We start from the raw sequence: 230,686 nt of genomic DNA, 5'->3' as shown, positions 1-230,686 counted from the left end.
GGCTTTCATCTAGAACTTCTTGTCTAAAAAGTCGCTAGAGTGGTGGTGTCATTCGCCAATAGAGCATCACAGCGATACAACTTAGAGCATTCACCAGCCAACAGACGTAAAGAATATCTTCCATCGGTACACTCGGCTTTGTGGACAACCATACAAAAGCCTAGAACAAGATCTGAAACGTTGCATAACAATTTGCTGAATATCACATTACAGCATGGTTAACGCTAACTTTGCCAAGTTGTAGGCATCAACATAGCCTGAGTGCTGACGCCCTTCCCATTCAATACCTTGCGATTCCTGAGCCGCGCGATGACCGATACGTTTGTCTTTCAAACGATGTTGAATACGATACAAGGTGGCAAGGTTGAGAAACTCTTGGAACGGGACAGAAAGGCCCTTTTCTCGACACTCGTTAAGCAAAATGAGGTCATCGCGCCCCCATGAGGCGTAAATTTTATTCGAACCACCGAAGTTTTTGACCATAGACTGGATCACCTCGGCTAAAGGCCGCCCCTGCTTTTCGATTTTGCGCGGTGTGATCCCAGTAAGTTCGGCGCAAAACAGCGAGATTTCATCTTTTTCCGGTTTGACAAAGTACTGCGCGCGCTTGACGATTTCTCCCGCCGCGAGATCGATTTCTGCTAGACCAATTTCAATGATTTCACCCGTGGTTCCCACTCCGTTTTCGTTCCAACAACACATTTCTAAATCGAAGCACACAACACGGTTGTAATTCATTCTTGGCTCTTTCTCTGTTACATAAAGTCGAACATCCTACCTGAATTGAAGGCATAATTCGATTCTACCTTGCTGCATTGCTGCGCAATCGATACACGATTTCGACCTTTCGATTTACTGAGATAGAGCTGATCATCAACACTCTGTAAAATTTCCGGCTCACTGTACTCACAGTTAATGCTCGCCCCAATACTGATGGTTAAGGTTAATGGTGTTTCGGCATTGAGCATCACAGGTTCGGCTTCGACCACTTTACGGATCCGCTCTAGATAAGTATAAAGCGCCGTTTCATCAGTAACGGATGACAAGATGGCAAACTCGTCACCGCCGAAACGGGCAAAAATATCCGATTCAACCAACTCTTTTTTCACCACATCAACCACATGTGTTAAAGCGTAATCCCCCGCTAAATGCCCATAGCTGTCGTTGATTTGCTTAAAGCGGTCGATATCAAATGAAATCAAGGTAAAGGATTGTTTTTCATCTAACATTTTGCACAAATGCTGACTAAAGAAGCGGCGGTTATAGATGTTGGTCAAACTGTCATGCTCCACCAGATAACGCAGCTCTGCGGTACGCTCCTCAATCATATCTGTCAGCCGTTGTTTCTCTTCCAGTTGCATTCGCATGATGTAGCTAAGCAGCAGAGAAATAATAACGCCACCCAACCCTAAGCCCAGTAGCACCCACTCTTCACTATGGTTAATCGGCTGATGCAGTTCAAACTCCAGCACCCAATCACGGTTTGGCAACACCAATTTGCGCTCTATTTTGGGTTCATCATCCGCTCGCCACATCGGGCTTTGATAAAGAACCGGACTGTCTTCCGAATCAAATCCGGTATCAATCACGCGCATATCGAGATCTTGTTCCATTACGCTGATTTGGACCAGTTTCTCGAAATAGGTGGATAGGCGCACCACCCCGACCATCACACCAAGTAAGCTGCGATCATCTTCTGAAGAAAAAACAGGGTGATACACCAACATGCCATCTTTGACGATCGACTTATCAATCCCATCTTGTAGCAGGCGCACTTTATCCGAAACATTCGGCCGACGATTAACGACAATATCCGCCAGTATTCGTTTGAAACGTTCACGCTCCGAGTAAAAGCCTAACAGTTTACGATTGTCATAATTAAGTGGATAAATATCCGATAAAACGTATTTCGCTTGGTCATCCGTACCGAAACCGTGTTTGATCTCTCCCGTTTTTGGCACCGTGTACAAAGTGAACTCAGGAAAACGTTGCTGCATTCGCGCGGTAAAAGTTTCAGCCTGAGGCGGCTCAACTTTCACTAACCATTGTAAAGCAATCAGGCTTTGTGAACCTTTAAGGGTCTCTTCTGCGAAAGTGTGAAAACGCACCCAGTCATCGCTTGTGCTTGAGCGGAAAAAGTTGGCGGCAGAGCCGATAAAATGGATATCACTATCGACAAACTGCTGCAGTGCCATAGTTTGCCGGTCCGCGAGATTTTCCAGCAGAGTACGATTATGGCGCAGCTGTAATGAGTATGCGGTGTAAACCACAAACACAGTCAGAAGCAGAGAAAACAACAGTACCAGCAAGGGCACAATCACGCGCACATGTTTGAGCATCCACTTCTTCCTTATTATGTTATCTATCATGAAAAATCATGATGAAGATGTGTGATATATCAATATCCTTACTTCAGTTGGGACGCTAGATTCAAGTCATTTTCAGAGCATTCAGTGATAAACCGAGCGCTTACTCACGAAATGCAGGGGTAGATGGTGCAAAATCGACCACACTCACTGCTCACAAAGCCACCAATCAAACCTTATCCCAGCCTGTAAATCGGGATTCATCGCTGCCTTTCGCCTTGAATATGGTACTATCCGCCCCTATTTTGAGCTTAGTCTATAACGCAGCTTAGCGAAAAAGCCTGAGTTAACATTGGTACAACGAAACAAAGTGCACCTGATACTCATTATTTTCGCTAAGCGTATACCAACCGACTCGACGCTTCAGGTCAGTGGTAAGTCTGTCAATCTCCGTAAACACATAGACAAACTGTGTGATGAAAGAGAGCAAACAGCCCGCCCGTAGCTTCAAGTCCGGGTATAGAAACTTGTTGTGCCTTGAGCACAGAGTCTGCAAAAGAGAATTCACGATGAATATCGACCTAAACCTGATCCCAACCACTTTTGATATGCTCCATGCTGGGCTAGCAGCTTCGTCAGTACTGCTATTGATTGTTGCCATTGCTCGTAAAGGCAAAGTGACAGAAAAGATCGTAGAAAAACCCGTCGAAAAGATTGTGACGGTTGAAAAGCCAGTAGAAAAAATCATCGAAGTGGAAAAATCGTCGAAATTGAAAAAGTCGTGGAACGAGTCGTTGAAGTGGAATCCAAACTCGCAACCGCCTCAACCGATTCAGCACTGCAACTTCTCTCGCTGCTGCAAAAAGAAGCTCGCCTAATTGACTTCTTACAAGAAGAAGTGAGCCAGTTTTCGGATGAAGAAGTGGGCGCAGCCGCTCGCGTGATTCATAGTGGCGGCCAAAAAGTGCTGCGCGAATACCTCACGCTATCGCCTATTCGTAGCGAACAAGAAGAGAGCCGCATCAGCGTCGAAGCGGGCTTCAATACGCAAGAAATTCGCCTAACCGGTCAAGTGACTGGCCAAGCGCCATTCGTTGGCACTCTGATTCACAAAGGTTGGCGTGCAGATTCCATAACCCTGCCGAAACTGGCGGACAATTACGACACTTCTATCCTCGCGCCTGCGGAGGTAGAACTGTAATGGAGATGCCAATTCATTCCGCCAAATACAGTGTAGGTATCGACCTTGGTACAACCCACTGCGTACTCGCTTATCAAGATGTACAGAGTGAAGAGAGCCGTGTTGAAGTGATGTCGATTGCGCAAATGACAGCGCCGGGCACTGTGGAAAACCTCAACCAGCTCGGTTCTTTCGTTTATCAACCCCATGAACATGAAATGGCTGCCGCTTCACGCCGTTTGCCTTGGAGCAGTGAACCAACTGCACTGGTCGGTGCAATTGCGCGTAATTTGGGCTCAAAAACCCCGATTCGCCTAGTCGCAAGCGCCAAATCTTGATTATGCCATGCGGGCGTTAATCGTCGCGAAGCCTTTTTGCCATCGGGCAGCCCTGAAGATGTCAGCAAAATTTCCCCTCTGCGTGCCACTGAACTTTATTTAGAGCACTTACAAGCCGCGTGGGATCATGCGCATCCTGATGCCCCATTAGCTGAACAAGATGTCACCATTACCGTTCCTGCTTCGTTTGATCCTGCCGCCCGTGATTTAACCGCGGAAGCGGCACGTAATATTGGCCTGCAGCACTTTACTCTGCTCGAAGAACCACAAGCGGCGCTGTACAGCTGGATTGATAACCGCCATGAGCAATGGCGCAGTGAAGTGAGCGTTGGCGATGTGGTGTTAGTGATCGATATCGGCGGCGGTACCACTGACCTCTCACTGGTCGAAGTGACCGAAGAAGAAGGCAACCTTGCCCTCAAGCGTATTGCCGTTGGCGAACATATTCTGCTCGGTGGCGATAACATGGATCTCGCCCTCGCCTATCGTCTGAAAATGAAGTTGGCGCAGGAAGGCAAAGAGCTGCAAATGTGGCAAGTACAAGCCATGACACACGCATGCCGTGATGCAAAAGAAGTACTCCTCAGCCAACCGGATTTGGCCGCAGTGCCGATCGTGGTACCAAGCCGCGGTTCTAAACTGCTCGGCGCAACACTGAAAACCGAACTGACTCGTGAAGAAGTTCAGCAAACGCTAGTCGATGGTTTCTTCCCAGCAGTTTCTATCAACGAACATCCACAACACAAAATGCGCGGCGCACTGACTCAGATGAGTTTGCCTTACGCGCAAGATGCCGGCATCACTCGCCACATCGCCGCATTTTTAAGTAAACAAGCCAACGCGCAAGGTCAAACCGAAAGCCTGCCTTTCGCGATGGCCGGCATTCCGGGCATGGCCGCTCCACAAGCCGATTTCATTAAGCCAAGTGCCATTTTACTTAACGGCGGTGTGCTTAAATCGACTCTGCTTGCCGATCGTTTGCTAGAAACCATCAATGCTTGGTTAACTCAGGCCAATGCGGCTCCTGCCAAACTCCTTGCCGGAGTGGATTTGGATCTGGCAGTGGCACGTGGCGCGGCTTACTACGGCGTTGTGCGTCAAGGTCAAGGGATACGCATCCGTGGTGGTATTGCTTCGGCTTACTATGTCGGGATTGAAAGTGCGATGCCAGCCATTCCGGGCATGTTACCGCCGATGGAAGCACTCTGCGTTGCTCCATTTGGTATGGAAGAAGGCTCGAGCGCGCAAGTCGCGGATCGCCAGTTTGGCCTAGTGATTGGTGAGCCAGTGCACTTCCAATTCTATGGCTCCACCGTTCGCCGTGATGATGTTGCGGGGACTCACCTTGTCGATTGGGCCAATGATGAACTAGACGATCTGCCAACCATTCAGATCACCTTACCTGTTTCTGAAGGTCGCCGAGCAGGAGAAGTGGTTCCGGTTACGCTGGCATCACGAGTGACTGAGCTCGGTACGCTCTATCTTGAAGCGATTGCGGCTGATAATGGCCAAAAATGGCATGTGGAATTTGATGTTCGGGATAACCCACAGAACGAACCTACACCACAGCAACATTAACAAGACAGTAGCGGCATCCTTCGGGGTGCCGCTCAACCTTTATGAACACGAGGTATCGCATGTCATCACCACGTTTTCTGGTCGGCATTGATTTAGGCACCACCAATACTGTGGTCGCCTTTTGTGAATTGAGCGATGCTCTTGAACAAGCGCCTATAGAGATTTTTCCTGTCGATCAATTGATTGGCCCAGGCGAGGTGGTTCGCCGTCCACTTCTTCCGTCTTTCCGCTACCACCCTTCACACGGACAATTCACCGATTCTGATTTGACCCTGCCATGGTCATCCGAATTGGTCGAGGGCGATCTGCCCCAAGTGATTATTGGCGAGTGGGCACGCGATTTAGGCGCGAAAGTCGAAGGCCGGCAAGTCTCCAGTGCCAAAAGCTGGCTGTCACACCCTAATGTCGATCGTACTCAGCCGATTTTGCCTTGGGCAGGTGCCAGCGATGTTGAAAAAGTATCACCGATTGTCGCCAGCGCCAGCTACCTCAACCATATTCGCCAAGCGTGGAATCATCGCCATCCGTTGAACCCGCTTGAGCAGCAAGAAGTGGTGATCACCGTCCCAGCCTCGTTTGACGAAACGGCGCGAAAATTAACGCTCGAAGCCGCACGACTGGCTGGGTTATCCAACATCATGCTGCTCGAAGAGCCACAAGCGGTGTGTTATGACTGGCATCATCGCCATCAAACCCAAGCCAACGAGATCTTGCATGCGTCCCCGCTGATTCTGGTGTGTGATGTCGGTGGGGGTACCACGGATTTAAGCCTGATTGCCGCGCAATTTGATGCGCAGGCCGCCTTACAACTCAATCGAATTGGCGTCGGCGATCATTTGATGCTTGGCGGTGACAACATTGATCTGGCTTTAGCGCATGTGGCGGAACGTCGCTTTAACCAAAACAAAAAACTCAGCGCGGCAGGTTTATCCAAGCTTATCCAGCAAACCCGCCAAGCGAAAGAGAGCCTGCTCTCTGCAGATGCACCAGAGCAGATGAAAATTACCCTGCTCGGCAGCGGCTCAAAATTACTTGGCGGCACTCAAAGTGTCGCCCTACACCGTGACGAAGTACACCAGATTGCGCTTGATGGATTTTTTCCACTGACCCAGCGTGACGTACTACCAGAGAAACGCCGCAGTGCAGTCGTGGAGTTTGGCTTGCCTTATGCGTCTGACCCTGCGGTCAGTAAACATATCGCTGAGTTTTTGAGCCACCATCAAGGCGTGGTGCCTTCCGATCCTAATACAGAGCCCAATACAGTATCCACCGACCTGTTGCCGACAGCGTTATTACTCAACGGTGGCGTCTTTAATAGTTCGCTCATCACGCAAAGACTCATCGCGTTACTGAGTGACTGGTTAGGCCGGCCAATCACCCTACTTGATAACCCACACCCAGACTGGTCTGTCGCATTAGGCGCTGTGGCTTATGCCAAAGCAAGACGCGGTGCACAGCTCAAAATCGGTGGTGGCGCAGCGCGCTCTTATTTCCTTCATCTACAAGAAAAAAATAAACTCGGCAAAGCCTTATGTTTGCTCGCCAAAGGCAGTGAAGAAGGACAAGAAATTCGTTTAACCAGCCGCCGCTTTGCCCTCACGGTCGGTGAACCGGTGCGCTTTAATTTGTTAACTTCGACGCACGATCACGTCACACAAGAGCAACGGGTACAAAATGGCGCTCTGTTTACCATTGATACCGATAAGTTTCAGCCCTTGCCGCCTTATATTGTTACGTTACCCGCACTCGATCCCACCGAGCTTGCCGCCAACCAAAAGCAGCGCGTAGAAGTGCAATTGGCCTGCCAATTAACCGAGGTGGGCACGCTGCAAATCGTGTGTGTCAATCCCAATGATGAAAAGCAGCGCTGGCAGGTCGAATTTGATATTCGTCACAGCTTAACCCAAGCCGGAGAGCTGGAGGACAGCGTCGCTACTTCTCCTAAGTTACAACAGGCGAAAGATCTCATCAGCAAAATCTACAGCGCCAATAAAACCAGTGCTGACCAACAAGCGATCAAAACGCTGACCAAAGAGCTAGAAAAACGCTTAGGTAAACGGGAAACGTGGGATTTTTCCACCTTACGCAGCCTGTTTGACACGCTTGCCCTTGGCCGTAAGCGCCGTCGCCGTTCAGAGCCCCATGAAAAAAACTGGCTACGTCTGGCCGGCCTCTGCTTACGTCCCGGTTTTGGTGATGCCACTGATGGTTGGCGGATTGAACAAATTTGGGCGCTGTACCAACAAGGTATTCAGTTTACCAATACGCAAGGTTGGACAGATTGGTGGGTATTCTGGCGTCGTGTTGCGGGTGGTTTGAATCAAGAACAGCAAGAAACCTTGCTGGCAGATATCGCCAAGTATCTCCATCCCGGAGCAATGCGAACGCCTGCTTCAACTAAAGAAGCCCAAGAGAAAGGCTATGAAGCCATGGTGCGTCTCGCCGCCTCTTTAGAGCATTTACAGGTGGAAGACAAAACTCTACTCGCCACTTGGTTTTTAAATAAGGCACTCAACCATACTCAATATCAACAAGCACATTGGTGGGCATTAGGACGATTGGCCGCTCGCACACCTTTTTACGGCAGCCTGCATACCTGTCTGCCCAAAGAGCAGATCCAGCAGTGGCTCCCTAAGCTCTTAGAGCAAGACTGGCAACAAGAGCCAATGTGCGCTTTTGCCACTGTGATGATGTGTCGCAAAACGGGGGATCGCACTCTCGATATATCGGAAGAATGGCGCACACAAGTGTTGGATAAGCTCAAGCAGAGTCGCGTGGCCGATTCATGGATTAATCTGGTTAGTGACGTAGTCGAACTGGATGAAGCGGAAACTCAACGCGCCTTTGGAGAAAGCTTACCCAACGGGTTGATTTTGCTGGCTCACTGAGCGAGAGCGACAAGCCCAAACAACTTGAAGTCGCAGATATACCAAAACTACTGGGAGTTGCAGGTATTGAAATTAGGAGCCGTTAGGCTCCCATCCTATAAACAATCTGAGTTAACTCGCGCTCACGTCTTGCAGCATGATTCGGTTTCGTCCTTGTTGCTTCGCTTGGTATAACGCCTTATCCGCTTGGCGTAATACTTCGCCATATTCATGTGAACTTTCGAAAATCACCGCGCCGATACTGACCGATACTTTGAGTGGTTGCTGTTCAACATGAAAACCTACCGAAATCGCATCACGTACCGAATCAAGAGCTTGCGATACTCGCTCAAAATCATTTTCACGGGCAAAGATCGCGAACTCTTCACCGCCATATCGAGCGACCAAGCATTCCGTTAATGCCAGTGACTCTAAATGGCGAACCACATAAGTGATCACTGAATCACCAATATCATGTCCATAGGAATCATTGATCTGCTTGAAATGGTCAATATCGACTAAAGCCACCATAGATTTCTGCTTAGACTGCTTCAATTTTTGCTGTACTTGCTCTTTAAAATGACGACGGTTAAACGCGCCTGTCAGTTCATCTTGAATAGAGCGTAAGCGATGCCATTCTATTTCCTCGAACAAAAACAGCATTAGCATGGTGCCAAGAATGATAAAAAAGAACAGGTTCTGCACCACTATGGTCGAGGCGCGAAATACCGCCAACAAAGGTAAAGTTTGATAAGCGACGAAAGGAACGTAGAGCATGACCATCATCATTGCCAATACAACAGCGAAAAGAGTTTGCTCTGGCCGCCCACGCTGACCATTTTTTGCCGCAACGATTGCAGAAATCAGATACACCGAAGACAAGCTTAACGAAGCAATCAAGATGCGCAGTCCTATGTCTTCAGGATTCAAACGGAACAAGAGATATAACAACAAAGCAAACAACAAGGAGTGCGCCATCATCAGTAGGTATAAGCCACTTTTGATCGGCTTTTGATACCAGCGCAATACGGCAAATAGCATGCAATAACCGCCAAGTTGATAGAGCAAGTTATTGACAAAGATGGCAAATCCCATCGGTAAAATAAAACGCAGCGAAGAGGTGGTATAAGCCAAGCCGTAAGCCAAAAACAGCAGCACAAACCAAGTGGCCGTATCCAATTTATGTTCAATCAGCTTGCTTCTTAACATATAAAGAAAGAGCGCGGCTATTGCACTGCATGCGATGTTATTTATCACTGTGGCAATTTCTAAAAAAGAAAGATCCATCATGCTTGGTCGTCCTGAATGCACAAAAATAAAATCAACTTAAACAACATTTTGGCGCTCTTCTCCCCAAATAACTACTAAAATATAAATTATCTAACAACTTAAGCTCGCATTAACGACCTGAACGGGTGTAGAATTCGCCTCCCAAACAAAACTATAGTCTTATTAAAGACAAGTAGACTCGCGTCGTTGGTTAGTAACTGCTGTGACAGTTTGCTCTTTTGCTTAATTTCGATTTTCGTGAATAGCCTCCCCTATGCAGGAAATCGAGGTATCAATAAAACATAGATTCTATGCCCAGATACCCTAACGTTGCGGAAAAGCGGATATCCTTCAATCTTCCACTCTTTCGCAATCATATAGGCTGGGTATACAAGCTCAGGTTGCAAATAAGCCAATGGAACAAGATAAATTTACACATGTTTTTCGTTTGCCAGGGTCAATCCAAGTGCGCATTGCCAAATGGCAGCAAACTTTTCGAGGTAAGTCTGATTTAGTGCTCCATCAAGCACTGGTCGCACGCAATCATCAATATCAACAAGACGAATTTCTGCCTAAGGGTTGGTGCGTCAATCTGTTTGATCCGGACGACATTTCGATTACTCATCACGGTGATTATATTCAAACCGCAATGCGCACTATGATCGATAGAAAAGTGTCTTATAAGCGCATTTATCTGTCTCGTTTACCCTTAGAGCAGGCAGAAGCAGAATTACGTCAATTTAAAATAGTGTGGATCAAAAAACATAACACGGTTGCGCAGCGCTTTAATCAAACTCAAAAAGCCGCATTCTTGAATTATGCTCAAGAAGAAATTGAGACACTCTACCCTGCCATTCCTGAACAAGGTTTTGACCGTGGATTGTGGAATCGCTTGGTCAAACAAGAATTTGGACCAGCCGAACACTACGAAGACCCCTATTTTGTCGTCGAAAATGTGGCGGCAAAGAAAGCCGCCGAGCAGAGACAATCACAGCATAAACCCGCAAAATTTGCCGCTCGACGTAAACCGAATCCCACAAAGCCTTTTCACGCGAGACCCGCAGCGCCCAAAAACGCGCGCTACTCATCGTCATGACAGAAACCGCAGCAACCAAATTCTGATCCCGTTGCTGCGGCCTTTGTGCATCAGCTCACTAAACTGGTGTGATCGTGCTTATCTTGGTGGGCGCAATACACCGTATTGCCGGATTGATGTTTTGCGGTGTACATCGCCTCATCAGCAATACGCAATAATTCAGGTACTTGGGTCGCTTGCTCTGGATATAAGGCGACACCAATACTCACCCCAATCTCTAAGCTCTCTTGGTTAAGTTGAAGCGGCTTTTGTAGTTTTTCTAGCATCTGATAAGCCTTATTGATAACGCCACTGTGATCCTGCAGCAGATCTAGGCATACCACAAATTCATCCCCCCCTAAGCGCCCACAAAAATCCGATTCTCGTATCGACCCTTTGAGCCGTTGAGCGATTTCTTGCAAGACAAGATCACCTACTTCGTGCCCTTTGGTGTCATTGATTTCTTTAAATTTATCTAAGTCAAAAAACAGCAAAGCCAGCTTCATGTTTGAGCGCTTCGCTTTAATTAACGCGTGACTAAGCTGCTGTTTAAAGGCACGGCGGTTCAAAATACCTGTCAATGAATCTCTTTCTGACAAGAAACGTAATTCCGCTTTTTGACGCTCTAATTTGGCGGTTTTTCTTGCCACTTCCGCTTGTAACTCATCTTTGGTAACGGTTGTGCTTTGCAGCGAAGCCTTCATTTGATTGAAAAACTGAGTTAATTGAACAAACTCTTGTTCATTATTTTGAGTGGAAATTCGGCTGGCGAGATCCCCTTTCGCCATTTGTTCAATCCCTTCTTGGAGAGTTTTACATCCATGTCGGAAGCGGCGTAACACCACCAGCGCGATACCACAGACAACCGATGAGAAGAGCAGTAAGTGCGCCATGGTGGTTAACAATAAATAGCGTTGATTATTAATGCTCTCTTCCATGACTTGACGCTGAAAATAGGCCAACTCCTCATTCATGTTTTGCACCAAAATATTGTATCGAGAGTGAAGTAGCTCATAAGTTCCGATGCCATCGACCAACTTAGTAATGCCCGATTCTTCGGCCATGTAGCGCTCTTGTTCTAATAGCCCGGCTAAACTGTTATTCATTCTTTGGATGCCGGCTAAGTGTTGCCCAAAGACCGTTTCCATCTCGAGCTGCCCAGCCAAAACCTGCTGCGCACGATAAACCTGCTCTAAGCTATGAGCATCGTTGTATTGCAGAAAGACCCAGAGCTGGCTACGCAACATGGCAATGCTGTTTTGGATTTCCAAAATCGTATCCAGCTCAGCATTGGTTTGCTGCTGCCGCTGATCTAAGTTCAGTAATGAGAAAGCAATAAAACCAACTAACAGCAGTGATGCAATAAACAGTAACGTCATTTTGCGGTTTAATGAGTTGATCAAGGCTGGCCTCCATCGTTTTTCACCGCTTCGCTCAACAGGTCGTCAGCCATTAATTGCCGATAATCGGGCAATTGACCATGCACTAACTTGTTTTCTAATGCCCAGCGTCCCTGAAGTTGTAAGTTCGTTAATAACGTATTACCGAGCGAGAGACGAAATGAATAATCTTGCCATGACCATCTCAGCTGTTTTTCATCAATATTCAGCACACCTGCCACTCGGTATCGAGTGCGTTCTGGGTTTTGATGAATCCAATCAATCGCTTGCTTCAGGGCTTTTAAAATCGCAAGACTGCGCTGCTTTTCTTCTTCCGTCGTCGGTTTCATGGTTAATAAATTAAACGATAAGGTGTAAATGCCCGGTAAACTCAGGTTGGTCACTTTCGATTCCGCAGCAACCCCAATTTTGTATCCCCAAGGCTCCCAAATCGAAATGGCATCCAGCTGTTTATCAAATAACTGCTGATAAAGCTGATCCGCAGTGCCATACACTTTATCGATTGGAATACCTTTCAAGTTATTGGCCAAAAGTAATGAATCAAAATAGAACTCACTGGCGCTCGCTCTGATCATACCGACACGTTTGTTGTGTAAATCCGCAACCGAGCGAATCGTCTCACTTTCTAATGCAAGGAGCTTCAAATCGTTATCTGATTGCACAAAGCTAGCAAGAATAAGAAAATCCTGACGCTCGAAGCTGCTAAACATTGCCACAGATTCTGACGCCGTCGCATAACTCACCGCCCCTTGAAACAAGGCTTGGCTGCATTGCACTCCACCACTGCATGCCACGAGCTCAACATCAATCCCCTGCTGCTTAAAAAAGCCCAGCTGATCAGCAAGATAAAAAGGGGAAGAAAGAGGTGTTTGTGATACCGCTATTTTGATTGGAGCAGCATTGGCGTTAACGCTAATCGCGGTTGCCAAAGGAGTCAGCCATCGCCACGCTACGAAAGCGATGGCGAGGATCGATAGGTAAACTATCCATCTTCGGGATTGCCGAGCCAAAAACATGCCAACCTATGAATCTGTATGAATATTGTTCTATGGTTTAGTGTAGTTGCTAATCGGTGATTCGCGAGTGTTGCCCTTATGGACAACACTCAGCGTTTGAATTGAGAAAGGATTGTGTGTCTACCGAGATGATTTGTCGGTTATTTACAGGTTTAACTAATGAGTGACATCATCAGTACGTTCACCAAAATCGGCTTGATCATAGATATCGGCCAAGGTTTTTTGGCGTTTTTGGTTACTTTTGCGATATTTCTTCGGTTCAAAGTATTGTTCAACGTGCTGCAAAGTTTCCTCATGCTGTTTGGCAGATTGAAGAAATTCAGGGTTATTCATCGCTTGCTGACGCAGACGATTAACACGTTCGAGTGTGTCCCAAAACATATTATGCCCTCCTTCACTGTACATAATTACAGCATAGTCAACTTTATACTCTTGTCAACCGGAATACTGTTTTTTAATACAGTTCGATAGGGCGTCAAATGATAAACAAGCCAATGATGTACGTTTCAATCGCACGTTTAATACATTAGCCTGCTGCGACTATCACAAAATGAGATAGCAATCAGAATAACTCATTGTTTATCAAGTTAATGAGGAATATATTTTCCGAACTAACATCACATATTCAGAACATGAAACTCTATTTTAAACGCTCGTTGCTTGTCTTTAGCCTAATGTCCTCATTCTGCGTCGCCTCTGAACGATCTGCATGGGAAGAGGTTTACGCCAAATCTCAACACAAACAAACAGAGACGGCCCTAAAACTATTACAGGATCGCTACCATTCCCTTCCTGAAGGGGCAGAAAAACTCTATTTAACCTCTAAATTACACGGCTATTTCGTGCTCAAAGGGCAGCCCTATTATGGTGAATTGGTCAATTCCCATGATACTTACGCGCTGACAGAACAACGCTTCCTAGACGCGTTGAATCATGAAGAAAGTCTCGATTACCACTCTGCAGAAGAAACCTACTTAACCTTCTACGCCGAGATGAAACAAAAAAACGACCAAGATGGCATGGTGCTATTTGAATACCATCTTTGTCGTCTTTTCCAGCGGCATGGCCGCCCGTACCAAGCTCGTTTCTATTGCTCACAGATGGATCAGCGCCTTCTTAATGCTGAAGATCCCCTATTTCCTCGCTATCGCGGCCTACACCTCGTCGCCAATAATTTGGAGTTCTTAGGGGAATATGAAGAGGCGCTGCAAACTTACGATCTGCTACTCAGTCTGCTGCCTGATTATGTCGACCCATCCGGTATTTATAACGATGTCGGGCTTCTGATGGGGACATTAGGCCAGTATGAATCGGCCTTGGACTACCTCAATAAAGCATTGGAGTATCGACTCGAACAAGGCAACCCACTACTTATCGCGCAAGTAGAACACAGTTTGGGTGATACTTACTTCAAGCAAGGTCGATATGAAGAAAGCATCCTCTATTTTGAACAAGCGAAAGCCCATCTTACTCCCGCTAATTATCTGTTTGGGTTGGCTTACGTGCACCTAGGTTTAGGCAAAGCGTACATTGAACTCAATAATTTCGTTGAAGGCGACCAACATCTCTTTCAGGCTCTCGAGTATGTCAATCAACATAAAGACCAACATTTGCAGGGACTGATTTACTTATCACTTGCGCAAGCCCATTTCAAAGAGCAGAAATACGCGCAAGCGATTGACTATGCTAATCAAGCTGTCGCGATTAGCGAGAGCGCTTCTCTGCCACGCATTAAAGCGCAAGCTTATTTACAGTTAGCCAAAATTGCGGAGGCTGAGCAGCAATACCAAGAGGCATTAAGCTGGTATCGCCAATATGCTGAGAGTGAGCTGTTGCTGCGCAACACAGAGCAGCGTAAAGCTTTTGAAGCGCTCGATCTGGCGAAAGCGGAATTAGAACAAAAACGCGGCGTCAATTTTTGGCGAGAAAACTACCAAGCGTTGGCCGAAAAATATGAAATGTTGAAGTGGCAACGTGTTTCACTTTCACTATTAGTGATTGTGTTTGCACTGATTCTGCCCATTGCCCATTATCGTCGCAGAAAAGAGTGCGATCAGAATCAACAAGATAGCTTGCATGGAGTATTAAGCCGCACCAGTGGATTAGAGCGATTAACTCATATTGAAGCCTGCCAGCAAACTGAGCATGTCCATTTGCTTGCTCTATTGGATATTGACCAACTGAGGCAGTTCAATGAACGTCACGGCTATGAACGGGGCGATATTGCGTTACAAAATACAATCAATACCTTGCTGCACCAGTTGCGTGCCAAGGAGTTTGTGTGTCGCTTAGGGGATGATGAATTCTTGGTGGTTATGCCAAACTGCAGACGTACTCTTTCGGAAACACGGCTGTTTGTGCTTCATCATGCGTTAAATGGCAAAACACCAACCGATGCTAAATCAACAGTTGGCTTGAGCGTTACCCTCAGCTATTTAGCGGTAGAGAGTGGTTTGGCGAGTTTTACGCACTTTTATCCTAAGCTGGATAGCGCTCTAAGCATCGCCAAACAGAGCGGCAATGGCGGCTTAATCGATGCCGCCGATCCCACTAATGCGCTGCTGACTGCTTGCTCTTAAGCGCACTCATTATCAGATCGCGATTATCGAGATACGCTTTAAGCCCAGCCTGACGTAAACCACAGGCTGGGCATTCACCACAGCCATCACCTATCAACCCGTTATAACAAGTGAGCGTTTGGTGACGAACCAGATCCAATGCTCCCAGTTGATCGGCCAATGCCCACGTCTCAGCTTTATTCAGCCACATCAATGGAGTGCGAATCATTAAAGGCAGATCCATGCCTTTCGCGAGTGCTTGGTTCATCGCTTGTACGAATTCATCACGGCAATCGGGATAACCGGAAAAATCCGTCTCACAAACCCCAGTAATGACCGTGGTCGCGCCGATTTGGTAAGCATAGATACCCGCCAAAGTTAAAAACAGAATATTGCGTCCCGGAACAAAAGAATTCGGCAGTCCATTGGCTTGTAGCTCATGAGAAACCGGAATGTCATCACGCGTCAGCGAGCTGATGGCCAGCTCATTGAGTAAACTCACGTCCATGACTTTATGCGCAGTCACGCCAAGCTGCTTCGCCAATTGCTGGGCCACTTCTATCTCTAATTTATGGCGCTGGCCATAATCAAAGGTGATCGCATGCACTTCATCAAACTCTTTTAACGCCTGAACTAAACAGGTGGTTGAATCTTGCCCACCACTGAACACGACGACGGCTTTTTTCATGATGCGCTCCCTTTAAGCAATGTTGAGATATTTATGGGTTTGGATAGATAAACGCCAATTGCGAGCAATACAGGTGCGAATGCACAACTCTGTCGCACGCGGCTTTTGGCTAATCGGCTGCAAAGCGATTGCGGTTTGAGCACTGACCTGAGCTCGTGCAAGCAACTCATCAAGATTGTCGATATCTTTCTCGGTCGCCACGGGATGTTTAATTTCGTTGGCACGTTGCAAGGCTGAATCCAGAATCGGTAACTTCCCTTTCATCGCGACCTTGGGTGACACTGTCACCCAAGTGTTCTCGGTCGCACAGACTTCGTAAGTACCACTGGTTTCAATTTGGCATCGGCAACCCATTGCTTCAAACGCTTGAGTTAACTCGGTCAAATCGTAAATGCAGGGCTCACCGCCCGTAATGACGATATGTTTTGCCTGATAACCTTGCGCTTGGTAGCGTTGAACCACCTCTTGCGCAGTGGCCTGACACCAAGTTGGCGCATCATTGGTTTTCAGCAAAATTTGTGAGAATGAGGTTTGGTCTGAGTCTAATGTTTCCCAAGTCTGCTTAGTATCACACCAAGCACAACCGACTGGGCAGCCTTGCAAGCGCACAAAGACCGCGGGAACACCAGTAAACACGCCTTCGCCTTGGATAGTCTCAAACATTTCATTTATTCGGTACAAGATGAACGACCTAACATGGATAAACAGTTGCAGGTGGCAGACCATAATGGAGATAGCGATCGAGGTCAAATTAAATGCGTCTATCCCCTTCTTAGTTCAAGCTTCAGCGATATTGGCGACCGTTGTTCACCCTAATTACATAGAGCATCTAGGTTCGTCATATACCGCCTGCCTACAACTCCAAGTAATTGGGGGATAACCAGATGACTTAGAGCAACAAATTGCTACGAATGGAAAGCGCAAAATTGCTCTAATTTTCATTTTTTATCACTGTGGCTCACAGTTTAAGCACGATGTGTATATAATCGAGCTCGTTCTCTTTTTCCACTTTATGTAGGTACCCGATGTACAAACTGATTGCGCTCGATATGGATGGCACACTGCTCAATAGCCAAAAACAGATCTCTCCTCGCACCAAGCAGGCTATTGCTCAAGCTCGTCAGCAAGGCATTCAAGTGGTTTTGGCTTCTGGCCGCCCTCTTGATGGCATGCGCAGTAAATTGGAAGAGTTACATCTGACCACGGAAAATGACTATGTACTCTATTACAACGGCTCTATGGTCGCGAATGTCGGTACTGGGGAGATTATTCATCAACAAATCATTGATGGCAAAGCGGCTAAGCGTGTGGCAACACTCGCGCAAGAGTTTGGGCTCAATACCCATGCCTTTAGCCAAATTCACGGTTTGATCACCCCTAAAACCAGCCAATATACCGAAGTGGAAGCCTGCATAAATGGCCTCAATATTACCGAAATGGATTTTGCACAATTGGCAGATGACCACCCGATCATTAAGGCGATGATCGTCGGAGAGCCAGAAAAACTCACTCAAGCCATCGCTCAATTACCAGCGCAATGGCGTGAAGAATTTACTGTGGTACAAAGTGCGCCCTTCTTTTTAGAATTTCTTAACACGGGCAGTAATAAAGGCATCGGCGTACAAGCGATTGCAGCGCATTTAGGCATTCAAGCCAGTGAAGTGATTTGTATGGGAGATGCGGAAAACGATCACCACATGCTGCAATACGCAGGCCTCGGTATCGCAATGGCGAATGCTATGGAAGAGACCAAACACATTGCGGATCACATTACGCTAAGCAACGATCACGATGGCGTGGCCGTGGCGATAGAACGCTTTGCGCTAGGCTGTTTCAGCGAAGCTTAAGTTTTGATGGGGAAGCTTTGGGTAAGGCGTGTTATGCCTTACCTGCTCTCTTTTATCCTCGTCTTTTAACCTTGCTGAGCCATTTTGAGTACTGTGGCTTTGCCTTGTAGCAAGGCGTATTCACTACTTCCGGAAGGGATCAACACACACACGTTTTGTGTTTCTTGTTGAGCTTGTAAGAGTAAAGTGCTCAATTCAACCGATGAGTTGAAGCTCTGTCGCTGTGCATCTCGACGACACAAATCCACAAACACAAATGGACAATCTTGGGTATGCAGCACCAACTCAGCTTGTTGCATATAGCGCAGCGCTTTCAGTGACAATAGCTCAACATCCGCTCCAAACTCGATCCACGTCGTTGCAGAAACCTTGTCCGTAGATTGAGTAAGCAGATGAATATATATGCGTTCTAATGACTCTCTATCTTGCGCATTTTTGACTTCCGGATGGGCAAAAAATCGCTCCCAAAATTGACGACGTAGATCAACACTCGGTAAGAAATCTTTGATCGAATTACGCTTTGAAGCACCGAAATCCGCCAAAAGTGCGAGATTTTGCGCTAAAACGGCTTCCAAGGTTTCACGAATATTGCGAATCAACACTGGAGATGCGCCGCCGCTGGAAATGGCGAGCTGAATGCGGCCTCTTTCAATCATTGAGGGGGTAATGAAGTCGCAGTATGGCTGATCATCCACCACATTGACTAATATGCCCTGCTCTTTCGCATCCTTGTAGACTTGATGATTCAATTCTGGATTATCTGTGGTTGCCCATACTTGAACATAACGTTTATCTAACCAGTGTGATGAATAAAAATGCTGAATCCAGTGACATTTCCCCTGTTCAATCCAAGCCTGTAAAGCGGGAGCCACTTGCGGCGAAATCACGGTGACTTTAGCATCCGCTCTCAATAGCGCATCAATCTTTCGGCAGGCCACTTCGCCGCCCCCGACGACCAAAACGGGTTTATTGGTCAAATCCAAAAACAGAGGAAAATAGCGCATAGTACATCTTATGGTTGTCCATCCTTAACTGGCACTCATGCTACCAAAAATGGGGCAAGAAAAGCATCTAATAACCAGAATGAAATAAAATCTGTGCAAATTTCACCCATAAATCAGTGGATCCGACTGATCCTTAACAAATTAATAGAACTATTAATTAGAACTTCGTTCACTCACCGCCACGCCATCCTGTTGCACCACTCTGTCACTCAGTTGCACTATTTACATTTATTTAACACTTCGCCATTCTGGCGCAGTTAAGGAATGGGGAAATTAAGCAACTCTTTTCACTCGTTGTTTGAGAAATCTGACATCCTTACCTACGCTTACAACTGGTTGATTTGTCAATGTGCAACCACATAGGCATCAACCTATAACTGAAGAAACACAACATAGCTGAACTCTTGTATCAGGTGTCACCTGGTCAAAAACGGATCAAACAGGAAGGATACAAATGGCGAATAAACTCACTGTTCTTGCTTCTGTCGTCGCAGCCTCGTCTGCCATGCTGAGCCTCTCGGCATCAGCCGCAGAAAGCACTCTAGACAAAGTGTTATCTCAAGGTTTTATTACTTGTGGCGTCAGTACAGGCTTACCGGGTTTTTCTAACCCAAATGCAAAAGGGGAATGGGAAGGGATCGACGTTGAATATTGCCAAGCAATGGCAGCAGCGGTTCTAGGCGATAAAACCAAAGTTAAATTTGTACCACTCACCGCAAAAGAGCGTTTCACTGCGCTGCAATCCGGTGAAATTGATGTTCTGTCTCGTAACACAACATGGACTCTGCAACGTGATAGCGCCCTGGGTCTTAACTTTGTCGGGGTGAACTACTACGACGGCCAAGGTTTCATGGTGAAAAAAGATTTGGGTGTGAAAAGCGCCAAAGAACTGAATGGCGCGTCAGTCTGTGTTCAATCGGGCACCACAACAGAACTCAACTTGGCAGACTACTTCCGCAATAGCGGTATGACTTACAAACCTGTGGTATTTGATACTGCAGCTCAAACTTCAAAAGGCTTTGATGCTGGTCGTTGTGATGTTCTGACGACTGACCAATCAGGTCTGTATGCACTGCGCCTCAATTTAGAAAAACCAGACTCTGCGGTCGTTCTACCTGAAATCATCTCTAAAGAGCCTCTAGGTCCTGTGGTTCGTCAGGATGATGATAAGTGGTTCAACGTCGCTAAATGGGTACTGTACGCCATGGTCAATGCTGAAGAGTACGGTATCACATCGAAAAACGTCGATGAGATGATGAAGTCAGACAACCCAGAAGTAAAACGTATCCTTGGTCTTGATGGTCCGAAAGGAACGGGTCTTGGCATTCGTGATGACTGTAGCTACCAAATTGTTAAGCAAGTGGGTAACTACGGCGAAAGCTTCGATCGCACGGTCGGCTCTGGCTCACCACTAAAAATTGACCGCGGTGTGAATGCACTCTGGAATGCGGGCGGCTTTATGTACGCACCACCTATCCGTTAATTGATAACTATAATCCCGACCACCTTAAAGCTGCAGTACGAGACGTGCGTACTGCGGCTTTAAGTAAAAGGAATCTGCGCTTGGTTTAGCTCCGAGCACAAAAATGGATAAGAGGTTATTGTTGTATGAAACCCACAAATAAAGCGACGCCAGAGACTTCTGACGCGCATTCCAAGCATACCAATTTGCTTTATAACCCAACCTTCCGTTCGGTTGTGTTCCAACTTCTCGCCGTTTGTGTACTCGCATTTTTTCTCTACACCATAGTGAACAATGCGTTAACTAACCTTGAATCTCGAGGGATCGCAACGGGGTTCGCCTTTCTAGAGCAAACCGCTGGTTTTGGTATCAGCCAAAGCTTAATTCCCTACGATGAAACTTACAGCTATGGCCGAACGTTTCTGGTGGGCTTGCTCAATACCGCTCTGGTTTCAGTACTCGGCATCTTATTAGCGACCATACTGGGATTTTTGATTGGCATTGCTCGCCTCTCCAGTAACTGGCTAATCAGCCGCTTAGCAGCGGTCTACATCGAAACATTTCGTAATTTGCCACTGCTACTGCAAATATTCTTTTGGTATTTCGTTGTGCTTCAAGCCTTGCCATCGGCAAGGGAAAGCATGCATCTTGGCGAGTGGTTTTACCTCAACATAAAAGGTCTGTATCTCGCGAAGCCAATCTTTGAATCCGGTAGCATCTGGGTTCTGGTTGCCTTAATCGCTGGTATCATTGCCTGTTGGGTATTGAGTATCTGGGCAACAAATCGCCAACGTTTAACGGGACAACAAACCCCGATGGGACGATACATACTCTTACTGTGTGTCACTTTTCCAGTGTTGGTTTATTTTCTACTTGGCCAACCTATCACAGCAGAATATCCCGTACTACGCGGATTCAACTTCCAAGGCGGGATCTCGGTACTGCCTGAACTGGCGGCATTACTGGTCGCCTTGACCATCTATACCGCATCCTTCATCGCAGAGATTGTGCGTTCTGGGATCAATGCGGTCAGCCACGGGCAAACGGAAGCAGCAATGTCTCTCGGTTTAACTCGTACGAAAACCTTAAAACTGGTCATTATTCCTCAAGCACTCAGGATCATCATTCCACCGCTGACTAGCCAATATCTGAATCTAACCAAAAACTCCTCACTGGCCATGGCTATTGGCTACCCAGACTTGGTTTCTGTATTTGCGGGCACCACCCTCAACCAAACAGGACAAGCGATTGAGATCATTTCGATGACCATGTTGGTCTATCTCACGCTGAGTTTATTAACTTCAGCCTTAATGAACCTGTATAACCGTAAAGTGGCACTGGTGGAGAGATAATTATGGCAACACATCAATTTCAACCTAGCCTACCGCCGCCATCCAACACAACAGGGGTCGTCGGTTGGTTACGGAAAAATTTATTTAATGGCGTGTTTAACTCAATCGCAACCTTGGTGTTAGGCTACTTAGCTATTCAAGGTCTCCTAAATATCCTCGATTGGGCAATTTTTAACGCCAACTGGAGCGGAACCACGCGTAACGACTGCACCCTTGAGGGCGCTTGCTGGGTATTCATCAGTGTTCGCTGGGAGCAGTTCATGTACGGCTTCTACCCCGCGGCAGAACTGTGGAGACCAAGGCTATTCTTCTTCACTCTGGCTCTTTTTGTCGCACTGCTGGCTTATGAAAAAACACCAAAGCGAGGTTGGATTTGGCTGGTTTTCGTTAACATCTATCCCTTCTTCGCTGCCCTACTTCTTTATGGTGGTGTCTTCGGGCTGGAAGTGGTCGAAACCCATAAATGGGGTGGATTGTTAGTCACTTTGATCATCGCTTTAGTCGGCATCATCGCTTCACTACCAATTGGCGTTGCACTGGCTTTAGGACGTCGCTCCGACATGCCCATTATTCGCAGCTTATGTACCGTCTACATTGAGGTATGGCGTGGGGTGCCTTTAATTACCGTACTTTTCATGGCTTCGGTAATGCTGCCACTCTTTTTATCTCAAGGCAGTGAGATAGATAAGCTACTGCGTGCCTTGATTGGCGTGGTGATGTTCAGTGCCGCGTACATGGCGGAAGTAATCCGTGGTGGTTTGCAAGCGATTCCCAAAGGCCAGTATGAGGCAGCCGATGCGCTCGGTTTAAGTTACTGGAAAAAAATGGGGCTGATTATTCTGCCGCAAGCGCTGAAAATCACCATTCCATCGATTGTAAATACCTTTATTGGTCTGTTTAAAGACACCAGTCTGGTGTTGATTATCGGCATGTTTGATGTGCTCGGCATCGGACAATCCGCCAATACCGACCCGAATTGGCTCGGTTTTGCTACAGAAAGTTATGTTTTTGTCGCGTTAGTGTTCTGGATCTTCTGCTTTGGCATGTCGAGATACTCGATTTGGCTCGAAGGCAAACTCCATACCGGTCACAAACGATAAGTCACTTTGCAAGGAACGTATTATGACGCAACAACTCAATCAAGATTTTATGATTCAGATTAAAGACATGAATAAATGGTATGGTGAATTTCACGTCCTGAAGAACATCAACCTGAATGTCAAAAAAGGCGAACGTATCGTCATTTGTGGACCATCCGGCTCAGGAAAATCAACCATGATCCGCTGCATTAACCGCCTTGAAGAGCATCAAAAAGGGCAAATCATCGTAGCGGGGAATGAGCTCACTGAAGATTTGAAAAACATCGAGCTAGTACGCCGTGAAGTTGGCATGTGTTTCCAACACTTCAACCTCTTCCCTCATCTGACGGTATTGGAAAATTGCACGCTCGCACCGATTTGGGTTAAGAAAATGCCTAAAGATAAGGCGGAAGAAATTGCCATGAAATATCTCACTCGGGTGCGCATTCCAGAGCAAGCGGATAAATATCCCGGTCAACTCTCCGGTGGTCAACAGCAACGCGTAGCCATTGCTCGCTCACTCTGTATGAATCCACAAATTATGTTATTTGATGAGCCAACCTCTGCCTTAGACCCCGAAATGGTGCGTGAAGTGCTGGATGTTATGGTTGAACTTGCCGAGGAAGGCATGACCATGTTGTGTGTGACCCACGAAATGGGCTTTGCGAAAGAAGTCGCAGACCGCGTTATTTTCATGGATGCCGGAGAAATCATTGAGGAAAACAATCCAAAAGAATTCTTTGAAAACCCGCAATCGGATCGTACACAGAACTTCCTTGCTCAGATCCTGCATCACTAATCGACGGTACTCACTTCATCGTCATTGATTCAGAAGCGTTAATCGCTTCTGAATTCTTTTAAAATCATGCAAATAAAAAGACATCATTCGGTGAATGAGATGAAATATCGTGTTACAACTGCACATAACCTTAACCACCGATTTTGATTATTATTGAGTTAGACAGCACAAGGGGCTTGAAATTTATGGCATTGAGCCTCATAACTGTCCCTGTAGCAATCAGTACTTTTAATAGAGGAAAAGTATGAATACGCCAATGTTTACCAGAACTTCCAGCTTGGAACGTACTCTTGAAACCAACAAGGTTTTGAAGAATACCTACTTCCTGCTTTCTATGACCCTTGTCACCAGTGCGATTGCAGCAATGGCGACTATGGCTATCGGCATTTCTCCTATCGTTGCTTTGGTGATGCAGTTGGCTGCCATTGGCATTTTGTTTTTCGTGATGCCAAAAGCGATTAACTCATCATCAGGCCTAGTATGGACGTTCGTCTTTACTGGACTGATGGGAGGAGCTCTTGGCCCTATGCTGAATTTCTATGCGGCGATGCCAAATGGCCCAATCGTTATTGCGCAAGCACTCGGCCTGACTGGCATGGTGTTTTTAGGCCTGTCGGCTTACACCATTACCAGCAAGAAAGATTTCTCTTTCATGCGTAATTTCCTGTTTGCTGGCTTGATCATTGTGATTGTTGCGGCATTGATTAACATCTTTGTTGGCTCAACGGTAGCTCATCTGGCTATCAGTAGCGTTTCTGCACTGGTATTTTCGGGTTTCATTCTGTTTGATACCAGCCGTATTGTGCGTGGTGAAGAAACCAACTATATCTCAGCAACGATTTCTATGTACTTGAATATCCTGAACCTGTTCACTAGCTTGTTGAGCATTCTGGGTATCATGAACAATAACGATTAATCGCTTAGATTGTTTTACGGTAAGCCCGATGAATTCATCGGGCTTTTTTATGCTTGAGCCACACCTTGAGCTTCGCTACCCTATGCGCAAATTGACAACCACAGACACTCACCATGCTGGAATACCAAGGCAAAACTATCGACACTGACGCCCAAGGCTATCTTCTTGACTTTACGCAATGGGAAGAAGGGATGATCGCTCTTTTAGCAGAGCAAGAAGGGATTGAACTGACAGATGCCCACTTAGAAGTGGTTCATTTTGTCCGTCGTTTCTATGAGGAGTTTAAAACCTCCCCTGCTATTCGTATGTTGGTCAAAGCGATGGAAAAAGAGCACGGCCCAGAAAAAGGCAACAGTAAATATCTGTTTAAACTCTTTCCGAAAGGCCCCGCCAAACAAGCAACAAAACTGGCTGGCTTACCAAAACCGGCGAAGTGCTTATAAGATTTAAAAACTCCATAGCGAAGTCATCGTATTAGGCTTCGCTTTGACACTCTTCCGACTTAACACTACAGAATTTCAAACCCTTGATAGTCATGTTCTAACTCACTGCTTAAGCGGCGCACTTGCCGAACGCTGGCGGTTTTAGGACCTTCTTGCAACCATAGATACAACTCTTCTAATCTTTCAGGTGTGCCACAAGCCACGACCTCTACATCTCCGTTATTGAGATTTTTTGCGTAGCCCGTTAAACCCAACTTCAGACCTTGATGAGACGTGTGATAGCAAAAACCCACGCCTTGCACATGACCTGAAACGATAAACTTACTGCACTGTTTTTCCATTTTTTTCATCCTGATTTATGCCATTGTTCAGACCACAGAATGCTCTCTTCCCTGTGGCATAAGAAAGCCAGATTCATCGATACGACTTTAATGAAACTGGTTCAAGCATAGCCGAAATCCACGTTATCCCAAAAAGAGTTGATAACCCCTTACCTTCGAATCATAAGGAAGGGGCTTTTCTTTTGCTTTTCTTCATCAGTTCCACGACAATAGCCGCCCATTTCTATTTCCATCTGAGTAGCGTAATGACTCCTGCAATTTATTTGGTCAAAGGTCGAGACAAATCTTTGCGTCGTAAACATCCGTGGGTTTTTTCTCGTGGGATCAGCAAAGTCGAAGGGACTCCTAAACTGGGAGAAACTGTCGATGTTTACTCCTTTGAAGGCAAATGGTTAGCCAAAGCGGCCTACTCACCGCATTCACAAATTACTGCGCGTGTCTGGAGCTTTGAACAAGAGCCGATTGATCGCGATTTCTTCATTAAACGCATCGAACAAGCACAATTATTGCGCAACGATATTATCGAACGTGATGGCTTAACCGGTTACCGTTTAATTGCCGCAGAATCAGACGGCTTACCTGGCATTACTATCGACAAATATCAAGATTATTTGGTCTGCCAACTACTGAGTGCCGGTGCCGAGTATCAAAAACAGACTCTGGTCGAGGCATTATTACATTGCTTCCCTGAGTGCCATATTTATGAGCGTTCCGATGTTGCGGTGCGTAAAAAAGAAGGGCTGGACGAGCGCGTTGGGGTACTGCACGGTGAATTACCACCTAAATCGGTCGTGATTGAAGAAAATGGCGTTAAGATCAGCGTCGATATTGTGGGTGGACACAAAACGGGTTTCTATCTAGATCAACGCGACAGCCGCTTCCAATCCATGAAATACGTTAAAGAGAAAGAAGTGCTGAACTGCTTCTCTTACACGGGTGGTTTTGGTTTATACGCACTCAAAGGCGGAGCTAAGCGTGTGATCAACGCAGATGTCTCTCAACCAGCCTTGGATACGGCTAAGTTCAATGCTGAATTGAACGGTTTCGATATCAGTAAAAAGCGTGCGGTGTTCTTGAATGCCGATGTATTTAAACTGCTGCGCGAATACCGCGACCAAGGCACACGTTTTGATGTGGTGGTGATGGATCCCCCCAAGTTTGCCGAATCTAAAGCCCAGCTGGATGGTGCATGCCGCGGCTATAAAGACATCAACATGCTGGCCATGCAGATCTTAAACCCAGGTGGCACCCTGCTCACCTACTCGTGTTCAGGGTTAATGGATCAAGTGCTATTTCAGAAAATTATTGCCGATGCGGCTCTCGATGCTGGACGTGATGTAAAGTTTGTTGAGCGTTTTGAACAAGCGGCCGATCACCCAACCGATACCGCTTATCCTGAAGGTTTTTATCTCAAAGGCTTTGCTTGTAAGGTTTTATAAGCGATGGCGTGAGCGAACGTTAGCAAGCATAGAAAGCGGTCTCAATGGAGGCCGCTTTTTACTTGCCACTCTTCACTTTTCACCACGCGGTTACGCCCGAGTTTCTTCGCCGTCAATAATGCATGATCCGCCAGCTTCAAAACGGTTTCATAACTCTCCGCCTGCTGCGCATCGGCAAAGCCAATACTCACTGTCACGTTTAATCCCGGTGCTACTGCAGACAAATCAACCTGTTCAATCTTACAACGCAGCTTTTCAAAATAACCCCAAGCTTGCTTAGGATCTCCTACATATAAGATGGTGAACTCTTCACCGCCCCATCTCGCCACTCGGGTTTTGTCGCCAACATACCCAAGTAACTCTTGTGATACCGCTACAATGGCTTGGTCGCCGATAATGTGCGAATAACGATCATTAATCTGCTTGAAGTGATCAATATCCAGCAGCGCAATACTGACTTGCTGATCTGGATTTTGCAGACGAGAAAAGGCTTGTTTGAGGTACATATCAAATGCGCGGCGATTGGCAAGCCCAGTTAAATCATCTTCTTTCGAGAGTCTCTCAAACTTTTCCGCTTGTAGGCGCAATTTTTGGGTTTGCAGCGCAACCTGCTCAACGAGATACAACTCACGCCGTTTCAAAATACGAATTCGCCACATCACCAGTGACACCGCCAGCGCCAAAAACAGCATGCCAGCCATGACAATCACCTCTTTACGCTGCCACCAATGAGGTTCAATGATAAATACGTAACTAAACGTGGCATCATTCCACTCACCATACGGATAACGGGCGCTGACAAAGAATCGATATTTACCCGGCGCTAAATTGGTGTATTCCGCTTGGGTATTATGACCCCGATATGACCAATCTCGATCGAACCCTTCAAGTTTCGTGCGATATTGCAAACGCTCTGACATCACAAAACCTAGCCCCACGTATCCGAAGCTCACCCGATTGGTTCCAGCCGCAGCAATGTACTGCTGATCAGGATTGATAATCTCGCTGTCAAAACTGACCGATTCTAGAACGACCGGTAAACGCAGTTCACTCAGTTGCTGGAGACGCTGTACCTTGATGCTCGCCACCCCTTTCGCAGTGGCAAAAAGCAGCTCACCATTTGGCAAACTTGCAGACGCAGGGTTGGTCCCTCCATTCGCCTGACTGGTTGCCATGCCATCACCTTCATCAAAATGTTCGAATTCAAGCTGTGTGCTCATGCCATCAGCGACCGCTAACATCTGATCATAGTTGAGCTTCCATACCCCACGGTTGCTGGATAGCCACACATGCCCTTCACTATCACGTAGCATTTGGAAGAATTTATCGATTGGTAAGCCTGCGGCACGACCCACAAGGGAAACGCTTGCATCACTCAAGCGATAACGCACGATGCCTCTGTCTGTGGCCATCCAGACATAATCGGATTCCATGTAGAAGCCAAACACATACTGTGCTTGCTCTTGCTTAGTAAGATCAACCGGACGAATCTTGCCTTGAGCATCAAAATAAGCCACACCAACGGCACTACCAACCCACAGCTTCCCTTCCGAATCCACAGCGAGTGCCATGATGTAATCATCAGGCAGGGGGGAGTTGTCTTTGTTGTATGTCGTCAGCACACCTTGCGGCGTTCTTTTGACAATACCATTTGAAGTACCAATCCAAAGATTATCTTGTGGATCGGTGACGATGGCTCTGACTTCGCTGCTTGGCAAACCGTTATTTTCATCTAGCACAGGACGCAACTGGCCGTTTTGCCAAAGGAGCAATCCTTTTTGTACCGTCCCAACCCAGACTTTTTCACCTTGCTGGTCTGCTTTGGCCAGACTGAGTATCGAAGGACGAGCACCGACTTGAGGCATTAACGCGCTATGTGCCAAGCCCTCTTCAATAATGCTTAATCCACGACTGGTACCGACCATAACTCGTCGGTCATCTAGCGGCAACAAGGTTCGGACATAATCGCCCACTAATCCTTTATCACTGTTGATATTAATGAAAGGCGCATCACGCAGTCGCATAATGCCAGCATTGGTCCCCACCCATACACTGCCTTCGATATCCTGATACCAAGAAAGCACTCGGCTATAAGGCAAACCTCGACTAGGCTCCAAAAATTGCAGTTGCTGATTTTTCAAACGTGCAATGCCGCGATTAACCGTGCCAATCCACCAGTTCCCGGCACGATCTTGCTCCGCCAGCGTCACCACCTCTTTCTCAAGCGGTACAAACAACGATTGGAAGCCTTCTTCAGTATTGATCCAAACACCTTGATCTGTTGCCACGACAAGTTCTTGATTCAAACTGATGGAAATATAGTTAATTCGCTCATAGCGCCCAATCGGCAGTTCCATGGCTGACGCTTGCCAATCATTAAAGCGATACAACCCTTTATCGGTGGCCGCAAAAATCACTCCATGCTGATTTTTTACTAAACGATACACACTGGCATCAGTCAGTAACCATCGATCAGGCCCATAGAGGTTATTACCCAAATAAGGTCGGACTACGACGCCGAGACCTTCAATCGCGAGCCACAAGTTTTGTGCATCATCAATCAATGCACCATTGACTAAACTGGGCGCAGAACGAAAAGATTGCCAGCCATAACTCTGTCTGTGCGTGATACTCCCTCGAGCACCAGCCACCAACAACCCATTGTTATCCATGGGTAATAAGGTGCGAGTTCCGGAGTCAACCATTCCAGTTTGTGGATTGCGATCAAACACTTGAAAATTGATGCCGTTATATCGCACCACGCCTTCCCAAGTGGCAAACCACAAATAACCATCGCGTGTCTGGGCAATACTATTAATACTGTTGTGCGGTAAACCATCAGTGGAAGTCCACGTCTCCACGAAATAGTCCGAAATATGTTCGACTACGGCATAAGCAGATGAACTGATGATCAGCAAAAACACTGAACAGATCTGCACTCCGCAGCAAGCTAAAAGCCTAATTCCTGTCATTATTCTAATGGTCCTTTATACTGGAAGACCGCCCCTTTAGGGTCTTATACACCTTGAACTTGAAGCGGCAGCGGTATTGACGGCAACCCCAAGTTGTTTAGGTATAATGACTTCCAGCATTAAGCTGGATAATCTTATTATTCGCTGATCATCTGGGCGTGAGCCAAGTGCACCATCACCAATGATGAAAAGCGGTTTTTTATTTTGAAGCCTAGCTTTCCTTTACTCACTTATCATAAAAAGTGATTCAGGTTTTAGTGACATTGCATGACGACAACGATATCCATTCAGGTACTTGGCTGTACCCATCCTTTTTATTATCCGCCAAGGTTTCGTTACTTATTCTTTCGTCGTCAATCGAAGTGGTGGATTATCTAATTTCTGATCACACTATTCACCGTGTTTTTCTCATTTTTGTCGCACACAATTCATTATAAAAAATAAACTTTATTGTCGAATTTTGCCAAGATTTCAACCGAAAGAGTGAACATGCGCATCCTATACTGAAACAGTATGTCGATCCTCTAAAATATATCCCCAATAACACTCTGTATTTGTTTGCTCGATAAGGGGCTACACTACGGCTAGACTCATTCCGAGCTAGGGCTCGAAATCGTGTAGAGATATACCACCTTCATAAGGAAAACATAATGATTCAAATCGGACAAACCTTACCAGATGTTCAACTGAGCCAAAGAACCAGTGAGGGTACACTGACTCACTCTGTAACCACTTTGTTTGCTAACAAAAAAGTCGTACTGTTTGCCGTTCCGGGTGCCTTCACCCCGACTTGCTCAGAAGCACATCTACCTGGCTATGTCGTCTTGGCAGACAAATATAAAGAGAAAGGCGTCGATATGATCGCTTGCGTTTCAGTTAACGATGCTTTTGTGATGAAAGCATGGGGCGAAGCGCAAAATGCGAGCGAAATTACCATGCTGGCTGATGGCGACGCGAGCTTTACTAAAGCCTTAGGTCTCGAAATGGACACAGGTAACTTTGGTGGCGTGCGCTCGCAACGCTACGCCATGGTGATTGAAAATAACGTAGTCACTCTGCTCAATGTTGAGCCACCAAAAACCTTTGAACTGAGCAAAGCAGAAACTGTACTAGCCAGTTTGTAATTCTAGTCCTCAAAAACCCGACACTGGGTCTTTTGACCGCGTGTCGGGTTGATCGCCTTTCTTGAACAACTCTCGTTGCAAACCTTGAACACTATTACTTTAAAGCTACTGGTTTAAACGCTCACCGCTTAACTGCGGATAAGTGGCTAATAGCGCCTTTGCCTGCTCAAAATCAAAATCTTCAATTGCAGAAATTAAGGCGGCTTGCTGCGCCGAATCCCACTGGGAAACTTGGCGAATGGACTTACTCAGGCTTAATGCGGTGACATCATAATCATTGATCGCCTGTTGCAACGGCTGATACCACAAACCCCAATCTAGGTTCTCCGCCAATAGCGGCTCTTTATGCTGATGTTCCCACGCAGAGAGTTCATCATCGACTTGGGTTAGCAAGCTTTGAGCTTGTTGAAGCTGCTCAAACGAAGGTGGGACTTGCTGCTCTAGACTCTGCTCCATCTCTGCCGCCAACTGAGCTAAAGCTTCCAATCCTAAATTCGCGGCAGAACCTTTCAGAGTATGAGCCACTCGGGTCGCAGAGCTCCAGTCTTGCGCTTCGATTAGCCCTGTTACACTGTTCAGCTCATCAACTTGGCTATCGATAAAGTGACGCAGAATTTCAAAATAGCGTTGTTGATTACCCCCAATCCGGAAGATGGCTTGTTCCAAATCAACGCCCGTCAGCTGAGGCAGATCCAACAAAGTGTTCATCGCAGGTTTTGATGCGCTGGGTTTATTTGGGGAATGCGATGAAAAGCTCTGCTCATCACTCACCTGAAGAAAATGCCTGAGTACCTGATAAAACTTATCCACTTCAATCGGTTTGGAAAGATGATCATTCATGCCTGCTTGCAAGCAGCGTTCAATATCTATCGCCATCGCATTAGCGGTCATAGCAACGATGGGTAAGCTCTGCCACCGCGGATTGGCTCGAATATGCTCAGTCGCGGTGATCCCATCCATGACCGGCATCTGCATATCCATTAACACCAGATCAAAATCGGCATGCTCTAACCTCTCAAGCGCTTCTTGACCATGATTGGCGACCACGACATTAAGGCCAGTGTCTTGGAGTAGGCCAAGCGCAACTTCTTGGTTCACCTCATTATCTTCGACGAGCAACAGACTCTGGCCGACAAAATTCGGCCTGCTGTTGTGATGCGCTTCGTTCGTTTTATGGCGTACATGCTCAATTCCATAACTGGTCACAATCGCATCCAGCAGATTCGAGGGATTAACCGGTTTGACAATTAAAGCGTCAACCAACTTGCTGTTTTCGCCTTCAAGGTTAATTTCACGTCCATAAGCCGTGACTAAAAAGCTCTTCATGTGCCCACGAAGGCCGAGGGTTTTCACTCGCGTCAGTAGCTCAATGCCATTCATACCAGGCATGTTCCAGTCAACAAACAACATATCAAAGGGTTTCTGTTGAATTTCCGACAGCGCCTCAAACCCATTACTCACCGTCACGACGTTAAAACGCATAGCGGTCAGTAAAGAGTCGAGAATGTGGCGAGCAGAATCATTATCATCCACCACTAACACTCGCTTATCCGCTAGGCCATGCACAGGTTGGGAAATATCACGCATTTTGGCATCTTGCAGACCACACACCACAGAAAACTCAAAGGTGGAACCTTTACCTTCTTCACTATGAACGGTAATTTGCCCCCCCATAAGCTCGACCAATTGCTTACTGATACTCAACCCAAGCCCAGTGCCCCCATATTGACGCGTAATGCTGTTATCTGCCTGCGAGAAAGCATCGAACAAATCGTCCAGCTTGTCTTGGGCAATGCCAATCCCTGTATCTTTGACGGCAAACCGCAGCGTGACTTGCTGTTCATTCAATTGGCTCACTCGTGCAGACAGTACAATTTCGCCTTGTGAGGTAAACTTCACCGCATTACCACACAGATTGACCATCACTTGACCAAGCCTAAGTGGATCGCCAATCAGCCCTAGTGGGATGTGCGGGTCGATATCCATCAAAAACTCAATGCCTTTCTCTTGGGCTTTCAATGAGACGACTGCCGTCACATTATCCAGCACATCATCAAGATTGAAATCGATCCGTTCTACATTGAGTTTACCCGCCTCCATTTTGGAAAAGTCGAGAATGTCATTGATGATGCCCAGTAAGTTTTTGGCGGATTCATTAATACGAGTCACGTATTTGCGTTGTGTCGTATCGAGTGGGGTATTCAATGCCAGATGTGCCATACCCAAAATTGCATTCATTGGGGTTCGGATTTCATGGCTCATATTCGCTAAGAAGTCACCTTTGGCCTGACTCATCGCGTCCGCCGCCTCTTTGGCTTTGCGGAGTTCATCTTCCATCTCTTTGCGTTCGGTCATATCCAACAAAATACCGACGATACCATTGACCTTGTCCGCACGATCGCTAAAAGACGCCTCGTAAACCAGCATTTCACGCTGAACACCCGTGTAATCGACCAAAGAAACTTCGTAATTTTGGCTACTTTGTTGCTGAGTCAACACTTGGTGCGCCGCAGCAAAGCGCTCTGCAACCTCAGCGGGGAAAATCTCTTGCGGCTCTTTATCAATCACTTCGTTATTGTATAAACCCATGAGATCCAAGAACTTGGCATTGACAGTGAGGAATTTACCATCTGCACTCAAGCAGTACATCGGGTTGGGTGTAGCATCGAGGATCTCTTGATTGAGCTGTGATTGTTCAAGCACTTTTCTTTCTGCCAAACGTTGCTGCTCCGCATTTTGGCTAAGTTGAATCGCGACAGAGAGATCGTCAAGCATCTGCGATAACCAATGGTATTGCTGCATTGTCAGCATGCCTACAGTTCCTAACTCCAGTAACGCTATCGGCTGATTATTGACCTGTAGAGGTAGGTAATACACCTCATTGAGTGCAATCACTCCTGAGGTAGAAACCACTTGGAAGTTGCCATTGAGTGACTTCATTGCATAAGGCTTGCCCGAACGAAGCACACTACAATGCGTTGTCGTTGGATCACTGTAGTCACGTTGTGCAGACTCCGACTGACCAACACCGGCAATACGCGTCAGTACGCCATTTTGATAGAGATAAAGACCTATCAGTTCAACGGGAAAATGGTGCAGTAAAAACTGTGTCACCTGATTGCACAAGGCTTCCGTGGTCGGATGGTTGCGAATGATGATGTTGAAGTCTTTCACCAAGGTATTAAAACTGAGCTGTTCGGCAATATGGTGAAACACCACATTCAAACTATCGATAAAGCGTTGTAATTCGCCATGCGCTTTTTGAGTCAGAGTAAATTCATAATCTTCATTGCGGACTTGCCTCACCACCGTTTTCAATAAAATGCTTAATGGAGCAACGTAGACAATCCAAAGCAGCACAAAAGACGCCATGATGGCCAACAGTAGCAAACTGACTAAAACTGAGTTAACTCGCTCATAATATTGCGCTTTCTTATCTGCAGATCTCACTTGAGATTCAATACGCCCTACGATATTGGAGTGCGCAGATCCAATTGCAGCCATAATTTTAGCTTTCTCGAGAAAATACTTTTCGCTATAAAGCAAAGAACGGGCAAAGTTAAGATCAGGTTCCCCGGTGTAGCGGTATTCCCCCGCAAACTCTCTCTTCCACCCCTTCACCGCCATGAAGGCTTCACGCTCCAATGCAACTAACTGATCCGATAACGATAAAGCATTTTGTAATTCAAGAAACTCGACCGACCCAATGCCGGATTGACGAATGCGTTCAATCAATGTGGGATAGCGCTGATTAGCGTTTGGTGTAAGTTCACTCGAATCGTTAAGTACAACTACATCCCAAAACTCGTAATCATTATTGCTTGGTGCTGGCAGTTTGCCATTACGGACATTCAAAACTTGGTTAAACATACGCAACCATCGCTCATTGCCAGTGCTAGCATACGCTCGGGCAAACTTAGTCAAGTGGTCTGAGCTTTGTTTTAACTCTTGAGATAGACGATAAAAGTGAAAAAGCTGCTCGCTGTATTGATGGCTCTCTAGCCTAAGATCTGCGACTTGCCGAGTCACTTTAAACATGGCAACCGCCAATATCGCCATCATGCAAAACAGTAGTACGAACATCGCTTTTATCGAGCGCATGCCATCTCCTTCTCTACACAGGATTTTGTATAACCTATTTTCAAAGTTTAGCTATAGTTTAAGCAACTCATGTCACTTTAATCTTAAATGCCTAAACTTTGTGATGAATAGGATGTTTCACATGTCAATGGAAGACCTTAGCCAATGCACGATACTGATCGTCGATGACTCGCCAGACAATATCGCCTTTATGTCGCAAGGGCTGGCACAGTACTATCGAATCAAGGCTGCTCGCTCAGGAAAAGTGGCACTCGAGATTTTGGCGCAATACCCTATCGATCTGGTTTTACTCGATATTGTCATGCCAGAAATGTCGGGCTATGAGGTAATTAATCAAATCAAACATAACCCGCATACCGAGCATATTCCGGTGATTTTTCTTACAGGTAAAAGTAATCCCGAAGATGAGCAATTAGGCTTTGAGCTTGGTGCCGTTGATTATGTTTTTAAACCGGTCAGCATTCCGCTGCTGAAATCGCGCGTTCACACTCACTTACAAAATAAGCGCTCTAAAGACATTTTATTGAATCAAAACGATTATCTGGAAACCGAAGTGCTGCGACGGTCCGGAGAATTGGATCGCATGCAAGATGCTGTGGTGTTTGCGCTGGCCAGTCTTGCAGAAACACGCGATCCGGAGACAGGTAATCACCTACTGCGTACCCAACATTACGTGAAAGTATTAGCCCAGCGTCTCGCCACCACGGACAAATACCGCGATGTACTGAGCCCGACCGTGATTGATACTTACTTTAAAGCGGCACCGTTGCACGACATAGGTAAAGTCGGCATTCCCGACAATATTCTGCTCAAACCGGGCAAATTGACCCCAGATGAGTTTACCACTATGCGCAATCACGCCTTGCTGGGTAAGCTTGCTCTCGAAAAAGCGGAGAAACTTTCCGGAGCCTGTACCGCGCTCATCAATGTCGCAAAAGAAATTGCCATGGGTCATCATGAAAAGTGGGACGGTTCAGGTTATCCACTAGGACTCAAAGGCGACGATATTCCTCTGAGTGCCCGCTTGATGGCTCTCGCCGATGTGTATGACGCTTTGATTTGCCGCCGCGTTTATAAAGAACCGATGAGTCATGAAGAGGCCAAAGCGATCATTTTACAAGGCCGAGGTTCACATTTTGACCCTATGGTGATTGATGCCTTTTTAATAGAAGAGCAGAACTTCATCGACATTGCACAAAAGTTTGCCGATGAAGAATCTGCTATGGTACCGATTCAACTGGGTCAACAAGCGTCAGGCTGATTTTCTGGAGCAGCCTGCGCAAACGCAGGCAAAGCACGTAACCTTGCTGCGATCTGCTGTAAGGTGGGATAACGACTCATATCGAGATCAAATCGCTCAGCGTTATAAACTTGAGGCACTAAACAGACATCGACCAGAGACAAGCGATTACCCACACAATATTCCCCTGCCGTATAGCGCAATTTCTCTTCCAAACCTTGAAAACCTTTATCAATCCAGTGGCGATACCAACGATTTTTTTCTTCATCGGCCACACCAAGCTTTGCGGTAAGATACTGCAAAATCCGCAAGTTATTGAGCGGATGGATATCCGCTGCGATGTCTAACGCTAACGCTTTCACCTGATAACGCTCGGTACCTCGCTCTGGGATCAAACGGGGGTCGGGATAGGTTTCATCCAAATACTCAATAATCGCCAGCGATTGATTCAAGCAGAGTTCACCATCGATAAGCACAGGAATCAACTCGCTAGGATTGAGGCGATGAAACTCGGCATGATGCTGCTCCCCTCCTTCACGGCTAAGATGCACGGCACGGGACTCGTAAACCAACTGTTTAATATTGAGGGCAATACGCACTCGATAGGCGGCTGACGAACGCCAATAACCATAGAGAATTAAACTCATCACACTTCCTTGTTGTACTGCATCACCTGTTGCTCAATCGCACCAAAAATACTCTGTTGCTGTGGATTGAGCATCTCAATTCGCACCGTATCACCAAAGCGCATGAAGGCTGTTTTGGGCTCACCATCACGCAGCGTTTCTATCATTCGCAGCTCAGCAATGCATGAATACCCTACGCCACCTTCACTGATTGCACTGCCATAATCGGTTCCCTGCTTATTGGAAACGGTACCCGACCCTATGATCGAGCCCGCACACAGTGCTCGTGTTTTCGCTGCATGAGCGATTAACTCTGGGAATGAAAAAGTCATATCCACGCCGGCATTGGGGCAGCCAAACAGTTCGTGGTTATAGGTGGTACGTAATGGCAGGGCAAGGCGCGCGCCATCCCACGCCTCACCAAGCTCATCTGGAGTCACCGCGACAGGTGAAAAAGCCGAAGAAGGTTTGGATTGATAGAAACCAAACCCTTTAGCGAGTTCGTTGGGGATTAGACCACGCAGTGACACATCATTGACCAGCATCAGTAGCCGAATGGCCTGCGCCGCTTCTTGCACTGAGCTTCCCATCGCCACATCGGCAGTTACCACCGCCACTTCTGCTTCAAAATCGATCCCCCACGCTTCATCCGCCATCAGGATCGGACTCCGCGGGGCTAAAAACGTATCTGATCCCCCTTGATACATCAGAGGATCGGTCCAGAAACTGGCGGGCATTTCTGCGCCACGCGCTTTGCGCACCAATTCAACATGGTTAACGTAAGCGGAACCATCCGCCCAATGATAGGCTCTAGGCAACGGAGATAAACACTGCTCTGGGTCGAACAAACGGGCAGTAATAGTACGTTCATTCAGTGCGAAATAGACATCTTGTAACGATGCCACCACCGCATCCCAATTATCCAACGCCTGTTGTAAAGTACGGGCAATCTCAGGTACCGCAACACACAGGGTTAAGTCACGGCTGACGACCACCAACTGACCATCTCGCGTGCCATTATTCAGGGTCGCTAACTTCATATCGCCCTACTCCTTTTTACTCTGCCAACTGTAAACATACTGACGATTTTCCACCTGCTGTGCCGCATCACTAAACTGTAGCGCATGGCGGGTATCAATCATGACCGCCACTTCATCGGTGAATTTTTTGCGATATTCCAAACCGGCTTGGAACGCTTTCGGATGGGGGCCGTGAGTAAAACCGGCTGGGTGGAAGGTCACCATGCCCGCTTCAATATTATCGCGGCTGAAAAAATCGCCAGCGTGGTAAAACAGCACTTCATCATAATCATCATTGTTGTGATAAAACGGCACTTTCAGCGCGCCGGGATCACTTTCAATGGGACGAGGGACAAAAGTACACACCACAAAACCTTGGCCGACAAAGGTGGTATGTGCCGAAGGCGGAAGATGGTAGCGATGCGACATCAGCGGGCGAATATCACGCCAGTTGAGGCGCACGACAGAGAGATCGCCATGCCAACCCACCGCATCCAAAGGATTAAACGGGAAGGTGATGGTGCTTAGCTGCCCATGACGTTTTACCTGCACTTGCGTCTGCTGCTCAGAGTATTGCGCGCGGAATTGATCATTGATCGAAGGCACGTCCAACACGGCAGGGTCAAAGACCGCGTGATTGCCGACTAAGCCTTTTTCGGGTAACGCATAAGCGGCATCGGTGTTTTCAATCATCAAAATAAACAAGGGCTCAATCGGCTCTAGACGCCAGTTGGTCGAGCGCGGGATCAGCACATAGTCGCCATCACTGACGACCATATGGCCATAGTCACAATAGAGATCCGCTTTACCTTGATGGATAAACAGCAGCTCATCACCATCGGCATTGCGCGCCAACGCTGGCATAGCTTGCTCTAGCTTCCACACCCGCACTTTCACTTCATGGTTGTGCAGTAACAGGGGCACTTGCCAAGGAGACAAAGCATTCACTCCTTCCACATGATTGAAGTTGAAGGCGCGTGGACGCAGTTCGCCTTCCCACTCGCTCCAACCTGTCGGTGCATGTTGATGATGAAAATGCGCTGCGGGGCCAAAAAAGCCACTGCGCCCCGCTTCACGTTCGTAAATCGCCTGCTCTGGGAAATCCGCATGCGCCTGCCTTGAACAAGTGCCTTCACGATGCGGAAAAGTGATCCATTTATGCATCAGTCAATACTCCACGGCGGATCTGATCTTCTTCAATCGATTCAAACAGCGCTTTGAAGTTACCTTCACCAAATCCTTGATTACCTTTGCGCTGAATGATTTCAAAGAACACAGGCCCAATCACAGTTTGAGTGAAGATTTGCAGCAAAATGCCATCTTTCATCGGTGCACCATCAATCAAAATACGTAAGTCACGCAGTGCTTGCACATCTTCTTGATGTCCCACCACTCGCTGATTCACCTTGTCGTAATAGGTGTCCGGAGTGGGCATAAAGTCCATGCCACGTTCACGCAAGGTTTTCACAGTGTGGTAAATATCCTCGGTACTGAGCGCGATATGCTGGATACCTTCACCTTTGTACTCACGAATAAACTCTTCGATTTGCGATTTATCGTCAGAGGACTCGTTGATCGGAATACGGATTTTGCCACAGGGCGCGGTCATGGCTCGGCTCACCAACCCTGTCAGTTTGCCCTCAATATCAAAGTAGCGAATTTCACGGAAGTTACCAATCCGCTCATAAAAGCCTGCCCACAGGTTCATGTTGCCACGTTTCACGTTGTGGGTGAGGTGGTCAATTTCATACAACCCCACTTGCGCTTTGGCAAGGCGCTCTTTGCTATCAGGGTAGAAATGAAAATCGACATCATAGATGCTGCGATCGCCATAACGATCCACAAAATAGAGCAAGCTATCGCCAATCCCGATCACCGCCGGAATGCTTAACTCCATAGGCCCAATCTCAGTTTTGTACTCGACGGCACCATTGGCCTGCGCATGCTTGAGAGCAATCGCCGCGTCTTTCACGCGAAACGCCATCCCGCATACCGAAGGGCCATGCTGTTTAGCAAACGCTTCAGCTTGGCTACGAGGCTGTGCGTTGACAATAAAGTTGATGTCACCCTGACGATACAGCCAAGCTTCTTTAGAACGGTGTTTAGCAATTTCGGCAAAGCCCAGAGAGGTGAAGAGGTGTTTGAGGCTGGCAATGCCCTGCTCATCAGCGGCAGTATATTCCACAAATTCAAAGCCATCTGTACCGAGTGGGTTTACGCTATCCATCATCATCGTTTCCTTGGTGTGTTGAGTTGAAGTAACCATGGCTGAAATAATTCATAAAGAAAATCCCAGCTCTGCAAATGGGTTAACTCACCCCTAAATCACCAAAAGGTAACAATTTTATTACATTCAACACATCTAAGATCAACGCCACAAAAACTTTTGCCCTAATCCTACAAAACTTAAACACAACTCATTGAATATTAATAAATAGTTAAAATTTCATGTCTAAATTTCGTGAATTTACACTCATCTGAGAAGAGTAAAGCCAAGCTTACAATGTAACGATATTGTTACTTTCAATTCATGCCAGACGTGGCTGGAGCCTCTCTATTGACACCATTAAGCCTTGCAACGCTCTGGTTTCTATTTCCCTCTGGTTTTCAGGCTTTTTTTGATTTAACGCATCATCAGTCAAGTCAATTGCAGGCATGGTGACAACTTCTGTTCCCTAAGAGGTATTCCTATGAGTCTGATTAATACCCAACGCCTTGTTGACCACTTCCTGCAACTGATTCAGATCGATAGCGAATCGGGCAATGAAAAAAAGATTGCTGAAACGCTCGCGGAGCAACTGGGCGAACTTGGTTTCACCGTACATAAACTCCCTGTTCCGGCGGAGGTGTCAAACGGCTTTAACCTGTATGCCCGCCTAGAAGGCACACTCAATGACAGTATTCTGTTTAGTTGCCACATGGATACGGTTAAACCGGGTATCGGCATTGAGCCTGTGATTGAAGATGGCATTATCCGTTCCAAAGGCAACACGATTTTGGGTGGCGATGACAAATCTGGCATTGCCGCGATCCTTGAAGCGGTACGTGTTCTGCGCGATAGCCAGCAAGCGCACAAAACCATTGAGATTGCTTTCACTGTGCATGAAGAAGGCGGTCTGAAAGGTTCTGAGCATTTTGATATGAGTAAGGTGCAAGCAGAGAAAGCGATTGTTCTCGACACAGGTGGCCCAATCGGCACTATCGTGCGTGCAGCACCGGGTCAGCAAAAAATCGTCGCACAGATCAAAGGTAAACCCGCTCATGCTGGTTTAGTACCGGAAGATGGAATCAGCGCCATTGCGGTGGCCGCTGATGCAATTACTCAAATGAAACTGCTGCGAATTGACGAAGAAACCACGGCTAACATCGGTATTGTGCAAGGCGGTCAAGCGACGAACATTGTGATGCCTGAGCTGAAAATCGTGGCGGAAGCGCGTTCACTCAACGATGCCAAACTCGAAGCGCAAGTTCAGCACATGATCGAAACTTTTGAACGTGCCGCGGAAAAGCATGACGCAACCGTTGAGATTGAATCGACTCGCGCTTACAACGCCTTTAAGTTGGAAGAAGACAACGCGCATATCCAAGCGATCAAAGCGAGCTTTGAAACAATCGGTATTGAGCCGAAAACCAAGCTGAGTGGTGGTGGCAGCGATGCCAATAATTTCAATGCGAAAGGGTTAACTACGGTAAACCTCTCAACCGGTATGGCTAAAGTGCATACTACTGAAGAGTACATCGCGATTGCGGATATGGTGAAAATTGCCGAATTCGTCTGCGCTTACACTACCGCCTAATCAAGTACTTGAGTCATCAATAAAAACCGGAAGCAAATGGCTTCCGGTTTTTATTTAAACTGATTTTAATATGTGGAACTTACTATCGGAGCTTTTAAGCCGCGGCGAGCCAGTAACACAAACAGTAAAATCAGCACGGGATAGCGCAGAGTTTCACCCACTAACATATAGAATGAACTGTGATTGAAGGGCTCAATCAACAAGGAGATTCCCTGATCGGCTAACAGTAACAGCGCGATCATCAGCAACACCCCACGCAATGAAAGCGTTGAAGAGCTTGGTGTTAAGAGGGTCACTAGACCAGAGATCGTCACCAATAACGCAAGCCATTGCGTAAAAATGGGTTGCGGCCAGATGATAGCAAGGATCACGCAAGCGACGGTCAATCCCCACCAAACCGACTTAGAGCAAAGTAGGCTCTCGACATTCACACCCGGTTTTAAATCGAGGCGAATAATGTGCCAAGCGACTAAGGCTCCCACTAAGGCACCAGTGGCAAGATCACTGAGAAAAGCACTACCCGAATAAAAAGAAGCAAATGAGAGCCAAGCAAACAGACCGACCCACACACGCATCACCCAACGCTGAGTGAACTCTTGTTGCACATGCCACAGCAGCACACCTAAGCAGCTCCAAAGCGCGATAGGCAAATTCGGGAAGGCAAAGCCGTAGCTTGGAAACAGCTCTAATGCAGGTTGGTAAACATGTGGTCTTGGTAACGCGAACCCCTGCTGAGCGACGAGGCACAGCAAGGATGTGACCGACATAGCAAACAGAATCTTGTAACAATAAGGTTTGCCAAGCTGCCAATAGAGCAAAGGAAACAGAACCAAAGCGACCACGGGAAGATTAAAAATCATCCCGCTTAAGATCAGGTTTTGTAACCAAGGCATACTCTTTTTTAGTTGGGCGACACCATGTTGTAATTGCCCCAACCACTCTAATTCCACCTGCTGAAATTGAGGAGCCGCTTTATGGAGCTCTGCCACATAATCTACCGCTTGCTCTTGGCTTACTTTGAATAAATCGGCAATAAAAGACCACTGTTCTGGATAACGATACTGCTCAGCCTTGATGAAACTTGGATTAACCAACATGGCAGAAACGGTTTCTACCCCATAATCCGGCGCAAACCAGATCGGCAGTTCATACCCTCCAAAACCATTTTGGTAAGAGTAAGCGATCACCTGAGATTCACTGACGCATTCATAGACTACCGCGGTCGATGTCTGGCCAATCAGGCGTCCAACAGAAACCACCATGCCAGTCTCTTGCCATGTTTCACGCTGAGCCGCCATTTGGGGTGTTTCACCCGCTTCAATCGTACCGCCGGGCAAGGAGAGTTTTCCGGTGAGCACTTCTTGGGTCATCACTAATTTATGATCACCACGGATCAGACATAAAGCGCCGCGATAAGCTGCCTCTTCTTCTTGGCTAGATAACGCCGAAAAAGAAAGCCCCATGCAGAATGTGAAACCCAACATTAACCAAAATGCGCGAACATGTGCCAACAAGATTGTTTCCTTTAAAAAAACGAACTGACCTAAACCAGCGGTTTACGCAACCAGTGAATATGCTGAACGAAACCAGCACACTGATAAAAATCTTGGGCAGACTGGTTAAAGTCCCAGACTTCAACAAACATCTGTTTTACCCCGTAATCTTTGAAAACCCGCTCTAATTTATGACATAGCTGACTGGCAATCCCTTGTCCACGAAAGGCCGGAAGCACATAAAGCTCATCGACACTTCCCATTGCAACCGCCTGACTCACGGTCGAAACCAGCTCACAAAAATGGCCCGTAATAAAGCCCACCACCTGCTCACCTTGTTTGGCGACATACACCAAACACTGCGGATCATCCAAATAACGGGCAATACTCTTCTCTTGTTCAATCTCTTCCGCGGTCTTGAAATGTTCAGGGCATTGCTGATGGTGTTCATCATGCAGCTCAAACATCAACTGGTTGAGTTGTTGTAAATCTGCACTGCTTGCCGAAGAGAGTGAGATATTGGCCATTTTGTGATTTTTATCAATTTATAGTGGGGCGAAATTGTATATGAAGCTCGGAAAAAAATCAGCTTTCACTGTGGGGATTTTGTGCAATCAGATTGTTATCTGTGTCACAGAGATGAGATAGGCCATTAAAAAGTGCTCCATGAGGAGCACTTTATGTTTTGTTCACTGCATTTTCAGTGCTGAAACAGGTTTTCCAGCTCATTGAGGCTCATGGGATCGTCAATCGTAGATGGAATGGTGTAACTCTCACCATCAGCGATTTGGCGGATGATACGCCGCAAAATTTTGCCGGATCGCGTTTTCGGTAAGCGTTCGACCACTATGGCATGCTTAAAGCAAGCCACCGCACCAATTTGATTGCGCACACTGGCAACCAACTCTTGCTCCAGCGTTTGCGCATCAATCTTCACCCCATCTTTGAGCACCACTAAACCCAGTGGCAACTGCCCTTTCAGCTCGTCGTGGACGCCAATCACCGCACATTCCGCGACAGCCGGATGCGCGCCGACAATCTCTTCCATCTCGCCTGTCGATAATCGATGCCCCGCAACGTTGATCACATCATCGATGCGTCCCATGATGAACAGATACCCGTCTTCATCGAGATAACCGCCATCACCGGATACATAATAACCGGGGAATTGCGCCAAATAGCCCGACTCAAAACGGTCATGGTTACGCCAAACGGTTGGCAAACAGCTTGGTGGTAGAGGCCTTTTTAGTGCGACAAAACCTTGCTGATTGGCGGGCATGTTTTCGCCAAGCTCATTAAGAATCTCCACCTGATAACCGGGGATGGGTTTGGTTGCCGAGCCCGCTTTGATGGGCATAGATTCAAGACCCGTTGGGTTTCCAGCAATCGCCCAACCCGTTTCGGTTTGCCACCAGTGATCAATCACTGGCTTGCCTGTTTTGCTTTGTACCCATTCCAAGGTCGGCGGGTCAAGCCGCTCTCCGGCCATAAAAATGGTGGTTAACGCCGACAAATCGTACTGTTTTAAATAATCGCCATTTGGATCTTCTTTTTTGATGGCACGAAACGCGGTCGGCGCAGAAAACAGTGCGGTGACTTGGTACTCCTGACACACTCGCCAAAACGCGCCGGGATCGGGTGTGCGTACCGGTTTGCCTTCATACAAAATGGTGGTGCAACCGTGAATGAGCGGCGCATACACAATATAGGAGTGACCGACTACCCAGCCCACATCCGAAGCTGCCCAAAACACCCCGTCTTGCGGCATGTTGTAGATAATCTGCATTGAATACTTGAGCGCAACCGCGTGGCCGCCATTATCGCGCACCACGCCTTTCGGTTTGCCTGTGGTGCCTGAGGTGTAAAGGATATACAGCGGATCGGTGGCGAGCACAGGCACACAACCGTGTGGCGTGGCCGATTGCACGACCGTGTTCCATTCCAAATCGCGGGCATGAGTGAGCTCGGCGCGGCATTCACTGCGCTGATAAACCAAGACTTTTTCAGGTTTCCAGCGGCTATCCATAATGGCTTTATCGACCATGGGCTTGTAGGGAATCACCTTATTGATTTCCACGCCGCACGAGGCGGTCATGATCACTTTCGGCTCCGCATCTTCAATCCGAACTGCCAGCTCATTCGGTGCAAAGCCACCAAACACCACCGAGTGAATCGCGCCCAAACGCGCACAAGCCAGCATCGCCATCGCCGCTTCTGGGATCATCGGCATGTAGATGATCACGCGATCACCCTTGCTCACCCCCTGTGCGGCCAGCATACCAGCAATTTTCGCGACACTGTCACGCAGTGCCGAGTAACTGTAGCGCTGCTTTTTGCCTGTCACGGGCGAATCATAAATCAGCGCCGTGTGATCACCACGTCCTTGTTCACAATGATAGTCGAGTGCTAACCAACAGGTATTGAGTACACCATCGGGAAACCAACGTTCGATACCATGTTCGTCATTGGCCAAAATGGTTTGCGGCGGTTGAAACCAGTCGATCTGCTGCGCTTGTTTGCGCCAGAAGGCTTCGGGCTGCTCTTTCGCCCATTGATATTGCTCTTGATAGGCAGACATCGCATTACTCCTTGCTCTCACTGAGGGCAGCGTAATTTTCGGGAACGCGTACCCATCCTTCCATTAGAATTCTGGCGCTGCGGCTCATGATCGCGCGCTCAATTTGCCAGCCTTGTTCACCTTGCTTGGCTTTCGCTCCGACTTTTAACGTGCCGGAGGGATGACCAAAGGTGACTGACGTACGCTCGCCGCCCCCGGCAGCCAAATTGACCAACGTGCCCGGAACGGCGGCAGCAGAGGCAATCGCCACAGCGGCGGTTCCCATCATGGCGTGATGCAGTTTGCCCATCGAGAGCGCACGCACGAGCAGATCCACCGAATCCGCTTCTACTGGCTTACCGCTTGAAGCGAGGTAACTTTTCGCGCCACTGACAAAAGCAATTTTTGGCGTATGTTGGCGGTTTTGTGCCTCTTCGATGCGCTCAATCAGACCCATTTTCAGTGCGCCATAAGCGCGCAGCGTTTCAAACTTCGCCAAGGCTTGTGGATCACTGTTGATGGCATCTTGCAGCTCAGTACCTTGATAGCCGAGCGCTTCGGCATCGACAAAAATGGTTGGAATGCCCGAGTTGATGAAAGTGGCGTTGAACGTACCTACATCCGGCACTTGCAAATCATCCATCACGTTACCAGTTGGGAACATAGCACCGCTGTCATCCGCAGGATCCACAAAATCCACCTGCACTTCGGCCGCCGGAAAAGTCACGCCATCGAGTTCAAATTCACCGCACTCCTGCACTGCGCCATTGACTATCGGCACATGCACTACAATGGTTTTGCTGATGTTGACTTGCCACACTTTCACCGCCACCACACCATTGTGCGGAATACGCTCAGCAGGAATCAGCCCAGCATGGATCGCAAACGGCCCCACCGCAGCGGAAAGGTTGCCGCAGTTTCCGCTCCAATCGACAAACGGTTTATCTATCGCCACTTGCCCGAACAGATAATCCACATCGTGATCTTCGCGCGAACTGGCACTCACAATCACCGTTTTGCTGGTGCTCGATGTCGCACCGCCCATGCCATCAATCTGTTTACCGTAAGGATCTGGGCTACCAATCACTCGTAACAACAGAGCATCACGGGCAGCACCGGGAAGCTGCGCTTCAAGCGGCAAATCGTTCAGACGGAAAAACACCCCTTTGCTGGTTCCGCCGCGCATGTAGGTGGCAGGAATACGAATTTGTGACACTGTCTCGTTCATGCTGCCTCCTACTGCGCCAAAAAGTCTTGTGCGAAGCGTTGCAACACGCCACCCGCTTGATATACATGTACTTCATCGGCTGTGTCCAAACGACACGTCACCGCCACATCCAGCTTCTCACCGTTTTGTCTGGTCACGACTAGCGCTAAATCTGCACCGGGCTTGATCTCACCCACCACATCAAACAGCTCAGTGCCATCGAGCGCTAACGAGTGGCGATTGACGCCCGGCTTAAACTCTAGCGGCAGTACGCCCATCCCAACCAAGTTGGTGCGGTGAATGCGCTCAAAGCCTTCGGCCACGATCGCTTCAACGCCGGCTAAACGCACACCTTTGGCCGCCCAGTCGCGTGATGAACCTTGGCCGTAATCCGCTCCCGCAATCACAATCAGCGGTTGTTTGCGGTTCATGTAGGTTTCAATCGCTTCCCACATGCGGGTTACTTTGCCTTCCGGCTCAATACGCGCGAGAGAACCTTGTTTGATCTGCCCGTTTTCTTTAACCATTTCGTTAAACAGTTTCGGGTTGGCAAACGTCGCGCGCTGCGCAGTGAGGTGATCACCGCGGTGCGTGGCGTAAGAGTTAAAATCTTCCTCTGGCACGCCCATTTTGGTCAGGTATTCTCCAGCCGCGCTGCTGGCCAAAATGGCATTGGAGGGCGATAAATGATCGGTCGTGATGTTGTCACCCAAAATCGCCAGTGGTCGCATCGCTTTCAAGGTGCGCGGTGCCGCGAGCGCTCCTTCCCAATACGGTGGACGGCGAATATACGTGCTCATCGGCCGCCAGTCATACAGCGGTGAGCTCGCGCTTTGTGTCTCATCGAGTTTAAACATCTGGATATAGATCTGCTTGAACTGCTCCGGCTTGACCGCGCGGCCAACGACGGCATCAATCTCTTCATCACTTGGCCATAAGTCATTGAGATAAATCGGCTTGCCTTGCGCATCGTGACCCAGCGCGTCACGCTCAATATCAAAGCGCATCGTGCCTGCTATCGCATAAGCCACCACCAGCGGCGGCGAAGCCAAAAACGCTTGCTTGGCGTACGGATGAATACGGCCATCAAAGTTGCGGTTGCCAGACAGCACCGCCGTAGCGTAGAGATCGCGTTCAATAATTTCTTGTTGAATCGCGGGATCGAGCGCGCCACTCATGCCGTTACAGGTGGTACAGGCATACGCCACAATCCCAAAACCAAGCTGTTCGAGTTCAGAGAGCAGCCCAGCTTCTTGCAAATACAATTTGGCGACTTTCGAGCCGGGCGCGAAAGAGGTTTTCACCCAAGGTTGACGTTTAAGGCCGAGCTGATTAGCTTTTTTGGCGAGTAGCCCTGCCGCAACCACGTTGCGCGGGTTACTGGTGTTGGTACAGGAAGTGATAGCGGCGATGATCACCGCGCCATCAGGCATCAAGCCCTCTGCTTGTTGTGCTTCTCGTTGCTGAGCAGGAATGGCAATGCCGCGCGCGCTCAGATCTTTGGTCGGCAAACGGCGATGCGGATTGGAAGGCCCCGCCAAATTGCGCTCAACACTGGAGAGATCAAACTCCAGCACACGTTCGTATTCCGCGTGCTCTAAGCTGTCCGCCCATAAACCTGCGGCTTTGGCATAGCTTTCAACCAAAGCGACTTGCTCTGGCTCGCGGCCAGTCAGTTTTAAATATTGAATGGTCTGTTCATCAATGTAGAACATGCCGGCGGTCGCGCCGTATTCCGGCGTCATATTGGAGATGGTCGCGCGATCGCCGATGGTCAGCGCTTTCGCCCCTTCGCCAAAAAACTCCAGATAGGCTGAGACCACGCGCTCGCGGCGTAGAAACTCGGTTAAGGCCAATACAATATCGGTTGCGGTAATACCTGGTTGGCGCACTCCGGTCAGTTTCACGCCGACAATGTCTGGCAAGCGCATCATCGAAGGGCGACCGAGCATTACGGTTTCCGCTTCAAGGCCGCCCACACCAATTGCCAGCACACCGAGTGCATCAACGTGCGGCGTATGGCTATCCGTGCCTACGCAAGAATCAGGGAAAGCCACACCCTCTTTCACCTGTATCACCGGCGACATTTTTTCCAGATTGATCTGGTGCATGATGCCGTTACCGGCGGGGATCACGCTGACGTTTTTAAACGCGGTTTTACACCATTCGATAAAGTGGAAGCGATCTTCGTTGCGTCTGTCTTCCACCGCACGGTTTTTCTCAAACGCATCAGGATCGCAGCCGGAATATTCCACCGCCAGCGAGTGATCGACAATCAACTGAGTCTCGACCACAGGATTGACTTGCGCGGGGTCGCCGCCTTGTTCGGCAATCGCATCACGCAAGCCTGCCAAATCAACCAACGCGGTTTGGCCGAGAATATCGTGGCACACCACGCGCGCGGGATACCAAGGGAAATCAAGATCGCGTTTACGCTCGATAATTTGCAGCAGACTTTCGCTCAATTGTTCCGGTGGGCAGCGGCGAACCAAGTTTTCGGCCAGAATACGTGCCGTGTAAGGCAAAGTTTGGTATGCGCCCGGTTTTAACGCCTCGACCGCCGCGCGCGTATCAAAAAAATCGACCTGAGATTGCGCAGGGCTTGGCAATAAGGCTTTACGATACAGACTGTTCATGTTTTTGCTTCCATTGCTTAGCAACTAAAAGATAGGAACTAAAAGATGCTGCTGGCCATTCAAATGGCTCTGAACCCTCCACAGGAGGGTTCGTTGTACTTGTTCAGTGTTAGCCACGCTGTTCAATCGGCAACCAAGTTTGATGCTCAGGCCCTACATAATCCGCGCTTGGGCGAATAATTCGGTTATTCGAACGCTGCTCATACACATGCGCAGCCCAGCCGGTTAAACGGCTCATCACAAAGATTGGCGTGAACAATTTGGTTGGAATGCCCATAAAGTGATAGGCCGAGGCGTGAAAGAAGTCCGCATTACAGAACAGGTCTTTTTCACGCTTCATCACCGCTTCCACGCGCTCAGAGACGGCGTAGAGATGAGTATCACCGACCGCTTCAGAAAGCGCCTTCGACCACTCTTTGATTAAGGCATTGCGTGGGTCACTCTCGCGATAAATCGCGTGGCCAAAGCCCATGATTTTCTCTTTGTTCGCCAACATGCGCATGATGCCCGCTTCCGCTTCATCGGCACTGTGCCACTGCTCAATCATCGCCATCGCGGCTTCATTCGCTCCACCATGCAAAGGCCCGCGTAGCGTACCAATCGCGCCTGTCACACAAGAGTGAATATCCGACAAGGTTGACGCGCAGACTCTTGCCGCAAAGGTAGAAGCATTGAATTCATGCTCAGCGTACAGAGTTAACGAGCAGTGCATCACTTTTTTGAACAGCTCGCTCGGCGCTTGGCCAGTGAGCATTTTGAGGAAATAGCCGCCAATCGAATCTTCACTTTGATCGGCGGTATCAATCCGCACCCCGTCATGACTGAAGCGATACCAGTAACAGATGATCGCCGGAAACAGCGCCAACATACGCTCGGTCGCCGCTTGTTGCTCAGCAAAGGTATGTTCAGGCTCAAGGTTGCCAAGAATGGAGCAGCCCGTACGCATCACATCCATCGGATGCGCTTCAGCAGGGATCAATTCCAGTGCTTGTTTAAGTTTTTCGGGTAAACCGCGCAGGCCAATCAAACGAGTTTTGTACTGATCCAGCTCCGCTTGCGTTGGCAGATGCCCCACCAATAGCAGGTGCGCGACCTCTTCAAATTGAGCATGATGGGCCAAATCGGTAATGTCGTAACCACGGTAGGTTAACCCGGTTCCCGTTTTACCCACAGTACACAAAGCGGTGCTTCCCGCGCTTTGGCCGCGCAGCCCTGCTCCGCCTAACTCTTTTGCAGCAGACATGTCGAACTCCTTTTCTGGCTCTCCTTTTGGTGCTAGCGCACCGACCTCTTAGTGTCCACCTTCGGGTGTTTTAGGAGAGCAATTTCACGTTATTGGATTTAATTTTCTCTTACTCGCGCAGCCACATTGGCTGTCACACACATAAGAGAGGGTTGTTTCCTTGGGCTTCCCTCGGCTTAAGAGGGTTGTGAAAACAGCTGATCCAGCTTGTCTTCGTATTCGTGGTAATGCAGGTAAGCGTAAAGTTCTTTGCGCGTTTGCATTTGATCGAGCAACGCTTCCTGATTCCCGTGTTCCAGCAAGTGGCGATACACATTTTCCGCCGCCTTATTCATGGCTCGGAAAGCGCTGAGTGGGTACAGCACCATATCCACATTCACCGCCGCCAATTGCTCACCGCTGTAAAGGGGTGTCTGACCAAACTCGGTAATGTTGGCTAAAATCGGCACAGGTTTACCGGTAGCACTGCGCAGTGCCGTTGAGAACTGTTCGTACTGTTTCAGCTCGGTCATGGCTTCAGGGAAAATCATGTCCGCGCCCGCTTCCACACAGGCGATCGCTCGTTCAATCGCGCTATCCATACCTTCTACCGCTAAGGCATCGGTGCGCGCCATGATCACAAACTCAGGATTGATGCGCGCATCCACTGCGGCTTTGACGCGATCCACCATCTCTTGCTGGCTAACAATCGCTTTATTCGGACGATGACCACAGCGTTTTTGCGCCACCTGATCTTCCATGTGTACCGCCGCGGCTCCGGCTTTCTCCATCGCTTTGATGGTGCGTGCAATGTTAAATGCGCCGCCAAAGCCGGTATCAATATCCACCAGCAAAGGCAAATCGCAGGCGTTGGTGATGCGTTCCACATCTACCAACACGTCATTGAGTGTGGTGATGCCCAAATCTGGCAAGCCGTACGAGGCATTGGCAATGCCACCGCCAGAGAGATAAATCGCTTGATGGCCGATACTTTTCGCCATCATGGCGCAGTAAGGGTTGATGGTGCCGACGATTTGCAGTGGATGATGGGTTTTCACTGCCAGCCTGAATTTGGCGCCAGGACTTAAACTCATGGGATTCTCCTTAACCTTGTTGTTGGGCATCCAGCATTATTTGTTGTTCGATCAATTGGCGACTGCGCGAGATGTGGCGACGCATCAGCATTTCGGCCAACTCTTCATCTCGTTGGCGGATCGCACGCAGAATAAATTTGTGTTCTTCCAAAGCTTCTACCGGACGCGAATGCGAACGCGGCGATTGGTAACGATACATGCGCAGCAAGTGGTAAAGCTCATCACACAGCAAGCCAATCAGTTGTTGATTGCGGCTGGCTTGAATAATGCGGTAGTGGAAATCGAAATCACCCTGCTGGTGAAAGTAAGAAGCGCCTTCAACCTGATCGATATGGGTCGAATGTGTCGACAATAGGCTTTCTAAGCCCGCCAGTTCGATTTCGGTAATATTGCGCGCCGCAAGCCTTGCAGCCATGCCTTCCAGAGCTTCGCGCACTGCATACAGCTCAACCAATTTGGTGGGTGACAATTGAATCACTCGCGCACCGATGTGCGGAATGCGCTCTATCAAGCCAAGCCCTTCGACTCGCATTAACGCTTCACGCAATGGGCCACGGCTGACTTGAAACTGTTTGGCGAGCTCAGGTTCAGAGATTTTACTGCCCGGCGCGAGCTCCCCTTCAACAATGGCTTCAATCAGATATTCGGTCAGATTCTCTGATTTGGTGCTCTCTTTTTCAGTGCTCGCTTGGCGGACTAACGGACTACTTTTCATCAATCGTGATTCTCATCTTCGCACCTAACTGTTCACAACTCACTCTGTGTTAAATGCGCATCGCTATCTTGGTCTGATGAAAAAATAGCCCATAAAAGTGTCGACAATCAAGACAATTGTCGACACTTTAGACTAAGGTATAAAGTGGAACACGGGGAGAAAGAAAGGGAAATTGAATTAAAAACCTTTAAAAACAAATAGTAAAATAAAGACCTCTTTTTATTTCTCACCGACTGGTTGCGTATCATGATTAATATCTGTCTACACAACACGCCTTTCCATGACGTCAACATAACCTCAATCAAGACCGTGAACTTTATGAACATAATTCACTTAATGCCCAATATTGCTTTTATTGACGGATTAAAGACATTTATTTAACAGCTTATTAACCTTGGTTACATGCTCATTATCAGGAGCAGTGGTACCCCAAACCTTGGCCACAGAATCCTCACGATTGACGATAATGACTGACAAGCGTTAATCATGCCTCTTTTCGTGAGGTCGTGGTGAAAAAGAGATACCCCAATGACTTGAATCGTAGCCGACACCGCTGCCGCTGCAGGTCGAAAGGGGACAAAACAATAAGCATCAATGAGCTATATGATGCGCCAACATAAGGAACGTGAAACATGCTGAAGTTTTTTAAACCCTCCCTCACTGCCGCCATGCTGGCCGCTACTTTTTCTTTCTCCTCTCTCGCGGCTGACCTTGAAAAAATCCACTTTATCGTACCCGGTGGTGCAGGTGGCGGCTGGGATATGACGGCACGCGCCACCGGCGATGCGCTAACGAAAGCGAAATTGGTCGGGAATGCTTCTTACCAAAACCTCTCTGGTGGCGGTGGCGGTAAAGCGATCGCACACCTGATTGAAACCGCCGATCGTCAGCAAGATACGCTGATGATTAACTCGACCCCGATCGTCATTCGTTCGCTGTCTGGTGTTTTCCCTCAATCTTTCCGAGATCTCACGCCCGTTGCCGAAATCGTCTCTGACTACGGTGCGTTTGTGGTGGCAGGTGATTCAAAATACACCTCTTGGGAACAAGTGGTCGCGGATTTCAAAGCCAATCCGAAACAAATCAAAATCGCAGGTGGTTCAGCACGCGGTAGCATGGATCACTTAGTCGCTGCGGCGGCCTTTAAAGGCCAAGGCTTAGATCCAAAAGAAGTGCGTTACGTAGCTTATGATGCGGGTGGCTCCGCCATGACTGCCCTGCTCTCTGGCGAAACTCAAGTCCTTTCAACCGGTCTGGGCGAAGTGCTGGAGATGTCGAAATCCGGTCAAGTGCGCGTTTTAGCGATCACCTCTCCAAAACGTTTGGACATCGCACCCGATATTCCAACCCTTGCCGACTATGGCAACCCAACCACCTTCGTTAACTGGCGTGGCTACTTTGCCGCACCGGGAGTGAGCGCAGAAAAAGTCGCGGAGTGGAACGAAGTGTTCAAGAAGATGTTTGCCAGCGAAGAGTGGAAAGTGATCCGTGACCGTAATGGCTGGATTGACAGCTACAAAGGTGACAAAGAGTTTTACGCTTTCCTTGAAGAACAAGAGAAGCAAATGGGCGACCTGATGCGTGAACTCGGCTTCTTGAAGTAATTGCAGCAGAAGCGGAGCAATCCGCTTCTCTCACACTGTTTGCCGAGTAAACGTAAACACCGTCACTCCTTTGTTTATGGGTAAAGTTTGTTTATGGATAAAGTTCCTTTGACTTGCAGTCATACCCAAACACCTTAATACTGCCTGCATTTTTGCTGGCAGTGTGACAGGTTTGGTTAATCCCCATTTATTAACTTGTGTTTACTCGGCTCTTTCTCGCACACCGTTCACAAACCCAATGGAGTTGGATATGTCGGACCTGCCAACCAAAATTTTCACCAAAGAAAACTTACTCTGCCGTGACCGAGTGGGAGCCATGTTATTCCTGCTGTTCACCCTTGGTTACGGCTATCAAACCTCACTCATCACCATGTTTCCGAGCGATGAGTTGGAACCCTTTAACGCCCGAACCTTACCGACCATTCTGACTTATGCTGGTATCGGTTTATCGCTGCTACTGCTCGTAGTGGGTCAGCCGGATAAAAAAAGCGGTGCGGTGCTTGAGTTTAACTGGAAACTGCTGATCGGCTTTTTGGTACTGATGGCACTGTACGGTCTTGGCCTGACTTATCTCGGCTTTGTGCTGGCCACTTCCTTCTTCTTACTTGCTGGTTTTTACCTGCTAGGCGAACGACGTAAAAGCATCCTGTTTGGTGCTTCATTCCCCTTCGTGCTCGCTTTTTATTTGTTACTGACCAAAGGACTGGATGTGTATCTAGAGCCGGGTCATCTGTTTACTTTCGGATAGGAAATCATCATGTTAGACGGAATTTTACAAGGGCTGGCAACGGCGGTAATGCCGACCAACCTGATGATGGTCATGATCGGCTGCTTTGTCGGCACCTTCATTGGCATGCTCCCGGGCTTAGGCCCCATTTCAGCGATTGCGCTGATGATCCCGATTACTTACGGGTTAGAACCCGCTTCTGGCCTGATTTTGATGGCTGGCGTTTATTACGGCGCGATTTTTGGTGGCTCAACCTCATCGATTTTGATCAACGCACCGGGGTGTTCTTCAACCGTCGTGACCGCATTTGATGGCTACCCAATGGCGCAAAAAGGCCAAGCGGGTAAAGCTCTGGCATTGGCGGCTTACGCTTCCTTCACTGGCGGTACACTGTCTGCCATTATGTTGCTGTTTGCCGCGCCTGCTCTGGCGAAAGTGTCACTCAGCTTCCAATCCTCCGACTATTTCGCGCTCATGCTAGTCGGTCTTTCAGCCGTTGCCGCCTTTGCTGGCAAAGGCCAAGTCATCAAGGCATGGATGATGACTGTACTCGGTTTAATGCTTTCCACCGTAGGTATTGATAAAGGTATTGGTGTCGAACGCTTCACCTTCGGTCTGACCGATTTGATGGATGGCTTTAGCTTCCTACTCTTAGCGATGGCGACCTTTGCCCTTGGCGAAACCTTAATGGGCATTTTAAAACCAGATGCAGACAACAGTGCCAACGAGCAAGAGCAGATGAAAAACATCGGCAGCATGAAACTGACTAAGGAAGAAGTCAAAGAAGCGGCTCCGGTTTCACTGCGCTCCTCAATCCTTGGTTTCTTCACTGGCGTACTACCCGGAGCAGGCGCAACCATTGCCGCTTTCTTGGCTTACGGTATGGAGCGTAATCTTGCCCCGAAAGATAAGAAAGAAGAGTTCGGTCAAGGTTCGCTTCGTGGCTTAGTGGCACCAGAATCGGCCAACAACGCAGCATCCAGCGGCTCATTCGTACCACTATTAACGCTAGGTATTCCGGGTTCCGGCACCACAGCCATTATGTTGGGCGCATTGATCGCTTACGGTATTCAACCGGGGCCTCGTCTGTTTGTTGAGCATCCCGATATTTTCTGGTCAGTGATCATCTCAATGTACGTGGGTAACATCGTACTGCTGATCCTTAACTTGCCGTTGATTCCGTACATCTCCAAACTGCTGGCAGTACCGCGTACTGTACTGCTGCCGATGATTCTGTTCTTCTCCATCACCGGCGTGTATTTGGTGTCGTTCAATACCATGGATGTGTATGTGATGATTCTGGTCGCGATGGGCGCAATTGCCCTGCGTCTAGCGAACTTCCCACTCGCTCCCCTCCTGCTCGGCTTTATTTTGGGCGGTTTGATGGAAGAGAACTTACGCCGCGCGTTGATCATTACGGATGGCGAAATCAGCTTCCTGTGGGAACGCCCAATCACTTTAGCCTTCACAGTCTTGGCAATTGTGACGCTACTTAGCCCACTGTTTAGCCGCTTGATGGAGCGTAAAAAGCGTCCAACAGGGGTGAAGCTGCCGCACTGATTAAAGTCTATTCTTTGCAAGAAGATAAGCACGCCACCGCAAGGTGGCGTTTTTCTATATTTCGCGACGATCTGTTCACTACTCTTGGAACAATCGACGTTCCCAGCCATTGTTTAAAATATCTCAATAATTTCCATCATTAGAAATCAATCATTCGACCCGCAAAACCACAATTCCGGGTTTTGAACGGATATAATCCATAAAAGGAAGATCGACAACTTTATTGTATTTGGATAAGGATGAAGCGTTACGGTAGAGAATTTGATTATTTTCTTTAACGATAATGCCGGTGTGAGTGACATCTAACCCTATTTTTGGAGAATAAACCCCAACTAAGTCACCATTTTGCAGATTATCGAGGACAGATTGAGTAATTTTATCACTCGGAATATAAGTGATCATTCGTGGAATAACTCCTAAACCTTGAATATATTTCCCGCCTTCTACTTTTTGATTTAACTGTTTAGGTATAGTGATAGCATCAGGACTCATCTTTTCAGTAATATCGATAGCAATCTGTGGTGATAATGCATACCAATCACTGAAGAAGTGCTTGCGGTCATAAAAATGAATATGGGACTTTTTATAGCGAATATTCATCAGGGAACTGAAAAATGATGGCGTATCGGAAGCTTGGCTTAACGCTACGACATAATCTAAATAGGTAAAACAATCCATCCCATCAAAGTTCACTACTAGCGCGTATGGCAGGTCGGAATGATGAACTAATGTATTCGCTTGATAGGGAGTATCCATAAATAAGCGAGATGTATGAACGAGTAAGTCACCCGATGCTAAATATGCATTCGGTTTTATTTCACTTTCGATAATAGCGTTTACTTTCTCAAGAGTACGCTCGCTAATACTAATGGCATATTCATCTGAGTGATGTGTTGAACAGGCAGCGAGTAATATTATCAGCAGAGCGCTAAAAGGCCGTTTGAGCATCGATTTTTTATCCTTATTATTGTGACTCATAAATCATGTCATTTATTCATAATGGCAATGCACCCTGCCTACTTGTACTTTGCACACTCTACCACTGTTCTATCCTTTGTCGACATTCAGTTTATGCTGTAAAAAAGCCGCCTAAATTGGCGGCTCGATTAGCTATCATACCCAAACGGCTTGGAGTTACAGGCAGCAAGTGAGTTTATCCCCATGAGCATAGATAAACACTGTGATTGGAGTGAACAAACGTAACCAACACCGCTGCAGCTTCAAGTAGGAAAGGGATATTTTTCAAGCTCGCTTTAGTTTGTAACTGATAACCCTAGCAAGTCTTTTAGAAAAATAGATTAGTAGTTATAGTTCACACCAAGAAATACTTGGCTGGCTTTAGTAAAGTTAACATTGTCCAAGCCATCAAATTTGTTGCTAGCCAGATATTGATACTTATAACCTAACTCTAAATTCCAATGTTCAGTGAACATAATGCCAGCACCAACAGACGCTGCGAGCAAAGCTCCAGTATTACTTTGATTTTTGTCAGCACGACTTAAGCTTCTTACTGAGACATCTAATTCATCATGATATAGACCAATCTCTGCACCCGCTTTTACGTAAAACAGATCATTGAAGTTATGTTGAATATTCTGCCCTACACCAAGGATCGCGAGTTGACGCTCGACGACAAGCTTATTGTATGCATCAAATAGTGTAATTTCCGTATTACCATAATCTAAAAACACATAGCGAGTGGTCAATTGCTGTTCATTCAGTTGCTTTGTCGCGCCCCAATGAATACCTAGCATGGCGAATTTTTCATCGATATCTTTGAGATCTGAACTTGTATCTTTGTTGAAATCATTACCAAAATCAGAGCTTTTGAAACTAATACCAAATTGGTTGTTGGACATGGTTTCTTGGGTTGTTTCCGCTTGCACAGAGGACGCGAATAAAATGCTAGTAGCAAGCAAAGAAATAACTGTTTTCATAAAAAATAACCTTTAGGTATTTATAGTAATAACGAATGTCTTTTGCACAAAATCGATTAAATTTAACTCATTAATTCACAATAATCAGATTATGAACCTTAGAGACTATCGACATTGAGAAAAGAGTCGGCATTTTACTCATAAACACAAAAAATGAAAGTCAAATAATTCATTCACTTTTGGTAACTAAATTACACAACATCGTTTACTCATCTCTCTATATCAAAAAGTTCTTCAGCATTCAGTCTAACGCTTTCGAAACCATACATTATTTTATATTTAGTTGTTTTATATTCAGAACGTATCCTCACCGTGTTCATCCAAAAGTAGTAATTCAATCCTCCACATATACCCAATAAAAAGGCCTGATAATCATCAGGCCTTAAAAACAGACAAATCGACAATCTGCTTACTTCTTATTGGCGTATTTCATTGAATCCAGCGCTACAGCGAAGATGATGATCGAGCCTTTAATGATGTACTGCCAGTATGGGCTAACGCCGATGTAGGTCATACCGTAGTTGATTACTGTGAAGATCAGTACCCCGGTTACGACCCCAGCGATACTCCCCACCCCGCCAGCGAATGAGACACCGCCCACCACACACGCCGCAATCGCATCCAACTCATATAAGAAGCCTAAGTTGTTGGTAGCACTACCAATTCGTCCCGCTTCGAGCATACCGCCAAACGCATAGAACACACCGGAAAGCGCATACACTTTAAGCAGAGTCAAAGGCACGTTAACACCCGACACTTTCGCCGCTTCTGGGTTTCCACCAACCGCAAAAATGTTTTTGCCGAACACGGTTTTATTCCACAGTACCCACATAAAAATGATCGCGATAATGGCGTAGAAGGTGATGTAGGAGAACCGAAAATCCCCAATTCGGATAAAGCCTTGAGTGAAGGTAGTGAAGCGTTCATCAAAACCCGCAATCGGTGATGCACCGACCGAGTCGTAGTACAGCGAGTTAATGCCGTAGACGATGATCATGGTGCCTAAGGTCGCGATAAACGGCGTTACTTTGAGGTAAGCGACGATCACACCGTTGACCAAACCGATAATCGCACCAATCAAGCAGACACTAATGATGACCGCAAGAATCGGAATTTCACCCAAGCTTGGGAATACTTTGTTCACGTTATCCATTGATTGCAACAAAGTAGCGGAAATCACCGCGGCGAGACCCACTTGGCGACCAGCTGATAAGTCAGTGCCTTGAGTCACAATCAAACCTGCTACCCCCAACGCAATAATCACGCGCACCGAGGATTGAGTCAGGATATTACTGAGGTTACGTAAGCTTAGAAATGAGGGCTCTTGAATCACAATAATCGCCAGCAGAATAAACAGCACTGCGTAGATTGCGCCCTCTTTTAAATGTTTAATTGCAAATGATTTGACAGCATCCATAGTCATTTCCTTAGAGGTATCGAGAGGCCAGTTCTAGAATTTCGTTCTGAGAAGTTTGTTTGGTATTCACAATGCCTGCATTGCGGCCGTTGCTCATCACCATGATCCGGTCGGTAATTCCGAGCAGTTCCGGCATCTCAGAGGAAATAATGATGATGCCTTTGTCTTTCTTGGCCAGCTCTAAAATCAGCTGATAAATTTCGTACTTTGCGCCCACATCAATACCGCGTGTCGGTTCATCCAACATCAAAATCTCGGGTTGAGTCAGCAGCCAGCGCCCGATGATGACTTTTTGCTGGTTACCACCGGAAAGCGAACCGATATGAGTTTGATGCGACGGGGTTTTCACCCGCATAGAATCAATCACCCATTGCGTATCACTTTTCATCTTCTTGTCACTGAGTAGACCGTAAGGCGTTTTGTACTCGTCCACGTTGGCAACTAACGAGTTAAAAGTGATGTCGAGATTGGAGTAAATCCCCGTCGAGCGGCGCTCTTCGGTCACGAGTGCAAAACCGTTTCTGATCGCTTCATGCGCATCGTGATTTTTCATTTCACGACCATGGAGCAGAATATGTCCGGCACTGCGTTCACGCACACCAAAAATGGTCTCCACAATGTCGGTACGGCGCGAACCGACGAGACCCGCCACGCCCAAAATTTCCCCAGCTCGTAGTTCAAACGAAATATCTTGAATCGAGGGTTGATTGAGTGCGGTGAGATTCTTCACCTCAAGAATGACATTCTTCGGTTCGTTGCTTTTTTCAGGGAAACGCTGGGTCAGTTCACGGCCAACCATCATCGAAATGATCTTGTCCATGTCCAACCCTTTCAACGGACGCGTATCGACCCACTGGCCATCACGCAAAATGGTGATCTCATCGCAAATAGAAAAGATCTCTTCCATTTTGTGCGAGATGTACACCACCCCACAGCCTTTTTCTTTGAGCTTTTTGATGATGGTAAAAAGATGGTTTACCTCTTTTTCGGTCAGGGATGAGGTAGGTTCATCCATGATCACCACTTTGGCATCGTAGGAAAACGCTTTGGCGATCTCGAGCATCTGCATCTGTGAAACCGACAAGGTCGCGACTTTGACCTTCGGATCGATATCAATATCGAGTTCGGCAAAAATCGCTTTGGTATCCCGATACATTTTGTCGTGATCGACAAAAAATCCTTTGGTGGGATAACGGCCAAGCCAAATATTATCCATCACCGAGCACTGTTTTACTTGGTTCAACTCTTGGTGAACCATAGAGACACCGGATTCCAGCGCCTCTTTTGATGAGGAAAAGTTCACATGCTGGCCAAGAAAAATGATATCGCCTTCATCTTTCTCATAAATACCAAATAAGCATTTCAACAAGGTGGATTTGCCTGCGCCATTTTCACCCATCAAGGCATGAACCGAATGCGGACGCACTTTTAAATTCACCTTATCCAGAGCTTTCACTCCGGGGAACTCTTTACTCACCCCTGTCATTTCCAACAGGAATTCATGTGTTTGATTGACCATGGCATCACTTTTATTATGCAAAAATTCAGACAACCCATATCAATGCGTGGTACACACGGCGTGATATCTCTGTGCGGCAAATCCGTTGATCTGTCGCTGAATCTTTCGATGTTGCAAAAATATATCCAAATTACTTAGCGTTGCAGCTTCAACATAAGAAGGGATTGTGAAGAGGGGATGTTTCCTTCCCCTCTTCTCGCCAAGGTTATTCGACGTTATTGATGTCAACGCCTACGTAAGGTACGCGAACGACCTTATTCTCAATAGTCCACTGAGTGCCTTCGGCAGCAGGTTTGCCATTGGCTAGATTACGCGCCAATTCAAAGGTCGCTTTAGCTTGGTTTTGCGCATCATTCAGCACCGTACCCGCCATGTCGCCGGACTTAATGAGTGCCAAGGCTTCTGCCAGAGCATCGACACCAAATACTGGGATTTTTTGGCCAGCACCGCGCAGAGCTTCAATCGCGCCCATCGCCATACCGTCGTTGTTGGCAATCACGACTTCGATCTTGCTGCCGTTAGGACCAGAGAGCCACGCGTCCATCTTGTCTTTGGCCATCGCGGTATCCCACATGCCGGTATCCATGTGCAGTTCTTGAGTTTTGATGCCGTTGTCGTTGATGGTTTGCACGGAGTAAGTGGTACGCGCTTCCGCATCTGGGTGGCCTGGTTCGCCTTTCAGCATAACGTATTGCAGTACACCATCGCCGTTTTTATCCCACGCTGGGTTAGCTTTCCACTGCGCAGAAATCAAATCGCCTTGAATGATGCCAGACTCTTTAGAGTCAGTTCCGACATAAAACGCTTTGTCATAACTGGCCATCGCTTCAGCGGACGGTTCTTTGTTGTAAAACACCACAGGAACGTCGTCGATTTTAGCTTTCTGGATGATGGTGGGTGCAGCCGCCGGGTCAACAAGGTTGATCGCGAGCGCTTGTACGCCACGCGCCAACATCACATCGACTTGGTCATTTTGCATCGACTGGCTATTTTGCGAGTCATTCATGAGGATACGCGTGTTGCTATCCGCCGCAGCTTCTTTTTCAATCGCTTGGCGAACAACCGACATAAAGTTGTCATCGTATTTGTAGATGGTAAAGCCAATGGTGGTATCTGCCAGAGCTTGTGTACCAAAACCCATACCAGCAGAAAGCATTGCTAAAACAGTTAACTTTCTCATTGAACAAGTCCTATTTGTTGTTTTGTATTACGTGTGTAGGGAACAACGCTTACTCGACCTTTTTGTACAAAAATCCACTTGCACAGTCAGTGAAAACGTTTACTCAGAAGTATAGTTTTAAAAAACACAATTAATGTGAACCAGTTAAAAAATTGTTCTTCAAACTGCCAAACTGTAACCATTTGTTTAAATAGTTTGAACTCAATAACAATTTAGCCCTTATATGATGACAATATCCGTGCTCACTCAGTGGCATAATGTCATATCTAAAAAAACAATGAGTGATAACGCTTACACCAAGCTAATGGTGGTGATAAGAATTGAGCTGCTTATGAAGTGATAGAAGTATAGATGGTGTTTTAACAAGATGACGAAAAATACCCATTCATTCGCTACTCACGCTCCACAGAGACGACAGATAAGTTTGCTGATTTCATTATTGGCATATGCCAATAATGGGCGCAAGATAGCGACGTAATCTTATTTAGGAGAACTAAAATGATTCTAGCCGTTCCTAGCCGCCACGGTGTGCCGTTTAACCATTTTGCCAAAGCGCCCTCATTTTCCGTTATCGATTCCAATACACAGCAGTTACAAGCGGAATTCCATCTTGAACTTGACCCATCAAAGTCCTGTGGCAAAAAGTCAGCGATTCTGCATCAGCTCCGCCACTATCAAATCGAAGGAGTTGCGGTTAGCCAAATCGGACAATCCATGCTGCAAGCCTTGTTTAACGCAGGGATCCGCGTCTATGCTTTACCTAGGGGAGTTGCTTTAACCGATCTGGTATTAACACAGTTACAGCCAATCACGGATTTAAGTTATGGCAAAGCCTCACCAAATAAAGTCCATGGTGAACGAGGATGTGGTAAACACAGTAGCAATCCTTCAGGCTCGCGTAACACATTCGTTTCGCCATCGACACACCTGTTTCAGCGTGGGTTTTCCATCAAACGGTTATGGAAAGGAGAAGAGAGATGACGTATCTACTGGCTTTCGGTGCCTTTGTGCTCTTTGCGGTTTTAATGACGTTAGGGGTGATGGCTAAGCGCAAACCGATTCAGGGCAGTTGCGGTGGGCTGGCTAACGTAGGGATTGATAAAGAGTGTAATTGTGAAACCACTTGCGATACTCATCAGCGCAAGCTTTACCAAATTTCCGAACCCAAAAAATAAGCCCCCTCTGCAGCTTCAAGCAGGCAAGACATAAACGATTAGGCAGGAAATCTCCTGCCTTAATCTTATTGTGCTTATATTTATTGTGTGCTTGAGGGGTTCATCGTAGGTCGGCACTCTTGCTCATTCGGAGCCAGATAAGGCGATAAAATCGGTGCCATACCTTTCAATACCTGCACCGGCAGTGCCGAGGTAAAGGTAAATTTCTCTGAATCACTTCCCGCGACGTACGCGGTTAGTGTTCCAAAGTGACGATCGCCCAAATAGAAAACAAAGGTGGCAGTTCGGTTACGCGCTAGAGATTGCACAACAGTACCAGCGCGGTTGACCGTTTGTAAGCGGTTATCGCCCGTTCCGGTTTTACCACCCAATACTATCGGCGTACCATCCGGCAGTTTAAACACACCAGAGATCCGTCTGGCTGTACCACTGTCCACCACCTGAGATAACGCCCCGCGCAACGCTCTTGCGACTTCGACAGGCAAGACACGCACGCCTTGAGTTTCAACAGGCGTGAACTCGGTTTCAAACGGAGTATCTTGCGCAAAATGCAGATGGTTAATCCGTTTCGTCGGCACACGTACACCATCGTTTAAAATAATACCCATTAATTCAGACAAGGCGGCAGGCCTATCACCCGAGCTACCCAGTGCAGTAGCAAGAGAAGGCACAAGGTGATCAAACGGGTAACCTAAGCGTTGCCAGCTTTGGTGAATATCCGTAAAGGCTTCCACTTCCAACATGGTGCGCACTCGGCTGTCACGGGCATTACGGTGACGAGTTTTAAACAACCAGCTGTACACTTCTTGGCGTTTATCACTGCTGGCCGCAACAACATCGCTAAAAGATGCCTGATGGTGTTCATTGAGATACCCCAATAGCCACAGTTCAAGCGGATGTACCCGAGCGATATAACCTTGATCCGGCAGTGAATATTTACCACGTCCATACTTGTTATACAGTTTCTCAAGCTGTTTATCAGTAAGCTTATCGCGCGTAATAGGCGGTAATTTATCATCCATAAAGCGCACAAACTCGCTAACGGATGCCTCTGGCAATAGGTAACGATGTACCGCTGCTAAGCGGTCGGCACTCGGTTTTAAACCTTCGAGCAGCGTCGCCATACGCTCGTCTGTCGTTTTATCTTTGTATTTACGCCAGAAGCGAAGTAGATATGCTCTACCCTCTTTATCCGCAAACTGACGCAAGTATTCCATGCGGCGCGGATCTTTATCATCCTTCATCAATTGAGCTCGATACCCTTCACTGTATAGGGTGTAGCGCTCAATATCTTTCATTAGTCGCACGAAAGGCAGGTTGATCGACTCACGCAATGCATCACGCATCGTCACGATACGTTCATCATCTTCTTTACGGAAGTTATTGAAGGTATGGATACCTCCACCGGTAAAAAAGCGCTCTTTCGGATCTGCGGAATATTCTCGTTCCAATGCCGCTTCTAACATAGTCGCCAAATCGCGTTTTGGACTCGTCAGTAACCATTCCAATGACCAGACGCTCAAAGTATCTTGTGCCTCTACCAGATGGCGGCGAAGTTCCATTACCGACAAGTCATGATATTTACTGTGCAGTTTGGCGATAATCTCAAGATAAGTCGTTAATACACGCAGCTTAGCGGTAGAGCCCAACTCCAACTTACTTCCTTCATTGAGGTCGAACGGTTGATTGGTGTTGTCGGTTTGCACACGCACTTTGAAACCTTCATCCGTTCGTTCAAACAGTGTGAAGCTGTAACGCACATCCGCCGTTTTTTCTGCCGCCAGTAAACGGAAACCAAGAATGCCCACTTGCGCTGCGTACTCAGGATTCGCCAATTTCTGCAAATAACGAGTAACTTCACTTTGTAATTCAAAGTTCAGCGTGGTTGAGGCGCTAAGATCCATTCGGTCAAGATCATACAAACTCACCCCAAGCTGACGGCTTAAATGGGTACGTGCCGCCAGTAAACCTTTATTGGTATTAATTCGAGTCACCGCAGGTTGACGCACAAAATCACGGAACTGCAATGTTGCGTTCAGTGCCGCATCCATTAATGATTTTGAAATCATCTTTTCACGGTAGAAAAGTCGTATGTGACTGTCGGTTAAGGCATTTAAATCAGGACGACCCGATACGGCTAGGTAGTATGACGGGCGACGATGAGCAATCATCAGCGCAACAACCTGACGCAATGCCAAACCTTGTTCGGCGAGATTAACAGACTGATTGAGTCGAGTATCCAGCAGTTGATTGACACGCTCTGGATCCGCTGCAAACCATACCCACAAACCATCACCTAAACCATGCACTTCACCATAACCGGGCGCAGCCGACAGCGGCACTGAGTTCAAATAAGCCCACACCACCAACTTACGCGCCTCTAGGGTATTGGCCCCAAGTCGATAAGCACGTACACTCGCCGAAACCATTTGGCGGATTTTCTCTTGTGGGCTGTAAGTCAACCCATCTTCTGAGTGACGGTATTTCTCAACTTGAGTCGCCAGCGTACTTCCGCCCGCCGATTGCCCATCCAAATCGAGCGCTTTACCGACCTGAGTCAAAGCCGCTTTAAAAAAGCGTGGCCAATCTACAGCAGGGTTCACCAGCGGATTTTTATCGCTCAACAAATCGCGGTTTTCGATGAACAATAGCGACTGCACAATCAGATCAGGGATCGCGTTAAAGTCTGCATAGTGGTTGCCGGGATAACGGAATTGATAAACGGGTTCAGTACGGCAATCAAATAAGGTAAGTCCAGCTTGCACTTTTTCCGTGTAAGGCACATACAGTCCATATTGCGCATAACGCTGAAGCTCATCGGAAAAACGCACTTGCTGGCGAATTGTAAAACCACGCTGCAATAGACGCTCTTGAATATTCGGTAGCGCCACATAACCTAAACGCTGGTCGAAAGGCCCGTAACTCGGGAACGCGATTTTGTCACTAGCTCCCGGCTCAACTTGATAGGTCAACCCAGCCGCATAACGACTGATTTCACGCGATTGCAGTGTTGAGGTTTCCATTTCATGGAACAGAGCGGCACCACCTGCTGTACCAATAAGCAGTACCGCAATTAGCCAGTATCGAGGTTTGTTTTTTTGTGCGCGTCGACGCTTTTTTAACACGCGGCGAGGAATTGAGTCAGAAGCCACTTAGTTGAATCCGTTTAATCACTGAGAGTGTAGCCATAAAGCAACAAGAAGAACTCATCGATAACCGATGATAATAGTGTAGAAGTGTAGAGAAGTTACTGAGTTTAGCGAACAGCATTTTCTTATCTGGTTAAAATCGTACCTGATGTATTTTTCGAACACTATGCATGGCGCACATCATTGCATAATGCCGATCGTGTGAACAGTACCTATGAAAAGAAAAAATACTCGTCGTGCCACATATACAGAACTCTATTTTGATAAACATTCCGTTTTCTGACAGAAACAAACAGAAATATTCGTTTTACTGATGATATTTTCAGTTAGTATTGGACGTTTGTTCCTTGATGGATAAACCGTAAATACGAGGTCCCCATGTCTAACCAACCCAGTCTCTACATTATCGAAGACGACACTAAACTTCGCGAAATGTTGGCCGAGTACATGACCAATCAAGGTTTCCAAGTAACCACTTTTGCGACTGGCGAAACCGCTCCCGAACAAATTCTGCTTAATCAACCTGATCTGGTTCTGCTCGATCTTATGCTACCTGGCGAAAATGGCCTGACAATTTGTAGACAGATCCGTGCACAATTTCTCGGTAAGATTCTCATGCTTACCGCCAGTGATGATGATTTTGACCATGTTGCGGCTCTTGAAATGGGCGCCGATGACTTCGTCAACAAGCCAATAAAACCCAGAGTGCTTTTGGCGCGGATCCGCATGCTGATGCGCCGAGAAGAGCGAACCTCCGCCAGTGCCGATGCTACCCATTTATTGCAATTTGGCGGTCTTTTACTTAACCAAAGCCGACGCCACTGCGAATTGGATGGAGAAGTGATCAACTTATCGGATAGTGAATTCGATCTGCTGTGGCTCTTAGCTTCAGCGGCGGATCAAGTTGTATCACGCGAGTTTTTGACCAAATCACTTCGGGGGATTGAGTATGATGGGCTAGATCGGACAGTCGACAACAAAATTGTCACTTTACGTAAAAAGCTATGTGATGACTCTAGCACGCCGAAACGGATCATTACGGTACGCGGTAAGGGATATTTATTTGTGCCTGACACTTGGTAAACCTAAGTTGATTTAAAGGAAACCTATGCGCCGCATTTACATCGAGTCACTTGTCTCACTGATCGTGCTGTTTTTTGGCAGCTTGGTCAGCTATAGCTTTATTGTCTATGAATTAGATACCGACTATGACTACGTACTGGAAGATTATCAGGCAGAAGCCTTACAGACTTTATTAAGTCAAATTCGTCAGTTAGACAGTCCAGAATCGGCGAAAACCGCACTGCGTGGCTATGCCGAACATATCCACAAAACTGTCGACTTACTACCACTCACCGAATTACCACCAGAAGTACAACAGCACTTTTCGAGTGAGGCAGCGCATTCTCCTATTTTCCACGATGATGACCGTAATTTATGGCTTCAGTTGGACTCCAACGAGCAAATTTATCTCCTCAAACCCGACAGCCACTCTCCTGTCTATCAAGCCATAGATCGCGCCGATAACCTATTGTTTGTCTTTATGTTAGGTGGATTTGCTCTCTATTGTATGTTCTTAATTTGGTTTTTGAGTCGCCGGCTACGTGAGTTGGAGCGGGTCACTCACGATTTCGCAAATGGTAATTTGCAAGCGCGAGCGAGTACTAAAAGCAGTAAAAGCGTGGGTAAGCTCAACCATAGCTTTAACATGATGGCCGATAAAATCTCTCACCTGATCCTCAGTAACAAAGCGCTCACCAACGCCATCGCACATGATTTACGCACCCCGATCTTCCGTATCCAGTGGCAAGCTGAAGTGTTAGCCGAAAGCCAGTTGAATGCAAAACAGCAACAGCAAGTTGCGAGCATTATTGAGGACACGGAGGAAATGGAAACCATGGTGGATGAACTGCTGTATTACGCCAAACTAGAACATCCAGAAAGCGACATCCAGAGTCAGTATTTAGAAGTTAATCAGTGGCTTGCCGACTTTATTGACGAGCAAAGCCATAAAAGCAGTTTACAAATACAATACCTCCCTTCTCTGCAACCCTTAATGCTGGATGCCGACCCTCAATTGCTCACAAGGGCATTGGTTAACCTCATCCGTAATGCAGAAAAGTACGCAGGTGATCGTCTACTGATTGAAGCGAGTACCGTCGACGCTAAGCTCTGCATCGCCATACACGACAATGGACCGGGGATTGAAGAGCAACATTGGCCGCATATCTTCGATGCCTTTTACAGCACTGACTCGTCACGCAACAAAGCGCAGTCAGGGTTTGGGCTTGGTCTTGCCATCGTTAAGCAGATCATGGCGCGTCACCAAGGTGAAGTCACGCTGACCAAGAGTCCATTGGGCGGAGCTTGTTTCTCGCTATGGCTACCTCTATACCCCAACAAACTGGAGTTGCCAGTAAACAAGCAGTGAGTTGATCCCCATGAGCATCAATAGACAATGCGATTGGGGTAAACCCTCGCGACCCGCACATGATTTCAGCTTCAATTAGAAAAGATAAGTAGACAGGGATAAGCCGCTCTGACAAAAGTCAGACATAGCCATACAAACTATTGATATTGTCCTCGCTAGCGATTTTGTACAGTGTTCACATCCAAACATAAGCTCTTAATTGGAAGGACATAATGAAAAAGATCGCACTATTTATCACAGCATCACTTATCGCAGGCAACGCTCTAGCTGCCCAAACTTACATTCGTAACGGCAATATCTATACCCACGAAGGTCAATGGGCTGCGGAAGTGGGTGCTTTTGGCAGTACTGACCTACTCAAGGATCAAGACAAATCTTACGGTGCTTTACTGAACTTTGGTTACCACGGTGAAGATTTCAACGCTGATCTTTCAGGCCTCAACTACCGCTTCTTTGGCAACACAGGCGATATCGTGAATCTAGGCACTTATCTGACTGGCAGCGGCGTTGCTTATGACCAAGATTCAGCAAACAGTGTCAAAGGCATGGACAAGCGCAAAGCCACGGTTGACCTAGGTTTAAACGCCGATATCGCGCTGGGTGACGGTACGGTATCAACCTACTTCCAACACGATATTCTTAATGAGAACAAAGGCTACAAAACGGGCGTTAACTACTTCCATATCATCGATTTGGGTGTCGCTGACTTAGTACCTTTTGCTGGTATCAGTTACCAGAGTTCGGATTACAACAACTACTATTTCGGTGTAAAAGACAAAGAAGCAACCGCGCAGCGTAAAGCCTACCATGCGGGTGGCGACTTCTCTTACAACCTAGGTTACAAATTGGTTTACCCAATTAATGACCGTTGGGAAATCACCCAAACCAGTGCTTACACTCGTTTAGGCTCTGATATCGCTCATTCACCCATCGTCGACAGCGCAAACCAGTGGCTCGTTGGTGCAACCGTCGCTTACCACTTCTAGTCGGCTAGCACTTCTGAACGATACCGCCTTCAGACAGGAGCTCCTCCTGTCTGATTTTTCTGCTTGAACTGCCCTGCGCTACCGAAATGGCTTTGATATGAACCCACGCATTGATTATTTAAAAAGCTTATCCACTCTCGCTGCTGAAATTTATCCCGATATTCGCGGGGTCAAGAAGCTTCGCTATAACGCTCGTTTCTGTCTGTGGGGGATCTTGATGCCGGATACCTTGGCTCGTATCCAAGATTTACTGAATCAGCCCTCTTTTCATCCGGTTCGCCAACACTATCCACGCACCTTGGAAAAACCGTTGAAACCTTATGTCTGTGTGAAATGGCCACCCCAAGAGCGCGCACAACGGCTGATTGAACATTTTGCATTTCTGGAAAAGCGCCATGCTCAACTGCTTCCGCTCATTTATCGTCATCAAGGCTGGTCGCTGTTTCAACACGAGTTGTTTTCGATTCAGCTCTGCCACGGCCCAGAGCGCGAAGGTTCACTTGCTCTGGTCTTGCTCAGTCAAGATCACCAACCCCTGTTCACGCTCGCGTTCAATATCAGTGGTCGTAACAAGCCTGTGATTCATATTGGCGCGTTGCAAGGCCCGGGACCCAACGTTGAAAATCGCCAAGAGATCATCCGTCAATTAACCCATCAGTTGCATGGATTGCGTCCTAAGGCGCTGATTATGGAAGTCCTGCTGATTTTGGCACGCTACTGGTGTGTAGAGAAAGTTTATGGTGTGACTAATGAGGGGCATGTTTATCAAGCGCTGCGTTACATCGGCTCAAAACGCAGTTCGGTACGCTTTCAGTATTCCGAGTTATGGCAAGAAATGGGCGGTGAAGCGATTAACCCTTATTGGCATTCGCTCCCAACGCATCCACCGCGTAAAGCCCCTCTCAGCTTGTCGAAAACTAAGCGCCGACTCTATACCAAACGTTATGCTTGGCTGACCGAGCTTGAACAGTCGATTCAAGCTAATTTGCAGCCTTGGGATAACGAGATTCACCACTAAGCTCACCTAACATCGCCTTTCCCGACTTCAACCACGCAGTCGGGAAAGCACAATGGTATTATCCAACTCGCTTTGCCATTCGGTGTAATCTAAACGCTGATCAAACACATAGTGAGTCACTAAACTGCGGACACAATCCACCAAGATTTTAGCGCTCCACGGTTTGTCAAAGTAGTGATGAATCCCAGCCGTGTTGATGGCATTAATGGTGTCGGTGTGGGTAGCTTGCCCAGTGAGTAAAACCTTTTTAGTGTGTATGAAGCGAGGGTCAGCGCTGATTTCACTGAGCAACTCGACGCCACTTTTGCCCGGCATCACGTGATCAGAAATCACGACCGCCACCCATTCCCCTTGGGCATCAAGGTCATCCAGCAGCTCCAAAGCTTCGTCTGCCGATTCGCAGTCTTCAATATTGATCCAGCGGCTCAAGGGCTCTAAATCCTGTAACACCGCACTCAGTACTTCGCGTTGATCATCCACGCAAATGATGTTCAGTTTCTCCATGGTATCCCTCAACTGGTAATTTAATCCTAAAAATGGTTTTGTCCTGATCGCTTTTCACCGCAACGGTTCCGCCATAGCCAGAGACAATACGTTTGACAATCGCCAGCCCCAGCCCAAGCCCAAACGAGAGCCCCTCTTTCTTGGTGGTAAAACTGGGTTGGAAAATCTTACGCCGCGTGGCCTCATCTATTTCTGGTCCATTATTGGCGACCGTCACGTATAGACGCTGGCGAGAACAGCGGGTTTGAATATCAATCGTAGGTTCCGTGGTTTGCGCCATCGCATCACAGGCGTTTTTAATTAAATTGATCCACACCTGTACCCACTCGGTTTGCGAGCCTTTGATGATGGGTAAACTTCCCGGACGCATCCGCACGGACACACGACGTAAGTCACTTTGTAACAGGGCCAAAGCGCGATTGATGGTGCTGTTCAAATCCACTTCTTCATCCAAGCGAATATCCGCTCGACCAAGCTGCTTAACCGATTTGACTATCCCAACCGAATGTTTTGCGGCCAATCGCAAGTCATGCAAATCTCGCCCCATCTGCCAATAACGAATCGCTAAATGCGGATTTTTCAGCCAGTGAGCGGAAAGCTCATTAGCGGGAACCGCGCGGGCTAACTCGCGGGCGATATCTTTGGGTAGCTGATACTGCTTTTCAAACACAGCACCGCGTTCACGCGCTTCACTGGACGACACTTTCTGCCCAAACAGCAAACCAAAATCGAAAAACTGACTCGCTTCTGGATGCACTTCTTCCAGTAACTCCATAAACAAGGCTTCTAGGCGTTCTGTTTTACTGCTGACCACCCCAATCGCATTGTTGAGCTCATGAGCAATGCCCGCCGCGAGCTGGCCCAGCGTCGTCATCTGCTCAGCAGAATATAGCCGCTCTAAAGCACGTTCTTTGGCAACCGCTTCTTGAGTGGCTCTTCGCTGCCGCTGAGATAACTCAGCCACAATCACAGGCATGAATTGAGTGCTGAGTGAACCATACTGCTCCACATCCTGCACTGGTGTATCACGATCAATCCACGCTAACTCGACCTCACTATCGGCAATCACAGTGGATGACGCCGTCCACAAGCCAGAGAAAAAACTGTGTACCCCAATAAATGCGCCGGAAGCGGCAGAAAAAACTTTAATGCGCCGCTCACCTTTTTCCGCAAAATAGCCAGAAACGTGGCCACTTCGTAAATAGTAAAGCCGATCGTTATAACCATTTTGGGCAAGCAAAATTGACCCAGCCGGTAAGGTAATACAGCGATCGGCATGGTTGAAATAGCGCTCAATAACGGCCGCTAAGTTGGACATAACGTTTCCTTAATGGCCGACCATGTTGAGGATCCACACCATCACAAAGCTCATCAGTACCCCAAAAATCCCCAAGATAATGCCCACTTTTGCCATTTGTTGGCTCTGTACATTCCCTGTTGCATGAGCCAGCGCATTCGGTGGCGTACTGATCGGCAATGACATCCCTAAAGACGCCGCAAAAGTGACCACCAGAATCAGCGTCACCTCACCGCCCAAAGGATTGAGTGGCGTCATGGATGCCCCAAGCGCGGCCATGATAGGCATCAGCAAGTTAGCAGTCGCGGTGTGTGACATAAAATTCGCCATCAGCAAACAGAGGATAGCCGCACCGAGAATCACGACATAGGGCGAATATTGGTCAAACGGAATACTGTGAACAACCAGTTCTGCCAGACCGGTTTTATCTAAGGCTAAACCTAAAGCAATACCACCAGAAACTAACCACAACACATCCCAAGAGATCATTTTTAAATCTTCTTTGCCAATAATGCCGGTCACCGAAAAGACCGCGACAGGGATTAAGGCGACTGAATAGGAGTTCATACCGTGCAGTGAACCGAGCATCCACAATAAAATGGTCGACGCAAATGTGATGTAAACAATGATGGCTTTGGGCGTTTTTAAAAACTTACCTTTGATGGTTAATTCAATGGTTTTCTGCTCCGCGCGATACATAAACTCAATCAGCAGCCAAGCGAGCGCCATTAAAATCACCACGAACGGGATCCCAAATGCCATCCATTCGGCAAACGTAATTAAGTTATCGCCCACCAAATATTTCAACGCGATTGCATTGGGTGGCGTCCCTATGGGAGTACCAATACCTCCAATATTAGCGGCCACCGGAATACAGAGCGCAAACGCCACACGCCCCGGATCTTTAGGGCCAAAAACAGCAATCACTGGCGTTAAAATAGAGAGCATCATGGCCGTAGTAGCTGTGTTCGACATAAACATCGAGAACACTGCGGTGATCATCATTAAACCCAACATCACGTACTTCGGATTATTGCCAAATGGTTTGAGCAGTACGCGGGCTAAGTTGACATCCAGCCGGTATTTGGTTGCGGCCATCGCGAGGAAAAAACCGCCTAAAAACAGCATGATAATAGGGTTGGCAAAGGTTGCCATGATTTCAGTTGATTTCAGCAAAGCACCAAATTCGCTTGTCCCCTCACCCAACCGAAACAAAATGAAGCCTTTATCGGAAAGCATCAGCACTTCGAGCACAATGATCACCACCGACGTGGAATAGATAGGAATCGGTTCAAATACCCACAAGAGCGCCGCTAATAGGAAAATCGCGATGACCCTTTGTTGTATGACAGTCAGCCCTTCGAAAGGGAATGCGGTGGCAGGAAGCATCAAGACCAACATGGGGATCAGCAACGGAATAATATATTTAAGATAAGGGCGCATCATATTCACTCTTCCTGAGAATCGATTATGTGTTTGGCGAGGAGCTGGCACGCTATCACCGCGGCAATCGTCATTATTGATGCTTAAAAAAGAAATGTTTGGTGTTAGATCAATGATTAAAGTTTCTTAACAGGGGAATACACAAAAGTGAGTCACAGTTAACAAATCGTTCACTGAAAATGGCTCTTAAGGCAGAAATAATAAAAACATAAATAAATTTATCTGCGCTTTCTGTGGCATTTGCTAACTTTATTTATAAGAGTCGTCAATTGACAATTGAAATGATAGTATGCGCCGACTTTGGGACATACGTAACTTTGTCGCAGATAAGGATGTTGTTATTCACGCGACTTTGAGTGACATCAATCTAAAGGTAAAACATTCATGTTTCTAAAAAACTTGTCGATAGGCAAAAAAATTGCAGCCTCGTTTTCGGTTATTGCAGTAATTAGCCTAGGATTCGCCATCTACCTGATTTCAGAGCTAGATAAAATCCAATCTGAATTACTCAACTACACCGATGACACCTTACCGGCAATGGAAAATGTCGATGCGATAAAAGACAAGATGTCTTACTGGCGGCGTACCCAGTTTGCGGTACTGCCAATGAAAGATGAAGCGCAAATTCGCCAAACTATCGAGCGTAATAATCGCGTTCAAGCAGAAATCAACGATTCTCTGGTGGCTTACGGTAAAACCGTATGGCCGGGCGAAGAAGAGCAAACCTTCAAACGTCTCATGGGAAATTGGAATGCTTACACGGCGGTCACCGATCAATTTAACCAGACGCTTTTGACCCAAGGTGCCGATGACGCTTACCCCATTTTGGCCAACTCACTCAGTACTTTCGAAGCGTTAGAGAGCGATTTCACGCTCCTGATCGGCATTTTGCATCAAGCCATGGACAGCAACAAAGTGCAAATCTTAAGTTCAGTGAAGACGCTCAACTCCACCTCAGTGGCCAGCAATATCGCTATTTTAGCCATCATGGTGCTCATGACTTGGCTGTTAACTCGCCTAATCTGCGGTCCGTTGGCGATTGTGATGAAGCAGTCGAATGCGATTGCCAAAGGCGATCTGTCGCAGACGATGGATCGCTCCTCTATTGGTAACGACGAATTGGGAACCTTGGCCAATGCGTCTGAGCAGATGCAGCAAAACCTCCGTCAACTGATTGATGAAATCATTTCAGCGGTGACTCAGCTTAGTAGCGCAGTAGAAGAGATGACGCAGATCTCTAACCAATCTGCAGATGGTATGAAAGAGCAGCAGTACCAAATCACTCAAGTAGCAACAGCAATGGCGCAAATGAAAGCGGCAGTGGCGGACGTAGCTCGTAACACCGAAGACTCCGCTAGCCAAGCGATGGCAGCCAATCACAAGTCACAAGAAGGGGCTCGTGAAAATGCTTCTATGGTTCGCTCGATCCAACAAGTGGCCGATATTATCGGAGAGGCGGGTCAAACTGTGAGTGAACTTGAGCAGCAATCTAGCCAGATCAACGTTGTGGTTGATGTGATCCGCAGTATTGCCGACCAAACCAACCTCCTCGCGCTCAACGCGGCTATCGAAGCGGCACGTGCCGGTGAATCAGGTCGCGGCTTTGCGGTGGTTGCGGATGAAGTTCGGACTCTGGCGGGTCGTACCCAAGATTCAACCGGTGAAATCACCACGATTATTGAAAAACTGCAAGTCATGGCCAAACAAGCCAAAGATGCGACTGAACGTTCTCGCTCGAGTATCGATAAGTGTGTGGAACAAGGTAACCACTCTCAGTCTTTGATGATCTCTATCGAAGAGTCGATTGCCAATATCGCCGATGTGGGTACACAAATCGCCAGCGCATGTAGTGAACAAGATTCGGTCGCGGATGAACTCAGCCGCAATGTGGAAAACATTCACTTGGCGTCACAAGAAGTCGCGCAGGGTTCACAACAGACAGCCCAAGCTTGTCGTGAACTGACTCAGCTCGCGGTTTCGCTACAAGATACACTACGCCGATTTAAGATTCGTTAATTTTCACGCTACCTACAGGGCGGCGTCTTTCTCTATTCTTCTTGCGACTTGGAGCAGCCGCTTCTCAGTCGCAAGAAGAATGTTCCATCAATGATAACCACAGGAGATATCATGCATTTTAAAGCCACGCTGCTTTCTCTCTCTATCGCGGCGACTTTGCCTTCTTTCTCTCTCTCTGCTGCGCCATTACACATCGACACCGCTTTACCGGATGCCGCTCAAATTCAGCAAAGTAATTCTTGGCTGGAGATTAGCTTAGGCCAATTCCAAAGCAACATTGAACAATTCAAATCACACATGAACGCCAACACCAAAATTTGCGCCATCATGAAAGCCGACGCTTACGGTAACGGTATTCGTGGTTTAATGCCGACCATTATCGCGCAAGGCATTCCTTGTGTGGGGGTGGCAAGTAATGCAGAGGCGCGTGCGGTGCGTGAAAGTGGCTTTAAAGGTGAACTGATCCGTGTGCGCTCTGCCAGCCTAAGTGAAATGTCCTCGGCACTCGATCTCAATATCGAAGAGCTGATTGGTACCCACCAACAAGCCCTCGATCTGGCGGAGCTTGCCAAACAAAGTGGTAAAACGCTCAAAGTTCACATCGCGCTGAATGACGGCGGCATGGGCCGTAACGGCATTGATATGACCACGGAAGCCGGCAAGAAAGAAGCCGTCTCTATTGCGACTCAACCTTCGTTGAGTGTCGTTGGCATTATGACCCACTTCCCGAATTACAATGCGGACGAAGTGCGCGCAAAACTGGCTCAATTCAAAGAGAGCTCAACTTGGCTAATGCAACAAGCCAATTTGAAACGTGAAGAGATCACACTGCATGTTGCGAACTCTTACACCGCGCTCAATGTGCCAGAAGCACAACTGGACATGGTTCGTCCAGGTGGCGTGTTGTTTGGTGATTTGCCAACCAACCCTGAATACCCATCGATTGTTTCTTTCAAAACACGTGTGTCTTCGCTGCACCATTTGCCAAAGGACTCAACTGTGGGTTATGACAGTACTTTTACTACCAGCCGTGACAGTGTGCTGGCGAACCTGCCTGTGGGTTATTCTGATGGTTACCCGCGCAAAATGGGCAATAAAGCCGAAGTGCTGATCAATGGACAACGCGCCAAAGTCGTGGGAGTGACATCGATGAACACCACTGTGGTTGATGTGACCGAGATTAAGGGCGTGCTCCCCGGTCAAGAAGTGGTTCTGTTTGGTCAGCAACAGAAGCAAAGCATCGCGGTCAGTGAGATGGAAAACAACGCTGAGCTGATTTTCCCTGAGTTGTATACGCTGTGGGGAACCAGTAACCCACGTTTCTACGTGAAATAAGCTATACCCAAACAACTTGGAGAAACCACCCAATCGAGGTGGGCGCATACGCCCACCTATCTCCACAGACCTTTTTACGGCATAATCTCTTCGCACTTTCTGCTGAGTTTTTCATTATTTATGCCAACAATAAAATCTCCTTTACTCATTGCTATTCTTAGCTTGCTCGCCGCTATGATCACCATCCAATCCGGAGCATCGATTGCGAAACAGTTGTTTCCACTGGTCGGCCCGGGCGGTACCGTAGCGCTACGCATCAGCCTCTCTGCGCTGATTTTAATGCTGATTTTCCGCCCTTGGCGTGCACGCCTCAGCTGGCCACAATGGCGCTCTATGTGCATTTATGGTGCAAGTTTGGGTGGGATGCAGCTGAGTTTTTACTTCGCTATCGAACGTATTCCACTGGGTATTGGGGTAGCGTTAGAATTTTCAGGCCCACTGCTGCTCGCCTTACTCTCCTCTAAGCGTAAGAAAGATCTGATATGGGTTGCGTTGGCTATTCTTGGTATTGTGTTCTTATTACCGGATATGAACGGCGTTGATGCGTTAGATCCAATTGGCGTTGCGCTCGCATTAATTGCTGGCGGTTTTTGGGCTGGCTACATCTGGTTCGGACAACGTGCTGGCAGCGTAGGCTCAGGCGGTATGACGGTTTCGATTGGGATGCTGGTTGCCGCAGTCATCTATTTCCCAATCGCCACTCAATTGGCCGAAGCCTCGATTTTTAGCTGGTCGATTCTGCCGATGGCACTGCTGGTCGCCGTAATGTCGAGTGCCCTACCTTATAGCCTTGAGATGGTGGCACTCAGCCGACTCTCTACACAGCATTTCAGTGTATTAATGAGCTTAGAGCCTGCGATTGCCGCGATGGCGGGGTTAGCCATTTTGGGTGAAACTCTACAATGGAGCCAGTGGCTGGCGATTTTTATGATCATTACTGCGTCCATGGGCTCTACCCTGTCCGCGGCGAAATCACCGACTAAAGTGACTCAAGAGTAAAAGCACCGCGGTCAATCATAGGAAAGAAAGAAATAAGAAGAGAAAAATCCGGCCGAAGCCGGATTTTTTATGGGCGCTGCCCGAATTTTACTTTGCCTTCGCTACTGAACCAGAGCGCTTCTTTACGCCGGCGGCCAAGCAAAAACGGGCCATCATCGTAAAACAGGAAGTTCTTCCAATGGCGCTTAAACACTGACCATTTGGTCTCCAGTACGTTGTATTTCTCGTAGCAGAAATACACGGTGACATCATCTTGCCATGCTAGGTGGGCGGCCAATGCTTCCGGCAATTCTGGTTCATCGCTCTCCCACTCCGCCATCCAGCCTGTCTCACCAGACCAGCTATTGGCTTTGCGTGGCCAGTCGTGAGAGCTCAAACGCTCAGCGTCAGGACTTGTCGCACTGATGTTCTCCTTCCAAAATTGTGCTGCGCGTAGTGGCTCCATGGGTTTGATCTGAGCGAGATCAGCTTCAGGCACTGGCATCGACGCATGGGTAAAAATCCATTTTCTTTGGTATTGATCCAAAGGCAAATAAGACATTGAGTTTCCTTAAACTTTCAGCCAGCCGTTTTGGCTCGCTTGTTCAATAATGTGTTTTGCGTGCTCCCAAAGGGTTTGGGGTTCGCCGAACGGGTTATTCTTTCCAATTGGGATTGATCAGCGAAGTCAGGTTATGGTCTTCCCATTTACCGTTGATCAGTAAGTAATCTTTAGCATGGCCCTCAAGCACGAAACCCACGCGTTTGAGCACATTTTCACTGCGTTTATTGTGCGGAATGTAAGAAGCCATTATGCGATGCATGTTGTGCTCGCTAAACATGTACTGACAAGCCATCGTCAAAGCACGCGTCATGATCCCTTTGCCTTGCGCCTCATAGGCCAGCGAGTAACCGACATTACACGCATGGAATGGGAAGCGGATAATATTGCTAAATGAGATGGTGCCTAACATGGCATCATTTTGCGCATCCAAAATCAGTAGATAGTAACCGAGCTTCATTTTGTGCAATTCATTGAGCTTAATTAGCCTTTGCAGCCAGCCGGACTCAGTAAAAAACTCAGCTTCACGCCTTGGCTCCCACTCAATCAAGTGGCTTCGGTTATCCACAAAATACTGGCTTAAACGCTCGGCGTCGTTGATTTGCGCGCAGCGTACAACAATGTCACCATCGGTTTGATAGAAATGGCATTCGCTGTTTAATCCATTCATCAGCGCTTCCTTATTCCATAATCCCTCAGCTTATTCGCGATCGACGTGTGAGAAACATTGAGTCTTTTCGCCAACTTACGACTGGAAGGAAAAGATTGGAACAGACGATCCAACACTTGCGATTCGTACTCCTTCATGATGTCGTCGAGCGAACCATCGAGGTTGATACTAGGCGCAGAACTTACGCTGTCCACTTGCGGTAGGTGGAACGGTTCAATACCCAGCACATCCCCTTCAATTTCAGTTAAGGCACGCAGCACCATATTGTCCAGTTGGCGCATATTGCCCGGCCACTGATACTGACTGAGTTTATCCAGCAGATCGTCGGTCAACTTAGGTTTGAGCATGCCCAACTTGTTACAGTGTTTGGTGATGAAGAGTTCAAGCAGCGGCTGTACATCACTTGGGCGTTCACGCAGAGGTGGAATACGCAGCGTCAAGACATTGAGGCGGTAGAACAGGTCCTCCCGAAAACGGCGCGACTCGGCCAAATCCGCTAAATTATGACGCGTGGAGGCAATCACACGCACATCCACGTGGATTTCATGCTCCTCCCCGACACGACGGAAAGTGCCATCTTGCAAAAAGCGCAGCAGCTTAATTTGCAAATGTGGACTCATTTCACCAATTTCATCCAGAAATACAGTGCCACCATTGGCTTGCTCAAAAATCCCTTTATGACCTTGTTGATGGTTAAAAGATCCCGGCGCATGACCAAACAATTCGGTTTCGGCCACATCATCCGGCATCGAAGCGCAACTCAGAACCAAAAAGGGTGCAGAAGAACGATCCGAACGGTTATGGCACGCCTTAGCGAGCATCTCTTTACCTGTGCCGGTTTCCCCTTCAATCAGCAGAGGTTGATCAAGCATGGCCAATTTTTTCGCTTGGCTCATCAGGCTTTTGTGTCGATTCGAAACACCCACAAAATGTTCAAAGCCTAAGTTGCTCTGTAGTGGGATTTGAGTTGTGCTAGTCAATCCCGCATTCGCAGCACGTAACATCATCATCGCGCTGGCTAAGGTGGATTGTTTGGCATCGCTCGAAATGTAAACGGGCATGATTTCCATCACATAATCCAGTCCATCCAAGACCACATCTTCACGCAGACGAGACTTACTGCCTTCCAGCCAACGTGTGAAGTTGAAGACGGGCATCAAGGCTGAAATTTGCTGGCCGATCATGCTGGATTCTTCACGATTGAACAATGCAGCCGCAGCGTGGTTAGCCATATCCACCGCGCCTTTGAGGTTGATCGCCAATACCGCATCAGGCAAGTTATTGAGCAGAGAAATCAATTCGGTGTTGTGCCGTTCAATCGGCATGAACTGGATTTTACGGACATCTTTCACCCCGGGAATGCGGCGAATTTCCGCCATCAGTTCACTGAAGGTTTCAAAATCAATATCAGGACAATTGAGGTAAATAATACCGATCACATCGATTTCGATCCCTCGCAGATCGATGCTTTTGGAGGCGAGAATATCCAGTAACTCGCGAGTCAGACCTAATCGGTCTTCACAGAGGACTTCAAGACGCACTTTAATAGGATCCTGTTTGAAAGTGTCACGAAAAGTTGACAGTAGTTTCGCCCAAGCCCAGATCGGCGTCAAGCGATCCGTGATAACGGATCGCAGTTTCCGAGAATGAAAGGTTATTTGGCGAGCAAAGCAGCCACTTTACTCACGACTTGCTTACGAACCGCACTCAGTTTGAGTTGACGATCGGGGTGCCATGGCAGTGGACGCAGCAACCCTACCGCTTTAATGCCCAAACGTGCGGTCAGAATACCTACGCCTACCCCCTGCCCTGCACGGGCAGAAAGGCGTCCGGCCAAGTCCATGGAAAACAGATCCACGCTGGCATCAACAGCCAATTCACTGACTCCAGCTAACGCCATATTGAGCAATACGGCTTTAAACAGTTTTATGCGTGACCAGTAACCGAGTTCAACGCCATACACTTTTGCCAGTTGATCCACCATGGAAAAGTTACGCCAAGCCACCAGCAACATATCAGCAATCGCGAGCGGGCTAATCGCCACTAATGCGGCCGCTTCAGTCGCATAACGAGTCACAATTTGGCTGGCTTGTTTGTCTTGTTCGGCCACCACCAACGCATCATACAAATCGAGAATTTCTGCATCACTGTGGCTACTATTGAGAGCCGATAGCCAACGTTGGTAGCCCTGCTTATCCACTTTACCTTGTTTGGCTATCTGCTCACAGAACACTTGGCCTTGGCCAACTGCATCATTCTCCATCAAGATTTGCGCTTGTTCTTGAACACTAAAATGCTGACGTAGACGACGCAGTTTCCACAACTCTTTCGCGATAGCGCCCAACCCTAACGTCGCCAAAGCACTGATAAACCCCACCCATCCTAGGCTGAGCCAGTCCGAATGTTGAATGGCTTGTACCACGCTATCGATAGCCTGCCATGCGACCAAACCACTGAAAGCCGCAAACAAGCCACCGGCAAACCATTTGCGCCCTTTGCTGGGTCGAATGACGGTGTCAAGCTCAGCTTCCAATGCCTCTTCTGCTGGCTCTTCCATGTTCATGGGCACAAACTTTTCTTGTGCGCTAAACTGCTGCTGAGCCGTCAAGCTCGGCGTTTCTAAACTACCTTGCAGTGGCTCGCTAAAAATCTGTTTGGTTTTAAGATCGCTCATCGCAGTTTATCTCCAATCAGAATGTCGAGGGCTTTATCGACTCGAATGTGCTGGCATGGCTCATCCATCGCCGTGGGCAGTGGACGAAACGCCGTAAAATCAAACGCCTGACGCTGCCAATAATCGGGATCTGGCAGTTTGCGCGGCACCTCACCGGGAAAGAGCGTGATGGATTCACCTTCCAGAGTGATACCTTGAATCGCCGCCACCTTCTGCTCTCCCTGCATGATGTAACCTGACTGCGTGGCGCGCACCGAAGCCATGCTGATGCAGTTCATTTCAATATTTTCATAGGCTGCATGCTGCCATGCCGGATGGATCATCTGCTGCAATAGAGAAACCATATTGACATGCTGCTCCGGTGTTACATGGTCAGCCTTAGTAGCCGCAAAGACGACTTTATCGATTTTGGGTGCAAATAAACGGCTGAGCAAACCACTGCGCCCATAGCGGAAACTGTGCATGATTTGCTCCAGCGCGCTGCGCATATCCAAAAACGATTCGTGCCCAACATTGAGCGGCGATAGGCAATCCACCAACACAATCTGGCGATCAAACGTCGCGAAATAGTCCTTATAAAAGGCTTTTACCACCTTGTTTTGGTACTCCTGATAGCGCGCTTGCAGCAAAGCGTAATAGCTCTGCTTGCTCACTGAGCCCTGCGGCGCATGACACGGGAAAAATTGCAGCACAGGCGCACCTTCCAGCTCCCCTGGCAACACAAATCGTCCCGGCTGAACCCAATGCAGTCCACTGGCTTTACATTGATGCAGATAGTCGGTGTAACTCGCGGCAATCGCCGCCAAGGTTTGCTCATTAGCTTCTTGGTGAAGATCAAGCTGCTCCACAGCGTCACACCAAGGCTTAGCGAGCTCTTTGCGTAACCCATGCAGAGCATGAAATTGCTGTGCTGACCAAGTGGCGTAATCCATCTCTAATAGCGGTAAATCGAGCAACCACTCTCCGGGATAGTCGATAATGTCGAGATAGAGAGTTGCACTACTGGTGAGTAGCTTTTTGCTGCGTTTTTTCGGCTTGTATTTGATCGCCAAACGAATTTCGCTTACATCTCGGGTTGGCACTGGCCAGTTTGCAGGGCTGCTTTGCAACTCGGTTAACGCTTCATCATAGGCAAAGCGTGGCACCATCATGTTGCTTTGCGGCACACGCTTTGCGCCAATCAAGCGCTGCTCACGATCCGCCGCTAACAGAGGGAGATTATGATGGCTGGACGTATGCAGCAGTTGATTGACGAGAGAGGTAATAAACGCCGTTTTACCTGCGCGCGAAAGTCCCGTCACCGCAAGACGGACATGAGAATCGAGGCCACGATGGATAAAGTCGCTCATTTCTTGACGAATACGCTGCATTGTTCACTCCAAATCAGGATTTCGCACAGCTTAATAAACTCAAGCTTAATGTGAGATGAATATACCCTTCCTACTTAAAGTGGCAGCAGTGCTGACTACCTGAAACGCCAAGTCGTTCGGGTATCGCTTTTGCTCAGGTAAGTACTAGGCACAGAGCAAATCACAATGGGTAATGGCTCGCTCCTGTCTATAAGCCATTCAAGTCACAGGAGCGATAAGAGGGATTAATCTTCTTCGATCAGTTTGTAGATGACAAACAGTGCGATCTCAAGCAGCACAAATAAACCGCAGGTGATGGTGACGTATTTATCATTAAAAATGCTGATACCGTTCAAAATAAGGTCGTAACCGACCACAGCACCGATCACCACAGCAATAATGATTTGTAGAATCTGAATAAAACGAGGCATGCCTACTAACTCCTGACCTATCGATAACGAAATGAATTGTATACCAAAACTACAGCTTCGAGTAGGAAAGGTATCCTATTAAAAAGGTGCAACTTACGTGCACCTTTGTCATTTTTTGCCAAGTTCCTCGCTGAGAAGAGGCAAGCCTTTACTTGGCCGCTTCAGCGATTTTGACCCGCCAAGTATCTGGACCGATTTGGTGCGCATTCGCGCCCGTTGAATCCACAGCAACAGTGACTGGCATATCTTCGACTTCAAATTCGTAGATTGCCTCCATGCCTAAGTCTTCAAACGCGACTACGCGAGCTTTCTTGATCGCTTTCGCCACTAAGTAAGCCGCACCACCGACTGCCATCAAATAAACAGCTTTGTGTTTTTTGATCGATTCAACGGTAGCTGGGCCGCGCTCAGCTTTACCAATCATGCCCATGACGCCGACCTCTTCCAGCATCATGTCGGTAAACTTATCCATACGAGTTGAAGTTGTAGGGCCTGCAGGGCCAACCACTTCATCGCCTACTGCGTCCACAGGACCTACGTAGTAAATGAACTTGTCTTTCAAATCGACACTGTCAGGCAATTTTTCGCCTTTTTGCAGCATGGTTTGAATGCGTTTATGGGCGGCGTCACGACCAGTGAGTATCTTGCCAGACAGCAGAACCGTTTCACCGGTTTTCCACGTTTGGATCTCTTCACGGGTGATGTTATCAAGATTGACACGACGCGTATTCGCGCCCGCTTCCCAAGTGATTTGTGGCCAATCTTCTAACTTAGGCGGTGTTAACTGCGCAGGGCCGCTGCCATCGAGTGTGAAATGCACGTGGCGTGTCGCCGCACAGTTGGGGATCATGCAGACAGGCTTAGAAGCGGCATGTGTCGGTGCCGATTTGATTTTCACATCAACCACTGTGGTCAAACCACCAAGGCCTTGCGCGCCAATACCGAGCTTATTCACACGGTTGAAAATGTCTAAACGCAGCTCTTCTTCCGCATTTTGCGGACCACGCTCGATAAGCTCATGAATATCAATGTGTTCCATCAAAGCTTCTTTGGCGAGGACGGCCGCTTTTTCCGCCGTACCGCCAATACCAATGCCGAGCATGCCCGGTGGACACCAGCCCGCGCCCATCAAGGGTACGGTTTTTTCTACCCATTCCGCAATATCATCGGACGGATTGAGCATCACCATCTTGGTTTTGTTTTCACTGCCGCCGCCTTTGGCCGCAATTTGAATATCCACTTTATCGCCAGGCACCATATTGATGTGCACCACAGCTGGGGTATTGTCTTTGGTATTGATGCGCTTGCCCGCAGGATCCATCAATACTGAGGCACGCAGTGGGTTATCTGGGTTGGTGTACGCTTGGCGCACGCCCTCATCCACCATCTGCTGCACCGTCATGTCGGTCGAATCCCATTGCACGCCCATACCAATATTGACGAAACAAGTGACAATACCCGTATCCTGACAAATGGGGCGGTGGCCTTCTGCAGACATGCGCGAGTTAATCAAAATCTGCGCTATCGAATCTTTCGCCGCTTGGCTTTCTTCACGTTGGTAGGCTTTTTCTAGGGCTTTTACAAAGTCTAATGGGTGGTAGTAGGAGATGTACTGCAGCGCATCAGCGACACTGCTGATCACATCTTGCTTGCGTATTACCGTCATTGCTCGCCTCGTTATTGTTATGCTTCCGTGTACTGCGACTTGGGTGAATTACTGCTTCCAAAACCGAAGGAGACGCTCACTCTTTAAGTAGCAGCTTTGTATGAGATTTTTATGATACTCTTGCTTTCCCTGCGATGCTACGCAATGAACGGTTTCTCTGTCACAAATTACACAAATGAATAACAACCAAACTTTGTCAATTGAACACAAAAAATTAACTTATCACCCTGATATTGCTAAACAATTTTTCACATCCATTGAGCAGCAACCTTGGGCAATGCTGCTGCGCTCTGCGTCTACCACCCATATGGATAGCCGCTTTGATATTCTGGTCGCCAATCCTTTCGCCACTTTAGTGACTTTTGGTGATGAAACTGAAATTCACGCCCAGAACGGCGTGACATTGTCACGAGAAGATCCTTTTGCGCTTCTTGCTGACATCCAAGAGCAGTATCTTCCTCAAGTGACTGATGAGTCGGAGTTACCTTTTGTTGGCGGTGCTCTGGGGTATTTTTCCTATGATTTAGGACGCCGAGTCGAAGTCCTCCCTAGCTTAGCAGAACAAGATATTGCTATGCCCGATATGGCCGTGGGCATCTATTCTTGGGCGCTCGTGGTCGATCACCAACAGCACACCGCGCAATTGGTCGGACAAAATGTTGAAGACGCTTGGGGTTGGTTAAACCAACAAGAGGCGATAAAGCCAAGCGAAGTAACTGACTTTGCTCTCACATCGCCTTGGCGATCCAATATGAGCTATACCGCCTATCAAGATAAATTTGCTCGTGTACAGGACTATTTACGCTCGGGAGACTGTTACCAGATCAACCTCGCGCAGCGTTTTCAGGCTCACTACACTGGTAGTGAATGGCAAGCGTATTTGAAGCTGGAAAAAGGTAATCAAGCGCCCTTCTCCGCCTTTTTGCGTTTGCCACAAGGCGCAATTTTGAGTGTTTCTCCAGAACGTTTTCTGCAAGTTTGTGATCGAGTGATTGAAACCAAACCGATCAAAGGCACACGTCCACGCCATGCCGACAAGCAACAAGATGCCCTACTCAAGCAAGATTTAGTCAGCGCAGAAAAAGATCAGGCCGAGAATTTAATGATTGTCGATCTGCTGCGTAATGATATTGGTCGTGTGGCAAAGCCGGGTAGCGTGCATGTACCTAAGTTGTTTGATGTCGAAAGCTTTCCCGCCGTGCACCATCTGGTGAGCACGATTCGCGCAACACTGGATGAGCAATACCAAGCCGCCGATCTGTTACGCGCCTGTTTTCCCGGCGGTTCGATTACGGGAGCGCCCAAAGTGCGGGCAATGGAAATCATTGAGGAGCTCGAGCCGCATCGCCGTAGCGCTTATTGTGGCTCAATTGGCTATCTCAGCCGTCATGGAAAAATGGATACCAGCATCACGATCCGCACTTTAGTGGCCTATCAGCAGCAGCTTTACGCTTGGGCGGGTGGCGGCTTGGTGGCTGACAGCGAAGGCGCTGCGGAGTATCAAGAAACGCTAGATAAGTTAAGCCGAATTCTTCCAACCCTAGAATCCTAACTCTCAGTTTGAACCACCGTCAGCACCGCCTATGCTCGCTGGCGGTTTTCTTCTCAAGCCATCCCCTTCCTACGTACAGCGTCAAGTCGGTAGAAAGGGGATATCATATCTGGCAAATGTGCAGTAACCGACAGCGCATCCTTTTGAAACACGCTATAACAGGTGTTATACGTTAATCACGGTATAGAGGCCTGCTTTGCAAAACATTAGCCGTCACGAGTTTATCCAGCAGTTTCAGCTCCATTTACCCGCCGCCTATCCTCAGGAAAGCTTGCGGCGCGTCGCACATTTAGCGCCAGAGAAGCTACGTAAAGCGTCGGTATTGATTGGCGTAGTAGAACGCCCGCAAGGCCTACAAGTGATCATGACCAAGCGCGCAGCACATTTGAGGCATCATCCCGGGCAAATCAGTTTTCCCGGCGGAAAGTACGAAGAGAGCGACCACTCGTTACAGCAGACGGCAAAGCGAGAAGCACGAGAAGAGATTGGCATCCCAGAAGAGAAAATTCGTATTGTTGGTCAGTTGCCTGAGTTAGTGACCGTAAGCCAATTTGCCGTGACGCCTTTTTTAGCTTTTGTCGAATCCGACTACCCGATTCAGCTCGATCACAACGAAGTCGATGAAGTGTTTGAAGTGCCGATCAGTTTTTTGCTTGATCGAAAAAAGATCTACAGCGGGACTTTTCAGTTAAAAAAACACCGTCATAAACTGTTCGCCCTCTCCTATAAACAACATTTTATATGGGGTATGACCGCACAAATCATCCAATCCCTTCAAAAACAATTTATTAATTACAATGAGTTAGTTTGAAGGCCTATTTTTCTCACTTTGGGCAAGGCAATACAAATCATTAGAAAATCTAATCAAAAAAACAAGCAAACGTTTTCCTGACCATTCACTGAGAATTTTTCACGCAAACATAACTAAATCTAATCCAACCCATTAACAATTCTCACATGTGGCACGCCAATTTCGTGATCAAAAATAGGTTTTTGATAGAAGTTTCAATAAGTACAACCAATCATGATTTAGATCTAGTTTTCTTATGTGAAAAATGTGCAAAAATGCGCTCCGACTTATTTCCTGTTCCCAAAATGAGTAAAAACATATGAATACTACAACAGCGGCTACTTCTACAGCACGTTCTGCTAGCAAGTGGACCTACAAAGATTTCACCTGGGCTCTGTCCCTTTTCGGTACAGCGGTTGGTGCAGGTGTCCTGTTCCTACCTATTAAAGCGGGTGCGGGTGGCTTCTGGCCATTAGTTCTTCTCGCACTGATTGCCGCCCCAATGACTTGGTTTGCACACAAGTCTCTCGCTCGTTTCGTATTATCTGCAAAAAATCCTGATGCAGACATCACTGACACGGTTGAAGAACATTTTGGTAAAGCTGGCGCTAACCTCATTACTTTTGCTTACTTTTTCGCCATCTATCCTATCGTTCTGATCTACGGTGTGGGCATCACTAACACGGTGGATTCTTTCCTCGTTAACCAAATCGGCATGGAATCGATTCCTCGCTGGTTACTATCTGGTGCACTGATCACGGCGATGACTGCTGGTGTGGTATTTGGTAAGGAGCTGATGCTGAAAGCCACTTCTGCCATGGTTTACCCACTGGTATTCATTCTGCTGGCTCTCTCTTTCTATCTGATCCCTGATTGGAACACTTCCATGATGGAAGTCGCACCTGACTGGTCAGCAATGCCTGCTATCGTATGGCTTGCGATCCCAATCATCGTGTTCTCTTTCAACCACAGCCCAATCATTTCTCAGTTCTCTAAAGAGCAACGCCAACAGTTTGGTGATAAAGCCGTACAAAAAACGGACATGATTACTGGCGGTGCAGCGATGATGCTGATGGGCTTCGTGATGTTCTTCGTATTCTCGGTAGTTCTATCACTGTCTCCTGCAGAGCTGGCGATGGCAAAAGAGCAAAACATCTCTGTTCTGTCTTACCTAGCTAATGAACACGCTTCACCGATCATCTCTTACTTAGGTCCAATCGTGGCATTTGCAGCGATCACCTCAAGCTACTTCGGTCACTTCTTAGGTGCTCATGAAGGTCTAGTCGGTCTGGTGAAATCACGCAGCAACATGCAAGTCAGCAAGATTGAGAAAATCTCTCTGGGCTTCATCGTCATCACCACTTGGATTGTAGCAATTGTGAACCCAAGCATCCTAGGTATGATTGAAACCATGGGCGCACCAATGATTGCTGCTATCTTGTTCCTGCTGCCTGTATTTGCAATGCACAAAGTGCCTGCAATGGCTAAGTTCAAGACTTCAGCACCTGTACAGATTTTTACAGTTATTTGTGGCTTGGCTGCGATTAGTTCTGTAATCTACGGCGCTCTTTAATCTCTACCTCTGCGTATGAGCTTAAAACACAAAACATAACTATACCAAAAGCCTCCCTACCCTTAGGGGGGCTTAGTTTTGAGGCATTCAAAATGATTAGTGTATTTGATATCTATAAAATCGGTGTTGGTCCTTCAAGTTCACACACGGTTGGACCGATGAAAGCGGGTAAAGAGTTTATTGACGAACTACGCTCAATGGGAAAATTGCGCGACGTCACTAAAATCACCGTGGACGTTTATGGATCGCTATCACTGACAGGGAAAGGTCACCACACGGATATCGCTATCATCATGGGTCTGGCAGGCAATACGCCAGAGAAAGTGGATATCGACTCGATTCCGAGCTTTATCGCTCGTGTAGAAGAAACAGAACGTCTTCCTGTTGGTATGCACTGTCATACCGTCTCTTTCCCTCGTGAAGGTGGGATGAATTTCCACCGCACTAATCTGCCTTTGCACGAAAACGGCATGCAGATTCACGCATGGATCAACGACGAGAAAATCTTCAGCAAAACTTACTACTCTATCGGTGGTGGTTTCATTGTTGATGAAGAGCACTTTGGTAAAGAGAACGAATCTCTTATTCAAGTGCCTTACGCTTTCCGTTCAGCGGAAGAGCTGCTGAACCAATGTAAAGAGAGTGGCCTCTCGATCAGCACGCTCGTTATGGCGAACGAAAAAGCCATGCATTCTGACGAAGAAGTGCGCACCTATTTCGCGAACATTTGGCGTACCATGCGTGAGTGTATGGAACGCGGGATGAACACCGAAGGCATCCTACCTGGGCCTTTGCGTGTACCACGCCGTGCGGCAGCGCTGCGTCAACAACTGCTGACGTCCGAAAAAACCACCAACGATCCAATGGCGGTGGTTGACTGGGTAAACATGTATGCGTTTGCGGTTAACGAAGAAAACGCAGCCGGTGGCCGTGTAGTCACTGCACCGACTAACGGTGCGTGTGGCATTATCCCTGCGGTACTCGCCTACTACGACAAATTCATCCAAACCGTGACTGAGAAAGACTACATCCGTTACTTCGCTGCTTCTGGCGCGATTGGTGGTTTGTACAAACGTAATGCGTCTATCTCAGGTGCAGAAGTGGGCTGTCAAGGTGAAGTCGGTGTCGCTTGTTCTATGGCAGCAGCGGGTCTTGCTGAGCTTTTAGGCGGTAGCCCAGAGCAAGTCTGTATGGCGGCTGAAATCGCGATGGAGCATAACCTTGGTTTGACTTGTGACCCTGTTGCAGGACAAGTACAGGTGCCATGTATCGAACGTAACGGCATTGCAGCGGTGAAAGCGATCAACTCAACCCGTATGGCGCTGCGTCGTTCTTCTGCCCCACGTGTTTCACTGGATAAAGTGATTGAAACCATGCTGGAAACCGGCAAGGACATGAATGCTAAGTACCGTGAAACCTCACAAGGTGGCTTGGCGATCAAAGTGATCTGTTAATCAGAACCTTTTTGTGCTTACAAAAACGCCCGGATTTCCGGGCGTTTTTTATGTGGGGCGTTTTCACTCTGAATCTCAAATCGATTCGCTATTCACCACGATAAATACAACCCGCGGTGCAGGTTTCTTTGATCTCGACTTTGCTCAGCAGCGGTAAGCTAGGCTTGAGTTGCTGCCAAATCCATTTCGCCAACACTTCACTGGTTGGGTTTTCTAACCCTTCGATATCATTCAGATAATAGTGATCGAGACGATCATAAATCGGTTTGAATGCCGCTTTGATTTCCGCAAAATCCACTACCCAACCGGTATGGGGATCAACCTCACCTTCAACATACAGACGAACTAAAAAAGAGTGTCCATGCAAACGACCACACTTATGACCAGCGGGCACATGCGGTAAGTGGTGAGCAGCCTCAAACATAAACTCTTTGTATAATTCTGTTTTCATCATCATTCTCGGGGCATAAAAAGAGCCGCAATACTAAGAAATCTCTGCTGCTGAAACAAGGCTATTCAAAACATAATTCGGACAAACCGCCCCTCTCACACCAGCGACTGAGAAACATTCCTCAATAATCAATGCAATATACCCAAACTACTTGGAGTTGCAGGTAGGCGGCAAGTGAGTGAGTCCCCATGAGCATAGATAGACTATGTGATTGGGGTGAACGAACGTAGCCAACACCGCTGCAGCTTCAAGTAGGAAGGGTATAGCTAAGAGTATGCGTCATACCTCATATTTAAACTCACACTTTGGTTAAGGTCACACTAACAATTGGTCTACGTTTGTCACCTAGTGAATTAACGCTATATTTACATAAGTCGGGGTCACTTATAATTACAAAACTATCATGAACTCATCCATTCTTAGTAAATTGCTGCTGACATTAATCACCGTGTTTGCCTTAGTTTTGGCGGGCTCAACGTCTTATCAATATTGGCAGCAAAAAGATCTCATTCATTCCGTGTTAAGTGAGCAGCTGCACGACAAAGCCAGTAACTACTTTGATAGCCTGAACATGATGATGCTGACTGGCACCATGGCACAAAAAGAGACGCTACGCCAAAAAGCATTAGCACAAGATGGCATTGAACAAGTTCGCGTCATTCGAGCGCCTTCTTTAAACAAGATTTATGGCCCCGGAAGCACGGATCAACAACCGAAAGATGAAATTGATCAACGGGCATTACAAGGCGAAACCATTATAGAGCCCTATCAAGCCGATTGGGGGAAAGGCATTGTGGTTGCCTTGCCGATGAAGTCGAGTGAAAACTATCGTGGTACTAACTGTGTGGCTTGTCACATCGCACCAGAAGGTGAAGTGCTTGGTGTAATTCGTCTTGAGTTTAATCTTAACCACTTAACGCAAATGGTGAATCATCGCACTCTTATTGGTGTCGGCATTATGTCGGTTATTGCGCTGTTTGGTTTTATGTTGACGCTGTTTTTCATGCGTAGAATTATCGTTCTCCCTTTGCAAAAAACGTCGGCCTTTATGTGTGAAGTGAGTAAGAGTAAAGATCTTTCCCATCGACTCGAAAACGATAGAAAAGATGAACTCGGGCAACTGGCGGTATCCATCAACTCACTGATGGATACGGTGTCAGACAGCTTGCAACAAGTGCAAGACACTTCCCATTCCCTTGCTGATTCGGCCAAAAAGCTTACGAATGTCGCGCAAGTCACCGATCAGGCGGCCAACAATCAACAAAAAGAAACTGCAGAAGTGCAAACCAACATCACGGATATGCAAGGTAAGCAGCAACAAGTGGAGTTTGCGACCGAAGAAGCGTCTAAATTGGTCAATCACACCACCAGTATTGTTCAGCAAAGTGCCAAGCAAGCACACGCAGCCAGTGAAGATATCAAAAATCTGGTGGGCGATATTGAGGCGGTCAAACAACGGATTGTGGAATTAAATAATCAAACTGGCCAAGTATCATCCATTCTTGGCGTGATCAAAGGCATTGCCGAACAAACTAACTTACTTGCGCTGAATGCCGCTATTGAGGCGGCGCGAGCGGGCGAACAAGGTCGCGGTTTTGCTGTCGTTGCAGATGAAGTGCGTCATCTTGCATCACGCACCACTGAAGCAACCGGAAATATTGAAAACATCATCGCAGGATTTCAGCGTGACAGCCAAGCCTCGCTCTCTTCGGTAGATACCGTCTGCTCTCATGCGCATCAGCGTTCATCCGAAGTGGAAGAGCTCTCAGCGGCCATGACTCGTGTGGTCAGCGAAATGCAACAAGTGCTAAGCCATGCTATGGGCATTCAAGAGCAGACCAAACGCACCACGGAAGTCAGTCATGAGATCCAAAATAAGGTTGATGTCATCACTCATCACGCGAACAACACATCACAATCGGCAAGTGAGACGCGTGAGATCAGCATCGATCTTGAACATTTGTCACAACAATTGGAGTCCTTGCTGAATCAATTTACTTTGATTGCTAAGAATTCTGCGCGGAAACCACATTAAAGGTTGAAGCTGACAAATTGACAGGTAATATGTTCCGTTGAATCTGTAAAACTCTCTACAACCCAATGTTTCGTCTATTTTTTGCGCAATGACGAGCGCAAATGGCATTGGGATGTCTTTATATCTCAACGGAGACTGTAATAAACATGACTTACGCGCCTGTAAATGACGTACTCAGCGGCAAGCTCGCAGTAGACAGTGAAGTCACTGTTCGCGGCTGGATTCGCACACGTCGTGATTCCAAAGCTGGAATTTCGTTTCTTGCCATCTATGACGGCTCTTGTTTCAACCCGATTCAGGCCGTGGTTCCTAATAATCTCAATAATTACGACAACGAAGTTCTGAAGCTCACTACAGGCTGTTCCGTTGAAGTAACCGGTAAGATTGTTGAATCTCCAGCTTCAGGCCAAGCATTTGAACTGGCTGCGTCTGACGTAAAAGTCGTCGGTTGGGTTGAAGATGCTGACACTTACCCAATGGCGAAAACGCGTCATTCGATTGAATATCTGCGTGAAGTGGCTCACCTGCGTCCACGTACTAACGTGATCGGTGCGGTTGCGCGTGTTCGTAACTGCTTGGCACAAGCGATTCACCGTTTCTACCATGAACAAGGTTACTTCTGGGTTTCAGCGCCTCTTATCACCGCTTCTGATGCAGAAGGCGCAGGTGAAATGTTCCGCGTTTCAACGCTGGATATGGAAAACCTACCGCGTACTGATGCAGGTAAAGTGGATTACAACCAAGACTTCTTTGGTAAAGAAACCTTCCTGACCGTATCAGGCCAGCTCAACGCGGAAGCTTACGCTTGTGCGATCAGCAAAGTGTACACTTTCGGTCCAACATTCCGTGCGGAAAACTCAAACACCAGCCGTCACTTGGCGGAATTCTGGATGGTTGAACCTGAAGTTGCATTCGCTGACCTGAACACTGTAGCAAAACTGGCTGAAGACATGCTGAAGTACGTGTTCAAAGCCGTACTGGCAGAGCGTCGTGACGATCTTGAGTTCTTTAACGATCGTATTAATAACGAAGTGATTGCGCGTCTTGAGCAATTTGTTGAATCTGATTTCGCACAAGTGGATTACACTGATGCGATTGAAATTCTGAAAAACTGCGGCAAAACGTTTGAATTCCCTGTTGAATGGGGCATTGATTTGGCTTCTGAGCACGAGCGTTTCCTTGCAGAAGAGCACTTCAAAGCACCGGTTATCGTGAAGAACTATCCAAAAGACATCAAAGCGTTTTACATGCGTATGAACGAAGATGGCAAAACCGTTGCGGCGATGGACGTCTTGGCACCGGGCATTGGTGAAATAATCGGCGGTTCACAGCGTGAAGAGCGTTTGGATATTCTTGATGCGCGTATGCGTGAATTTGGCATCGATCCTGAGCACATGGACTGGTATCGCGACCTGCGCCGTTACGGCACAGTGCCGCACGCGGGCTTTGGTCTGGGCTTCGAGCGTCTCGTGTCTTACGTAACTGGTATGGGTAACGTACGTGACGTTATTCCGTTCCCACGTACTCCACGTAGCGCGAGTTTCTAATTCCGCTCTGTTGAATGTAAAAACCGTCTCAAACGAGACGGTTTTTTTATACCTCAAGCTCACTCTTATTGGCTTTTCTGTTGGCTTTTAGCCATTTGCAGTAGATAAAAATGGTGTATCGGCCCATAACCTCGGCCGATCCTCAATTGATCGGCATGCACAATAGCTTGGTGGATATACTGTTTGGCTTTATCCACCGCTTCCACTAACTCAGCCCCCTGCGCTAAGTATGAAGCAATCGCAGATGAGAGTGAGCAGCCCGTGCCATGCGTATTCTTCGTAGCAATACGGGGCGCACAGAAATAACGACTATCACCACTTTGAATCAGTAAGTCATCACTGTTGGCTTGCTGATGGTCGTGACCGCCTTTGAGCAGTACCGCTGGTGTGTTTAACTGACTAAGCGCGGTAACACCCTGCTGCGGATTCTGCTGCCATTCTTGTTGCGTCATCCCCACTAAAACCGCCGCTTCTGGCAGATTAGGCGTAATGAGATTGGCTAACGGTAATAGCTCACGTTTTAACGTCTCGACTGCCTCTGCCGCCAATAAATGATGGCCACTGGTTGAGATCATCACTGGGTCGAGCACAATCCATTTTGGTTGATATTGGCGTAGTTTCTTAGCAACCAGAGCGATGATTGGGGCATCCGCCAGCATACCAATTTTGACTGCCAAGACGGGAATATCGCTAAACACGGCGTCTAACTGTTGCTCAACCACTGCTAATGGCAAAGGAAAAACGGCGGAAACACCCTGCGTATTTTGTGCAGTAATCGCGGTAATCACTGAGCAGGCGTAACCCCCTGTCGCTGAAATGGCTTTGATATCGGCTTGAATTCCAGCGCCACCACCGCTATCTGAGCCTGCGATAGTCAGCACTATGGGAGTATGAATAGAAGAGATTGTTGACATAAAAGCTCCTGTGAAAACAGGAACTGATCCCAAACTGCAAATCAATGGTGAGACAATACCAGCGGTTGAGGATAGTTCCCTACGTCAGTCCTAACTGAATCAGGTTCAACGGGTCTCGCTACGCGATCTCAGCCTTTAATTCGCACGTTGTTATACCCAAACGACTTGGAGTTGCAGGTAGGCGGCAAGTGAGTTCATCCCCATGAGCATAGATAAACTATGTGATTGGGGTGAACGAACGTAGCCAACACCGCTGCAGCTTCAAGTAAGAAGGGTATATACGCTCTCAGGCTCCCCGACTACAGGACGTATCTTAACAGTATTCCTTGATACAAAAAGCAATTATTGCTCCTCTCAATCGTTACACTCTGATACGACCACTCAAAAAATGTTCGTTTTAAAGTGGTCATCACCCAGCAATGTCTATAAAATCCGCGCCTTTATTCAAAACGATAATAAATCACACTCACTTTAATGATGCTGCTTATACTTAACTAGCCGTAACTTATTGACCATTTGGGTTCTATCACTTGCTATGAAAAACACGATTTACCATGCCCCACTGACGTTTGGACTCTATGCGCTTGCTGGAGTGCTCTTTGCGCTTTACACAAGCCGAGTCTGTCCTTTTCTCGCGACATTAAGCACTCGTGAAATCGCCACTCAGGTGGGTGCTGTCTTCATCCTCGCATGGCTGATTCGGCATACTCTGCTTCGCCAGCACATTTGGGCAAGAAAACAGCAATTTATCCAATTGGACACGGCACTCCTCTTCGCAATGAGCCTGCCTTTAGCGCTTTACTACAATCTGCAATACCAGTTCACGTTAGACAGTAATTTAAAAGTACTGTTTGGAATGACCTTATTTGGTTTCTTCACCGGAGCGTTATTGCAATTAAGCAGTAAGTTAAGAACGCTGCGCCAAATGCCTCAAAGTCAGAACCTTGCTCTCTCTTCTGATGAGCGACGTTCCTTAGTCAAACAGCTGATTGGCTTGATCGTCCTTTTAATCAGCACACTGACGGTGATGCTCAGCATGGTCGCAATCAAAGATATTCACTGGCTGGAAAATAACCCTGCGCGCCTACTTGATGGCAGTGGCAAGATCAGCATTGTGAAAGAGTTTGCCTTTTTGTCCTTGGTGTTAGGCGGCTACATCACGGCCATTCTCGTACTCTGGAGTCGAGTGATGAAAGAGATCCTCGACCATCAGGAGCGCTCATTGCAAGCCGTGACGCAAGGCAACCTCCAAGTACGCCTTCCCGTCTACTCTAACGATGAGTTAGGCAATGTCGCCATGTTGACCAATCAGATGTTAGACAGCTTAGAAGCTACGCAAAATGAGGTCAAAACCACACGTGATGTGGCTATCGTCAGCTTATCGGCTCTCGCGGAATCACGAGATAACGAGACAGGGGCACATATTCTTCGCACTCAAGAATACGTCAAAGCGTTAGCAGAATATCTCGCTGCTTTTCCCCAATATTCAACGCTGTTAACCCCGGCTTATATCGAACTACTCTACAAATCCGCGCCATTACATGATGTAGGCAAGGTTGGCATTCCAGATTCGGTTCTGCTCAAACCGGGCAAACTGACCGATGAGGAGTTCACCGTCATGAAAGAGCATCCGCGTATCGGGGCGCAAGCACTTGCGATTGCTGAGCGCCATTTAGGGACGAGCTCCTTCCTCGCCATTGCCAAAGAAATTGCTCTCACTCACCACGAAAAATGGGATGGCACGGGTTATCCGGCGCAATTACAAGGAGAAGCCATCCCGCTTTCCGGTCGCTTAATGGCGTTAGCCGATGTGTATGATGCCTTGATTTCAGCTCGGGTTTATAAACCGGCTTTTAGTCATGACAAAGCCAAAGCCATTATTGTCGAAGGCAGTGGTCACCATTTTGATCCTGTCGTGGTCGAGGCTTTTCTCGCGGTTGAGGAAAAGTTCGTGGCCATTGCAGCACACTTTAAAGATGCCGCATAAGGTTGTAGTTATACCTTTTCTACTTGAAGCTGCAGCGGTGTTGGCGACGCTCTGCTTTGCGAATGCTCAATCCATGACGATGGAAAGAAATGAAAATTTAATACGTAATGATCTGAACATCGCCAAATCTTATCTTATTGATGTATTGCCTCAATAACCGGACAAAAATTCATCTCGCCTTAGGCTGAAAAGCCCAAGGCTTTTACATCACAAATGACCAACTATTCCCAGTTTTTCAGCCAAGTAAAAATTTTTCGATATTTTCTTTCAGGTGCTGTTGTCACCTGAATACGAGGGAGGTATAAATACGGTAAATTTTGATGAGTTCAATCATCCCTTCCCACCCTAACTTGACATGGATGTGCTTTATGTTCGAAAAAGTCGTTGCCGCTCCCGCTGACCCTATCCTAGGTTTAACTGAAGAGTTCAAAAAAGACCCTCGTACCGACAAAATTAACCTCGGTGTAGGTATTTATAAGAATGAAGCAGGTGAAACCCCGGTTCTCGCTACTGTAAAGAAAGCAGAAGCCGCACTGCTTGAGTCAGAGAAAACCAAATCTTATCTCACGATCGAAGGGACAGCTGAGTACGGTTTAGCAGTACAAAAACTGCTGTTCGGCGCGAATTCGGACATAGTGACACAAAAACTGGCAAAAACAGCGCAAGCCCCTGGTGGCACTGGTGCGCTGCGTGTGGCGGGTGAATTTATTAAGCGTCAACTGGGCGATGTGAAAGTCTGGATCAGTAACCCAACTTGGGCTAACCATCACGGTGTGTTCAATGCCGCTGGCTTGGAAACTACGCAATACGCTTATTATGATGCCAAAGACAAAGATTTTGCCGCTATGCTGGCAGATTTAGAGCAGGCAGAGAAAGGCGATGTGGTTTTACTGCATGGCTGCTGCCACAATCCAACGGGTATTGACCCAACAGAGCAAGAGTGGGAAGTACTGGCGAAATTGGTGGCTGACAAAGGCTTACTGCCTCTGTTTGACTTTGCTTACCAAGGCTTTGCTTCAGGTGTGGAAGAAGACGCGGCTGGCCTACGTATTTTTGCGAAATACAACTCTGAGATTCTGGTTGCCAGCTCTTTCTCAAAGAACTTTGGCTTGTACAACGAACGTGTCGGTGCCTTCACGCTGGTTGCACCTTCAACAACCGTTGCAGAAACGGCGTTCTCACAAGTTAAAGCGATTATCCGCTCTATCTACTCAAACCCACCAGCTCACGGTGCTGCCGTTGTCACTTATATTCTGAACAACCCAGAATTACGCGCAGAATGGGAAGCCGAAGTCGCGGAAATGCGTGAACGTATTCAAGAGATGCGCGTACTTTTCGTTAACACATTGAAAGAAGTGGGTGTAGACGCTGACTTTAGCTTTATCGAGCGTCAAAACGGCATGTTCTCTTTCTCTGGCCTAAGCAAAGAGCAAGTTGCACGCCTCAAATCAGAGTTGGGTATCTATATCGTCGGCTCTGGCCGCATCAGCGTAGCGGGGATGACCAAATCAAACATGCTACCCTTGTGCCAAGGCATTGCTGCGGTGATGTAATCGCATCGTCAATGACTCTCTTAAACCGGCTGGAATATGGCCGGTTTTTGTTTTTTTACTGTTCATATACCCAAACTACTTGGAGTTGCAGGTAGGCGGCAAGTGAGTTCATCCCCATGAGCATAGATACAGGTAAACGAACGTAGCCAACACCGCTGCAGCATCAAGTAGGAAGGGTATAGATAGACTCCTTTCCCTATCTCTGCGTGCTCCGATTAGCCCTAAGGCAATAAATTGAGGTAGTATGGTCTGCCATACCGCCAAAAACATTGCCTAACGCATGTTTGTAACGATAGGAGCCTCCATGGACGCCGAGTTAATCGAGATTCAACAATTCCTGCAACAGCATCCGCCTTTTGATGCCTTACCCAACGAACGACTGCCTGAAATCGCTCAACAAATTGAAATTGCCTACTTTCGTAAAGACACACCGATTATTGGCTATAAACAAGCCATCAGTGATTTATATTTGGTTCGTAGTGGGGCGGTCGAAGTCTATCGACGTCATGGTGAGCTGTACAATCGACTGACGGAAGGCAGTCTATTTGGACAAATGGGGTTATTAACGCGTAACCAAGTGTCTTTTGCGGTCACTGCAATTGAAGATACGCTGCTGTACTGTTTGCCTGAAGCGCTCTTTCACCGTTTACACCAAGAGTTTGATAGTTTTGCCGATTTTGTTGAAGTAGAGCAAGCCGTACGCTTGCGTCAAACCGTTGCTAAACAAAAAGAACAAAATGATCTTATCACCAGCAAAGTCAAACAGCTGTTAACCCGTTCAGCACCAACGATAGACAAACAAGCCTCTATTCAACAGGCGGCACAGCGCATGGCAGATGAAAATGTCTCTGCGCTGCTGATCCTCGATAACCAGATCCTGCTTGATACGGAAGATGACTCAACGCCCATGGTCGGCATTGTCACGGAACGAGACCTCTGCCGACGCGTCTTGGCGCAAGGTATGGATGTCACACAGACCGTCAGCCAAGTCATGACTCATGAGGTCATCTCGCTGGATCATAACGCTTACGTCTATGAAGCCATGCTCGCCATGCTACGCAATAACGTTCACCACCTCCCTGTATTAAGAGAAAGGCAGCCGATTGGTATCATCGACATGACCGACATCGTACGCCATGAGTCGCAAAACTCATTGCTTTTAGTCAGTCGTATCTACCAGCAAACTTGTATTGATGATTTGGCTCAACTCGCCAATGAAGTCAAAGCAAGCTTCGTACGTTTAGTTAACGAAGACGCCAATTCACACATGATTGGTACTGCGATGTCGACCATTGGCCGCGCTTTCACGCAGCGCATCATTGAATTAGTCGAGGCCGAGTTGGGTGCTGCGCCACTACCCTACTGTTTTGTCGCCTTTGGTTCGATGGGACGCGATGAACTGTTGATTGTGACCGATCAAGATAATGCTCTGATTTTAGATGATCGCTACGATGTGCAGCAGCATGGTGCTTATTTTGCTCAATTTGCTGAGTTGGTGTGTAGGGGATTAGACCGCTGCGGATACCCATTGTGTGATGGTGAGATCATGGCTAGCAATCCGAAATGGCGCATGACTCGCAAAGAATGGGAAACCTGCTTTGCTGACTGGATTGATAATCCCAACCCGCAAGCTCTGCTCAATGCGTCGATTTTTTTTGATCTCGATGGTGTCTATGGCCGCACCAAATGGGCCGAGCAACTGTCTGGTTTTATCGTACGCCGCGCCAGACGCAATCAGCGATTTTTAGCCTGTTTGGCGCGTAATGCGCTCAATCGCACGCCGCCACTGGGCTTTTTTAAGAATTTCGTGATGGAAAAAGATGGACGCCATAACAACTCCATCAATTTGAAACGTCGCGGGACAGCACCACTGGCAGATTTGATCCGCGTACATGCCCTCGCCGCAGGTTCACGCGCTAAAAACTCGTTTGAACGTTTAGATGATGTAATTGAAGCAGGATTGCTCCCACAAGGTAAAGGCAAAGATCTGCGTGATGCCTTGGAATTCATCGCTATGGTGCGGATTCGCCATCAAGCGATTGATGTTGAACAAGAGCGTGAGGCCGACAACAGTATCGAGCCGGAACATCTTTCGGACTTTGAACGACGCAACTTAAAAGATGCGTTTCAGATCCTCAGTAACGGACAGAATTATCTTAAGTATCGTTACCAAGCCAACCAACATTTTAAGTGAGCGCCATGTTCGATTCTGCGATTTACTGGCCCGCTCGATTTGCTCACTTAGCCCAGCAGGCTCGGCAAACCCATTTACAGCGCTTTTATGCTCAACCTCTGGTTGAAGGCTCAACACCGATTCATCAGTGCTCACTGGTTGCCCTCGATTTTGAAACAACGGGACTGAATGCCGAGCAAGATGCCATTGTGAGTATCGGTTTAGTGCCTTTTACTACTCAACGGATTTTTCTTAGTCAAGCTCGGTATTGGTTAGTAAAACCCTCTCAACCGCTTGAAGATGAGTCGATAGTGTTCCATGGGATCACGCACTCCGAGTTGCAGCATGCGCAAGCTCCAGAACAGGTGTTGAAGGAATTACTCGAGGCGCTGCACGGCAAGATTGTCGTCGTACACTTTAGGCATATTGAACGTGATTTTTTGCGCCAGATTAGCCTGAATATATGGGGCGAGGCGATCGAGTTTCCCGTGTTGGATACATTAGAAATTGAACGTCAGTTACTGGATAAGCAACGCTCGCTGTGGCAACGGATTGCACGTCGACCTTTACCCTCAATACGCCTTGGGCAATCACGGATGCGTTATCACTTACCGCCCTACTCACCTCACCATGCGCTGACGGATGCCATTGCGACCGCAGAACTTTTTCAAGCGCAGTGCGCGCACCATCTCCCACCCCACACCGCTATTCAGTCTTTGTGGCTTTAGGCTCTGTGCTCTGTGGCTAAGAGCCCTATATAGGTCTTTGACCGCGAATCGAAACTCGAAACGACGAGATACATAAGAACGAAAAAGGAGCGCATCAAGCGCTCCTTACTCTGACTTTGTCAGTGACGTCATTACAGTTTAAAACGACGGATCTCTTGTTCTAACTCATGAGACAGTTCAGACAACTCTGCAGCTTGTTCAGCAGCGGAGTGAGCTTCTTGCGCGAGATCATTTGAAACATCACGAATACCTACGGTATTGCGAGTGATCTCCGAAGTCACAGAAGCTTGCTCTTCAGCCGCTGACGCAATTTGCGTCGCCATATCACTGATACGTTCTACAGTTTTATGGATCTGCTCCAAGCTAACCGAAGCTTCATTCGCATCATCAACACTGGTGTCCGCGAGGCGACGACTGTCGTCCATAATACCTACCGCTTTACCTGTGGTGGCTTGCAGCGTTTCAATCATCTGCTGGATTTCTTTGGTCGACGCGTGGGTACGTTGACTCAACACACGAACTTCATCAGCCACGACAGCAAAACCACGTCCTTGCTCACCCGCACGGGCAGCTTCAATGGCCGCATTCAGCGCCAGTAGGTTGGTCTGTTCAGCGATGTTCTGAATCGTCGACAGAATCGTACTGATTTGGTGACCATGTGCTTCCAGCTCTTGAATAACTTCGGTCGCGACTTGTACTTCTTCAGCCAAAGATTGAATCGAACGCTGCGTTTGAGTGACTTGACCCGCGCCATGGACACACGCCGTCACGGCTTCACCTGCGTTTTGCGCCGTGTGATCCGCATTACCCGCAATTTCTTGAGTGGCAGCAGCCATCTCATTAATTGCGGTAGCCACCATATTGATTTCGTCTTGTTGCAAGCGAATTCGGCTACTGCGCTCTTCCGCTTGTGCCGCCGTCACTTTCGACTGCTGCGCCAATGCGGCTGAAACATGGCTTAACTTGAGTACCATGGTGTGCATGTTGCTCACAAAGGTATTGAAGTTGCTTGCCAGTTGTCCGACTTCATCATCACTGCGAGGTTCTAAACGTTGTGTCAAATCGGCATCACCAGAGGCAATTTCCTCCAGCGCTTTCGATACACGACCCAAATCACGGAACAAGAAGCTAACGAGCCAAGAGACAATCACAACCACAATCACAATCACAGTGATCAGTAACGCAGTAGTGATAAGGCCTGTTAATAACTCAGAATGAGAGGCGTATTCGGTATCACTGTCCATCTGTACTGCGAAATACCAAGGTGTATCGGGTACCGCAGTGAAAAAGAAGAACTTCTCCACGCCATTCAGTTTAAGCGCAAGCAACTCACCTTGATTCGCAGCACGCTCGATAGTGCGCATGTCCAAAGCAGAAGAGAGCGTCGTCACAGGCTTCAGTAGCAAGGATTTATCTGGATGTGCTAGAAACGAACCGTTTTGGCCATCAATCAACATGGTTTGTGCATTTTTTCCTGCGTCCATGCTGATCACGTCCGCAATCAGCTGATCAATGAGGACATCTGCGCCAACCACACCACTCATATTACCGTTAAGGCGAACAGGTTCTGCAATCGTCACAAGCAGTGCGCCGGTTATCGCATCACTGTATGCGGTGGTGATGATCTGCTTACCCGCACTGGCTGCATCTTTATACCAAGGGCGCGTACGTGGATCGTAATCCGCACGATTACGCTCTGGATGTGAGCGGTACATCGCGCCATCAGTCGTACCGTAAAAAATATCGTCAAAACCACCCGCATTGCGCGCTTGTTGCAGATAAGGGACAACATCTTGTGCTTCAATGTGAGCATTAAACGCAGTACTAATTGATTTACGGATAGAAATCCAATCTGAGATGCCTTTAGCAGCGGTCGAAGAAATTGCGTCAGCACGAGTATAAACCGCATTGCTGGTTTGCTGTTGCAATTGACTGGCGGAAAACCAAGTCAATGCCGTCGCCATCACCACCACTGCCGATAAACTTGCGCCAATCAGTTTGTGTTTTAGTGTTAATTTCATTATGTCAAACAAAAGGTTGGAACGAAGGAGTCACGATAGTAAACACTATTCGATTAAAGCGCACTCGTTTTGTCATTTTTTCTCACAACTTGTCACAGACCAGAATTAACCTTTTATGTTATAAGGTCTTAAACGACAAATTACTGGCTTATGCCAAACTTTTTGCTCTCACACAACGTGATTTGCCTTCCAAAATCACATATAACTAAAGGATATAAGCTTATGAATAGAAAATATCTGATAAAGACAGTTCTCAACAACATATGTTGTGCATTTTTTTACAGTTCTGCTATCTTTCGCGCTTAATGAGACCTGCAATTTCCTGCGATACCGTCCGGTCAGCAAAATTGCAGTAAACTCTTAAGCTATCTTCGTATTTCACTTTGTTATCGGTTCATTTCTATATGATTCGTGTGTCCAGCGCCGTGCAACGTCATGCGCAAAAACTGATTGTACTTTTCTCCCTGCTGTTTGGGGCTTCTTTGCTGATGTCTGATAATGGTTTTGCTACAGACATTAAAAATACTAATGCCTCTTCTCCAGTGAATTCAGAGTCTACTAAGCCAACAAAAGCTGGCGAAGTTAAAAATGTGGTTCGCTTTGCCAAAACGGGATCGTTTGATAACGACACCGTTGTTCGCCTAGCTCGCCAACTGGCGAAAAAGCCTTATGTTGCCTTAAAAGATCCGCTACCAGAGAGTTTGGCCAATATCAGTTATGATGAGTACCGCGATATTCGTTTTAAACCCGACAGTGCAGTGTGGAAAGCAGATGGCCTACCATATCAAATGCAACTATTCCATCGCGGTTTCTTCTTCCAAGATCTGATTGAAATTGCACTTGTTGAAGGCAACCAAGCCACTCACCTAAGTTACGACCCCAATATGTTCACCGCTGGCGAAGTTCTACAACAGAACCTGCCGACTGAAGATATTGGTTATAGTGGTCTTCGTGTGCATTACCCTCTCAACAGCCCATCCTATTTTGATGAACTGTTTGTATTCCAAGGAGCAAGCTACTTCCGTGCTCTGGGTAAAGGCAATGCGTATGGCTTGTCTGCGCGTGGCTTGGCCATCAAAACTGCCGATCCAGCGGGTGAAGAGTTCCCTATTTTCCGTGCCTTCTGGGTGGAAAAACCAAACTACGACACCAACTTGATTGTGGTCCATGCCCTACTGGATAGCCCAAGCGTGTCTGGTGCGTATCGTTTCTCTATTCGTCCAGGAGAAAATACTCGTATGGACGTTGAGGCGGTACTCTTCCCACGCGTGGAGTTAAGCAAAGTTGGTCTAGCTCCGGCAACCAGTATGTTCATGCATTCGCCAAATGGCCGTGAGAAGACCGATGATTTCCGTCCTTCTGTGCATGATTCTGATGGTTTATTGATGATCAACGGACGTGGTGAACGTTTGTGGCGTCCATTGGCTAACCCTAGCACACTGCAAGTGAGCGCCTTTATGGACAACTCACCGCAAGGCTTTGGTTTGATGCAGCGTGAGCGCGATTACGCCAACTACCAAGATTTGGAAGCCCATTACGAAAAACGTCCAAGTCTGTGGGTTGAACCGGTCGGTAACTGGGGTCCTGGTGCTGTCGTGTTGACAGAAATTCCAACTCAATCAGAAATTCACGACAACATTGTCGCCTTCTGGAAGCCAGCACAACCTCTTGCAGCAGGCAGTGAATATCGTTTCTCTTATCACCTCAACTGGGGTGCGCAACCAGAAGCGAATCCACAAGCGATCACTGTAAGCCGTACTGCGAGTGGACGTGCCGATATTGCCAAACCAACGCCAAAACGTTTGTTCGTGATTGATTACCAAGTCCAAGGTGCCAAGCCTGCACAGATGCCAGAACCGAAAGTGCGCAGCAATGCTGGGGTAATCAGTAACGTTGTACTGCGTGATAACCCTGCCAATAATGGCTATCGCCTCTCATTTGAATTTGATCCAGGCGAAGTGACGCTGGCTGAACTACGGGCAGAGCTCACTTTGCAAGAAGCGCGTCCTGTAGAAACTTGGTTGTATCGTTGGACCCTGTAGTAAGTACTCGGATTTTTTATGACAAACCCAATGGTTGAACAAGGAGCCTCCCAGTTAATGGGAGGCTCTGCCATGCCACCAGAACAACACGGCGAAATGCCGGAACAAAATCTTAAACGACTGAGTGAAGGTTTTCCGCGTGACGCCATTCAAACGGGTGGGGTTAAATCCTGCTCGTGGCGACGTGTGTTTGTGGTTGGTTTTGCTTTACTCATTTCTGCTTTTGCCATCTTTGAAATGCGCGGCGTATTTTTGGTCGGTGGACTAACGCCTATCGAATACGCGGTACTGGTTCTCTTTGCTATCAACTTCTGCTGGATTGCCTTAGCCTTCTCAAGCTCGATTGCCGGATTTTTTGTTCTCGCGAGTCGCAAACCTGCCCCCAATACAGAACAACCCCTAACGACACGTACCGCAATTTTGATGCCGACTTACAACGAGGCACCCGATCGAGTCTTTGCCGCAGTAGAAACCATGGCTTTGGCTCTGGCGAAAACTGAACACGGACATGCCTTCGATTGGTTTATTCTCAGTGACACCACCGATCCTGAAGTGGCGTTATCTGAAGAGCAAGCCTTCTGGTTGCTGCGTCAACAAACCGCAGGTAAAGCTAACGTTTATTACCGCCGCCGTCGTAAAAACATTGCGCGCAAAGCGGGGAATATTGCCGATTTCTGCCGTCGTTGGGGCTCGGGGTACGACCACTTATTAGTATTGGATGCCGATAGTGTGATGCAGCCAAGTACTATGATTTCATTGGCTCAACGGATGCAAAGTGACCCAGATGCTGGATTGATTCAAACCATTCCGGCGCTGATCAATGGCACGACGCTCATGGCTCGTGTGCAGCAGTTTGCCGCTCGCATCTATGGTCCAGTGGTCGGTACTGGTCTGGCTTGGTGGGTACAAAAGGAAGGTAACTTCTGGGGTCACAACGCGATTATTCGTACGGAAGCCTTTATGAGTGCCGCTGGCCTACCGCATTTATCTGGTAGACCGCCTTTTGGTGGACATATCCTCAGTCACGATTTCGTGGAAGCTGCTTTAATTCGTCGCGCAGGTTGGAGTGTTACCATCGCCGCGGATCTGAGTGGCTCTTTTGAAGAGTGCCCTCCTTCGATTATCGATTTAGCCGTGCGCGATCGCCGTTGGTGTCAAGGCAACCTGCAACACAGCCGCATCATAGGCACCAAAGGTCTGCACTGGATCAGTCGTTTGCACCTGACTACGGGCATTATGTCCTACCTCTCTTCGCCATTTTGGCTGCTGTTGATTTTGTCGGGTTTGTTACTGGCACTGCAAGCGCACTTTATTCGTCCTGAGTATTTTACCGAGCAGTTTTCACTGTTCCCGACTTGGCCGGTCATGGACTCCGCACGCGCATTGCAACTATTTTACATCACCATGGGTATTCTATTTAGCCCGAAAATTTTCGGATTACTGCTGCTGATGTTTGATGGTGAAATGTGTCGTACCTTAGGGGGACGACTGAGAGTCATACTCAGCGCGGTGACAGAGATCCTACTGTCTGCACTGGTCGCTCCCATCATGATGCTCATCCACTGTGGCGCGGTTGTGTCGATTTTGTTTGGACGTGATAGTGGTTGGGCTCCTCAACGACGTGATGACGGTAGCTTGCCAATCAAAGACTTGCTGTACCGCCACCGTTGGCATATGACAGCGGGAGTACTCCTTGGTTATGCAGCGATGCTCGACTCATGGACCCTACTGGCGTGGATGTCTCCAGCCTTAATCGGTTTGTGGTTCTCTGTACCACTCTCTGGGATCACGGCGTCATACACCATCGGAGCTTGGTTTAAACAAAAACGCATTCTTGCGACTCCAGAAGAAATTGAAACACCGGCTATTGTGCTTGCTGCGCAAGCTCGTCGTGACGAGTATGTGGTGGATCTTCAGGAAGTGTGGAACGCACGCATGGTACTTGCTGATCACAACCTGATCGCTCTACATATTGCGATGATGGATAAACTGCCGTCGCGCCAACCCGGCACCGCGATTGAGCCTTTGGATGCGGTAGCACGCATTAAAGTACAGGAAGCGGAGAGTCAGGAAAGCCTATTGGCGCTACTGACCAAAGTCGAACTGAGTTATGTTCTTGGCAATCCCCTGCTGATCCAGCAGGTAGCCAAACTGCCGCCCAGCTTAGCGAACCAGACTGTCTAAACTGAAAGTGTCGCCTACACGATTGTGTTCGCGACACTTTTTTATCCGCTCTTACTTTTTATCCCCGCTGACTTTTTACTCCCCTATTACTTAACGCTTACAGCAGCGTTAGCGTTGGCTGTAAACTTCAAATCACTGAGGGTCGTTTATGAGTCTTGCCTTTCAGCTATTTTCGACAGTGGTTGATCGGCGTGACGCTTTTTTAAGATCGGACGAAAGCTTTGCGGACCGACTGTCGGTTGCTGTTTCACCATCGCAATCAATGACTGCACCGCCGCACGTGCCATTTCGCTGATCGGGAAATGTACCGCCGTCACCGTTGGATATAGACTCTCACACAAATCAACACTGTCAAAACTGACGATAGAAATCCGCCCCGGCACCGCAATACCTTGTTCATGTAAATACTGCAGCGCCCCAGTCGTCATCTCCTCACTACACGAGAAAACAGCCGTGATCTCGGGGTGGCGAGCGAATAGCTGCTGCATCGCAAAATAACCACTTTTGCGACCGTAATTGCCTTCTTCACACAGTGACTTGCTCGGGAGAATCCCCGCTTGAGCTAAGGCATCGAGATAGCCTTGCTGCCGTAGACGACTATTGTGTCTGTGTAGCGGTCCGGTGATACAAGCAATTTTCCTGTGGCCTTGCTGAATGAGATGCTCCACCACTATCTGGCTTGCTCCACGATGGTCAAAAGTAATGCAGCGCTCTTCCAAACCTGCCACATAACGATCGAGAAGAACAAAGGGAGTCGGCTGCTGAGCTAATGCTCGCAAATCATCGTCTGATAAATACCGGCTGTGCAGAACATACCCATCGCAACGCAGATCGTGAAAGCGCTGTATCGCCTCTCTCTCTCCTTGTGCAGAGTGATGGCCTTGTGCTGTGATCAAAAACTTATGGTGCATATCCAACTCGGTTTGCACCTGTTCCATCATTTCACCAAAAAAGCCACCTGTGTAATACGTGACTAGAAGACCCATCATATTCGATGAGGAGGTCGCCAAAGAACGGGCTATTGCACTCGGTCGATAATTAAGTTGAGCCATTGCTTGCTCAACCTTACGCCGCGTTTCCTCTTTAAATTTCCCCTCACCATTGATGATCCTCGATACGGTAGAGCGGTTCACACCTGCAAGTTCAGCAACATCTTTAATTCTTGCCATATTAGAGCCTATAGGAAGTCAGAAACTTCAGAAAAACAAGGAACTGCGAGCTTGCACGACACTCCCTTACGGAAGTCTCCACTCGGCGAGACAGCTCCCATCATACACAGGAGTGCAGAGGAGCAGAAATCAAAGCCGAGTAATCCGTGATTTCGATATCATGCGCTACCAACAATTGTATTAATTGTGCGCTAGTCAGAATGCGCAACTCTTCTTCTCTTTGCTTGGCATAACCGCTGCACTTTTCGAGTAATGGATCCACGAACGCAGGATGGCACATAACCTCAACCAGATCGAAGCGTTCTTTTAGCTCAAGCAGATGTTTCATTAAAGGGTCGATGCCCAAACGTTGATCATAGAAAAAATCAGTGAAATGATAACGACAGCCGAACGCCTCCTCCCCTGCCATACCAATATCCCGCAGTGGAACATGGTATTTTTTAGCCACTTCATAAATGATCGGAGCCAATTGAGGATGAGTATGGGCGTGATGATGGCTATCAAGATGACTTAAAGTGAGTCCAAGCTTTAGAAAATGTTCAACCTGGGCGATAGCTTCATGGTATATCGCCTCAGGTTGATAGTCTCTACGCTGCCAAAAATCACGATAAGCGGTGAATACGCCATGTTCATCGGTTAAGTTTCTTTCTCCCGTTAAAGGGCGTCCTGCTGTAAACCTCAGATGAAGGCCAATTTTTAATTCGGGAAGCTGTTTTGCCAATTGAACTGCATGCTGCTCTGCAGGCATGCCCACCATTAAAGTGGTTGATTTTACGACCCCATCAAGGTGGGCCTTGACAATACCTTGGTTGACACCTTGAGTTAAACCAAAATCGTCCGCGTTAAAAATTACCTTCATTGAGAGATTCACCTTATTACCGTTACCATGTGGTGAGTTTAAATTGGGGTAGATAAACGGCATTTTCACGCAGAATATCATCCAAAATGGCTTTCGCCCGACCAATATCAGGCACCAATGGGTTATTCGTTAAAGCCATTAAAGCAAGGTGATAGTCACCGTGTACCGCAGCTTCTATCGCAAGCTGCTCATAGGCTTTCACTTGATGTAGCAATCCACTGATTTTTGGTGAAAGTTCTCCGACCGCAATCGGTTTTGCTCCCCAACTGCCCACCACCGCACTGCATTCAATCACAGCATCATGAGGTAATGAACTGATCGCCCCATGATTCTGCACATTAACCACATGAATACTATTGCGATTATTGTAGATGGCATCAACAAGATTTAACGAGGCATCCGAATAATAAGCACCGCCACGCGCTTCTAACTCTTTAGGCTTATGAGCCAGATGTGGATCTTGATAGAGCTCAAATAAGGCCTTTTCAGTGACCATCACTTGCTCAGCTCGCGTTCCTTTCTCTTGAGCACTTTTTTTCTCTTCTGCCAACATAGCATCCGTTTGGTAAAAGTAGCGGTGATAAGGGCAAGGAATCGCGCCTAACGCTTTTAAGAACTCAGGATCCCAAGGTTCTTCCCAGATATTTTTCATGCTGAAATTGGCGCCATCACCCACCTTTTCTAAAACGGTTTGAGTGATATTTTGACCATCCAACCAAGCTTGGTGCACCCAAACTAAATGGTTCAGCCCAGCGAACTCGAGCTGAAGGTCTTGAGGTTCACAGGCCATCATTTCAGCAATCATCATCTGCATAGAAACGGGAACATTACATAATCCTATGCTTTTGACTTTTGAGTATTTACTGACTGCCTCCGAGACCAAGCCCGCAGGATTGGTAAAGTTGAGCATCCAGGCATTGGGTGCTAGCTCTTCAATGTCTCGGCAAATATCCAGTATGACTGGGATCGTTCGAAGTGCTTTGGCAAAACCACCAGGCCCTGTGGTTTCTTGCCCAATCACATCATATTTCAGTGGAATTCGTTCATCATTCGCGCGAGCGGCAAGCCCCCCAACCCGAAACTGGGTCATAACGAAATCAGCGCCAGTAATCGCCTCTCGGCGATCAAAGCCCGCTTTAATTTCAATGTCAGCTCCAACTTTGTCGACCATTCTCTGCGCAAGATCTCGAATGATCTGTAATTTTTCCGCACCTGCTTCAATATCCACAAAGTGCAACTGCTTCACTGGCAGAAAATCCAATCTTTTGAGAACCCCTTCCACAAGCTCTGGGGTGTAACTACTGCCACCGCCGATGACTGCCAGCTTTAATGCATTTCGAGACATTTTGCTTCCTCACCCGCCAAGTGTTTGTGTAAAGCCACCATTTCAGTCGCCATTTCCTGTGCCAGAATTGTCGTCATTAAATGATCTTGAGCATGCACCATCACCAAGGTCATTGGTACTTTGCCTTCACCCTGATCGGCTTCAATCAATTGTGTTTGAATTAAATGAGCTCGGTTTAAGCACTCTTTAGCCTGACACAATTTCTCTTCTGCCTGCTCAAAAGATCGAGTACGCGCTAAACGTAATGCTTCATAACACAAGCTTCTCGCTTCACCCGCGTTGCAAATAATTTCCATCACGATAAGTTCTTGTTCCATTTCTCTCTCCCGAAGCTAAGGCTGCCCATCGGCAGCCTTAAACCGTTTATGCCGTGACACCTTGTCCACTTGGTTGCGCTGCTTTGACTTTACTTTCCACAGGTTGCTCTTGTTCAACCACTTGCTTCTCAAACATTTTGAAGAAAGGTAAGTAAATGAGCAGATCAAGGATGAGTAAACCCACGACCAGCAACACAGGCGTAAACGTCCAACCACTACCCCATGACGCACCGATAATGGCCGGTGTTGTCCATGGCGTGGTTGCTACTCCCATACCGACAAAGCCCAACTGAATCGCAAAATAAGCAATGGTGGCATTGATTACGGGAGCGAAAACGAAAGGCAGGAATAAAATCGGGTTCATCACCACTGGACTACCAAAAATCACAGGTTCGTTAATTTGGAAGAATCCTGGTACCGCACTCATACGACCGATGCTTTTTAAATGAGCTGAGCGGCTGAAGGACATCAAAATCACTAACGCTAAGGTTGCACCTGAACCACCGATAAAGATGTAAAAATCCCAGAATGGCTGTGTGAAGATATTCGGGACGGGCTGCCCAGTAACAAACGCATCAATGTTAGCACTGATATTGGTTAAGAAGATGGGAGATAGCAGACCGACCACAATCGCAGCCCCATGAATGCCCGCAAACCATAACAATTGACACACCAGCAGCGCGCCGATAATCGCTGGCAGTGTGTTTGACGCACTGATCAACGGTTTGAACATCGCCATCACAGCATCAGGGATCAACATGCCATATTCGGCTTGTACAAAAAGGCTCAGCGGATAAAGCGTCAAGAAAATCGCCAAGACAGGCAACAAAACTTCGAATGAGCGAGCAATCGCAGGTGGAACTTGCTCTGGCATACGAATGGTAATGTTATGCTTTTTCATAAAGCGATACAGTTCGACGGCAAAAAAAGCACACATAACTGCCGTGAAAATCCCTGTGCCGCCCATATGCGCCATCGATAGACTGTCTTCTTTGGCGGGTGCCGCGACCAACAAAAAGCTCATCAGTGACAGTACTGCACTCGTGATACCGTCCATTTTGTAAGCTTTCGCTAAGCTGTATGCTACACCCAACGAGACAAATATGGTCATAATGCCCATCGACATATTAAACGGCATCATGATGATATCGAAATGCGTCGTAGCGAAGTTTAACCACACGCGACCAAAAACATTGGTGGTATCTTCAGCAAAAGGAGGGAATGCAAAAATTAAAATAAAACTACCCACAATAATAAATGGCATTGCCACAATAAAACCATCACGCATGGCACGTACATGAGGCTGATTCCCCACTTTTGCTGCAATGGGGGCTATATGCTTTTCTACGATTCCAATTATCGCATCATAAAGCTTCATAGGATTCACCTTATATTTAAGATAAAGAGTTCCCTATCCTCATTTAATTAATGAGGATTGAGTGAAAATATTGTCCGAAAAACAGATTTAGTTAATTAAATCTAAAGCTTGCTGAAGAACCTCGTCACCTTTCATCATGCCGTAAGCTTGAGGAGAGATAGCTGCAATGTTTTTGCCATATTCATCGGCCGTTTTGCGTAGCTCTTCCAACTGAAAACGGACTTGAGGCCCTAATAAGCAAACATCATATTCTTGGATGGCCTCTTCAAATGCATTCACTGATAACGCATCAATCTTGCACTCAATGCCTTTACTTTCAGCAGCTTGCTGCATTTTCTTCACTAACATACTGGTAGACATACCAGCACTACAGCAGAGTAGGATCTTTTTCATGCTCTACACTTCCCTTGTTTAAATATCGACTTAAAAACTGTAGCAAAATAAATCCGCATTAAAAAGCGCAACCGGTTGCGCTATTCGTGAACAAAATCCCATTTCGGATAGTTAGCGCTATTTTTATCGATACACTTCTAGATAGGATAATGAGAAGAAATATATAAGCCTACCTGATGGACTTGTTATTTCTATCAATATAAACACTAGCAACGTCACTCTTAAATTTCTGATTTAAAATAATGGATACTAAGATGAAATTAAAAAACTTGGCTCTATTTACCGCGATATCGTTAGCCATTTCCGGTCATTCTTTTGCAAACAGTACCCCTAAGGGCACGATTTATTTAACTTTTGATGATGGCCCGATCAATGCGTCAGTAGAAGTCATTAAGGTTCTAAACCAAGGCGGGGTAAAAGCCACTTTTTATTTTAACGCTTGGCACTTGGATGGTATCGGTGATGAAAATGAAGATCGTGCTCTAGAGGCTCTAAAGTTAGCTCTAGATTCAGGCCATATTGTCGGCAACCACAGCTACGATCATATGATTCATAACTGTGTGGAAGAGTTTGGCCCCACCAGTGGCGCAGATTGTAATGCAACCGGTAACCATCAAATCCACTCGTATCAAGATCCCGTTCGTGATGCGGCCAGTTTTGAACAAAACTTGATCACATTAGAAAAATACCTGCCTACTATTCGTAGCTATCCAAACTACAAGGGATATGAGTTGGCTCGCCTACCCTATACCAACGGTTGGCGTGTCACAAAGCACTTCCAAGCTGATGGTTTATGCGCGACATCCGACAATTTAAAACCTTGGGAGCCGGGTTATGTGTGCGATCCAGCTAACCCATCAAACAGTGTGAAAGCCTCGATTCAAGTACAGAATATTCTTGCTAATCAAGGCTATCAAACTCACGGATGGGATGTGGATTGGGCCCCCGAAAACTGGGGTATTCCTATGCCTGCCAACAGCTTAACCGAAGCCGTTCCCTTTTTGGCCTATGTGGATAAAGCCTTAAATAGTTGCTCACCAACCACTATCGAACCAATTAACTCGAAAACACAAGAGTTCCCTTGTGGCACCCCACTGCACGCCGATAAAGTGATTGTGCTCACCCATGATTTCTTATTTGAAGATGGCAAACGCGGTATGGGAGCGACACAAAACTTACCTAAACTTGCCGAGTTTATCCGGATTGCCAAAGAAGCAGGTTATGTTTTCGATACGATGGATAATTACACTCCTCGTTGGAGCGAAGGTAAAACGTATCAAGCGGGAGAATATATTCTGTACCAAGGTGTGGTGTATAAAGCGGTCATTAGTCACACTGCGCAACAGGATTGGGCTCCATCATCCACGTCAAGCCTTTGGACCAACGCCGATCCTGCGACAAACTGGACACTCAATGTCTCCTATGAGCAAGGCGACATCGTCAATTACAAAGGTAAACGTTATTTAGTCAGTGTCCCACATGTTTCACAACAAGACTGGACACCAGACACTCAGAACACCTTATTCACAGCTTTATAAAAAGCTGCTCCTATAGTCAACCTACAGATTCAAGTAGGGATGGTATCTCTATCGTCAGATAGTTTGCGCGGAGAGCTCTCCGCGCTTTTTTTTGAACATTTTGGCTAGGAAATGATTGATGCGGATTTTAGTTTGCGCCGCCCTTTTGACAACGCATACCGCGTATTAAGATTGGTGGAGACGCTTGCTGGAAGCCATGAACTCAGGTTCGGTTTTTAACCCTTTCCATAAGCTGACGCACATCAGTAGCAAGATCACCGTAAATGGCAAGGCTGTAGAGATAACGCCCGCTTGCAGCGCTTGTACCGCCTCCGTGCCTCCAATCCATAGCAGTGCAACCGCGACTGCGCCTTCGAGTACTGCCCAAAATACACGCTGCAATACTGGTGAATCTAATTTGCCACCTGAGGTAATACTGTCAATGACCAGTGAACCCGAATCTGACGACGTGATAAAAAACACCAAAACCAACACCACGGCAATCACAGATAGCACCTTACCGAAAACCAGCGAATCAAACATCTGGAACATGGCTAGCGAAACATCGGTTAAGCCATTTTGACCTAACACGCCGATTTCATTAATCACTTGATCCACGGCCAGACCACCAAATACCGACATCCACACCAGTGTCACTAACGTTGGGATCAATAATACCGCCACAATGAATTCACGAATGGTACGTCCTTTAGAAACACGTGCGATGAACATGCCAACGAACGGCGACCATGAAATCCACCATGCCCAGTAGAAGACTGTCCAACCTTGGAACCACACTTCATCTTCACGACCATGAGGATTACTCAGCGGGATTAGGTTTTGTAGGTAAGCCATTAAAGTCGTCGGAATCGAAGTCAATGTGACGCTATAACCAATCACAGCCACCAGTGCGAGCAATAAAAACGCGACAATCATATTGATGTTAGAGATGACTTTCACCCCGCCATCAATACCTCGAACCACAGACAATGTGGCTAAACCTGTCACCACACAGATCACAGCAATTTGTAGCCCGATGCCCGATTCAAAACCAAATACATGGTGGATACCTGAAGCCGCTTGCTGCGCCCCAAGACCGAGAGACGTTGCCAGACCAAACAGCGTGGCTAATACCGCAAGAATATCGACCACATGCCCTGCCCAACCCCAAGCGCGATCACCCAGTAACGGATAAAAAACCGAGCGCATTGAAAGTGGTAAACCTTTGTTGTAGCAGAAAAAAGCCAATGATAGAGCAACAACACCATAAATGGCCCACGGGTGAAGTCCCCAGTGGAACATGGTTGCTCCCATCGCCAGTTGCGCAGCTTGAGGAGTGTTGGCTTCTACACCCAGTGGTGTTTCATACCACCCCGTATAATAGGCCACGGGTTCTGCGACACTCCAGAACATCAAACCAATCCCCATCCCTGCAGCAAACAACATCGCTAACCAAGATAGAAAAGAGTGATCCGCTTTCGCGGCCTGTCCACCTAACCGAATTTTACCAAACGGTGAAATGACCAATCCGACACAAAACAGTAGGAATAAGTTACCCGACCAGATAAACAACCAGTCGAAGCTCGCAATAATGCTCTGCTTTACGGTATCAAGCCCAATCTTAGCTTGGTGGGCATCCACGAGTACGGTCAGTAGTAAAAATGCAGCGATCAAACCTGCACTGATCCCAAACACGGGATTGTGCACATCAAACCCCCATTTCTGCACATTATCTTGGCCTACGGTGTAGTCCGTATTATCGATACTGTACTTATCAATTTCTTTTGTCATGTATCCTCTCTGAGTCATTTAAATCGAGCTCAACAACAATGACAACAAAGCATTTTCGGTTTTTTAATCACAAATTGCTTTGTACTCATTGTTAATTCCATTCATTAAAAGCACGATTATTTTACATAGATCACAGAAAAGATCCAGTTTTCAGGCCATTTAAGTCAGTTAAAGATAGAAAACCCTTTGTTCATGTCAAAAAACCATATCAGAAACCACCGAAATTTAATTTCTATTCAAAGCATTTATCTGGAATGCAAAATTCAAAAAATATCGCAATAAAGCTATGGATTACTCTTAGCTCAACACTTTAAAAATCAAGGTAAGTAAGGTATGGTTCGCGACAGATTCAGCACAAACTGGGTGAACCCTCTGTGGAAAAACACGAAGAAGTATTAGTCGCACTGCGCCAGATCATCCGCGCCATTGACCTACACTCCAAAAAACTTAATAAGGACGCAGGGCTCACCGGCCCCCAATTGATTTTGATGCGTTCAATTCATGACTTAGGTGAACAGGTCACCATCCGTGAGCTCGCGGTGCATACCAATATGAGCCAAGGCACGGCTACCACGATTTTGGATCGATTGGAGCGTAACGGCTATGTACAGCGCGTGCGCAGTAACAGTGATAAACGCAAAGTTCATGCACACTTAACCGATGAGGGGCGTAAGCTGCTCGCACAAGCACCACAGCCTTTACAAGAGAGCTTTGTTGAGCAATTCCATCAATTACAAGATTGGGAACAGAGCTTACTGCTCTCTTCTGTACAACGCATCTCTGCCATGATGAACGCGCAAGATATGGATGCCGCGCCGATGCTGACGATTGGTAGCATCACGCAGCCAGAATAGTTCATTCCAGTAAACCATGTTGTAGCGCGTATTGAGCCAACTCTGCCGTGGAGTGGATGTCGAGCTTATGCTTAATATTTTGCCTATGGGTTTCGACCGTGCGATAGCTGATATTCAGCAAGGTCGCGATTTTTTTACTGCTGCAACCTTGTGCAACCATACGTAAAATTGCCTCTTCACGGCGGCTCAGCGGGTTTGGCTTATTCGCCACAGGTAAAATCTCTTGGCTAAACAGTGTCGAGGTGGTGGATTCGCAGAAGTACGTCGCGCCTTGATGAACCGTTTTGATCGCTTGCACCATTTTCAGTGCTGAGATTTCTTTGAGCATGTAGCCCATTGCGCCGGCTTGCATCACTTGCATAATGTACTCGCGGTTATCATGCATGGTCAGCATCAATACTTTGGTGTGAGGAACTTCTTCTTTGATCAAGCGGGTGGCTTCAATACCGTTCATGATCGGCATACTCACATCCATCAGCACCACATCCGGTTGGTGAAGTTTGACCAATTCTAAAGCTTCCAATCCATTACTCGCGGTGGCGACGACCTCGATTTCCGGCTCTTGCTCTAAACGCGCAATAAAACCATCCAACACCACCTGATGATCATCCACCATCACCACTCTGATTGGTTTATCCATAAACACTTCCATCCAACTTCAGTAAAACCGTAATTTCGGTGCCCAATTGTGGCTCGCTGCTTAATTCAAATTCCCCACCAATAAACTCCACACGTTCGCGCATGTTACGTAAACCAATCCCGCGTTTTTGCAGCGCTTCTTTGCTGGAAAATCCTACCCCATCATCACGCACCATAAGCTGCAACATATCACCCATTTGCTGCAGTAACACCGTGACTTTCTCGGCTTTGGCGTGTTTTTCAATATTATTGAGTGACTCTTGCACCACTCGATACAACGTGGTGGCCACTTCCGATTTTAGCTTGCCGGGTTGGGTGTCAAACAACATCTCGATCTCCATTTGTGAATGCAGTTTGAAATCCTCGAGCAGCGTCGTGAGTGCCGCTTGTAAACCGAGATCATCCAGCGCACTGGGGCGCAAATGGTGTGAAATTCGCCGAACTTCATTAATTGCAGTTATCAACGAGTGCTGGGATTTTTCCAGATGCACGATCTGTTTAGGGTCGTTCAGTTGGTTGGCCAGTAACTCAAGATGACACTTGCTAGACACCAATAACTGATTAATTCCGTCATGCAGTTCGCGGGCGAGATGCTTCTTTTCATCTTCCTGAAACAACACGGTTTTGTGTACCAAATCTTTGAGATTCTTATCCGCCAAACGGTGTTCATGCAGGTTGATGGCTAAGGTCAACACAATGATCACCGCTACAGTGACTATCAAAATCACCACAACAGAAAAGAAGGTGGTATCAATATTTGCGTTCACTGCCGCTTGCATCTTCTCGACTTCATGACTGAGATCTTCAATGTACAAGCCGGTGCCGATCATCCATTCCCAGTCGTCAAGCCAAGCCGAATAGCTGAGTTTAGGGACAGTTTCTCCACTTGAGGGTTTGCGCCACAAATATTGGTGATACCCACCACCCGATTGGGCTTGGAAAAGTAGCGCTTGGATGAGAAAGTCACCGCGTTCATCTTGCAACTGCCATAAGTTTTGCCCTACCAGCTCAGGCTGGATCGGATGCACCAAGTTCGTGCCCTGAGCATCATAAGCGAAAAAGTAGCCATCAGAGCCATAACGAATATTGGTTAATACCGCTTTGACCTGCTGTTTGGCTTCCGCTTCACTTAAGTTGGGATTACTGGCAATCAACCTCACCGCATCAAACGCCACCTCGACGCTGTCTTTGAGTGAGGTTTCGCGCTCTTCCATCAGCTTAGCTCGGAAGATCTCAATTTCACGCTGGCCTAAGGTTTTAGCCTGATGGATCGAAATCCAACTGATGCTTGCTGTGGCAATTAAGAGAGGCAGTAAAGCCAGCAAAATCAATTTGGCTTTGAGAGGCATTCCATTTCCCCATAAAAAAACTGCTTTCCGACCCTTCGAAAAGCAGTTTCACTCTAACAACTTGTTGATGTGGATTGAATTTCGATACGCTCACTCTTGAGTCGGATCACATTCCATAAAAGCTTGGGAATACCATCAACGAAATCAACACCAAAATCTGGATCAGGATAAAGGGCACCACGCCGCGATAGATATCCATGGTGGTGACCGACTTTGGCGCAACCCCTTTCAGATAGAACAAACTAAAGCCGAACGGCGGAGTTAAGAACGACGTTTGCAAGTTCATCGCAATTAAGATAGCAAACCACGTCATATCCACATCCATCAGCACGGCGACTGGAGCCAAAATCGGTACGATGATGAAACAGATTTCTACGAAGTCGATAAAGAAACCCAGAATTAAGATCACCAACATAGTGACAATCAAGAAGCACCATTTATCTCCGGGCAGATTCATCATCCATTCTTCGACCAACTCATCACCACCAGTATAAGTGAACGCCATCGAGAACGCGGTCGCGCCGAGCAAAATAGCAAATACCATGGCGGTCACTTTGACGGTTTCTTTAGAGGCATCATAGACCATTGACCAACTGAATTGACCATACGCCAATGCCAGTAAAATCGCGCCCGCACCACCAAGTGCTGCGGACTCTGTGGGCGTCGCCACACCAGCGAAAATCGAGCCCAGAACCACCACAATCAGCGCCAACGGCGGGATAACCGCTTTCAGTGCTTTCACCACTTCTTGACGACGTGATAAATCGGCATCAGGTTCAATAGGCATCGCCGCTTGCGGATTCAGCTTGGCGTAAATCAGGATGTAGATGATATACGCCGCCACCAGCATCAAGCCCGGCCAGAGTGCGGCTTGGAACAGATCGCCAACCGGAACCCCAAGCACATCACCCAATAGAATCAATACGATAGAAGGCGGAATGATTTGTCCAAGGGTCCCCGACGCACAGATGGTGCCACACGCCAACCCTTTGTCGTAACGGTATTTGAGCATCACAGGCAGTGAGATTAGTCCCATCGCCACAACCGATGCCCCCACTACCCCTGTCGAAGCGGCGAGTAACGTGCCCACCAATACGGTAGAAATCGCCACACCACCGTGAATGCCACCAAATAAGCGCCCCATCGACTCTAATAATTGCTCCGCCAGCTTGGTTTTTTGTAGCACCAAACCCATAAACACAAACAGCGGCACCGCCATTAACACGGTGTTTTCCATGATCGATTGAATGCGGTAAGGCATGAACGCAAACATCTCTATGCCTTCAGCCCACACGCCAAAAATCAGCGCAATGCCACCAAAAGTAAAAGCGACGGGGAAACCCAGTAATAGCGCAAACAGGGCAACGAAAAACATCACAATACCAATCATACGTTTCCCTTACTTGGTTTGGTCTGCGTGCATCAGACGTGGGTTAAACACTTTATTGAGCGAGTGGATGATCAAGCCGACGCCACTTATCGCCATGAAAGTGAAAGAGACTGGGATCATCGCCTTGATAATCCAACGATATGGCAAACCACCCGGGTCACCAGACGTTTCACCCAGCGCGTAGCTTTCTTTAGCAAAGTCGATCCCGAAATAGACCACTAACAAGCAAAACGGCAACAGGAAAAACAGAGTGCCAAGAATGTCGATCACCGCCTGTGCTTTCATCGATAAACGTTCATAGAACAGATCGACTCGTACATGGCCGCCCGCTTTAATGGCGTAAGGAATACCAAGTAAAAAAACCGTGGCAAACAGATGCCACTCTAATTCTTGAAAGGCGATAGAAACATCGTTAAAGGCATAGCGCATCACAACGTCATACACGACGTTGGCCACCAACAGAATAAACAGAATACTGGAGAGCCACCCCAGTAGATCGCTAAGACGGTTAAATAACCGCTCAACATAAATCAGACTTCTCATTACACACTCCCTGTCTAATCAAATTGCTCCGTGTCACGAATGTGCACGGAGCTTATCGTTATGTGCTTTTCTTGGGCTTCCTGCACACGCAGTTCAGCTTATCATTGTGATTCGCTATTGAGGTAGGCTCGCAGTGAAATATCTGTCCAACTACGTGTTTGTTTTAGATAGTTGGCTTGCGATTCTTGAATCTCTTTAGCCAGTGGATCTTCTGCTGCGTGTTTCGCCAGTAGTCGGTCGTTAACCTCACGCAGGGCTTTAATCACAGGCGCTGGGAAGGTCTTCACTTTCACATCTGGGAACTCTTGGGTAATCGAAACCCAGTTTTTGCCACTTTCATGAACTGATTGAACATACATGTCGTAAGCCGCAGTGCGCATCGCAACACGTAAGATTTCACGCAGATCTTCAGGCAATTTATCCCACGTCTTTTGGTTGACTAAGAATTGCAGCTCAGTTGCTGGCTCATGCCAACCGGTGTAGTAATAAGGCGCAATCTTGTGGAAACCCATACGTAGATCAAGTGACGGCCCTACCCACTCTAGCGCATCAATCGTGCGACGCTCGAGCGAAGTGTATAGCTCTCCCGGAGCAATGTTGGTGGGTTTGGCACCGAGCTCCGCTAACACTTCTCCGGCAAAACCGGGAATGCGCATTTTCAGCCCTTGCAGATCTTCAACGCTGTTGATCTCTTTTTGGAACCAGCCGCCCATCTGCACGTCGGTGTTACCACCGGGGAATGAGAGCATATTGTGTGGAGAGTAAACCTTCTCCATCAGTTCCATACCACCACCGTGGTAGAACCATGCGTATTGCTCGCCGGTCGTCATACCAAAAGGCATAGAGGTAAAATACAAAGTGTTCGGAACTTTGCCTTTCCAGTAATAAGACGCGGAGTGTCCCATGTCGTATTGGCCCGATTTCACCATATCAAACACACCCAGTGGCGCTTTATGTTTGTTGGCAGAATCAATGCGAATTTGTAAACGGCCATTGGACATTTTCTCCGCCATTGCCGCCATATTCTTTGTGGTGTCGCCGAAGATTGGGAAGTTAGGTCCCCATGTCTCAGCCAGTGTTAAACGGTAAACTTTCTCTTCTGCAAAAGCGGAAGTTGTGAACAGCGCAACACCCGCTGCAATAAGCAGCACGCTTCGCTTCATAACTCGTGATACAGATTGATGAATCAGACTCATGGTTTGACGTCCTTGGTTATCCATACCTGCGCACCCTGCAACAGGCTCGTCAACAATGTGGTCGATATTCGTAAGACAAGAAATCGGCGAGACCACGCAGCCAAGTAACACCCTAACCGCACGGTTTAGCCATTCGTCTTAAGTATTACTACGTAGAAAAAAAACAAAATATATTGAAAAACAAAAGGATAAAGAAAGATTAATGAATATATGATGGGGATATACGTAGTCATTTCTACGTGAGAGGATTTTAAAGAAAAGAGTAAAAAATGTGACAAAGGCATAGCTATCACTTGCAAGACAATAACAGATCAAGTGAACTAGGAGCCAGTAGATACCTTGGTCAGCAGTAGTAAAGCTCCGATAACGGAGCTTTACTTAGAACTTACACCGCCAGAGTGTAAGTCACTTTATTGCCGACTTGGTTTTTCTCAACCAGCTTTTCATCGAGCAGTTTTTTTAGCGCGCCCGCGGCCCATGCAGAAGCTTTCGCTTCCTCTTGGCCTGCAAGCAAACCAATCGCTTTGGGGTTAATCCCCTCTACTGCGCCACGCACAATCTCAAGGACTTGCTGCTGTTTTGGCGTCAGTTGACAAGCCACAGTTGGCGTTGCTGCTTGCTCAGATTGGTGCGCCGAAAGGGCCTTTGAGTGCACGGATTGCGCAGGTTGCTGCACAGAGGTGCTCGATTTTACCGTGGCAAGGTTAGCAACGATCGCTTTAATGCGTTTTTGCAGCTTAGCCTGCACTTTACGCTTATGAGCTAGTCTCATCGGGTCGGTCTCCATTTCACTGCCCAAAGGCAGTCATAAAATTTTGAAGCGCGCTTTATAGCAAATTACGTTCGACGTTTGTAGGGATGAGGTCAAGTTCTCGGCGACAAATGATCTTTAGCCCGCTTAGATGACTATAATTTGGGCGACACGGCCAAAGAGTGAGAAGGGCATGCCCACTTTGCAACTTTACAATCATCAGATCCATTTCACGCCTTTCGTGATAAAGGGACTGTTAGCCTTGGCTGGCCTTGTCACTTTGATAGTCATTGGCATCGCCGAATCCCTTTTGCAAGCCGTGGTCGGAATACTCGCGCTCATGGCTTGGGCAGGCATTGCCTACTGGTTGATGTTAAAAGGACAAGTGGCTTACACATTAACGGCAACCCATCTCCAGCAGCATTTTTATCAAGGCGGTTGGGTGGTGAAATGGAATAATATCAGCCAGATTGGTGTGTGCAGTTACGAGCGGGAAGGCTGGCATCAACCTCTACCTTGGGTTGGCATTCGTCTTAAACATTACGCGCCCTACCTCAACAGTATTTGCCCTCGCTTATCGACCCAACTGTTGCTCAGCCAACGCGCCTTACTCTATCTCGGTGCTCAACAAAAAGCGCGGCATCATCAATTTGAAGATCTGGTATTGGATTCCACACCCTATGTGGACGCCGAAGGTAAACAATACACCGGACTGCAAGCCATGCTGGCCAATCGAATGCAGTATCAACGTGACTTCTTTGGTTACGATATTTTTATTTCAGAGCAGGACTTAGATCGCAGTGCAGAAGAGTTTGTCGGATTGGCTCGGCGCTATCTTGCCGCTGCCGAGCCAGAGGATCTTCAGTAGAGCGGCATTTCGTCCGCGACAAATGGGTTGCTGGCACGTTCACGGCCAAAGGTAGATTGGGGGCCATGACCGGGGATGAAGGTGACATCGCTGCCAAGCGGCCAGAGTTTATTTTTGATAGACGCAATCAGAGTATTGAAATCCCCTTGCGGGAAATCCGTACGGCCAATACTGCCGTTAAACAGCACATCACCCACAAACGCCAAACGTGCCGCTTCACTAAACAGCACAACATGACCTGGTGTATGTCCGGGAGTATGGATAACTTGCAGAGTTTGCTGACCAAAGTGGATCACATCACCATCATCGAGCCACTCATCAGGTTCAAAGGCTTCAGTAAGCGGAAAGCCAAACATTTTGCTTTGCCCTTCGAGCCCTTGTAGCCAGAAATTATCCGCTTTGTGCGGCCCGACAACCCGAGTTCCACCGAGAGCTTGCGCCAGTGACTGCGTACCACCAACGTGATCAAGGTGACCATGAGTCAGTACCAGTTGGGTTACTTTTACGCCTAGCTCCGCGATCAAAATCGCGAGCTGTTTCACATCACCACCCGGATCCACCACTATGCCTTCCATGGTTTCATCACACCACACGATAGAGCAGTTCTGAGCAAAGGCCGTAACAGGCACCACCTGATATTGTAAAGACATAAACCTATCCTGTCTGATTCTTAACTGGCAGGCACTATGTCATTAACGCCCGCCTTTGACAAGTTAGGCACCGACCCATTGGCGTACAGGGCCGGTATCAATGTGGATAAATTGGCTTTTCGGATAGTAACCAACACCGCCCGCTTGCAAACTGATCGCCGCTTCACGGATTTTCTTTAGCGACACACCATCCAAACGGAAATCGATGGCCTGCCCAGACATGTGGTAACTTTTCTTCGCCACGCCTTTTGATTTACTGCGTAGCTGCTTGTTGGTCGCGGGAGAGCGGTAACCAGAGACAATATGCACCTCGGCTTGAGTGCCAAGTAGCAATTGGATTTGGCACAGTTGATCAAACAGCAACTTATCCATGGCATGCACTTCGTCACGACGAAAATCACGGCATAAATGATTCAGCCGTTTCAATTCAGAACGAACGTAATTTTTGCCATTAAAATAGCGCGTTTCAATGCTTTCGCCTGTATGTAAGTTGCTTAATGCCAATTCTCTTGGCTTGGCGGCATAACTCGCGAACGCGATGCTGGGCGTACAGGCGGCTAAAATTAATCCGCCCGCAGTCAGTTTTAAGAAATCTCGACGTGTTGTTTGCACTTTAATTACCTACCGAACTGGGCTCTATCGATACGGAAAGTACCGGACTCTGGGTTCGATATCAAATGCATAAAACGTGCTAACTATCACTGATTCTAGAGAGAATCTCGCTTATTCCTTGAGCAGAAAGGAAAAATATCTGCTGTCAAATTTTAGTCAAATTTGGAGACGCGTCACCATTGCCGAGAGCTAAAGCATCATAGTGATAAATATCATCACGATAATGTAGCACACCTTCTTCATACCACACGGTCTGATAGATGATGTGGACTGGAATGCGCTTTTTGAGCGCAATCGCTTGGGTGCTCACTGGAAAATCGTCGAGCGTAATGCCCTGATTAGCGAGTAAGGTTTGCGCAAACTTTTCAGCGTTTTCTACCCGAATACAGCCAGAACTGAACGCCCGAGACGCGTTATTAAACAGATGCTTGCTCGGCGTATCATGCAGATAGATAGCGCGTGAATTGGGCGTATTAAACTTATAGGTCCCAAGCGCATTTTGCACGCCTGCCTGTTGGCGCAGACGGTATGGGAAGGTTGCCGGATCAACGGTTTCCCAATCAATCAGCGCAGGATCAATCACTTCTGGATCGCTCCAACCACGAATGATTTCCATATGATGATTGGCGAGATACTCACTATCACGTTTCACCATGGGTAGGATGTCTTCCACCATGATTTTATGCGGCACATTCCAAGTTGGATTGATGATCAGTGAATCGAGTTTGGTATTCATCACCGGTGTCGGCCTGGTGGTTTTGCCTACCACAACCTTGGCTTCAAAGACTTCGCGGCCGGCATCCCAATACTTCATATCAAAACCGGGCACATTGACCACAATCATGCTGTCTTGCTGGGTTGGCCATAAGCGAATCCGCTCTGCATTAAGCGCTAATAAGGCAAGGCGCTCAGTTACGGATGTGTTCAACCACTTCATGGTTTGTGGGCCAATCACGCCATCAGGCTGCAAGCCATGCATCTTCTGAAACTGCTTGATCGGTTTTTCAAGCGAGGCGTCGTAATAGGCCACATCATTCAAGATGGATGTGGTATCCAGATTCACCAGAGCTAAACGCTGCACTAAAGCTTCACGGTGGCTTAATGGGTCACCCGGACGCTTAAGCCGCTCCATCTGCTCGTATAGTGCCACCTCATTAAACTCAATGCTCGAGAGTGATTGATACGCCTGCAGCAGTTGTTGATAAGCAGGGTCTTGTGGGGTGTATTCATCCATTAAGCGAGCGAGCGACTGGTTACCGATCGCCATATGCAAAGCCAGTTGCGCCTCTTCACTCGGCAGAGCAAGAGGTTGATCAAGTTGACCTTCAAAAAACCAAGCAATACCGACTTTTGGTGCCTGCTCAGCATAGCTGAGGTATTGCAGTAAAGTGTCGGTCGCTAACACATCATACTCATGCCATCTATCTTGCTGACGATAGCTTTTGAGCGCGAAAAGTTGTCGGCTAAATAAAGGGCTGAAACTCGCACGGTGAATCACCTCAAGCTGAGCTTCAAAATGGTTCGCTGTGGCAAGATCGCTCCACAGTAACTGATCATTGTTACTGTGATAGATTTGCTCAACCAAAGCCGGGTTGGTGATCTGTTCATTGACCGGCGAAGTGCTATCAATCCACCCCAATTCAACAAAACGCTGGGTGGCAGAACACGGAATAACAAAGAATAACAATGCGATAGCGGCAACGACTCGGCTTTTCATCAAAACGCCCTACTGGCTGAAGATGCACTAAGTATGGCAAAACTCAGCCGCAAAATTAAGCTATTGATAGGACTATTTTCACTCGTGTCTCATCTTTATCGTCGGTCGTTCTATTCCCAAACGAATGAGCGTTGCAGGATGATGGCAAGCAAGGCGGCGGCAAGTACGTTCATCCCCATAAGCCCAGAGAGACTATGGGGTGAACAAACGTGGCCAACGCCGCTGCCACATCAAGTAGGAGGGTTATGCCTAGATCGCTGACCAATGGTTGTCCCACATCACATTGCTCATATGCGATTGCGAGAGCTCAGGTGCAGATTGCAAAATGATTTTGCCCGACCCCGAACTGATTTGAAAAGCACCATGGCGAACAACCACGCCGGAAGCATCGGCTAAAGCGGCTAATTCCACCAATTCGCCCGTGGCTTTTGACCAGATCCCATAGCAATTCCCGGGGGGAGAGGTGGCAAGAATCCACTCATCGGTCGCCGCAATACTGGCAATATAGTGATTAAAACGCGCCCACTGCTCAGGCTCTGCTTGTAATGGCTTAAGCGGACCAGTCCCCGTGTGCATGGCAACTAAGGGAGGATAATCGTCTGGCTGGCCGCGATATTGCTGACCACACAGGACTGTGTTATCCCCATCATGAGCCAAATGACGGATGCTCAGATGGCGATCAGGTAAAGTGATTTGCTCCAGTACCTCACCTTGCGCTGAGAGGTAAGTCAAACTTGGCTGCATACTCTCTAGATTTAACGGCTCACGGCCAAAAGTGTGGACGCCACCAACCCCCACAACCAAACGACCATCGGCCATCAAGATCACTTCGTGAGGACCAATCCCAAAACCGCTCCATTCCGCGACTTTTTGATAGTGGTGAGTCACATCATAAACGCCAATCACACCACGACTGGTTTTCTGCCCCCCTTCCGTGGCATATAAGTAGCGGCCATCATGTGAATAGACACCATGTCCGTAGTAGTGACGCTGCGTATCGGCGGGACGCAGCACAATTTGCTGAGCCGTTTGATAATCAAACACCGACATAAACTGACCGGGGCGGCGTGCAAAAGCCACCGCATGCGGCAACGTTGGGTGAATGGCAATACCATGCCCTCGAGCAGGTAAGGCAAGCTTACCAACCGCCTGCCCAGCGTTATCTGCCATCACTACACTAAAGCGTTCTCGCCCTTCTATTGCACAGCCAATCAAGGCTGGCTGGGGCGATCGCGCAGAGCTACAACCGCTGATTAGCCAAGGTGTCGTGCAGCCAAAAAGCGCCACTTGCAATAAGTGGCGACGTGTTGCATCAGTCACCATCGGTTGCATTAAACCCTATGACCACACCGAGTCCCACAGCCACTTCGTCGTGCAGCAAATAGTTCAGTTGCTCGAGCTTGTCGCGCAAAACTAAACCCTCGCGATACCCCGCTTTGGTTTGCAGCAAATCAAACAGGCTTGCTTGTTGCGGCCAAGTTTCGATAATCCCGGCCAACTGCGTGGTGACGCGATCCGCCGTGGCAACCATACCTTGTTGGCGCAGCATCGCATCCATACCTTTGCCATCGGCAAGGTATAAGGCTTGAATCGCCAACAAGTTATAACGCATATTGCTCAGCGAGGTTTTCGAGCGCCACGACTCCGAGAAATAAGGCCGTGGCTGACCAATGTTGGCCAGCGGCCGATTGAGCTTAGAGAGCGTAAACTCCAACTGATTGGAAAGCAGCGCGATGTACTCCGCACGCCAAGTGCGATCATCCAAAGATTGCCATGGGTTCTCTTGCCAAGCCTTAGCAATGTGAGTGGCATTACGCTGCACAGTCGCACTGATAGCCATCGCGGCTGGACAAGCTTGCTGCGGTGCAGTCAGCAAAGGCGATGCGCTATCGAAAATGAGCCATTCCAATGCCCCCAACCCTTGCACTGCCACACTCTGTTTTGCAATATCGTCGACTTCCCATACTGGCGGTTTGGCGAGCAGCTGCTTCATTTTATGCCCAGTCGTGTCTTTTTTATCTGGCCAGAATTGCATATTCCAGCTCAAATCTAATGCGGCACTCGGCCCACGCTGCTGTCCTTGTAAGGCCATCCAACCTTGCATGCTGGCTTGCCACTCTTGTTTCAGTGCTGATATATCCGTCGTCGGCGCTTGGCAATAGTGAGCCATACGCTGCTGTAACTGCTTGGTTTGCTCAGCGAGAAGGTGGGCAGATTCACGCTCTAGCTCGAATACCGCTTGACTAGGATGCTCCATGTCTGGAGCACTCTGACACGCAGCCAGTAAAGACACCGCTAGCAGAGTCACTGTTTTTTTCATCTTTCTCTCCTAGAGTGAATTCAAAAAGGCCACCAGCGCTTCACGCTGCGCTTTATCAAACTGCAGTACCTTATCGCGGCTCGCCTGCGCTTCACCGCCATGCCACAGCACCGCTTCCAGCACATTGCGCGCACGGCCATCATGCAAGAAATAGGTGTGTCCATTGACTTCTTGGGTATAACCTATCCCCCACAAAGGGGCAGTACGCCATTCACGCGCAGATGCCAAGGCCTCTGGACGACCATCACTCAAGCCTTCGCCCATATCATGCAGCAGCAGATCGGTGTACGGCTGAATTCGCTGCTTGGAAAGCGCAGGACGCTCAGCCAGCTCTTGCGTCAACACATTGGTTTTATGGCAAGATTGGCAACCCGCTTGAGCAAACAGTTTTTCACCCAATTGCACCTGAGGATCTTGCACGTTACGACGCACAGGCACCGCTAAGTGCTGAGCATAAAACTCCACGAAATCCAGAATGTTATCGCTTACTTCTGGTGAGCCGCCATTCGGTAAATCACGGCAGAGTGTCTGTTTTTCGGTGCAGTTTTCTTGCGGAAAGAGATGACTGGTTAATCCCAGATCACCATTAAAGGCGGCCGCATTTTGCTGCATGATGTTGGGTTGGCCCGCTTTCCAGCCAAAACGGCCAATCGCCATTTCGCCAGTGCGTACATCGCGCACTTGGTTAACGCGGCCGGAAATACCATCGCCATCGCGATCCTCAGGGTCAGCCCACTGTAATAAGGTCGCATCCGGGATCGCTTCTAACAGTCCAAGTCCAATCATCGGCGGTGCAACCCGCGCCGACATTTGCACATCTGGGTGCATCTCACCATAAGCGAGATCCAAAATCTTTAGGTTCGGTTTCCGAAGTGCCACAGGAGTACCATCGGCAAAAGTGACGACCACTTCATCATACGTAATGTGGATTCGCCCTTCTGGTTTTTGGTCGGGTAGCGAAAAATCTTGTAGCTGCCCGCCATAAGTCGGCTCTGGCACTACGCCATTGACCGCATAGATGGCTTTTTGCTGCTCAGTAACCGCAGGAATACTCAAACGCACCAGCATGGAAACCGCTTGGGTGTCATTAGGCTCTGGTGGATGGCCTCGTCCGTCTTTAATGTGGCAATTTTGGCAGCCATTGGTATTAAAAAGAGGTCCTAGTCCGTCGCGCGCATCCGTCGAAGCGGGAGCGGGAACCCAAGGATTGCGGAAAAAGCTGTTACCAACACTAAAATCAAGGCGTTTCGCCATCGGCAAATTCGCGGCCGGCATCGAAAACGCATTGGCTCCCTCTTTCGTGGTACTGGTTTCCCCACCCGATTTAATCTCTGTTGCCAAAGCAAAGTTGCTCAAGGCGCTCGTGAGTAATAACAGAGATAAAGACGACTTCATGACATGGTTCCTGTAAAAAAACGACCCAATCCCTGATTCCCTTTACCGTATAAGTAGCTGCGGAATTGACGCTGCATACCAAACTATTGAGGAATTATCATCGACGTAAAGCGAGATTGGGTTTTATTGCAAAAATAAGTTATCCCTTTCTCCATGCATAAACCAAAGGCCATTGCGCGAAGAAAGGGATGAGGACAGTGACGAGATTAAAACTCGTGATCTGCCGTATCCGGGTTTAGATTATCGATCCCGATGATGCCTGCCGCGCGCTCAATCGAACCCGTTTGCGCGACGAGCGCCATAATGGCTTGATTGATAATCGCATGCCCTGCCGCGTTATCTGCCGCGATCAGTTGATCAAAGTGCTGGTTATTTTTTTCAGCTGCCGTGACTAACTCACCCACTTGCGTGCGCGCCGCTTCAAACTGTTGCAGGATCTCTTTTGCAGCATTGGCATCTTTCTCTGCAACCAATTGGTACAGACTTGGGCCTTTTAGCTCAGAACCATCGGCGCGAGTGTAGCTACCCGTGTAGATATTGTAGATACCTTGTTCGTTGTAGTAGTGCGAGTTATGCGTGTTATCCGAGAAGCAATCGTGCTCATCTTCCGTTGAATTCGCTTCCAACGCGACTTTCATACGCTCACCCGCCAATTCCCCCAGTGATAGCGAGCCCATACCAAACAGCATTTTGCGCAGACCATTTTCCGCCGACTCACTCAGCAGTTGTTGGCGATAATTATCTTTTTCACCACTCGCCCACTGCTTCTCCATCCACTCAAGATCGGTCACCAAAAGTTGCGCGGCGGCTTTGAGGTATTGTGCACGGCGATCACAGTGGTTATTGGTACAGGCTTTGCCTTGCAGATAATCCGTGTATGAGCGAGCACCGGCACCGGCTTTGGTGCCGTTTAAATCTTGTCCCCACAACAGAAATTCAATCGCGTGGTAGCCCGATGCCACGTTGGCTTCAGAGCCACCGATTTCGTTGAGGCTGGCCAGCAGCTCAGGCGTGATCTCTTTCACATCAACTTTCGTTGCGCCAATGGTCAGTGCAGTATTGGCAATGATATTGGCATTTGCGCCTTCATTGCCCAGTTCATGTTGATAACTTCCTGCCACATAATCGATCAAACCTTCATCTAGCGGCCACGCGTTCAACTGACCTTCCCAGTCATCGACAATCGCGTTACCAAAACGGAACACTTCTGATTGTTGATAAGGCACACGCGCCGCCAACCACGCTTGTTTCACTTCTTCCAGACCTTGTGCGGTCGGAGCTTGTAAGAAACGGTCGATGGTTTTTTGCAGTTGCTGCGCAGTCACACGTGAATCGGCATAAACGGCATACGCAATATCGGCATAATGTTCAACCACTTGGGCTTGAGTTGGCGCTGCAGCGAAGCTCGCTGATGTAGTGAGCGTCAGTGAAGCTAAGATGGTGGAAGAGAGAATAGACTTAACGTTCATGGAGCGTCCTTGTTGAGCTTGATATGAATTGCAAATTATTATCATTTGTTATTTCGGTGCAAATAATACAAATTTACAATTTTTTTTCAACCTGAACACACAAAAAACCCCACAAGTGTGGGGTTTAATAACATGCGATATTATCGGCAGCAACGCGAATCTATTTATAAAACTGAAGGTTACAGTTTGAGTTGATGCTTACCGTGAGAAACTTTGGCTTTCAGGTAATTTTCATTACCGTCTTTGATGTGTGCCGAGGTATGAACCACCTCGACAATCTCAATGCCATGTTCTTGTAACTCACGGATCTTTTTCGGATTGTTCGTCACCAAACGGATCTTCTTCACCCCCAAGGCTTGTAGCATTTGTGCGGCTTCCGTAAAGTCACGCAGATCATCCCCAAAACCGAGGTGATTATTGGCTTCATAAGTATTCATACCCTGACTTTGCAAGCGATACGCATCAATCTTGTTGTACAGACCAATACCTCGCCCTTCTTGACGTAAATACAGAATGATGCCGCCTGACTGCCCCATGCGAGTAATGGTTTCTTCTAGCTGCTCACCACAGTCACAACGAGACGAATGGAAAACATCGCCCGTTAAACACTCCGAGTGCATACGCACAAGCGGGGCTTCTTGGGTGGTATCCGCTGATTTGAAAATCACTGCAACGTGTTCTTTGTCTGATTGCAGTCCATGAAATGACAGGATTTCTGCGTCAATATTGCTTTTCGCACCGACTTTAAAATCGACTCTGGCTCTTACTTCCGCCATGTTTGCACTCACTTGAATTTCTGTAACGGGATGCACGTTTCTCAACATTTGCATAACTTGTCTCTACTAGTGACCTAACTATGAGGGCTCATACCCCTTTTTTCAAAGAAAAGATCACTCGAAGGCTTAAATTGTTATGTTATAACAAATGCCTTTTTGAGCAACAAAAAACCCAACCGGAGTGGGTTGGGTTCATTCAAGCATCAAAATAGGGATAAAAATAATCAGTTTTGCGACTTCTTCCAGACGCTCAACTCAATCCAGATTTGCTCTAATTGACGTAACTCTTCATCGGTTAATACCGAGAGTGTCGGTTTTGATTGTGGCGCTGAATGAGCTTGCAACGCGCTCAACTGCGCGTAGAACTCTTTCTTCAGCTGGGTAACAACCGAATTGTCCACCTACTCTCTCCACAATTTCATCCATTTCTTAAAAATAATACCTTCTTTCATAATTATTTCTTATCACGCAATAAGATATGGAAGTATGGTCACATAATTTTTACACTTTAGAGAATAATTACGCAGCGAGTACCTTGGCGAATACCTCAAGCGATCCCAACGCAACGCATTTTTCTTTGCCCTTAATGAACCGAGACTCCACTTTGCACCGCTTCGGTTGGTATTGCTTTGCGCTGCAGTTGACTAAACAACGCCAACAGCAGTAAAGCACTGAAAGCACCAGTTAAAGAAACATACAAGGTACTGAAATAGTTATAAAACTCACCGACTACGCCAACCGATAAGCTCGCCACCAAAGTACTGATACTGAGCATGCTCGAAAATAAGGTGGAAGCCGTGCCCAATCGGTCTTGCATCATGTCCTGCAGCACCACCATGCCTAGCGTCGCGCATACGCCGATAAAAAAGCCATTGAGCACTTGCGCGGCCATCATGGCAACAAACCCAGTGTGGGTCAGCATCACACCGTAAAACAAGATGCCGCTGGTGATCCCAAACATCAGCAATTTATTTGTTCCCCATCGCTCGGCAAGTTTTCCCGCCATTAACATGACCGGAATTTCACACAATGCGGCCGTGCCAAACAGCAACCCTAGCCAATGTTCAGGCACCATCAACTCACGTGATAAATAGAGCGGCATACTGGTGATATAAAGATTGTTTGAGCCAAAAGTACATACCAAGGTCACGCAGTACAGTACGATCAAAGCACGCTTACGGGGTGAATATTGTCCAAGTTCGACTGGCGTGGTTCCAACGGCTGAGGCGGTTTTCACCCCTGCTGGCAAGAAGCGAGCAATCAGCACTATGCCTAAAAATACTATCAGAGCAGACACCGCAAAGGCGGCATTAAAGCCGAAACTGGCTTTAAGCATAAACGCCGCCGGAGGGCCAAATACCCAAGCAATCGCAATTCCGGCACGCATGGTAGAGAGGAAGGTCGTTTTATCAGTTAAATGCTGATCGGCGTATTCGCGGCCAAGCGCAAAAAGCTGACCAAATGACGCGCCACTCACGCTAGCAAACAGTACCACCACCATGATGGCGAGACTGTAGCTGCGAATAAACATAAAGCTGACCACAGTGATGAGATAACAGATTAACGAAACCAATAAGATGGTTTTACGCTGCCAATGACGATCTGATTGGCGTGCAAGCCACTGCGACACGATAACTGAGCTGACGACTGCCAACACCATATACAGGCTCAGTTGCATCGGTGAAGCATCGAGCGCCTCAACAATAAACAGACTGGAGAGTGGATAGAAAAACGCTCCGCATAGACCCGTAACCAGTGTCGACATAATAAACAGTAAGGCGGTTTTATCTCGATACATGCAGTAACCTCATAGCAATATTCGATGGAATCCCCTTCCTACTTGGCAGCGTCGCTTTATCCCTAAACGACTTAGAGCATCAGGGGGGATTATGGCGGCTAGTGTACTGAATCTGGGCATGAGTTATTGATGTTATTCGAGCCAGTTCTAATACTATTCAGGCAAAATCACTTGATGATTTGACAGAAAATAAGCCATTCCTCTAGTCTATCTCCATGCATTGAGCGCATGAAAACTCACGTAAATCGTTATGCGACCTTTAATTGAAAATGTGATGAGCGGTATTAGTCAGGATTGGGTGCTGCGTGAATTTCGCAGCAAGAGCCAAACTCAAGAATTTTCCTGTCCTTGGCACTACCACACCGAATATGAATTAGTGCTCTACCAGAACCCTGATCAGCGTTTTGTCGGTAACTATTTTGCAGGGGATGCGATTGGCGCGGTTGAGCACAACACACTTTTACTTTACGGCCCCGGTTTACCACATATGATTGCGGGTAGACAGCTGATCAATAAAGCCCAAACTCTGCACTCAACGATTATCTGGTTCAAACAAGAGTGGCTAGATAAGCTACAGAGCGTATTGCCTCAAGCTCAAGCTTTGCAACGCTTGCAGCAACATGCCTCCTATGGCGTGCGTCTCAGTGAGCAAACCGCTACGCGCGTCGCCGAACTCCTAGCCAATGTTGATCAACAGCCTCACAGTTACCAATCTCTGCGCGTGATTGAGTCCTTGCTTGTGATGGCGGACGATGCGCAGGCACAGCGTCTATCTGTCGCACCCTATGTGATGACGGCACTCACCAGCAACAGTGACACGCATAAGAAAATTCAACTGGCCAAACAATATGTGGAGCAGCACTACGCACAAGCAATAAAAATTACCGACTTATGTCATCAGTTACATTTGAGCGAAAGCTCGGCGTATCGCTTATTTGAAAAGCACTATGGGATGAGTTTTTCTGAGCATTTAAAGCAGTTTCGAATTGGTAAAGCGTGTGAGCTTTTAGCCAGTTCTGCGCTGCCGATTGCATTAATTGCCGAGCGAACTGGGTTTGGCAATTTGTCGAACTTTAACCGCCAATTTAAAACCCTCAAAACCATGACTCCGAGAGAGTTTCGCCAACGATTTCAAGCAGTAAGTGGGTAGCAAAACGGCCACCCACTCACGACTCGTTAGCCTTTCTGGCCGCGCTGCGCCGCTTTGCGCGCCAGCTTTTCTGCGCGGCGTTTTTCAATCAGTGCCGCACTCTCTTCACCGATATGACTTTCACCACGCAGCTTTGCTAACTGAACTTGCTTTTCACGCTCACGGAAACGCTCTAGCTGCTCTTCGGAATGAGTACCAAAACAGCGCGGACAGCTGACGCCTTGTTCATACTGTTCGCTCTGCTTATCTTCTTCTGTGATAGGCAAACGGCAAGCATTACAGATTTGATAATCACTTTCGGCAAGGCCATGCCCTACCGCAACGCGCCCATCAAACACATAGCAATCCCCTTCCCACAAGCTTTGCTCTTGAGGCACTTCTTCAAGATATTTCAAGATGCCGCCTTCAAGGTGATACACCTCTTCAAAGCCTTGCTCTTTCAAATATGCGGTGGATTTTTCACAGCGGATCCCGCCAGTACAGAACATGGCGACTTTCTTGTGCTTTTGCGGATCAAGGTTTTCCTGTACATAGTGTGGAAACTCGCGGAACGTCTCCGTTTTTGGGTTGAGCGCGTTTTTAAAGGTGCCAAGCTGTACTTCGTAGTCGTTTCGGGTATCCACCACCAAGACTTCAGGATCGGAAATCAGCGCGTTCCAATCTTGCGGCTTCACATAAGTGCCCACTACATGACGGGGATCTATGCCTTCTACGCCCATGGTCACGATCTCTTTTTTGAGTTTGACCTTAGTGCGGTTAAACGGTGGCTCAGAGGCAGAAGACTCTTTATACACAGTGCCTTTTAAACTCGGTTCGTTTTCTAGCCACGCCAGCAGCGCATCAATCCCTTGGCGAGAAGAAGCGACCGTACCGTTAATGCCTTCTTGCGCCAGCAATAATGTGCCGCGAATGTGGTTCTCTTCCATCAGTGCCAGCAGCGGCGCTCTTAGCTCTTGGTAATGATTGAGCTCAACAAATTTGTAGAGCGCACAGACAACATATTGACTCATGGTATGACCTTTCAATTACAACACCTATAAATTGGGCGGGCATTATACCCAAGCAAACCGATGACAAATACGGAGTGTTTTTGGGGGTATAGCGTCTGATGCGATCAATAGTACTGCTATCTAGGCATAGGCAGGATCAAAAAAGCCGGACGATTGTCCGGCTTTGATTAGGCACTTTATGAATTTCCCTACCCAAGGGTGATTAGGCAGGGGTATGACAGAGCAAATTACTCTTGTTCACCATCATCATCTTGTGCAACAGGTGCATCGTTCTCGACAAGTGCTTCCTCACCTTCTGGCAATTCCGACTCTTCGATTTCATCGATACGCTGCAGACCTACCACACTTTCACCTTCCGAAGTACGGATCAGGGTCACGCCTTGAGTATTACGGCCCACTTGGCTCACTTCCGCCACGCGAGTACGTACCAGTGTACCGGCATTGGTGATCATCATGAACTCATCACCCTCGGCCACTTGTACTGCACCCACAACGCTGCCGTTACGCTCAGAGACTTTGATCGAAACCACACCCTGAGTTCCACGACCTTTGGTTGGGTATTCAGATAGGCTGGTACGTTTGCCGTAACCATTTTCAGTTACGGTGAGTACGTCACCTTCGGTCTTCGGCACGATGAGCGATACCACTTGGTCGCCATCAGCCAGTTTCATGCCGCGAACACCCGCAGCGGTACGACCCATTGGTCTTACGCCTTTGAACTTGATCTCTGGCTGGCCATTTTCATCCAGCACAGGTTGACCATTTTCATCCACAACCGCGGTTTCTTCGGACTCTTTAAAGCGAACCACTTTACCGAATTTAGAGAACAGCATAATTTCGCTTTCGCCATCGGTGATATCCACACCAATCAGCGAGTCTTCGTCACGCAGGTTGAGCGCAATCAAACCATTCGCACGAACGTTGGCAAACTGATCCAGCGATGTTTTCTTCACAGTACCGTCACCGGTTGCCATGAAGATGAATTTATCTTCACTAAACTCAGTCACTGGCAGAATCGCGGTGATGCGCTCGTTTTCTTCCAGAGGAAGCAGGTTCACGATTGGCTTACCACGCGCAGTACGGCTGGCGAGCGGCAGTTGGTATACCTTCATACGGTAAGTTTTGCCGCGAGTCGAGAACAGCAGAATGTTATCGTGAGTATTGGCAACCAGAAGACGCTCAATGTAGTCCTCTTCTTTCATCTTGGTTGCGCTCTTACCTTTACCACCACGACGCTGTGCTTCGTAGTCGCTCAGTAATTGATACTTCACATAACCTTCGTGTGACAGAGTCACAACCACATCTTCACGAGCGATCAGCTCTTCCATGTCGATGTCGTGCGTTGCTGCCGTGATTTCAGTGCGGCGCGCATCGCTAAAGCCAGCGCGAATCGCTTCTAGCTCTTCACGGATCACTTCCATCAAGCGCTCTGTGCTCGCCAGAATGTGCATCAATGCCGCGATTTCTTCGAGAAGCTGCTTGTACTCATCGAGGATCTTCTCGTGCTCTAGACCAGTCAGCTTGTGCAGACGCAGATCCAGAATCGCTTGCGCTTGTTGCTCAGTCAGGAAGTACTTGCCATCGCGGATGCCGTATTGTGGCTCAAGCCACTCAGGACGCGCCGCATCCGTACCTGCACGCTCAAGCATTGCCGCAACGTTGCCAAGATCCCAACCACGGGCAATTAAGCCTTCTTTTGCTTCTGCAGGCGTGGCGGCACGGCGGATCAGTTCAATGATTTCATCAATGTTAGCCAGAGCCAGTGCCAAACCTTCAAGGATGTGGGCACGCTCACGCGCTTTACGCAGTTCAAAAATAGTACGACGAGTCACCACTTCGCGGCGGTGGTCGACGAAACACTTCAGCATCTCTTTCAGGTTAAACAGCTTAGGCTGACCGTTATCGAGTGCCACCATGTTGATACCGAAGGTGGTTTGCAGCTGAGTGTTGGCATACAGGTTGTTCAAAACCACTTCGCCAACCGCATCACGCTTACACTCAATCACAATGCGCATACCGTCTTTGTCAGACTCGTCACGCAGTGCACTGATCCCTTCGACTTTTTTCTCTTTCACCAACTCAGCGATTTTTTCGATCAAGCGCGCTTTGTTCACTTGATAAGGGATTTCGCTGACGATAATGGTTTCTTTGCCGTTCTTATCGGTTTCGATTTCCGCTTTCGAGCGCATGTAAACCTTGCCGCGGCCGGTTTTGTACGCGTCAATGATGCCTTTACGGCCACTGATCAGCGCGGCGGTTGGGAAATCTGGACCAGGAATGTAGTCCATCAACTCATCAATGGTGATCGCTTCATTATCGATGTAGGCTAAACAGCCATCGATCACTTCACCTAAATTGTGCGGAGGAATGTTGGTTGCCATACCCACCGCAATACCAGATGCGCCGTTGATCAGCAGGTTCGGGATCTTTGTCGGCAATACCGCAGGGATCTGCTCGGTGCCGTCATAGTTCGGAACGTAGTCAACGGTTTCTTTGTCTAGGTCTGCCAAGAGTTCGTGCGCGATTTTCGACATACGAACTTCGGTATAACGCATTGCCGCCGCGGAGTCGCCGTCGATCGAGCCAAAGTTACCTTGGCCATCGACCAACATGTAACGAAGTGAGAAAGGCTGCGCCATACGCACGATGGTGTCGTAAACCGCACTGTCACCATGAGGGTGATATTTACCGATTACGTCACCTACCACACGGGCAGATTTTTTATAGGCTTTGTTCCAGTCGTTGCCCAGCACATTCATCGCGAACAGTACGCGTCGGTGTACTGGTTTAAGGCCATCACGCACATCAGGAAGAGCACGACCCACGATAACCGACATCGCGTAGTCCAAATACGAACTGCGTAGCTCGTCTTCGATGTTTACGGGCGTGATCTCTTTAGCTAGATCGCTCATAGAGCCATTATCCCTCTATAGTTTGATCGGTATACCCAAATTCTTACTGAAACGAAGCTCACTACAAGATTGAGCGCCAAGTCAGTCGAGAACTGGATATTCTTGATACTTATAAGGTGAAAAAATATAACACATCTTTCCACGCTTCGGCATTACTTTCCCTGACCTTTTATCAGGTTGTGACCTTGGTTGCGTCTTAAATGCCGAGAATTTACACATTCCTTGCACTTGGCAAAGTTAGATGGTTGTTTTTTAAACGCTCATCGTCAAATCTGGCATCTCAACTGGTGCGATTTACTCAGCGCGCTATAATGCCCACTCTTCACGGATGCGTAACACAGGCGATACAAGATGGCTTCAATAGACTTGGCTTCGACACCACTGACAGCAACACAGAACGTCGATCCTAATGAAATCAAAAAATTTGAGGATATGGCTTCCCGTTGGTGGGATCTGGAAGGCGAATTTAAGCCTTTACACCAGATCAACCCTCTACGTTTGAACTATGTGCTAGAAAAAGCCAATGGCCTGTTTGGGAAGAGGGTTTTGGATGTCGGCTGTGGTGGCGGCATTTTAGCCGAAAGCATGGCGCGCGAAGGCGCACAAGTGACTGGTCTTGATATGGGGAAAGAGCCGCTTGAAGTAGCACGTTTACATGCCCTTGAGACGGGTACCAAACTCACCTACATCCAAAGCACGGTGGAAGCACATGCTGAGGCCAACCCGCACACCTATGATGTAGTGACTTGCATGGAGATGCTGGAGCACGTTCCTGACCCACTTTCCGTGATCCAGTCTTGCGCCAAACTGGTTAAGCCCGGCGGCCATGTGTTTTTCTCGACCCTGAATCGCAACGTCAAATCCTATCTATTTGCGATTGTGGGGGCTGAGAAGCTGCTGAAAATCGTTCCAGAAGGCACGCATGACCACAACAAATTCATTCGCCCTTCTGAGCTTTTGAAGATGGTTGATCATACTGCGCTGCAAGAACAAGGCATCACAGGTTTACACTACAATCCGTTTACCGATACCTATCGTTTAGGGTCGAATGTCGATGTGAATTACATCGTCCATACTCGCCTTTTTTAGCGCATACTCCACGCTAAAAAATCGATGCGGTAGCACAAGTTACCGCGCTTTTTTAGCCTATTTTTCGTGCGTTTGATTCCATTTTAAACGATCCATTTTTAGGGTGAATTTTTCCTTAAAGATCAAGAAATTTTTTTTCGTTTGTGGTTACGAATAAAGCGATGTGCAAACGGCGATTTTTTACAATCAATTCTGCTCTTAGATCATCAGTAAGTAGGTACTAACTGATTTTTTTAATTTTGCTAGTTATCCACAAAATGTCCCAAAGCTGTAACTTGCAATACCGATGCTATAGCACTATCTTGTAACCCGAACACTGAAGCACCCCTACATATAGTGTTTATGACACTATATGTAGGGCGAGCTCGATCACAAAAGCCTCGATTCAATTTACAAGATTTAGACAAAAACACGGCTTTTATCAGTTTTGTTAGGGAAATGAAGCAGAATGAACCAACAACTTACTGTCACCAAGCGTGATGGCCGCAAAGAAAACATTGATCTGGATAAGATCCACCGAGTGATCACTTGGGCTGCCGAAGGTCTGCAAAACGTATCTGTCTCACAAGTAGAACTGCGCGCTCACATTCAGTTCTATGACGGCATTACGACTTCAGACATTCATGAAACCATCATTAAGTCAGCAGCGGATCTGATCTCAGAAGAGACCCCCGACTACCAATACCTTGCTGCGCGTCTTGCGGTTTTCCACCTGCGCAAAAAGGCCTACGGTCAATACGAGCCACCTACACTGCTCGCTCATGTCACCAAGATGGTTGAGAAAGGCAAATACGACAAGCATTTGCTCGAAGACTATACCCGTGAAGAGCTGGAGCTGATGGATCAGTTCATTGATCACCGTCGTGACCTTGATTTCTCTTACGCTGCAGTGAAACAGCTTGAAGGCAAATATTTCGTACAAAACCGTGTTACCGGCCAAATCTACGAAAGTGCACAGTTCCTCTATATTCTGGTTGCGGCTTGCCTGTTTGCGAAGTATCCCAAAGAGACGCGCCTTGATTACATCAAGCGTTTCTACGATGCGACGTCGACCTTTAAGATCTCGCTACCTACACCGATTATGTCGGGTGTACGTACTCCTACTCGTCAGTTCAGCTCTTGTGTACTGATTGAATGTGGTGACAGCCTTGATTCTATCAATGCAACGGCAAGCTCGATTGTTCGCTACGTTTCTCAACGTGCCGGTATTGGTATCAACGCAGGCCGCATTCGTGCGCTGGGTTCGGAAATCCGTGGTGGTGAAGCGTTCCACACTGGCTGTATCCCCTTCTACAAATACTTCCAAACCGCAGTGAAATGCTGCTCGCAAGGTGGTGTTCGTGGTGGTGCAGCAACCGTATTCTACCCTCTGTGGCATGGTGAAGCGGAATCTCTGCTGGTTCTGAAGAACAACCGTGGTGTAGAAGAGAACCGTGTTCGTCATATGGATTACGGTGTTCAGCTCAACAAACTGATGTACAAGCGTCTGGTTGAAGGTGGCAACATTACCCTGTTCTCTCCTTCTGATGTGCCGGGACTGTACGACGCTTTCTTCCAAGATCAGGATGAGTTCGAACGCCTGTACGTGAAGTACGAAAACGATCCTTCAATTAAGAAGAAAACCGTTAAAGCGCTGGAAATCTTTACTCTGCTGATGCAAGAGCGTGCTTCAACAGGCCGTATCTACATCCAAAACGTTGACCACTGTAACACGCACAGCCCATTTGATGCGGCGGTTGCACCTGTGCGTCAATCAAACCTGTGTCTGGAAATCGCGCTACCGACTTCGCCACTGGCGAATGTGGAAGATGAAAGCGGTGAAATTGCTCTGTGTACCCTCTCTGCGTTTAACTTAGGCGCGATTGAGTCACTGGATGATTTTGAAGAGCTGTCTGACCTTGTGGTTCGTGCTCTAGATGCATTATTGGATTACCAAGACTACCCACTGCCTGCGGCACGTCGTTCTTCAATGAACCGCCGTACTCTGGGTGTGGGTGTGATCAACTACGCTTACTACCTAGCGAAAAACGGTGTGAAATACTCTGACGGCAGCGCAAATGGCCTGACGCACCGCACGTTTGAAGCCATGCAGTATCACTTGCTGCGCGCTTCTATGAAGCTGGCGAAAGAACAAGGTCGTTGCCCACTGTTCCATGAGACCAACTACGCGAAAGGCTTGATGCCAATCGATACTTATAAGAAAGATATCGATCTGGTGTGTGCAGAGCCTCTGCATTACGACTGGGATAAGCTGCGTCACGAGATCATGGAACACGGTCTGCGTAACTCTACGCTGACGGCACTGATGCCTTCTGAGACTTCATCGCAAATCTCTAACGCGACCAACGGTATTGAGCCACCACGTGGTTACGTCTCGGTCAAAGCCTCAAAAGACGGTATCTTGAAACAAGTGGTTCCAGAATTCACTCGCTTAAAAGAGAACTATGAACTGCTGTGGAACATCGGCTCAAACGATGGCTATCTGCACTTAGTGGGTATCATGCAAAAGTTCGTTGACCAAGCGATCTCTGCCAATACTAACTACGATCCAAGCAATTTCGATTCTGGCAAAGTACCGATGAAAAAACTGCTCCAAGATCTGCTGACAGCGTATAAGTTTGGTGTGAAAACCTTGTACTACCATAACACTCGTGATGGCGCGAAAGACGAGCAGACCGATGCTACGGTGAAAGTGCAGGAAGACGATTGTGCCAGCGGCGCTTGTAAGATCTAAGCGCCTGCTTCTAAAGCACAACACGAGAAAATAGTTTAACTCTTTGATTTGCATGCCTCTTGCTTAGGCAAGAGGCCAAACGGATGAAGGCAACAATGGCTTACAGTACTTTTACCCAAAAGAAGAATGACCAACTTAAAGAACCTATGTTCCTTGGTCAGCCTGTCAACGTCGCACGTTACGACCAACAAAAATATGAGATTTTTGAGAAGCTGATTGAAAAGCAACTCTCCTTCTTCTGGCGTCCAGAAGAAGTGGATGTATCCAGCGATCGAATTGACTACGGCAAATTGCCGGATCATGAAAAGCATATTTTCATTTCTAACCTGAAATACCAAACTCTGCTCGACTCCATTCAAGGCCGTAGCCCGAACGTCGCACTGCTGCCACTGGTTTCACTGCCAGAGCTGGAAACGTGGATTGAAACTTGGTCTTTCTCTGAAACCATTCACTCACGCTCTTACACTCACATCATTCGTAATATCGTGAATGATCCTGCAGTGGTGTTTGACGACATCGTTGAAAACGAGCACATCATCAAGCGTGCGAAAGACATCGCCCACTACTACGATGATTTGATTGAGCTGACTAATGACTATCACCGCTATGGTGAAGGCCAACATCAGATCAACGGTGAAACCATCACGGTATCGCTGAAAGAGCTGAAGAAGAAGCTGTATCTCTGCTTGATGTCAGTCAATGCACTGGAGGCGATTCGCTTCTATGTAAGCTTTGCCTGCTCTTTCGCGTTTGCAGAACGTGAACTGATGGAAGGTAACGCGAAAATCATCAAACTGATTGCACGTGACGAAGCCTTGCACCTGACGGGTACTCAACACATGTTGAATCTACTGCGCAACGGCATGGATGATTTTACCTTCCTGCAAGTGGCAGAAGAGTGTAAGCAAGAAAGCTTCGATTTGTTCAAAGAAGCCGCTGAACAAGAGAAAGAGTGGGCAGAATACCTGTTCAAAGACGGTTCGATGATCGGCCTTAATAAAGATATTCTGTGTCAGTACGTCGAGTACATTACCAATATCCGTATGCAAGCCGTCGGTTTAGAGCCGGCATACCCAGCCGCGACGAATAACCCGATCCCATGGATCAACGCATGGCTGTCTTCTGATAACGTGCAAGTGGCACCTCAAGAGGCTGAGATCAGTTCTTACTTAGTGGGTCAAATCGACAACGAGGTAAGCGCCGATGATTTCGAGGGCTTTGAACTGTAATGGCTGCAATCAAAATCAACAAGCTGCTGACAATTGAATCTAACTCGAGCCATACTCTGCTTGAAAGTATGGAACAAGCAGGGTTAGAGCCAGAATACAACTGTCGCGACGGGCACTGTGGTGCTTGTCGTTGTCAGCTCATCTCTGGTGAAGTCGAGTATGTTGGTTTTGCCATGGCTTATACACAAGGCAATGAAATTCTACCTTGTATCTGCCGTGCAAAAACGGCACTTGAGATAGAACAAGTCACGTATCAGCTAAAAGCCAAACGCGCTTAACCCATCGCGCCCAACCAATGGTTTTCGACTTTATCAATAAGTCGATGAGGTCGATAACCGTTTGAGTTGAGAAAAGTGAGGTGAACTCTACCCAAACTATTTGGCGTTGCAGCTTCAAGTAGGAAGGGGAAAAGCCATTGAATATGAAGTTGCCGCCATGAATACGGCGGCTTCACAGGATATGCACAAACCAGAGCTTAGGCTCTGGCTCTATTCCCGCCACACAAAATCGCATCCGCAGTTCTCATGGATACCCACTTATTGCCGATTTCGCGTCCGCCATCATCAAATAGCGATAACCAATAGCCTTGGTTACTGGCGTTATCGAATTGGGTTGGAGCGTGTAACCAGAGTGAAACTACATCCTCAGTTCCGTCGCTATGTGCTTCTCCTAAAACGACTTTTTGACTGGCGATTTTATACCAAACCAAGATTTTCGAGTGTTGAAACATGTCAGCCTCCTGCCGCCACTTTTCGGGGGAGCAGTCAGTGTACCGATCCAACCAAGGGTTTAAAGCCTCTCTTTTGAGACAAATCATGCTCTCTAAATAAATCATCCGCTTATTGATTAGACAAAATACGCATAACGAAAGCTAAACCATCAATAAGCAGAATAAGTAGCGGATTCATTCAGTTAACACCGAACGCGTAACGATAAAAAAGCCATTTAAAATCAATCCATTATTGTAAGATTTTGATTTTTAATTGAGCACGCTACTCGGCAAATGCATCTCTTTGACCCGCTCAACCGCACTGTAACCCACAAACATAGAACGTCCAGTGAGATAGCGCAGTAACATGTCCGCAGCCAGTGTTGCGATCCACTCTTTTTGCTCTTGTGCGCTAAAACGACGCACAAATTTGACTGTTTGCCCCCACTCACCATTTGGGGTTGAGAGCGCAACCGAAACGTGATCCTCTTTCAAAGCCCCTGTAACCAGTGCCATTTGGGTACCGCATTTGTCTTTCGTCGCTCCTGCTAGGGCAAACGCTGCTGCTAGTGGGTCTTGATGAGCAAGCTCAGACGATACTCTGTGGCTTAAGATCCAAGAATGGCCGGCGAGGGCTTCAACGTTGGGATCACTCAGCAGCCAACTCGACAACCCACCTTGGGTTGCTTGCTCTGCCAAAGCCAAAGAGAGCCCTTTTTCTGCCATCACATGGCCTAAATAGGTCAACATGGGTTCATCAATGCTCACCACATACTGTTCTAGATGCGAATGTATGATTTTCAGTAAGCTGAGGCGACGTTCTTGATCTTGGTCTGGGCCAAACAGTTTGACTTCAATAAACGGCAGATAAGAGCGATAACCTAAGGTGTAGCCTTCCGGCAAATGCATTTTATCTAGCTTATCGGAGATGGAGGATTCCGAAGTGCCGAAGGTATATAAGCGGCTACACTGTTGCCCTTGAACGGAAGGAAATTGCCGCTGCAGATTAGGCAAGATCTGCTCGCTGACCATTTTGTAAAACTCTTTGGGAACGCCCGGAGTGAAATAAAACCAGCAATCGTTGATCTGCATTTTAAAACCACAAGCGGTACCAATTGGGTTATCAATCACCTCGGCATTGGCTGGCAGCATCGCTTGTTTGCGATTACTTTCTGGCATCGCTCGACCACGCCCAATGAAAAAGGCTTCCAGTTGACTCAACCAATCTGCGTTCAAAACCAGCGGTTGTTCTGCTGCCTGAGCCGCAGCTTGGGCAGTGATATCATCGCTGGTCGGGCCTAAACCACCATTGACGATTACCACATCCGAGTTAAAGCTCAGCATCATTAATTCTTCCACCAGAGCAGGCAAGCTATCTCCAACCGTGGCGCGTTTAGCCAGTGAAAAGCCATGTTGATAAAATTCGCGCGCTAGCCAAGCGGCGTTAGAATCGACGATATCACCGTGCAAAACTTCTTCGCCGGTACTGAGCATTGCTATTTTCAACATATTTGCCATCCTGATGTAAATGCAGTTTCCATATTGGCTTACAATAAGCTAATAGAAAAGAATGTTTTATCGACTAAGCTATTTCAAACAAGCGCGAATTATCGGTTCCTTGTTTGTGAGTTTTATGGATAATTGTTACCCTGATCGACATATCACCTAACTGGAGACATCTGTGCTCAAGAAAAACATCACCTCAATGATGTTGTTGACATTTTCCGCCTGCGTAAGTGCACAGCAACAAGATGTGAACTTCAAATCTGATTTTACCTATCCATTGAGCTGTGAACAGAACGGCTGCTATTCAAGCAATTATTATACCGACTCTGTTGGTAACCCTTTTTCTTTGAGTCTCAATGATGCTTCTTCACTCAAGCTCGATGAACATCTTCCCAAATATTTAATGGTGCAAGACACCCGTGACTGGGATTATCTGAAAGGTCAAACCTATACCATTCTCGGCCTGAGTGTTATGACCGCAGGATTGATGACTTTACTCCCTGAATCCATCACAAAATGGGACGCAGAAGATCGCAAACTGAGCGGCCTTGGTAAAAAGTGGAAAGATAATGTTACCTCAGGCCCAACTTGGGATCGTGACGAACATTTTCTGAACTACATTATGCACCCATACTTTGGTGGTGTTTATTACACGGCGGCGCGTCATGCAGGATTCAACGAGTTCGAATCCTTCCTCTACTCGGCCACCATGTCGACGTTCTTCTGGGAATATGGGGTTGAAGCTTTCGCAGAAGTCCCCTCGTGGCAAGATATTTTCATCACCCCGTTTTTTGGTGCTGTGATCGGTGAACTGATGTTTGAAGCCGAACAAAATATTGTGGCGAATGGGGGTGAAGTCATGGGCTCCGATACTATGGGTGGCGTGACTCTCTTCTTCCTCAACCCAATCGGTCATATTCATGGCTGGGTCAGCAGTGCTTGGGGAGGCTCTGCGGATGTTTCCTTCCAAAGCAGCCCTTGGTCAAACAACCCAGATGCAGCCAAATATGCGTTGGATGCAGGTGCTCCATACGATTCACAGTATTACGGCGTCAATTTTAAAATCACCTTCTAATCTGTGCGACAGGCTATACCTAAGGTATAGCCTGTCTGCATTATTCGCCTTCACGTTCCCTTTCATTCTCTCCTCGCAAGAGAACCAAATAATCTAAAATTGAAGCTCAGTGCCAGCCAGAAGGGGATAAATCTGTGGCGCAAGTAGAATTATTGTCCTTCTGCTGAGACTCCCTGTCCAAAAATTGATTTTGGTCAATTCCACCCCAAGTTAACCTCCTACACTCAAAGAGCGAGCAACGCGTATTCCTTGTCAGGAGGCCAACATGAACAGCACATTTATTGTGAATTTTGTCGGAAAAGCAACGCCTGCCACCATAAAGCAACTGGCAGCCGTCACTCACGAAAATGGAGGTAAGTGGCTCATCAGTAAGGTGAATTTCATTGAAGACAGCGTTGCTGCTGTGATCAAAATTGAATTACCTGCAGACAATGCCAGCACAGTGAAGCAAGCCTTCCAAACCTACCCCAGTCTTTTGGTCGAAATTACCGATGCCGACCCGCATGTCCATAAGAGTGATGCTGTCTATAAGGTCAGATTGGATGCCAACGATCGCGCAGGGATCGTGAATGAAATAACTCATCTGCTTGATGGCCAAGGTATTAGCATCTTAGATATGGACTGCCAACGTGTGTTTATCGCCGGCGGTGGCGGTATCAGCTCAAGCCTATTTACGGCCAATGTCGCTATGCGCCTGCCAGTGAATATTGAAATCGATGACGTCATCAATGAGCTTGAAGCGTTAAGCGAAGATACTCGCGTGACGCTCGAAGCTTAACTCTTTTCATCCCATCCTAACGAGGGAGGCTTAGCCTCCCTGCTTGCGTTTGAGTTATTGCACTAACTCTCATCAAATAGTTGAGCTGGTTAACAAAATGAACTGAGGCCAGTGGCAAATCAGCCGTTGTGAACCATCCTTTTATTAGTCCTTATCGGCCTATTCATTCAAACAATAACCTAGCCGAATAAGACCATAAACATTACAGCGCTCAGTTAGGTGGTAACGTCATGTTGAAGCTAGAGAATATCAAGGTCAGTTATAAACTGGCCGCTATTGTCATCGTCGGTATTGTTGGATTTTTGAGCCTGCTCTTTATCTCTGCCAATGCCCTAAAAGAAAACTTGGTTGCTGAGCGTGAAGCACGTTTGAAAGCAGTGATTCAAAGCACCCTATCTCAGGTGGCTTATCTCAACCAAACCCTACCCAAAGAACAAGCTCAAGAACAGGCCAAAGCCCTGATTAACGCGCTACGATTTGATGGCAACAACTATATGTTCGTGATTGATGAATCACGCTACACAGTGGTACACCCGATCCGTCAGGATCTGGTTGGTCAACAGATGGGGAATCCGGGCAAAGATACAGAAGGTCAATTCTGGTTCACCATGATCGACTTAGCGCGCAATGGTCAACAAGGCTCGTTGATCTACCCTTGGAAAAATCAACAAGGCAACCCTGCCGATAAACTCTCGTTCGTCAATGGCTTTGCGCCTTGGGGATGGATTTTAGGCTCAGGCATGTTGTTGGACGATATTGAACACGCGGTTTACCAACAGTTCCTGAGAATGGGTTTCGCCACCCTCATAGTGACGCTCGTTATGATAGGTCTGGGTGTTGTGATCAGTCGTGCGGTGATTCAACCACTCGATACCATCAAAGATGTGATGAAAAAAGTTGCCCAAGGCGATCTCACCGCACAGATTCCTGTGCTGGGTAAAGATGAGCTTGGTATTGTTGCCCAGCGCATCAATAACAGTATTGCCGCCGTACATGATGCCTTGGTTGAATCCGTACAGTCCGCCTCTTCTGTCGCGGAAGCGGCGATCCGCATCGCCTCCTCTGCCGAAGAAACCAGCCAAGCCGTGGTTTCACAACGTGACCAATTAAGCCAACTTGCCACCGCGATGAACCAGATGACCGCGACCGTGGCTGATGTGGCAGGCCATGCAGAAGACACCGCGCGCGATACCCTCGATGCTAGCAAAGAAGCGAACCTAGGAGATAAGGACGTCCATTCGAGCGTAGACAGCATTCGCGCCTTATCGGTTGAACTGGGCGTTGCAACTGATCAAGTGAATAAGCTCAAAGAAGGGGTGATGCAAATTAGCGAAGTCACCTCGGTCATCAGTGGCATTTCCGAACAAACGAACCTTCTTGCTTTAAATGCGGCGATTGAAGCGGCGCGAGCGGGCGATCAAGGTCGCGGCTTTGCTGTGGTCGCCGACGAGGTACGGAATTTAGCCAGCCGAACTCATCATTCCACCGATGAAATCCAAACCATGATTAACCGTCTGCAACAACTGGCGGTAAGCACAGCCAGTGCGATGCAAAAAAGCCAAGCATTGGCGGCTAACAGCGTGGCAACCGCAGAAAATGCGGGCAGCGACTTATCTCTGATTGTGAATCACATTCAGCACGTCAGCGACAAAGCCACTCAGATTGCCACCGCAGCGGAAGAACAAAGTGCCGTTGCCGAAGAGATGAACCGTAACGTAAGTGGCATTAATGATGCGGCGCTGGAAATGTCGCAAGCGGCCACTTATTTAGCAGAAGAGAGTGAAAAACTGGCTGACTTGTCGCGTCAACTCGACCAAAAACTGACGGCCTTTAAACTGTGATCTCACTCTTTTTATGAGCAGACAGAGATCAGCATGGGCATTCTTCGATGAAAGTGCTACCCTTACGGCATTATCTACTGCGAGAGAATAAAATGAGCAAATTAACGGCAGATATCGAAGCGAATCTAGCGCTGTTTATTCAGGAAACCCAAGAAAGCCAACTTGTTTGGGGTTTACGCAATGAAGAAGGTTGGCTCTCTTGTGAGTCGACTGAATTTGAAGAAAGTGAAGTGATGCCTTTCTGGTCATCCAAAAAAGATGCGCAAATTCATAACGTTGAAGAGTGGGCTGACTTTGAAGTGGTAGAAATCCCGCTGGATGTTTTTGTAGAAGATTGGTTAATCACTCTTGATGAAGATGGTGTTCTGGTCGGAACGAACTGGAATGCCAACCTCGAAGGTAAAGAATTAGAGCCATCACAACTGGCCAAACTCTACCTATAACCTATTCCCTATGTAGGTTAATCGGTATTTCAGTTCTCCCTACCGATAAGGCGCTTAATTGCGCCTTTTGTTTTTGCTCACTTTGTTTTTCAATCCTGTGATTCATGTGCTGACGTAGCCCCGCTGCACAAGCTTTGTTACACTTGCCCTCCTGTTAAACCCCATTCGGAACGCAAGCATGCAATTAACTAAGCTGACGCAAGAGATTTTCGACCACTTATACCGTGATATCAGTGAATTCCGCCAAACCTTTGATCTGCCTGTCGCTGCACCACAGACCTTAAATTCCCAGGCTGACACCTTACACACTTCTTTGGCGATTGAAGAGCTGACTGAGCTTGCCCAAGCCGACAATAAAACCGAACAAGCGGATGCGATTGTGGATACCGTCTATGTGTTGATGGGAAGATTGGTGCATTTAGGCCACGCTAAGGTAGAAGACAATCTAGCGATCAGCTATTTGATTGACCTACTTTTGCATGTTGCGGCTAACTTAAATATCGACTTTCTTTCATGCTGGGATGAAGTACACAGCTCCAACATGAGTAAAGTGTGTCGCAGTGAACAAGAGTATTTAGATACTGAGAAATTCTATGCTGAACAAGGTGTCAAGCTAATGGCGGTTCATCAAGGTGAGTATATTATTGCCAAATGCGCAGAGGATTTTATCTCTGAGTCTAAAACCGTGCGTCAGGGCAAAGTGCTGAAGTCGGTTTATTACCGCCCTGCTAACCTCGCAGCACTCACTCAGTAATCAGCCTCTGCTTTACCTTGGCAAGATATCGAGTATCCAGATAAAAAAAGGCCACCTTAGTCACTAAGGTGGCATACTGCGTCTGATTGGGGCCAATCAGTTCAGCACAAACTCAATACTCTTATACCAAGGCACCATTCAGGAGAGAGTGCCAAGGGATCTGCCGAAGAGTGATGAGCCTAACAAGAACGAGAATGTATCAAATCTAGTATTGCGAATTGTGTGCCAATATTTTTTCCTTGCGTTAAAAAACACAAATCATTGATAAATAAACAAATACTAAAAAACTTTCTCGCCTATTCTTCCAGCAACATGCGCTAAAACAGTGCTCCATGCGCCATGATTGGTCAACGCAACACCTGATAAGATGCTGGCGTCTTAGGCTCAATCGAACAGCAAGTGAGGATGCCCTTCCAGTTCCACTCGGCGAATTGACGTGCCAAACACGGATTGCAGCACTTCTTGAGTCAGTACCTCTTTCGCACTTCCAGCACGGTATAGAACGCCACGACTGAGCAGTAACACTTGATCAGCGTGACGCAAAGTGCGGTTCAAGTCATGATTGGCCATGATCACCGTTAATCCCTGCCCTGCCATACGCTCAATCAGACGATACAACAGGCTTTCTTGCGCAATATCCAAGGGTGCCGCTGGCTCATCCCAAATCAGTAAACGCGCAGAAGGATTCAAAACCGGTGAGACCTGTAGACAACTTCCGGCTAGACGCACACGCTGCCATTCACCACCAGAAAGCTGGTGAATCGAACGGTGTAGTTTGTCATCAATATTGAGTAAACGGCTGATCTGATCGATTTCGCTGGCCACTTCCGAGCGTTCTAGGGCTACGTTCGCAGGAACCGACAGCGCCAAATATTGGAAAACGTGCAGTTGAAAGCTGGGTTTATCATTTTGTGCCAGATAAGCGCGATGGCGGGCGAGTTCAGATAAGCTTGCTTGACTCACGTTTAAGCCACCAACCTGCACAGATCCAGAGAAAGGGATCATCCCCGCTAAAGCGGCAAGCAAGGTGCTTTTGCCACAGCCGTTGGGGCCAATCACATGCCAAACTTCGCCAGCGTTAGCCTGTAATGACAACGGCAGCAGACGAGAATCCACCTGTAAGCTGTTAACACGAATCATGGTTTCTCACCAACATCCAGATAAAAATGGGCGCGCCCAGAGTGGTGGTGACTACCCCCAATGGCAATTCGCCGCTGCCCAGCGCCAAACGCGCAATCAGATCCGCACTCACCAGTAATAAAGCGCCGCACAGAGCAGAAAGTGGCAGCAATAGACGATTTTCCGAGCCTAGCGTTAAACGCAGCAAATGAGGAACCACTAACCCAACAAAACCGATCACTCCCCCTAGTGCGACGGAAGCCCCGACCAGTAATGCGATAGCGAGAATGAGCCGCCAGCGAACACGATGAATATCGACCCCTAACTGTTTGGCATGCCCTTCACCAAGCATCAGCTTATCCAGAACACCACCTTGCAAGACAAGCCAAATCACGACAGGCACCGCCACCAAAGAGAGGAGATGTTGATACCAACTGACGCCTGCGACACTGCCCATTAACCAGTACATCAGTTGACGCAAACCAAGGTCATCACTGAAATAGAAAGCCCAAGTGACTACCGCGCCAGACAAAATCCCCAATGCGACCCCGATCAGTAATAGCCTTGCGGTGGTCAGGCGTAACTTACGAGCCATCACCACCAAGAGCAATGTAAACAACAGCGCGCCCAATACCGCGGCCGCCATAAAAGCCACAGGGGAATTTAAACTCGGGAAAAACAGCAGCAGAATCACCATCGCCACGCTTGCACCACCCGATACCCCCACCACGCCCGGCTCAGCAAGCACATTGCCTAGCAACACTTGTAAGGTGGCTCCCGCCACGGCCAGAGAAGCCCCAATCACCGCCGCAGCCAGTAATCTTGGCAAACGCAGTTCCCATACCAACTGCTGTTCGAGAGAAGACCAAGCGGAAAAAGGAGATAGCCACAGCTCTCCCACCAACAAATAAAGGACACACACACTCAAAAACAGCCCGACCAGCAGATAACTGCTGCGCTGCCAGCGTTGCTGTTTATGTTGAAGCAGTCGATGAAAATCCATCTTGTCGTTCATAGAAAAAAGAATGGCCTAACCTTACCGTTAAGCCATTTAAATAGAAAGGAGATCATGACCAAGCAAGATCAGTCGTACACCAATTGGTCATCTTCATAGCGCGTGTTCACCTTACACACCATCAAGGCAGCACGCTGGCCAATGGCCACTTTGCGGTTCGGGAAAACAATCGCTTCCCCTTCATTTTTCGCCATTAAAGGCTTATCACCATCGTGACCAAACACTTCCCCATGCATAAAGGCGGTGAAGTTTTCCACGTCGTCACTGAAGCGAAAATCAAAATCATCATGCAGACGCACTATGGTGCGACTGACTCGGTACATCACCGATTTTCTCGGTAAGTGCTCGGGTTTATGGCGAGAGATGAGATCTCGCATCGCCAGATCAAAGGCCAGCAGACGGTCTAATAGATTTTCACCTAAGCGTGCCACTTGACCAAGCTCTAAGGTTAAGGCTTGCGCAGCATAATGCTCGGCTGAATACCAACTAAACGTACTGGAAGGCGCATTCGATAGCATCACGGCTTCAATATGGGCTTGCTCGATAAATTGCATCAGGCTACGGCTGCGCACCGGATGACGCGCTTTCGGGCTTACTGCAAACGAATAGTGTTTCGAGCCACGAATGGCACAGTGCAAATCTAGGTGCCAACGCGAGTGCTCGTCCGTGTTAGCAAAAAACTGTTTAAGCAGAACTTTGAGGTTATCGGCAATCGCCAGCTCAGTGCTCGGAGTGTGGGGCTTATCATCAAATAAGCGGTTGAGATTCTGCTCAATAAAACGGACATGGCGCACCGTGGCTTGCGGGTGCGCCAGAATAAATAAGCAGCGCTCAGCAACGGGTTGAAATCCGCTGACGATATCGTCAATCCATTTATCCAGCAGTTCCATAGGTGCGGTTTCATCACCATGTACCCCACAGGAGATCACCATATTTTTTGTCGCCGCGTCCGTTTGAGCTGGGATCACTTCCAACACGCCACGTTGATGCAGCTTTAAGGTCACACCCTGCTCTGTACGTACGGTTTGCGCGACCATGGGATGGTCAAGATCTAAGCTGTCGAAAAGAAAAGATTGGCGGAAGAGAGACTTCGTCATGCGCTACTCCTTTATTGCACAGCGGTATGTTAAGAAATTGTACGAACAATTTATGCCAAGATGATCGCACTTATCATCACCCATTCAATATCCGTGGTCGTTAACGGCACTCTACCCAAACGACTTGGAGTTGCAGGTGGAGAGTGATCCCCCATCATAGAAATACTCAGTGATTGGGGTGAGCGAATATAGCCAACACCGCTGCAGCTTCAAGTATCAAGGAATAGATCTTTTTATTCCCAGCCAGACGACGATATAGGCGCGGATTCTACCACTAATTCAATGAGATGCTCCATATTCAATTCGCTTTATGGGCTAACGGCAAAGCGCATTTCCGATGCTGGTCACGCTCACTATCGGTGGCTCACCGGGATAAAGGACAAGCTCTGTCACCGATTGATGAGGAATGGTTAACCGAGTATGCCAGTGTGGGTTGCGCCAATCGACACCCAATACGTGTGCCAAAATCAAACGTATGGTTCCTGCATGGCAGAGGATAAGCGTATCGCTCTCAAGCTTAGGTAACCATTGTTGCCAAGCTTGACTCACTCTTTGATAGGCCATAGCGAGAGGTTCAGCTTGTGGCAGTGTGTTCTTTGCGGGGTCTTGCCAAAAGGCATCCAATATTGGCCATTGAGTCTCCAAGTCGGCAAAACTTTGCCCATCCAACTCACCAAAGTTAAGCTCTTGGAGCTGCGGGTCGAAATCGAGCATAACGTGCGGACGAGCTGATTGGAGCAATCGCGCCAGATCGGCGCAGCGACGTAAGGGGGAGCTTATCACACGAGTAAACGGCAAAGTGCTCAATTGGCTGGCTATCGCTTGCTGCACGCTCGGCTTCACCGCGACATCCGTTATACCATTCAGGGCTGCAGGGCCTTGTGTTTTGCCGTGACGCAGTAACCAAATTCGGATCATGCCTTGCTACTCGCCTTTTAAACGCTGTGGCAGACCCGCCACGACAAACGTTACCGAATCGGCCAATGCCGCGATTTTCTGGTTCATCCATCCCGCGTGGTCAACAAACATGCGAGTCAATTCGCCCATAGGTACGACTCCCATACCCACTTCATTGCTGACCAAAATAATGTGAGCTTGGGTTTGAGCCAATGCCGCCAACAGCGAATCGACATGCTGCTCAATCCGCGCTGCACAGAGCGCGGCTTCGTGTTCAAAAAGCAGATTATTGAGCCATAACGTGAGGCAATCGACTAACACCAAATCTTGGCGTTGAAAGCGAGTTAACGCCTCAGCCAAAGCCAGCGGCACTTCATGTTCATTCCACTCTGCGGTTCGTCGGGCTTGATGATGAGCAATCCGCTCGCGCATCTCATCATCTAAGGCCGTGGCGGTCGCCACATAATGCAAGGTCGCCCCCAAAGCTTGTGCAGTTTGTTTGGCGAGTAACTCTGCGTAACTCGATTTACCACTACGGGCACCACCTAAAACGAAATGAACCGTCACTTTGCCCCCTAAATCATCACTTCATGCTGTAAAAAAGCAAGCAAGATCAGATAGATCAGAATTTCCATCAACTGCTGTGCGGCGCCAAGGCAATCGCCAGTAAAGCCACCCAAACGTCTGATAAGCCATTGGCGGAAAATCTGTCTGAAAATCAAGCTGGCGGCGATCATCACTCCAATAAACTGCCATGAGAAGTAAAGCAGTGTCGCTAAGGCGGTAAGGGATAACACGGCCACATCCGTACCCGACAGCTGCTGCGCCAGCGGCTTACTTTTACTGCTGTCGGTATCGGAGACATAAGGCGTATTACGAATCAAAGACGCCGCCACCGCGCGGCTTAGGGTATAAGCCAGTAACCAAACAGGAACCAGTGAAGTAAGATCGGCCAATTCGGTGAGTAGCAAATATTTACCCAGCAAAACCATAATCAAAGCGCTAGAGCCATAAGTGCCAATGCGGCTGTCTTTCATGATCTCTAGACGTCGCTCAGCCGTCATACCACCGCCCACACCGTCAGCCATATCCGCTAAGCCGTCTTCATGAAAGGCACCGGTCAATAACAAGCTCAACACCATGGTCAAAAACACGCTGATGTTGGTAGAAAAAAGCTGCGTCGCGAGCGAATAAACCAAAGCGCAAATCGCCCCGAGCAGGAGTCCAACCAGAGCAAAATAGCGCCCAGCTTGATTCATTCGCTCACTGCTATAAGGCAAACTCACCGGCACAGGAATGCGGGAGAAGAAGCTCACGGCCAGCAAAAACAGCTCCAGTTGATAACGTAAAATGGCCGCCATTACACTGTGACTCCTGCATCAGCAAAACTGGCCATGTGGTTGTAAAACTCCACTGCAGCACGAACAAGACCCAGCGCCAACACAGCTCCGGTACCTTCACCTAAACGTAAACCTAAATCCAACAGTGGCTCTGCGGCCAGCATTTCTAATACTGCGCGGTGCCCCGTTTCTTGTGAGCAGTGGGCAAACAGCAAAAAGTCTCGTACATTTGGCTCGATTAAGGTCGCAACATAAGCGGCAACCGTCACAATAAAACCGTCCACCAGCACTGGGGTTTGCTTTTCGTATGCCCCCATAAATGCCCCGACCATTTGGACAATTTCAAACCCGCCAACTTGCTGCAAGACATCTTGTGGCGCAGCGCCTAAACAGCGCTCAACACCTTGGGTAACCAACGCTCGTTTACGTTGGTACTGCTCATCCGTAATGCCGGTGCCACGTCCAACACACACTTCAATCGGCAAGCCGGAGAGTGCCGCCAAGATTGCTGCTGCACTGCTGGTATTGCCAATGCCCATCTCACCAAACATCAATAGATTACAGCCCGACTCAACTTCACGATGAATCAACGCCTTGCCAAGTGCGATTCCCTCTTGCACCTGCTCTGAAGACATGGCGGCTTGCTCGGCCAAATTATGCGTGCCCGCACCGAGACGCTGCTCAATCAAATCCGCGTGAGCGGGCTGAGCTCGCAAAATACCGCAGTCAATCACCCGCATCGCGGCGTGTTCAGTACGACAAAAACAGTTGATGGCCGCGCCGCCCGCGAGAAAGTTTTGCACCATTTGCTCAGTCACTGCGCTTGGCGCAATACTGACACCTTGCGCAGCGATGCCGTGATCGGCGGCAAAAACCAAAACGGTCGGCTGATGAATCGCCAGTTGAGTTACCGCTTGATCTTGGTTTTGGCTTTGGATGAGTGCTAAATGATGCGCGACGCGCTCAAGTTGCCCTAGCGCCCCGAGTGGCTTGGTTTTTTGATCGATTCGTTGTTGGATTTCGGCGCTGAATGAGCGATCTAACATGCGGGCATCCTTACTTCTTTTTAAGGCATGAAAACAAATGCGGCACAGTCTACTCGCTCTGAACAACAAAGCAAAAGCCTTCACTTATTTTGCCTACTACACCACACTCTCAGCGCAAACGACTTGCCGCCGCGTCTGACATTAGTCTCGGCATCCAATATACCCACACTACTTGGAGTTACAGCTTCAAGTAGGAAGGAGATAAGACGGATATAAGCATTTGAACCAGTCTGTTCTATACTTTGGTACAAATAGTGCTTCATCTTTTAATGCTTCAGTTTGGTTATCCTGTTTTAACGTTGTCTCTTGCTTGAGACACCACAAGGAGCTGTACCATGATTGCTAACCAAAGATCACCGAAACCAAAGCCGAATAAACCTGCCAATAAAAAAGGCAAGCGCGTACCGTTTGCACTGACCTAATTCCATTGAAAAAGAAATGCCCATCAGGCCTGCGGAACACAGACCTGAGGGCATGAGCTTATACCCAAACAACTTGGAGTTGCAGGTAGGCGGCAAGTAAGTGAATCCCCATGAGCATAGGCAAACTATGTGATTGGGGTGAACGAACGTAGCCAACACCGCTGCAACTTCAAGTAGGAAGGGTATATTTATGCACTGAGTTTGTTCACGGCAACCGAATTGATGCAGTAACGCAAACCGCTTGGCGGCGGCCCATCAGGAAACACATGCCCTAGGTGCGACTCGCAAGTGTTACAACGCACTTCCACTCGAGCACGCGCTAAGCTTTGATCCATATGGTAGGAAATGGCATTGAATTTGACTGGCTGCGAAAACGAAGGCCAGCCTGTGCCTGAATCAAATTTGGTTGCCGAATCAAATAACAGGGTTTGGCAACCGGCACATTGGTATAAACCCGGCTCAAACAGCTCACACATCGCATTAGAAAAGGCTCTCTCTGTGCCATGTTGACGCATCACGTAATACTGCTGTTCATCAAGCAAAGTGCGCCACTCTTCATCACTGCGCGTCACTTCACGCTCTGGCTTAGGATTGCCTTGGTTTGCAAAATCCAACACCTGTTGCCAGTTCAACATTGCTCTCTCCTCTTGTTGGACTATTGACTATGCTCAAACGACTTAGTACGGCAGCGTCAAGCTGGAAGAATATAGACCGCGGATGCACCAATCTTATTGCATTCAGATCACCAAAATACACACCTGCAAAAGCAGCACAGTTCGGGCAATGCTTAGTCAAATTGATCGCCAATTAGTCAACCCTCTGTTTTTGATAACCATTAGTTATAAAACATGATTTTTTCTCAGTTTATTTTCGTGATAGCGATCGCTATATTCCAAGAAAATCGTTCTCATTTAGGATAGAACAATCGGCTTGCTTTGATGGCCGTTGTTACTCTCCTTCCCCCTTTTAAGGATTTGCTTATGTCAGTGGTTACCCTTGCAGCACTGGTGATTTTCGCCGGTCTATTGCTCTATCTGTTTGGGCTACAGAAAAAAGCCGCCACCCTTTCTCGTCAAGTTTTGTTTGGTTTAGTACTAGGTAGTGCATTTGGTTTGGCACTGCAAGTAGTGCTCGGTGAAGGCCATCCCGCTATTCAAGAAACCCTATCTTGGGTTGCTATCGTCGGCAATGGCTACGTGGGTCTACTGAAAATGGTCATCATGCCACTGGTGCTGGTATCGATGATCTCTGCCGTGGTACGTCTGGATAAAAACGGTTCACTGGGCAAAATCTCCAGTCTGACTATCGGTATTTTGCTGGTGACTACTGCGATTTCTGCGCTGATCGGTATTCTCATCACTCAAGCATTTGGCCTGACGGCTGAAGGTTTGGTTGAAGGCGCACGCGAAACCGCACGTATTGCAGCACTTGAAAGCCGCGCATCAACGGTTGCCGACCTAACGATTCCACAAATTCTGTTGAGCTTTATCCCAACCAACCCCTTTGCCGATTTAACCGGCGCACGTTCAACCTCCATCATCGCGGTGGTGATTTTCGGCGTGCTCACTGGTATTGCCGCACGCAAAGTGATTGCCGATAAACAAGAGTTAGAAACGCCAATTCGCACTTTTGTTGAAGCAGCACAAGCGATTGTGATGCGTTTAGTGAAAATGATCATGGCGCTGACACCTTACGGTATCGCCGCGCTGATGGCGAAAGTCGTCGCGACATCCAGTGCTACCGACATTCTGAACTTGCTCGGTTTCATTGTGGCTTCTTATGTGGCGATAGCCCTGATGTTTGTGGTGCACGGATTACTGGTTGCTATGGTGGGCGTTAACCCAACCCGTTACTTTAAAAACATCTGGCCAGTACTGACTTTTGCCTTCACATCGCGCAGCTCTGCGGCCACGATTCCTCTCAATGTGGAAGCGCAAATCACCAAACTGAATGTGCCACCTGCAATTGCTAACCTGTCAGCTTCATTCGGTGCCACGATTGGGCAAAACGGCTGTGCGGGCATTTACCCTGCGATGTTGGCGGTAATGGTTGCTCCAACCGTTGGGATTAACCCACTGGATATTCACTTTATCGTATCGCTGATTGCGATGATCACCATTAGCTCCTTTGGTATTGCAGGCGTGGGTGGCGGTGCAACCTTCGCAGCTCTGATTGTGCTGCCAGCCATGGGCTTACCCGTCACGATTGCGGCGCTTTTGATTTCTATCGAGCCACTGATTGATATGGCGCGTACGGCGCTTAACGTATCAGGTTCGATGACGGCAGGCACAGTCACAAGCCGTTTGCTTAAAGAGACAAACGAAGAGCCTGAGCCGCAAACTCAGCAAGCCTAATCTTACCTTGCCAAAGCCGATGCCCAGCATCGGCTTTTTTTTGTTGAAAGGCTGAACAAATAATGGGATAGCACAAGGGCAGCAATTGCTATGTCAGGGTCAGGATGGTCTAATAACGGCAATTTTTAGCGATTTGGTAAGCCACATGCAGCAAGAACACCAGCCCACATTCTTCTTTTTCGACTACGAGACTTGGGGAGTCAATCCCGCAAAAGATCGTCCTAGTCAGTTTGCGGGTGTGCGTACCGATATGGACTTCAACATCATCGGCGAGCCTTTGGTAATTTACTGTCAGCTGCCCAACGACTATTTGCCCGCCCCTGAGGCCGCATTGATCACAGGGATCACCCCTCAAAAAGCCAATAGCCAAGGTCTCGCGGAGCCCGAATTTATCGCGCGTATTCATGCTGAGCTCTCCACACCCAATACCATCAACCTAGGTTATAACAGCATACGTTTTGATGATGAAGTGACGCGCTACACCTGCTATCGCAACTTTATCGACCCCTATGCTTGGAGCTGGCAACACGGCAATTCCCGTTGGGATCTGCTGGATGTGCTTCGCGCGTGTCATGCTTTGCGTCCTGAAGGTATCGAGTGGCCGGAAAATGATGACGGCTTCACCAGCTTTAAACTGGAACATCTTTCTGTTGCCAACGGCATTGAGCACAGCAACGCGCACGATGCGATGGCCGATGTGATTGCCACCATTGAACTGGCGAAAAAAGTCAAAGCCGCGCAGCCGAAATTGTTCGACTACTTCTTCACTATGCGCCACAAACGAAAGCTGACAGAACTGATTGATATTGTGAACCAAACTCCGCTGATGCATGTTTCTGGCATGCTTGGGCGTGAGCGTCACTACACTAGCTGGATTGTGCCTATTGCTTGGCATCCAACCAATCAAAATGCGGTGATTGTGGTGGATTTGGGTAAAGACCCTCAGCCGCTGCTGGAGCTCGATGCCGAAACGCTGCAAGCGCGTCTCTATACGCGGTATGAAGACCTAGCGCCGGATGAGCTACCAGTACCCGTGAAATTGGTGCATCTCAATAAATGCCCTATTCTCGCTCCGGCCAAAACCTTGACCGCAGAAAATGCACAAAAGATTGGTATTGACCGCGAACAGTGTCTCGCGCACTTGAATGTGATTCGTCAACACCCCGAGATTCGTGAAAAGCTGGTGACGGTATTTAGCCAAGAGCGCGAATTTAACCAAGAGAGTGATGTGGATAGCCAACTCTATGCCGGCTTTTTCTCCCCAGCCGATCGCGCGGCGATGGAGATCATCCGCACCACTGCACCGGAGAATCTGGGCAGCTTAGCGATCCGGGTGGCCGATAAGCGCATTGAACCGCTGCTGTTTCGTTATCGTGCGCGCCATTATCCCCACACCTTAACCGATACCGAGCAACGCCGCTGGGCAGCGCATTGTCGTGACTATTTCGAGCGCAATCTAGAAGGTTATATGTTGAATTTGGAAAATCTGGTGCATGAGCATCAAGCTGATCCAAAGAAAATGGCGATTTTAAAATCCGTCTACCATTACGTGGAAAAACTCGCTTGCTAACATCGTTTATTTTTACTTGCTGATTTTATTGATGATAAAAAAAATAGCTCAATACTGTGTCTCCATGGGACTGATTTTTCTCTGTCTGTTGGCGGGCATCAACTTACAAACTTGGTTAGGCATTGCTATTCCCGGCAGCATTATTGGGTTACTGATCCTATTTGGCTTGATGGCCAGCGGTTTAGTGCCTGTCGAATGGGTCAAGCCCAGTGCCACCCTGTTTATTCGTTACATGATTTTGCTGTTCGTCCCGATCAGTGTCGGCTTGATGGTGCACTTCGATACGCTACTGGCAAACCTCGCCCCGATCCTCGCTAGCGCTATCGGCGGTACCTTAATTGTCATGGTGACACTGGGACTGATACTGGATCGAATGCTCAAGAAGGGGAAAAAGTCATGTGGCTGATCATCACACTTGGGGTATTTTTCGTCGCCCGTTGGGTGGCTCAAAAATGCAATACCCCACTGGCCAATCCGCTTCTGATCAGTATCGGTATACTTATTCCACTGCTGACTTACCTCAAAGTACCTTTTGAGACTTACTACGCTGATAATCAGTGGTTGAGTTATCTACTCCAGCCAGCGGTTGTTGCTTTGGCTTATCCACTTTACGAGCAGTTGCCACAAATTCGTGCCAACTGGCGAATTATCGCTTTGGCTTGTGGCGTGGGCAGTGTGATGTCGATGATCACCGCCAGTTTGATAGCCGTAAGCATGGGGGCAGATTTAGAACTGATTGCCGCCTTAATGGGAAAATCAGTGACAACGCCGATCGCGATGGAAGTGGCACGCCAGTTGGGCGGCGAGCCCGCGATTGCTGCGATTTTGGTGCTACTCGTCGGGCTATTTGGTGCCATTCTTGCCTACCCGATTTACAAACTGCTCAATATTACGCATCCCATCGCCAAAGGGCTGACCATGGGTACGGTATCCCATGCCCTCGGCACAGCCACGTGCGCTGAAAAAGATCCTCGCGACGCCGCGTTCAGCTCACTAGCCCTTGTCGTGTGTGGTGTTATCACGTCTGTATTAGCGCCAAGTCTGTTTGCTTTCGCACTCTGGCTTCAATAATTTCATTTCGAGTGGCGTCACATCTCATACGCTTGCAATCGTTATCATGTGTGACGTCACTCTAATAATGAAACATAAAAATAAATTACACAACTTAACGTGACACTGATCACCTTATAAAATCTCGCATTACCTAAAATAGGATTCCATGCAATGAAAAGGAATCACTATGAGAAACCGTATTGAACAAGCATTACAACAAATGCCTGCTTCTTTTGCCCCATATTTACGTGAATTGGTGTTGGCCAAGGATTTCGATGCCACTTTCTCTGCCGAGCAGTATCAGCAGCTTTTGACCCTTTCGGGTATGGAAGATGCCGATTTGCGCGTCGCGCTGTTACCTATCGCTGCCGCTTACTCGTATGCCCCCATCTCTGAATTTTATGTCGGTGCGATTGTACGTGGCATCTCCGGCCGCCTCTATCTGGGCGCCAATATGGAATTTACTGGTGCGCAGCTTGGACAAACCGTACATGCTGAGCAATGCGCCATTAGCCATGCTTGGATGAAAGGGGAAAAAGGGGTGGCAGACATCACCATCAACTTTAGCCCTTGCGGCCATTGCCGCCAGTTTATGAATGAGCTGACCACAGCGTCTTCGCTGAAAATTCAACTGCCCAAGCGTGCTGCCAAAACTTTGCAAGAGTACCTCCCTGAGTCGTTTGGCCCTGCCGATCTCGGCATTGATTCTGGCCTGATGAGCCCAGTCAATCATGGTAAAACCAGTGACGATGATGAAGAGCTGATCCAGCAAGCTCTGCGCGCGATGAACATCAGCCACTCGCCTTATACCCAAAACTTCAGTGGTGTGGCACTGAAAATGCGCAGTGGCGCGATTTACCTTGGCGCGTATGCCGAAAATGCTGCGTTTAACCCAAGTTTGCCACCGCTACAAGTTGCCTTAGCACAAGCGATGATGATGGGTGAATCATTCGAGGATATTGAAGCCGCAGCTCTGGTAGAGAGTGCAACCGGCAAAATCAGCCATCTTGCCGATACTCAAGCAACGCTGGAAGTGATCAATCCCGATATTCCACTTTCTTATCTCTCACTGTAAACCGAATGAAGAAGCCATTGGCCTCTTCACTTTTTGCTACTAGCTCTCTTAGTCCACCTCTTACTAAAGATGTCGCGCGCACACTTTTCCATCACCCACCATGACGTTCTGAATAAAGCCTGATAACTTGCGCTTTTTACACGTATCTCTCGCAAGCTATGTTTGAACAAATCATTGCCATTCTCTTTCCTGTGATGAGCTTAGTCTTGATTGGCTATTTGATTGCTCTCTGGCTCAAACCCGATTTTCGCCCGATCAATCGCATCAATATGGAGGCCTTTGTGCCTGCGTTGGTGTTTTCTTCACTGGTCAACATGCCACTGGATACGCAGCAAACACCTCTGTTGCTTGCCGCTCTTGTCGCGGTATTGCTGCCCGGCATGTTAATGCTCCTGATATGTCGTTTGGGTCGCTGGTCATTTAAAACATGGGCTCCACTGCACATGTTTCGCAACAGCGGTAATTTAGCGATTCCCCTGTTTACTTATGCGTTTGGCGAAACCGCGCTCCCCTCTGCCGTGTTGCTGTTTGTGGTTTCTATGTGTCTGCACATTAGCTTAGGGGTAGCCATGCTGAGCAAAGGCAGCGTATTGAAAACCGTGCTCAGCGCTCCGGTCTTTTTAGCATCCTCACTGGCTTTACTGCTCAATCTAAGTGGAGTCTCTATCTGGTCCCCCTTGTACAACGCCACCGCTTTACTGGGACAAGCTGCCGTTCCTGTGATGCTGCTTTCGCTCGGCTCACAAATGATCAACCTGCGCTTAGCCGGGCTCAAAGTTGGCCTTGTTTCAACGGCACAATCTCTGCTCACCGGAGCCTGCGCGTTTGCGCTGATTTACTTTTTCATTCCACTGCCTCCCTTACAACTGCAAATGATGGTGCTGTTTACCATGTTGCCCCCCGCAGTGATGAATTATCTGTTCGCCGAGCGTTATCACATCGAGCCTACTCAGGTTGCGGCTATGGTGTTGTTTGGTAATTTCTTCAGCTTATTAAGCCTGCCCATATTGCTGTTTATCGCTCTTTCACTCTGATCCTGTTCGCCATAAAACTGTCATAAACTTGACCAGAATACGGGGTAATCTGACTGGCTACAGCGGGAAGCAAACGTTTTCTTTTGTGCTTTGTTCCAGTATCATGGCCGCTGTTTTTTGCTAATGTTGACTGAATGACTATAAGGATTGTCTATGTTTGGGACAGCGACTCGGGATAACGCAACGCGAGTACTTTTGCTTGGCTCTGGTGAACTTGGTAAGGAAGTCGCGATTGAGTGTCAGCGCCTTGGCCTCGAAGTCATCGCCTGTGATCGTTACGCCGAGGCGCCTGCCATGCAGGTCGCCCATCGCAGCCACGTGTTTGATATGCTCGATGCCGATGCACTACAACAAGTGATTGATTTAGAAAAGCCACATTTCGTGGTTCCAGAGATTGAAGCGATTGCCACCAGCAAGTTAGTGGAGTTAGAAGCGCAAGGCTTAAACGTTGTGCCTACCGCCAATGCAACTCGCCTCACCATGAACCGTGAAGGCATTCGCCGTTTAGCCGCTGAAGAGTTAGGGTTGCCCACTTCCGCGTATCAATTCGCAGACAGCTATGAGAGCTTTGCCGCGGCAGTAGAAACCATCGGTTTACCTTGTGTCTGTAAGCCTGTCATGAGTTCATCGGGCAAAGGCCAAAGTGTTATTCGCACACCAGAGCAGATCGAAGCGGCTTGGCAATACGCACAACAAGGTGGACGCAGTGGCGCTGGCCGAGTGATTGTGGAAGGCTTCGTGGATTTTGATTACGAAATCACACTGCTGACCGTACGCGCTGTGGATGGCGTCCATTTCTGCGCTCCAATTGGCCATCGCCAAGAAGATGGCGATTACCGCGAGTCATGGCAACCACAACTGATGTCAGAAAATGCCATTAAAGCGGCTGAATATGTGGCAGAACAGGTGGTTAACGCGCTTGGTGGTTATGGCTTGTTTGGAGTTGAACTGTTTGTGAAAGGTGACAAGGTCATCTTCAACGAGGTTTCCCCTCGTCCACACGATACCGGAATGGTGACGCTCATTTCTCAAGAGCTCTCTGAATTCGCTTTGCATGTGCGCGCGTTTACTGGTCTACCGATTGGTCAAATCGTGCAATATGGCCCATCAGCCTCTGCGGCGATCCTCGGTCAAGGCCAATCACAGAACATCCAGTTCAGTGCGCTTGATGACGCCCTAAGCATTCCTCACACCCAAGTGCGCTTATTTGGCAAGCCAGATATTGCGGGTCGTCGTCGCTTAGGTGTTGCCCTGAGCCGAGGAAAAACGACGCAAGAAGCCACTGATCGCGCGATTGAGTGTGCGAAAGCCGTGAAGATTCATTACTAATTCAGCTCTTTATCTTTATCAGCACTATCAGAAAGCGCGCTCATTCAGCGCGCTTTTTTCATTTCTACTTAGTGGCGTTCAAAGAGTCAGAGTCACTCGCTTTTCTCAATCACCCAAACTTCTTCGGCAAAGCGGCTTAAGCCCGCTTGTGTGCGCTTATTCAGATGCGGATCTATGCTCGTATCTTGGTAAACTCTGCGCACCTCACATCCCATAAACAAGGTTCGAATTTCCGCTTCAGGAACCGAAAATGGCGGCCCTGACAACTCAGTTTGCACATAATCCATACTGACCAGCAAAATGCGCCCACCCGGTTTAAGCAGTTGCAACACGCGCTGCGCGTACTCTGTGCGCATCTCTTCCGGCAATGCCACTAGCGCCGCACGATCATAAACTAAGTCCACCGATTCAACAGGAGCTGTGAAGAAATCTCCGGTAAAAAGCGTAAGCTCATCAAACTGATATAGTTCATGTTGCGCATTGAGTCGGGTCACTGTCGGGGTATAGAAATGCTCGGCAAAGAAAGAACGTACCGCGATTTGACTCAGTTCAACCCCTTGAACACTGTCATGCTGATTCGCCAGCCAAATCAGATCTTCACTCTTACCACACAAAGGGACGAGCACTTTTTCACTGCGTTTAGGGGCAAGATCAGACCAAAAGCGGATCAATAGCGGGTTCACGTCTTCAAGGTGAAAACCAATCTGGTTCGCCGCCCATTTGTTATGCCAAAACTCAGGATCTCGCATCTTCTACTCCTTTTCATTTGCTGCCGCCAAGAGTAGCGGATCTTCTGCTCCCGCGGTAGCACGAATTTGTCCCTCCCCATCTGTTCGACGGTTACATTTCTTTACCTAAGGCTTTGGAACTCCATCGAAAACTCGAAGTCTGAATGGATGCCTATGTTCTTTCCAAACGATTTGAAGTTGCAGAACCTGAAATGGCAGATAGGCGCAGATGAGTGAATTCCAATAAACACAGACAGACTATGTGATTGGCGTGCGCGAACATCGCCCTTGCAGCTTCAAATAGGAAGAAGATATGTGATGGATAACAAATTCTTACAACTGAAAATCCAGATTGAATTGGAAAAGGAACAACAAGGCCCAATTGATCATAGTGAGCAGAAAGGAACACTAAACCCACTTTGATTGCACTGTCAGAAAACGCCTTCTAGATCTACTTTTTGACTGAACAGCGCAAGCTAAGGAGAGTGAATGAGTCTATTGCTACGTACCACAGCCTTAATGTTATTGCTGCTGAGCCGTGCTCCTGCCATGGCGGCTGTGCCATTAACCACCAATTCAACGGAAGATAACCGCGAAGAGTCACAACAAAACGAAGTCAGCTCTAAGCTGTTTCGTCATAGCTTAAGTGGTTTGTACGGTATCGCTAACCAAAATTACCCTATTGTCCAGCCTTATCAAGATTTTGATGTGCTGTACAGCAAAGCACATCAAGCCCAAATCGAGCTAGAAACTCTGTGCAAAAGCACCGCACTCTTGACCCATACTCAAGCCTACTTTGCTGGCACAAAATCTCGTCAGCGTGCTTTAGAAAAGGTTGAGCTAGAGTTAGATGGTCAGGCCGAGCGTATTACCGATTTAGCCCGAGCCACCATAGTGGCGCATGATGTGGCGAGTCTCGTCACCGCTTATGAGACATTAAGTCGAGAAGCGACGGTCGTGAAAGTGAAAAACCGCTTCAAGAATCCGGCAGAATCTGGTTATCGCGATCTTAACGTTTTAGTTCAGTTACCTAAAACAGGGATTATTGCTGAGGTTCAGTTGCATTTAGCGGCGATTGCGCAAGTAAAAAGTGGTGCAGAGCATGAGCTGTATGAGCAGATCCAAACCATTGAGCGCACCGCGCGCCAAGAGCAACGTGAGTTAACCGAATGGGAAAATGCGCAAATTGCCAAGATGCGCTCAGCCTCACGCGATCTCTATCAACAAGCGTGGCAGCCTTACATCACAACGCACATTCAAGCGGCATAAATACCCGACCCAAGCCGCTTCGGACAGCACAAATAAAGCACGCAGCCTAGACATCTCGGTTGCGTTTTTTATTGAAATGGGGATAAAGCAAAAAGACCACGCTCATCGGCGTGGTCTATTGCTCGGTCTTATTTTTCGACTTTGATGTTCTCGACACGGGCTTTCAATTTTTGCCCTGGGCGGAACGTTACGACACGTCGAGCGGTAATAGGAATATCTTCACCGGTTTTAGGGTTTCGACCCGGACGTTCATTTTTATCTCGTAGGTCAAAATTACCAAAACCGGAGAGTTTTACCTGTTCGCCACTTTCGAGTGCTTTACGAATTTCTTCAAAAAACACCTCAACCGTATCCTTGGCATCCCGCTTGCTCATGCCGAGCTGTTCGAACAGGGCTTCAGCCAATTCGGCCTTTGTGAGCGCCATAAAACTTCCCTCAAAGCTAAGTTAAACCTTGCTGCTGGTTGGCAGCGCCAAAGCAATTTTTATTCGGCCAATCAATAACCTAACTGCCGAATAGTGAAAGTGTATGCCAACCTTCTGATTTTCGCCAACTTTTTTATTACTCAGTAAGCGATTCAAAACGTTACGATTTACATCTCTTTCAAAAAATCACTGATTCTCTCTTGGATGACAAGAGGAAAAAAATCTGAGTTTTTAGTTATTTACATCATTGTCACTAAAATGATTTTCAGACCCTCATCACTATTTAGCGTAGATAATTTTTTTCGATACGCCAAAAATTTTTTCTTAGTTTCATCTAAAAATCAGAGAGTTGTTGGCTCAGTTCCAGATTATCACGATAAAAAAACAGGCTCCGAAGAGCCTGTTTTCATCTGATTTAAAGCGAAGATAGACCTAAGCTTAGTCGCGCAGAGCCGCGCCGAATTGGGCAGATACGGCTTGCACAATCGCCTCTACCGCTGCTGCGATATCCGCTTCTTCAAGTGTGCGTTCAACCGATTGCAACGTCAGCGCAATCGCCAAGCTCTTCTTGCCTTCTTCCACGCCTTTACCGACATAAACGTCAAACAGTTTTGCGTCTTTCAGTAGCTCACCACCCGCCACACGGCAAGCTTCAACGATGTCGCCAGAAGCGATGTTGCCATCGACCACCAACGCGATATCACGACGGTTGGCTGGGAACTTAGAAATCGCTGCGGCTTCTGGGATCACGCGTGTGTTGATCGCATTCCACTCGATCTCGAACACAATAGTGCGACCATTGAGGCCAAACTTACGCTCAAGTTCTGGGTGAACCGTACCAATAACACCGATCGCTTTGCCATCCACCATAATCGCTGCAGCTTGACCTGGATGCAGCGCTGGATGCTTAGTTGCTGCGAAGCTATAGGCTTTGCCTTTCGCTGTCAGTTCAAGAACCGCTTCCAGATCGCCCTTCATATCGAAGAAATCAACGGTTGCCGTTTCCATATTCCAGTGCTCTTCACCACGAGCGCCAGAGATCACACCCGCCAGCATAGGCTCTTGGCGCATGCCATTTTCTGCCGCCGCATCAGGAATGAAGCGCAAACCGTATTCAAACAAACGAACACGAGGTTGCTGACGTTTCTGGTTGTGAACCACAGTGTTCAGCAGACCTTGGATCAAGCTCAAACGCATCGCTGACATTTCAGCAGAAATTGGGTTTGGCAGGATCAGCGCATCAACACCCGGTACAACCAGTTTCTGTTGCTCAGGCTCAACGAAGCTATAGGTGATCGCTTCTTGGTAACCACGGTCAACCAGCAGATCGCGTACACGCTTCAGCGGTAATTTCGCTTCGTTGTGCAGGTTCATGTTCAACGCGGCCACTGACGCTTGATTAGGAATGTTGTTGTAACCATAGATACGGCCAACTTCTTCCACCAGATCTTGCTCGATAGCAATATCAAAACGCCATGTTGGCGCGGTCGCTTGCCAGCCTTCTGCGGTGGTCTCGACCTGCATGCCTAGACGCTCTAGAATCTCCACGACGTCCGCATCCGGAATCGCATGACCCAGCAGTTTGTCGAGCTTGCTACGACGCAGCGCAACTTGGTTTGGTTTTGGTAAATCGGCCGCAGATTCTGCAGCTACCACTGGCGCAACGTCACCACCACAGATCTCAACCAGCAGTTGCGTTGCACGCTCCATCGCGGCGTGTTGCAAAGCATAATCCACACCACGTTCAAAACGCATTGAAGAATCGGTGTGTAGGCCGTAGCTACGTGCACGACCACGAATGTGGTCTGGTGCGAAGAACGCACACTCAAGTAATACATCTTTGGTGTCAGTGCTGACGCCAGAATGCTCGCCACCGAATACACCAGCAATCGCCAGCGCTTTTTGTTGGTCAGCAATCACTAGCGTATCTGCGTTTAATTTGGCTTCTGAGCCATCAAGCAGCGTCAGTTTTTCATCTTGCTCAGCCAGACGAACCACGATTCCGCCTTCAATCTTCGCCAGATCAAACGCGTGCATTGGTTGGCCTTGCTCCAGCATCACGAAGTTAGTGATATCAACCACCGGATCGATAGAGCGGATACCACAACGACGCAGTTTTTCTTGCATCCAGAGTGGCGTTTGCGCTTGAACATTCACGTTCTTCACGATACGACCAAGGTAACGCGGACACGCCGCTGGCGCTTTCACGTCAATTGAAATCGTATCATTGATGGTTGCTACAATCGCATTCACCGCAGGAGCAGTCACGTCCGCACGGTTCAATACGCCCACTTCACGAGCCAGACCACGGATGCTGAAACAGTCCGCGCGGTTAGACGTCAAATCCACATCGATAGTCACATCGTTCAGTGACAGAAAATCGCGGAAATCCATACCAATCGGTGCGTTTTCAGCCAGTTCCATGATGCCGTTCGATTCAACATCGATACCCAGCTCAGAGAAAGAACACAGCATGCCGTGTGACGGTTGGCCACGCAGTTTAGCTTTTTTAATCTTGAAATCGCCTGGCAGCGTCGCGCCTACGGTTGCAACCGCAACTTTCAGACCTTGACGACAGTTGGCTGCACCACACACGATGTCCAGAAGCTCTTCTTCGCCTACATCGACTTTGGTGACGCGCAGTTTGTCAGCATCTGGATGTTGAGCACACTCAACCACGTGACCCACTTTTACGCCGTCGAACACACCAGCTACGGCCAGTACGTCATCCACTTCCAGACCCGCCATTGTAATTTGGTGAGTTAATTCGTCAGTGGTAATTGCCGGGTTAACCCACTCACGAAGCCATGATTCGCTGAATTTCATTGTATATACCTCTTGGGAACCCTGAATTATTTGAACTGTTTTAGGAAACGCAGATCGTTTTCGAAGAATGCACGCAGGTCATTCACGCCATAGCGGAGCATGGTTAAACGCTCAACGCCCATACCAAACGCGAAGCCTGAGTATTTCTCAGGGTCGATGCCTACGCTGCGCAGTACATTTGGGTGCACCATGCCGCAGCCTAGCACTTCTAGCCATTTGCCGTTTTTGCCTTTGACATCCACTTCCGCTGAAGGCTCAGTGAACGGGAAGTAAGACGGACGGAAACGCACTTCCAAATCTTCTTCAAAGAAGTTGCACAAGAAGTCATGCAGGATGCCTTTCAGCTGTGCAAAGTTAACGTTTTCATCAACCAACATACCTTCCACTTGGTGGAACATTGGGGTATGCGTTTGGTCGTAGTCGTTACGGTAAACACGGCCCGGCGCGATGAAACGCAGTGGCGGCTGACGCTCTTCCAGAGTACGGATTTGCACGCCAGAGGTGTGAGTACGCAACATCAACTTCGGATTGAAGAAGAAAGTATCGTGATCAGTACGCGCTGGGTGATCCGCGGCAATGTTCAGAGCATCGAAGTTATGGAAATCATCTTCGATTTCAGGGCCAGACTCTACAGTAAAGCCAAGCTCACCAAAGAAGCTTTCAATACGTTCGATAGTACGAGTCACTGGGTGCAAACCACCATTTTCGATACGGCGACCGGGCAGTGTCACATCGATGGTTTCAGCCGCTAACTTGGCTTCCAGCTCTGCGCTTTGCAGCGCATCTTTACGCTCAGCCAGCGCTTTTTGCACCGCTTCTTTCGCAACGTTAATTTCTTGGCCAGCAGTACGGCGCTCTTCCGGCGGTAGTTTACCTAGGCTTTGCAGTTGAACCGTCAGTTCGCCTTTTTTGCCCAGATACTGAACACGCACTTCATCCAGTGCGACGAGCGACTCTGCAGCGTTAATCGCTGAGGTCGCATTAGCAATAATCTCTTGTAGATGTTGCATCGTTTCCTCGTCTGCTAATCAGCAGTTTCCTTTAGGAGCCCGAGTAGGTTTCTTTGGGAGTCGCAAGACCGCCAATAGTGTTACCGTAAGGGATTCTTGGGGTTTTCAAATAGCTGTACATAGTACCGAAAGCCAAGATTAAAGCCAAATTGAAATCTATCCTGTATGCATTATTGGGGCATTATTCATGCACTTGAAAAGTCTTACATCAATACCCACTAATTAGAAGTACGCGGTGACATGCTAAAAAACCCACATCATCGCATTTTTCATCCAGAAAAGGACTATCAATGAGAGTAGAAATCGTACCGATTCGACCTGAGTTTGACGCTGAGATTTGCCAAATTATTCAAAGCGTCGGCGCTGAATTTGGCGCGATTGGTGAAGGGTTTGGCCCATCGGATGCCGAAGTGCTTGCCATGAGCCAGTACTATCGAGAGCAAGACCGTAGCGCGTATTTTGTTGCGTTATTGGAGGGGAAGGTAGTCGGCGGTGGTGGCATTGCACCTTTTGCTGGCCATACGGATTTGTGTGAGCTGAAGAAGTTGTTTCTGCTCCCCACAAGCCGCGGCCATGGCGTAGGCCGGGCGCTCAGCGAACATTGTTTGAATTTTGCGAAACAGCAAGGCTATACCAAATGTTATTTAGATACCCTTTCTAGCATGACTCAAGCGATCAAGCTCTACCAACAGCTTGGTTTTGAGCACTTAACGCAGCCCATGGCGGGGACAGAGCATAATGGCTGCGACGTGTGGATGCTGAAATCACTCAACTAGCTCGGCGCACCAAAAGCGCAAACACGATTTTTTCCGCTGTTTTTGGCAAGGTAAACCGCTTGATCCGCCGCGCGCAGCAGCTCATGGTGATCTTTCATGTTTGAGGCAAACGCGGCAACCCCCATACTGACACTGCCTTGCCAACGAATATTGTTTTCAAGCGAGATCACCTGCTGTTGAATCGCACGGCAAACCTGCTCTGCAATATAGACACCACCAGCAGTGTTGGTTTCAGGACAGATCACTAGAAACTCGTCGCCACCTAAGCGACATACCAGATCATCACTACGAAAGTGATCTCTTAGCATGTTCGCTATCGTGGTTAACACTTTGTCGCCTACATCGTGCCCGTGATGATCATTAACCGCTTTAAACCCATCAATATCGATCATGACACACACGAAAGGCTGCTGGTTGTCTTGCGCAAGATTCCAATGCAACACAAGCTGACGCATGGCTTTACGGCGGTTTGGTAAGCCCGTCAAACTGTCGGTCATGGATAGCGCTTCGAGCTGACGATTGACTTGGTAAAGCTGCTGAGTGCGCTCAATCACTTTTTCTTCCAGTGATTGATTGAGTTTGACGAGTTCTCGATTACGTTCAGAGACTTGATCAAATAACGCATTAAGGGCATTGAGTAATGGCTCCGTCGCGGCATTTTTCTCTCGTTCCTCTTTAGCGTAGGCCTCTTCGGCACTCATGCCTGAGCGAATCGCAATCACTTGTCGCGCCATATTCTGATCGATACCTAAGATGTGGTACGCCAACCAATGGATCAAAAACTCCAATAACTGAACGGCCGAGCGGTCATCCACATCATGGATGAAAGCTTGCATGCTAAACACTTCAGACATAAACGTGCGATGAACCTGAATGTGCTCTTCAAGATGAAGTGCTGAAATGCCGACCTCACGCATGAGCTTCTCTTCTTCTTTGAAGTGGTACTCAGAGTAACGAGAAAGCTCAAACAGAGCGAGACGGATCTCATCTAGTGACACATGATTTTCGGCCAAAAGAGAGCTGTAGCGGTTGACGATATTGACGAGAGATTGATGCTGCTCATCAACCTCCTCCAATCCTGTTTCGAAGTATTGATCCCATTTGAATGATTGCATGCTCGGCGCTCAACTCTTTAGCCTATACCGCTAACTCACGATTATTCCTTAATAAATCTAGGGCAATTGTAACGAGAAGCGAATCACTCGACGTGACTTTAATCATAAAAACCGGAAAACGTTAGCAAGTGCTAAATAAATCAACGAGAAATATCACAGCGCAGCATGTTGAAATAGTGCAAAAGTACCAGAATAGAAAAAGCATCAAGAAAGCAAAAGCCCGCTCAATGAGCGGGCTTTCTGATTTGGAGCGACACACGAGGTTCGAACTCGTGACCTCAACCTTGGCAAGGTTGCGCTCTACCAACTGAGCTAGTGTCGCGAAATGGAGATGGTGCCCCGGGCCGGACTTGAACCGGCACGACTCGAAAGTCGAGGGATTTTAAATCCCTTGTGTCTACCGATTTCACCACCAGGGCACGCAAAATCTTTGCGATGGAAGACACCATCTTGTGATACCGCTTAACGCCATATCATTTAATTTGGAGCGACACACGAGGTTCGAACTCGTGACCTCAACCTTGGCAAGGTTGCGCTCTACCAACTGAGCTAGTGTAGCAATGGAGGCGCGTCCCGGAGTCGAACCGAGGTCCACGGATTTGCAATCCGCTGCATGGCCACTCTGCCAACGCGCCTCTGTAATTTCAGACTTTCACTTGTTTCGGTGGCTGCCTGACTACGGGAATGCATTCTACGCATTCGAGTTATTGAGTCAACACAATTTTTTGGCCTTTCTAATCGTTTGACTATTTAACGTGCAAAAACGCGATATTTGCTCACTTTATTAGCAAAAAACACCGTATATTTATAGAGATAACTGGATCCCAAGCTTCACTTTTTTGTTTTACTCGCCTATCGCGCAACGATAAAAAAACGGGCTTTCGCCCGTTTTCTAGTGATGTTCTTCATTCAGTAAGTCGTCTTTGGCCGCCGCCAAATATTGCACCATTGACCAATAGGTCAGCACAGTCGCCACATAGATAGAAATGTAGCCAAGCCAAATCATCCAGTCGTCATAACGCCAGATCAGTACCCACAGCGCAAACATTTGAGTCAGAGTTTTTACTTTGCCAACCCATGACACTGCGACACTGGCTCGTTTGCCAATTTCTGCCATCCACTCACGCAGTGCTGAAATGATGATTTCGCGAGCGATCATGGTCACCGCAGGAATGGTGATCCAGATACTGTGGTAATGTTCGGTGATCAAAATCAGCGCCGTGGCAACCAGTACTTTATCCGCTACTGGGTCAATAAATGCACCAAAACGCGAGGTTTGGCCTAATTTTCGCGCCAACATTCCATCTAACCAATCAGTGAATCCAGCCACCCAAAACACCATAGCGGCGACAAAGGGAGCCCATTCAAAAGGGAGATAAAAGGTCACCACAAACACGGGGATCAGAAATAATCTGAGCAAGGAGAGAAGGTTAGGAATGTTGAAACGCATAATGTATAGGCTCTTTTCGATGGCGCGTTAATGTTGCTGTATTTTTCTTATTGTTTCAATGCTTGATAAATGTTTTCTGCCAATGCGTGGCTGATGCCCGGCACTTTGGCGATTTCTTCAACAGAAGCGCGTTTTAACTCCTGCATACCACCCAGATATTTCAGCAAGGCTTGACGCCGTTTCGGCCCGACGCCTTCGATACCCTCAAGTGTACTGGTACGGCGAGTTTTTCCGCGCTGCGCGCGGTGTCCTGCAATCGCGTGGTTATGGCTTTCATCCCGAATGTGTTGAATTAAGTGCAACGCAGGCGCATCACTCGGCAGATGAAACTCATCACCATCAATAGTGATCAGCGTTTCTAAACCAGGTTTACGTGTCACCCCTTTGGCGATGCCGATGATCTTCGGGTACTTCGGCCAATCCTGCCAACATGAGGAGATAATTTCGTACGCACGATTAAGCTGCCCTTTCCCACCATCAATAAAAATAATGTCGGGAATTTTGCTGCTATCAAGCTGCTTACTGTAACGGCGCTCCAACACTTGCGCCATCGCCGCGTAATCATCCCCACCAGTGATGCCCGTGATGTTGTAACGCCGATACTCTTGCTTTAGCGGCCCTTCTTGGTTAAACACCACACAAGAGGCCATCGTGCTTTCGCCCATGGTATGCGAGATATCAAAACACTCCATGCGGGTAATCGCATCCATTCCGAGCTCTTCTTGCAGGGCTTTGAAGCGCTGACTGATGGTCATCTTGTGATTCATCTTAGTCGTGATCGCCGTCAGCGCGTTGGTATTGGCGAGTTTCAGATAACGACCTCGCGTGCCGGTAGGATTGACATGGAAAGTGACTTTGCGCCCTGCAAGTTCACTGATCGCGATTTGTAGCGCCTCGGTTTCTTCGGTCAATCCTCGATTTAAAATGATCCGTGCCGGAATACTGCGAGCTTCACTGTGACTTAAATAATATTGGCTTAAAAAGCTCTCAAACACTTCGACCTGCGAGGTGTCACTTGGAATTTTCGGAAAATGGCTACGACTGCCGAGCACTTTGCCTTGGCGGATCATCAAAATATGGATGCAAGCAATGCCATTTTCTTGTGCAAAACCGAGCACATCCAAGTCTTCCAAACTGTCGTCCGACACAAACTGCTGCTCTTGTACGCGGCGAATGGCTTGAATTTGGTCACGCGCTTTAGCGGCATCTTCAAAACGCAGTTCACGGCTCGCCTGCTCCATTTTCTCAACCAGAATCGACAGTACTTGGTTGTCTTTGCCTTGCAGGAAAAGACGTAGGTAATGGACGATCTCTTGATAGCCTTGGTCAGAAATCAGTCCTTTCACACAAGGTCCGGCACAGCGCCCAATCTGATACATCAAGCAAGGTCGAGTACGGTTGCTGTACACCGTATCTTCACACTGACGGACGGGAAAGATTTTCTGGATCAAATGCAGAGTTTCACGCACTGCCCCCGAATCCGGATAAGGCCCGAAATATTCACCACGGCGTTTTTTGGCACCACGATGTGAGGACAGTCGCGGGTGTTTGTGCGCGCTTAAGAAAATATAGGGATAAGACTTATCATCACGCAGCAGCACGTTGTACTTAGGCAGATACTGCTTGATGTAATTGTGCTCAAGGATCAATGCTTCCGTTTCGGTGTGGGTGACCGTCACGTCAATCTTGGCGATGTTGCTGACGAGAGCTTTGGTTTTTTCGCTGTCGAGATTCTTGCGAAAATAGCTGGTTAGACGCTTTTTGAGGTCTTTGGCTTTGCCGACATAAATCACTTCAGCCTCAGCGTTATACATTCGGTATACGCCGGGCTGGTTGGTGACTGTCTTAAGAAAAGGGGCAGAATCAAACTGTGTCGACACTATAACTTCTCAGTATCTAAGATCCCGTGTCGGATAGCTAAGTGGGTTAATTCCACATCACCGTTGATATTCAGCTTGGCGAACAAACGGTAGCGGTAGCTGTTGACGGTTTTCGGGCTCAAACTGAGCTGTTCGGAAATGTCCGTCACCTTCTGGCCTTTGGTGATCATTAACATGATCTGCAATTCACGCTCGGAGAGATCAGCAAAAGGATTTTCAGAGGCGGGCGAAAACTGACTCAACGCCATTTGCTGCGCAATTTCTGGAGAAATGTAACGCTGACCGCTGTGAACGATACGGATCGCATTGACCATTTCATCCGGTGCCGCGCCCTTCGTGAGATAACCTGCGGCACCCGCTTGCATCACTTTGGTTGGGAACGGATTTTCGGTATGTACCGTCAATACGATAATTTTAATGTCCGGATTAACACGCAACAGCTTCTTGGTTGCTTCCAAGCCACCAATACCCGGCATGTTCATATCCATTAAAATGACATCCGCATGGTTAGTACGGCACCATTTTACTGCTTCTTCACCGCTGTCAGCTTCCCCTGCTACTTTCATTCCACGGACGTCTTCAATAATACGTCGTATCCCTGTGCGAACCAGCTCGTGATCATCTACAAGGAAAACACTAATCAAACTTGTATCTCCACACTTATCTATTGGCTCTGCACCCACCGAGACAGTGGATTACAGCGAAGCTACCCCAAACCAACGCGGGCAACTTTTCTCCCGTGAATATGATCTGAAACCTACACTTTAGCAAGCACTTATTTTTCAAAGTGTCGAATCGCACATGTGGCACATAAAAATCAATAAGTTAATAAAAATCATATTCGCCTAATTGAAAGGTTTGGTGAATATAAACCGTGATTTTTGGCCTACTTTTGCGTCGCAATCACCTAGGTGCTCGCCCACTCCTGCTTGTGATGCCACAATGCGATGTAATCAGCTTCACTATCAGTATAATGTGCCAGCGCAAAAATGTATGAGTGTTGAAAAAGGTGGGCCAGATTGAAGATTGAACAAGGGTTTGTATTAACGCGTCACGCTCGTGATGTGGCTGGACAAACCCAAATTGAACTTTGGCTCGCGACACCTTCAGGCCCAACGCAACTTACCATACGCGGTGAGCGTCCGGTTTTTTTTATTGAACAATCGGCTAGCCAAGAAGTGATGCGAATTGCCGCAGAATTATCAATAACGCCCTCATTAGCGCCTCTGTCATTACGTAGCTTTGCAGGCCAACCCCTCGCCGCTTGTTACTGCAATACGATTCGCGATAGCCAAATCTTAGCCGAGAAACTCGCTCAAGCGGACATGTTGATCTTAGAGGCGGATATTCGTTTGGCTGACCGTTTTCTGATGGAACGCTTTATCCAAGGCAGCATCGAATTTACTGGTCAGATCACCGATTTCGGCCATTATCGCCAAGTTCAGCAAGCCAAATGTCGCCAAGGTGATTACCTACCGACGCTGAATATGGTATCGCTAGACATCGAATGCTCCGAAAAAGGGCTACTCTACTCGATTGGTTTGGATAGCCCGATGGACAGCCGAGTGATTATGATAGGTCAACCAGAACCCGCGGAAACGCCGATTCAATGGGTCGAGGATGAATACCAGTTACTCAAAGCGCTCATTGCATGGTTTGAGCAGTTTGATCCTGATGTGATTATTGGTTGGAGTGTAGTGGATTTCGATTTCCGGCTGCTGCACAAACGCGCGGAGTTCCACAAACTGAAACTCACTATTGGACGAGCTCAGCAACCGAGCTTCTTCCGCACGGCGAGCCAAACTCAGCAAGGCTTTATCAGTATTCCCGGGCGTGTGGTGCTCGATGGTATCGATACGTTAAAAACCGCGACTTACCATTTTCGTTCATGGTCTTTGGAGTCGGTCTCGCAAGAGCTGCTCGGCGAAGGGAAAGCGATCCATAACGTGCATGATCGGATGGATGAAATTAACCAGATGTTTCGCCACGATAAGCCCTCACTCGCTCGCTACAACCTGCAAGACTGCGTATTAGTGAATAAGATTTTTGCGGCCACTCATCTGCTCGATTTCGCCATTCAGCGTTCACGTTTAACGGGTGTCGAGTTAGATCGCATTGGTGGCTCCGTGGCCGCATTCACCAATCTCTATCTGCCACAACTGCACCGCGCAGGGTATGTCGCTCCCAATTTGCAGCCAGAAAACTGGGTTGCCAGCCCTGGCGGTTATGTGATGGACTCGATTCCGGGGCTGTATGACTCGGTACTCGTGCTCGACTTTAAAAGCCTCTACCCTTCGATTATTCGCTCGTTTTTGATTGATCCGCTTGGATTGATTGAAGGATTAAAGCTACCGATAGGCAAACAAGCTGATCACGCGGTTCCGGGCTTTCGCGGTGGTCAATTTCATCGTACCAAACACTTTTTGCCTGAGATGATCGAAAAGCTATGGGCAGCGCGCGATGAAGCCAAACGCAACCAAGAAAAGGCCTTTTCGCAAGCGATCAAAATCATCATGAACTCGTTTTATGGCGTACTCGGATCATCAGGCTGCCGCTTTTTCGATGCGCGATTGGCATCGAGCATTACCATGCGCGGCCATGAAATCATGATCCAAACAAAACGGTTGATTGAAGCGCGCGGCTATCAAGTAATTTATGGCGATACCGATTCAACGTTTGTCGCACTCGGTGGGCAATACTCTCAGCAAGAAGCCGACGCGATTGGTAATGCTTTGGTGAGTGAAATCAACCAATGGTGGACAGAGCATTTAAAGCAAGAATATGCCCTTGCTTCGATTCTTGAACTCGAATACGAAACCCACTATCGCCGTTTTTTAATGCCGACCATTCGCGGTTCAGAAACGGGCTCCAAAAAACGCTATGCGGGTTTAAAAGGGGATGGTGATAATGAACAACTGATTTTTAAAGGTTTGGAAAGCGCACGCACCGATTGGACGCCGCTCGCGCAACGGTTTCAACATCAGCTGTATCAATTGATTTTCCACGGCCAAGACCCAGAATCCTATATTCGCACTATTGTAGAACAGACATTGGCAGGCCAATTGGATGAACAATTGGTGTATCAAAAGCGTTTACGCCGACGGTTACATGAGTACCAAAAGAATGTGCCGCCGCAAGTACGCGCAGCCAGAATGGCGGATGACATTAATGCCAAACTCGGGCGGCCTCTACAGTATCAGTATCGCGGCAGCATTGAATATTTGATCACCGTGAATGGACCAGAGCCGAAAGAGTATTCCAAAAGTCCGATGGATTATCAGCACTACATCGACAAGCAACTCAAACCGGTGGCAGACGCGATTTTGCCTTTCATCGGCAAGCAATTTGACGAGCTTATTGCACCTCAGCTGGGGTTGTTTTGAGCATATTACGTTCTTGCACGAATTCCACCAAATGTTCACGAGTGAGAGATTTACTGTAAAACCAGCCTTGTACTGAGAAAGGGTATTCATCTCCCATCGCTTCTAATTGCTCTTGAGTTTCGACCCCTTCGACGATCGTTTCCAATTCAAGGGAATGAGCCACGAGCTGTAAATTCGCAAACACTTTGCGCCCTTTTTCAGAGGCCAAAGCTAGCACGAAAGAGCGATCAATCTTGATCCCATCGACATCAAAACGGTGCAGATAGCTGAGAGAAGAGTAACCAGTACCAAAATCATCAATGTAAATTTTGACACCTAATTGATGGAGTTGATTAAACACCCAAGTCAAACGCTGTTCATCCGCCAGTAAACTTTCTTCCGTCAGCTCAATATGGATTAATCCTGCCACTGGGCGAATGATCTCTTCAATCTGAGCCATTACGGTCAAATTCATCAAGGTTTCTGCCGTCAGATTAATACTGACAGGTACATAAACTCCGACATCCGTTAGCTTGCGAACATCACGCGTAGCGTGTTTCACCACCCATAAATCCATCTCTTTCATCAACCCTGCTTTGGCAAGGGAAGGTAAAAAGGCTGCCGGTGATAGTATGTTATCTTGTTGATCTTTGGCTCGAATTAATGCCTCACAACCAATCACTTGTCCTGTTCGGTGGCAAACTTGCGGTTGATACTCCAAACAAAACTCTTTGCTGCTCATCATCTGTAGTTGCTGTTCAACTTTAAGCTGCTCACGCTCCCGTTTCTGCGCCAACGCAATGGGATCATCTTGCAGATGAGCCGCCTCTTCTTGACGGCGAGTATACATAGTATCCAACGAAGGAATTCGAATCGTTTGCTGACCATATTGTTCATTAAGACGCAGCACCGAGGGCAAATATAAGAGACAACCGAGAACAATATTGACCAATTGCAGGAGTAATCCATTCCAGTCACCGCTAGTCGCAATCCAAGCATTGAGAAAAATCGGGCTATTGAACGGCACTGAAACACTCGGGTACGCGACCCAACCGGACTCTACCGCCCAGAGTGATACCATCACATTCACCATAGGTGCGAGGAGAAAGGGGAAGAATAAACGCGGATTGAGGATCAGAGGCAAACCAAATAGGAAAATCTCATTCACATTAATCAGCCCGATCGGAAGACTGGCAATCGCGAGCAAGCGAATGTTTTTCTGTTTTCCGAACAATAGGATAGCTAAAGCTAAAGAAAAGGTTGCACCGCTGCCTCCGATAAACACAAACGTGCCCATAAAAGATAAATTCATTGGATAAGGGGCGGTTTCACCGATCAAAAAATAGGACTCGGACAGCCGACTCGCTTCTTGCAATAATTCCACTAAAGGTAATAAAGCGTAATAACCGTGGATGCCGAAAAACCAAAGCAGCGAGTTTAGGCTGGCGAATGTTAAGCCGAAGGAATAAGGGTCATTGGCATAATCAAAATGCATCAAGCTTGCAAAGATCTGACGAGTGATCGGGCCAAATAAAATTAAATTTATGCCCACCACAACCATGGCCGTCAGTGCCGCAGGCAACACCAGATTGAGTGACTCACGTACTATGCTGCCAGCACTGTTTGAGTGGGTTAAGTGTAAGACCGGATAACGCATCAACCAAGCTATCAGCGGAATAGCATAAATCGGTGTGATCAGTGCTGTGATGATTTGAAACGTTGGCAAATTATTCTCGGCACTCACCGAAGCTGAGGAGACCACCAAATAAATGATGCTCAATAGCGCAATCGGGGGACGTGGCAAATGCCAATGCATGGCCAGCAGATATGAGATGGTGGCCGTCATCAAATAAGGAAAGGTTTCGGCGATCACTTGGTTCGCGCGATACAAAATCAAAACCCATTCAGGACGGCCACCGCTAAACAGCTCGCCCATGCTGGCAATAAACAGGACAAAGGAAGAGATCATTAAGCACGGGATCAGCCACACCATCCCTTCACGAATCGAATGCATCGCTGAAACAAGGTATTGAGAAACCTTGGTTAATTCATTTTTTCTCACCGTAGGTAAGTACTTATTAAAACTCAGCATGCTAAAGAGGCTCAAGTGACGCGTATTAAAAACTTAGCACACTAATTTCTTTATCAATAAATGATTCAGCGGTTAAAACTTATACTTACTGCTTATTCTCAAAAAAGACTAACCAATTCGAAACTCGGTTTTTTGATATTGAGACACCAGCCAAGGGCCAAAACTATCGAGTAAACCAACCACCGAGCGTTTGGGAATTGCACGGGGTTTTAGTAGCAAGCCAAGGCGGTCAATTTCAAGCTGCTTCTCTGGGTGATAGCGTAGGAAATGGGTACCGCATTCGATCGGGTCATCAAACCACTGCTTGTCGCGGTACATAATCAGCGAATAGCTGGCACGCAGTAGCTTTTTGGCCACCATCTGCTGAGCCATGATCTGTTCTTGCTCGGTTGCGGCTTTGGCAATTTTATCTCGGTAATAGGCAAGCCAATCCCCCACATCCATATTCCAATGCTTAGCAATTTCCCAGCTTGGCTCGTAATGGCCAAAACATTCGGCCAGATTATCGCCATACACACAAACACAGCAGTGGCGCAGCATGAAACCCCAAGAAAAAATCGCCTCTAAGGTCGCCACTTCCTCAACGGCTGCGATCTTAAAGGAGACATCGGTGATCCACGGGTAGCTTTTTTGAAAACGCCAACGGATGGTGTTGATTAAGGTCGCGCGGTTTTCTTCAAAAGAGCCATAGGTCACTACCACGACATCGAGGTTGGAGCGATTCGGCTTGGCCGTTTTTCGCGCCACACTGCCGTAGAGGTAAATGCTGTGTAATGCCTGCCCTGCCCCTGCGCGCCAAAAGCGCACCAAATCGGCAATCGCATTTTGATATTCAGGTTGAAAAGGTTGCTTGGGGTCAATCACCGGCAGAGTCATACCGCTCCATACTCGTTTAATTTGCACAGGCCTTATGTTCTATGATGCGTGACCATCAATCAATAGTAGACTTACCCCACTGGCGAGCAATCAACCAGTCAAACCTTAATTCTTAGCCACGGTGCACGCACCACGTCACGTAGCAGGGGGAGAGATATTCCTTTTCTCCCCTTCCTTTAGTTATAATGCTGCCACTTTTTACACGAAGGATATATTTCATGCCAAAGGCAAGTGAACTCAAAAAAGGTTTTGCCATCATTTCTAACGGTAAGACTCTGCTGATCAAAGATATCGAAGTGACCACTCCTGGTGGCCGCGGCGGTTCTAAAATCTACAAACTACGTTGTACTGACCTAAACACAGGCGCACGCGTAGATGAGCGTTACAAATCTGATGACGTTCTGGATACCGTAGAAATGAACAAACGTCCGATCTCTTTCTCTTACATTGATGGCGATGAGTATGTCTTCATGAACAATGACGACTACACCCCATACAACTTCAAGAAAGATGAAATCGAAGACGAACTGCTGTTCATCACTGAAGAAATTCAAGGCATGAGCGTAGTATTGGTTGACGGTGAAGCGGTTGCGATTGAACTGCCATCTTCTGTTGAAATGGTGATTGAAGAGACGGATCCATCAATCAAAGGTGCTTCGGCCTCTTCTCGTACTAAACCAGCGCGTATGCCAACTGGATTAGTGGTTCAAGTTCCAGAGTACATTGCAACGGGCGATCGTATCGTTATCAATACTGCTGAACGCAAATTCATGAACCGAGCGTAATCTTATGGCTGAGCTTATTTCTATCGACGACACCATTGATACCGCATACGACATTTTCTTGGAAATGGCGCCAGATAACCTCGAACCTGCTGACGTGATTCTGTTCACGGCGCAGTTTGATGATCGCGGCGCGGCTGAGCTGGTCGATGTCGGCGATGACTGGGATGACCAAGTGGGTTTCGAAGTCGATAAAGAAATCTATGCCGAAGTACGCATTGGTCTGGTGAACGAAGAAAATGATGTGCTGGACGATGTGTTCGCCCGTATGTTGATCAGTCGTGACCCAGATCAGAAGTTTTGCCATATGCTGTGGAAGCGTGACTAAACTTCTCAACGCCAGCTTTCGAGCTGGCGTTGCTCTTTATTGACATTCCAAGATGTTAGATTGAGACATAAACCCAAGCCTTATCACAAAAAATTCCGCTAAACTTAACTCAAGTGCAATCAAACTGTGAGTTAGACGATGCGATTCATCCCATTGCTTAGCCTTATTTGTACTCTGGTGGCTTTTCCTAGTCTGGCTAACGAATACCGTTACGGGCCATTCATCAATTACGCCCAAGCGCCTCTCGCCAGCCATTCCCTTACTCCACAGCTACGCGACGGATTTTCACTCCCGCTGGATAGCCAAGAGCTGTTTGGTGGATTTTCTGCTGCCAGTATCTGGAGTGATAGTCCGGGTTATGAGGGAGATTTCTACCAAAACCAGTTCACCTTAGGTCTTAAATGGCAGTTTGCACCCCGTTGGCAGGCGGAGCTGAGCTATCGGTTTAGTCAGGCGTGGGATAACCAGTTGGATTCGCTGACCATGGGCTTTCATGACCTGTTTGGTCTGGATCAAAATGGGCGTGATAGTGTTGATAAACACCGTTTTCATATTGCCGTTCCAGAGCACAAGATTGCGTGGGATGACTTTTCTGGCTCCACTCTCAGCAGCGCGTTTTCTGTTTACACTCAGTACCAAATCCACACTTCAGAGCAGCATGGTCTTTCACTCGGTGCTACGCTCTATTACAACCAAAATGGCTTATTACGCTTAAACCGTTTTGAGCAAGCACTGCAACTGAACTACACCTATCAGCAGGACGCGCATCGAATTTATGGCCTGCTTGGCGTAGTTCATCACAATAGTGCGACAGGCACGCTACCAACGAAAAAATCGACCCTCACTGTGGCAGCGGGTTATGAGTACCAACTCAATACCAAGCACCACTTGTTTAGCTCTTTTCATTTTTATCAAGGCACAGTGGAAAGCCCCAAGGAGCTTGAGAAACCCGCAACAGAATATGTGCTGGGTTATCGCTACGTAATGCCATCCAGCGCCTTGGAGCTTGCGTTAACTGAAAACGTCTTCAGCACCGATAACAGCACGGATATTGCGCTGCACATCAGTTATCGCTATCGCTTGTAGGCGTTATCACTCAGTAAAATCTGCGCAATGTGGCAACTTACACACAAAAAGTTGCAAAACTTCGATTTCAAAGAAATGATTTGTCTATGCAAATGATTTTTTGAAAGAGTTGAAACTTGTCTCCACGCTATCTGCAAATCAAACAATTTATGCTCGATAACATCGAGTCGGGTCGTTGGCCAGTCGGTTATCGTACCCCCACTGAATTGGAGTTAACCGAGCAATTTGGTGTCAGCCGCATGACGGTCAACAAAGCGCTGCGCGATCTGGTCAGTGAAGGGAAATTACAGCGCCGCCCACGTTTAGGCACCTTTGTTTGTGCGGCAGAAGAGAAAGCCGAATCGCCTTTGCTGGATATTCGCAACATCGCCGATGAAATCCTCAGTCGCGGTAAGCAGTATCACAATAAAGTGGTTGAACAGCGTGCGCTAAGCGCCGATGAAGCTGTCGCCATCAAGCTCGGTGTAATGGTGGGAAGCCCAGTGTTTTACAGTGAAATCATTCACTACGCTAACGACATCCCGATGCAACTGGAAGTGCGTTGGGTGAATAGCCGTTCGGTGCCACACTATTTGGATCAAGATTTTACCCAAATTACGCCCAACCAATATTTGTCGCAAAACTGTCCACTGAGCGCGATTGAACATACTGTAGAAGCCATTGTGGCCGATGCGCATGTCAAACAAGCCCTTGCACTTGCGGCTAATGAACCTTGCTTGCTACTCAATCGCCGTACTTGGAGTGGTGACAAGCTGGTGAGCTCAGCCCTGCTCTATCATCCGGGTTCGCGCTATAAACTCAGCTCGAAAATTCTGTTCAGCCAATAGCCCCACATGATCACATTTTCGCAACATTCAAGTTGCGAACTTTCACGCTTTCCACTATTTATTTGTATATACATTTGAAATATCGATATCTGGATGGAAAGCGATGAATTGTGTGTTGACCGAAGCGCGTTTAGTAACCATGCAACCGGGCGTGCAAGGTTATCAGATAACCGAGCCGCAAACCCTCATCATTGAGCAGGGGCGCATTCAACACATTGGCCAACATATTGACCTTCCCAGCGATGCGCATCCTATCTCGTGTGCCGGCAAATTAGTCACACCGGGATTGATTGATTGCCACACCCATTTGGTTTATGCCGGCAGCCGCGCCAACGAATTCGAGCTGCGTTTACAAGGTGTGCCCTACCAAACCATCGCCGCTCAAGGTGGCGGCATTCTTTCTACCGTGAATGCCACTCGTAAGGCCAGTGAAGAAGCGTTGATCGAACTCGCGCTACCGCGTTTGGATGGCCTGCTGCGTAGCGGTGTCACTTCCGTTGAAGTGAAATCTGGCTACGGTTTAACGCTCAAGGATGAGCTGAAAATGCTGCGCGCCGCCAAAGCGCTTGAGCAGCATCGCCGCGTCAAAATCACCACCACATTACTTGCCGCGCACGCACTACCTCCTGAATTTCAAGGCCGTAGTGATGACTATATCGCGCATATTTGCCAAGAGATCATTCCTCGGGTTGCCGAAGAGCAACTGGCCACCAGCGTAGATGTGTTTTGTGAGTCGATTGGCTTTAGCGTGGCGCAAACTGAACGCGTGTTTCATGCTGCGCAAGCGCATGGCTTGCAAATCAAAGGTCATACCGAGCAGCTTTCCAACTTAGGCGGCAGCGCACTCACCGCTCGCATGGGTGGGCTCTCCGTTGACCATATCGAATATCTTGATGAAGCGGGCGTGAAAGCATTGGCGCAATCGAGCACGGTTGCCACCTTACTTCCCGGTGCATTCTACTTTTTGCGCGAAACCCAAAAGCCGCCGATTGAATGGCTGCGCCAATATCGCGTACCCATGGCCATCTCTACCGATTTAAACCCCGGCACCTCACCATTTGCCGATTTGTCCCTGATGATGAATATGGGCTGTACCTTGTTTGACCTAACGCCAGAAGAGACTCTACGCGCAGTGACATGCCATGCAGCGCAAGCCTTGGGTTACCCCGCAAACCGTGGACAAATCGCAGAAGGCTACGATGCTGATTTGGCGATTTGGAATATCGAACATCCTGCCGAGCTGAGCTATCAAGTCGGCGTTTCTCGCCTGCATGCTCGCATAGTTAATGGAGAGCTGAGCTATGAATCCTAATTTCACCACTGAGCACACTTGGCAAGGCCGCCATGATCCCGAAGATGGTCAAGCCGGGCGTCGTGTGCACCATATCGCTTGTCCCATTCAAGTGGGCGAGCTAGCGAACCAAGAGCCGGGTGTGGCGTTGATCGGTTTTGAGTGTGATGCGGGTGTGGAACGCAACAAAGGTCGCACCGGAGCCAAGCACGCGCCCAGCCTTATTAAGCAAGCGCTAGCCAATCTCGCGTGGCACCATCCCATCCCCATTTACGATTTGGGCAACATTCGTTGTGAGGGTGATGAATTAGAGCAAGCTCAGCAAGAATGCGCGCAAGTGATTCAACAGGCTTTGCCTCACGCGCGGGCCATCGTGCTCGGCGGCGGACACGAGATTGCTTGGGCAACCTTTCAGGGTTTAGCACAACATTTTCTAGCAACAGGCGTAAAGCAACCACGGATCGGCATCATCAATTTTGATGCGCATTTTGACTTACGAACATTTGAATCAGAATTAGCACCAGTGCGCCCAAGCTCAGGCACGCCGTTTAATCAAATCCACCATTTTTGCCAGCAGCAAGGTTGGGATTTTCATTACGCCTGCTTGGGAGTGAGCCGCGCCAGCAACACGCCCGCACTGTTTGAACGCGCAGATAAGCTAGGGGTTTGGTATGTTGAAGATAAAGCCTTTTCGCCTTTGTCACTCAAGGATCACCTGACTCAATTACAACACTTTATTGATGATTGTGATTACCTCTATCTCACCATTGATCTGGACGTGTTTCCGGCGGCCAGTGCGCCCGGCGTCAGTGCGCCTGCCGCGCGCGGTGTGAGCCTAGAAGCGCTTGCCCCCTATTTCGACCGAATTCTTCATTACAAAAACAAACTGATGATTGCCGATATCGCCGAATACAACCCAAGTTTCGATATTGATCAGCACACCGCGCGCTTAGCCGCTCGTTTGTGTTGGGACATTGCTAACGCCATGGCCGAACAAGTGCAATCCATCCGTCACCCGTGAATCAAAAGGAGTCTCAACATGACACAGTCATCTGCACAAGGAACAAGACTGGACACTCAGCGCACCATTCGCGCCCCTCGTGGCACACAGCTGCGCGCCAAATCTTGGCTCACTGAAGCCCCACTTCGCATGCTGATGAATAACCTCGACCCCGATGTGGCCGAACACCCTCATGCACTGGTGGTGTATGGTGGCATTGGCCGCGCGGCGCGTAACTGGGAGTGCTTTGACAAAATCGTCGAAGTGCTGGAGCGCCTCGAAGATGACCAGACTTTACTGGTGCAATCGGGTAAACCGGTGGGGGTTTTCCCCACCCACAAAAATGCGCCACGCGTGTTGATTGCCAACTCCAACTTAGTACCACACTGGGCAAACTGGGAGCATTTCAACGAGCTCGATAAACAAGGCTTGATGATGTACGGCCAGATGACGGCGGGATCTTGGATTTACATTGGCTCACAAGGCATAGTGCAAGGCACTTACGAAACCTTTGTCGCGGTTGCGAAAAAGCATTTCAATGGCGATGCCAAAGGCCGTTGGGTTTTGACTGGCGGATTGGGCGGCATGGGCGGCGCGCAACCTTTAGCGGCGACGATGGCAGGATTCTCGATGATTGCGGTGGAATGTGATGAATCGCGCATCGACTATCGTCTGCGCACCGGTTATGTCGACAAAAAAGCCAACACGCTTGATGAAGCGCTGGCGATGATCGCCGATACCGATCGCCCAATTTCTGTCGGCTTACTGGGTAATGCCGCTGACATCTTCCCCGAATTAGTCAAACGCAACATCACCCCTGATGTGGTGACAGATCAAACGTCGGCACACGATCCACTCAATGGCTATTTGCCACTCGGCTGGAGCATGGAAAAAGCTGCACAGATGCGTCAACAAAATGAAGCTGAAGTCGTCAAAGCTGCCAAAGCTTCGATGGCGATCCAAGTGCGCGCCATGCTTGATTTGCAAACTCGCGGCGCTGCGACGCTGGACTATGGCAATAACATTCGCCAAATGGCGCTGGAAGAAGGTGTTGCCAATGCGTTCGACTTCCCCGGTTTTGTGCCGGCCTATATTCGTCCACTCTTCTGTGAAGGGATAGGTCCCTTCCGTTGGGCGGCACTCTCTGGCGATCCGGAAGACATTTACAAAACCGATCAAAAAGTCAAAGAGCTGATCCCTGACAACCCACATCTGCATAACTGGCTGGATATGGCGCGTGAGCGAATCCACTTCCAAGGTTTACCTGCCCGTATTTGCTGGGTCGGTTTAAAAGATCGCGCTCGCTTAGGCTTAGCTTTTAACGAAATGGTGAAAAATGGCGAGCTCAAAGCGCCAATCGTGATTGGTCGTGATCACCTCGATTCAGGCTCAGTCGCCAGCCCGAACCGCGAAACCGAAGGCATGTTGGATGGTTCAGATGCAGTCTCTGATTGGCCACTGCTCAATGCCCTACTCAACACCGCAGGCGGAGCCACTTGGGTTTCTCTGCACCACGGTGGTGGCGTTGGTATGGGGTTCTCACAGCATTCCGGTATGGTGATTTGCTGCGATGGCAGTGATGATGCCGCCGAACGTATCGCTCGTGTACTGCACAATGACCCAGCCACAGGCGTAATGCGCCACGCTGATGCGGGCTATGAGATTGCCAAACGCTGCGCGCAGCAACAAAAACTCGACTTACCTATGCTCAACGCTGAGCTGGCCAAACTCAAGTGAGGAAAGAAACCATGTTGCACCTGATGATCAAACCCGGCCAACTCAGCTTAAAACAGTTGCGTCAAGTGAGCCGCTCACCCGTGGTGTTATCCCTCGATCCAGAAGCGATTCCGGCGATTGCCGAAAGCGCCCAAGTCGTCGAACAAGTGATCAGCGAAGGACGTACCGTGTACGGCATCAATACTGGTTTTGGTTTGCTCGCCAACACCAAAATTGCCCCGCAAGATCTGGAAACGCTGCAAAAGAGCATCGTGCTTTCTCATGCTGCGGGCATCGGTGAGCTGATGTCGGATGAAACCGTTCGTTTGATGATGCTACTTAAAATCAACAGCTTGGCGCGTGGCTATTCTGGTATCCGTCTTGAAGTCATCCAAGCTTTGATCGAGCTCGTCAATAACCAGATTTATCCTTGCGTACCGAAAAAAGGCTCGGTTGGCGCATCGGGTGATCTTGCGCCGCTGGCGCACATGAGCACAGTGTTGCTCGGCGAAGGCCAAGCCCGTTACAACGGCAAAATCATTTCCGGTCTGGAAGCGATGAAAATTGCGGGACTAGAGCCAATTACCCTCGCCCCTAAAGAAGGGCTCGCGCTACTCAATGGCACTCAAGCCTCGACCGCATTTGCGCTCGAAGGATTGTTTGTGGCTGAAGATCTGTTTGCATCCGCCACTGTGTGCGGTGCGATGTCGGTCGAAGCCGCTCTGGGAAGCCGTCGCCCCTTCGATCCGCGTATCCACCGCGTGCGTGGGCACCGAACCCAAATGGATGCTGCAACGGCGTATCGTCACCTGCTCGATGTCAGCAGCGAAATTGGCCAATCCCACAGCAATTGTGAAAAAGTGCAAGATCCTTACTCTCTGCGCTGCCAACCACAAGTGATGGGCGCTTGCTTGCAGCAAATTCGAAGTGCAGCTGAGGTGTTGGAAGTCGAAGCCAACTCTGTTTCTGATAACCCACTCGTGTTTGCCGAGGATGGCGACATCATCTCAGGCGGCAACTTCCATGCTGAACCTGTCGCCATGGCTGCGGATAATTTGGCGCTGGCGATTGCTGAAATCGGCAGCCTCTCCGAGCGCCGCATGGCACTGCTGATTGACAGTGCGCTGAGCAAACTACCGCCCTTTTTGGTCGACAATGGTGGGGTGAACTCCGGCTTTATGATTGCGCAAGTCACGGCAGCTGCCTTAGCCAGTGAGAACAAAACCCTCGCGCATCCTGCATCAGTCGACAGTTTACCCACTTCAGCCAACCAAGAAGATCACGTTTCCATGGCGACGTTTGCCGCACGCAGACTGCGTGACATGGGCGAAAATACTCGTGGTATTTTGGCGGTGGAATACCTTGCAGCAGCACAAGGATTGGATTTTCGTGCACCATTGAAGTCCTCACCACGCATTGAGGAAGCAAGGCAGATACTGCGTGAAAAAGTACCGTTTTACGATAAAGACCGCTATTTTGCGCCGGATATCGAAAAAGCCAATGCTCTGCTGCAACTTGCCGTACACAACCGTTTAATGCCCGATCAGCTGCTACCAAGCCAGCACTAAGTGACTGACAAATCAACATTTCAAGAGCCCTATGGGGCTCTTATACTTAAATCACTTGAAGTGGTAAAAGAACATCTCCACTGGATAGACCAATGATTGTAAGATTCTGTCCTATAATGCGCGCAGTTTAGTTGAGATAGCGATAACCATGTTCCTGACTGCATACCATTCAAATCAACAGCACCAATTTCAATTTACTCGCCAACAGGCTAGCCACTTTGCCAAATTGGTCGCGGGTGATTTCAACCCCATCCATGACGAAGATAGTAAACGTTTCTGCGTACCGGGCGATCTGCTGTTTGCTGTATTGCTGCAAAAAGAAGGCATTAGCCAAAAGATGCGTTTTGATTTCTCTGGCATGGTGAGTGATGGCGTTGCTCTGCACATTGAAAATAAGTGTCAGCGTGAAAGCGCAGTCGTGGATGCCAGCGGCAAAGAGTATCTGCACATGTCACGTGAAGGTGAAGTCAACCGCAACCCTGCTTTTATTGAGCATGTGGTGACCAGCTATGTGCAGTTTTCTGGCATGAACTTCCCGCACATCATGGTGCCGTTGATGGAAGAGCAGCAGATGATGATCAACTGCCAGCGTCCACTGGTGATTTATGAATCGATGGAAGTGGAATTTACCCGCCTTGATCTCACCCATCCAGAAGTAGAGTTTGCGGGCGCGACCTTTGATGTGGATGGCAAACGCGGCTTAGTGACACTCAACTTCGTGTTTAAAGATGAAGGACAAGTGGTCGGTAAAGGCCTAAAACGTATGGTTGCCAGCGGTTTAAAACCTTACGACCAAGCGGAAATCGATGATCTCGTCAACCGTTTCAATGAGCGCAAAGAAGCCTTCCTTAGCCAGATTGAGCAAGCGGCATAATTCGTAGAGCATCTAAATCTAATGCAAAAAAATAACCCGCGGATAGCGGGTTATTTTTTATCTCGGATAGGTAATCAAGCGGTTTTCCGTCTCATCCACAATGGAGCCAAAAGCAGCAAACCAAACCAGCCGATGGAACCGCCAGAAGAGGCACTTGGGGCAAAAGGCGAAGTATCCAGTTGAATACGAGACGTTGCACGTTTAGAACCTCCCGCATAGCTAAAGATCAACTCAAAGTCATACTGATATTGACGGTAGTGTTGCGCATCAACAGCCACTTCTACACTACAACTTTCACCTGTGGCTAACGTCACTTTAGTACTGCACCCATCGGATAGCACACTAAAATCAGCGGGCAGACTTGAGAATGTGTTTCCTGTATAGGTCAGCGCATTAGCATCAAGGTTGGTATATGTAAATGATTGACTCACTTTACCTAATGGACGAATACCGAGATTGGCGACTTGATCATAGCTAAGCTGGTTAGTGTGCTTTGTGATCCAATCACGAAAATAACTGACGTTGGTATACACACCATAAGTGCCTGTTTTAGCGCATTGTTCATCCCCCCAACTCACAATACCCAGCTGCTCTCGACCCGTTTTAACTACAATTGGGCCACCAGAATCTCCCTGACATGAATCTTTCGTAAGACGAGCGGCACAAAAGTTGGTCGAATTAGGATCAGAGGAAATTCCATGCTGCATGACTATTTGGCAAAGCGATTGCGAAACCAGGTCAACATCCACTTCTTGTAGTATCGGAGTAAATTGTGGCGGTTTTGATTGCACGGTAATCCCCCATCCAGCCACTGTTAAAGGGGTTAATGCTGGTAAAGACGTGCGTGTTGCAGGACCCGCTAAAGTGATGGCAGGCAAACTACTGGTTTGTGCTAACTCGACAATCGCAATGTCATTCAATAAGTTACTGGGACTATAACTCAAATGACGGTAAATTTTTTGCGCGGCAATCCTTTCTCCTTGAGAAGAGTTATTCAGATCATAAGCACCAATAATCACATCCACACTAGCAGCACTACGACTATCAAAACAGTGAGCAGCGGTTAAGACATATCGTCCACCTAAAAAACTACCGCCACAAAATTGCCCTTGATAAGCATCTGCACCGCGTTTAACCAGAGCCACAATCGATGGCCATTCGGCAGAGTTTGCATTCGAACCATTAATAATACGAGATGAAATATCTGCTGTGGATTCCGCATAGAGCAGTGTAGAGAAAAGAGAAAAACCGATAAAACACGACAGCAATTTAGAAACCTGATGCACAACTCAATCCTTTCATTAATCAGAAATTATCATTTGATAGCTCGTTATATCCCAACGACTTGGAACGATAGGTAGGCGACAAGTCATTGACAAGTTTGTTGGGAACAAATTGCGCCGCACGCCAGCCACTACCACTGCAACGTCAAGTAGGAAGGTTATCCTACGCACAAATCTATAAACCCCAGAAATGTTTCAAACTCTTTTTCACAAATATGTGAATTTTAGCTAAAAATGCTAAGTAATCGGACATTACAACCAGCGTCTCACTCGCTTTTTGTAATGTAGATAAGCTTCGCCAAACTTGGCTTCTAGAATCCGCTCTTCAGGCTCGATTTGGTATTGATTCATGTACAGCAAAAAACCGCCAACTATCACCAAGCTAAGAGCGTTCTCTTGCCAGTAAGCAAGCCCAAACAGCAGGAGCAGTAAGCCGAGATACATAGGATTGCGGCTGAGTGCAAAAACGCCGCTGTCTACCACAGTGGCCGCGAGATCCGGAGCCATGGGGTTCACCGTCGTTTTAAAACGACGAAACTCCAACAAACCAGCAATCCCCCAGAAACCTGAGCTGCAAAAACAGAGCGCCATGACTAGGCTTGGCCACGGTAGTGTAATGGTTAATGTTGGAAAGAGGATGGAAGAGAGATGGATGAGCGCCAAGGCCACCAGAAAAACCGCGACTGGAGGAACCTTTAATTCTAAGTTTTTCATAATCACCTCAATTCAACTGAATGAAAAAGCCCAGTGGAGTCACTGGGCATTCTGTTTATAGCAAGTGTAACAGAGCCTGCAACGGATGCTTAGGTTTGATTTGCTCAAACCGTTTCACTTGGCTACGACACGAGTAACCGGTGACCAAACAGCGCTCTTTCGGTAGCGACGCTAATGCGGGTTGCCAACTCAAATCGTAAATATCGCGAGACATGGTTAATTTATCCACCTCATGACCAAAGGTACCCGCCATACCACAGCACCCTACCGCCACCGCATTGAGCTGCGTACCAAAGTGGCGGAAGATTTCCACCCACTCTTTTTCCGCATTCGGCAGCTTAGTTTTCTCCGTACAGTGCGCCAATAAGTACCAAGGCTGTGCATCGGTTACTTGAGGCGTAAACTGCGACAGGCGTGGTTTGAGCCATTCATGAACCGTCAGAACCGAAAACTCACCGCGCTCTTTGCCTAATATTTCAACATACTCATCGCGATAGCAAAGCACCAAAGCAGGATCTACACCCACGAGCGGAATATTGAGATCCGCCACTTGAGTCAGAAATGCCGCGGAATTCGCTGCCGTCGAACGAAATTGGCGTAGAAAGCCCTTAATATGTTGCGCTTTGCCATTGGGTTTAAACGGCAACAATACTGGTTTTTTGCCTAATTTAAGCAGCAGGGCGACAAAATCTTCGACCACATCCGCATCGTAATAACTGGTAAACGGATCTTGCACGATCAACACATGTTGCTCGCGCTCTTCTTGCGATAACCCCGCCAAACGCTGCATATCAAACAGGACGACGGGATGACGGCGTAAACGCTGTGCGAGTGTTGGTACCGACAAGAGAGGCGCATCAACATAACCCACCGTTTTAGCGGTTAATTTTTGCACCGAAGATTGTGCTAACACACTATTCACCAGTTGCGGAGCCTTCGCCATCACAGGTAATAAGGTTTCGATATTCGCGACTAAATAATCTTTGACTGGGCGCGGATAACGGCTGTGATAGATATTCAGAAAACGCGAACGGAAACTGGGCACATCCACCTTAATCGGACACTGGCTTGCACAGGCCTTACAGGCCAAGCAACCATTCATCGCTTCGTACACTTCATGCGAAAAGTCGTACTCTTTATCTTTGCTAAAAGCATGACGAACCCGATCTAGCATAGATTTAATTGTTGGCGAGGATTCGAGCGTGGCTTTTTCAAGATCGAGGATATCAATACCCTGCTCCGTCAGTTGACGTAACCATTCTCGCACTAATCCTGCGCGCCCTTTCGGCGAGTGGCGACGATCCGCCGTCACCTTCATTGAAGGACACATCGGGGAGCTAGTTTCGTAGTTAAAGCACAAACCGTTACCGTTACACTCCATCGCTTGCTTAAAGCTGTCGCGCACTTTGACGTCGATTTGGCGATCGTAAAAACCACGTTTAGTGTCGGAGACTTTCACCAGCTCAAACGGTGTATCAAGTGGGGTACAAATCTTGCCCGGATTCATCTTATTGTGCGGGTCAAACGCCGCTTTCACACGACGCAGTTCAGTGAACAGCTCCTCACCAAAAAATTCAGGGCCATATTCCGAACGATAGCCTTTGCCATGCTCCCCCCACATCAAACCGCCATATTTAGCGACGAGCTTAACCACTTGATCGGAGATTTCACGCATCAACAATTCTTGCTTGGGATCGCACAAGTCAAGCGCAGGACGCACATGCAATACGCCCGCATCCACATGCCCAAACATGCCATACGCCAGATTTTTGGAATCGAGCAGCGCGCGAAATTCAACGATAAAATCGGCTAAGTTCTCAGGCGGCACACAGGTATCTTCGGTAAAGGCAACCGGTTTAGCGCGGCCTTTGGCTGCACCGAGCAAGCCCACCGCTTTTTTACGCATATTGTAAATGCGGTTGATGCTCGCTAAATCACTACAGACTTGATAGCCAATAATTCCCGCTTGTTGGTTGGCCATCATCTCATCAAGGCGCGCGGTTAATTGTGCGACTTGCTGATTAATCTGCGCGCTGTCTTGGCCTGCGTATTCGACCATATTGATGCCTTGCATCTCTTTGCCAGGCACATCAGTCAGCAAGTCTTTTACGCTGTGCCAAATAATGTCTTCTTTGGCAAGATTGAGCACTTTCGAGTCAACGGTTTCTACCGACAAAGCTTTCGCTTCAACCATTAAAGGCGCATTACGCAGTGCAGAATCAAAGCTGTCGTATTTCACATTCACTAACGTGCGTGCTTTGGGGATAGGCGTTAAATTGAGTTTAGCTTCGGTAATAAACGCCAGTGAGCCTTCTGCACCACACAACACCCGCGTGATATCAAAGCGATCTTCGGCTTCATTTAGGGCATTTTTTAAATCGTATCCAGTCAAAAAGCGGTTGAGCGGCGGAAATTTCGCGACAATTTGCTTACGTTTGGTGCGGCAAACCTGCTCCGTGACTTGCATCGCTTGCGCAGCAAACGTATTGGGAGCAGGCAAACCTTGCGAGAGATCGGTTTCCAGCAAAGAACCATCGGCAAATACCGCTTGCAGCGAGAGTACGTGATCCGACGTTTTGCCATATTGTAGCGACCCTTGCCCTGAAGCATCGGTGTTAACCATGCCGCCAAGCGTCGCGCGATTACTGGTCGAAAGATCCGGAGAGAAGAAAAAACCGTGTGGGCGTACCGCATCATTGAGTTGATCTTTAATGACCCCCGCCTGCACTCGTACCCATCCCTCTTGCGGGTTAATTTCTAGGATACGATTCATATGCCGCGACAAATCAACGACCACCCCTTTAGTCAGCGATTGACCATTCGTGCCCGTACCGCCACCACGAGGTGAAAAAGTCACTCTCTCAAATTCTGGTTTTGAACTAATCTTTCCTATAAGAACAACATCAGCGGTGGATTTAGGATGTACGACCGCTTGAGGCAATTGTTGGTAGACGCTGTTATCCGTCGCTACCGCAAGACGGCTGGAGTATTGGGTTTCAATATCGCCGGTAAATCCTGCGGTTTTTAACTCGTGTAAAAAAGTTAAAACCACCGGATCAACGTCGGATTGGTGATGGAGTCTTGGTAACATTTGCTTCCTGCCCCTACTACGCTGATCCAATCAGCTTTGGGTTATTGTTAGATTTTAAAGAGTAATCTTTGAATTCGGTCACTTTACAACATTTAAAATGGTGATCAAATCAGAATCTGAGTGCCAGAATGCGGTGAAACAGAATTTTTTCAACTTTGTTATCACCGAGCCATTCTGTTATTTCGCTTATTTAGAACTGTATGGAAAAAACGATGAAAAAAAATCAAATAGTAACAACGGAAGATATCCTACTCATGCTGTGCCAATCGGTTTCTACGGTTCTCACGTCCGCAACGAATTCACCGATCCACTATTCCGCAATGGTACAAAAAATTAATAAAACCTCGCTGAAACCAGATTTCGGCTGTTTTGTGTTGTTTGATGGCGGTTTTACTGGCCTTGTTGTGATCAACTTTACTGCCAAAGCGGCGCTTGAGGTTTACACCAATTACATGCGTAACATGGGCATGCCAGAAGAAGAACTCGCGGTATTACACACCTCCGATGAAGTTGGCGATGTATTGGGTGAGCTGATGAACCAGCTTGTCGGTGACTTCACCAACAAAGTGCGTAAAGAGCTGCAAACCAACATTACCCAGAACCAGCCTAAGATGCTTTCATTGAACAAACAGGTGCTTTTATCTGTAGATACCAACCTTGATCGTCCACAGGCGCGACGTGTGACATTTTCAACAGCCAATAACAACATCTTTTATCTTGAACTGGCGATGGACAAAACCGAGTTTATCCAACTCGAAGAGTTCGACGTTCAGGAAGATGAAAGCCCTGACGATATTCTGGCCGCAACACAGAAACAGCAAAAATCACATTCAGTTGCTAACCACTCCGAAGAAGACAGTGCGTCTGCCGATTTGTTGGATCAGCTCGGCATCTAACCCCTTCTCAAAAATCGTTTAGCGTATCAGGCTATCTTGTAAGAGATGGCCTCTTCCCTTTTCCTTAGCCGCCAAAAACGCTAGAATGTCGGACTTTTCTTAAGCCGTACCGAATCTATTTTGCTTGCTAATGGATAAACAAAAAGCCCTTAAAAAAATCGCCAAATGCCTTGAGCTAGGTAATTCCGCCAATATTAATGAAGCCGCAAACGCGATCAAAATGGCGCATAACCTCATGCTCAAGTATGGTCTCGACAAAGACGATATCGAGTTCATCAAAATGGGCAAGACACAGTCGACCCATTTGCTTCCGGCTGCCATTTCTTCTGGGATTTTGCGAGTGATCCGAGGCATCAATACCCGATTCGGTGTGGAAGCCGTATTGCTCAACCATAAAGGCTTAAAACGCGTTGAATTCATTGGAGAAGCAGATCGTGCCATCTTCGCGGCTTTTGCTTTTGACATTATCTATCGCGAAATGAACGAGCAAACAGGCCAATTCCGTAACAGTTTTGCTGGAACCGGAACCTCTTCACTGGAGGTAACACGCCGAGTTAACTCGTTTGTTTCTGGCTGGATTGAAGGCGCTTTAGAAAAATTACCCATCATCACTCCGGACGAAGACTCCATGAACAAAATCAATAGCTATATTGATAAGGAATTTGAGAATATCGACCGTGAAACCTTCAAACAGCAATTGCGTGAAGCGATGAAAAATCTGACGGAAGATTATGAGACGGGACTCAAAAAAGGTCGCCGCGTCTCAGTCAATCGCCCGATTCACGGCGCGCAAGCCCCAAAATTACTCAAATAAGCATTTGTAAGAGATTGGTAAAATGCGCCCCCCACTGATTGACGGGGAACGAGAATTCTCGTCTATTGCGCGAAATATCATTCAATAAACGGAGAGAATGTGTTGAACAAAACCACTTTGCTGTTAGCCGCAGTCGTCGCTTTGTCTGGCTGTCAGGCTACCCAACGCCAAAATGCGACAACCGGAGAAACAGAAACCAACGCCACCACTAAAGGTGCATTATTAGGCGTCCTAGCCGGTGCAGCCGTTGGTTTAGCGACAGGTGACGATGCCAAAGAGCGCCGTAAGCATGCCTTAATTGGTGCAGCTGGGGGCGCTGCAGTCGGCGGCGGTATCGGATACTACTTTGATCAGCAAGAAGCAGAGTTACGCAAAGCATTACTGGATTCTGGTGTTCAAGTGGTACGCGTAGGTGAAAATCAACTGATGCTACGCATGGAAAACGGTATTGGCTTTACCAGCAACTCTTACCAACTGGATAGCTATATCCATAAAACTTTACGCGGTGTCGCGCGTATTCTGGTCGAATACCCAGATACCAGCTTAGTGATTGAAGGCCATACCGATAGCACAGGTAGTGATACCACCAACCAAGTGCTTTCTGAGAAGCGTGCCGAGTCAGTGCGTTCATTCCTGTTATCTCAAGGGGTTGCAGCGGGGCGTGCAATTGCTCGTGGTAATGGTGAGCGTTTCCCTCTATGCTCAAATAACACCGCAGAAGGACGCGCTTGTAACCGCCGCGTCGAGATTCAAATTCTGCCACTCAAATAGTGTTTAAACGCTCATTAGCTTGAAGTTGCAGCCATAACGGCTGCAACTTCAACTCAACAGCGAATTGACCGAACGTTTCATTTTCAGGGAAAGAAAGATCATGCGTTTGCGGAGTTTATGGCTGTTTTTGCTGTTTTCATTGCCACTGGCGGCCGCTGATGATGTCACAAGACTCACCCAACTTGCCCAAGAGCAAAATCCGCAAGCTCAATATCAACTCGCTTTGACTTATCAAACCGGAAGTAGCACCCCACAAAACCTGAATGAAGCGTTTTACTGGTTTTTACAATCCGCTGAATTGAACCATCCACCCGCCATGGCACAAGTCGCCAACGCATATCTGACAGGCCAAGGAGTGGAAAAAGATCCACTGCAAGCCCAATATTGGCTTATCAAACTAGCTCTGGCTGGAAATCCTCAAGCGGGTACGACCTTAGCCAAGTGGTATGAACAGCATCCCACCGCGATTGCGGCGCTCGATCTGGCTGAGATTTGGTATCGAGTCAACGCCAATCAGGACCCAGAATCTGAGCAAGGATACGCGCGTTTACTGGAACAAAAATTCAATCAGCAACGCGAAAGGCAGCTCAACAGCATAGGTCAATTGGATAACCTGATTGATCGGGATCTTGCCCGCCCCGCCAGCGCACTACCCGTTAATAAAGAAGCGCAAACCATCACCAGTGATTGGCTATTGCCGACTTTGGTGGCGCTCATCTTATTACTCATCATCATCACGATCCGCATGATATGGCGCAGACAACGCAACCATATCGTCGCGGTAAAATACGTTGACTACGAAGGGAAATGGAAAGAGCAACAGTTCATTATCAAAAGGCAAAAACAGCAGTTAGACCATCTCTATCAAGAGTGTAAACGGCTACAACAGAACCAAACCAGCGACCTTAACGGCCAAAAAGTTGCGATGGCCTACGCCTTAATGGGTTTTCACCAAAACCAACGGCCTGACGTCAAAATGATCAAGCTGCGCTACAAACAGTTATCGAAAATTTATCACCCTGACCTGCATGGCAGCGAAGAAGAGATGAAGCGCTTAAATAGCGCGGTAAAAATCGTGATCGATTCAGTTAATAAATCGTTACAGAAACAAGCATAACATCTGAAAATTCCGACTCAAGGCTTGAAAAATCAGCCTATGCGCAATCGATCTCCTTCTCATCCATAATTACAAATAGTTAACTTTTTTTATTTAGACGTGCCATAATCCGCGCGAAATTTACGCCTGATTTAGGTGGGAGAGAAGACAATGTTTAGCGTAGAAGGCATCTGTGATTGGTGTAAACAGCCAAAACTACTGACAAGACATGAATATGTGGATGGTAAAGCACATCATTCTTGTGAAAACTGCAATGAGTTTGCCCGAATGGATGTAAGGCAATTTAATTTAGCCGAGATGGCATTCCGAGAAAAACAACAAGCAGCTCGATAAACTGCATCCCCTTCAACTTGAAAAAGCGCCTTCTGGCGCTTTTTCTGTTTTCTCCGCACATACCTGTATAAGCCGCCGCACGGCTTCCGTGGCATTGCTCACAAAAACCGCATGTCCCTACTTTTTTTCCACCTTTATCAACAAGAAATAAAATTAATACAAATCAAATAGATAAAAAAATCATCGTGTAGCAACGTGAATTTCTGTGCTTTTTTTATCCAAAAACCAGTTGCAAAAACAACCAACCAATAATACTGTATTTACATACAGCATGTATGGAGAGACAGTATTATGCTACACACTGAATTCAAACATTTTGGCTTACATAACTCGCCCACACTCAGCGCATTATGTGCAAAGAATGATCTGGGCGAGACAAACCTGATGCTGCGACTGGTCAGTTTGTCAGAGCGCTCACAATGGATTCTCTATACCGCTCAATGTCAACGTCCAAACCGTCAATCACTCCATGAGCATCAGATCGATTGTGGCAAGGTTATCCATCTCAAAGCATCAACATGCCACTCTGAAGCAGAGATTGTCGCAAAGGCGATTGCCTGCCGAACCGCCAGTGCGATTGTGGCATCCAATGCGATAGATAGCGTGACTCAAAAGCAGTTGATGCACTTTGCCAAGCAGCATGGCTGTGAGCTGTTTTTTATTAAGCAAACCACGCATTCACTGCACTGATCCATAAACAACCTTTACTTAAACAATCTGGCAGGGATAAATTTAAGCAAACGTTTGCTTTTTGTCTGGCAGCATAAATTAGTTCTGGTATCATGCGCTCAGCCCGCGGTTTTTCACTCAGCGAAATCGCTAAAACGATGTTTGAATTCAGATAGGAATGTCTCAATGAGCCTTGCAGATCAAGTCCTTGCCGTCAATGACGACCTCCCCATTCGTACCCATCAGCCAGTACATAGCGGTAAAGTTCGCTCGGTTTACTGGCTGACTGAGCAAGACAGCCGACGCCTAATTAAAGAAAAAGGTTATCCGGTTGCAGAAGATGCCCCGCTGGCCATTATGGTCATCAGTGATCGTATTTCAGCCTTCGATTGCATTTGGCACGCGGAAGGCGGTGTCCATGGTGTACCGGGTAAAGGTGCGGCGCTCAATGCTATCTCGAATCATTGGTTCAAACTGTTCAAGCAACATGGTTTGGCGGAAAGTCATATTCTCGACATTCCTCACCCTTTTGTGTGGATTGTACAAAAAGCCCGTCCTATCAAAATTGAAGCCATCTGCCGTCAATACATTACTGGCTCAATGTGGCGTGCTTACGCCAAAGGTGAGCGCGAGTTTTGTGGTATTACCCTACCAGAAGGTTTAGAGAAGGACAGTCAACTGCCAGAGCTACTGATGACCCCGTCAACCAAAGGTATTCTGCGCGGCATCCCCGGCGTGCCAGAAGCCGATGACGTGAATATCTCGCGCCAAGATATTGAAGCCAATTACGCAGCATTCAACTTCAATCAACCACAAGATATTGACCATTACGAAACTCTGCTCAAGCAAGGTTTTGCTGTGATCAGCGAAGCGTTAAAAAGCGTGGGACAACTCTTTGTCGATACCAAATTTGAATTTGGCTACGTAGCAGATCAGCAAGGACAGCAAAAACTGATCTATATGGATGAAGTAGGCACCCCTGACTCATCACGCATTTGGGATGCGCAGCAATATCAGCAAGGCAAGATTGTCGAAAATTCCAAAGAGGGATTCCGCCAATTTTTGCTGAACTACTTCCCAGACCCAGACATTTTACTCAACAAAGATCGCATGCCTGAACGTGAAGCGCTCGCGCGTGACAATGCTTTACCGCTGGAAGCATTAATGGATATCTCGCGGACCTATTTGGGTATTGCTGAAAAGATCACGGGGCAACCTATCCATCTGAGTCATCAGCCAAAACAGGAAATCATCGCAATCCTAGATAAAGAATATGGGCTGATTGAAAGATAAACTCCATCTGCGGCTTTTGTTATGCCTCGCTGCTTTGAATCATAAGCCAGCGGCAAGCACGAGCCAGCAACGGATGAAAAACTAAGGGGCTTATTTGCTTGAACCACTTGGCATTGCAGGTACACGGCAAGTAGCAAGGGTATAGCCCCTTAATTACACTTCTATTGAGTGTTCTTCTACTCACCGCAACAGAGAAGTTCTTTAAAGCTTGATCAAAAACTCTTCTTGATTAGTAGATTCAATATGCGCTGCACTTTTGCTTTGAATCGTAGTTAACTGCTGCTCATCCAAGGCGTAAGGCATGACTAAGGTTAATTCATCAATGCCTTCTTGTTTGGCTAATTTCACTAAAGTGATCACATTCGATTCATCACTCGAACGGGTGGAAAGCTCTTTGAGGGCGACATCCCACAGGCGTTCTTGTGGACTCTGTCCCGTTTTGATCGCATCAAACCAGACAATTCCAAACACTGGAGCAAAAGAGCTGATGGCTTCCGAGAAAGTCCACTTTTTCGCACAGGATGCCCCCAAAAAGGTGGTGTAATCGAACACTGCGCTAATCCTTGCTTTTTCCATTTTGTCCCCCGACGCCATTGGCAACACAGTGCTGCAACTATTGACCAAGCCTTGCTATATAGCAATACGATATAAAAAAACGGTCTGTTATGATGCGCAATCGGTTTCAAAGGCTATATAAAAACCAATTTAGTAACACTGTACCTACATTTTTAAAATGATATGTGCCTTGTTGATTAATATTTTCCTATTCAAACAAAATCGTGCTGCCGAACAATGATTCCTTCTTATTCGATGAAGCGCTAGACGCTGTTCCTCCCTTGCTTAACTCGTTGCACATAAATCCCCCACCCTAAACCGATAAACCTGTTTTAAACACTGTGCTTGCGCACAGAAGCAGGATAATCAACAGAGGCAAGCCGTTTGTCTATTTACAATCCAACCAGCAAGTCGGTATCATTTTCGCGTTTCACTTCTACCCTACCAATCAATAGGCCGAACATGAATAACGATAAACGTCCGCTGTATATTTCCTACGCAGGCCCAGCTCTTCTCAGTACTCCTCTGCTCAACAAAGGTAGTGCCTTTAGTGCGGAAGAACGTGCTTCTTTTAACCTAGAAGGTTTACTGCCCGAAGCGACGGAAACCATTCAAGAACAAGTGGTACGCGCATACCAACAGTACCGTGGTTTTGAAAGCGACATGGATAAGCATATTTATCTGCGCAACATTCAAGACACCAACGAGACCCTATTCTACCGCTTGGTGCAGAACCATATTTCCGAGATGATGCCAATCATCTATACCCCGACAGTGGGTGCGGCGTGTGAGAACTTCTCCAACATTTATCGCCGTGGCCGTGGCTTGTTTATCTCTTACGCTAACCGTGATCGTATTGATGACTTGTTGAACAATGCCGCCAACCACAACGTCAAAGTGATTGTGGTGACCGATGGCGAGCGTATTCTCGGCCTTGGCGACCAAGGTATCGGCGGTATGGGGATTCCTATCGGTAAACTGTCACTTTACACCGCTTGTGGTGGCATTAGCCCAGCGTATACGCTTCCTGTGGTTCTGGATGTGGGTACGAATAACCCGCAACGTCTTGCTGACCCTATGTACATGGGCTGGCGTCATCCACGTATCACTGGACCTGACTACGACAACTTTGTTGAAGAGTTTATGCAAGCCGTGCAACGTCGCTGGCCAGATGCATTGATCCAGTTTGAAGACTTTGCCCAAAAGAACGCCATGCCACTGCTTGAGCGTTACAAAAATCGCGTGTGCTGTTTTAACGACGACATTCAGGGCACAGCGGCGGTCACTGTCGGCTCACTGCTTGCTGCCTGTAAAGCGGCGGGTAGCCAGCTTTCACAACAACGTATTACCTTCTTGGGCGCGGGCTCTGCAGGCTGCGGTATCGCGGAAGCGATCATTGCGCAAATGGTGTCTGAAGGCATCAGCGATGAGCAAGCGCGCTCACAAGTTTACATGGTGGATCGCTGGGGCCTGCTCGAAGAAGGCATGCCAAATTTGCTCGACTTCCAACAGCGCCTAGTGCAGAAAAAAGCCAACACGCAACATTGGACAACGGAAAACAACGGCTACTCGCTGCATGATGTGATCCGCAATGCCAAACCGACTGTACTGGTTGGTGTGTCTGGTGCGCCCGGTCTGTTTAGTGAAGAGATCATCAAAGAGATGCATCAGCACTGTCCACGCCCTATTGTCTTCCCGCTATCGAACCCAACAAGCCGTGTTGAAGCTCTGCCGAGCGATATTATCCGTTGGACTAACGGTGAGGCTTTGGTTGCAACAGGTAGCCCGTTTGATCCTGTGCTGCATGAAGGCAAAACTTACCCAATTGTGCAATGTAACAACAGCTACATTTTCCCGGGTATCGGTTTAGGAGTTTTGGCAGCAAACGCACGCCGCGTTACCGACGAAATGCTGATGGAGTCGAGCCGTGCACTGGCAAGTTGCTCACCGCTTGCCATCAATGGTCATGGACCATTATTGCCGCCTCTGGAATCTATCCACTCTGTTTCGAAGAAGATTGCTTTCGCAGTAGCGAAAAAAGCGATTGAACAGGGTGTGGCTCCAGAAGTCACCGATGAAGCGCTGGAAGCCTCAATTGAACAACATTTCTGGCAACCAGTTTACCGCCGTTATAAGCGCACTGCGTTTTAATTTATGCGGAGAAGCCCCTGCAATCAGGGGCTTTCTAATCTCATGCAACTATTTACTTATCTTGCTCCTGCAGGTCAGGCTCTACTCCCCTACCTGAGCGAAATCTCGATTGCACTGGTCGCATGCACTTTGGTCATGCTCGGTGGTGAGATCAATGCCTTTTTGCGTAGAGCATTACGGAATCAACATTTTCTGGTGCGCACGTTAGCGTTTATCTTTATTAACGCGTTTGGATACGGTTTAATCATCGTCAAGGCCAGCCCTTACGTTGCTCGGACACTCGCGCAACTGGAATCCGGCATGATGCTGACCCTTATCGTAAGCTGCTTTGTTGTGATAGGCCTATGGGCACAAAGAAACCATCAAATCTAACTCTGCGCGCCGTCGTTTTCTCTGCGCTGGCTCACCTGCGAAGATTACCTTGGCGTAAACTAAGCCAAACTTTGCTGTGGCTGACTATTGGGGTTGTCGCAGGCTTACTCGCGATCGATCGCTGGGTCAGTTGGCAAACACAAAATAACATTATTAATGATGCGCAAAACACTCCGCCTTTTCAGGTTGCAGTGGTATTGGGCACCAGTAAATACATAGGCAAGACTCTCAACGAGTACTACACCAACCGGATTGATGCAGCGATAGCGCTTTATCAACAAGGAAAAGTCCGCAATTTTCTGCTCAGTGGTGATAACGCCCACCGTTCGTACAATGAGCCGTGGACGATGAAACGCGATTTGCTACGCGCAGGCATTCCAGCAGAGAATATTTCGTTAGATTATGCGGGGTTTCGTACTCTCGATTCGATTGTGCGCGCGAAGGAAATCTTCGATACCGATAATTTCTTGATCATCACTCAGCGCTTTCATTGTGAGCGCGCGCTGTTTATTGCCCGCTACCAAGATATTCAGGCGTCATGCCTAGCAGTACCGGGGCCAAGCAGCCACTCTGGTTTTAAAGTGCGGTTACGAGAAGTGTTTGCGCGCGCTTATGCGGTCTTTGATCTGTTCGTGTTGGATACTCAGCCTAAGTTTCTCGGTCCCAAAGAACCGATCATCGTTGAGAGTGACACCGAGTCAACGTCAAATGACACCTCATCAAATAGCGCTGAATAAATCCGTCTCGATAAGCTAATCCCTGAATGTTGTCGCGTACCCTGCGGCAACATTCTTAGTGATTGAATTTAGGCTAGATAGACACGACTTGGTGCCGTCCTCACCCTTTTTCTCCATCACTGCTTTTGGCCATTAATCCATAGTGAACTTCGATTCGATTGCGGCCAAGCCGTTTGGCTCGGTATAACGCTTCGTCGGCGCGTGAAACGGTTTCCGTAATCCGCTCGTCGCCCATTTGGGCAATACCGAGACTGCACGTGATCGCGCCTCCGTGTATCCAACTGTGGTCGGCGATTTTAGCTCTAAGCCGCTCTGCAAGCTCAATCGCTTGCTCAAGGGTTGTCTGCGCGCAAAACACCACAAACTCTTCCCCACCCCAACGCACTAATTTGTCACTTTCTCGGATTTCACGGCTGATAACCAAAGCAAACTCACGCAGCAGATCATCCCCTAGACTGTGTCCGTACACATCGTTGACTTGTTTGAAGTAATCAATATCGATGAACAGTACGCTAACGTGATTGAGTTGCCAGCGCACTAAGCGCGCTTGATCTTGCAACCAATCACGAATGCCATGCCGATTAATGGCTCCCGTCAATGCATCACGATGCGCCATTTCGACGAACTTTATGTTTTGCTCATGCAATGAGTGATTCAAACGCTGTAAGTGCTCTTGGCGCATACGAGCACGTAAAACCTCACGACGATTACGACGAATTTCGAGCGCAGAGAGCCATGCTCCTGCCACCGCCCACATGATCAACATGGCAAGAAACAGCTTCTCTCCAGCCACATAATCCCCAATCAATTCCACTTGATGCACGGTCAATTGATATTGCCCTAGTGGACTGGCTGAACCGGTCGCAAATTCAATTTTATTGACGTTGGAAAACTCAGGAGCGGAGTGTTCAATGGCAATACGATTATCAACCAACCACCACGTCATTACTTGCAAGCTGCGAATGGGAATATCAATCACACCTTTCCCAACGCCCGGCACAAACTCTAATCCGTTGTATTTATGAGTATATTCATCATCAAGCTGAGAGTAGATCGGATTGAAATTACGTAAATACAGACGCATTGCCGCAGGCTCTGCAGCGGGGCCTTGCAAGTCCACGTTAAGACGTATGGTATGGATATCACTCAAATCGAGGCCACGTTGAGGGTCGGGATTAAGGTGAATAGAGATGCCACAATATGGCCACGCGTAGCGACTGGCATTCAATTCACAGTCCACTTTGGCAGTATTGCCATTGAGGGATAAGGCGCTGGTTGATGTGCCGCCAGCGGTTTGATCGTTGGTGGTGAAATAGGCATAGTGTTGAGGTTCAATCAACACTCGTTTCGCAGAACCAAACTGCCAGTACAGCAATACGGTCACAATCGTGACCGCGACTAATCCTAATAACACTCTTGGCAGCACTTTCACAACCTACTCCAGCGTCAAGCCACATCATTAACACGCTCTCTCTTAATACAAGACACCCAATAAAGAGAGATTGCTTCCAAAAAATAGCGGTTAGATGCGTTCTTGTCATCGACTAGAGTATTTCAAGGTTTCTTTTTCAGAGGCATTTCACCTTTTGCTAAAGCTTCAAGTAGGAAGGGTATACCCTTCCCACTGAGTCAATATCAGTAGAAAAGGCATATCGCTAGAAGTGAAAGATGTCTAGAAGGGCTTACGACTTATGCAAGCTGTGGTAAACCATCGCGTAGAAGAGCAAATAGATGGTCAATTTCTTCTGTGGTGTTGTAGTGCATCAGACCGATGCGTAGTACTCCACCGCTTGACTCAAGCCCTAATTGACGAACCAGCCCAAGTGCATAGAAATGCCCATTCCATACGCACACATTCTGTTCGCCGAGCATTTTCGCCATAGACTGCGGTGTACAGTCTGTACACGTCAACGCAAACGTCGGTGTTCGCTTCGCGGCATCTGCCAGTTGCAAACCATGCAGTTTCAGCGCTGGCATATCACTGAGCTTTTGCAAAAAATACTCACTGAGGCGCTGTTCATGCTGCTGATATTGCTGATAGCTCTCAACCAAACGCTCACGTAATCGAGAACTCGGGTCACCCCACTGCGCCAAATATTGCACCGCAGCAATAACACCAGCCAGCCCTTCAAAACTGAGCGTTCCGGTTTCAAAACGTCCCGGCCCTTGATTGGTTGCGGGCTCAACTTTATAAGGCAGAATCGTGTTTTGCCACTGCGGCGCTACATACACAATCCCGACGTGAGGGCCAAAAAATTTATAGGCCGAACAGGCCAGAAAATCACAGCCCAGCGCCTGCACATCCGGCAGGTGATGCGGCAGATAGTGCACCGCATCGACATACACCATCGCCCCGACCTGATGCGCCGCCTCAATAATAGATTCAAGTTCAACCAATGATCCCGTGGTATTGGAAGCAAAAGTCACTGCCACTAAACGGGTGCGTGGATTAATCAACGAAAGCAGATGCGCTTGATCTAAGGTGCAGTCCGCCGTATTGACGCGAGCCTGATGCACTATTGCGCCTTTGTCTTGAGCCGCTTGTTGCCAGCTAGAAACATTCGAATAGTGATCCAATGCGGTGACAATCACCTCATCGCCCACTCGCCAATCACGGCTGATCGCACGGCTAAACTGGAAAGTCAGCGACGTCATGTTTGCCCCAAAGACAATCGACTCTGGGTTGGGGGCATTGAGCAGCGCTTGCAAATGCTCACGAGCACTTTGCACTAACTCCACGGTTTTCTGGCTCGAAAAGTAGTGCCCACCAAGATTGGCATTGTAACGACCTAAATAAGCCACCATGGCATCCAGCACCGATTGTGACACTTGTGAACCACCTGGCCCATCGAAAAACACCACAGGCTTATCATTGACGATTTGCGCTAGCGCAGGAAACTGCTGACGCACTGACTCAGGAGTGAAGCGCATGGCGGCCATCCTTCGCAGTCAAAACAAAAACATCCATATGCCCTTCTTGTTGATGATCCACCGTGCGGATCGGGCAAGCGTTGTGCCACAGTTGGCTATCGGCCAACATCGCAACTTCGCCATTTTCCAATACTTTACGGAAAAATGGCGCTTCATGACTACTGAGATAGAGCATGATTTCGCCACCCACAATGTTGTGGCGATCAATGCCAACAATCGCAATATGATCAAACCCATCTTGGTGCACCCCTTCCGGCGCGACTAAGGTTTCATCGAATACCGCAGCGATCCGCATCTGATGGATCTCAATTTCCTGACCATCGGGAAGTGTGTTGGCTTCCATAAACAGCGCGCACAACTCACGCATACCGTCACTTTTTAAAGTAGTACTGAGTAACGGTTCGAAACGGCGCACCACATTGCCTTGAAAATGGTTAATTTGATCGGTCTGCATAAAGTCATGCTTGTCCAACTCAACCACTTGCCCATCAATAAAGCGGATCACGGAGTAACGACGTAGCCGATACTGCCCGTCCGCATGATTGGTATGCGGTAAATGCGCAAAAGAGGGAGCGAGTTGATGAATCGCTGAATGACTCAGTTTAGTGATATGTAGGGTATTGGGGTGAGAACGTAACATCATCGACTCCTTAATGGGTTAGTCATACCACCATAAATTTCACATTTTATTTACAATTAAGACTAATCGATTATTTTGCAAAAACAATATTTTTTGACTCAATAAACCATCAGGATTGAAATTTTGTTTTTATATTCTTTATAAATTGAAAATAGCAGTGTCTACATCCAAAAGCGCAACCTGAAGACAGGCAAAGCCAGAGGCTTTCACTACCTTATGGAAAATAAGGAAGATTGACAGCCTATTAGCATAAAACCATGCATCATGGATCCCGCTCTAACATGAGAATCAGGTGGAACCGACACGAGCTAGCTTCACGTCGTAAGAGCATAAACAATTACGATTTATGCTCAGCGAACCACTTTTATTCGCCATCCATATTCCCTACAATCGAGTCCAATTATTTTCATTGGCTTGCGTCTTAGTTCCGAATTCAAGCCATGAGTTAACTCCCTTTCGTCCTTATCGGAGTACTTCATGAGTAACGTGAAACACAGCAAACTTCTTATCCTTGGCTCTGGCCCTGCGGGTTACACAGCCGCGGTTTACGCTGCGCGCGCCAACCTAAAACCCGTGCTGGTCACTGGTATGCAGCAAGGTGGTCAGCTCACCACGACGACAGAAGTCGAGAACTGGCCAGGCGATGCCGAAGGCTTAACTGGCCCAGCACTGATGGAGCGCATGAAAGAGCACGCTGAACGTTTCGATACTGAAATTGTTTTTGATCACATTAACTCGGTTGATCTCTCTTCTCGCCCATTTCGTTTGACAGGCGACAGCCTAGAGTACACCTGTGATGCCCTCATCATCTCTACTGGTGCCTCTGCTAAATACCTCGGTTTAGAATCAGAAGAAGCGTTCAAAGGTCGCGGTGTATCCGCTTGTGCGACCTGTGATGGTTTCTTCTATCGCAACCAGAAAGTCGCCGTTGTCGGTGGTGGTAATACTGCGGTTGAAGAGGCTCTTTACCTATCGAATATCGCCTCAGAAGTGCATCTGATCCACCGCCGTGACAGCTTCCGCAGTGAAAAAATTCTGATCGATCGTCTGATGGATAAAGTGGCGAATGGCAACATTGTTCTGCACACGCACCGCACTTTGGATGAAGTACTGGGCGATGAGATGGGCGTGACAGGCGTGCGTTTGAAAGATACCCAGTCAGATATGACGGAAAACTTGGATGTGATGGGGGTATTCATTGCCATCGGTCATCAGCCAAACTCGCAAATTTTCGAAGGTCAGCTTGAAATGAAAAACGGCTACATTGTCGTAAAATCTGGCCTTGAAGGTAATGCAACCCAGACCAGCATTGAAGGTGTGTTTGCCGCGGGTGATGTGATGGATCATAACTACCGTCAAGCGATTACCTCTGCCGGAACCGGGTGTATGGCAGCACTCGATGCTGAACGTTACCTAGATAGCCAGGGTAAATAACTTACGCTTCGCGTAACGACAGTTTTTATTTTTGCCAAGCCCGACGGGTATAACCGCCGGGCTTTTCTTTGTATACTGGCGGCCTATTACAATTATTATTCTCATTAAGCCTTTTCAAAATGGACAAGAAAAAACAGCGTAGCTTGAATCTCTGGCTCAAGCAGCAAAGCAAACTGGCTAAGCGCTGGCTCGCAATAGCTGTTGGGTTGGGTGTGTTATCAAGCCTATTTCTGGTGGCGCAAGCCGCACTCCTTGCATCAATTCTGCATCAGCTGATTATTGAACAGGTCGATAAACATCTGCTCATTCCACACTTCTTTGGCTTGGCTGCACTCATTGCCGTGCGTGCGCTCTGCTCTTGGGGACGCGAAATCGCTGGTTTTCGTTGTGGAGAAGAGATCCGCCGTTATATTCGACAGCTAATCCTAGACAAGTTACGCGACTTAGGGCCAGCCTATATCAAAGGCAAACCGGCCGGCTCATGGGCAGCCTTAATGCTTGAGCAAGTCGAAAACATGCACGATTTCTTTGCTCGCTATCTCCCCCAGATGTCTCTTTCGGTTTTGGTACCGTTTGTGATCCTTGCCGTCGTCTTCCCAGTGAACTGGGCGGCAGGACTGATTTTTTTGATCACAGCGCCATTGGTGCCACTCTTTATGGCGTTAGTTGGAATTAAAGCCGCCGATGCCAGCCGGAAAAACTTTAAAGCTCTGCAGCGTTTATCCGGGCATTTTTATGATCGCTTGCAAGCCCTGACCACTATTCGTCTATTCGATCGCACCACAGCAGAAACCGAGCACATGCGCGGCGCTTCAGAAGTGTTTCGCCATCGCACTATGGATGTACTGCGGATCGCGTTCCTCTCTTCTGCAGTATTAGAGTTTTTCACCTCGATCTCCATTGCACTGACCGCCGTGTACTTTGGCTTTAGCTACATTGGTGAACTCAACTTCGGTTATTACGGCGCGAGTGTCACTCTGTTTGCTGGACTATTTGTGTTAATCCTTGCTCCGGAGTTTTATCAGCCGCTGCGCGATCTCGGAACCTATTACCACGCCAAACAACTCGCGGTGGGCGCAGCCGAATCGATCGTCGATTTTCTGCAAACCGAAGTGGATACCTTACACAGCGGAGAGCGTCATCTCACCGATAACGACGATATTGAAATTATCGCCAATGATCTGGTCGTTCTTAGTCCACAAGGCAAACGCTTAGCAGGCCCGCTCTCATTTACGTTGCAAAGCGGCAAAACCACCGCTCTCGTCGGGCCAAGTGGCGCAGGCAAAACCAGCTTAATCAATACCATATTAGGCTTTATGCCCTACCAAGGCAGCTTAACCATTAACGGCATTGAATTGCGCGAGTTAGATCATGCGCAGTGGCGACAAACCATCAGTTGGGTTGGGCAAAATCCTCTGCTGCTGCATGGCACCATTCGCGACAACGTGACGCTAGGCAAACACAATATCGCCGATGATCAAGTCACACAGGCTCTGCAAGCAGCTTATGCCCAAGAGTTTGTTGAGCAGCAGGGTTTGGATTACACGATCAGTGATCGCTCTGCGGGGCTTTCCGTGGGTCAAGCCCAACGCCTCGCCCTCGCTCGCGCTATTTTGCAAAATGGCCGCTTTTGGTTACTCGATGAACCCACGGCAAGCTTAGATGCGCGCAGTGAGCAATATGTGATGCGTGGACTGACCGAAAGCATTCAGCAACGCACTGCGTTATTTGTCACTCACCAGTTGCAACCGCTGCAATCGGTCGAGCAGATCTTAGTGATGGAAAATGGCTTGCTGGTACAAGCAGGACATTTTGAAGACTTAAGCCAGCAATCTGGTTTATTTGCCACTATGTTAGCCGCTAACCAAGCGCTACAAGCTGCCAACAAAGGGGATCTCGATGCGTGACCTGCTGCCTTACCTAAAACTGTATAAAAAACACTGGTTCGGTCTTACCCTTGGCATGCTGCTGGCGTTGCTGACCGTTCTCGCTTCGATTGGACTGCTGACGTTATCCGGCTGGTTTTTGTCTGCGGCCGCCGTGGCCGGACTCAGTATTGCCCGAGAGACCTTTAACTACATGCTACCCGGCGCCTTTGTACGCGGTTTTGCCATGGGACGCACCGCAGGGCGTTGGGGCGAGCGTGTCGTTACTCACAACGCCACCTTCAAGCTGCTCACTGATTTGCGAGTGTTTTTCTTTGAGAAACTGACACCGCTTATCCCGGGACGTCTGAGCGCGGTGCGCGATGCCGATATGCTCAACCGCATCGTGGCCGATGTGGATGCCATGGACCATGTCTATTTACGTTTAATCAACCCAGTCACGGTCGGTGTGCTGGGTATTGCGGCTCTCACCACATTGATTGCTTGGTTTGATCCGCAGCTTGGCATGACCTTAGGTGCAATCTTGCTTCTGGTTTTGCTGGTGTGGCCCACGCTTTTTTACCGCTTGGGGAAAAAGAATGGTCCACACTTAACGCAGAATAAAGCGGAATTGCGCGTTCGCACGCTAGATTGGTTACAAGGTTACAGTGAACTAACCATTTTCGGTGCAGAACAAACCTATCGTCAGGCAATCTTAACGGCGCAAGACAAACTGCTGCGTAACCAATACGTTAACGCACAAGTCTCAGGACTGGCTCAATCGTTACTGTTGCTTGCCAATGGTTGGACACTGGTACTGATGATCTGGCTGGCCGCCGATGGCGTGGGTGGGCAAACTCCGGATCCGCTGATTGCACTGGTGGCTTTTGCAACCATGGCCAGCGTCGAGTTATTGATGCCTATTGCCGGCGCATTCCAGCATTTGGGGCAGACTCTCACCTCGGCTCGCCGCTTAAATGAGATAATTCTAGCCAAACCTGAGGTCGAGTTTACCGCGCAACCAACCGCGCATAATGGCCAATACAACATTGAATTCAATGGCGTCCACTTTGCTTACCAAGCGAATAAACCCAAGGCCATTGATGACTTTACTTTGACTCTCGCTCAAGGTCAGAAAGTGGCGATTGTCGGCCAAACCGGCTCAGGAAAATCGACCTTAATTCAGCTCCTTTGCCGCTATTGGGATGTACAGCAGGGTCAGATCACGATTGGTGGAACAGACATTCGAGAATGGCGCGAGAGCGATCTTCGTGCCGCCATCAGCGTGGTCAGTCAACGGGTGGATATTCTCAATGGCACGCTGCGCGATAACCTGAAATTGGCGAAACCGGACGCAACCGATGAAGCGCTCAGTGATATTCTGCAACAAGTCGGTCTAGAGAAATTGCTACAAGATGCCGCGCTCAATACTTGGCTTGGCGAAGGTGGCCGTCAGTTATCCGGTGGAGAAAAACGTAGGATCGGCATTGCGCGAGCACTACTGCATAACGCTCCAATCATACTGCTTGATGAACCGACCGAAGGGTTGGACAAGCAAACCGAGCAGCACATCATGCAACTGTTGCATGGTCATTTCGGTCACAAAACCGTGCTGTTTATCACTCATCGTCTGGTCAACCTTGAACAGATGGATGCGATTGCGCTGATTGAACAGGGCCAGTTGGTCGAATATGGTCATCACCATACTCTCCTCGCCCAGCACGGTCGTTATCACAAGCTGACACAAAAGCTGTAACGCTTCCCGCCTCTCTTCGCTGAGGGGCGTAAGCATGCAGCGCAGAACACCATGTCAAACAATAAACAGCTTCAAACAATAAACAGCTTCAAACAATAAACAGCAAAAAGCCAGTCAACATGACTGGCTTTTTTTATAAGCGACATCGCTCGAAGAAAGGCGGGCACTTATCCGCGCGGCTTACGCGAGCTTTGTTGCTGGTTAGCCACTTTATTGCGCGTGCTCGATTCACCACCCGGCTTACGGCACGCAGGGGCTTTTCCACTACGACCCGGAGTAGCTGAAATTCGCTCTTCGTGACGACGTACTGCACGACGAATTTTCTGGCTACGGGTACGCTCACGCTTACGCGTTGCGGCATCAGGCGCCATGTTCAGCACCGTTTCTTTCTCTGGACGCAGTTCTACTAACTCACGCAGGTAGTTCACTTGCTTGAGATCAAGCTCCATCCAACCGCCGCGAGGCAGTTTTTTGTCGAGGAAAATATCACCGTAACGTACGCGCTTCAGACGGCTTACTGTCGTACCTTGTGATTCCCACAGACGACGCACTTCACGGTTACGACCTTCATTGATTACCACGTAGAAAGTATGGTTGATGCCTTCGCCACCGGCGTACATCACATCTTCAAAACGCGCCATACCATCTTCTAGCTGCACACCACGTACGAGATTGCGAACTTTTTCTTCCGTCACGTCACCAAAGACGCGAACCAGATATTCACGTTCTACCTGACGGCTTGGGTGCATTAAACGGTTAGCCAGTTCACCATCGGTGGTAAACAGCAGCAAACCTGACGTGTTGGCGTCCAAACGGCCAACAGAAATCCAGCGTGAACCACGAATTTTCGGCAGACGGTCAAATACCGTACGGCGACCTTCTGGATCATGACGGGTACACAGCTCGCCTTCTGGTTTGTAATAAGCCAGAACTCGGCAGATCACCTCTTCTTGCGCTTTCACAGACACAACATGTCCATCGATGCGCACGACAGCGTTATCATCTTCTAGGCGTTCGCCCAGTACAGCTACCTTGCCATTAACACTTACACGCCCAGCTCGGATCAGAGCTTCAAGCTCACGACGAGAACCATGACCAGCACGTGCTAAAACTTTTTGTAACTTTTCGCTCATTTATCTACCTATGTGTCGTCTTCTCAGACGTCGAATGACGGGTTGCGATGTTAAAATCGCGGCCGCGTAGTATCGCAAATTTTGTGGATAAAAGCACCCGTTTTGTCAGCGATTCGCGGCCACCTCATTCAACTACTGAAACGGGGTCGGATCACCGGCTCCGACACGCGCCACTACCACTTCATCGTCGCTAAAATCAATCACTGTCGTGGGTTGCTGACCTAAATAGCCACCATTGAGGATCACATCCACCGCGTGCTCTAAGCGATCGCGAATTTCCTCGGGATCAGACTCAGTAAAATCGTTGCCTGGCAGGATCAGCGATGTCGACATGAGTGGCTCGCCGAGCGCTTCCAGTAGATCCAAGGCAATTTTGTTATTCGGTACCCGGATACCTATGGTCTTTCGCTTCTCATTCATCAGACGGCGCGGAACCTCTTTGGTTCCTTTGAATATGAAGGTGTAAGGTCCCGGTGTATTGTTTTTCAACAAACGAAACGCCGTGTTATCCACACGCGCATACAGCGAAAGCTCAGACAAATCGCGGCACAACAGCGTAAAATTGTGCTTATCGTCGAGACGGCGAATTTGACAAATGCGTTCCATCCCGTGCTTATTTTCAAGCTGGCAGCCCAGTGCGTAACCAGAATCGGTTGGGTAAACCACTACCCCACCATTGCGAATAATCGCGACCGCTTGGTTGATCAGGCGGGTTTGAGGGTTCTCAGGATGAACATAAAAAAACTGGCTCATGGTTATTCCTCTTCATCGAGTCTCTCGACTCTATTGCTTGGGGATAAGCCCCAATCTTTCCATACAGGTTCTACTCCGGCAGGTAACCAAAGGTTTCGGCCCAACTCCATCCAAGGAGAAGGATAGTGAAAGTCACTGCCTTGGGAGGCGAGTAGTTGGTATTCCATTGCGTAATCACCCAAGGTTCGTTTTTCCTGTGGTGATTGCTGCGGCTGGGCCACTTCCATAGCATCGCCACCCGCTTCAACAAACGCGGTCATTAAGCGCTTAAGCCATTTCGCCGTCAAGTCATATCGGCCCGGATGCGCTAATACGGCTTGTCCACCTGCGGCGTGAATCGCGCTCACTGCTTCACTCATTGAACACCAGTTAGGCGGTACATAACCCGGATTATCACGAGTGAGGTATTTCTTAAATACTTGCTGCATGTTGGTTGCGTAACCATTATCCACCAACCATTTGGCAAAATGGGCACGCGTGATCGGCGCACCATCGGCAATATGTTGAACCTCTTCTAACACTCCCTCACGCGTCGCTTTTTGTAAACGATGGGCGATCAGTTCAGCACGCTCAACTCGACGTTGCTGCTGCCGCGCAATCAGCTGCCCCAATGCCTCACTGTTTGGGTCGATGTTTAAACCGACAATATGAATGTCTTTATTTTGCCAAACCGTTGAAATCTCAATGCCGTTCACTAATTGTAGCGGATATTGCTGCTGTGCAATGTAAGCACGGGCATCCGCCAATGCAGCCACGGTATCGTGGTCTGTGATCGCCAAAACATCAATCTCAAAGCTGACGGCGCGATCGATCAATTGTTGATAAGTAAACCGTCCATCAGAAGCGGTGGTATGACTATGCAGGTCAATTCTCATATTTTTTATTTGCCTGATTTTTAGGCTTGACTTTTTATCGCCGCACTAGTTAACTAGTACGCAAATGCAAGACTCTCTGTTAGGGCTCACTATGTTACAAGAATTTAACCCAAACCATAAACCCAATTTCAGTCCAGCGGATGCTGAACTGGCTTGGTGGCGCACTTGGACAAGTTCTTGGTGGGCTCACGTGTATTTCTAAGTTTAGATACTCACACACCTAGCCCGCCAACTTGAGCGGGCTTTTTATTGGTTTTTTCCACCTATCACTGCTGTTTCGCTACTTTCTCAACGCGGTGATCAGTGCACAATCGAATCATGGTTAAGGAGGTCTTATGAATAAGGCCATCAACATAAAGAAAACCGCGCCGCTTGAGGTGCTACACAGTGAATTGCCTTATACGCAAGATCCTACGGCTTTATTTCATGCTCTTTGCGCTGGGCGCAGCGACTGCCTACTACTGGAATCTGCAGAAATCGACTCCAAGCAAAATTTGAAGAGCCTTCTGTTAGTGGATGCTGCCGTGCGCATTGTGTGTGAAGGCCATCAAGTGACCTATCATGCGCTCAGTGCAAACGGCCAAGCGCTGCTCAACATCATTCATAGCAACCTCACTGATCGGATTCCTTGCAAAGTAGAGAAAGCGAAACTTACCCTCACCTTCTCTACACCCTGTGATACGTTGGATGAAGACTCACGATTGCGCGAAGCGTCTTCTTTCGATGCGCTACGTTTAGTGCAGCACAGTTTTGATCTCACTGACCACGGTAAATTTGCGCTGTTTTTAGGTGGCTTATTTGCCTACGATTTAGTGGCTAACTTTGAACCGCTCGGTGAAGCACCTGCCGACAATCAATGCCCTGATTACGTATTTTATGTAGCAGAAACTCTGATGGTGATTGATCATCAGCGTGAAACTTGCCAACTGCAAGCCACCCAATTCCAACCGGGCGATGCGCTGCACAGCCAACTCAAAAGCCGGATGCGTGAAATTCGTGCGCAAGTGAATCAAAAATTGCCTTTGCCGAGTGCGCAATCTTTATCTGATGTGGAAGTGACCACCAATATTAGCGATGCAGCATTTTGCGATATCGTGCGTGACCTCAAGCAGTACGTGGTCAAAGGCGATGTGTTCCAAGTTGTGCCTTCGCGCCGTTTTCGCTTACCTTGCCCTTCACCACTCGCAGCTTATCAACGGCTGAAACAGAGTAACCCAAGCCCTTACATGTTCTACATGCAAGATGAACGCTTTACCCTGTTTGGCGCATCCCCCGAAAGCGCACTCAAGTATGAAATGCACACCAACCAAGTGGAAATCTACCCGATTGCAGGGACTCGCCGCCGCGGTAAGCGCGCCGATGGCAGCATCGATTTTGACCTCGATAGCCGCATTGAGCTTGAACTGCGCACCGATAAAAAAGAGAACGCCGAACACATGATGCTGGTTGACTTAGCACGCAACGATGTCGCGCGCATTAGCCAAGCCGGTACTCGCCATGTCGCTGACTTGCTGCAAGTAGATCGCTACAGCCATGTGATGCACTTGGTGTCGCGCGTGGTGGGTCAGTTACGTGAAGATCTGGATGCGCTGCATGCTTATCAAGCTTGCATGAACATGGGCACGCTGACTGGCGCACCGAAAATTCGCGCGATGCAGTTAATCCGCGATGTGGAACAAGCGCGTCGCGGCAGCTACGGCGGCGCGGTGGGTTATCTCACGGGTGAAGGCGATTTGGATACCTGTATCGTGATCCGTTCTGCTTATGTGGAAAACGGCATCGCCCAAGTCCAAGCTGGCGCGGGTGTCGTTTACGACTCCGACCCACAAGCCGAAGCCGATGAAACGCGCGGCAAGGCGCAAGCGGTAATCTCCGCTATTTTATATGCTCATCAAGGGAAGGAATGATCATGGCCAATATTCTGTTTATCGATAACTTTGACTCCTTCACTTATAACTTGGTGGATCAGTTTCGCTCACTCGGTCACGTGGTCACGATTTATCGCAATAACCTTTCTGCGGATGCTATCGAGCAAGCGCTGCTGCAACTGGATAATCCTGTGGTCGTGTTATCCCCCGGGCCAGGTGCGCCGTCTGAAACGGGCTGCATGCCAGAGCTGCTGCAACGCCTGAAAGGCAAAGTGCCAATGATTGGTATCTGCTTAGGGCATCAAGCCATCGTGGAAGCCTACGGCGGTGTGGTTGCTGGCGCGGGTGAAATCATCCACGGTAAAGTATCGATGATGGAGCACCAAAACCACGCGATTTATCGCGGTCTCCCTTCACCGTTGGCGATCGCACGTTACCACTCACTGGTCGCCACGCAAGTTCCATCAGCACTGACCGTGACGGCAGAAGTGAACGGACTCGTGATGTCGGTGGTTAATGAGGCTGACAAAGTCTGCGGCTTTCAATTTCACCCAGAATCGATCATGACCACCCACGGCGCTACCTTGCTGGCCAATGCCATTGATTGGGCATTGTCTTCAACGCCAGCGCAGACTCAATTCGCGTAACCGCACAGGGAGAGAATGTTATGCAAACCATTATTAATAAACTCTATGAACAGCAAGGGCTCACGCAAGCCGAGAGCCAACAGCTTTTCGACCAAATTATTCGCGGTGAAATGGATCCTGTATTGATGGCGGCGGTACTGACTGCACTGAAAATCAAAGGCGAAACGCCAGATGAAATCGCGGGTGCGGCTAAAGCCCTGCTCGCCAACGCCAATCCATTTCCGCGTCCTGATTACGACTTTGCCGATATCGTCGGTACCGGTGGCGATGGCTCAAACACCATCAACATCTCAACCACCGCCGCATTTGTCGCCGCAGCGTGTGGCGTGAAAGTCGCCAAACACGGCAACCGTGGGGTATCGAGCAAATCCGGCTCTTCCGATCTGCTCAGCTCATTTGGGATCAACCTTGCCATGAGCGCGCAAGATTCGCGCCAAGCCTTGGATGATCTCGGTGTCGCTTTCTTGTTTGCCCCTCAGTATCACGGCGGTGTGCGCCATGCGATGCCGGTGCGTCAAACCATGAAAACTCGCACCATTTTCAACATCTTAGGCCCCCTGATTAACCCTGCTCGTCCCAATATTGAATTGATGGGGGTTTACAGCAAGGATTTGGTTCGTCCTATTGCGCAAACCATGTTACAAATGGGTCTGAAACGCGCAGCGGTGGTGCATGGTTCAGGTCTTGATGAAGTCGCGATTCATGGCGAAACGCAAGTAGCAGAAATTCGCCAAGGCGAATTGATTGAATACACGCTCACTCCGGAAGATTTTGGTGTTAGCCGTTACCCACTGGATGCGATCCGTGGTGGAGAGCCAGAAGAGAATCGCGCCATCATCACCCAGATCCTAACGGGCAATGGCACAGCAGCACAAATGGCGGCAGTGGCAGTCAACGTTGCACTTCTGCTGCGTCTATTTGGTCAAGAAGATCTGAAAGCCAACACCCAACAAGCGATCGCCGTGATGAAATCGGGCCAAGCCTATGGATTGGTTCAGCAGTTAGCACAACGAGGTTAAGCAGAATGTCCGAGCAGTTGTCTGAGCATATTTCCGTACAAACCGCGCAAATGGCGCAAGTGCTGGTCAAAATCGTCAACGATAAATACCAATGGATTGAAGAGCGCAAAGCCAAGCAACCTCTTGCTAGCTTTCATCCATTACTGACTCGCTCAGAGCGCGATTTCTATCAAGCCTTGAGCGGCGATAACACCGTATTCATTCTCGAATGCAAAAAAGCCTCACCTTCAAAAGGATTGATCCGCGAAGAGTTTGATCTCGATTACATCGCCTCTGTGTATGGCGAGTACGCCAGTGCCATTTCGGTACTGACTGACGAGAAATATTTCCAAGGTCGTTTTGAGTTTTTGCCGCAAGTGCGCGCTCAAGTGGCTCAGCCTGTCTTGTGCAAAGATTTTATGGTCGACCCGTATCAGGTTTATCTGGCGCGTCATTATCAAGCGGATGCGATTTTGCTGATGCTGTCTGTGCTCAATGATGATCAATATCGTGAACTGGCTGCTGTGGCGCACGACCTTGGTATGGGCGTACTCACCGAAGTCAGCAACGAACAAGAATTGAAACGTGCAGTTGATCTGCAAGCGAAAGTCATCGGCATCAATAACCGCAATCTGCGTGATTTGACCACCGACCTAAATCGCACCAAGCAGTTGGCGCCGCTCATTCCACAAGGCACCATCATTATTTCCGAATCCGGTATTTATACCCATCAGCAGGTGCGTGATTTGGCTGAATTTGCCAATGGTTTCTTGATTGGTAGCTCGCTGATGGCGCAAAGCAATCTTGAACTGGCGGTGCGAAAAATTGTGCTAGGTGAACATAAGGTGTGCGGTTTGACTCATCCTGATGATGCGGTGAAAGCCTACCAAGCCGGTTCCGTTTTTGGTGGATTGATTTTTGTTGAGAAGTCCAAACGCTTTGTCGATGTAGAACAAGCTCGCCTGACCATGAGCGGCGCGCCGCTACAGTATGTCGGCGTGTTTCAAAATCACCCAGCAGCACAAGTCGCCGATATTGCAACCAAACTTGGCTTATTTGCGGTGCAACTGCACGGTGAGGAAGACTCTGCGTATGTAAGCGAACTGCGCGCTTCCCTTCCAGAATCCATTGAAATTTGGAAAGCGTATGGCGTGAGTGATGCTTTACCTGAGCTACTACCAGAGCACATCGATAGGCATCTGCTCGATGCCAAAGTCGGCGAACAGAGTGGCGGCACAGGACGCAGTTTTGATTGGCGCTTGCTGCCAAAACATAGCGACCTGATGCTCGCCGGCGGCTTGAGCGCCGAGAATGTCGCCCAAGCGGCGCAACTTGGCTGCCGCGGACTCGATTTCAACTCTGGCGTGGAAAGCGCTCCGGGTAAAAAAGACGCCAACCAGTTACAACAGGTTTTCCAACAGTTACGGAATTATTAGATTATCAGCATGGCAACATGCATAAGAAAGGAATGTAAGCATGGCTAAATTAAACGCCTATTTTGGCGAATTCGGTGGGCAGTTTGTGCCACAAATTTTGGTTCCGGCACTCGATCAACTGGAACAAGCTTTTATTGATGCCCAGCAGGATGATGCTTTTCGCGCTGAATTTATGAGCCTACTGCAAGAGTACGCGGGTCGCCCCACTGCGCTGACACTCACGCAAAACATCACCAAAGGCACCAAAACCAAACTCTATTTGAAGCGTGAAGATCTACTGCACGGCGGCGCGCACAAAACCAACCAAGTTTTGGGCCAAGCCCTGCTCGCCAAACGTATGGGCAAACATGAAATTATCGCCGAGACAGGCGCAGGTCAACACGGTGTCGCAACCGCATTAGCCTGTGCACTGCTTGGCCTAAAATGCCGCGTGTACATGGGTGCAAAAGACGTTGAGCGCCAAAGCCCAAACGTGTTCCGTATGCGCTTAATGGGTGCCACCGTGATCCCTGTTCATTCAGGTTCAGCAACGCTAAAAGATGCCTGTAACGAAGCGCTGCGTGACTGGTCAGCCAGCTATGAAACTGCGCATTATCTGCTCGGTACTGCGGCAGGCCCTCACCCATTCCCAACCATAGTGCGTGAATTCCAACGCATTATTGGTGAAGAAACCAAAAACCAAATCCTTGCTCGTGAAGGTCGTTTGCCCGATGCGGTGATCGCTTGTGTCGGTGGCGGCTCAAACGCGATTGGTATGTTTGCCGATTTCATCGAAGAAGAATCCGTACGTTTGATCGGTATTGAGCCAGCAGGTAAAGGCATTCATACCCATCAACATGGTGCACCACTCAAACACGGTAAAACTGGTATCTTCTTCGGCATGAAAGCACCGTTGATGCAAGATGAACATGGTCAAGTGGAAGAGTCTTACTCTGTCTCTGCGGGGCTGGATTTCCCATCGGTGGGTCCACAACATGCTTACCTCAACGCCATTGGTCGTGCGGAATATGAAAGCATTACCGATGATGAAGCACTCGATGCGTTCCAAGCGTTGGCACGTAACGAAGGCATCATTCCAGCGCTGGAGTCTTCACACGCTCTCGCGCATGCAATCAAAATGGCGTATGCCGAACCAGACAAAGAGCAGTTGCTCGTGGTTAACCTTTCGGGCCGAGGTGATAAGGATATTTTCACCGTACACAAATTACTTGAAGACAAAGGAGCGTTGTAATGAACCGTTATCAAGCCCTATTTCAACGCCTGAGCGCCGCTCAGCAAGGCGCTTTCGTTCCTTTCGTGACCATTGGTGACCCAAACCCCGAGCAGTCACTCGCCATCATGCAAACCCTGATTGATGCAGGAGCGGATGCGCTTGAGCTTGGCATGCCGTTTTCAGATCCTCTGGCCGATGGTCCGACGATTCAAGGCGCGAACTTACGTGCATTAGCGGCGAAAACCACGCCAGATATCTGTTTTGAGCTGATCGCGCAGATCCGTGCGCGTAACCCTGAGACTCCGATTGGCTTACTGATGTATGCCAACTTGGTTTACGCACGCGGCATCGACGATTTTTATCAACGCTGCCAAAAAGCTGGCGTGGATTCGGTACTGATTGCCGATGTACCCACCAACGAAAGCCAGCCTTTTGTGGCGGCCGCAGAGAAATTTGGCATTCAACCAATCTTTATTGCGCCACCAACGGCCAGTGATGAAACCTTACGAGCAGTTGCTCAACTCGGTAAAGGCTACACTTATTTGCTTTCGCGCGCTGGGGTGACTGGGGCTGAAACCAAAGCCAACATGCCTGTGCATGCCCTGCTTGAACGTCTGCAACAATTTGATGCGCCACCAGCACTGCTAGGTTTTGGTATTTCAGAGCCCGCTCAAGTTAAACAAGCGATTGAAGCTGGCGCAGCGGGAGCCATTTCCGGATCGGCGGTGGTAAAAATCATCGAAACGCATTTGGATAATCCAGCTAAGCAGCTGACTGAGCTGGCAAACTTCACTCAAGCCATGAAAAAAGCAACAAAAATTTAACTTACATTACCTTAAATCAGCGGCGCATCCTTTGGTGTGCCGCATCATTTCATTAACAACTCCACTTAAACAAAAGACATTTCAATCAAAAATCAATTCAAGACTTCATATAACCAAAATCAATAGCAAACGTTTTCTTTGCAGATAAAAACGCCAAATTACTCTCGTTTTACTCCGCTATTGAGAAAACGCTCGATGTGCTTATTGCTAAATGTAAACATTCCGTGTAAAAAGTAGGAGCAAAATTTTTGCCCATTTAGTGATATGACACTAGTGGCTAACACTAGGAATTTACAATTTATTAGCACAGAGGTTATGGAAGTGTTAAAGACAAAGGGTTTACTAAACAACATCGGCGTGCAAGTGGTGATCGCCATGCTCGCGGGTACCGCAGTCGGTGCAGCAATGGGTCACGATGCGACACTATTTGCTCCACTGGGTGCGATTTTTATTAATCTGATCAAAATGCTGGTGATTCCTCTGGTGGCTGTGGCACTGATTTCTGATGCAGCAGGTCTGGGTGATAGCCATTCTGCTGGCAAGGTCGGTGCAGTGACGTTAAGTTACTTTGCTATTACCTCTGCCGCCGCCGTAGCTCTGGCATTGATCATGGGTGAACTGTTCCAACCGGGTGTCGGAGTCGATGTTTCTGGTGTAGAGAGCATGTTCTCTTCTGAATACGCTGCGCAAGGTGAGCTCCCCACTTTCTGGGCAACCATCATTGGTATGATCCCAACCAACGTTTTCCAGTCACTGAACGAAGCGAACATTCTACAGATCTTGGTTTTCTGTCTGTTTTTAGGCATTGCGATTTCTAAGCAAGCCAAAGAAAAACGTGACCCAGTGATCAACGCGGTGAACACCATTGATAAGAGACTAGAAAAATGAACAAAAAGAAAGATAGGGATTTGGCGGGAAATTTTGGGATCATTCGGGATCTAAAATAGAGAGAAGATCTAGGAACGGCGCGGGGTTTGAGGTGGTGAGCTTCAAACCCCGCTTTGTATTTTGGCTTTTGAGCAATTCTTTTGTGTTTTGAGCAATCCTCTTTAAAAGTTCACTTTAAGACTATTGAAATGAGCATTAGAGCGCACATCGCAAAAAGGCTTTAAAACCGCTTTAAACCTTTAAATCAATCTCCGATGTCTTTGGCGATGTGAACTACCT

At 48.0% G+C, this 230,686-nt stretch carries 188 protein-coding genes, 4 tRNA genes, 3 pseudogenes and 1 other annotated feature; of the genes and pseudogenes, 93 read left to right on the top strand and 102 right to left on the bottom strand.

The window, feature by feature from the left end:
• Window positions 1-207 precede the first annotated feature (207 nt).
• Together T411_RS0105960 and T411_RS0105955 are read right to left on the bottom strand one after the other, a co-directional pair.
• Entirely contained in the window at window positions 208-738 is a 531-nt protein-coding gene (locus tag T411_RS0105960) for a 3'-5' exonuclease (protein ID WP_001108807.1), read from the bottom strand.
• A 17-nt stretch (window positions 739-755) separates the two neighbouring features.
• On the bottom strand, window positions 756-2,339 hold the full coding sequence (locus tag T411_RS0105955) for a sensor domain-containing diguanylate cyclase (protein ID WP_000912195.1): 1,584 nt from the start codon (window positions 2,337-2,339) through the stop codon (window positions 756-758).
• Window positions 2,340-2,875: 536 nt separating this feature from the next.
• Between T411_RS0105955 and T411_RS01000000119085 the strand changes: the two are divergent.
• The 3 genes and pseudogenes from T411_RS01000000119085 (at window position 2,876) to T411_RS0105940 (ending at window position 8,290) form a co-directional block, all read left to right on the top strand.
• A pseudogene (locus tag T411_RS01000000119085) lies at window positions 2,876-3,507 on the top strand (DUF2760 domain-containing protein).
• Window positions 3,507-5,402: pseudogene (locus T411_RS01000000119075) on the top strand (Hsp70 family protein). Before T411_RS01000000119085 ends, T411_RS01000000119075 begins: the two co-directional pseudogenes overlap by 1 nt.
• 59 nt (window positions 5,403-5,461) lie before the next feature.
• Window positions 5,462-8,290, top strand: a complete 2,829-nt coding sequence (locus T411_RS0105940; RefSeq protein WP_000098112.1) for an Hsp70 family protein — start codon at window positions 5,462-5,464, stop codon at window positions 8,288-8,290.
• 111 nt (window positions 8,291-8,401) lie between these two features.
• Here T411_RS0105940 and T411_RS0105935 read toward each other — a convergent pair whose 3' ends face one another.
• On the bottom strand, window positions 8,402-9,478 hold the full coding sequence (locus T411_RS0105935) for a GGDEF domain-containing protein (protein WP_001909565.1): 1,077 nt from the start codon (window positions 9,476-9,478) through the stop codon (window positions 8,402-8,404).
• 475 nt (window positions 9,479-9,953) lie between these two features.
• Here T411_RS0105935 and T411_RS0105930 point away from each other — a divergent pair, with 475 nt between their 5' ends.
• Window positions 9,954-10,634: an MSHA operon transcriptional regulator gene (locus tag T411_RS0105930; protein ID WP_000434285.1), complete on the top strand. Its 681-nt coding sequence runs from the start codon at window positions 9,954-9,956 to the stop codon at window positions 10,632-10,634.
• Window positions 10,635-10,684: 50 nt separating this feature from the next.
• Here T411_RS0105930 and T411_RS0105925 read toward each other — a convergent pair whose 3' ends face one another.
• The 3 genes from T411_RS0105925 to T411_RS0105915 all read right to left on the bottom strand — a co-directional run bounded on the left by T411_RS0105925 (window position 10,685) and on the right by T411_RS0105915 (window position 13,410).
• Window positions 10,685-12,016 (bottom strand): GGDEF domain-containing protein, encoded by a 1,332-nt coding sequence (locus T411_RS0105925; protein WP_000610805.1) that lies wholly within the window; start codon window positions 12,014-12,016, stop codon window positions 10,685-10,687.
• Window positions 12,013-13,029, bottom strand: coding sequence for an ABC transporter substrate-binding protein (locus tag T411_RS0105920; RefSeq protein WP_001881132.1), 1,017 nt, complete (start codon window positions 13,027-13,029; stop codon window positions 12,013-12,015). Before T411_RS0105920 ends, T411_RS0105925 begins: the two co-directional genes overlap by 4 nt.
• 156 nt (window positions 13,030-13,185) lie before the next feature.
• Window positions 13,186-13,410 (bottom strand): hypothetical protein, encoded by a 225-nt coding sequence (locus T411_RS0105915; RefSeq protein ID WP_000498504.1) that lies wholly within the window; start codon window positions 13,408-13,410, stop codon window positions 13,186-13,188.
• A 251-nt stretch (window positions 13,411-13,661) separates the two neighbouring features.
• On the opposite strand from T411_RS0105915, the gene T411_RS0105910 reads away from it, so the two are divergent.
• On the top strand, window positions 13,662-15,608 hold the full coding sequence (locus T411_RS0105910; protein WP_000780778.1) for a tetratricopeptide repeat-containing diguanylate cyclase: 1,947 nt from the start codon (window positions 13,662-13,664) through the stop codon (window positions 15,606-15,608).
• Here T411_RS0105910 and queC read toward each other — a convergent pair.
• Both queC and queE read right to left on the bottom strand, forming a co-directional pair.
• The gene (gene queC, locus T411_RS0105905) at window positions 15,580-16,275 is read right to left on the bottom strand and encodes a 7-cyano-7-deazaguanine synthase QueC (RefSeq protein WP_000710446.1); all 696 of its coding nucleotides are present in this window, start codon (window positions 16,273-16,275) and stop codon (window positions 15,580-15,582) included. The genes T411_RS0105910 and queC overlap by 29 nt on opposite strands.
• Window positions 16,276-16,287: 12 nt before the next feature.
• A complete protein-coding gene (gene queE / locus T411_RS0105900) occupies window positions 16,288-16,938 on the bottom strand; it encodes a 7-carboxy-7-deazaguanine synthase QueE (RefSeq protein ID WP_000464245.1) in 651 nt (216 codons plus the stop codon).
• A gap of 362 nt (window positions 16,939-17,300) precedes the next feature.
• On the opposite strand from queE, the gene T411_RS0105895 reads away from it, so the two are divergent.
• On the top strand, window positions 17,301-18,122 hold the full coding sequence (locus T411_RS0105895; RefSeq protein ID WP_000277401.1) for a Cof-type HAD-IIB family hydrolase: 822 nt from the start codon (window positions 17,301-17,303) through the stop codon (window positions 18,120-18,122).
• Between the two features lie 65 nt (window positions 18,123-18,187).
• Here the strand turns inward: T411_RS0105895 and T411_RS0105890 are convergent, their stop codons facing one another.
• Window positions 18,188-19,126, bottom strand: coding sequence for a precorrin-2 dehydrogenase/sirohydrochlorin ferrochelatase family protein (locus T411_RS0105890; protein ID WP_001268683.1), 939 nt, complete (start codon window positions 19,124-19,126; stop codon window positions 18,188-18,190).
• 454 nt (window positions 19,127-19,580) lie between these two features.
• Here T411_RS0105890 and T411_RS0105885 point away from each other — a divergent pair, with 454 nt between their 5' ends.
• The 6 genes from T411_RS0105885 to T411_RS0105860 all read left to right on the top strand — a co-directional run bounded on the left by T411_RS0105885 (window position 19,581) and on the right by T411_RS0105860 (window position 25,177).
• A complete protein-coding gene (locus T411_RS0105885) occupies window positions 19,581-20,609 on the top strand; it encodes an amino acid ABC transporter substrate-binding protein (protein WP_001284566.1) in 1,029 nt (342 codons plus the stop codon).
• Window positions 20,610-20,734: 125 nt separating this feature from the next.
• Window positions 20,735-21,940, top strand: coding sequence for an amino acid ABC transporter permease (locus tag T411_RS0105880; protein WP_000805343.1), 1,206 nt, complete (start codon window positions 20,735-20,737; stop codon window positions 21,938-21,940).
• 2 nt (window positions 21,941-21,942) lie between these two features.
• On the top strand, window positions 21,943-23,040 hold the full coding sequence (locus T411_RS0105875) for an amino acid ABC transporter permease (RefSeq protein ID WP_000190761.1): 1,098 nt from the start codon (window positions 21,943-21,945) through the stop codon (window positions 23,038-23,040).
• A 22-nt stretch (window positions 23,041-23,062) separates the two neighbouring features.
• Window positions 23,063-23,818, top strand: coding sequence for an amino acid ABC transporter ATP-binding protein (locus tag T411_RS0105870; protein ID WP_000193736.1), 756 nt, complete (start codon window positions 23,063-23,065; stop codon window positions 23,816-23,818).
• Window positions 23,819-24,062: 244 nt separating this feature from the next.
• Window positions 24,063-24,734 carry a Bax inhibitor-1/YccA family protein gene (locus tag T411_RS0105865; RefSeq protein WP_001095848.1) on the top strand — a complete coding sequence of 224 codons (672 nt, stop codon included), beginning with the start codon at window positions 24,063-24,065 and terminating at the stop codon, window positions 24,732-24,734.
• A gap of 113 nt (window positions 24,735-24,847) precedes the next feature.
• Complete coding sequence (locus T411_RS0105860; RefSeq protein ID WP_000895407.1) at window positions 24,848-25,177, top strand: TusE/DsrC/DsvC family sulfur relay protein; 330 nt, start codon at window positions 24,848-24,850, stop codon at window positions 25,175-25,177.
• A gap of 65 nt (window positions 25,178-25,242) precedes the next feature.
• On the opposite strand, the gene yccX is transcribed toward T411_RS0105860, so the two are convergent.
• The gene (gene yccX / locus T411_RS0105855; protein WP_000414764.1) at window positions 25,243-25,518 is read right to left on the bottom strand and encodes an acylphosphatase; all 276 of its coding nucleotides are present in this window, start codon (window positions 25,516-25,518) and stop codon (window positions 25,243-25,245) included.
• Window positions 25,519-25,763: 245 nt separating this feature from the next.
• Here yccX and T411_RS0105850 point away from each other — a divergent pair, with 245 nt between their 5' ends.
• A complete protein-coding gene (locus T411_RS0105850) occupies window positions 25,764-26,957 on the top strand; it encodes a class I SAM-dependent methyltransferase (RefSeq protein WP_000186581.1) in 1,194 nt (397 codons plus the stop codon).
• A 41-nt stretch (window positions 26,958-26,998) separates the two neighbouring features.
• Here the strand turns inward: T411_RS0105850 and T411_RS0105845 are convergent, their stop codons facing one another.
• The gene (locus T411_RS0105845; RefSeq protein WP_001881117.1) at window positions 26,999-29,929 is read right to left on the bottom strand and encodes a ligand-binding sensor domain-containing protein; all 2,931 of its coding nucleotides are present in this window, start codon (window positions 29,927-29,929) and stop codon (window positions 26,999-27,001) included.
• Window positions 29,930-30,579: 650 nt separating this feature from the next.
• Here T411_RS0105845 and T411_RS0105840 point away from each other — a divergent pair.
• Window positions 30,580-31,053, top strand: coding sequence for a peroxiredoxin (locus T411_RS0105840; protein WP_000614593.1), 474 nt, complete (start codon window positions 30,580-30,582; stop codon window positions 31,051-31,053).
• Between the two features lie 105 nt (window positions 31,054-31,158).
• On the opposite strand, the gene T411_RS0105835 is transcribed toward T411_RS0105840, so the two are convergent.
• Window positions 31,159-35,154, bottom strand: coding sequence for a PAS domain-containing hybrid sensor histidine kinase/response regulator (locus T411_RS0105835; RefSeq protein WP_001256620.1), 3,996 nt, complete (start codon window positions 35,152-35,154; stop codon window positions 31,159-31,161).
• A gap of 121 nt (window positions 35,155-35,275) precedes the next feature.
• Here T411_RS0105835 and T411_RS0105830 point away from each other — a divergent pair, with 121 nt between their 5' ends.
• Window positions 35,276-36,415 carry a response regulator gene (locus tag T411_RS0105830; protein ID WP_000061358.1) on the top strand — a complete coding sequence of 380 codons (1,140 nt, stop codon included), beginning with the start codon at window positions 35,276-35,278 and terminating at the stop codon, window positions 36,413-36,415.
• Here the strand turns inward: T411_RS0105830 and maiA are convergent.
• From maiA to hppD, 4 genes are read right to left on the bottom strand one after another with little or no spacing between them, the layout of a single operon-like run.
• Window positions 36,397-37,041 (bottom strand): maleylacetoacetate isomerase, encoded by a 645-nt coding sequence (gene maiA / locus T411_RS0105825; protein WP_000052763.1) that lies wholly within the window; start codon window positions 37,039-37,041, stop codon window positions 36,397-36,399. The two genes, T411_RS0105830 and maiA, sit on opposite strands and share 19 nt — an antisense overlap.
• Window positions 37,041-38,060 (bottom strand): fumarylacetoacetate hydrolase family protein, encoded by a 1,020-nt coding sequence (locus tag T411_RS0105820; protein WP_000762020.1) that lies wholly within the window; start codon window positions 38,058-38,060, stop codon window positions 37,041-37,043. The genes maiA and T411_RS0105820 overlap by 1 nt, the downstream gene beginning before the upstream one ends.
• A 6-nt stretch (window positions 38,061-38,066) precedes the next feature.
• On the bottom strand, window positions 38,067-39,203 hold the full coding sequence (locus T411_RS0105815; RefSeq protein ID WP_000549755.1) for a homogentisate 1,2-dioxygenase: 1,137 nt from the start codon (window positions 39,201-39,203) through the stop codon (window positions 38,067-38,069).
• Window positions 39,196-40,269: a 4-hydroxyphenylpyruvate dioxygenase gene (gene hppD / locus T411_RS0105810; protein WP_000969495.1), complete on the bottom strand. Its 1,074-nt coding sequence runs from the start codon at window positions 40,267-40,269 to the stop codon at window positions 39,196-39,198. Before hppD ends, T411_RS0105815 begins: the two co-directional genes overlap by 8 nt.
• Before the next feature lie 460 nt (window positions 40,270-40,729).
• On the opposite strand from hppD, the gene T411_RS0105800 reads away from it, so the two are divergent.
• Complete coding sequence (locus T411_RS0105800; protein ID WP_000052808.1) at window positions 40,730-41,836, top strand: tripeptidase T; 1,107 nt, start codon at window positions 40,730-40,732, stop codon at window positions 41,834-41,836.
• Window positions 41,837-41,901: 65 nt separating this feature from the next.
• Here T411_RS0105800 and T411_RS0105795 read toward each other — a convergent pair whose 3' ends face one another.
• From T411_RS0105795 to T411_RS0105760, 8 genes are all read right to left on the bottom strand, one after another.
• Entirely contained in the window at window positions 41,902-43,299 is a 1,398-nt protein-coding gene (locus T411_RS0105795) for a bifunctional NUDIX hydrolase/phosphatase PAP2 family protein (RefSeq protein WP_001964796.1), read from the bottom strand.
• Between the two features lie 80 nt (window positions 43,300-43,379).
• A complete protein-coding gene (locus T411_RS0105790; protein ID WP_001284194.1) occupies window positions 43,380-43,856 on the bottom strand; it encodes a GNAT family N-acetyltransferase in 477 nt (158 codons plus the stop codon).
• Window positions 43,857-44,029: 173 nt separating this feature from the next.
• Complete coding sequence (locus tag T411_RS0105785; protein ID WP_001277380.1) at window positions 44,030-45,907, bottom strand: propionyl-CoA synthetase; 1,878 nt, start codon at window positions 45,905-45,907, stop codon at window positions 44,030-44,032.
• A gap of 4 nt (window positions 45,908-45,911) precedes the next feature.
• Window positions 45,912-47,114, bottom strand: a complete 1,203-nt coding sequence (gene prpF, locus T411_RS0105780; RefSeq protein ID WP_001006407.1) for a 2-methylaconitate cis-trans isomerase PrpF — start codon at window positions 47,112-47,114, stop codon at window positions 45,912-45,914.
• 8 nt (window positions 47,115-47,122) lie between these two features.
• Window positions 47,123-49,729 carry a Fe/S-dependent 2-methylisocitrate dehydratase AcnD gene (acnD, locus tag T411_RS0105775; protein ID WP_001087426.1) on the bottom strand — a complete coding sequence of 869 codons (2,607 nt, stop codon included), beginning with the start codon at window positions 49,727-49,729 and terminating at the stop codon, window positions 47,123-47,125.
• 109 nt (window positions 49,730-49,838) lie between these two features.
• On the bottom strand, window positions 49,839-50,972 hold the full coding sequence (prpC, locus tag T411_RS0105770) for a bifunctional 2-methylcitrate synthase/citrate synthase (protein ID WP_001271307.1): 1,134 nt from the start codon (window positions 50,970-50,972) through the stop codon (window positions 49,839-49,841).
• Between the two features lie 176 nt (window positions 50,973-51,148).
• A complete protein-coding gene (gene prpB / locus T411_RS0105765; RefSeq protein ID WP_000059217.1) occupies window positions 51,149-52,045 on the bottom strand; it encodes a methylisocitrate lyase in 897 nt (298 codons plus the stop codon).
• 10 nt (window positions 52,046-52,055) lie between these two features.
• Window positions 52,056-52,760: a GntR family transcriptional regulator gene (locus T411_RS0105760; protein WP_000842737.1), complete on the bottom strand. Its 705-nt coding sequence runs from the start codon at window positions 52,758-52,760 to the stop codon at window positions 52,056-52,058.
• 632 nt (window positions 52,761-53,392) lie between these two features.
• Here T411_RS0105760 and T411_RS0105755 point away from each other — a divergent pair.
• The 3 genes from T411_RS0105755 to T411_RS0105745 all read left to right on the top strand — a co-directional run bounded on the left by T411_RS0105755 (window position 53,393) and on the right by T411_RS0105745 (window position 56,651).
• Window positions 53,393-54,364, top strand: coding sequence for a tripartite tricarboxylate transporter substrate binding protein (locus T411_RS0105755; RefSeq protein ID WP_000911054.1), 972 nt, complete (start codon window positions 53,393-53,395; stop codon window positions 54,362-54,364).
• 250 nt (window positions 54,365-54,614) lie between these two features.
• Window positions 54,615-55,112 carry a tripartite tricarboxylate transporter TctB family protein gene (locus T411_RS0105750; RefSeq protein ID WP_001281728.1) on the top strand — a complete coding sequence of 166 codons (498 nt, stop codon included), beginning with the start codon at window positions 54,615-54,617 and terminating at the stop codon, window positions 55,110-55,112.
• 9 nt (window positions 55,113-55,121) lie between these two features.
• Entirely contained in the window at window positions 55,122-56,651 is a 1,530-nt protein-coding gene (locus T411_RS0105745; RefSeq protein ID WP_000883972.1) for a tripartite tricarboxylate transporter permease, read from the top strand.
• A gap of 150 nt (window positions 56,652-56,801) precedes the next feature.
• On the opposite strand, the gene T411_RS0105740 is transcribed toward T411_RS0105745, so the two are convergent.
• From T411_RS0105740 to mglB, 5 genes are all read right to left on the bottom strand, one after another.
• On the bottom strand, window positions 56,802-57,599 hold the full coding sequence (locus T411_RS0105740) for a DUF1460 domain-containing protein (RefSeq protein WP_000919945.1): 798 nt from the start codon (window positions 57,597-57,599) through the stop codon (window positions 56,802-56,804).
• 350 nt (window positions 57,600-57,949) lie between these two features.
• A complete protein-coding gene (locus T411_RS0105735; protein WP_000859515.1) occupies window positions 57,950-58,588 on the bottom strand; it encodes an outer membrane protein in 639 nt (212 codons plus the stop codon).
• A 409-nt stretch (window positions 58,589-58,997) separates the two neighbouring features.
• Window positions 58,998-60,005, bottom strand: coding sequence for a galactose/methyl galactoside ABC transporter permease MglC (mglC, locus tag T411_RS0105730; RefSeq protein ID WP_000340252.1), 1,008 nt, complete (start codon window positions 60,003-60,005; stop codon window positions 58,998-59,000).
• A 10-nt stretch (window positions 60,006-60,015) separates the two neighbouring features.
• Window positions 60,016-61,524 carry a galactose/methyl galactoside ABC transporter ATP-binding protein MglA gene (mglA, locus tag T411_RS0105725; RefSeq protein WP_001909557.1) on the bottom strand — a complete coding sequence of 503 codons (1,509 nt, stop codon included), beginning with the start codon at window positions 61,522-61,524 and terminating at the stop codon, window positions 60,016-60,018.
• A gap of 205 nt (window positions 61,525-61,729) precedes the next feature.
• Window positions 61,730-62,704 carry a galactose/glucose ABC transporter substrate-binding protein MglB gene (gene mglB / locus T411_RS0105720; protein WP_001881084.1) on the bottom strand — a complete coding sequence of 325 codons (975 nt, stop codon included), beginning with the start codon at window positions 62,702-62,704 and terminating at the stop codon, window positions 61,730-61,732.
• A 498-nt stretch (window positions 62,705-63,202) separates the two neighbouring features.
• On the opposite strand from mglB, the gene T411_RS0105715 reads away from it, so the two are divergent.
• A complete protein-coding gene (locus T411_RS0105715; protein WP_000599443.1) occupies window positions 63,203-63,685 on the top strand; it encodes a NifB/NifX family molybdenum-iron cluster-binding protein in 483 nt (160 codons plus the stop codon).
• Window positions 63,682-63,879 carry a (Na+)-NQR maturation NqrM gene (gene nqrM, locus T411_RS0105710; RefSeq protein ID WP_000221701.1) on the top strand — a complete coding sequence of 66 codons (198 nt, stop codon included), beginning with the start codon at window positions 63,682-63,684 and terminating at the stop codon, window positions 63,877-63,879. Before T411_RS0105715 ends, nqrM begins: the two co-directional genes overlap by 4 nt.
• Before the next feature lie 80 nt (window positions 63,880-63,959).
• Here nqrM and T411_RS0105705 read toward each other — a convergent pair whose 3' ends face one another.
• Complete coding sequence (locus T411_RS0105705; protein WP_000135543.1) at window positions 63,960-67,031, bottom strand: transglycosylase domain-containing protein; 3,072 nt, start codon at window positions 67,029-67,031, stop codon at window positions 63,960-63,962.
• 375 nt (window positions 67,032-67,406) lie between these two features.
• Here T411_RS0105705 and carR point away from each other — a divergent pair, with 375 nt between their 5' ends.
• The 4 genes from carR (at window position 67,407) to T411_RS0105685 (ending at window position 71,463) form a co-directional block, all read left to right on the top strand.
• A complete protein-coding gene (carR, locus tag T411_RS0105700) occupies window positions 67,407-68,111 on the top strand; it encodes a response regulator transcription factor CarR (protein ID WP_000070850.1) in 705 nt (234 codons plus the stop codon).
• 25 nt (window positions 68,112-68,136) lie between these two features.
• A complete protein-coding gene (gene carS / locus T411_RS0105695) occupies window positions 68,137-69,459 on the top strand; it encodes a histidine kinase CarS (RefSeq protein ID WP_001252949.1) in 1,323 nt (440 codons plus the stop codon).
• Between the two features lie 212 nt (window positions 69,460-69,671).
• Window positions 69,672-70,445 (top strand): outer membrane protein OmpV, encoded by a 774-nt coding sequence (gene ompV / locus T411_RS0105690; RefSeq protein WP_000717059.1) that lies wholly within the window; start codon window positions 69,672-69,674, stop codon window positions 70,443-70,445.
• A 97-nt stretch (window positions 70,446-70,542) separates the two neighbouring features.
• On the top strand, window positions 70,543-71,463 hold the full coding sequence (locus tag T411_RS0105685) for a VirK/YbjX family protein (protein ID WP_001069570.1): 921 nt from the start codon (window positions 70,543-70,545) through the stop codon (window positions 71,461-71,463).
• 27 nt (window positions 71,464-71,490) lie between these two features.
• Here T411_RS0105685 and T411_RS0105680 read toward each other — a convergent pair whose 3' ends face one another.
• From T411_RS0105680 to T411_RS0105670, 3 genes are read right to left on the bottom strand one after another with little or no spacing between them, the layout of a single operon-like run.
• Window positions 71,491-71,967, bottom strand: coding sequence for a response regulator (locus T411_RS0105680; protein WP_000413398.1), 477 nt, complete (start codon window positions 71,965-71,967; stop codon window positions 71,491-71,493).
• Window positions 71,936-73,285, bottom strand: a complete 1,350-nt coding sequence (locus tag T411_RS0105675) for a sensor histidine kinase (protein ID WP_000067024.1) — start codon at window positions 73,283-73,285, stop codon at window positions 71,936-71,938. Before T411_RS0105675 ends, T411_RS0105680 begins: the two co-directional genes overlap by 32 nt.
• A gap of 9 nt (window positions 73,286-73,294) precedes the next feature.
• Window positions 73,295-74,707 carry an SLC13 family permease gene (locus T411_RS0105670; protein WP_001995169.1) on the bottom strand — a complete coding sequence of 471 codons (1,413 nt, stop codon included), beginning with the start codon at window positions 74,705-74,707 and terminating at the stop codon, window positions 73,295-73,297.
• Between the two features lie 384 nt (window positions 74,708-75,091).
• Here T411_RS0105670 and T411_RS0105665 point away from each other — a divergent pair, with 384 nt between their 5' ends.
• The 3 genes from T411_RS0105665 to T411_RS0105655 all read left to right on the top strand — a co-directional run bounded on the left by T411_RS0105665 (window position 75,092) and on the right by T411_RS0105655 (window position 79,057).
• Window positions 75,092-76,723 (top strand): methyl-accepting chemotaxis protein, encoded by a 1,632-nt coding sequence (locus tag T411_RS0105665; protein ID WP_000478912.1) that lies wholly within the window; start codon window positions 75,092-75,094, stop codon window positions 76,721-76,723.
• A gap of 111 nt (window positions 76,724-76,834) precedes the next feature.
• Window positions 76,835-78,058 carry an alanine racemase gene (gene alr, locus T411_RS0105660; RefSeq protein WP_000545503.1) on the top strand — a complete coding sequence of 408 codons (1,224 nt, stop codon included), beginning with the start codon at window positions 76,835-76,837 and terminating at the stop codon, window positions 78,056-78,058.
• A gap of 120 nt (window positions 78,059-78,178) precedes the next feature.
• The gene (locus tag T411_RS0105655) at window positions 78,179-79,057 is read left to right on the top strand and encodes an EamA family transporter (protein ID WP_001142129.1); all 879 of its coding nucleotides are present in this window, start codon (window positions 78,179-78,181) and stop codon (window positions 79,055-79,057) included.
• A 67-nt stretch (window positions 79,058-79,124) separates the two neighbouring features.
• On the opposite strand, the gene T411_RS0105650 is transcribed toward T411_RS0105655, so the two are convergent.
• From T411_RS0105650 to T411_RS0105620, 7 genes are all read right to left on the bottom strand, one after another.
• Window positions 79,125-79,598, bottom strand: coding sequence for a DUF2947 domain-containing protein (locus tag T411_RS0105650; RefSeq protein WP_000121059.1), 474 nt, complete (start codon window positions 79,596-79,598; stop codon window positions 79,125-79,127).
• A 94-nt stretch (window positions 79,599-79,692) separates the two neighbouring features.
• On the bottom strand, window positions 79,693-80,268 hold the full coding sequence (rimJ, locus tag T411_RS0105645) for a ribosomal protein S5-alanine N-acetyltransferase (RefSeq protein WP_001013815.1): 576 nt from the start codon (window positions 80,266-80,268) through the stop codon (window positions 79,693-79,695).
• Window positions 80,268-81,809 carry a transcriptional regulator TyrR gene (tyrR, locus tag T411_RS0105640; protein WP_001888682.1) on the bottom strand — a complete coding sequence of 514 codons (1,542 nt, stop codon included), beginning with the start codon at window positions 81,807-81,809 and terminating at the stop codon, window positions 80,268-80,270. The genes rimJ and tyrR overlap by 1 nt, the downstream gene beginning before the upstream one ends.
• A gap of 113 nt (window positions 81,810-81,922) precedes the next feature.
• A complete protein-coding gene (locus T411_RS0105635; RefSeq protein ID WP_001281590.1) occupies window positions 81,923-82,942 on the bottom strand; it encodes a YcjF family protein in 1,020 nt (339 codons plus the stop codon).
• Window positions 82,939-84,312, bottom strand: a complete 1,374-nt coding sequence (locus T411_RS0105630; protein WP_001188974.1) for a YcjX family GTP-binding protein — start codon at window positions 84,310-84,312, stop codon at window positions 82,939-82,941. Before T411_RS0105630 ends, T411_RS0105635 begins: the two co-directional genes overlap by 4 nt.
• Window positions 84,313-84,536: 224 nt before the next feature.
• On the bottom strand, window positions 84,537-84,722 hold the full coding sequence (locus tag T411_RS0105625; RefSeq protein ID WP_001137099.1) for a hypothetical protein: 186 nt from the start codon (window positions 84,720-84,722) through the stop codon (window positions 84,537-84,539).
• A 148-nt stretch (window positions 84,723-84,870) separates the two neighbouring features.
• Window positions 84,871-86,388 (bottom strand): fumarate hydratase, encoded by a 1,518-nt coding sequence (locus T411_RS0105620; RefSeq protein WP_000216113.1) that lies wholly within the window; start codon window positions 86,386-86,388, stop codon window positions 84,871-84,873.
• Window positions 86,389-86,563: 175 nt separating this feature from the next.
• Here T411_RS0105620 and pabB point away from each other — a divergent pair, with 175 nt between their 5' ends.
• The 4 genes from pabB to T411_RS0105600 all read left to right on the top strand — a co-directional run bounded on the left by pabB (window position 86,564) and on the right by T411_RS0105600 (window position 91,757).
• Window positions 86,564-87,940: an aminodeoxychorismate synthase component 1 gene (gene pabB / locus T411_RS0105615; RefSeq protein ID WP_001063909.1), complete on the top strand. Its 1,377-nt coding sequence runs from the start codon at window positions 86,564-86,566 to the stop codon at window positions 87,938-87,940.
• Window positions 87,941-88,136: 196 nt separating this feature from the next.
• Window positions 88,137-88,751 carry a CoA pyrophosphatase gene (locus T411_RS0105610; protein WP_001179676.1) on the top strand — a complete coding sequence of 205 codons (615 nt, stop codon included), beginning with the start codon at window positions 88,137-88,139 and terminating at the stop codon, window positions 88,749-88,751.
• 298 nt (window positions 88,752-89,049) lie between these two features.
• On the top strand, window positions 89,050-90,303 hold the full coding sequence (locus T411_RS0105605) for a serine transporter (RefSeq protein ID WP_001098618.1): 1,254 nt from the start codon (window positions 89,050-89,052) through the stop codon (window positions 90,301-90,303).
• Window positions 90,304-90,395: 92 nt separating this feature from the next.
• Complete coding sequence (locus T411_RS0105600) at window positions 90,396-91,757, top strand: L-serine ammonia-lyase (RefSeq protein WP_000626426.1); 1,362 nt, start codon at window positions 90,396-90,398, stop codon at window positions 91,755-91,757.
• A gap of 88 nt (window positions 91,758-91,845) precedes the next feature.
• On the opposite strand, the gene queD is transcribed toward T411_RS0105600, so the two are convergent.
• Window positions 91,846-92,208 (bottom strand): 6-carboxytetrahydropterin synthase QueD, encoded by a 363-nt coding sequence (gene queD, locus T411_RS0105595; protein ID WP_000845978.1) that lies wholly within the window; start codon window positions 92,206-92,208, stop codon window positions 91,846-91,848.
• A 403-nt stretch (window positions 92,209-92,611) separates the two neighbouring features.
• Between queD and T411_RS0105590 the strand changes: the two genes are divergently transcribed.
• Both T411_RS0105590 and asnS read left to right on the top strand, forming a co-directional pair.
• The gene (locus T411_RS0105590; RefSeq protein WP_001088888.1) at window positions 92,612-94,243 is read left to right on the top strand and encodes a methyl-accepting chemotaxis protein; all 1,632 of its coding nucleotides are present in this window, start codon (window positions 92,612-92,614) and stop codon (window positions 94,241-94,243) included.
• A gap of 146 nt (window positions 94,244-94,389) precedes the next feature.
• Window positions 94,390-95,790: an asparagine--tRNA ligase gene (gene asnS, locus T411_RS0105585; protein WP_000220370.1), complete on the top strand. Its 1,401-nt coding sequence runs from the start codon at window positions 94,390-94,392 to the stop codon at window positions 95,788-95,790.
• 65 nt (window positions 95,791-95,855) lie between these two features.
• Here asnS and thiD read toward each other — a convergent pair whose 3' ends face one another.
• Window positions 95,856-96,704, bottom strand: coding sequence for a bifunctional hydroxymethylpyrimidine kinase/phosphomethylpyrimidine kinase (gene thiD / locus T411_RS0105580; protein ID WP_000104385.1), 849 nt, complete (start codon window positions 96,702-96,704; stop codon window positions 95,856-95,858).
• Window positions 96,705-97,239: 535 nt separating this feature from the next.
• On the opposite strand from thiD, the gene T411_RS0105575 reads away from it, so the two are divergent.
• The 4 genes from T411_RS0105575 (at window position 97,240) to T411_RS0105555 (ending at window position 103,145) form a co-directional block, all read left to right on the top strand.
• Window positions 97,240-98,691 carry an HD-GYP domain-containing protein gene (locus T411_RS0105575; RefSeq protein WP_000799135.1) on the top strand — a complete coding sequence of 484 codons (1,452 nt, stop codon included), beginning with the start codon at window positions 97,240-97,242 and terminating at the stop codon, window positions 98,689-98,691.
• Window positions 98,692-99,059: 368 nt separating this feature from the next.
• Window positions 99,060-100,244: an amino acid aminotransferase gene (locus tag T411_RS0105565; protein ID WP_000462150.1), complete on the top strand. Its 1,185-nt coding sequence runs from the start codon at window positions 99,060-99,062 to the stop codon at window positions 100,242-100,244.
• A 304-nt stretch (window positions 100,245-100,548) separates the two neighbouring features.
• Window positions 100,549-102,438: a CBS domain-containing protein gene (locus T411_RS0105560; protein ID WP_000338504.1), complete on the top strand. Its 1,890-nt coding sequence runs from the start codon at window positions 100,549-100,551 to the stop codon at window positions 102,436-102,438.
• Window positions 102,439-102,443: 5 nt separating this feature from the next.
• Window positions 102,444-103,145 carry a 3'-5' exonuclease gene (locus tag T411_RS0105555; RefSeq protein ID WP_000460392.1) on the top strand — a complete coding sequence of 234 codons (702 nt, stop codon included), beginning with the start codon at window positions 102,444-102,446 and terminating at the stop codon, window positions 103,143-103,145.
• A gap of 131 nt (window positions 103,146-103,276) precedes the next feature.
• Here the strand turns inward: T411_RS0105555 and T411_RS0105550 are convergent, their stop codons facing one another.
• A complete protein-coding gene (locus T411_RS0105550; protein WP_000779048.1) occupies window positions 103,277-105,166 on the bottom strand; it encodes a methyl-accepting chemotaxis protein in 1,890 nt (629 codons plus the stop codon).
• 404 nt (window positions 105,167-105,570) lie between these two features.
• Between T411_RS0105550 and T411_RS0105545 the strand changes: the two genes are divergently transcribed.
• The gene (locus tag T411_RS0105545) at window positions 105,571-107,208 is read left to right on the top strand and encodes a glucan biosynthesis protein G (RefSeq protein ID WP_000621906.1); all 1,638 of its coding nucleotides are present in this window, start codon (window positions 105,571-105,573) and stop codon (window positions 107,206-107,208) included.
• Window positions 107,209-107,280: 72 nt separating this feature from the next.
• Complete coding sequence (mdoH, locus tag T411_RS0105540) at window positions 107,281-109,392, top strand: glucans biosynthesis glucosyltransferase MdoH (protein WP_001918470.1); 2,112 nt, start codon at window positions 107,281-107,283, stop codon at window positions 109,390-109,392.
• Window positions 109,393-109,538: 146 nt separating this feature from the next.
• Here the strand turns inward: mdoH and T411_RS0105535 are convergent, their stop codons facing one another.
• From T411_RS0105535 to T411_RS0105510, 6 genes are all read right to left on the bottom strand, one after another.
• Window positions 109,539-110,561 carry a LacI family DNA-binding transcriptional regulator gene (locus T411_RS0105535; RefSeq protein ID WP_000101062.1) on the bottom strand — a complete coding sequence of 341 codons (1,023 nt, stop codon included), beginning with the start codon at window positions 110,559-110,561 and terminating at the stop codon, window positions 109,539-109,541.
• Between the two features lie 100 nt (window positions 110,562-110,661).
• Window positions 110,662-111,420: a chitin disaccharide deacetylase gene (gene chbG / locus T411_RS0105530; protein ID WP_000864268.1), complete on the bottom strand. Its 759-nt coding sequence runs from the start codon at window positions 111,418-111,420 to the stop codon at window positions 110,662-110,664.
• 22 nt (window positions 111,421-111,442) lie between these two features.
• Window positions 111,443-112,765: a 6-phospho-beta-glucosidase gene (locus T411_RS0105525; RefSeq protein ID WP_000089169.1), complete on the bottom strand. Its 1,323-nt coding sequence runs from the start codon at window positions 112,763-112,765 to the stop codon at window positions 111,443-111,445.
• Complete coding sequence (locus T411_RS0105520; protein WP_000434480.1) at window positions 112,747-113,082, bottom strand: PTS lactose/cellobiose transporter subunit IIA; 336 nt, start codon at window positions 113,080-113,082, stop codon at window positions 112,747-112,749. The genes T411_RS0105525 and T411_RS0105520 overlap by 19 nt, the downstream gene beginning before the upstream one ends.
• Window positions 113,083-113,128: 46 nt before the next feature.
• Window positions 113,129-114,460 carry a PTS sugar transporter subunit IIC gene (locus T411_RS0105515; protein ID WP_000780653.1) on the bottom strand — a complete coding sequence of 444 codons (1,332 nt, stop codon included), beginning with the start codon at window positions 114,458-114,460 and terminating at the stop codon, window positions 113,129-113,131.
• 87 nt (window positions 114,461-114,547) lie between these two features.
• Window positions 114,548-114,853 carry a PTS sugar transporter subunit IIB gene (locus tag T411_RS0105510; RefSeq protein WP_000722179.1) on the bottom strand — a complete coding sequence of 102 codons (306 nt, stop codon included), beginning with the start codon at window positions 114,851-114,853 and terminating at the stop codon, window positions 114,548-114,550.
• A 242-nt stretch (window positions 114,854-115,095) separates the two neighbouring features.
• Between T411_RS0105510 and cod the strand changes: the two genes are divergently transcribed.
• Window positions 115,096-116,391 carry a chitin oligosaccharide deacetylase gene (gene cod, locus T411_RS0105505; protein WP_002148701.1) on the top strand — a complete coding sequence of 432 codons (1,296 nt, stop codon included), beginning with the start codon at window positions 115,096-115,098 and terminating at the stop codon, window positions 116,389-116,391.
• 165 nt (window positions 116,392-116,556) lie between these two features.
• On the opposite strand, the gene T411_RS0105500 is transcribed toward cod, so the two are convergent.
• On the bottom strand, window positions 116,557-118,161 hold the full coding sequence (locus T411_RS0105500) for a BCCT family transporter (protein WP_000159494.1): 1,605 nt from the start codon (window positions 118,159-118,161) through the stop codon (window positions 116,557-116,559).
• Window positions 118,162-118,535: 374 nt separating this feature from the next.
• Here T411_RS0105500 and T411_RS0105495 point away from each other — a divergent pair, with 374 nt between their 5' ends.
• The gene (locus T411_RS0105495; RefSeq protein WP_000410818.1) at window positions 118,536-119,015 is read left to right on the top strand and encodes a MarR family winged helix-turn-helix transcriptional regulator; all 480 of its coding nucleotides are present in this window, start codon (window positions 118,536-118,538) and stop codon (window positions 119,013-119,015) included.
• A 1-nt stretch (window position 119,016) separates the two neighbouring features.
• On the opposite strand, the gene T411_RS0105490 is transcribed toward T411_RS0105495, so the two are convergent.
• From T411_RS0105490 to T411_RS0105465, 6 genes are all read right to left on the bottom strand, one after another.
• Window positions 119,017-119,655, bottom strand: coding sequence for a response regulator transcription factor (locus tag T411_RS0105490; protein ID WP_000360438.1), 639 nt, complete (start codon window positions 119,653-119,655; stop codon window positions 119,017-119,019).
• A complete protein-coding gene (locus tag T411_RS0105485; protein ID WP_001128513.1) occupies window positions 119,648-121,003 on the bottom strand; it encodes a cache domain-containing protein in 1,356 nt (451 codons plus the stop codon). The genes T411_RS0105490 and T411_RS0105485 overlap by 8 nt, the downstream gene beginning before the upstream one ends.
• Before the next feature lie 106 nt (window positions 121,004-121,109).
• Window positions 121,110-122,393: a TRAP transporter large permease gene (locus tag T411_RS0105480; RefSeq protein ID WP_000579493.1), complete on the bottom strand. Its 1,284-nt coding sequence runs from the start codon at window positions 122,391-122,393 to the stop codon at window positions 121,110-121,112.
• A gap of 9 nt (window positions 122,394-122,402) precedes the next feature.
• Entirely contained in the window at window positions 122,403-122,936 is a 534-nt protein-coding gene (locus T411_RS0105475; protein WP_001257145.1) for a TRAP transporter small permease subunit, read from the bottom strand.
• A gap of 101 nt (window positions 122,937-123,037) precedes the next feature.
• Window positions 123,038-124,132: a TRAP transporter substrate-binding protein gene (locus T411_RS0105470; RefSeq protein ID WP_001995160.1), complete on the bottom strand. Its 1,095-nt coding sequence runs from the start codon at window positions 124,130-124,132 to the stop codon at window positions 123,038-123,040.
• Window positions 124,133-124,517: 385 nt separating this feature from the next.
• Window positions 124,518-124,904, bottom strand: a complete 387-nt coding sequence (locus tag T411_RS0105465) for a hypothetical protein (protein WP_001234203.1) — start codon at window positions 124,902-124,904, stop codon at window positions 124,518-124,520.
• 172 nt (window positions 124,905-125,076) lie between these two features.
• Between T411_RS0105465 and T411_RS0105460 the strand changes: the two genes are divergently transcribed.
• Entirely contained in the window at window positions 125,077-125,751 is a 675-nt protein-coding gene (locus T411_RS0105460) for a DUF2982 domain-containing protein (protein ID WP_001142695.1), read from the top strand.
• On the opposite strand, the gene T411_RS0105455 is transcribed toward T411_RS0105460, so the two are convergent.
• The 10 genes from T411_RS0105455 to T411_RS0105410 all read right to left on the bottom strand — a co-directional run bounded on the left by T411_RS0105455 (window position 125,745) and on the right by T411_RS0105410 (window position 136,488).
• Window positions 125,745-126,401 (bottom strand): MBL fold metallo-hydrolase, encoded by a 657-nt coding sequence (locus T411_RS0105455; RefSeq protein WP_000058359.1) that lies wholly within the window; start codon window positions 126,399-126,401, stop codon window positions 125,745-125,747. The two genes, T411_RS0105460 and T411_RS0105455, sit on opposite strands and share 7 nt — an antisense overlap.
• 63 nt (window positions 126,402-126,464) lie before the next feature.
• Complete coding sequence (gene mepK, locus T411_RS0105450; RefSeq protein WP_001195150.1) at window positions 126,465-127,013, bottom strand: peptidoglycan L,D-endopeptidase MepK; 549 nt, start codon at window positions 127,011-127,013, stop codon at window positions 126,465-126,467.
• A 145-nt stretch (window positions 127,014-127,158) separates the two neighbouring features.
• Window positions 127,159-128,730: a L,D-transpeptidase family protein gene (locus T411_RS0105445; protein WP_000842381.1), complete on the bottom strand. Its 1,572-nt coding sequence runs from the start codon at window positions 128,728-128,730 to the stop codon at window positions 127,159-127,161.
• Window positions 128,731-128,979: 249 nt separating this feature from the next.
• Complete coding sequence (locus tag T411_RS0105440; RefSeq protein WP_000255626.1) at window positions 128,980-130,053, bottom strand: DUF1513 domain-containing protein; 1,074 nt, start codon at window positions 130,051-130,053, stop codon at window positions 128,980-128,982.
• Window positions 130,043-131,050: an imelysin family protein gene (locus tag T411_RS0105435; protein WP_000754484.1), complete on the bottom strand. Its 1,008-nt coding sequence runs from the start codon at window positions 131,048-131,050 to the stop codon at window positions 130,043-130,045. Before T411_RS0105435 ends, T411_RS0105440 begins: the two co-directional genes overlap by 11 nt.
• Window positions 131,051-131,059: 9 nt before the next feature.
• Window positions 131,060-132,445, bottom strand: a complete 1,386-nt coding sequence (locus T411_RS0105430; RefSeq protein ID WP_000842701.1) for a di-heme oxidoreductase family protein — start codon at window positions 132,443-132,445, stop codon at window positions 131,060-131,062.
• A 206-nt stretch (window positions 132,446-132,651) separates the two neighbouring features.
• Complete coding sequence (locus tag T411_RS0105425; protein WP_001101424.1) at window positions 132,652-133,914, bottom strand: imelysin family protein; 1,263 nt, start codon at window positions 133,912-133,914, stop codon at window positions 132,652-132,654.
• A gap of 179 nt (window positions 133,915-134,093) precedes the next feature.
• Window positions 134,094-134,744 (bottom strand): GTP cyclohydrolase II, encoded by a 651-nt coding sequence (locus tag T411_RS0105420; RefSeq protein WP_001881029.1) that lies wholly within the window; start codon window positions 134,742-134,744, stop codon window positions 134,094-134,096.
• A gap of 170 nt (window positions 134,745-134,914) precedes the next feature.
• The gene (locus T411_RS1000000121070) at window positions 134,915-135,091 is read right to left on the bottom strand and encodes a globin family protein (protein ID WP_000370567.1); all 177 of its coding nucleotides are present in this window, start codon (window positions 135,089-135,091) and stop codon (window positions 134,915-134,917) included.
• Window positions 135,092-135,273: 182 nt separating this feature from the next.
• Entirely contained in the window at window positions 135,274-136,488 is a 1,215-nt protein-coding gene (locus tag T411_RS0105410; RefSeq protein WP_000285476.1) for a sugar efflux transporter, read from the bottom strand.
• Window positions 136,489-136,738: 250 nt separating this feature from the next.
• Between T411_RS0105410 and T411_RS0105405 the strand changes: the two genes are divergently transcribed.
• Window positions 136,739-137,638 (top strand): helix-turn-helix domain-containing protein, encoded by a 900-nt coding sequence (locus tag T411_RS0105405; protein ID WP_001247598.1) that lies wholly within the window; start codon window positions 136,739-136,741, stop codon window positions 137,636-137,638.
• 26 nt (window positions 137,639-137,664) lie between these two features.
• Here the strand turns inward: T411_RS0105405 and trhO are convergent, their stop codons facing one another.
• The gene (gene trhO, locus T411_RS0105400) at window positions 137,665-138,648 is read right to left on the bottom strand and encodes an oxygen-dependent tRNA uridine(34) hydroxylase TrhO (RefSeq protein ID WP_000085170.1); all 984 of its coding nucleotides are present in this window, start codon (window positions 138,646-138,648) and stop codon (window positions 137,665-137,667) included.
• Window positions 138,649-138,875: 227 nt separating this feature from the next.
• Window positions 138,876-141,560, bottom strand: a complete 2,685-nt coding sequence (gene gyrA / locus T411_RS0105395; RefSeq protein ID WP_001281169.1) for a DNA topoisomerase (ATP-hydrolyzing) subunit A — start codon at window positions 141,558-141,560, stop codon at window positions 138,876-138,878.
• A 351-nt stretch (window positions 141,561-141,911) separates the two neighbouring features.
• Between gyrA and ubiG the strand changes: the two genes are divergently transcribed.
• The 4 genes from ubiG to yfaE all read left to right on the top strand — a co-directional run bounded on the left by ubiG (window position 141,912) and on the right by yfaE (window position 146,890).
• Window positions 141,912-142,649: a bifunctional 2-polyprenyl-6-hydroxyphenol methylase/3-demethylubiquinol 3-O-methyltransferase UbiG gene (gene ubiG, locus T411_RS0105390; RefSeq protein ID WP_000146463.1), complete on the top strand. Its 738-nt coding sequence runs from the start codon at window positions 141,912-141,914 to the stop codon at window positions 142,647-142,649.
• Between the two features lie 448 nt (window positions 142,650-143,097).
• Window positions 143,098-145,383 carry a class 1a ribonucleoside-diphosphate reductase subunit alpha gene (gene nrdA, locus T411_RS0105385; RefSeq protein ID WP_001075912.1) on the top strand — a complete coding sequence of 762 codons (2,286 nt, stop codon included), beginning with the start codon at window positions 143,098-143,100 and terminating at the stop codon, window positions 145,381-145,383.
• A gap of 95 nt (window positions 145,384-145,478) precedes the next feature.
• Complete coding sequence (nrdB, locus tag T411_RS0105380) at window positions 145,479-146,612, top strand: class Ia ribonucleoside-diphosphate reductase subunit beta (RefSeq protein ID WP_000331860.1); 1,134 nt, start codon at window positions 145,479-145,481, stop codon at window positions 146,610-146,612.
• Entirely contained in the window at window positions 146,612-146,890 is a 279-nt protein-coding gene (gene yfaE, locus T411_RS0105375; RefSeq protein ID WP_000718943.1) for a class I ribonucleotide reductase maintenance protein YfaE, read from the top strand. Before nrdB ends, yfaE begins: the two co-directional genes overlap by 1 nt.
• Window positions 146,891-147,087: 197 nt before the next feature.
• Here the strand turns inward: yfaE and T411_RS1000000121000 are convergent, their stop codons facing one another.
• Window positions 147,088-147,342: a hypothetical protein gene (locus tag T411_RS1000000121000; RefSeq protein WP_000486262.1), complete on the bottom strand. Its 255-nt coding sequence runs from the start codon at window positions 147,340-147,342 to the stop codon at window positions 147,088-147,090.
• 249 nt (window positions 147,343-147,591) lie between these two features.
• Window positions 147,592-148,830 (bottom strand): CinA family nicotinamide mononucleotide deamidase-related protein, encoded by a 1,239-nt coding sequence (locus T411_RS0105365; protein WP_000912227.1) that lies wholly within the window; start codon window positions 148,828-148,830, stop codon window positions 147,592-147,594.
• 172 nt (window positions 148,831-149,002) lie between these two features.
• On the opposite strand from T411_RS0105365, the gene T411_RS0105360 reads away from it, so the two are divergent.
• The 5 genes from T411_RS0105360 (at window position 149,003) to T411_RS0105340 (ending at window position 153,718) form a co-directional block, all read left to right on the top strand.
• A complete protein-coding gene (locus T411_RS0105360; protein ID WP_000914637.1) occupies window positions 149,003-149,902 on the top strand; it encodes a DUF3943 domain-containing protein in 900 nt (299 codons plus the stop codon).
• Window positions 149,903-150,167: 265 nt separating this feature from the next.
• Complete coding sequence (locus T411_RS0105355) at window positions 150,168-150,680, top strand: glycine cleavage system transcriptional repressor (protein WP_001089203.1); 513 nt, start codon at window positions 150,168-150,170, stop codon at window positions 150,678-150,680.
• A 230-nt stretch (window positions 150,681-150,910) separates the two neighbouring features.
• Window positions 150,911-152,521 (top strand): methyl-accepting chemotaxis protein, encoded by a 1,611-nt coding sequence (locus tag T411_RS0105350; RefSeq protein WP_000915500.1) that lies wholly within the window; start codon window positions 150,911-150,913, stop codon window positions 152,519-152,521.
• Window positions 152,522-152,613: 92 nt separating this feature from the next.
• A complete protein-coding gene (locus T411_RS0105345; RefSeq protein ID WP_000041074.1) occupies window positions 152,614-152,964 on the top strand; it encodes a DUF2750 domain-containing protein in 351 nt (116 codons plus the stop codon).
• A gap of 178 nt (window positions 152,965-153,142) precedes the next feature.
• Window positions 153,143-153,718: a nucleoside triphosphate pyrophosphohydrolase family protein gene (locus T411_RS0105340; protein ID WP_001177585.1), complete on the top strand. Its 576-nt coding sequence runs from the start codon at window positions 153,143-153,145 to the stop codon at window positions 153,716-153,718.
• Between the two features lie 384 nt (window positions 153,719-154,102).
• Here T411_RS0105340 and btuD read toward each other — a convergent pair whose 3' ends face one another.
• The 8 genes from btuD to msrB all read right to left on the bottom strand — a co-directional run bounded on the left by btuD (window position 154,103) and on the right by msrB (window position 161,289).
• Entirely contained in the window at window positions 154,103-154,858 is a 756-nt protein-coding gene (btuD, locus tag T411_RS0105335; RefSeq protein WP_000621847.1) for a vitamin B12 ABC transporter ATP-binding protein BtuD, read from the bottom strand.
• Window positions 154,845-155,840 (bottom strand): vitamin B12 ABC transporter permease BtuC, encoded by a 996-nt coding sequence (btuC, locus tag T411_RS0105330; protein WP_000345518.1) that lies wholly within the window; start codon window positions 155,838-155,840, stop codon window positions 154,845-154,847. Before btuC ends, btuD begins: the two co-directional genes overlap by 14 nt.
• A gap of 80 nt (window positions 155,841-155,920) precedes the next feature.
• A complete protein-coding gene (locus T411_RS0105325) occupies window positions 155,921-156,949 on the bottom strand; it encodes a succinylglutamate desuccinylase (RefSeq protein WP_000167428.1) in 1,029 nt (342 codons plus the stop codon).
• Window positions 156,950-157,264: 315 nt separating this feature from the next.
• Window positions 157,265-157,867, bottom strand: coding sequence for a histidine phosphatase family protein (locus tag T411_RS0105320; RefSeq protein ID WP_000619460.1), 603 nt, complete (start codon window positions 157,865-157,867; stop codon window positions 157,265-157,267).
• A gap of 6 nt (window positions 157,868-157,873) precedes the next feature.
• A complete protein-coding gene (gene cobU, locus T411_RS0105315) occupies window positions 157,874-158,413 on the bottom strand; it encodes a bifunctional adenosylcobinamide kinase/adenosylcobinamide-phosphate guanylyltransferase (RefSeq protein WP_000215857.1) in 540 nt (179 codons plus the stop codon).
• Window positions 158,414-158,421: 8 nt separating this feature from the next.
• Window positions 158,422-159,207: an adenosylcobinamide-GDP ribazoletransferase gene (locus tag T411_RS0105310; protein ID WP_000718969.1), complete on the bottom strand. Its 786-nt coding sequence runs from the start codon at window positions 159,205-159,207 to the stop codon at window positions 158,422-158,424.
• Window positions 159,207-160,232, bottom strand: a complete 1,026-nt coding sequence (cobT, locus tag T411_RS0105305) for a nicotinate-nucleotide--dimethylbenzimidazole phosphoribosyltransferase (protein ID WP_000887084.1) — start codon at window positions 160,230-160,232, stop codon at window positions 159,207-159,209. The genes T411_RS0105310 and cobT overlap by 1 nt, the downstream gene beginning before the upstream one ends.
• A gap of 610 nt (window positions 160,233-160,842) precedes the next feature.
• A complete protein-coding gene (gene msrB / locus T411_RS0105295; RefSeq protein ID WP_000935885.1) occupies window positions 160,843-161,289 on the bottom strand; it encodes a peptide-methionine (R)-S-oxide reductase MsrB in 447 nt (148 codons plus the stop codon).
• A 345-nt stretch (window positions 161,290-161,634) separates the two neighbouring features.
• On the opposite strand from msrB, the gene T411_RS0105290 reads away from it, so the two are divergent.
• The 7 genes from T411_RS0105290 to purT all read left to right on the top strand — a co-directional run bounded on the left by T411_RS0105290 (window position 161,635) and on the right by purT (window position 169,069).
• Window positions 161,635-163,008, top strand: coding sequence for an L-cystine transporter (locus tag T411_RS0105290; protein ID WP_000117953.1), 1,374 nt, complete (start codon window positions 161,635-161,637; stop codon window positions 163,006-163,008).
• Window positions 163,009-163,153: 145 nt separating this feature from the next.
• Window positions 163,154-164,578, top strand: coding sequence for an exodeoxyribonuclease I (gene sbcB / locus T411_RS0105285; RefSeq protein WP_001183680.1), 1,425 nt, complete (start codon window positions 163,154-163,156; stop codon window positions 164,576-164,578).
• 31 nt (window positions 164,579-164,609) lie between these two features.
• Window positions 164,610-164,984, top strand: coding sequence for a CidA/LrgA family protein (locus tag T411_RS0105280; protein WP_001881007.1), 375 nt, complete (start codon window positions 164,610-164,612; stop codon window positions 164,982-164,984).
• Window positions 164,975-165,649 carry an LrgB family protein gene (locus T411_RS0105275; RefSeq protein ID WP_000266240.1) on the top strand — a complete coding sequence of 225 codons (675 nt, stop codon included), beginning with the start codon at window positions 164,975-164,977 and terminating at the stop codon, window positions 165,647-165,649. Before T411_RS0105280 ends, T411_RS0105275 begins: the two co-directional genes overlap by 10 nt.
• A gap of 169 nt (window positions 165,650-165,818) precedes the next feature.
• On the top strand, window positions 165,819-166,706 hold the full coding sequence (gene cdd, locus T411_RS0105270; RefSeq protein ID WP_001245910.1) for a cytidine deaminase: 888 nt from the start codon (window positions 165,819-165,821) through the stop codon (window positions 166,704-166,706).
• A gap of 158 nt (window positions 166,707-166,864) precedes the next feature.
• A complete protein-coding gene (locus tag T411_RS0105265) occupies window positions 166,865-167,740 on the top strand; it encodes an AEC family transporter (protein ID WP_000462866.1) in 876 nt (291 codons plus the stop codon).
• 153 nt (window positions 167,741-167,893) lie between these two features.
• Window positions 167,894-169,069: a phosphoribosylglycinamide formyltransferase 2 gene (gene purT / locus T411_RS0105260; protein WP_000468093.1), complete on the top strand. Its 1,176-nt coding sequence runs from the start codon at window positions 167,894-167,896 to the stop codon at window positions 169,067-169,069.
• 92 nt (window positions 169,070-169,161) lie between these two features.
• On the opposite strand, the gene T411_RS0105255 is transcribed toward purT, so the two are convergent.
• On the bottom strand, window positions 169,162-169,818 hold the full coding sequence (locus T411_RS0105255) for a thiopurine S-methyltransferase (RefSeq protein WP_001205536.1): 657 nt from the start codon (window positions 169,816-169,818) through the stop codon (window positions 169,162-169,164).
• 468 nt (window positions 169,819-170,286) lie between these two features.
• Here T411_RS0105255 and relV point away from each other — a divergent pair, with 468 nt between their 5' ends.
• Window positions 170,287-171,066 carry a (p)ppGpp synthetase RelV gene (gene relV / locus T411_RS0105245; RefSeq protein WP_000054941.1) on the top strand — a complete coding sequence of 260 codons (780 nt, stop codon included), beginning with the start codon at window positions 170,287-170,289 and terminating at the stop codon, window positions 171,064-171,066.
• Between the two features lie 128 nt (window positions 171,067-171,194).
• On the opposite strand, the gene ihfA is transcribed toward relV, so the two are convergent.
• The 3 genes from ihfA to pheS form a co-directional block, all read right to left on the bottom strand.
• Window positions 171,195-171,491 carry an integration host factor subunit alpha gene (gene ihfA / locus T411_RS0105240; protein ID WP_001229260.1) on the bottom strand — a complete coding sequence of 99 codons (297 nt, stop codon included), beginning with the start codon at window positions 171,489-171,491 and terminating at the stop codon, window positions 171,195-171,197.
• Between the two features lie 438 nt (window positions 171,492-171,929).
• Window positions 171,930-174,317 (bottom strand): phenylalanine--tRNA ligase subunit beta, encoded by a 2,388-nt coding sequence (pheT, locus tag T411_RS0105235; protein WP_000672449.1) that lies wholly within the window; start codon window positions 174,315-174,317, stop codon window positions 171,930-171,932.
• A 26-nt stretch (window positions 174,318-174,343) separates the two neighbouring features.
• Window positions 174,344-175,327 carry a phenylalanine--tRNA ligase subunit alpha gene (gene pheS, locus T411_RS0105230; RefSeq protein ID WP_001164219.1) on the bottom strand — a complete coding sequence of 328 codons (984 nt, stop codon included), beginning with the start codon at window positions 175,325-175,327 and terminating at the stop codon, window positions 174,344-174,346.
• Between the two features lie 290 nt (window positions 175,328-175,617).
• Here pheS and T411_RS0105225 point away from each other — a divergent pair, with 290 nt between their 5' ends.
• Window positions 175,618-176,103, top strand: a complete 486-nt coding sequence (locus T411_RS0105225) for a GNAT family N-acetyltransferase (RefSeq protein ID WP_001261948.1) — start codon at window positions 175,618-175,620, stop codon at window positions 176,101-176,103.
• Here the strand turns inward: T411_RS0105225 and T411_RS0105220 are convergent.
• From T411_RS0105220 to uvrY, 8 genes are all read right to left on the bottom strand, one after another.
• Complete coding sequence (locus tag T411_RS0105220) at window positions 176,100-177,218, bottom strand: GGDEF domain-containing protein (protein WP_001190450.1); 1,119 nt, start codon at window positions 177,216-177,218, stop codon at window positions 176,100-176,102. The genes T411_RS0105225 and T411_RS0105220 overlap by 4 nt on opposite strands.
• Window positions 177,219-177,464: 246 nt before the next feature.
• Window positions 177,465-177,540 (bottom strand) — tRNA-Gly (locus T411_RS0105215).
• A 10-nt stretch (window positions 177,541-177,550) separates the two neighbouring features.
• Window positions 177,551-177,637, bottom strand: a tRNA-Leu gene (locus T411_RS0105210).
• Between the two features lie 64 nt (window positions 177,638-177,701).
• Window positions 177,702-177,777 (bottom strand) — tRNA-Gly (locus T411_RS0105205).
• Window positions 177,778-177,779: 2 nt separating this feature from the next.
• A tRNA-Cys gene (locus tag T411_RS0105200) sits at window positions 177,780-177,853 on the bottom strand.
• Window positions 177,854-178,110: 257 nt separating this feature from the next.
• Complete coding sequence (pgsA, locus tag T411_RS0105195; protein WP_001211977.1) at window positions 178,111-178,668, bottom strand: CDP-diacylglycerol--glycerol-3-phosphate 3-phosphatidyltransferase; 558 nt, start codon at window positions 178,666-178,668, stop codon at window positions 178,111-178,113.
• Window positions 178,669-178,715: 47 nt separating this feature from the next.
• Window positions 178,716-180,548 (bottom strand): excinuclease ABC subunit UvrC, encoded by a 1,833-nt coding sequence (gene uvrC / locus T411_RS0105190; protein WP_000107095.1) that lies wholly within the window; start codon window positions 180,546-180,548, stop codon window positions 178,716-178,718.
• Window positions 180,548-181,192, bottom strand: coding sequence for a UvrY/SirA/GacA family response regulator transcription factor (gene uvrY / locus T411_RS0105185; protein WP_001890391.1), 645 nt, complete (start codon window positions 181,190-181,192; stop codon window positions 180,548-180,550). The genes uvrC and uvrY overlap by 1 nt, the downstream gene beginning before the upstream one ends.
• A 375-nt stretch (window positions 181,193-181,567) precedes the next feature.
• On the opposite strand from uvrY, the gene T411_RS0105180 reads away from it, so the two are divergent.
• The gene (locus T411_RS0105180) at window positions 181,568-183,931 is read left to right on the top strand and encodes a DNA polymerase II (protein ID WP_000687839.1); all 2,364 of its coding nucleotides are present in this window, start codon (window positions 181,568-181,570) and stop codon (window positions 183,929-183,931) included.
• Here T411_RS0105180 and T411_RS0105175 read toward each other — a convergent pair.
• Both T411_RS0105175 and T411_RS0105170 read right to left on the bottom strand, forming a co-directional pair.
• A complete protein-coding gene (locus T411_RS0105175) occupies window positions 183,903-186,002 on the bottom strand; it encodes a PTS sugar transporter subunit IIC/EAL domain-containing protein (RefSeq protein WP_001912474.1) in 2,100 nt (699 codons plus the stop codon). The genes T411_RS0105180 and T411_RS0105175 overlap by 29 nt on opposite strands.
• Window positions 186,003-186,110: 108 nt before the next feature.
• Entirely contained in the window at window positions 186,111-186,878 is a 768-nt protein-coding gene (locus T411_RS0105170) for a nucleotidyltransferase domain-containing protein (protein WP_000174734.1), read from the bottom strand.
• A 218-nt stretch (window positions 186,879-187,096) separates the two neighbouring features.
• Here T411_RS0105170 and yeiP point away from each other — a divergent pair, with 218 nt between their 5' ends.
• The 9 genes from yeiP (at window position 187,097) to T411_RS0105125 (ending at window position 196,350) form a co-directional block, all read left to right on the top strand.
• The gene (gene yeiP, locus T411_RS0105165; RefSeq protein WP_001123591.1) at window positions 187,097-187,663 is read left to right on the top strand and encodes an elongation factor P-like protein YeiP; all 567 of its coding nucleotides are present in this window, start codon (window positions 187,097-187,099) and stop codon (window positions 187,661-187,663) included.
• Window positions 187,664-187,667: 4 nt separating this feature from the next.
• Window positions 187,668-187,988 carry an HI1450 family dsDNA-mimic protein gene (locus tag T411_RS0105160; RefSeq protein WP_000818869.1) on the top strand — a complete coding sequence of 107 codons (321 nt, stop codon included), beginning with the start codon at window positions 187,668-187,670 and terminating at the stop codon, window positions 187,986-187,988.
• Between the two features lie 138 nt (window positions 187,989-188,126).
• A complete protein-coding gene (locus tag T411_RS0105155; protein WP_001211040.1) occupies window positions 188,127-189,074 on the top strand; it encodes a DUF3187 family protein in 948 nt (315 codons plus the stop codon).
• A gap of 116 nt (window positions 189,075-189,190) precedes the next feature.
• Window positions 189,191-189,901, top strand: coding sequence for a histidine utilization transcriptional repressor HutC (hutC, locus tag T411_RS0105150; protein ID WP_000075034.1), 711 nt, complete (start codon window positions 189,191-189,193; stop codon window positions 189,899-189,901).
• A 103-nt stretch (window positions 189,902-190,004) separates the two neighbouring features.
• A complete protein-coding gene (hutI, locus tag T411_RS0105145) occupies window positions 190,005-191,213 on the top strand; it encodes an imidazolonepropionase (RefSeq protein WP_000995897.1) in 1,209 nt (402 codons plus the stop codon).
• Complete coding sequence (hutG, locus tag T411_RS0105140; protein ID WP_001069038.1) at window positions 191,203-192,213, top strand: formimidoylglutamase; 1,011 nt, start codon at window positions 191,203-191,205, stop codon at window positions 192,211-192,213. Before hutI ends, hutG begins: the two co-directional genes overlap by 11 nt.
• A gap of 18 nt (window positions 192,214-192,231) precedes the next feature.
• Complete coding sequence (gene hutU, locus T411_RS0105135; RefSeq protein WP_000194594.1) at window positions 192,232-193,929, top strand: urocanate hydratase; 1,698 nt, start codon at window positions 192,232-192,234, stop codon at window positions 193,927-193,929.
• 11 nt (window positions 193,930-193,940) lie between these two features.
• Entirely contained in the window at window positions 193,941-195,476 is a 1,536-nt protein-coding gene (hutH, locus tag T411_RS0105130; RefSeq protein ID WP_000902906.1) for a histidine ammonia-lyase, read from the top strand.
• Between the two features lie 148 nt (window positions 195,477-195,624).
• Window positions 195,625-196,350: a DUF3581 domain-containing protein gene (locus T411_RS0105125; protein WP_000480153.1), complete on the top strand. Its 726-nt coding sequence runs from the start codon at window positions 195,625-195,627 to the stop codon at window positions 196,348-196,350.
• Between the two features lie 74 nt (window positions 196,351-196,424).
• On the opposite strand, the gene vesB is transcribed toward T411_RS0105125, so the two are convergent.
• The 3 genes from vesB to ydiJ all read right to left on the bottom strand — a co-directional run bounded on the left by vesB (window position 196,425) and on the right by ydiJ (window position 201,438).
• Entirely contained in the window at window positions 196,425-197,636 is a 1,212-nt protein-coding gene (gene vesB, locus T411_RS0105120; protein WP_000554395.1) for a GlyGly-anchored extracellular serine protease VesB, read from the bottom strand.
• Window positions 197,637-197,885: 249 nt separating this feature from the next.
• Window positions 197,886-198,347 (bottom strand): methyltransferase family protein, encoded by a 462-nt coding sequence (locus T411_RS0105115; protein WP_000792733.1) that lies wholly within the window; start codon window positions 198,345-198,347, stop codon window positions 197,886-197,888.
• Window positions 198,348-198,402: 55 nt separating this feature from the next.
• Window positions 198,403-201,438 (bottom strand): D-2-hydroxyglutarate dehydrogenase YdiJ, encoded by a 3,036-nt coding sequence (gene ydiJ / locus T411_RS0105110; protein ID WP_000937688.1) that lies wholly within the window; start codon window positions 201,436-201,438, stop codon window positions 198,403-198,405.
• A gap of 212 nt (window positions 201,439-201,650) precedes the next feature.
• Here ydiJ and T411_RS0105105 point away from each other — a divergent pair, with 212 nt between their 5' ends.
• The 7 genes from T411_RS0105105 to purC all read left to right on the top strand — a co-directional run bounded on the left by T411_RS0105105 (window position 201,651) and on the right by purC (window position 207,331).
• A complete protein-coding gene (locus tag T411_RS0105105) occupies window positions 201,651-202,334 on the top strand; it encodes a DUF3334 family protein (protein ID WP_000742113.1) in 684 nt (227 codons plus the stop codon).
• A gap of 130 nt (window positions 202,335-202,464) precedes the next feature.
• Entirely contained in the window at window positions 202,465-203,148 is a 684-nt protein-coding gene (locus T411_RS0105100) for a DUF2786 domain-containing protein (RefSeq protein WP_000360767.1), read from the top strand.
• A gap of 102 nt (window positions 203,149-203,250) precedes the next feature.
• Window positions 203,251-203,919 carry a YiaD family glycine zipper/OmpA-like lipoprotein gene (locus tag T411_RS0105095; protein WP_001880972.1) on the top strand — a complete coding sequence of 223 codons (669 nt, stop codon included), beginning with the start codon at window positions 203,251-203,253 and terminating at the stop codon, window positions 203,917-203,919.
• A gap of 100 nt (window positions 203,920-204,019) precedes the next feature.
• Complete coding sequence (locus T411_RS0105090; RefSeq protein WP_001239598.1) at window positions 204,020-205,036, top strand: J domain-containing protein; 1,017 nt, start codon at window positions 204,020-204,022, stop codon at window positions 205,034-205,036.
• Between the two features lie 150 nt (window positions 205,037-205,186).
• Window positions 205,187-205,369, top strand: a complete 183-nt coding sequence (locus T411_RS0105085; RefSeq protein ID WP_000493165.1) for a hypothetical protein — start codon at window positions 205,187-205,189, stop codon at window positions 205,367-205,369.
• 291 nt (window positions 205,370-205,660) lie between these two features.
• A complete protein-coding gene (locus tag T411_RS0105080; protein ID WP_000903293.1) occupies window positions 205,661-206,059 on the top strand; it encodes a hypothetical protein in 399 nt (132 codons plus the stop codon).
• A gap of 165 nt (window positions 206,060-206,224) precedes the next feature.
• Window positions 206,225-207,331, top strand: coding sequence for a phosphoribosylaminoimidazolesuccinocarboxamide synthase (gene purC / locus T411_RS0105075; RefSeq protein ID WP_000050052.1), 1,107 nt, complete (start codon window positions 206,225-206,227; stop codon window positions 207,329-207,331).
• Window positions 207,332-207,532: 201 nt separating this feature from the next.
• Here purC and T411_RS0105070 read toward each other — a convergent pair whose 3' ends face one another.
• A complete protein-coding gene (locus T411_RS0105070; protein ID WP_000460959.1) occupies window positions 207,533-207,883 on the bottom strand; it encodes a hypothetical protein in 351 nt (116 codons plus the stop codon).
• Between the two features lie 465 nt (window positions 207,884-208,348).
• Here T411_RS0105070 and T411_RS0105065 point away from each other — a divergent pair, with 465 nt between their 5' ends.
• The 3 genes from T411_RS0105065 to T411_RS0105055 are packed head-to-tail and all read left to right on the top strand — an operon-like array spanning window position 208,349 to window position 211,146.
• Window positions 208,349-210,037, top strand: a complete 1,689-nt coding sequence (locus T411_RS0105065) for an NAD-dependent malic enzyme (protein ID WP_001058123.1) — start codon at window positions 208,349-208,351, stop codon at window positions 210,035-210,037.
• Window positions 210,038-210,079: 42 nt separating this feature from the next.
• Window positions 210,080-210,409 carry a DUF3392 domain-containing protein gene (locus T411_RS0105060; RefSeq protein WP_001175901.1) on the top strand — a complete coding sequence of 110 codons (330 nt, stop codon included), beginning with the start codon at window positions 210,080-210,082 and terminating at the stop codon, window positions 210,407-210,409.
• Window positions 210,382-211,146: a SanA/YdcF family protein gene (locus T411_RS0105055; RefSeq protein WP_000536856.1), complete on the top strand. Its 765-nt coding sequence runs from the start codon at window positions 210,382-210,384 to the stop codon at window positions 211,144-211,146. Before T411_RS0105060 ends, T411_RS0105055 begins: the two co-directional genes overlap by 28 nt.
• A 100-nt stretch (window positions 211,147-211,246) precedes the next feature.
• Here T411_RS0105055 and T411_RS0105050 read toward each other — a convergent pair whose 3' ends face one another.
• The 3 genes from T411_RS0105050 to T411_RS0105040 all read right to left on the bottom strand — a co-directional run bounded on the left by T411_RS0105050 (window position 211,247) and on the right by T411_RS0105040 (window position 214,717).
• Window positions 211,247-212,578, bottom strand: coding sequence for a GGDEF domain-containing protein (locus tag T411_RS0105050; protein ID WP_000866470.1), 1,332 nt, complete (start codon window positions 212,576-212,578; stop codon window positions 211,247-211,249).
• A 257-nt stretch (window positions 212,579-212,835) separates the two neighbouring features.
• Window positions 212,836-214,077: a cysteine desulfurase-like protein gene (locus T411_RS0105045; protein WP_001212934.1), complete on the bottom strand. Its 1,242-nt coding sequence runs from the start codon at window positions 214,075-214,077 to the stop codon at window positions 212,836-212,838.
• A complete protein-coding gene (locus T411_RS0105040) occupies window positions 214,061-214,717 on the bottom strand; it encodes a 2OG-Fe dioxygenase family protein (protein WP_000946294.1) in 657 nt (218 codons plus the stop codon). Before T411_RS0105040 ends, T411_RS0105045 begins: the two co-directional genes overlap by 17 nt.
• A gap of 477 nt (window positions 214,718-215,194) precedes the next feature.
• On the opposite strand from T411_RS0105040, the gene trxB reads away from it, so the two are divergent.
• The 3 genes from trxB (at window position 215,195) to cydC (ending at window position 219,772) form a co-directional block, all read left to right on the top strand.
• The gene (trxB, locus tag T411_RS0105035; protein ID WP_000073132.1) at window positions 215,195-216,151 is read left to right on the top strand and encodes a thioredoxin-disulfide reductase; all 957 of its coding nucleotides are present in this window, start codon (window positions 215,195-215,197) and stop codon (window positions 216,149-216,151) included.
• 119 nt (window positions 216,152-216,270) lie between these two features.
• Window positions 216,271-218,058 carry a heme ABC transporter permease/ATP-binding protein CydD gene (gene cydD / locus T411_RS0105030; protein WP_000358461.1) on the top strand — a complete coding sequence of 596 codons (1,788 nt, stop codon included), beginning with the start codon at window positions 216,271-216,273 and terminating at the stop codon, window positions 218,056-218,058.
• Window positions 218,051-219,772: a heme ABC transporter ATP-binding protein/permease CydC gene (cydC, locus tag T411_RS0105025; protein WP_001205197.1), complete on the top strand. Its 1,722-nt coding sequence runs from the start codon at window positions 218,051-218,053 to the stop codon at window positions 219,770-219,772. Before cydD ends, cydC begins: the two co-directional genes overlap by 8 nt.
• A 167-nt stretch (window positions 219,773-219,939) precedes the next feature.
• Here cydC and rluB read toward each other — a convergent pair whose 3' ends face one another.
• The 3 genes from rluB to rnm all read right to left on the bottom strand — a co-directional run bounded on the left by rluB (window position 219,940) and on the right by rnm (window position 222,533).
• Window positions 219,940-220,905 (bottom strand): 23S rRNA pseudouridine(2605) synthase RluB, encoded by a 966-nt coding sequence (gene rluB, locus T411_RS0105020; protein ID WP_001291243.1) that lies wholly within the window; start codon window positions 220,903-220,905, stop codon window positions 219,940-219,942.
• A gap of 132 nt (window positions 220,906-221,037) precedes the next feature.
• Window positions 221,038-221,658, bottom strand: coding sequence for an L-threonylcarbamoyladenylate synthase (locus T411_RS0105015; protein WP_000077260.1), 621 nt, complete (start codon window positions 221,656-221,658; stop codon window positions 221,038-221,040).
• Window positions 221,659-221,660: 2 nt separating this feature from the next.
• Window positions 221,661-222,533: an RNase RNM gene (rnm, locus tag T411_RS0105010; protein WP_001217214.1), complete on the bottom strand. Its 873-nt coding sequence runs from the start codon at window positions 222,531-222,533 to the stop codon at window positions 221,661-221,663.
• Window positions 222,534-222,597: 64 nt separating this feature from the next.
• On the opposite strand from rnm, the gene trpL2 reads away from it, so the two are divergent.
• The 8 genes and pseudogenes from trpL2 to T411_RS01000000119040 all read left to right on the top strand — a co-directional run.
• Complete coding sequence (gene trpL2 / locus T411_RS0105005) at window positions 222,598-222,735, top strand: tryptophan operon leader peptide (protein ID WP_001880954.1); 138 nt, start codon at window positions 222,598-222,600, stop codon at window positions 222,733-222,735.
• Window positions 222,682-222,784 (top strand) — a sequence feature (Trp leader region). It overlaps the preceding gene by 54 nt.
• An 84-nt stretch (window positions 222,785-222,868) precedes the next feature.
• Entirely contained in the window at window positions 222,869-224,440 is a 1,572-nt protein-coding gene (locus T411_RS0105000; protein ID WP_001030227.1) for an anthranilate synthase component 1, read from the top strand.
• A gap of 2 nt (window positions 224,441-224,442) precedes the next feature.
• Entirely contained in the window at window positions 224,443-225,048 is a 606-nt protein-coding gene (locus T411_RS0104995) for an aminodeoxychorismate/anthranilate synthase component II (protein WP_001274036.1), read from the top strand.
• Window positions 225,049-225,068: 20 nt separating this feature from the next.
• Window positions 225,069-226,067: an anthranilate phosphoribosyltransferase gene (gene trpD, locus T411_RS0104990; protein WP_001193364.1), complete on the top strand. Its 999-nt coding sequence runs from the start codon at window positions 225,069-225,071 to the stop codon at window positions 226,065-226,067.
• A 5-nt stretch (window positions 226,068-226,072) separates the two neighbouring features.
• Window positions 226,073-227,482 (top strand): bifunctional indole-3-glycerol-phosphate synthase TrpC/phosphoribosylanthranilate isomerase TrpF, encoded by a 1,410-nt coding sequence (gene trpCF / locus T411_RS0104985; protein ID WP_000003291.1) that lies wholly within the window; start codon window positions 226,073-226,075, stop codon window positions 227,480-227,482.
• A 40-nt stretch (window positions 227,483-227,522) separates the two neighbouring features.
• Window positions 227,523-228,713, top strand: coding sequence for a tryptophan synthase subunit beta (gene trpB / locus T411_RS0104980; protein ID WP_001096418.1), 1,191 nt, complete (start codon window positions 227,523-227,525; stop codon window positions 228,711-228,713).
• Window positions 228,713-229,519, top strand: coding sequence for a tryptophan synthase subunit alpha (trpA, locus tag T411_RS0104975; RefSeq protein ID WP_001083161.1), 807 nt, complete (start codon window positions 228,713-228,715; stop codon window positions 229,517-229,519). The genes trpB and trpA overlap by 1 nt, the downstream gene beginning before the upstream one ends.
• Window positions 229,520-229,834: 315 nt before the next feature.
• A pseudogene (locus T411_RS01000000119040) lies at window positions 229,835-230,386 on the top strand (dicarboxylate/amino acid:cation symporter); the annotation flags it as partial.
• Between the last annotated feature and the right edge of the window lie 300 nt (window positions 230,387-230,686).

Source organism: Vibrio cholerae ATCC 14035 (assembly GCF_000621645.1).
Lineage (GTDB): Bacteria > Pseudomonadota > Gammaproteobacteria > Enterobacterales > Vibrionaceae > Vibrio > Vibrio cholerae.
This window is presented reverse-complemented; position numbering and strand designations above follow the sequence as displayed.

Bases quoted from the DNA above. Each gene is read 5' to 3' on its own strand.
- T411_RS0105960 (WP_001108807.1), bottom strand. From the start codon at position 738: ATGAATTACAACCGTGTTGTGTGCTTCGATTTAGAAATGTGTTGTTGG.
- T411_RS0105955 (WP_000912195.1), bottom strand. From the start codon at position 2,339: ATGCTCAAACATGTGCGCGTGATTGTGCCCTTGCTGGTACTGTTGTTT.
- T411_RS0105940 (WP_000098112.1), top strand. From the start codon at position 5,462: ATGTCATCACCACGTTTTCTGGTCGGCATTGATTTAGGCACCACCAAT.
- T411_RS0105935 (WP_001909565.1), bottom strand. From the start codon at position 9,478: ATGTTAAGAAGCAAGCTGATTGAACATAAATTGGATACGGCCACTTGG.
- T411_RS0105930 (WP_000434285.1), top strand. From the start codon at position 9,954: ATGGAACAAGATAAATTTACACATGTTTTTCGTTTGCCAGGGTCAATC.
- T411_RS0105920 (WP_001881132.1), bottom strand. From the start codon at position 13,029: ATGTTTTTGGCTCGGCAATCCCGAAGATGGATAGTTTACCTATCGATC.
- T411_RS0105915 (WP_000498504.1), bottom strand. From the start codon at position 13,410: ATGTTTTGGGACACACTCGAACGTGTTAATCGTCTGCGTCAGCAAGCG.
- T411_RS0105910 (WP_000780778.1), top strand. From the start codon at position 13,662: ATGAAACTCTATTTTAAACGCTCGTTGCTTGTCTTTAGCCTAATGTCC.
- queC (WP_000710446.1), bottom strand. From the start codon at position 16,275: ATGAAAAAAGCCGTCGTCGTGTTCAGTGGTGGGCAAGATTCAACCACC.
- queE (WP_000464245.1), bottom strand. From the start codon at position 16,938: ATGTTTGAGACTATCCAAGGCGAAGGCGTGTTTACTGGTGTTCCCGCG.
- T411_RS0105895 (WP_000277401.1), top strand. From the start codon at position 17,301: ATGTACAAACTGATTGCGCTCGATATGGATGGCACACTGCTCAATAGC.
- T411_RS0105890 (WP_001268683.1), bottom strand. From the start codon at position 19,126: ATGCGCTATTTTCCTCTGTTTTTGGATTTGACCAATAAACCCGTTTTG.
- T411_RS0105885 (WP_001284566.1), top strand. From the start codon at position 19,581: ATGGCGAATAAACTCACTGTTCTTGCTTCTGTCGTCGCAGCCTCGTCT.
- T411_RS0105880 (WP_000805343.1), top strand. From the start codon at position 20,735: ATGAAACCCACAAATAAAGCGACGCCAGAGACTTCTGACGCGCATTCC.
- T411_RS0105875 (WP_000190761.1), top strand. From the start codon at position 21,943: ATGGCAACACATCAATTTCAACCTAGCCTACCGCCGCCATCCAACACA.
- T411_RS0105870 (WP_000193736.1), top strand. From the start codon at position 23,063: ATGACGCAACAACTCAATCAAGATTTTATGATTCAGATTAAAGACATG.
- T411_RS0105865 (WP_001095848.1), top strand. From the start codon at position 24,063: ATGAATACGCCAATGTTTACCAGAACTTCCAGCTTGGAACGTACTCTT.
- T411_RS0105860 (WP_000895407.1), top strand. From the start codon at position 24,848: ATGCTGGAATACCAAGGCAAAACTATCGACACTGACGCCCAAGGCTAT.
- yccX (WP_000414764.1), bottom strand. From the start codon at position 25,518: ATGGAAAAACAGTGCAGTAAGTTTATCGTTTCAGGTCATGTGCAAGGC.
- T411_RS0105850 (WP_000186581.1), top strand. From the start codon at position 25,764: ATGACTCCTGCAATTTATTTGGTCAAAGGTCGAGACAAATCTTTGCGT.
- T411_RS0105845 (WP_001881117.1), bottom strand. From the start codon at position 29,929: ATGACAGGAATTAGGCTTTTAGCTTGCTGCGGAGTGCAGATCTGTTCA.
- T411_RS0105840 (WP_000614593.1), top strand. From the start codon at position 30,580: ATGATTCAAATCGGACAAACCTTACCAGATGTTCAACTGAGCCAAAGA.
- T411_RS0105835 (WP_001256620.1), bottom strand. From the start codon at position 35,154: ATGCGCTCGATAAAAGCGATGTTCGTACTACTGTTTTGCATGATGGCG.
- T411_RS0105830 (WP_000061358.1), top strand. From the start codon at position 35,276: ATGTCAATGGAAGACCTTAGCCAATGCACGATACTGATCGTCGATGAC.
- maiA (WP_000052763.1), bottom strand. From the start codon at position 37,041: ATGAGTTTAATTCTCTATGGTTATTGGCGTTCGTCAGCCGCCTATCGA.
- T411_RS0105820 (WP_000762020.1), bottom strand. From the start codon at position 38,060: ATGAAGTTAGCGACCCTGAATAATGGCACGCGAGATGGTCAGTTGGTG.
- T411_RS0105815 (WP_000549755.1), bottom strand. From the start codon at position 39,203: ATGCATAAATGGATCACTTTTCCGCATCGTGAAGGCACTTGTTCAAGG.
- hppD (WP_000969495.1), bottom strand. From the start codon at position 40,269: ATGATGGATAGCGTAAACCCACTCGGTACAGATGGCTTTGAATTTGTG.
- T411_RS0105800 (WP_000052808.1), top strand. From the start codon at position 40,730: ATGAGTCTGATTAATACCCAACGCCTTGTTGACCACTTCCTGCAACTG.
- T411_RS0105795 (WP_001964796.1), bottom strand. From the start codon at position 43,299: ATGGGGCTTTCTTTTTCGGCGTTATCTAGCCAAGAAGAAGAGGCAGCT.
- T411_RS0105790 (WP_001284194.1), bottom strand. From the start codon at position 43,856: ATGGCCAATATCTCACTCTCTTCGGCAAGCAGTGCAGATTTACAACAA.
- T411_RS0105785 (WP_001277380.1), bottom strand. From the start codon at position 45,907: ATGTCTGCCTATCAAGAGCAATATCAATGGGCGAAAGAGCAGCCCGAA.
- prpF (WP_001006407.1), bottom strand. From the start codon at position 47,114: ATGAACGAGACAGTGTCACAAATTCGTATTCCTGCCACCTACATGCGC.
- acnD (WP_001087426.1), bottom strand. From the start codon at position 49,729: ATGAACAGTCTGTATCGTAAAGCCTTATTGCCAAGCCCTGCGCAATCT.
- prpC (WP_001271307.1), bottom strand. From the start codon at position 50,972: ATGTCTGCTGCAAAAGAGTTAGGCGGAGCAGGGCTGCGCGGCCAAAGC.
- prpB (WP_000059217.1), bottom strand. From the start codon at position 52,045: ATGAGTTTAAGTCCTGGCGCCAAATTCAGGCTGGCAGTGAAAACCCAT.
- T411_RS0105760 (WP_000842737.1), bottom strand. From the start codon at position 52,760: ATGAAAAGTAGTCCGTTAGTCCGCCAAGCGAGCACTGAAAAAGAGAGC.
- T411_RS0105755 (WP_000911054.1), top strand. From the start codon at position 53,393: ATGCTGAAGTTTTTTAAACCCTCCCTCACTGCCGCCATGCTGGCCGCT.
- T411_RS0105750 (WP_001281728.1), top strand. From the start codon at position 54,615: ATGTCGGACCTGCCAACCAAAATTTTCACCAAAGAAAACTTACTCTGC.
- T411_RS0105745 (WP_000883972.1), top strand. From the start codon at position 55,122: ATGTTAGACGGAATTTTACAAGGGCTGGCAACGGCGGTAATGCCGACC.
- T411_RS0105740 (WP_000919945.1), bottom strand. From the start codon at position 57,599: ATGCTCAAACGGCCTTTTAGCGCTCTGCTGATAATATTACTCGCTGCC.
- T411_RS0105735 (WP_000859515.1), bottom strand. From the start codon at position 58,588: ATGAAAACAGTTATTTCTTTGCTTGCTACTAGCATTTTATTCGCGTCC.
- mglC (WP_000340252.1), bottom strand. From the start codon at position 60,005: ATGGATGCTGTCAAATCATTTGCAATTAAACATTTAAAAGAGGGCGCA.
- mglA (WP_001909557.1), bottom strand. From the start codon at position 61,524: ATGGTCAATCAAACACATGAATTCCTGTTGGAAATGACAGGGGTGAGT.
- mglB (WP_001881084.1), bottom strand. From the start codon at position 62,704: ATGAGAAAGTTAACTGTTTTAGCAATGCTTTCTGCTGGTATGGGTTTT.
- T411_RS0105715 (WP_000599443.1), top strand. From the start codon at position 63,203: ATGATTCTAGCCGTTCCTAGCCGCCACGGTGTGCCGTTTAACCATTTT.
- nqrM (WP_000221701.1), top strand. From the start codon at position 63,682: ATGACGTATCTACTGGCTTTCGGTGCCTTTGTGCTCTTTGCGGTTTTA.
- carR (WP_000070850.1), top strand. From the start codon at position 67,407: ATGTCTAACCAACCCAGTCTCTACATTATCGAAGACGACACTAAACTT.
- carS (WP_001252949.1), top strand. From the start codon at position 68,137: ATGCGCCGCATTTACATCGAGTCACTTGTCTCACTGATCGTGCTGTTT.
- ompV (WP_000717059.1), top strand. From the start codon at position 69,672: ATGAAAAAGATCGCACTATTTATCACAGCATCACTTATCGCAGGCAAC.
- T411_RS0105685 (WP_001069570.1), top strand. From the start codon at position 70,543: ATGAACCCACGCATTGATTATTTAAAAAGCTTATCCACTCTCGCTGCT.
- T411_RS0105680 (WP_000413398.1), bottom strand. From the start codon at position 71,967: ATGGAGAAACTGAACATCATTTGCGTGGATGATCAACGCGAAGTACTG.
- T411_RS0105675 (WP_000067024.1), bottom strand. From the start codon at position 73,285: ATGTCCAACTTAGCGGCCGTTATTGAGCGCTATTTCAACCATGCCGAT.
- T411_RS0105670 (WP_001995169.1), bottom strand. From the start codon at position 74,707: ATGCGCCCTTATCTTAAATATATTATTCCGTTGCTGATCCCCATGTTG.
- T411_RS0105665 (WP_000478912.1), top strand. From the start codon at position 75,092: ATGTTTCTAAAAAACTTGTCGATAGGCAAAAAAATTGCAGCCTCGTTT.
- alr (WP_000545503.1), top strand. From the start codon at position 76,835: ATGCATTTTAAAGCCACGCTGCTTTCTCTCTCTATCGCGGCGACTTTG.
- T411_RS0105655 (WP_001142129.1), top strand. From the start codon at position 78,179: ATGCCAACAATAAAATCTCCTTTACTCATTGCTATTCTTAGCTTGCTC.
- T411_RS0105650 (WP_000121059.1), bottom strand. From the start codon at position 79,598: ATGTCTTATTTGCCTTTGGATCAATACCAAAGAAAATGGATTTTTACC.
- rimJ (WP_001013815.1), bottom strand. From the start codon at position 80,268: ATGAATGGATTAAACAGCGAATGCCATTTCTATCAAACCGATGGTGAC.
- T411_RS0105635 (WP_001281590.1), bottom strand. From the start codon at position 82,942: ATGAGCGATCTTAAAACCAAACAGATTTTTAGCGAGCCACTGCAAGGT.
- T411_RS0105630 (WP_001188974.1), bottom strand. From the start codon at position 84,312: ATGCAGCGTATTCGTCAAGAAATGAGCGACTTTATCCATCGTGGCCTC.
- T411_RS0105625 (WP_001137099.1), bottom strand. From the start codon at position 84,722: ATGCCTCGTTTTATTCAGATTCTACAAATCATTATTGCTGTGGTGATC.
- T411_RS0105620 (WP_000216113.1), bottom strand. From the start codon at position 86,388: ATGACGGTAATACGCAAGCAAGATGTGATCAGCAGTGTCGCTGATGCG.
- pabB (WP_001063909.1), top strand. From the start codon at position 86,564: ATGAATAACAACCAAACTTTGTCAATTGAACACAAAAAATTAACTTAT.
- T411_RS0105605 (WP_001098618.1), top strand. From the start codon at position 89,050: ATGAATACTACAACAGCGGCTACTTCTACAGCACGTTCTGCTAGCAAG.
- T411_RS0105600 (WP_000626426.1), top strand. From the start codon at position 90,396: ATGATTAGTGTATTTGATATCTATAAAATCGGTGTTGGTCCTTCAAGT.
- queD (WP_000845978.1), bottom strand. From the start codon at position 92,208: ATGAAAACAGAATTATACAAAGAGTTTATGTTTGAGGCTGCTCACCAC.
- T411_RS0105590 (WP_001088888.1), top strand. From the start codon at position 92,612: ATGAACTCATCCATTCTTAGTAAATTGCTGCTGACATTAATCACCGTG.
- asnS (WP_000220370.1), top strand. From the start codon at position 94,390: ATGACTTACGCGCCTGTAAATGACGTACTCAGCGGCAAGCTCGCAGTA.
- thiD (WP_000104385.1), bottom strand. From the start codon at position 96,704: ATGTCAACAATCTCTTCTATTCATACTCCCATAGTGCTGACTATCGCA.
- T411_RS0105575 (WP_000799135.1), top strand. From the start codon at position 97,240: ATGAAAAACACGATTTACCATGCCCCACTGACGTTTGGACTCTATGCG.
- T411_RS0105565 (WP_000462150.1), top strand. From the start codon at position 99,060: ATGTTCGAAAAAGTCGTTGCCGCTCCCGCTGACCCTATCCTAGGTTTA.
- T411_RS0105560 (WP_000338504.1), top strand. From the start codon at position 100,549: ATGGACGCCGAGTTAATCGAGATTCAACAATTCCTGCAACAGCATCCG.
- T411_RS0105555 (WP_000460392.1), top strand. From the start codon at position 102,444: ATGTTCGATTCTGCGATTTACTGGCCCGCTCGATTTGCTCACTTAGCC.
- T411_RS0105550 (WP_000779048.1), bottom strand. From the start codon at position 105,166: ATGAAATTAACACTAAAACACAAACTGATTGGCGCAAGTTTATCGGCA.
- T411_RS0105545 (WP_000621906.1), top strand. From the start codon at position 105,571: ATGATTCGTGTGTCCAGCGCCGTGCAACGTCATGCGCAAAAACTGATT.
- mdoH (WP_001918470.1), top strand. From the start codon at position 107,281: ATGCCACCAGAACAACACGGCGAAATGCCGGAACAAAATCTTAAACGA.
- T411_RS0105535 (WP_000101062.1), bottom strand. From the start codon at position 110,561: ATGGCAAGAATTAAAGATGTTGCTGAACTTGCAGGTGTGAACCGCTCT.
- chbG (WP_000864268.1), bottom strand. From the start codon at position 111,420: ATGAAGGTAATTTTTAACGCGGACGATTTTGGTTTAACTCAAGGTGTC.
- T411_RS0105525 (WP_000089169.1), bottom strand. From the start codon at position 112,765: ATGTCTCGAAATGCATTAAAGCTGGCAGTCATCGGCGGTGGCAGTAGT.
- T411_RS0105520 (WP_000434480.1), bottom strand. From the start codon at position 113,082: ATGGAACAAGAACTTATCGTGATGGAAATTATTTGCAACGCGGGTGAA.
- T411_RS0105515 (WP_000780653.1), bottom strand. From the start codon at position 114,460: ATGAAGCTTTATGATGCGATAATTGGAATCGTAGAAAAGCATATAGCC.
- T411_RS0105510 (WP_000722179.1), bottom strand. From the start codon at position 114,853: ATGAAAAAGATCCTACTCTGCTGTAGTGCTGGTATGTCTACCAGTATG.
- cod (WP_002148701.1), top strand. From the start codon at position 115,096: ATGGATACTAAGATGAAATTAAAAAACTTGGCTCTATTTACCGCGATA.
- T411_RS0105500 (WP_000159494.1), bottom strand. From the start codon at position 118,161: ATGACAAAAGAAATTGATAAGTACAGTATCGATAATACGGACTACACC.
- T411_RS0105490 (WP_000360438.1), bottom strand. From the start codon at position 119,655: ATGGATAAACCAATCAGAGTGGTGATGGTGGATGATCATCAGGTGGTG.
- T411_RS0105485 (WP_001128513.1), bottom strand. From the start codon at position 121,003: ATGCCTCTCAAAGCCAAATTGATTTTGCTGGCTTTACTGCCTCTCTTA.
- T411_RS0105480 (WP_000579493.1), bottom strand. From the start codon at position 122,393: ATGATTGGTATTGTGATGTTTTTCGTTGCCCTGTTTGCGCTATTACTG.
- T411_RS0105475 (WP_001257145.1), bottom strand. From the start codon at position 122,936: ATGAGAAGTCTGATTTATGTTGAGCGGTTATTTAACCGTCTTAGCGAT.
- T411_RS0105470 (WP_001995160.1), bottom strand. From the start codon at position 124,132: ATGAGTCTGATTCATCAATCTGTATCACGAGTTATGAAGCGAAGCGTG.
- T411_RS0105465 (WP_001234203.1), bottom strand. From the start codon at position 124,904: ATGAGACTAGCTCATAAGCGTAAAGTGCAGGCTAAGCTGCAAAAACGC.
- T411_RS0105460 (WP_001142695.1), top strand. From the start codon at position 125,077: ATGCCCACTTTGCAACTTTACAATCATCAGATCCATTTCACGCCTTTC.
- T411_RS0105455 (WP_000058359.1), bottom strand. From the start codon at position 126,401: ATGTCTTTACAATATCAGGTGGTGCCTGTTACGGCCTTTGCTCAGAAC.
- T411_RS0105445 (WP_000842381.1), bottom strand. From the start codon at position 128,730: ATGAAAAGCCGAGTCGTTGCCGCTATCGCATTGTTATTCTTTGTTATT.
- T411_RS0105440 (WP_000255626.1), bottom strand. From the start codon at position 130,053: ATGGTGACTGATGCAACACGTCGCCACTTATTGCAAGTGGCGCTTTTT.
- T411_RS0105435 (WP_000754484.1), bottom strand. From the start codon at position 131,050: ATGAAAAAAACAGTGACTCTGCTAGCGGTGTCTTTACTGGCTGCGTGT.
- T411_RS0105430 (WP_000842701.1), bottom strand. From the start codon at position 132,445: ATGAAGTCGTCTTTATCTCTGTTATTACTCACGAGCGCCTTGAGCAAC.
- T411_RS0105425 (WP_001101424.1), bottom strand. From the start codon at position 133,914: ATGAACGTTAAGTCTATTCTCTCTTCCACCATCTTAGCTTCACTGACG.
- T411_RS0105420 (WP_001881029.1), bottom strand. From the start codon at position 134,744: ATGCAAATGTTGAGAAACGTGCATCCCGTTACAGAAATTCAAGTGAGT.
- T411_RS0105410 (WP_000285476.1), bottom strand. From the start codon at position 136,488: ATGTATCGAGATAAAACCGCCTTACTGTTTATTATGTCGACACTGGTT.
- T411_RS0105405 (WP_001247598.1), top strand. From the start codon at position 136,739: ATGCGACCTTTAATTGAAAATGTGATGAGCGGTATTAGTCAGGATTGG.
- trhO (WP_000085170.1), bottom strand. From the start codon at position 138,648: ATGAGTCAATATGTTGTCTGTGCGCTCTACAAATTTGTTGAGCTCAAT.
- gyrA (WP_001281169.1), bottom strand. From the start codon at position 141,560: ATGAGCGATCTAGCTAAAGAGATCACGCCCGTAAACATCGAAGACGAG.
- ubiG (WP_000146463.1), top strand. From the start codon at position 141,912: ATGGCTTCAATAGACTTGGCTTCGACACCACTGACAGCAACACAGAAC.
- nrdA (WP_001075912.1), top strand. From the start codon at position 143,098: ATGAACCAACAACTTACTGTCACCAAGCGTGATGGCCGCAAAGAAAAC.
- nrdB (WP_000331860.1), top strand. From the start codon at position 145,479: ATGGCTTACAGTACTTTTACCCAAAAGAAGAATGACCAACTTAAAGAA.
- yfaE (WP_000718943.1), top strand. From the start codon at position 146,612: ATGGCTGCAATCAAAATCAACAAGCTGCTGACAATTGAATCTAACTCG.
- T411_RS1000000121000 (WP_000486262.1), bottom strand. From the start codon at position 147,342: ATGTTTCAACACTCGAAAATCTTGGTTTGGTATAAAATCGCCAGTCAA.
- T411_RS0105365 (WP_000912227.1), bottom strand. From the start codon at position 148,830: ATGTTGAAAATAGCAATGCTCAGTACCGGCGAAGAAGTTTTGCACGGT.
- T411_RS0105355 (WP_001089203.1), top strand. From the start codon at position 150,168: ATGAACAGCACATTTATTGTGAATTTTGTCGGAAAAGCAACGCCTGCC.
- T411_RS0105350 (WP_000915500.1), top strand. From the start codon at position 150,911: ATGTTGAAGCTAGAGAATATCAAGGTCAGTTATAAACTGGCCGCTATT.
- T411_RS0105345 (WP_000041074.1), top strand. From the start codon at position 152,614: ATGAGCAAATTAACGGCAGATATCGAAGCGAATCTAGCGCTGTTTATT.
- T411_RS0105340 (WP_001177585.1), top strand. From the start codon at position 153,143: ATGCAATTAACTAAGCTGACGCAAGAGATTTTCGACCACTTATACCGT.
- btuD (WP_000621847.1), bottom strand. From the start codon at position 154,858: ATGATTCGTGTTAACAGCTTACAGGTGGATTCTCGTCTGCTGCCGTTG.
- btuC (WP_000345518.1), bottom strand. From the start codon at position 155,840: ATGGATTTTCATCGACTGCTTCAACATAAACAGCAACGCTGGCAGCGC.
- T411_RS0105325 (WP_000167428.1), bottom strand. From the start codon at position 156,949: ATGACGAAGTCTCTCTTCCGCCAATCTTTTCTTTTCGACAGCTTAGAT.
- T411_RS0105320 (WP_000619460.1), bottom strand. From the start codon at position 157,867: ATGATCCGAATTTGGTTACTGCGTCACGGCAAAACACAAGGCCCTGCA.
- T411_RS0105310 (WP_000718969.1), bottom strand. From the start codon at position 159,207: ATGGCGGCCATTTTACGTTATCAACTGGAGCTGTTTTTGCTGGCCGTG.
- cobT (WP_000887084.1), bottom strand. From the start codon at position 160,232: ATGTTAGATCGCTCATTCAGCGCCGAAATCCAACAACGAATCGATCAA.
- msrB (WP_000935885.1), bottom strand. From the start codon at position 161,289: ATGTTGAACTGGCAACAGGTGTTGGATTTTGCAAACCAAGGCAATCCT.
- T411_RS0105290 (WP_000117953.1), top strand. From the start codon at position 161,635: ATGTCAGTGGTTACCCTTGCAGCACTGGTGATTTTCGCCGGTCTATTG.
- sbcB (WP_001183680.1), top strand. From the start codon at position 163,154: ATGCAGCAAGAACACCAGCCCACATTCTTCTTTTTCGACTACGAGACT.
- T411_RS0105280 (WP_001881007.1), top strand. From the start codon at position 164,610: ATGATAAAAAAAATAGCTCAATACTGTGTCTCCATGGGACTGATTTTT.
- T411_RS0105275 (WP_000266240.1), top strand. From the start codon at position 164,975: ATGTGGCTGATCATCACACTTGGGGTATTTTTCGTCGCCCGTTGGGTG.
- cdd (WP_001245910.1), top strand. From the start codon at position 165,819: ATGAGAAACCGTATTGAACAAGCATTACAACAAATGCCTGCTTCTTTT.
- T411_RS0105265 (WP_000462866.1), top strand. From the start codon at position 166,865: ATGTTTGAACAAATCATTGCCATTCTCTTTCCTGTGATGAGCTTAGTC.
- purT (WP_000468093.1), top strand. From the start codon at position 167,894: ATGTTTGGGACAGCGACTCGGGATAACGCAACGCGAGTACTTTTGCTT.
- T411_RS0105255 (WP_001205536.1), bottom strand. From the start codon at position 169,818: ATGCGAGATCCTGAGTTTTGGCATAACAAATGGGCGGCGAACCAGATT.
- relV (WP_000054941.1), top strand. From the start codon at position 170,287: ATGAGTCTATTGCTACGTACCACAGCCTTAATGTTATTGCTGCTGAGC.
- ihfA (WP_001229260.1), bottom strand. From the start codon at position 171,491: ATGGCGCTCACAAAGGCCGAATTGGCTGAAGCCCTGTTCGAACAGCTC.
- pheT (WP_000672449.1), bottom strand. From the start codon at position 174,317: ATGAAATTCAGCGAATCATGGCTTCGTGAGTGGGTTAACCCGGCAATT.
- pheS (WP_001164219.1), bottom strand. From the start codon at position 175,327: ATGCAACATCTACAAGAGATTATTGCTAATGCGACCTCAGCGATTAAC.
- T411_RS0105225 (WP_001261948.1), top strand. From the start codon at position 175,618: ATGAGAGTAGAAATCGTACCGATTCGACCTGAGTTTGACGCTGAGATT.
- T411_RS0105220 (WP_001190450.1), bottom strand. From the start codon at position 177,218: ATGCAATCATTCAAATGGGATCAATACTTCGAAACAGGATTGGAGGAG.
- pgsA (WP_001211977.1), bottom strand. From the start codon at position 178,668: ATGCGTTTCAACATTCCTAACCTTCTCTCCTTGCTCAGATTATTTCTG.
- T411_RS0105175 (WP_001912474.1), bottom strand. From the start codon at position 186,002: ATGCTGAGTTTTAATAAGTACTTACCTACGGTGAGAAAAAATGAATTA.
- T411_RS0105170 (WP_000174734.1), bottom strand. From the start codon at position 186,878: ATGACTCTGCCGGTGATTGACCCCAAGCAACCTTTTCAACCTGAATAT.
- yeiP (WP_001123591.1), top strand. From the start codon at position 187,097: ATGCCAAAGGCAAGTGAACTCAAAAAAGGTTTTGCCATCATTTCTAAC.
- T411_RS0105160 (WP_000818869.1), top strand. From the start codon at position 187,668: ATGGCTGAGCTTATTTCTATCGACGACACCATTGATACCGCATACGAC.
- T411_RS0105155 (WP_001211040.1), top strand. From the start codon at position 188,127: ATGCGATTCATCCCATTGCTTAGCCTTATTTGTACTCTGGTGGCTTTT.
- hutI (WP_000995897.1), top strand. From the start codon at position 190,005: ATGAATTGTGTGTTGACCGAAGCGCGTTTAGTAACCATGCAACCGGGC.
- hutG (WP_001069038.1), top strand. From the start codon at position 191,203: ATGAATCCTAATTTCACCACTGAGCACACTTGGCAAGGCCGCCATGAT.
- hutU (WP_000194594.1), top strand. From the start codon at position 192,232: ATGACACAGTCATCTGCACAAGGAACAAGACTGGACACTCAGCGCACC.
- hutH (WP_000902906.1), top strand. From the start codon at position 193,941: ATGTTGCACCTGATGATCAAACCCGGCCAACTCAGCTTAAAACAGTTG.
- T411_RS0105125 (WP_000480153.1), top strand. From the start codon at position 195,625: ATGTTCCTGACTGCATACCATTCAAATCAACAGCACCAATTTCAATTT.
- T411_RS0105115 (WP_000792733.1), bottom strand. From the start codon at position 198,347: ATGAAAAACTTAGAATTAAAGGTTCCTCCAGTCGCGGTTTTTCTGGTG.
- ydiJ (WP_000937688.1), bottom strand. From the start codon at position 201,438: ATGTTACCAAGACTCCATCACCAATCCGACGTTGATCCGGTGGTTTTA.
- T411_RS0105105 (WP_000742113.1), top strand. From the start codon at position 201,651: ATGAAAAAAAATCAAATAGTAACAACGGAAGATATCCTACTCATGCTG.
- T411_RS0105100 (WP_000360767.1), top strand. From the start codon at position 202,465: ATGGATAAACAAAAAGCCCTTAAAAAAATCGCCAAATGCCTTGAGCTA.
- T411_RS0105090 (WP_001239598.1), top strand. From the start codon at position 204,020: ATGCGTTTGCGGAGTTTATGGCTGTTTTTGCTGTTTTCATTGCCACTG.
- T411_RS0105085 (WP_000493165.1), top strand. From the start codon at position 205,187: ATGTTTAGCGTAGAAGGCATCTGTGATTGGTGTAAACAGCCAAAACTA.
- T411_RS0105080 (WP_000903293.1), top strand. From the start codon at position 205,661: ATGCTACACACTGAATTCAAACATTTTGGCTTACATAACTCGCCCACA.
- purC (WP_000050052.1), top strand. From the start codon at position 206,225: ATGAGCCTTGCAGATCAAGTCCTTGCCGTCAATGACGACCTCCCCATT.
- T411_RS0105065 (WP_001058123.1), top strand. From the start codon at position 208,349: ATGAATAACGATAAACGTCCGCTGTATATTTCCTACGCAGGCCCAGCT.
- T411_RS0105060 (WP_001175901.1), top strand. From the start codon at position 210,080: ATGCAACTATTTACTTATCTTGCTCCTGCAGGTCAGGCTCTACTCCCC.
- T411_RS0105055 (WP_000536856.1), top strand. From the start codon at position 210,382: ATGGGCACAAAGAAACCATCAAATCTAACTCTGCGCGCCGTCGTTTTC.
- T411_RS0105045 (WP_001212934.1), bottom strand. From the start codon at position 214,077: ATGCGCTTCACTCCTGAGTCAGTGCGTCAGCAGTTTCCTGCGCTAGCG.
- T411_RS0105040 (WP_000946294.1), bottom strand. From the start codon at position 214,717: ATGTTACGTTCTCACCCCAATACCCTACATATCACTAAACTGAGTCAT.
- trxB (WP_000073132.1), top strand. From the start codon at position 215,195: ATGAGTAACGTGAAACACAGCAAACTTCTTATCCTTGGCTCTGGCCCT.
- cydD (WP_000358461.1), top strand. From the start codon at position 216,271: ATGGACAAGAAAAAACAGCGTAGCTTGAATCTCTGGCTCAAGCAGCAA.
- cydC (WP_001205197.1), top strand. From the start codon at position 218,051: ATGCGTGACCTGCTGCCTTACCTAAAACTGTATAAAAAACACTGGTTC.
- rluB (WP_001291243.1), bottom strand. From the start codon at position 220,905: ATGAGCGAAAAGTTACAAAAAGTTTTAGCACGTGCTGGTCATGGTTCT.
- T411_RS0105015 (WP_000077260.1), bottom strand. From the start codon at position 221,658: ATGAGCCAGTTTTTTTATGTTCATCCTGAGAACCCTCAAACCCGCCTG.
- rnm (WP_001217214.1), bottom strand. From the start codon at position 222,533: ATGAGAATTGACCTGCATAGTCATACCACCGCTTCTGATGGACGGTTT.
- trpL2 (WP_001880954.1), top strand. From the start codon at position 222,598: ATGCAAGACTCTCTGTTAGGGCTCACTATGTTACAAGAATTTAACCCA.
- T411_RS0105000 (WP_001030227.1), top strand. From the start codon at position 222,869: ATGAATAAGGCCATCAACATAAAGAAAACCGCGCCGCTTGAGGTGCTA.
- T411_RS0104995 (WP_001274036.1), top strand. From the start codon at position 224,443: ATGGCCAATATTCTGTTTATCGATAACTTTGACTCCTTCACTTATAAC.
- trpD (WP_001193364.1), top strand. From the start codon at position 225,069: ATGCAAACCATTATTAATAAACTCTATGAACAGCAAGGGCTCACGCAA.
- trpCF (WP_000003291.1), top strand. From the start codon at position 226,073: ATGTCCGAGCAGTTGTCTGAGCATATTTCCGTACAAACCGCGCAAATG.
- trpB (WP_001096418.1), top strand. From the start codon at position 227,523: ATGGCTAAATTAAACGCCTATTTTGGCGAATTCGGTGGGCAGTTTGTG.
- trpA (WP_001083161.1), top strand. From the start codon at position 228,713: ATGAACCGTTATCAAGCCCTATTTCAACGCCTGAGCGCCGCTCAGCAA.